At 68.0% G+C, this 226,888-nt stretch carries 220 protein-coding genes, 2 tRNA genes, 1 other RNA gene and 1 pseudogene (2 of these 224 cut by a window edge); 118 read left to right on the forward strand and 106 right to left on the reverse strand.

Features of this window, described 5'->3' with window-relative positions; genetic code table 11:
- Together F5X71_RS10025 and F5X71_RS10030 are read left to right on the forward strand one after the other, a co-directional pair.
- Nucleotides 1–1,010, forward strand: partial view of an excinuclease ABC subunit UvrA gene (locus tag F5X71_RS10025; protein ID WP_167461688.1) — the 3' end only. 1,447 nt of this gene lie to the left of the window's left edge; 1,010 of the gene's 2,457 nt are visible here — the last part of the coding sequence; its start codon lies beyond the left edge, outside the window; it ends in the stop codon at nt 1,008–1,010.
- Nucleotides 1,011–1,159: 149 nt separating this feature from the next.
- Entirely contained in the window at nt 1,160–2,137 is a 978-nt protein-coding gene (locus F5X71_RS10030) for an enoyl-CoA hydratase/isomerase family protein (protein WP_167461689.1), read from the forward strand.
- Here F5X71_RS10030 and F5X71_RS10035 read toward each other — a convergent pair.
- Complete coding sequence (locus F5X71_RS10035) at nt 2,103–3,317, reverse strand: MFS transporter (protein WP_238815818.1); 1,215 nt, start codon at nt 3,315–3,317, stop codon at nt 2,103–2,105. The genes F5X71_RS10030 and F5X71_RS10035 overlap by 35 nt on opposite strands.
- Before the next feature lie 77 nt (nt 3,318–3,394).
- On the opposite strand from F5X71_RS10035, the gene F5X71_RS10040 reads away from it, so the two are divergent.
- Nucleotides 3,395–4,126: an AraC family transcriptional regulator gene (locus F5X71_RS10040; RefSeq protein ID WP_174817033.1), complete on the forward strand. Its 732-nt coding sequence runs from the start codon at nt 3,395–3,397 to the stop codon at nt 4,124–4,126.
- Between the two features lie 6 nt (nt 4,127–4,132).
- On the opposite strand, the gene F5X71_RS10045 is transcribed toward F5X71_RS10040, so the two are convergent.
- Nucleotides 4,133–5,152, reverse strand: a complete 1,020-nt coding sequence (locus F5X71_RS10045; protein ID WP_167461690.1) for a crotonase/enoyl-CoA hydratase family protein — start codon at nt 5,150–5,152, stop codon at nt 4,133–4,135.
- Between the two features lie 124 nt (nt 5,153–5,276).
- Here F5X71_RS10045 and F5X71_RS10050 point away from each other — a divergent pair, with 124 nt between their 5' ends.
- Nucleotides 5,277–6,911, forward strand: a complete 1,635-nt coding sequence (locus F5X71_RS10050) for an acyl-CoA dehydrogenase family protein (protein WP_167461691.1) — start codon at nt 5,277–5,279, stop codon at nt 6,909–6,911.
- Nucleotides 6,912–6,926: 15 nt separating this feature from the next.
- Here F5X71_RS10050 and F5X71_RS10055 read toward each other — a convergent pair whose 3' ends face one another.
- From F5X71_RS10055 to F5X71_RS10065, 3 genes are all read right to left on the reverse strand, one after another.
- Entirely contained in the window at nt 6,927–7,652 is a 726-nt protein-coding gene (locus F5X71_RS10055; protein ID WP_167466353.1) for a PaaX family transcriptional regulator C-terminal domain-containing protein, read from the reverse strand.
- Nucleotides 7,653–7,807: 155 nt separating this feature from the next.
- Nucleotides 7,808–8,140: a histone-like nucleoid-structuring protein Lsr2 gene (locus tag F5X71_RS10060; RefSeq protein ID WP_167461692.1), complete on the reverse strand. Its 333-nt coding sequence runs from the start codon at nt 8,138–8,140 to the stop codon at nt 7,808–7,810.
- Between the two features lie 111 nt (nt 8,141–8,251).
- Entirely contained in the window at nt 8,252–9,136 is an 885-nt protein-coding gene (locus F5X71_RS10065) for a LysR family transcriptional regulator ArgP (RefSeq protein ID WP_167461693.1), read from the reverse strand.
- 72 nt (nt 9,137–9,208) lie between these two features.
- On the opposite strand from F5X71_RS10065, the gene F5X71_RS10070 reads away from it, so the two are divergent.
- Both F5X71_RS10070 and F5X71_RS10075 read left to right on the forward strand, forming a co-directional pair.
- Complete coding sequence (locus F5X71_RS10070; protein ID WP_428981460.1) at nt 9,209–9,832, forward strand: LysE/ArgO family amino acid transporter; 624 nt, start codon at nt 9,209–9,211, stop codon at nt 9,830–9,832.
- Nucleotides 9,833–9,946: 114 nt separating this feature from the next.
- Entirely contained in the window at nt 9,947–10,207 is a 261-nt protein-coding gene (locus F5X71_RS10075; RefSeq protein ID WP_167461694.1) for a microaggregate-binding protein 1, read from the forward strand.
- 48 nt (nt 10,208–10,255) lie between these two features.
- Here F5X71_RS10075 and F5X71_RS10080 read toward each other — a convergent pair whose 3' ends face one another.
- Nucleotides 10,256–11,284 carry an FAD-dependent oxidoreductase gene (locus tag F5X71_RS10080; protein ID WP_167461695.1) on the reverse strand — a complete coding sequence of 343 codons (1,029 nt, stop codon included), beginning with the start codon at nt 11,282–11,284 and terminating at the stop codon, nt 10,256–10,258.
- A gap of 58 nt (nt 11,285–11,342) precedes the next feature.
- On the reverse strand, nt 11,343–12,557 hold the full coding sequence (locus F5X71_RS10085; RefSeq protein WP_167461696.1) for a lipase family protein: 1,215 nt from the start codon (nt 12,555–12,557) through the stop codon (nt 11,343–11,345).
- A 221-nt stretch (nt 12,558–12,778) separates the two neighbouring features.
- Here F5X71_RS10085 and F5X71_RS10090 point away from each other — a divergent pair, with 221 nt between their 5' ends.
- Complete coding sequence (locus F5X71_RS10090) at nt 12,779–13,801, forward strand: YdcF family protein (RefSeq protein WP_167461697.1); 1,023 nt, start codon at nt 12,779–12,781, stop codon at nt 13,799–13,801.
- A gap of 1 nt (nt 13,802) precedes the next feature.
- On the opposite strand, the gene F5X71_RS10095 is transcribed toward F5X71_RS10090, so the two are convergent.
- On the reverse strand, nt 13,803–14,549 hold the full coding sequence (locus F5X71_RS10095; protein WP_167461698.1) for a glucose 1-dehydrogenase: 747 nt from the start codon (nt 14,547–14,549) through the stop codon (nt 13,803–13,805).
- A gap of 123 nt (nt 14,550–14,672) precedes the next feature.
- On the opposite strand from F5X71_RS10095, the gene F5X71_RS10100 reads away from it, so the two are divergent.
- Nucleotides 14,673–15,131, forward strand: coding sequence for a MaoC family dehydratase (locus tag F5X71_RS10100; RefSeq protein ID WP_167461699.1), 459 nt, complete (start codon nt 14,673–14,675; stop codon nt 15,129–15,131).
- Between the two features lie 79 nt (nt 15,132–15,210).
- Complete coding sequence (locus F5X71_RS10105) at nt 15,211–16,107, forward strand: alpha/beta fold hydrolase (RefSeq protein ID WP_167461700.1); 897 nt, start codon at nt 15,211–15,213, stop codon at nt 16,105–16,107.
- A gap of 49 nt (nt 16,108–16,156) precedes the next feature.
- On the opposite strand, the gene F5X71_RS10110 is transcribed toward F5X71_RS10105, so the two are convergent.
- The gene (locus F5X71_RS10110) at nt 16,157–17,548 is read right to left on the reverse strand and encodes a WS/DGAT/MGAT family O-acyltransferase (RefSeq protein ID WP_167461701.1); all 1,392 of its coding nucleotides are present in this window, start codon (nt 17,546–17,548) and stop codon (nt 16,157–16,159) included.
- A gap of 169 nt (nt 17,549–17,717) precedes the next feature.
- Between F5X71_RS10110 and F5X71_RS10115 the strand changes: the two genes are divergently transcribed.
- Genes F5X71_RS10115 through F5X71_RS10125 form a run of 3 tightly spaced genes read left to right on the forward strand, consistent with a single transcriptional unit; the run spans nt 17,718 to nt 21,549 of the window.
- Complete coding sequence (locus tag F5X71_RS10115) at nt 17,718–18,620, forward strand: metal-dependent hydrolase (RefSeq protein ID WP_167461702.1); 903 nt, start codon at nt 17,718–17,720, stop codon at nt 18,618–18,620.
- The gene (locus tag F5X71_RS10120) at nt 18,617–19,738 is read left to right on the forward strand and encodes a PDR/VanB family oxidoreductase (protein WP_167461703.1); all 1,122 of its coding nucleotides are present in this window, start codon (nt 18,617–18,619) and stop codon (nt 19,736–19,738) included. Before F5X71_RS10115 ends, F5X71_RS10120 begins: the two co-directional genes overlap by 4 nt.
- Before the next feature lie 32 nt (nt 19,739–19,770).
- Nucleotides 19,771–21,549, forward strand: coding sequence for an SDR family oxidoreductase (locus F5X71_RS10125; protein ID WP_167461704.1), 1,779 nt, complete (start codon nt 19,771–19,773; stop codon nt 21,547–21,549).
- A gap of 10 nt (nt 21,550–21,559) precedes the next feature.
- On the opposite strand, the gene F5X71_RS10130 is transcribed toward F5X71_RS10125, so the two are convergent.
- Entirely contained in the window at nt 21,560–22,069 is a 510-nt protein-coding gene (locus F5X71_RS10130) for a hypothetical protein (RefSeq protein ID WP_238815819.1), read from the reverse strand.
- A 552-nt stretch (nt 22,070–22,621) separates the two neighbouring features.
- Here F5X71_RS10130 and F5X71_RS10140 point away from each other — a divergent pair.
- Together F5X71_RS10140 and F5X71_RS10145 are read left to right on the forward strand one after the other, a co-directional pair.
- Complete coding sequence (locus F5X71_RS10140) at nt 22,622–23,629, forward strand: zinc-binding dehydrogenase (protein ID WP_167461705.1); 1,008 nt, start codon at nt 22,622–22,624, stop codon at nt 23,627–23,629.
- Between the two features lie 56 nt (nt 23,630–23,685).
- Nucleotides 23,686–23,883 carry a hypothetical protein gene (locus F5X71_RS10145; RefSeq protein ID WP_167461706.1) on the forward strand — a complete coding sequence of 66 codons (198 nt, stop codon included), beginning with the start codon at nt 23,686–23,688 and terminating at the stop codon, nt 23,881–23,883.
- A gap of 6 nt (nt 23,884–23,889) precedes the next feature.
- Here the strand turns inward: F5X71_RS10145 and F5X71_RS10150 are convergent, their stop codons facing one another.
- On the reverse strand, nt 23,890–24,321 hold the full coding sequence (locus F5X71_RS10150; RefSeq protein WP_167461707.1) for a nitroreductase family deazaflavin-dependent oxidoreductase: 432 nt from the start codon (nt 24,319–24,321) through the stop codon (nt 23,890–23,892).
- A gap of 142 nt (nt 24,322–24,463) precedes the next feature.
- Between F5X71_RS10150 and F5X71_RS10155 the strand changes: the two genes are divergently transcribed.
- Nucleotides 24,464–24,537 (forward strand) — tRNA-Ile (locus tag F5X71_RS10155).
- Nucleotides 24,538–24,755: 218 nt separating this feature from the next.
- Here F5X71_RS10155 and F5X71_RS10160 read toward each other — a convergent pair.
- The 3 genes from F5X71_RS10160 to F5X71_RS37720 form a co-directional block, all read right to left on the reverse strand.
- Nucleotides 24,756–25,034: a hypothetical protein gene (locus tag F5X71_RS10160; protein ID WP_167461708.1), complete on the reverse strand. Its 279-nt coding sequence runs from the start codon at nt 25,032–25,034 to the stop codon at nt 24,756–24,758.
- On the reverse strand, nt 25,031–26,155 hold the full coding sequence (locus F5X71_RS10165; RefSeq protein ID WP_167461709.1) for a hypothetical protein: 1,125 nt from the start codon (nt 26,153–26,155) through the stop codon (nt 25,031–25,033). The genes F5X71_RS10160 and F5X71_RS10165 overlap by 4 nt, the downstream gene beginning before the upstream one ends.
- Before the next feature lie 171 nt (nt 26,156–26,326).
- Nucleotides 26,327–26,587: an IS3 family transposase gene (locus F5X71_RS37720; protein WP_428981484.1), complete on the reverse strand. Its 261-nt coding sequence runs from the start codon at nt 26,585–26,587 to the stop codon at nt 26,327–26,329.
- A gap of 434 nt (nt 26,588–27,021) precedes the next feature.
- Here F5X71_RS37720 and F5X71_RS10175 point away from each other — a divergent pair, with 434 nt between their 5' ends.
- Nucleotides 27,022–27,732: an MBL fold metallo-hydrolase gene (locus F5X71_RS10175; protein WP_167461711.1), complete on the forward strand. Its 711-nt coding sequence runs from the start codon at nt 27,022–27,024 to the stop codon at nt 27,730–27,732.
- Here the strand turns inward: F5X71_RS10175 and F5X71_RS10180 are convergent.
- Both F5X71_RS10180 and F5X71_RS10185 read right to left on the reverse strand, forming a co-directional pair.
- Nucleotides 27,729–28,817 carry a DUF6670 family protein gene (locus F5X71_RS10180; protein WP_167461712.1) on the reverse strand — a complete coding sequence of 363 codons (1,089 nt, stop codon included), beginning with the start codon at nt 28,815–28,817 and terminating at the stop codon, nt 27,729–27,731. The two genes, F5X71_RS10175 and F5X71_RS10180, sit on opposite strands and share 4 nt — an antisense overlap.
- Nucleotides 28,818–28,942: 125 nt before the next feature.
- Nucleotides 28,943–29,314 carry a winged helix-turn-helix transcriptional regulator gene (locus F5X71_RS10185; RefSeq protein WP_167461713.1) on the reverse strand — a complete coding sequence of 124 codons (372 nt, stop codon included), beginning with the start codon at nt 29,312–29,314 and terminating at the stop codon, nt 28,943–28,945.
- 300 nt (nt 29,315–29,614) lie between these two features.
- Between F5X71_RS10185 and F5X71_RS10190 the strand changes: the two genes are divergently transcribed.
- On the forward strand, nt 29,615–29,896 hold the full coding sequence (locus F5X71_RS10190) for a pyrimidine/purine nucleoside phosphorylase (RefSeq protein ID WP_167461714.1): 282 nt from the start codon (nt 29,615–29,617) through the stop codon (nt 29,894–29,896).
- 225 nt (nt 29,897–30,121) lie between these two features.
- On the opposite strand, the gene F5X71_RS10195 is transcribed toward F5X71_RS10190, so the two are convergent.
- Nucleotides 30,122–30,517 carry an NUDIX hydrolase gene (locus tag F5X71_RS10195; RefSeq protein ID WP_167461715.1) on the reverse strand — a complete coding sequence of 132 codons (396 nt, stop codon included), beginning with the start codon at nt 30,515–30,517 and terminating at the stop codon, nt 30,122–30,124.
- 535 nt (nt 30,518–31,052) lie between these two features.
- Here F5X71_RS10195 and F5X71_RS10200 point away from each other — a divergent pair.
- Both F5X71_RS10200 and F5X71_RS10205 read left to right on the forward strand, forming a co-directional pair.
- Entirely contained in the window at nt 31,053–31,892 is an 840-nt protein-coding gene (locus F5X71_RS10200) for an alpha/beta fold hydrolase (RefSeq protein WP_167461716.1), read from the forward strand.
- 187 nt (nt 31,893–32,079) lie between these two features.
- Complete coding sequence (locus F5X71_RS10205; RefSeq protein ID WP_167461717.1) at nt 32,080–33,303, forward strand: cytochrome P450 family protein; 1,224 nt, start codon at nt 32,080–32,082, stop codon at nt 33,301–33,303.
- Here the strand turns inward: F5X71_RS10205 and F5X71_RS10210 are convergent.
- Complete coding sequence (locus tag F5X71_RS10210; RefSeq protein WP_167461718.1) at nt 33,292–33,942, reverse strand: NAD(P)H-dependent oxidoreductase; 651 nt, start codon at nt 33,940–33,942, stop codon at nt 33,292–33,294. The two genes, F5X71_RS10205 and F5X71_RS10210, sit on opposite strands and share 12 nt — an antisense overlap.
- Nucleotides 33,943–33,992: 50 nt before the next feature.
- Here F5X71_RS10210 and F5X71_RS10215 point away from each other — a divergent pair, with 50 nt between their 5' ends.
- Nucleotides 33,993–34,355 (forward strand): MerR family transcriptional regulator, encoded by a 363-nt coding sequence (locus F5X71_RS10215; RefSeq protein WP_167461719.1) that lies wholly within the window; start codon nt 33,993–33,995, stop codon nt 34,353–34,355.
- Between the two features lie 23 nt (nt 34,356–34,378).
- Nucleotides 34,379–34,720, forward strand: coding sequence for a hypothetical protein (locus F5X71_RS10220; protein ID WP_238815820.1), 342 nt, complete (start codon nt 34,379–34,381; stop codon nt 34,718–34,720).
- An 87-nt stretch (nt 34,721–34,807) separates the two neighbouring features.
- Here F5X71_RS10220 and F5X71_RS10225 read toward each other — a convergent pair whose 3' ends face one another.
- The 3 genes from F5X71_RS10225 to F5X71_RS10235 form a co-directional block, all read right to left on the reverse strand.
- Entirely contained in the window at nt 34,808–36,364 is a 1,557-nt protein-coding gene (locus F5X71_RS10225; RefSeq protein ID WP_167461720.1) for a M1 family metallopeptidase, read from the reverse strand.
- Between the two features lie 46 nt (nt 36,365–36,410).
- Complete coding sequence (locus F5X71_RS10230) at nt 36,411–37,082, reverse strand: hypothetical protein (RefSeq protein WP_167461721.1); 672 nt, start codon at nt 37,080–37,082, stop codon at nt 36,411–36,413.
- A 309-nt stretch (nt 37,083–37,391) separates the two neighbouring features.
- Nucleotides 37,392–38,246: a ParB/RepB/Spo0J family partition protein gene (locus F5X71_RS10235; RefSeq protein WP_203218278.1), complete on the reverse strand. Its 855-nt coding sequence runs from the start codon at nt 38,244–38,246 to the stop codon at nt 37,392–37,394.
- A gap of 904 nt (nt 38,247–39,150) precedes the next feature.
- Here F5X71_RS10235 and F5X71_RS10240 point away from each other — a divergent pair.
- On the forward strand, nt 39,151–41,202 hold the full coding sequence (locus F5X71_RS10240) for a phosphocholine-specific phospholipase C (protein ID WP_167461722.1): 2,052 nt from the start codon (nt 39,151–39,153) through the stop codon (nt 41,200–41,202).
- A 234-nt stretch (nt 41,203–41,436) separates the two neighbouring features.
- Entirely contained in the window at nt 41,437–41,943 is a 507-nt protein-coding gene (locus F5X71_RS10245) for a flavin reductase family protein (protein ID WP_167461723.1), read from the forward strand.
- Between the two features lie 5 nt (nt 41,944–41,948).
- On the opposite strand, the gene F5X71_RS10250 is transcribed toward F5X71_RS10245, so the two are convergent.
- The 5 genes from F5X71_RS10250 to F5X71_RS10270 all read right to left on the reverse strand — a co-directional run bounded on the left by F5X71_RS10250 (nt 41,949) and on the right by F5X71_RS10270 (nt 46,046).
- A complete protein-coding gene (locus F5X71_RS10250) occupies nt 41,949–42,788 on the reverse strand; it encodes an RNA polymerase sigma factor SigF (protein WP_167461724.1) in 840 nt (279 codons plus the stop codon).
- Entirely contained in the window at nt 42,778–43,224 is a 447-nt protein-coding gene (locus F5X71_RS10255; RefSeq protein WP_167461725.1) for an anti-sigma factor, read from the reverse strand. Before F5X71_RS10255 ends, F5X71_RS10250 begins: the two co-directional genes overlap by 11 nt.
- Nucleotides 43,225–43,297: 73 nt before the next feature.
- Entirely contained in the window at nt 43,298–44,182 is an 885-nt protein-coding gene (locus tag F5X71_RS10260) for an STAS domain-containing protein (protein WP_238815985.1), read from the reverse strand.
- 229 nt (nt 44,183–44,411) lie between these two features.
- Entirely contained in the window at nt 44,412–45,152 is a 741-nt protein-coding gene (locus tag F5X71_RS10265; protein ID WP_167461727.1) for a phosphoribosyltransferase, read from the reverse strand.
- A gap of 162 nt (nt 45,153–45,314) precedes the next feature.
- Nucleotides 45,315–46,046, reverse strand: coding sequence for an ANTAR domain-containing protein (locus F5X71_RS10270; protein ID WP_167461728.1), 732 nt, complete (start codon nt 46,044–46,046; stop codon nt 45,315–45,317).
- 382 nt (nt 46,047–46,428) lie between these two features.
- On the opposite strand from F5X71_RS10270, the gene F5X71_RS10275 reads away from it, so the two are divergent.
- Entirely contained in the window at nt 46,429–46,602 is a 174-nt protein-coding gene (locus F5X71_RS10275) for a CsbD family protein (RefSeq protein WP_167461729.1), read from the forward strand.
- 136 nt (nt 46,603–46,738) lie between these two features.
- Here the strand turns inward: F5X71_RS10275 and F5X71_RS10280 are convergent, their stop codons facing one another.
- Complete coding sequence (locus F5X71_RS10280; RefSeq protein ID WP_167461730.1) at nt 46,739–47,158, reverse strand: MarR family winged helix-turn-helix transcriptional regulator; 420 nt, start codon at nt 47,156–47,158, stop codon at nt 46,739–46,741.
- Complete coding sequence (locus F5X71_RS10285; protein ID WP_167461731.1) at nt 47,148–48,524, reverse strand: MFS transporter; 1,377 nt, start codon at nt 48,522–48,524, stop codon at nt 47,148–47,150. The genes F5X71_RS10280 and F5X71_RS10285 overlap by 11 nt, the downstream gene beginning before the upstream one ends.
- Before the next feature lie 96 nt (nt 48,525–48,620).
- Here F5X71_RS10285 and F5X71_RS10290 point away from each other — a divergent pair, with 96 nt between their 5' ends.
- Both F5X71_RS10290 and F5X71_RS10295 read left to right on the forward strand, forming a co-directional pair.
- A complete protein-coding gene (locus F5X71_RS10290; protein WP_238815821.1) occupies nt 48,621–49,163 on the forward strand; it encodes an ATPase in 543 nt (180 codons plus the stop codon).
- Nucleotides 49,164–49,220: 57 nt separating this feature from the next.
- The gene (locus F5X71_RS10295; RefSeq protein ID WP_167461732.1) at nt 49,221–50,465 is read left to right on the forward strand and encodes a vWA domain-containing protein; all 1,245 of its coding nucleotides are present in this window, start codon (nt 49,221–49,223) and stop codon (nt 50,463–50,465) included.
- A gap of 99 nt (nt 50,466–50,564) precedes the next feature.
- On the opposite strand, the gene F5X71_RS10300 is transcribed toward F5X71_RS10295, so the two are convergent.
- Nucleotides 50,565–51,086, reverse strand: a complete 522-nt coding sequence (locus F5X71_RS10300) for a PadR family transcriptional regulator (protein ID WP_167461733.1) — start codon at nt 51,084–51,086, stop codon at nt 50,565–50,567.
- 115 nt (nt 51,087–51,201) lie between these two features.
- Here F5X71_RS10300 and F5X71_RS10305 point away from each other — a divergent pair, with 115 nt between their 5' ends.
- Nucleotides 51,202–52,506 carry a carotenoid oxygenase family protein gene (locus F5X71_RS10305; RefSeq protein WP_167461734.1) on the forward strand — a complete coding sequence of 435 codons (1,305 nt, stop codon included), beginning with the start codon at nt 51,202–51,204 and terminating at the stop codon, nt 52,504–52,506.
- A gap of 32 nt (nt 52,507–52,538) precedes the next feature.
- Here the strand turns inward: F5X71_RS10305 and F5X71_RS10310 are convergent, their stop codons facing one another.
- Entirely contained in the window at nt 52,539–52,817 is a 279-nt protein-coding gene (locus F5X71_RS10310) for a hypothetical protein (RefSeq protein WP_174817034.1), read from the reverse strand.
- A 424-nt stretch (nt 52,818–53,241) separates the two neighbouring features.
- Here F5X71_RS10310 and F5X71_RS10315 point away from each other — a divergent pair, with 424 nt between their 5' ends.
- The 4 genes from F5X71_RS10315 to F5X71_RS10330 all read left to right on the forward strand — a co-directional run bounded on the left by F5X71_RS10315 (nt 53,242) and on the right by F5X71_RS10330 (nt 57,455).
- Nucleotides 53,242–53,538 carry a hypothetical protein gene (locus F5X71_RS10315; protein WP_428981461.1) on the forward strand — a complete coding sequence of 99 codons (297 nt, stop codon included), beginning with the start codon at nt 53,242–53,244 and terminating at the stop codon, nt 53,536–53,538.
- Nucleotides 53,539–53,743: 205 nt separating this feature from the next.
- On the forward strand, nt 53,744–55,147 hold the full coding sequence (locus tag F5X71_RS10320) for a DUF1254 domain-containing protein (protein WP_167461736.1): 1,404 nt from the start codon (nt 53,744–53,746) through the stop codon (nt 55,145–55,147).
- Nucleotides 55,148–55,451: 304 nt separating this feature from the next.
- Nucleotides 55,452–56,681, forward strand: coding sequence for a cytochrome P450 (locus F5X71_RS10325; protein WP_167466361.1), 1,230 nt, complete (start codon nt 55,452–55,454; stop codon nt 56,679–56,681).
- A 54-nt stretch (nt 56,682–56,735) separates the two neighbouring features.
- Nucleotides 56,736–57,455: a TetR/AcrR family transcriptional regulator gene (locus F5X71_RS10330; RefSeq protein WP_167461737.1), complete on the forward strand. Its 720-nt coding sequence runs from the start codon at nt 56,736–56,738 to the stop codon at nt 57,453–57,455.
- Nucleotides 57,456–57,487: 32 nt separating this feature from the next.
- On the opposite strand, the gene F5X71_RS10335 is transcribed toward F5X71_RS10330, so the two are convergent.
- Nucleotides 57,488–59,326, reverse strand: a complete 1,839-nt coding sequence (locus F5X71_RS10335; protein WP_167461738.1) for a TerD family protein — start codon at nt 59,324–59,326, stop codon at nt 57,488–57,490.
- Between the two features lie 110 nt (nt 59,327–59,436).
- Nucleotides 59,437–61,671, reverse strand: a complete 2,235-nt coding sequence (gene pabB, locus F5X71_RS10340; RefSeq protein WP_167461739.1) for an aminodeoxychorismate synthase component I — start codon at nt 61,669–61,671, stop codon at nt 59,437–59,439.
- Between the two features lie 89 nt (nt 61,672–61,760).
- On the opposite strand from pabB, the gene F5X71_RS10345 reads away from it, so the two are divergent.
- The 3 genes from F5X71_RS10345 (at nt 61,761) to F5X71_RS10355 (ending at nt 64,682) form a co-directional block, all read left to right on the forward strand.
- Entirely contained in the window at nt 61,761–62,816 is a 1,056-nt protein-coding gene (locus F5X71_RS10345) for a phosphotransferase family protein (protein ID WP_428981462.1), read from the forward strand.
- A gap of 71 nt (nt 62,817–62,887) precedes the next feature.
- On the forward strand, nt 62,888–63,418 hold the full coding sequence (locus F5X71_RS10350) for a DinB family protein (RefSeq protein ID WP_167461741.1): 531 nt from the start codon (nt 62,888–62,890) through the stop codon (nt 63,416–63,418).
- Nucleotides 63,419–63,551: 133 nt separating this feature from the next.
- The gene (locus F5X71_RS10355; protein ID WP_167461742.1) at nt 63,552–64,682 is read left to right on the forward strand and encodes an NDMA-dependent alcohol dehydrogenase; all 1,131 of its coding nucleotides are present in this window, start codon (nt 63,552–63,554) and stop codon (nt 64,680–64,682) included.
- A 10-nt stretch (nt 64,683–64,692) separates the two neighbouring features.
- Here F5X71_RS10355 and F5X71_RS10360 read toward each other — a convergent pair whose 3' ends face one another.
- The 3 genes from F5X71_RS10360 to F5X71_RS10370 all read right to left on the reverse strand — a co-directional run bounded on the left by F5X71_RS10360 (nt 64,693) and on the right by F5X71_RS10370 (nt 66,827).
- The gene (locus F5X71_RS10360; protein ID WP_167461743.1) at nt 64,693–65,040 is read right to left on the reverse strand and encodes an iron chaperone; all 348 of its coding nucleotides are present in this window, start codon (nt 65,038–65,040) and stop codon (nt 64,693–64,695) included.
- Nucleotides 65,041–65,098: 58 nt separating this feature from the next.
- Nucleotides 65,099–65,428 (reverse strand): GNAT family N-acetyltransferase, encoded by a 330-nt coding sequence (locus tag F5X71_RS36600; RefSeq protein ID WP_203218279.1) that lies wholly within the window; start codon nt 65,426–65,428, stop codon nt 65,099–65,101.
- A 205-nt stretch (nt 65,429–65,633) separates the two neighbouring features.
- Nucleotides 65,634–66,827 carry a serine hydrolase domain-containing protein gene (locus F5X71_RS10370; RefSeq protein ID WP_167461744.1) on the reverse strand — a complete coding sequence of 398 codons (1,194 nt, stop codon included), beginning with the start codon at nt 66,825–66,827 and terminating at the stop codon, nt 65,634–65,636.
- 42 nt (nt 66,828–66,869) lie between these two features.
- Here F5X71_RS10370 and F5X71_RS10375 point away from each other — a divergent pair, with 42 nt between their 5' ends.
- From F5X71_RS10375 to F5X71_RS10390, 4 genes are all read left to right on the forward strand, one after another.
- A complete protein-coding gene (locus F5X71_RS10375; protein WP_167461745.1) occupies nt 66,870–67,694 on the forward strand; it encodes a serine hydrolase domain-containing protein in 825 nt (274 codons plus the stop codon).
- 100 nt (nt 67,695–67,794) lie between these two features.
- Nucleotides 67,795–68,328, forward strand: coding sequence for a DUF3145 domain-containing protein (locus F5X71_RS10380; RefSeq protein ID WP_167461746.1), 534 nt, complete (start codon nt 67,795–67,797; stop codon nt 68,326–68,328).
- Between the two features lie 227 nt (nt 68,329–68,555).
- Complete coding sequence (locus F5X71_RS10385; protein ID WP_238815822.1) at nt 68,556–69,194, forward strand: P-loop NTPase fold protein; 639 nt, start codon at nt 68,556–68,558, stop codon at nt 69,192–69,194.
- 159 nt (nt 69,195–69,353) lie between these two features.
- Nucleotides 69,354–69,725: a nitroreductase/quinone reductase family protein gene (locus F5X71_RS10390; RefSeq protein ID WP_203218326.1), complete on the forward strand. Its 372-nt coding sequence runs from the start codon at nt 69,354–69,356 to the stop codon at nt 69,723–69,725.
- On the opposite strand, the gene F5X71_RS10395 is transcribed toward F5X71_RS10390, so the two are convergent.
- The 4 genes from F5X71_RS10395 to F5X71_RS10410 form a co-directional block, all read right to left on the reverse strand.
- Entirely contained in the window at nt 69,722–70,498 is a 777-nt protein-coding gene (locus tag F5X71_RS10395) for a fumarylacetoacetate hydrolase family protein (RefSeq protein ID WP_167461749.1), read from the reverse strand. The two genes, F5X71_RS10390 and F5X71_RS10395, sit on opposite strands and share 4 nt — an antisense overlap.
- Nucleotides 70,499–70,506: 8 nt before the next feature.
- Nucleotides 70,507–73,446, reverse strand: a complete 2,940-nt coding sequence (locus tag F5X71_RS10400; protein WP_167461750.1) for an FAD-binding and (Fe-S)-binding domain-containing protein — start codon at nt 73,444–73,446, stop codon at nt 70,507–70,509.
- A 71-nt stretch (nt 73,447–73,517) separates the two neighbouring features.
- Nucleotides 73,518–74,879, reverse strand: a complete 1,362-nt coding sequence (locus F5X71_RS10405) for an MFS transporter (RefSeq protein WP_167461751.1) — start codon at nt 74,877–74,879, stop codon at nt 73,518–73,520.
- A 184-nt stretch (nt 74,880–75,063) separates the two neighbouring features.
- Nucleotides 75,064–76,230 (reverse strand): pyridoxal-phosphate-dependent aminotransferase family protein, encoded by a 1,167-nt coding sequence (locus F5X71_RS10410; protein ID WP_167461752.1) that lies wholly within the window; start codon nt 76,228–76,230, stop codon nt 75,064–75,066.
- Nucleotides 76,231–76,322: 92 nt separating this feature from the next.
- Here F5X71_RS10410 and F5X71_RS10415 point away from each other — a divergent pair, with 92 nt between their 5' ends.
- On the forward strand, nt 76,323–77,063 hold the full coding sequence (locus F5X71_RS10415) for an IclR family transcriptional regulator (RefSeq protein ID WP_167461753.1): 741 nt from the start codon (nt 76,323–76,325) through the stop codon (nt 77,061–77,063).
- Between the two features lie 70 nt (nt 77,064–77,133).
- On the opposite strand, the gene F5X71_RS10420 is transcribed toward F5X71_RS10415, so the two are convergent.
- From F5X71_RS10420 to F5X71_RS10435, 4 genes are read right to left on the reverse strand one after another with little or no spacing between them, the layout of a single operon-like run.
- Nucleotides 77,134–78,255, reverse strand: coding sequence for a glycerate kinase (locus F5X71_RS10420; RefSeq protein WP_167461754.1), 1,122 nt, complete (start codon nt 78,253–78,255; stop codon nt 77,134–77,136).
- 7 nt (nt 78,256–78,262) lie between these two features.
- Nucleotides 78,263–80,038 (reverse strand): glyoxylate carboligase, encoded by a 1,776-nt coding sequence (gene gcl / locus F5X71_RS10425; RefSeq protein ID WP_167461755.1) that lies wholly within the window; start codon nt 80,036–80,038, stop codon nt 78,263–78,265.
- Nucleotide 80,039: 1 nt separating this feature from the next.
- Nucleotides 80,040–80,930, reverse strand: coding sequence for a 2-hydroxy-3-oxopropionate reductase (locus tag F5X71_RS10430; protein WP_167461756.1), 891 nt, complete (start codon nt 80,928–80,930; stop codon nt 80,040–80,042).
- 32 nt (nt 80,931–80,962) lie between these two features.
- Nucleotides 80,963–81,787, reverse strand: coding sequence for a hydroxypyruvate isomerase family protein (locus F5X71_RS10435; protein ID WP_167461757.1), 825 nt, complete (start codon nt 81,785–81,787; stop codon nt 80,963–80,965).
- A gap of 168 nt (nt 81,788–81,955) precedes the next feature.
- Here F5X71_RS10435 and F5X71_RS10440 point away from each other — a divergent pair, with 168 nt between their 5' ends.
- Both F5X71_RS10440 and ileS read left to right on the forward strand, forming a co-directional pair.
- Nucleotides 81,956–82,720: an IclR family transcriptional regulator gene (locus F5X71_RS10440; protein WP_203218280.1), complete on the forward strand. Its 765-nt coding sequence runs from the start codon at nt 81,956–81,958 to the stop codon at nt 82,718–82,720.
- 84 nt (nt 82,721–82,804) lie between these two features.
- Nucleotides 82,805–85,954 carry an isoleucine--tRNA ligase gene (gene ileS / locus F5X71_RS10445; RefSeq protein ID WP_167461758.1) on the forward strand — a complete coding sequence of 1,050 codons (3,150 nt, stop codon included), beginning with the start codon at nt 82,805–82,807 and terminating at the stop codon, nt 85,952–85,954.
- Here ileS and F5X71_RS10450 read toward each other — a convergent pair.
- Nucleotides 85,873–86,784, reverse strand: a complete 912-nt coding sequence (locus tag F5X71_RS10450; protein WP_167461759.1) for a hypothetical protein — start codon at nt 86,782–86,784, stop codon at nt 85,873–85,875. The genes ileS and F5X71_RS10450 overlap by 82 nt on opposite strands.
- Nucleotides 86,785–86,982: 198 nt before the next feature.
- Nucleotides 86,983–87,675 carry a response regulator gene (locus F5X71_RS10455; protein ID WP_238815824.1) on the reverse strand — a complete coding sequence of 231 codons (693 nt, stop codon included), beginning with the start codon at nt 87,673–87,675 and terminating at the stop codon, nt 86,983–86,985.
- A 28-nt stretch (nt 87,676–87,703) separates the two neighbouring features.
- On the opposite strand from F5X71_RS10455, the gene F5X71_RS10460 reads away from it, so the two are divergent.
- A complete protein-coding gene (locus F5X71_RS10460; protein WP_167461760.1) occupies nt 87,704–87,967 on the forward strand; it encodes a LuxR C-terminal-related transcriptional regulator in 264 nt (87 codons plus the stop codon).
- 89 nt (nt 87,968–88,056) lie between these two features.
- Here F5X71_RS10460 and F5X71_RS10465 read toward each other — a convergent pair whose 3' ends face one another.
- Nucleotides 88,057–88,782 carry a Fic family protein gene (locus tag F5X71_RS10465; RefSeq protein WP_238815825.1) on the reverse strand — a complete coding sequence of 242 codons (726 nt, stop codon included), beginning with the start codon at nt 88,780–88,782 and terminating at the stop codon, nt 88,057–88,059.
- A 104-nt stretch (nt 88,783–88,886) separates the two neighbouring features.
- On the opposite strand from F5X71_RS10465, the gene F5X71_RS10470 reads away from it, so the two are divergent.
- Both F5X71_RS10470 and F5X71_RS10475 read left to right on the forward strand, forming a co-directional pair.
- On the forward strand, nt 88,887–89,231 hold the full coding sequence (locus tag F5X71_RS10470) for a hypothetical protein (RefSeq protein WP_167461762.1): 345 nt from the start codon (nt 88,887–88,889) through the stop codon (nt 89,229–89,231).
- Nucleotides 89,219–89,524 carry a transcriptional regulator gene (locus F5X71_RS10475; protein WP_167461763.1) on the forward strand — a complete coding sequence of 102 codons (306 nt, stop codon included), beginning with the start codon at nt 89,219–89,221 and terminating at the stop codon, nt 89,522–89,524. The genes F5X71_RS10470 and F5X71_RS10475 overlap by 13 nt, the downstream gene beginning before the upstream one ends.
- Nucleotides 89,525–89,648: 124 nt before the next feature.
- Here the strand turns inward: F5X71_RS10475 and F5X71_RS10480 are convergent, their stop codons facing one another.
- The 3 genes from F5X71_RS10480 to F5X71_RS10485 are packed head-to-tail and all read right to left on the reverse strand — an operon-like array spanning nt 89,649 to nt 92,441.
- Complete coding sequence (locus F5X71_RS10480; RefSeq protein ID WP_275106799.1) at nt 89,649–90,569, reverse strand: amidohydrolase family protein; 921 nt, start codon at nt 90,567–90,569, stop codon at nt 89,649–89,651.
- Nucleotides 90,508–90,711, reverse strand: coding sequence for a hypothetical protein (locus F5X71_RS36895; protein WP_238815827.1), 204 nt, complete (start codon nt 90,709–90,711; stop codon nt 90,508–90,510). The genes F5X71_RS10480 and F5X71_RS36895 overlap by 62 nt, the downstream gene beginning before the upstream one ends.
- Before the next feature lie 47 nt (nt 90,712–90,758).
- A complete protein-coding gene (locus tag F5X71_RS10485; RefSeq protein WP_167461765.1) occupies nt 90,759–92,441 on the reverse strand; it encodes an ABC-F family ATP-binding cassette domain-containing protein in 1,683 nt (560 codons plus the stop codon).
- Nucleotides 92,442–92,528: 87 nt separating this feature from the next.
- On the opposite strand from F5X71_RS10485, the gene F5X71_RS10490 reads away from it, so the two are divergent.
- The 7 genes from F5X71_RS10490 (at nt 92,529) to F5X71_RS10520 (ending at nt 101,047) form a co-directional block, all read left to right on the forward strand.
- Nucleotides 92,529–93,914, forward strand: coding sequence for an extracellular solute-binding protein (locus F5X71_RS10490; RefSeq protein ID WP_238815828.1), 1,386 nt, complete (start codon nt 92,529–92,531; stop codon nt 93,912–93,914).
- Nucleotides 93,907–94,800 carry a carbohydrate ABC transporter permease gene (locus tag F5X71_RS10495; protein WP_167461766.1) on the forward strand — a complete coding sequence of 298 codons (894 nt, stop codon included), beginning with the start codon at nt 93,907–93,909 and terminating at the stop codon, nt 94,798–94,800. Before F5X71_RS10490 ends, F5X71_RS10495 begins: the two co-directional genes overlap by 8 nt.
- Nucleotides 94,797–95,621, forward strand: coding sequence for a carbohydrate ABC transporter permease (locus F5X71_RS10500; RefSeq protein WP_167461767.1), 825 nt, complete (start codon nt 94,797–94,799; stop codon nt 95,619–95,621). The genes F5X71_RS10495 and F5X71_RS10500 overlap by 4 nt, the downstream gene beginning before the upstream one ends.
- Entirely contained in the window at nt 95,622–96,632 is a 1,011-nt protein-coding gene (locus F5X71_RS10505) for an ABC transporter ATP-binding protein (RefSeq protein WP_167461768.1), read from the forward strand.
- 52 nt (nt 96,633–96,684) lie between these two features.
- Nucleotides 96,685–98,307 (forward strand): hypothetical protein, encoded by a 1,623-nt coding sequence (locus F5X71_RS10510; RefSeq protein ID WP_167461769.1) that lies wholly within the window; start codon nt 96,685–96,687, stop codon nt 98,305–98,307.
- Between the two features lie 162 nt (nt 98,308–98,469).
- On the forward strand, nt 98,470–99,252 hold the full coding sequence (locus F5X71_RS10515) for a type 1 glutamine amidotransferase domain-containing protein (protein ID WP_203218281.1): 783 nt from the start codon (nt 98,470–98,472) through the stop codon (nt 99,250–99,252).
- 358 nt (nt 99,253–99,610) lie between these two features.
- A complete protein-coding gene (locus F5X71_RS10520) occupies nt 99,611–101,047 on the forward strand; it encodes an MFS transporter (protein WP_167461771.1) in 1,437 nt (478 codons plus the stop codon).
- A gap of 59 nt (nt 101,048–101,106) precedes the next feature.
- Here F5X71_RS10520 and F5X71_RS10525 read toward each other — a convergent pair whose 3' ends face one another.
- Nucleotides 101,107–101,964, reverse strand: a complete 858-nt coding sequence (locus F5X71_RS10525; RefSeq protein WP_203218282.1) for a helix-turn-helix transcriptional regulator — start codon at nt 101,962–101,964, stop codon at nt 101,107–101,109.
- A gap of 134 nt (nt 101,965–102,098) precedes the next feature.
- On the opposite strand from F5X71_RS10525, the gene F5X71_RS10530 reads away from it, so the two are divergent.
- From F5X71_RS10530 to F5X71_RS10580, 11 genes and pseudogenes are all read left to right on the forward strand, one after another.
- Complete coding sequence (locus F5X71_RS10530) at nt 102,099–102,527, forward strand: acyl-CoA thioesterase (protein WP_238815829.1); 429 nt, start codon at nt 102,099–102,101, stop codon at nt 102,525–102,527.
- Complete coding sequence (locus tag F5X71_RS10535; RefSeq protein ID WP_167461774.1) at nt 102,524–103,768, forward strand: phthiocerol/phthiodiolone dimycocerosyl transferase family protein; 1,245 nt, start codon at nt 102,524–102,526, stop codon at nt 103,766–103,768. Before F5X71_RS10530 ends, F5X71_RS10535 begins: the two co-directional genes overlap by 4 nt.
- Before the next feature lie 159 nt (nt 103,769–103,927).
- Nucleotides 103,928–104,713 carry an alpha/beta fold hydrolase gene (locus F5X71_RS10540; protein WP_167461775.1) on the forward strand — a complete coding sequence of 262 codons (786 nt, stop codon included), beginning with the start codon at nt 103,928–103,930 and terminating at the stop codon, nt 104,711–104,713.
- 65 nt (nt 104,714–104,778) lie between these two features.
- On the forward strand, nt 104,779–105,351 hold the full coding sequence (locus tag F5X71_RS10545) for an NADPH-dependent FMN reductase (protein ID WP_167461776.1): 573 nt from the start codon (nt 104,779–104,781) through the stop codon (nt 105,349–105,351).
- A 26-nt stretch (nt 105,352–105,377) separates the two neighbouring features.
- Entirely contained in the window at nt 105,378–106,079 is a 702-nt protein-coding gene (locus F5X71_RS10550; protein WP_238815830.1) for a TetR/AcrR family transcriptional regulator, read from the forward strand.
- A 138-nt stretch (nt 106,080–106,217) separates the two neighbouring features.
- Complete coding sequence (locus F5X71_RS10555; RefSeq protein ID WP_167466365.1) at nt 106,218–106,640, forward strand: Hsp20/alpha crystallin family protein; 423 nt, start codon at nt 106,218–106,220, stop codon at nt 106,638–106,640.
- Between the two features lie 38 nt (nt 106,641–106,678).
- On the forward strand, nt 106,679–106,930 hold the full coding sequence (locus F5X71_RS10560; protein ID WP_167461778.1) for a hypothetical protein: 252 nt from the start codon (nt 106,679–106,681) through the stop codon (nt 106,928–106,930).
- 156 nt (nt 106,931–107,086) lie between these two features.
- Nucleotides 107,087–107,302 carry a hypothetical protein gene (locus F5X71_RS10565; protein WP_167461779.1) on the forward strand — a complete coding sequence of 72 codons (216 nt, stop codon included), beginning with the start codon at nt 107,087–107,089 and terminating at the stop codon, nt 107,300–107,302.
- Between the two features lie 22 nt (nt 107,303–107,324).
- Nucleotides 107,325–107,522, forward strand: a pseudogene (locus F5X71_RS36900) (cold-shock protein); the annotation flags it as partial.
- A gap of 284 nt (nt 107,523–107,806) precedes the next feature.
- Nucleotides 107,807–108,370, forward strand: coding sequence for a G/U mismatch-specific DNA glycosylase (gene mug, locus F5X71_RS10575; RefSeq protein WP_167461781.1), 564 nt, complete (start codon nt 107,807–107,809; stop codon nt 108,368–108,370).
- 203 nt (nt 108,371–108,573) lie between these two features.
- Entirely contained in the window at nt 108,574–109,806 is a 1,233-nt protein-coding gene (locus F5X71_RS10580) for an IS256 family transposase (RefSeq protein ID WP_167461782.1), read from the forward strand.
- A gap of 617 nt (nt 109,807–110,423) precedes the next feature.
- Here F5X71_RS10580 and F5X71_RS10585 read toward each other — a convergent pair.
- A complete protein-coding gene (locus F5X71_RS10585) occupies nt 110,424–111,173 on the reverse strand; it encodes a hypothetical protein (protein ID WP_167461783.1) in 750 nt (249 codons plus the stop codon).
- 516 nt (nt 111,174–111,689) lie between these two features.
- On the opposite strand from F5X71_RS10585, the gene F5X71_RS10590 reads away from it, so the two are divergent.
- Nucleotides 111,690–112,190 carry a hypothetical protein gene (locus F5X71_RS10590; protein WP_167461784.1) on the forward strand — a complete coding sequence of 167 codons (501 nt, stop codon included), beginning with the start codon at nt 111,690–111,692 and terminating at the stop codon, nt 112,188–112,190.
- Here F5X71_RS10590 and F5X71_RS10595 read toward each other — a convergent pair.
- Both F5X71_RS10595 and F5X71_RS36605 read right to left on the reverse strand, forming a co-directional pair.
- Nucleotides 112,171–113,055, reverse strand: a complete 885-nt coding sequence (locus tag F5X71_RS10595) for an IS3 family transposase (protein ID WP_203218192.1) — start codon at nt 113,053–113,055, stop codon at nt 112,171–112,173. The two genes, F5X71_RS10590 and F5X71_RS10595, sit on opposite strands and share 20 nt — an antisense overlap.
- Complete coding sequence (locus F5X71_RS36605; protein ID WP_203218191.1) at nt 113,052–113,348, reverse strand: transposase; 297 nt, start codon at nt 113,346–113,348, stop codon at nt 113,052–113,054. Before F5X71_RS36605 ends, F5X71_RS10595 begins: the two co-directional genes overlap by 4 nt.
- A gap of 71 nt (nt 113,349–113,419) precedes the next feature.
- On the opposite strand from F5X71_RS36605, the gene F5X71_RS10600 reads away from it, so the two are divergent.
- Nucleotides 113,420–114,088: a hypothetical protein gene (locus F5X71_RS10600; RefSeq protein WP_167461785.1), complete on the forward strand. Its 669-nt coding sequence runs from the start codon at nt 113,420–113,422 to the stop codon at nt 114,086–114,088.
- Between the two features lie 397 nt (nt 114,089–114,485).
- Nucleotides 114,486–115,256 carry a hypothetical protein gene (locus F5X71_RS10605; protein WP_167461786.1) on the forward strand — a complete coding sequence of 257 codons (771 nt, stop codon included), beginning with the start codon at nt 114,486–114,488 and terminating at the stop codon, nt 115,254–115,256.
- A gap of 83 nt (nt 115,257–115,339) precedes the next feature.
- Here the strand turns inward: F5X71_RS10605 and F5X71_RS10610 are convergent, their stop codons facing one another.
- The 6 genes from F5X71_RS10610 to F5X71_RS10635 form a co-directional block, all read right to left on the reverse strand.
- Nucleotides 115,340–115,735 carry a hypothetical protein gene (locus F5X71_RS10610; protein WP_167461787.1) on the reverse strand — a complete coding sequence of 132 codons (396 nt, stop codon included), beginning with the start codon at nt 115,733–115,735 and terminating at the stop codon, nt 115,340–115,342.
- Nucleotides 115,732–115,959, reverse strand: a complete 228-nt coding sequence (locus F5X71_RS10615) for a hypothetical protein (RefSeq protein WP_167461788.1) — start codon at nt 115,957–115,959, stop codon at nt 115,732–115,734. Before F5X71_RS10615 ends, F5X71_RS10610 begins: the two co-directional genes overlap by 4 nt.
- 178 nt (nt 115,960–116,137) lie before the next feature.
- Nucleotides 116,138–116,209 (reverse strand) — tRNA-Val (locus F5X71_RS10620).
- An 18-nt stretch (nt 116,210–116,227) separates the two neighbouring features.
- Entirely contained in the window at nt 116,228–116,692 is a 465-nt protein-coding gene (locus tag F5X71_RS10625; protein WP_167461789.1) for a peroxiredoxin, read from the reverse strand.
- Nucleotides 116,693–116,767: 75 nt separating this feature from the next.
- Complete coding sequence (locus F5X71_RS10630; RefSeq protein ID WP_014982991.1) at nt 116,768–117,190, reverse strand: DUF3052 domain-containing protein; 423 nt, start codon at nt 117,188–117,190, stop codon at nt 116,768–116,770.
- A gap of 115 nt (nt 117,191–117,305) precedes the next feature.
- Nucleotides 117,306–117,863: a hypothetical protein gene (locus F5X71_RS10635; protein ID WP_167461790.1), complete on the reverse strand. Its 558-nt coding sequence runs from the start codon at nt 117,861–117,863 to the stop codon at nt 117,306–117,308.
- Between the two features lie 381 nt (nt 117,864–118,244).
- Between F5X71_RS10635 and aceE the strand changes: the two genes are divergently transcribed.
- From aceE to F5X71_RS10670, 7 genes are all read left to right on the forward strand, one after another.
- Nucleotides 118,245–121,154: a pyruvate dehydrogenase (acetyl-transferring), homodimeric type gene (gene aceE / locus F5X71_RS10640; RefSeq protein WP_428981463.1), complete on the forward strand. Its 2,910-nt coding sequence runs from the start codon at nt 118,245–118,247 to the stop codon at nt 121,152–121,154.
- A gap of 11 nt (nt 121,155–121,165) precedes the next feature.
- Nucleotides 121,166–122,500 carry a PucR family transcriptional regulator gene (locus F5X71_RS10645; RefSeq protein WP_174817035.1) on the forward strand — a complete coding sequence of 445 codons (1,335 nt, stop codon included), beginning with the start codon at nt 121,166–121,168 and terminating at the stop codon, nt 122,498–122,500.
- Nucleotides 122,501–122,627: 127 nt separating this feature from the next.
- The gene (locus F5X71_RS10650; protein WP_167461791.1) at nt 122,628–123,542 is read left to right on the forward strand and encodes an ACP S-malonyltransferase; all 915 of its coding nucleotides are present in this window, start codon (nt 122,628–122,630) and stop codon (nt 123,540–123,542) included.
- Nucleotides 123,543–123,661: 119 nt separating this feature from the next.
- Nucleotides 123,662–123,961: a meromycolate extension acyl carrier protein AcpM gene (gene acpM, locus F5X71_RS10655; RefSeq protein WP_014982996.1), complete on the forward strand. Its 300-nt coding sequence runs from the start codon at nt 123,662–123,664 to the stop codon at nt 123,959–123,961.
- Nucleotides 123,962–123,971: 10 nt separating this feature from the next.
- Nucleotides 123,972–125,222, forward strand: a complete 1,251-nt coding sequence (locus F5X71_RS10660; RefSeq protein WP_167461792.1) for a KasA/KasB family beta-ketoacyl-ACP synthase — start codon at nt 123,972–123,974, stop codon at nt 125,220–125,222.
- A 122-nt stretch (nt 125,223–125,344) separates the two neighbouring features.
- Nucleotides 125,345–126,778 carry an acyl-CoA carboxylase subunit beta gene (locus F5X71_RS10665; protein ID WP_167461793.1) on the forward strand — a complete coding sequence of 478 codons (1,434 nt, stop codon included), beginning with the start codon at nt 125,345–125,347 and terminating at the stop codon, nt 126,776–126,778.
- Nucleotides 126,779–126,888: 110 nt separating this feature from the next.
- Nucleotides 126,889–127,380 carry a winged helix-turn-helix transcriptional regulator gene (locus F5X71_RS10670; RefSeq protein WP_167461794.1) on the forward strand — a complete coding sequence of 164 codons (492 nt, stop codon included), beginning with the start codon at nt 126,889–126,891 and terminating at the stop codon, nt 127,378–127,380.
- On the opposite strand, the gene F5X71_RS10675 is transcribed toward F5X71_RS10670, so the two are convergent.
- Nucleotides 127,353–128,048, reverse strand: a complete 696-nt coding sequence (locus tag F5X71_RS10675; RefSeq protein ID WP_167461795.1) for a nitroreductase — start codon at nt 128,046–128,048, stop codon at nt 127,353–127,355. The genes F5X71_RS10670 and F5X71_RS10675 overlap by 28 nt on opposite strands.
- A 152-nt stretch (nt 128,049–128,200) precedes the next feature.
- Between F5X71_RS10675 and F5X71_RS10680 the strand changes: the two genes are divergently transcribed.
- Nucleotides 128,201–129,988: an Eco57I restriction-modification methylase domain-containing protein gene (locus tag F5X71_RS10680; RefSeq protein ID WP_167461796.1), complete on the forward strand. Its 1,788-nt coding sequence runs from the start codon at nt 128,201–128,203 to the stop codon at nt 129,986–129,988.
- A gap of 7 nt (nt 129,989–129,995) precedes the next feature.
- On the opposite strand, the gene F5X71_RS10685 is transcribed toward F5X71_RS10680, so the two are convergent.
- A complete protein-coding gene (locus tag F5X71_RS10685) occupies nt 129,996–130,619 on the reverse strand; it encodes a TetR/AcrR family transcriptional regulator (protein ID WP_167461797.1) in 624 nt (207 codons plus the stop codon).
- Nucleotides 130,620–130,835: 216 nt separating this feature from the next.
- On the opposite strand from F5X71_RS10685, the gene F5X71_RS10690 reads away from it, so the two are divergent.
- Both F5X71_RS10690 and F5X71_RS10695 read left to right on the forward strand, forming a co-directional pair.
- Nucleotides 130,836–131,648, forward strand: coding sequence for an SDR family NAD(P)-dependent oxidoreductase (locus F5X71_RS10690; protein ID WP_167461798.1), 813 nt, complete (start codon nt 130,836–130,838; stop codon nt 131,646–131,648).
- 102 nt (nt 131,649–131,750) lie between these two features.
- Nucleotides 131,751–132,746 carry a GAF domain-containing protein gene (locus F5X71_RS10695; protein WP_167461799.1) on the forward strand — a complete coding sequence of 332 codons (996 nt, stop codon included), beginning with the start codon at nt 131,751–131,753 and terminating at the stop codon, nt 132,744–132,746.
- Nucleotides 132,747–133,132: 386 nt separating this feature from the next.
- Here F5X71_RS10695 and F5X71_RS10700 read toward each other — a convergent pair whose 3' ends face one another.
- Nucleotides 133,133–133,648, reverse strand: a complete 516-nt coding sequence (locus tag F5X71_RS10700) for a gamma carbonic anhydrase family protein (protein WP_167461800.1) — start codon at nt 133,646–133,648, stop codon at nt 133,133–133,135.
- A 102-nt stretch (nt 133,649–133,750) separates the two neighbouring features.
- Nucleotides 133,751–134,701 carry a GlxA family transcriptional regulator gene (locus F5X71_RS10705; RefSeq protein WP_167461801.1) on the reverse strand — a complete coding sequence of 317 codons (951 nt, stop codon included), beginning with the start codon at nt 134,699–134,701 and terminating at the stop codon, nt 133,751–133,753.
- 71 nt (nt 134,702–134,772) lie between these two features.
- Between F5X71_RS10705 and F5X71_RS10710 the strand changes: the two genes are divergently transcribed.
- On the forward strand, nt 134,773–135,546 hold the full coding sequence (locus tag F5X71_RS10710) for an MBL fold metallo-hydrolase (RefSeq protein ID WP_167461802.1): 774 nt from the start codon (nt 134,773–134,775) through the stop codon (nt 135,544–135,546).
- Between the two features lie 128 nt (nt 135,547–135,674).
- Nucleotides 135,675–136,790 carry an alanine dehydrogenase gene (gene ald / locus F5X71_RS10715; RefSeq protein WP_167461803.1) on the forward strand — a complete coding sequence of 372 codons (1,116 nt, stop codon included), beginning with the start codon at nt 135,675–135,677 and terminating at the stop codon, nt 136,788–136,790.
- A gap of 254 nt (nt 136,791–137,044) precedes the next feature.
- Here the strand turns inward: ald and sigJ are convergent, their stop codons facing one another.
- Nucleotides 137,045–138,007 (reverse strand): RNA polymerase sigma factor SigJ, encoded by a 963-nt coding sequence (sigJ, locus tag F5X71_RS10720; RefSeq protein ID WP_167461804.1) that lies wholly within the window; start codon nt 138,005–138,007, stop codon nt 137,045–137,047.
- 265 nt (nt 138,008–138,272) lie between these two features.
- On the opposite strand from sigJ, the gene F5X71_RS10725 reads away from it, so the two are divergent.
- On the forward strand, nt 138,273–139,190 hold the full coding sequence (locus F5X71_RS10725; protein ID WP_167461805.1) for a cobalamin biosynthesis protein: 918 nt from the start codon (nt 138,273–138,275) through the stop codon (nt 139,188–139,190).
- A 97-nt stretch (nt 139,191–139,287) separates the two neighbouring features.
- Here F5X71_RS10725 and F5X71_RS10730 read toward each other — a convergent pair whose 3' ends face one another.
- Together F5X71_RS10730 and F5X71_RS10735 are read right to left on the reverse strand one after the other, a co-directional pair.
- Nucleotides 139,288–140,163 (reverse strand): SURF1 family cytochrome oxidase biogenesis protein, encoded by an 876-nt coding sequence (locus tag F5X71_RS10730; RefSeq protein WP_167466368.1) that lies wholly within the window; start codon nt 140,161–140,163, stop codon nt 139,288–139,290.
- On the reverse strand, nt 140,163–140,681 hold the full coding sequence (locus F5X71_RS10735; protein WP_167461806.1) for a low molecular weight protein-tyrosine-phosphatase: 519 nt from the start codon (nt 140,679–140,681) through the stop codon (nt 140,163–140,165). The genes F5X71_RS10730 and F5X71_RS10735 overlap by 1 nt, the downstream gene beginning before the upstream one ends.
- 145 nt (nt 140,682–140,826) lie before the next feature.
- On the opposite strand from F5X71_RS10735, the gene cobC reads away from it, so the two are divergent.
- From cobC to F5X71_RS10765, 6 genes are all read left to right on the forward strand, one after another.
- Nucleotides 140,827–141,867 carry an Rv2231c family pyridoxal phosphate-dependent protein CobC gene (cobC, locus tag F5X71_RS10740; protein ID WP_167461807.1) on the forward strand — a complete coding sequence of 347 codons (1,041 nt, stop codon included), beginning with the start codon at nt 140,827–140,829 and terminating at the stop codon, nt 141,865–141,867.
- 144 nt (nt 141,868–142,011) lie between these two features.
- A complete protein-coding gene (locus F5X71_RS10745) occupies nt 142,012–143,133 on the forward strand; it encodes a Nif3-like dinuclear metal center hexameric protein (RefSeq protein WP_167461808.1) in 1,122 nt (373 codons plus the stop codon).
- 468 nt (nt 143,134–143,601) lie between these two features.
- Nucleotides 143,602–144,243: a hypothetical protein gene (locus F5X71_RS10750; RefSeq protein WP_167461809.1), complete on the forward strand. Its 642-nt coding sequence runs from the start codon at nt 143,602–143,604 to the stop codon at nt 144,241–144,243.
- 85 nt (nt 144,244–144,328) lie between these two features.
- Nucleotides 144,329–145,066: a zinc ribbon domain-containing protein gene (locus tag F5X71_RS10755; protein WP_167461810.1), complete on the forward strand. Its 738-nt coding sequence runs from the start codon at nt 144,329–144,331 to the stop codon at nt 145,064–145,066.
- Between the two features lie 31 nt (nt 145,067–145,097).
- The gene (locus F5X71_RS10760; protein ID WP_167461811.1) at nt 145,098–146,231 is read left to right on the forward strand and encodes a bifunctional RNase H/acid phosphatase; all 1,134 of its coding nucleotides are present in this window, start codon (nt 145,098–145,100) and stop codon (nt 146,229–146,231) included.
- A 473-nt stretch (nt 146,232–146,704) separates the two neighbouring features.
- Complete coding sequence (locus tag F5X71_RS10765; RefSeq protein ID WP_167461812.1) at nt 146,705–147,409, forward strand: S1 family peptidase; 705 nt, start codon at nt 146,705–146,707, stop codon at nt 147,407–147,409.
- 11 nt (nt 147,410–147,420) lie between these two features.
- Here F5X71_RS10765 and F5X71_RS10770 read toward each other — a convergent pair whose 3' ends face one another.
- Nucleotides 147,421–148,251, reverse strand: a complete 831-nt coding sequence (locus tag F5X71_RS10770; protein ID WP_167466369.1) for a helix-turn-helix domain-containing protein — start codon at nt 148,249–148,251, stop codon at nt 147,421–147,423.
- Nucleotides 148,252–148,387: 136 nt separating this feature from the next.
- On the opposite strand from F5X71_RS10770, the gene F5X71_RS10775 reads away from it, so the two are divergent.
- The 4 genes from F5X71_RS10775 to F5X71_RS10790 are packed head-to-tail and all read left to right on the forward strand — an operon-like array spanning nt 148,388 to nt 151,367.
- A complete protein-coding gene (locus F5X71_RS10775; protein WP_167461813.1) occupies nt 148,388–148,795 on the forward strand; it encodes a hypothetical protein in 408 nt (135 codons plus the stop codon).
- A 48-nt stretch (nt 148,796–148,843) separates the two neighbouring features.
- On the forward strand, nt 148,844–149,332 hold the full coding sequence (locus F5X71_RS10780) for a GNAT family N-acetyltransferase (protein WP_167461814.1): 489 nt from the start codon (nt 148,844–148,846) through the stop codon (nt 149,330–149,332).
- A 59-nt stretch (nt 149,333–149,391) separates the two neighbouring features.
- Complete coding sequence (locus tag F5X71_RS10785) at nt 149,392–150,432, forward strand: YihY/virulence factor BrkB family protein (protein WP_167461815.1); 1,041 nt, start codon at nt 149,392–149,394, stop codon at nt 150,430–150,432.
- A complete protein-coding gene (locus F5X71_RS10790) occupies nt 150,432–151,367 on the forward strand; it encodes a hypothetical protein (RefSeq protein WP_167461816.1) in 936 nt (311 codons plus the stop codon). The genes F5X71_RS10785 and F5X71_RS10790 overlap by 1 nt, the downstream gene beginning before the upstream one ends.
- 64 nt (nt 151,368–151,431) lie before the next feature.
- On the opposite strand, the gene F5X71_RS10795 is transcribed toward F5X71_RS10790, so the two are convergent.
- The 3 genes from F5X71_RS10795 to F5X71_RS10805 form a co-directional block, all read right to left on the reverse strand.
- Entirely contained in the window at nt 151,432–151,752 is a 321-nt protein-coding gene (locus tag F5X71_RS10795; RefSeq protein WP_167461817.1) for a hypothetical protein, read from the reverse strand.
- 60 nt (nt 151,753–151,812) lie between these two features.
- A complete protein-coding gene (locus F5X71_RS10800) occupies nt 151,813–152,331 on the reverse strand; it encodes an RNA methyltransferase (protein ID WP_167461818.1) in 519 nt (172 codons plus the stop codon).
- Nucleotides 152,332–152,484: 153 nt separating this feature from the next.
- Nucleotides 152,485–153,372 carry an alpha/beta hydrolase gene (locus F5X71_RS10805; protein WP_167461819.1) on the reverse strand — a complete coding sequence of 296 codons (888 nt, stop codon included), beginning with the start codon at nt 153,370–153,372 and terminating at the stop codon, nt 152,485–152,487.
- A 76-nt stretch (nt 153,373–153,448) separates the two neighbouring features.
- Between F5X71_RS10805 and rnpB the strand changes: the two genes are divergently transcribed.
- Both rnpB and F5X71_RS10815 read left to right on the forward strand, forming a co-directional pair.
- An RNA gene (gene rnpB / locus F5X71_RS10810) (RNase P RNA component class A) lies at nt 153,449–153,864 on the forward strand.
- Nucleotides 153,865–154,017: 153 nt separating this feature from the next.
- Entirely contained in the window at nt 154,018–154,899 is an 882-nt protein-coding gene (locus F5X71_RS10815; protein WP_167461820.1) for a slipin family protein, read from the forward strand.
- A 194-nt stretch (nt 154,900–155,093) separates the two neighbouring features.
- Here F5X71_RS10815 and F5X71_RS10820 read toward each other — a convergent pair whose 3' ends face one another.
- Complete coding sequence (locus tag F5X71_RS10820) at nt 155,094–155,468, reverse strand: hypothetical protein (protein ID WP_167461821.1); 375 nt, start codon at nt 155,466–155,468, stop codon at nt 155,094–155,096.
- A gap of 431 nt (nt 155,469–155,899) precedes the next feature.
- Here F5X71_RS10820 and F5X71_RS10825 point away from each other — a divergent pair, with 431 nt between their 5' ends.
- Both F5X71_RS10825 and F5X71_RS10830 read left to right on the forward strand, forming a co-directional pair.
- A complete protein-coding gene (locus F5X71_RS10825; RefSeq protein ID WP_167461822.1) occupies nt 155,900–156,232 on the forward strand; it encodes a hypothetical protein in 333 nt (110 codons plus the stop codon).
- 19 nt (nt 156,233–156,251) lie between these two features.
- Nucleotides 156,252–157,685, forward strand: a complete 1,434-nt coding sequence (locus F5X71_RS10830) for an RNB domain-containing ribonuclease (protein ID WP_167461823.1) — start codon at nt 156,252–156,254, stop codon at nt 157,683–157,685.
- 67 nt (nt 157,686–157,752) lie between these two features.
- On the opposite strand, the gene F5X71_RS10835 is transcribed toward F5X71_RS10830, so the two are convergent.
- The 5 genes from F5X71_RS10835 to panB form a co-directional block, all read right to left on the reverse strand.
- A complete protein-coding gene (locus F5X71_RS10835; protein WP_167461824.1) occupies nt 157,753–158,640 on the reverse strand; it encodes a CHAD domain-containing protein in 888 nt (295 codons plus the stop codon).
- Between the two features lie 4 nt (nt 158,641–158,644).
- Nucleotides 158,645–159,622 carry a prolyl aminopeptidase gene (gene pip, locus F5X71_RS10840; RefSeq protein WP_174817037.1) on the reverse strand — a complete coding sequence of 326 codons (978 nt, stop codon included), beginning with the start codon at nt 159,620–159,622 and terminating at the stop codon, nt 158,645–158,647.
- Nucleotides 159,622–160,068 carry a hypothetical protein gene (locus tag F5X71_RS10845; RefSeq protein WP_167461825.1) on the reverse strand — a complete coding sequence of 149 codons (447 nt, stop codon included), beginning with the start codon at nt 160,066–160,068 and terminating at the stop codon, nt 159,622–159,624. Before F5X71_RS10845 ends, pip begins: the two co-directional genes overlap by 1 nt.
- 76 nt (nt 160,069–160,144) lie before the next feature.
- Nucleotides 160,145–160,993, reverse strand: a complete 849-nt coding sequence (locus F5X71_RS10850; protein ID WP_167461826.1) for a hypothetical protein — start codon at nt 160,991–160,993, stop codon at nt 160,145–160,147.
- A 28-nt stretch (nt 160,994–161,021) separates the two neighbouring features.
- A complete protein-coding gene (gene panB, locus F5X71_RS10855) occupies nt 161,022–161,879 on the reverse strand; it encodes a 3-methyl-2-oxobutanoate hydroxymethyltransferase (RefSeq protein ID WP_174817038.1) in 858 nt (285 codons plus the stop codon).
- A gap of 205 nt (nt 161,880–162,084) precedes the next feature.
- Here panB and F5X71_RS10860 point away from each other — a divergent pair, with 205 nt between their 5' ends.
- The 5 genes from F5X71_RS10860 (at nt 162,085) to F5X71_RS10880 (ending at nt 171,209) form a co-directional block, all read left to right on the forward strand.
- Complete coding sequence (locus tag F5X71_RS10860; RefSeq protein WP_167461827.1) at nt 162,085–163,617, forward strand: alpha/beta hydrolase; 1,533 nt, start codon at nt 162,085–162,087, stop codon at nt 163,615–163,617.
- Between the two features lie 98 nt (nt 163,618–163,715).
- Nucleotides 163,716–165,056, forward strand: a complete 1,341-nt coding sequence (locus F5X71_RS10865; RefSeq protein ID WP_167461828.1) for a glutamine synthetase family protein — start codon at nt 163,716–163,718, stop codon at nt 165,054–165,056.
- An 87-nt stretch (nt 165,057–165,143) separates the two neighbouring features.
- Nucleotides 165,144–168,155 (forward strand): bifunctional [glutamine synthetase] adenylyltransferase/[glutamine synthetase]-adenylyl-L-tyrosine phosphorylase, encoded by a 3,012-nt coding sequence (locus F5X71_RS10870; RefSeq protein ID WP_167461829.1) that lies wholly within the window; start codon nt 165,144–165,146, stop codon nt 168,153–168,155.
- 185 nt (nt 168,156–168,340) lie between these two features.
- Entirely contained in the window at nt 168,341–169,285 is a 945-nt protein-coding gene (locus F5X71_RS10875) for an endonuclease/exonuclease/phosphatase family protein (RefSeq protein ID WP_167461830.1), read from the forward strand.
- Between the two features lie 493 nt (nt 169,286–169,778).
- Nucleotides 169,779–171,209, forward strand: coding sequence for a metallopeptidase (locus F5X71_RS10880; protein ID WP_167461831.1), 1,431 nt, complete (start codon nt 169,779–169,781; stop codon nt 171,207–171,209).
- A gap of 14 nt (nt 171,210–171,223) precedes the next feature.
- On the opposite strand, the gene F5X71_RS10885 is transcribed toward F5X71_RS10880, so the two are convergent.
- The 4 genes from F5X71_RS10885 to F5X71_RS10900 are packed head-to-tail and all read right to left on the reverse strand — an operon-like array spanning nt 171,224 to nt 175,627.
- Nucleotides 171,224–171,676, reverse strand: a complete 453-nt coding sequence (locus F5X71_RS10885; RefSeq protein WP_167461832.1) for a 6,7-dimethyl-8-ribityllumazine synthase — start codon at nt 171,674–171,676, stop codon at nt 171,224–171,226.
- A gap of 9 nt (nt 171,677–171,685) precedes the next feature.
- The gene (locus F5X71_RS10890; RefSeq protein WP_167461833.1) at nt 171,686–172,549 is read right to left on the reverse strand and encodes an alpha/beta hydrolase; all 864 of its coding nucleotides are present in this window, start codon (nt 172,547–172,549) and stop codon (nt 171,686–171,688) included.
- Nucleotides 172,550–172,592: 43 nt separating this feature from the next.
- Entirely contained in the window at nt 172,593–173,963 is a 1,371-nt protein-coding gene (locus F5X71_RS10895) for a M20/M25/M40 family metallo-hydrolase (RefSeq protein WP_167461834.1), read from the reverse strand.
- Nucleotides 173,960–175,627 carry a CocE/NonD family hydrolase gene (locus F5X71_RS10900; protein ID WP_167461835.1) on the reverse strand — a complete coding sequence of 556 codons (1,668 nt, stop codon included), beginning with the start codon at nt 175,625–175,627 and terminating at the stop codon, nt 173,960–173,962. The genes F5X71_RS10895 and F5X71_RS10900 overlap by 4 nt, the downstream gene beginning before the upstream one ends.
- A 146-nt stretch (nt 175,628–175,773) precedes the next feature.
- Here F5X71_RS10900 and F5X71_RS10905 point away from each other — a divergent pair, with 146 nt between their 5' ends.
- On the forward strand, nt 175,774–176,712 hold the full coding sequence (locus F5X71_RS10905; protein WP_167461836.1) for a DMT family transporter: 939 nt from the start codon (nt 175,774–175,776) through the stop codon (nt 176,710–176,712).
- Between the two features lie 293 nt (nt 176,713–177,005).
- On the opposite strand, the gene F5X71_RS10910 is transcribed toward F5X71_RS10905, so the two are convergent.
- On the reverse strand, nt 177,006–178,106 hold the full coding sequence (locus tag F5X71_RS10910; protein WP_167461837.1) for a glycosyltransferase: 1,101 nt from the start codon (nt 178,104–178,106) through the stop codon (nt 177,006–177,008).
- Nucleotides 178,106–178,828, reverse strand: a complete 723-nt coding sequence (locus F5X71_RS10915; RefSeq protein WP_238815833.1) for a DUF2334 domain-containing protein — start codon at nt 178,826–178,828, stop codon at nt 178,106–178,108. Before F5X71_RS10915 ends, F5X71_RS10910 begins: the two co-directional genes overlap by 1 nt.
- 166 nt (nt 178,829–178,994) lie before the next feature.
- Between F5X71_RS10915 and F5X71_RS10920 the strand changes: the two genes are divergently transcribed.
- The 3 genes from F5X71_RS10920 (at nt 178,995) to F5X71_RS10930 (ending at nt 180,985) form a co-directional block, all read left to right on the forward strand.
- Nucleotides 178,995–179,561 (forward strand): dihydrofolate reductase family protein, encoded by a 567-nt coding sequence (locus F5X71_RS10920; RefSeq protein ID WP_167461839.1) that lies wholly within the window; start codon nt 178,995–178,997, stop codon nt 179,559–179,561.
- A 151-nt stretch (nt 179,562–179,712) separates the two neighbouring features.
- Nucleotides 179,713–180,162: a TY-Chap domain-containing protein gene (locus tag F5X71_RS10925; RefSeq protein WP_167461840.1), complete on the forward strand. Its 450-nt coding sequence runs from the start codon at nt 179,713–179,715 to the stop codon at nt 180,160–180,162.
- Nucleotides 180,163–180,250: 88 nt separating this feature from the next.
- The gene (locus tag F5X71_RS10930) at nt 180,251–180,985 is read left to right on the forward strand and encodes a DUF4191 domain-containing protein (RefSeq protein WP_167461841.1); all 735 of its coding nucleotides are present in this window, start codon (nt 180,251–180,253) and stop codon (nt 180,983–180,985) included.
- Nucleotides 180,986–181,103: 118 nt separating this feature from the next.
- Here the strand turns inward: F5X71_RS10930 and F5X71_RS10935 are convergent, their stop codons facing one another.
- Nucleotides 181,104–181,559 carry an RDD family protein gene (locus tag F5X71_RS10935; protein ID WP_167461842.1) on the reverse strand — a complete coding sequence of 152 codons (456 nt, stop codon included), beginning with the start codon at nt 181,557–181,559 and terminating at the stop codon, nt 181,104–181,106.
- Between the two features lie 252 nt (nt 181,560–181,811).
- Here F5X71_RS10935 and glnA point away from each other — a divergent pair, with 252 nt between their 5' ends.
- Nucleotides 181,812–183,248 carry a type I glutamate--ammonia ligase gene (glnA, locus tag F5X71_RS10940; RefSeq protein ID WP_167461843.1) on the forward strand — a complete coding sequence of 479 codons (1,437 nt, stop codon included), beginning with the start codon at nt 181,812–181,814 and terminating at the stop codon, nt 183,246–183,248.
- A gap of 73 nt (nt 183,249–183,321) precedes the next feature.
- Here glnA and guaD read toward each other — a convergent pair whose 3' ends face one another.
- Nucleotides 183,322–184,659, reverse strand: a complete 1,338-nt coding sequence (guaD, locus tag F5X71_RS10945; RefSeq protein ID WP_167461844.1) for a guanine deaminase — start codon at nt 184,657–184,659, stop codon at nt 183,322–183,324.
- A 289-nt stretch (nt 184,660–184,948) separates the two neighbouring features.
- Here guaD and F5X71_RS10950 point away from each other — a divergent pair, with 289 nt between their 5' ends.
- Nucleotides 184,949–185,854 carry a tyrosine-protein phosphatase gene (locus F5X71_RS10950; RefSeq protein WP_238815834.1) on the forward strand — a complete coding sequence of 302 codons (906 nt, stop codon included), beginning with the start codon at nt 184,949–184,951 and terminating at the stop codon, nt 185,852–185,854.
- Nucleotides 185,855–185,912: 58 nt separating this feature from the next.
- Here F5X71_RS10950 and F5X71_RS10955 read toward each other — a convergent pair whose 3' ends face one another.
- Entirely contained in the window at nt 185,913–188,120 is a 2,208-nt protein-coding gene (locus tag F5X71_RS10955) for an elongation factor G-like protein EF-G2 (protein WP_167461845.1), read from the reverse strand.
- A 284-nt stretch (nt 188,121–188,404) separates the two neighbouring features.
- Between F5X71_RS10955 and F5X71_RS10960 the strand changes: the two genes are divergently transcribed.
- Entirely contained in the window at nt 188,405–189,754 is a 1,350-nt protein-coding gene (locus tag F5X71_RS10960; protein ID WP_167461846.1) for an MFS transporter, read from the forward strand.
- A gap of 40 nt (nt 189,755–189,794) precedes the next feature.
- On the opposite strand, the gene F5X71_RS10965 is transcribed toward F5X71_RS10960, so the two are convergent.
- Together F5X71_RS10965 and F5X71_RS10970 are read right to left on the reverse strand one after the other, a co-directional pair.
- Nucleotides 189,795–190,496: a cation transporter gene (locus F5X71_RS10965; RefSeq protein ID WP_167461847.1), complete on the reverse strand. Its 702-nt coding sequence runs from the start codon at nt 190,494–190,496 to the stop codon at nt 189,795–189,797.
- Entirely contained in the window at nt 190,496–190,822 is a 327-nt protein-coding gene (locus F5X71_RS10970; protein ID WP_167461848.1) for an ArsR/SmtB family transcription factor, read from the reverse strand. Before F5X71_RS10970 ends, F5X71_RS10965 begins: the two co-directional genes overlap by 1 nt.
- Nucleotides 190,823–192,202: 1,380 nt before the next feature.
- Between F5X71_RS10970 and F5X71_RS10975 the strand changes: the two genes are divergently transcribed.
- Together F5X71_RS10975 and F5X71_RS10980 are read left to right on the forward strand one after the other, a co-directional pair.
- Nucleotides 192,203–192,574, forward strand: a complete 372-nt coding sequence (locus tag F5X71_RS10975) for an Rv3235 family protein (protein ID WP_275106779.1) — start codon at nt 192,203–192,205, stop codon at nt 192,572–192,574.
- A gap of 480 nt (nt 192,575–193,054) precedes the next feature.
- The gene (locus F5X71_RS10980) at nt 193,055–193,366 is read left to right on the forward strand and encodes a pyridoxamine 5'-phosphate oxidase family protein (protein WP_167461850.1); all 312 of its coding nucleotides are present in this window, start codon (nt 193,055–193,057) and stop codon (nt 193,364–193,366) included.
- On the opposite strand, the gene F5X71_RS10985 is transcribed toward F5X71_RS10980, so the two are convergent.
- Nucleotides 193,335–194,500 (reverse strand): IS3 family transposase gene (locus tag F5X71_RS10985; protein WP_238815430.1). Its coding sequence is split into 2 segments (ribosomal slippage): nt 193,335–194,213 and nt 194,216–194,500, totalling 1,164 coding nucleotides; the frame shifts between segments, so codons are not numbered across the junction. The genes F5X71_RS10980 and F5X71_RS10985 overlap by 32 nt on opposite strands.
- Before the next feature lie 102 nt (nt 194,501–194,602).
- On the opposite strand from F5X71_RS10985, the gene F5X71_RS10990 reads away from it, so the two are divergent.
- From F5X71_RS10990 to F5X71_RS11000, 3 genes are all read left to right on the forward strand, one after another.
- Complete coding sequence (locus F5X71_RS10990; protein ID WP_167461851.1) at nt 194,603–194,752, forward strand: hypothetical protein; 150 nt, start codon at nt 194,603–194,605, stop codon at nt 194,750–194,752.
- A gap of 489 nt (nt 194,753–195,241) precedes the next feature.
- Nucleotides 195,242–195,745, forward strand: a complete 504-nt coding sequence (locus F5X71_RS10995) for an Ltp family lipoprotein (RefSeq protein WP_167461852.1) — start codon at nt 195,242–195,244, stop codon at nt 195,743–195,745.
- 170 nt (nt 195,746–195,915) lie between these two features.
- Nucleotides 195,916–196,353, forward strand: coding sequence for a hypothetical protein (locus tag F5X71_RS11000; protein WP_238815835.1), 438 nt, complete (start codon nt 195,916–195,918; stop codon nt 196,351–196,353).
- A gap of 504 nt (nt 196,354–196,857) precedes the next feature.
- Here the strand turns inward: F5X71_RS11000 and lipA are convergent.
- The 5 genes from lipA to sucB all read right to left on the reverse strand — a co-directional run bounded on the left by lipA (nt 196,858) and on the right by sucB (nt 201,989).
- On the reverse strand, nt 196,858–197,874 hold the full coding sequence (gene lipA, locus F5X71_RS11005; protein ID WP_167461853.1) for a lipoyl synthase: 1,017 nt from the start codon (nt 197,872–197,874) through the stop codon (nt 196,858–196,860).
- Between the two features lie 74 nt (nt 197,875–197,948).
- Entirely contained in the window at nt 197,949–198,647 is a 699-nt protein-coding gene (gene lipB, locus F5X71_RS11010) for a lipoyl(octanoyl) transferase LipB (protein WP_167461854.1), read from the reverse strand.
- Nucleotides 198,648–198,746: 99 nt separating this feature from the next.
- Nucleotides 198,747–199,283, reverse strand: a complete 537-nt coding sequence (locus F5X71_RS11015; RefSeq protein ID WP_167461855.1) for a GNAT family N-acetyltransferase — start codon at nt 199,281–199,283, stop codon at nt 198,747–198,749.
- Nucleotides 199,280–200,188: a TIGR01777 family oxidoreductase gene (locus F5X71_RS11020; RefSeq protein ID WP_167461856.1), complete on the reverse strand. Its 909-nt coding sequence runs from the start codon at nt 200,186–200,188 to the stop codon at nt 199,280–199,282. The genes F5X71_RS11015 and F5X71_RS11020 overlap by 4 nt, the downstream gene beginning before the upstream one ends.
- A 25-nt stretch (nt 200,189–200,213) precedes the next feature.
- Complete coding sequence (gene sucB, locus F5X71_RS11025) at nt 200,214–201,989, reverse strand: 2-oxoglutarate dehydrogenase, E2 component, dihydrolipoamide succinyltransferase (protein ID WP_167461857.1); 1,776 nt, start codon at nt 201,987–201,989, stop codon at nt 200,214–200,216.
- 260 nt (nt 201,990–202,249) lie between these two features.
- Between sucB and F5X71_RS11030 the strand changes: the two genes are divergently transcribed.
- Nucleotides 202,250–202,612 (forward strand): oxidoreductase, encoded by a 363-nt coding sequence (locus F5X71_RS11030; protein WP_167461858.1) that lies wholly within the window; start codon nt 202,250–202,252, stop codon nt 202,610–202,612.
- A gap of 589 nt (nt 202,613–203,201) precedes the next feature.
- Here F5X71_RS11030 and F5X71_RS11035 read toward each other — a convergent pair.
- Nucleotides 203,202–204,713 (reverse strand): leucyl aminopeptidase, encoded by a 1,512-nt coding sequence (locus F5X71_RS11035; protein WP_167461859.1) that lies wholly within the window; start codon nt 204,711–204,713, stop codon nt 203,202–203,204.
- Nucleotides 204,710–205,507 (reverse strand): TetR/AcrR family transcriptional regulator, encoded by a 798-nt coding sequence (locus F5X71_RS11040; protein WP_167461860.1) that lies wholly within the window; start codon nt 205,505–205,507, stop codon nt 204,710–204,712. The genes F5X71_RS11035 and F5X71_RS11040 overlap by 4 nt, the downstream gene beginning before the upstream one ends.
- 112 nt (nt 205,508–205,619) lie before the next feature.
- Here F5X71_RS11040 and F5X71_RS11045 point away from each other — a divergent pair, with 112 nt between their 5' ends.
- The 3 genes from F5X71_RS11045 (at nt 205,620) to F5X71_RS11055 (ending at nt 209,350) form a co-directional block, all read left to right on the forward strand.
- Complete coding sequence (locus F5X71_RS11045; RefSeq protein ID WP_167461861.1) at nt 205,620–206,225, forward strand: GNAT family N-acetyltransferase; 606 nt, start codon at nt 205,620–205,622, stop codon at nt 206,223–206,225.
- 330 nt (nt 206,226–206,555) lie between these two features.
- Nucleotides 206,556–207,656: a glycine cleavage system aminomethyltransferase GcvT gene (gcvT, locus tag F5X71_RS11050; protein WP_167461862.1), complete on the forward strand. Its 1,101-nt coding sequence runs from the start codon at nt 206,556–206,558 to the stop codon at nt 207,654–207,656.
- Between the two features lie 596 nt (nt 207,657–208,252).
- Nucleotides 208,253–209,350 carry a branched-chain amino acid aminotransferase gene (locus F5X71_RS11055; protein WP_167461863.1) on the forward strand — a complete coding sequence of 366 codons (1,098 nt, stop codon included), beginning with the start codon at nt 208,253–208,255 and terminating at the stop codon, nt 209,348–209,350.
- A 261-nt stretch (nt 209,351–209,611) separates the two neighbouring features.
- On the opposite strand, the gene F5X71_RS11060 is transcribed toward F5X71_RS11055, so the two are convergent.
- The 5 genes from F5X71_RS11060 to F5X71_RS11080 form a co-directional block, all read right to left on the reverse strand.
- Nucleotides 209,612–210,325 carry an MBL fold metallo-hydrolase gene (locus F5X71_RS11060; RefSeq protein ID WP_167461864.1) on the reverse strand — a complete coding sequence of 238 codons (714 nt, stop codon included), beginning with the start codon at nt 210,323–210,325 and terminating at the stop codon, nt 209,612–209,614.
- 173 nt (nt 210,326–210,498) lie between these two features.
- Entirely contained in the window at nt 210,499–211,248 is a 750-nt protein-coding gene (locus tag F5X71_RS11065; RefSeq protein ID WP_167461865.1) for an adenosylcobinamide-GDP ribazoletransferase, read from the reverse strand.
- 298 nt (nt 211,249–211,546) lie between these two features.
- Nucleotides 211,547–212,650: a nicotinate-nucleotide--dimethylbenzimidazole phosphoribosyltransferase gene (cobT, locus tag F5X71_RS11070; RefSeq protein WP_167461866.1), complete on the reverse strand. Its 1,104-nt coding sequence runs from the start codon at nt 212,648–212,650 to the stop codon at nt 211,547–211,549.
- A 207-nt stretch (nt 212,651–212,857) separates the two neighbouring features.
- Complete coding sequence (gene cobU / locus F5X71_RS11075; protein ID WP_167461867.1) at nt 212,858–213,412, reverse strand: bifunctional adenosylcobinamide kinase/adenosylcobinamide-phosphate guanylyltransferase; 555 nt, start codon at nt 213,410–213,412, stop codon at nt 212,858–212,860.
- A gap of 526 nt (nt 213,413–213,938) precedes the next feature.
- The gene (locus F5X71_RS11080; RefSeq protein ID WP_167461868.1) at nt 213,939–214,916 is read right to left on the reverse strand and encodes a helix-turn-helix domain-containing protein; all 978 of its coding nucleotides are present in this window, start codon (nt 214,914–214,916) and stop codon (nt 213,939–213,941) included.
- A gap of 85 nt (nt 214,917–215,001) precedes the next feature.
- Here F5X71_RS11080 and F5X71_RS11085 point away from each other — a divergent pair, with 85 nt between their 5' ends.
- Nucleotides 215,002–215,160, forward strand: a complete 159-nt coding sequence (locus F5X71_RS11085; protein ID WP_167461869.1) for a hypothetical protein — start codon at nt 215,002–215,004, stop codon at nt 215,158–215,160.
- An 81-nt stretch (nt 215,161–215,241) separates the two neighbouring features.
- On the opposite strand, the gene F5X71_RS11090 is transcribed toward F5X71_RS11085, so the two are convergent.
- The gene (locus tag F5X71_RS11090; protein WP_167461870.1) at nt 215,242–215,913 is read right to left on the reverse strand and encodes a DUF3043 domain-containing protein; all 672 of its coding nucleotides are present in this window, start codon (nt 215,911–215,913) and stop codon (nt 215,242–215,244) included.
- A gap of 195 nt (nt 215,914–216,108) precedes the next feature.
- Here F5X71_RS11090 and F5X71_RS11095 point away from each other — a divergent pair, with 195 nt between their 5' ends.
- Together F5X71_RS11095 and F5X71_RS11100 are read left to right on the forward strand one after the other, a co-directional pair.
- Entirely contained in the window at nt 216,109–216,465 is a 357-nt protein-coding gene (locus F5X71_RS11095) for a HesB/IscA family protein (protein ID WP_167461871.1), read from the forward strand.
- Between the two features lie 387 nt (nt 216,466–216,852).
- Nucleotides 216,853–217,821 (forward strand): carbohydrate kinase family protein, encoded by a 969-nt coding sequence (locus tag F5X71_RS11100; RefSeq protein WP_167461872.1) that lies wholly within the window; start codon nt 216,853–216,855, stop codon nt 217,819–217,821.
- A 118-nt stretch (nt 217,822–217,939) separates the two neighbouring features.
- Here the strand turns inward: F5X71_RS11100 and asnB are convergent, their stop codons facing one another.
- Nucleotides 217,940–219,883, reverse strand: coding sequence for an asparagine synthase (glutamine-hydrolyzing) (gene asnB, locus F5X71_RS11105; RefSeq protein WP_167461873.1), 1,944 nt, complete (start codon nt 219,881–219,883; stop codon nt 217,940–217,942).
- A gap of 471 nt (nt 219,884–220,354) precedes the next feature.
- Between asnB and ctaC the strand changes: the two genes are divergently transcribed.
- Together ctaC and F5X71_RS11115 are read left to right on the forward strand one after the other, a co-directional pair.
- The gene (gene ctaC / locus F5X71_RS11110; RefSeq protein WP_167461874.1) at nt 220,355–221,431 is read left to right on the forward strand and encodes an aa3-type cytochrome oxidase subunit II; all 1,077 of its coding nucleotides are present in this window, start codon (nt 220,355–220,357) and stop codon (nt 221,429–221,431) included.
- Between the two features lie 14 nt (nt 221,432–221,445).
- Nucleotides 221,446–221,862, forward strand: a complete 417-nt coding sequence (locus F5X71_RS11115; protein WP_167461875.1) for a cytochrome c oxidase subunit 4 — start codon at nt 221,446–221,448, stop codon at nt 221,860–221,862.
- A 210-nt stretch (nt 221,863–222,072) separates the two neighbouring features.
- On the opposite strand, the gene F5X71_RS11120 is transcribed toward F5X71_RS11115, so the two are convergent.
- The 4 genes from F5X71_RS11120 to F5X71_RS11135 form a co-directional block, all read right to left on the reverse strand.
- Complete coding sequence (locus tag F5X71_RS11120; protein ID WP_167461876.1) at nt 222,073–222,858, reverse strand: SDR family NAD(P)-dependent oxidoreductase; 786 nt, start codon at nt 222,856–222,858, stop codon at nt 222,073–222,075.
- 437 nt (nt 222,859–223,295) lie between these two features.
- Nucleotides 223,296–224,573: an FAD-binding oxidoreductase gene (locus F5X71_RS11125; protein WP_167461877.1), complete on the reverse strand. Its 1,278-nt coding sequence runs from the start codon at nt 224,571–224,573 to the stop codon at nt 223,296–223,298.
- Nucleotides 224,574–224,624: 51 nt separating this feature from the next.
- Nucleotides 224,625–226,190: an alkaline phosphatase D family protein gene (locus tag F5X71_RS11130; protein WP_167461878.1), complete on the reverse strand. Its 1,566-nt coding sequence runs from the start codon at nt 226,188–226,190 to the stop codon at nt 224,625–224,627.
- A 280-nt stretch (nt 226,191–226,470) separates the two neighbouring features.
- A protein-coding gene (locus tag F5X71_RS11135; protein WP_167461879.1) for a lysophospholipid acyltransferase family protein crosses the window boundary here: on the reverse strand, nt 226,471–226,888 show its 3' portion. It continues 308 nt past the right edge of the window; 418 of the gene's 726 nt are visible here — the last part of the coding sequence; the start codon falls outside the window, past its right edge — the gene reads right to left on this strand; the stop codon is at nt 226,471–226,473.

Raw genomic sequence — 226,888 nt, forward strand, 5'->3', positions numbered from 1 at the left:
CCGGCAGTGCCGGAACACGATTCCGCGACCCGCGCCCGGTCACCGCTGCCGCCTTGGCGATCACCGTCGACGAGCTGTACACCCTCCGCGATGTCGAGGCGCGAATCCCGCTGCACTGCTTGACCGTGGTGACCGGCGTTTCGGGATCGGGCAAGACGGCGCTGGTGCTGGACAGTCTCGTCCCCGCGCTCACCGCGGCATCACCGCCCGCGCATGTGCGCGGGCTCGAGCGCGCGGGCATCCGCACCGTGGTCGAGGTGGACGCGACGCCGATCGGCAACAACTCCCGATCGACCCCGGTCACCTACAGTGGTGCGCTCGACGCGATCCGGCGCTGGTTCGCCGCGGAATCCGGGCTCAGCGCGGCGCATTTCTCGTACAACACGGCGGCGGGTCAGTGCGCGACCTGCCTGGGGCTCGGTGAGTTGGATCTCGACATCCAGTACCTGCCCGACCTCACCGTCAGCTGCCCCGACTGTCACGGGGCTCGGTACAATCCGGAGGTCCGCGCGGTCACCGTCGACGGACTGACCATCGCCGACGTGCTCTCGCTGACAGTGGCAGAGGCCGTCGAACGGTTTGCCGCACAGCCGAAAATCGTTGCGCCGCTTCGCTCGGTCCGTGATGTCGGCCTCGGCTACCTGTGCCTCGGTGAGCCGACGCCGAGCCTGTCCGGCGGTGAGGCGCAACGGCTGCGTCTGGCTACCGCCTTGCGCGCCGAGCAGACCGACACTTTGTACATCTTCGACGAACCCTCGATCGGGTTGCACCCCAACGACGTTCGCACCCTGCTGGCGGTACTGGATCGGCTGATCGACGCGGGCGCAACGGTTCTGCTCATCGATCACGATCTGGATGTGATCGCCAACGCCGACCACATCATCGATCTCGGCCCCGGTGGTGGTCCGGACGGCGGCCGCATCGTCGCGACGGGCACCCCGGCCGAGGTAGCCGCGGTGGCCGCCAGCCGGACCGGCTACTGGCTCGGACGGCATCTCGCGGGGCAATGATCTCGGCGCTGTGCGCGCGATCGAGTTGCGATCCGCCCGGTGGTGCATGTGGACAGTATTCATCCGGAACTCACCACCTCGCACCGGTCGCTTCCTACTCTGGTGTCGCTCGGCTCGATCGCTAGAAGTCCATCGGCAGAAGAGGAATCATGAGCCTGATCCGTACCGCCCGAGACGGCGCCGTTCTCACCGTGTGGCTGGACAACCCGCCTTACAACTTCTTGACCGGCGAAATCATGGCCGAGCTCGCGGCGCTGCTCACCGAGCTCGACAGCGACGCCGAGATTCGTGCCGTGGTGCTGACCAGTGCGGTCGAGGGCGTGTTCGTCAGCCATTACGACGTGGCCGAGATCCTGGCGGGCGCCGAGGCCGCGCCGGTCACACTCACGCAACGCACGGCCTCGGCAGCACTGCACGCGAGTCGTGCCGCCGATCGGATCCCGGGCGGGCAGGCGGTGTTGGCGCGAGCGGGTGCGGGCGGTGTCGCCGACCTGCGGCAGTACCACGAGGTCTGTCGTCGGATGCGCGACTCGGACAAGGTATTCCTCGCCGCGCTCAACGGACGCACCCTCGGTGGCGGCTGTGAGCTGGCTTTGTCCTGTGATCTACGGCTGATGGCCGACGGCCCGTTCGAGATCGGCCAGCCGGAGATCCTGGTCGGCATCATCCCCGGCGGTGGCGGCACCCAAATGCTGACCAGGGTGCTCGGTGCGGGCCGGGCGATGGAACTGTGCCTGGAGGGCGCGCCCATCACTCCGGCCCGCGCGCTCGAGATCGGCCTGGTACACCGGCTGGTCGAGCCGTCCGGCCTGCTGGCCGAAGCGCAGGCGAGCGCCGCCCGGCTCGCTCGTCGCGCGCCGGTGGCGGTCGGTGCGCTGAAACGCGCCATCTACGAGGGTGGTTCGCAGCCGCTGGAAAAGGGGCTGCACTGTGAGCGCGCCGGTTTTCTCGAGGCGAGTTCGACCCCGGCGGCTAAACACGCGATGCAGGTCTACCTCGACGAGATCCGCGAGGTGACGGCGGGCGGCCGGGATCTGGCGAGTTTCGTGGCCGAGCGGCTGCCGCGCTGGATCGAGGGCAGCGTGGTCGACTTCACGAATTCGGTGGTGAAGCAACAGGATCGATAGCTGTACCGCCAGCCCGTACCGGTGGGAGCAATAGGCTCAGCCCGACCGCGGCGAGTGGCACGAAGCATAGGGTGGTCAGGACCGCCTGCGGCCCTTGCTGGTCCGCGAGTAGACCGAGCAGCGGCACGAACAGCCCGCCGACGCTCACCGCGAGCCCGAGGGTGACTCCCGCCGCGGTGCCCGGTCGGCTGGGCAGGTAGTCCTGGCCCAGCTTCACCAGCACCGCGAACGGGATGTTCACGATGACCCCGGTGAGGGCGGCCACGGCAAGCGCCACTTCGGGGTTCGGCACCAGGCGTAGTGCGGCGATCGCGGGAATCGCCGCGACGCTGCCGATCTGGAGCGTCCGCGTCATACCGATGCGGTCCGCGATGCGCCCACCGAGCAGCGTGCCCGCGACGCCGCCGATCATGAAGGCGGCCAAGGCGATACCGCCGAGCGTCGGCGAGCTGCCTAGCGCGTTGATCCAATACAGCGCGAGGAAGGTGTTCAGGCCGAAGGCGGTGACCGAGCGCACCACGGCGACGGCGGTGAGCACGAAGAACGGCCGCCACCGGTCCTGTCCGGATGCGGTGACCGAGCCGCGCGCACCAGACGAGCGCCGTAATTGGTAGCGCCACAGCAGGAATCCCGTCAGCACCGCGGGCGGGATGAACAGCGCCGTCGCGCCGACTCCGCAGGCCACCAACGCCGGCGTCGCCAGCGCGGGCGCGAGAAAGAACCCGACACTGCCCCCTGCCGCGAACAAGCTCATCGCCGAGGCACTGTCGCCCGCGTCGCGGCGGGCGTCCCGACCCGCCGCGGGATGGAACGCGGCGATGCCGATGCCGGACACCAGCAGCAGCGTCCACACCATCCAGTACGCCGGCGCCAACCCGGCGAATCCGGCCCCGATACCGGCCAGGGCCAGCCCCGCCGGGGCCAACCACAGCAGCCGCCATCGGTCGGCCAGTATCCCGAGGATCGGCTGCGGCAGCGAGCTGCCCAACGTCGCGGCGAGCGCGAGACCCGATGCGGCCACATAGCTGTAGTGCCGTTCCAGCACGAAGAACGGGATGCTGGCGGGCACGAGGCCCTGGTAGAAGTCGTCGACCGCATGCGCGACCATCCAGTACCGCATCCGTTTCCACGGCGACAGCCGCTCGGTCACCTCGGTCTGTTCGAGCTCGGCGCTCACCATCGAAGTCCTCCTCATCCGTACCGAACAGCAGCCTATGGACGGAACGGGGTTGCCGACTTCCGATAAAATGCCCAGCTGTGTCGATATTCAGCCAGGATTCGACGGTGGCGAAGACGCTGAGCGGCGGCGCCCGAATCGAGCGGCATCGGCATGACGATCACCAGGTGGTGTATCCGAGTTCGGGGGTGGCCGAGGTCCGTACCGAGGCGGGGAGCTGGATCGCTCCGGCGGACCGGGCGATCTGGATTCCGGCCGGGTGCGCGCACGAGCATCATTTCTACGGGCCGACGCGATTCCACACTGTCGGCTTTCCGTTCGATCTGGCGCCCGACTGGACGACGCCGTCGGTGCTCGCGGCGGTGCCGCTGGTGCGTGAACTCATCATCACGTGTTCAACCTCGACCGACCTGCCCGACGCCGAACTCGTTCCGCTGCGCCGAGTACTGCTCGATCAGTTGCGCCGCAGCCCGGAACAGTCGTTGCGGCTACCCGCCGCCCGTGACGGGCGACTCCGAAAGGCTTGCGCGCTGGTCGAATCCGATCTGACCGAGGTGTGGACGCTGGCCGAACTCGGTCGCCGGGTCGGTGCCGCCGAACGCACCTTGACCCGGCTGTTCCGCACCGAACTCGCGATGACCTACCCGCAGTGGCGCACACAGTTACGGCTGCATCACGCGGTGCAGCTGCTGGCCGAGCGGGTTCCGGTGACCGTCGTCGCGCATCGCTGCGGTTGGTCGTCGGCGAGCGCGTTCATCGAGGTGTATCGGCGTTCGCTCGGCCACACGCCGGGCGCGTACCGCTCGGATTGAGCGCGTCTACTTCTCGAACTGCGTCCGCTTCCAATCGCCGTACGGTTCGTCGCGCTCGCGGACTGCTTCGCGGAAACCCGCTGTGGCCGACCGTAATTGGAAGGCATAGCCCTCGCGGGTGTGCCGGGAGATGCCGTCGAAGACCGTGCTGATCATGCCGGAGTTGGCCACGCCCTGGGCCAGCAGCGCGCTGTTGAGTGCCAGCTTCGCCATGACCAGCTGGTTGATCGGCATCCGCGCGATCCGCTCGAGCAGCGCCTCGGTGCGCGCGTCGAGTTCGTCGGCCGGCGGCGCCTCGACCGCGAGACCCCACTCCTCGGCCTGCTTGCCGGACAGGCAGTCGCCGGTGAACAACAGCCGCTTCGCGCGCTGGTCGCCGAGGCGGTGGGCCCACATGCCCGCGGCCGGGATGCCCCAGACCCGGGTGGGTGGGTAGCCGATCTTGGTGTCATCGGCACAGATGATCTGGTCGGCATAGAGCGCGATGTCGGTGCCGCCCGCGACCGCGAAGCCGTGCAGCTTCGCGACGGTCGGCTTGTTGGCGTACAGCAGGCTGGCGAAGCCGCGGTTGAACCGGCTCATCATCGCGTAGTCGACCATGGGATCCCATGTGCCCCAAGGGTTATGGTTTCTGGCCTGCACCACGGGATCGAGCACGGTGCCGGTCGGCGAGTCCGCCGCCTCGGCCGGGCCGAAGGAGTTCTCGGCGAAGATCGACAGGTCGTACCCGCCGCAGAACCCTTTGCCGCGTCCGGACACCACCATCACGTGCACCCGGGGATCGAGGTCGGCGCGTTCGACCGCGTGCGCCAGCTCGACGGGGGTGTCGGAGGTGATCGCGTTGCCGTGTTCGGGGCGGTTGAACGTGATCCGGGCGATCCGGCCGGTGACCTCGTAGGTCAGCGTGCGGTAGGTGGCCTCGGTGGGCGGGAGCGCACGGTCCGACCAGGGGGAGTCGGGAGCCTCGGTCAGGCCCTCGTACCAGGCGGCCGGGCGGGTACCGGAGTGATCGTCGAAGTCGGGCAACGGATTTCCTGACTGTTTCGGGGTAGATGGCGCGAGCGTACCGCTCACTCATGTTACATAGTTGTCTCAACTGGCGATAGACTGTAATACTGACGAGTATTCGGAGCCTGCGAAAGGACCTCCCATGCCAACCCACCTGGTGACCAACCAAGTACCCCCACTCGTCGATTACGACGCCGCCGAACAGCCGGTGCTGCTCGAGGCGCTGCGCCGGGCCGGAGCCGACCACGCGCTGGACGAACTGCACGTGATCGGACGGCTCGCGGGCAGCGCCGAGGCCATCGAACTCGGCGACCTCGCCGAAGCGCACCCGCCCACGTTGCGGACCCACGACCGCTACGGCAATCGCGTAGACGAGGTCGTCTACGACCCGAGCTACCACAGGCTGATGGCCCATGCGATCGAATTCGGCCTGCACGGTGCGGTATGGGCCGACTCGCGGCCGCATCCGCATCTGACCCGCGCGGCGAAGTTGAGCGTGTGGGGGCCGGTCGATGCCGGGCACGGCTGCCCCATCTCGATGACCTACGCGGTGGTGCCCGCGCTGCGAGCGGCTCCCGATCTCGCCGCACAGTACGAACCACTGCTGTGCGCAAAGGAATACGACCCCGGTCTGCGTGCCCCGCTGACCAAACGCGGCCTGATCGCGGGCATGTCGATGACCGAGAAGCAGGGCGGTTCCGATGTGCGGGCCAACACGAGCGCCGCCACCCCGATGCCCGACGGCACCTACCGGATCACCGGACACAAGTGGTTCACCTCCGCACCGATGTCGGATGTGTTCCTCGTCCTCGCCCAGGCGCCGGCCGGTCTCTCCTGTTTCCTGGTGCCAAGGGTGCTGCCCGACGGCACCCGCAATCCCTTTGCGCTGCAACGCCTCAAGGACAAACTGGGCAACCGCTCGAACGCGAGCAGCGAGGTCGAATACGACGACACGGTCGGCTGGCTGGTCGGCGACGAGGGACGCGGCGTGCGCACGATCATCGAGATGGTCAATCTGACCCGGCTCGACTGCACCCTGGGCACCGCGACCATGATGCGTAGCGGCGTCGCCGCCGCGGCGCATCACGCGGCCTACCGCAGCGCGTTCGGCGCGACATTGGCCGATCAGCCGTTGATGCGCAACGTGCTCGCCGATCTCGCGATCGAGGCGGAGGCGGCGACCACGGTCGCGCTGTGGCTCGCCGAGCTCACCGACCAGGCGACGGCCGGGGTGGACGGCGCCGACGTGCTGCGCCGCATCTCGCTCGCGGTGAGCAAGTACTACGTGTGCAAGCGCGGCCCGATCCACGCCGCCGAGGCGCTGGAATGCCTGGGCGGCAACGGGTATGTCGAGGAATCGCGGATGCCGCGGCTCTACCGGGAGGCGCCGCTGCTGTCGATCTGGGAGGGATCGGGCAATGTCGCGGCGCTCGACACGTTGCGTGCCATGGCGAAACAACCGGAAACGCTCGGCGCATTCTTCGCCGAAGTCGAACGTGCCGCGGGCGCGGATCGCCACCTCGATGCGGCGATCGCCCGGCTGAAAACACAATTCGCGGACTTCGACACGATTCAGCACCGGGCCCGCCGGATCGTCGGTGAGATGGCGCAGGTTCTGCAGGCATCGCTACTGGTCCGCTACGGCCATCCCGCGGTCGCGGACGCTTTCACGGTCAGCAGGCTCGGCGGCGAACACGGCGATGTGTTCGGCACACTACCGACCGGTATCGATAGCGCCGCGATCATTCAGCGCGTCACCCCGAAGGCGGCGCACTGACGCGGCGGATCGGACTCACGCATCGGACGGGACGAGCAGCTGTTCGGCGAATGTCATGAATTCCGTACGGAACGCGGCATATTCGGCGCGCAGCTGCGTACCCGGCCAGTCGGCGGGCAGCAGCGGTTCCGGCAGCAAAGGATCGTCGAGAATATGCCGCACCGCCGCCGCGGCCACCTCGAACCGCTCCCGCAGCGACGTCGAATCCGCGAACGCGCGCAGCAGCCGCCGCGCGTCGCGCGCCCAGAGCTGTGGTGCGAAAAGCGTTTCCGCGAGCTCTATCGGTGCATCGTCCGGCGCCGCGGTGAACACGCGAACACGCCTGCTCGCGTCCGGCCCGAGCGCGATCTCGAGATTCGCGGGCCGTGTCCAGACGCCTTCACGCAATTCGGCGAGTTTGCGCGCGCGCATCGTGTCGCGGAACGCGGTGCGGGCCGACGCGTCGTCGCCGACGGCGGTCACCACGGCCAAATACCATTCCCCGTCCCAGTCTTTCAGTATCGGACTCACCGCGGCGTCCTGCCTGCGCTGGCGTTCGATCAGCCGGTCGGAGAGCCGGTAGACACCCTGGGCGCGTTCCAGGTCGCCCATGGCGACCATCCTGGTCAGCGCGACGCGCACGGCCGACTGTTGCAGCCCGAGCTCCTCGGCGACCGAAACGATCCAACTGACCGGCGCCTGCGCCGGATGGGTGCCGAGCAACGCGCTCAGAATCGCCGACCGCGCGGTCAGCTTCCGCATGCGCATCGCCACACCCCATCCCACCGAGTTACCGTCGGCCGATTCGGCCATCCGAAACCGGAATACTACCGACGAGTCCGTCGCGTCCAGCATGCGACAGCACCCGCGCGGAGTCCATGCGGCGCGGTCGCGACGCAGGTCGAGCGGATGGGACGCTAGTTCGCGTTGTTATATGCCGCGACAATGTCGGCGGGGATCCGGCCACGGGTGGATACGTTGTGGCCGTTCTTCCTGGCCCATTCCCGGATCGCGGCGGTTTGCTCACGATCGGTCGCGGAAGTGGTTTTCCCGGCACCTTTGCGCTTGGTCCGGCCGATCTTACGCGCCTTTTCCGCCCAGGGCTCCAGGGTCACCCGCAGCTTACCCGCGTTCTTGGTCGACAGATCGATCTCGTAGGCCACCCCATCTATCGAAAACTGAACTGTTTCATTCGCTTTCGACTTGCCGTCGTAGTCGTCGACGAGGGTGACGGTGACTTTCTTGGCCATCGGGTGCGTCCTTTGCGTAGTCGCGGGTATCGCTACGAAATACTAATACCGTATCGCATGGAACTCGTTATGAGAAATAGTGCTGCATTCAGCGGGTATCGAGCACGGCATTCAGCGCAGTGAATCGGCCGCTGCCGCCGCAATCGCCGCGGCTACCGCACTCAATGCCGGCGAGTCCAGCCGCCATTGCTGCCAGTACAGCGGCACATCGATGAATGACTCGCCGTCGATCGGAACGAGTTCGGAACGCCCGAAATTCCGGGATTGCAGATCGGGCAACATGCCCCAGCCCAGTCCCAGTCGGACGGCTTCGGCGAAACCGGAGGAGGACGGGACGTAATGGCGCGGCGGGTCGAGCGGCCTGCGCGCGCGCCTGCGCAACTGCCGGTCTTGCAGATCGTCTTTGCGGTCGAACAGCACCACCGGCGCCGCCGCATAGGCTTTCGCGGTGGCGCCGTCGGGAAACCACGTGCGGGCGAAGCGGGGTTGCGCCATCGGCCGGTAACGCATCGCGCCGAGCCGCTCCACCCGGCAGCCCTGCACCGGCGTTGCCGTGGAGGTGATGGCGGCCATGACGGTGCCGTCGCGCAACAGCCTGGTCGTGTGTTCCTCGTCCTCCCGATGGATTTCGAAGCAGACGCCAGGCGGCGCGGCGGTCAGCGCGGGCAGCACCCAGGTCTCGAGCGAGTCCGCGTTGACCGCGATCGGCAGCCGCAGCGGCCGATCGGTGCGCTGGTGTGCGTCACCGAGTTCGCGCGCGGTGTCGCGGGCCAGCAGCTCGATCTGGCGGGCCAGTCGCAGCACAGCGATCCCGGATTCGGTGGGGCGCACCGGTTTTGTGCGTTGCAGCAGGACTCGGCCCGCGGCGTCCTCCAGCGCTTTGATGCGTTGGCTGATCGCCGACGGGGTGATCCGCAGGCTTTTCGCGGCGGCGTCGAAGGTGCCCTCGGTGACCGCCGCGTGCAACGCGCGGAGCTGATCGAGCTGCAGGTCCATATTAAGGAATCGTAATGGTAGTGCAGAAACTTTAGTTTGCCAGCGGATAATGTCGTGCTTAGCGTCGTTGGCGTGACAATTTCCTCGGCGGCGCTCGCGGCCCTTTCCGGTCTCGGTTTCGGACTTTCGTTGATCGTGGCGATCGGTGCGCAGAACGCGTTCGTCCTGCGCCAGGGCGTGCGTGGGCAGCACACCTTCGCGGTGGTCGCGGTGTGCGCGCTGTCGGACATCGTATTGATCGCCGCCGGCATCGGTGGTTTCGGTGTGGCGGTCGAATCGGCGCCCGCCGTGGTCACCGTGGTGCGGTACGCGGGCGCGGCCTTTCTGCTCGGTTACGCCTTCCTCGCGGCCCGCCGGGCCTTCGCTTCGGCGGCGCTGACACCCGACACCGCGGGCGCGACCGTGGCGCTCGGCGCCACCATCCTCACCTGCCTGGCGCTGACCTGGCTCAACCCGCATGTGTATCTCGACACCGTGGTGTTGCTCGGTTCGTTCGCCAATACCTATGCCACGCCGGATCGTTGGTTCCTGGGTGCGGGCGCGATGCTCGGCAGCGTGGTCTGGTTCGTCGCGCTCGGCTATGGCGCGCGCCTGCTCGGGCCGCTCTTCGCGCGGCCGCTCGCCTGGCGGGTTCTCGACTCCGGTATCGCGGTGATGATGACCCTGCTCGCCGTTGGACTGGTGTTCTCCGGGTAAGGGGACGACGCGGGGTGACGGGAGACACAGCCGTCGAGCCGTACCGTGCCGATTGGGCCCCGAAGTGCCGGGTATGCGGCGAATGACAGCCCATACCTACCTGGAGGAGTTGCCATGACCAAGCACGACAGTGGACCGCGCGAAGCCGTCGAGGGCCTCGTCGAGGACGTCAAGGGCAAGGCCAAGGAAGCCGCGGGCATCGTCACCGGAGACGAAAGCCTGAAGAGCGAGGGCCGCGCTCAGCAGGACAAGGCCGAATCGGAGCGCGAAGCCGCGAAGAAGGAAGCCGAAGCCGAAAAGGCCCGAGCCGAGGCGACACTCGACGAGGCTCGCCAGAGCGCGTACCAGAGTGGTAAGGAAGCCGAGGACTCCTGATCGCGTAGTCGTGGCGGCGCGGGGACGAGTTCTGTTCCCGCGCCGCCGCTACGTTGCGGTGCGCGATATCTGGGCGACGCGCTCGCGTTCACCGAGAATCCGGCGCCGCCGTTCGGTCATCGCCGCGGCCGGTGTGCCGTCGGAAACGATCGCGGCGTACAGCGCGGCCGCGTCCTCGATGGCATCGCGAGCGCCGACGCCCGCGGCCGGGGTGATGGCGTGATCGGCGTCGCCGCAGAGGATCACCGGGTCTCGTGGGGCACGCGCACCGGCGAGTGGCACCGTGCGCGCGTTCGAGACATGCACGGAATCGGTGTTCGCGAGCAATGGTTCGATGGTGTCGCGCACTGCGGGTGAGCCCGCCAGTACGGCCTCGGTCCACTGGCCCATCGGCTGAGCACCCTTGTGCTGCCGGTCCAATGGCGGCCGGGTCAACCGGGTGAACCATACCGCGACCGTGTCGTTCCACAGGTGCCCGAAGGTGCTCACCGCCCTGCCATCGGCACCGAGGGTGCGGTCGAAGTGCAGTACCGACGGGTCGGTGCCGGGCCGGGTGGGCTGCCGGGTGATGCCGTAAACGACGATCTGCCCGGCATATTCGGCCGCCCGCCCCGGTTCCATCGCCCGGCGCGCGACCGAGTCGATGCCGTCCGCGGCGATGATCAGGTCGTCGGCAGGCACCGGGCGCGCGCCGCTGACGAGTGTTCCGGCGGCGCAGTCGACTTCGGTGATGGGGGTGCCGAACCGCATGTCCGCGGGACTGTCCGTGGCGAATTCGGTGAGCACCCGCATCAGTTCGGCGCGCAGGTACAGCCGCCGTTCCGGGGCCGGGTTGCCGCGGGCCGGCCCCGGAACCCCGTCCGCGCGTAGCGCTTCCACCGGGTGTGACGCCTCGTGCAACCGGTCTGCCGAGACACCGAGGCGCACCAGGGCCTCGTGCGCCCTTCGGTCGAGCACCAGGAACGCACCGGCGCCACCGGTGGGCTGACTCTCGTACACCGTGACGGGTCGTCGCGCACGGCCGAGCGCCCCGGCGAGCACCGCTCCGGCTATGCCACCACCGATGATCGTGACCATGAATCCACCCTACGGGCCGCCGATTCCACCGCGACGGGAATTCGGCGGCGGCGCTGGGTCAGCAGTTGCGTGGTGCGGTTTCGCCGCGGAAGCGGGCGTCGATCCAGCCCATCGCCTCCGGCGCGCCGAGCACTGCGGTGCTGAGGTGATCGGGGCTCGGGAACAGCCTCGATTGAACGCGCACCCCCGCCGCGCAGTAGCGCCGCATCGTATTGTCGATCGCGGCAACGGGTATCAGCGCGTCATCGTGGGAACGCCACTGGTAGATAGGCATTTTCGGCACGCCTTCGAAGAGCTCGAGGCTGTTTTCCTCCAGGACGCCACGCGCGGTGGGGTCCTCGGCCAGCGCGGTGGAGGAGGCGACGTCCAGGACGCTGTGCCCCGCTCCGGCGGCCAGGATCTCGTTGGTGCAGCCGTTGGCCATCCGGTCGCGGATGGCCAGACCGGTCGCGTTCAGGCTGTCGCTGATCGGCAGCCGGGTGGGGTATTCGCGTTCGAGACCGATGGCCGCCGCCATGGCCAAGCCGAATGCAGGATGCCGGTTGTAGCCCAGGCCCTCGGTCATCTTGACCAGATTCATCGGAACCCCGCCCTCGGCCGCGCCCACGATGTCGAGTTCCGGCGCGTAGGTCGAGGCCAGCGCGGCCGCCCAGCCGGTCGCCATGCCGCCGCCGGAGTATCCGAACATCGCGACCGGGCTCGTGCCCAATCCCAGCCGGGCGACCTTGCGGGCCGCCCTGATCCCGTCCAGGGTGATCATGCCGCCGAGCTTGGCCGCCCCGTAGGCGCTGGTCGGGCCGAGATGGTCGGGCAGTGCCACCGACCACCCCCGGATCAGCACCGCGTTGAGCGCGGGCGCCTCGCGCACCGCCAGATTCGGGTCACCGGTGTAGAGCACGCGGGAGACGGCGCACTTGGTGCCGAGTCCGTTGATGATGTGCTGATAGGACAGCAGCGGGCCGCCTGGCACGTGATTGGCCGGGGTCAGCACGGTGGTCGTCGCCGCGATCGGTGCGCCCGCCGAATTGGTGGAGCGGAACTTGATCATCGTCACCTTCGTGCCGGGGAAGGCGAGCAATCCGGGCATCGTGCGGGTGTCGAGCACGTCGCCCGGCTCGGTCCGATCCAGGTCCGCGGGCGCCGCGTAGAACGGGTCGGGGTCCGGGATGGGGTAGAGCGGTTGTGCCGCAGCGGTTCCCGGTGTCGCGGCCAGTTGGGTGGCCACGATCAGCAGGGCGACCGCGGTGAGCGCGGTATTGATTCGGCAGAACATGGCGAAGATCGGCTCCCATTCATCACGACATCGTCAGGGACGTTGGGCACGCTGAAAGTCGAATATTCCGAAACTGACCGGCACAAGTGGTTGGTTAATATTCCGACTTACGCAAGATTAGGGGAGAAACGGAAAAGCCCGAAGGTGCCGCGCCGAGCGAGGGCGCCGATCGGTTGCCGGGGCGCCGCCCGCGGCGCCCGCGGGCCCGTTACGGTGGGCGGATGATCATGCTCGTGATCGGCCTCGTCCTGCTCGCGGTCTTTCTTGTGCGTTTCCGGCAGGACCGGCGACGGCTCGGCAACGGGGTGTTTCTGCTGCTAGGACTGATTTTCGTCGGCGTATGGACGCTCGGGTCCGGCGTCGAGGGCGACCTGCCGATGATCTTGGCGGGCCTGCTCGTGCTGCTGTCGCCGCTGCTGATTCTGGTGCTCGCCGCGCTGCTGATCGTCAACGGCAGGCAGGTGGTCCGCCGCGAGGGACTGCGTATGGCGAACCTGCTGCCGCTCGGACTCGGCCTGGGATTGCTCGTCCCGTATGTGTTGCTGGCGCTGGCCGTATTCACCGGTGATATCTGGATCGTGGTGATTTTGGCGTCGTTGACCATGGCGGTGAGCTACATCGGATTTCTGTTCGCCAGTTTCCTGCTTTATTCGCTGTTGTACGGGGCATTGCCGTATCGGCCCGCGATGGACGCGATCGTCGTGCACGGCGCCGGGCTGAAAGGGGACCGGGTACCGCCGCTGCTCGCGGGCAGGCTGGACCGGGCGATCGAGATCTACCGCGCGGAGCGCGCGGCAGGGCGCGCTCCGTTGCTGATCGCCAGTGGCGGCAAAGGGTCCGACGAGCTGCGCTCGGAGGCCGATGCCATGGCCGACTATCTCGTCGAGCGGGATGTCCCCGCCGAAAGCGTGCTGCGGGAGGACCGTTCGGCGACCACGTGGGAGAACCTGCTGTTCACCAAGCGATTACTGGGCGAGCGGGGCGAATCGACCCGAATGGTCTTGGTGACGAGCGATTTCCACACCCTGCGCACCGCGATGCTGGCCCGGCGCCTCGGCCTGGATGCCGAGGTCACCGGGGCGCGCACCGCGTTCTACTACCTGCCGGCGGCGACCTTGCGCGAGTTCGCCGCGGTCGTGGTGGCCTACAAGTGGATCAACCTGATCGCCTGTGTCGCCCTGGTTTCGCTGCCGATACTGGCGTTGCTGCTCACCCGCGACATGCCCCACCACTACGGGAACTGACTCAGCTGTCGAACGTCTTGTGCGGGACGCCGACGGTGAGCCCGCCGTCGATGACGAACTCCGCACCGGTCGAGTACGAGGACTCGTCACTGGCCAAGAAGGTGATCAAGGCGGCGACCTCGCTCGCCTCGGCGGCCCGGCCCAGCGGGATCTGCAGGAACTCGGCCGGAATGCCCTCGGTCATCGGCGTGGTGATGAGCCCGGGGTGCACCGAGTTGACCCGAATCTTGTACTGCGCCAGCTCGAGTGCGGTCGATTTGGTCAGGCCGCGCACCGCGAACTTGGATGCCACGTAGCCGTGCAGCCCCGGGCTGCCGCGCATGCCTTCCACCGACGAGATGTTGATGATCGAGCCACCACCCGCCTCGATCATGGCGGGGGTGGCGGCACGCATGCCGAGGAAGGTGCCGGTGAGGTTGATGTCGATGATTCGCTGCCATTCCGCGAGATCGAAGTCGACCAGGAGGTTCCCGTTGGCGATACCGGCGTTGTTCACCAGCACGTTCAGCGCGCCGTAGCGCTGCACCGCCTCGGCGACCGCGCTCTGCCACTCGTCCGGTTCGCGCACGTCGAGGTGCACGTAGGTCGCGGCGTCGCCGAGCTCCTTGGCGACCGCGGTGCCTTCCTCGTCGAGCACGTCGCCGAGTACAACGCGCGCGTCCTCGGCCACCAGCGCCCTGGCGTGCGCGGCACCCATCCCGCGGGCACCGCCGCTGATCAATGCCACCTTGCCGCTCAACCGCCCCATCGCGGCACCTCCGTTTTCGATCGCGTGAGCTTACCTGGAACACGTTACAGAATCACGCGCTTCCGGTGGGGCGGTCGCAAGCGAGTTCCGCGGGGGATGGCCGACCGCTCTAGGGTTCGTCGCATGAGTGAACCAACCACCTTCACGATGGCGACATTGCGGGATGCCGCAGGAACCGAACTCGGTGTGAGCGACTGGATTGTCGTCGACCAGGACCGGATCACCGCCTTCGCCGAGGCCACCGAGGATCGGCAGTGGATCCACGTCGACCGGGCTCGGGCGGCGAAGGGGCCGTTCGGCGCCACCATCGCGCACGGTTTCCTGACGCTGTCGTTGCTGCCGTGGATCAACGGGCAGCTCTTCCGGCTCGACGGCGCTCGGATGCGTATCAACTACGGCCTCAACAAGGTTCGGTTCCCGGCTCCGGTGCCCGCCGGCTCGCGCGTGCGCGGCCGGACTCGCATCGTCGGAGTCGATGCGGTGCCGGGCGGCCTGCAGGTGGTGCTCGCGACGACGGTCGAGTGTGAGGGTGTCGACAAGCCGGTCTGTGTCGCCGAATCCATCCTCCGCGCGCTGGAATGACCTGCCCTGGCTGAACAGCGGTGTGGCATGATCTAGTGGAACTCGTTCTAGTTATTGCCGCCGGCGCGGGAGGCTCACGATGACGAACCCACGGTCGGCCGCGGTGCTGCGACGGTTCGCCAGGCGGGTACCGGACATCGCCGAGGTGCCGGGCGGACGGCTGCAAGAGCTGCCAGGACGGGGCCGGACCTACGTGGTCGACATCGCCGGACCGGCGGGCGCTCCCACGCTGGTGCTGTTGCACGGCACGGCCTGCACCGCCTATCTCGGCTGGTTCCCGTCGCTGGCCGCGCTCTCGGCGCACTACCGGGTGATCCTGTTCGACCAGCGCTGGCATGGTCGCGGGATTCGCTCGGAGCACTTCGCGGTGGACGACTGTGCCGACGACGTGATCGCGGTGCTCGACGCGCTCGGCGTGGCGGGCGCGGTGTGCGTGGGATTCTCGTTGGGTGGAGTGGTGAGTCTCGCGGCCGCGCACCGGCATCCGGAGCGGGTGCGCGGGCTGGTGTTGTGCGCGACGCCGTATCGGTTCCAGGAAAAGTGGCGCGAGCGGGCCTTTCATCGTGGCTTCGGCGCGTTCGCCGCTGCCGTGCGGCCGTTCGCGTCCCGGCGGGTCGAGGAGTTCGCGGGCAAGCTGCCCGAGCTTCCGGAAATCGCCTGGGCGGCAGGAGGAATGGAGCGCTGGGCGTTCGGTGAATTCCGCAGCACCAGTGCGTGGGCGGTGGCTCAGGTGGTCGCGGAGGTGGCCCGGTTCGATGCGAGCGCCTGGCTGCCGGAGCTGACCATGCCGACCGCGGTCGTCATCACGACCCAGGATCGGGCCATTCCGGTCTATCGGCAGTTGGAGCTGGCGACCATGATTCCGCGGGCGAGCGTTCACCTGGTGAAAGCCGGGCATGCGGCCTGCGTGCTGCATGCGGATCGGTTCGTTCCGGTGCTGCTCGACGCTTGCGCGGCGGTCGCCGCGAGAATGTAGGCGGGGCTACCCTGTTCGGCGTCGATGGCGAACAGGTGCTATTCGGGAATCAGCCCAGTGCCCGTGCCGCGGTGAGCAATTCGTCGACGACCTCGGGCACCGCGTCGGCGAGCTCGGCGACATCGGGTACCAGTTCCTTGCAGGCGATGAAGCCGAAGTCCAGGTCATCGTTGTTCGACAGGACGGTCACTGTCAGTCCGGCGCCGTGAAAGACCGGCCCGAACGGGTACATACCGTGCACGCGCACACCGAGGAAGTACAGCGGCATCGGCGGGCCCGGCACATTCGACACCACCAGGTTGTGCACCACCGGGTGCCGCTCGGCCAGCTTCAGCGACGAGTACACCCGAGCCGCGAGCTGAAAGGTGTTCGGCGGCGCGTACTTCGACCAGTCCTGCAGGAAGTCGGCGCCGATGAGATCGTGCTCTGCCTTGGCGCCGCGGTTCTCCTCGGCGACCTGCAGCAGGCGTTGCACCGGGTCCGCGATATCGGTGCCCAGCCGCGCGAACAGTGTTGACACCTTGTTGATTCCCGCGGTGTGGCGCGAGGATTCGTGCACCGAGACCGGTACCGAGGCGACCAGCGAGCGGTCCGGTAGTTCGTCGTGCTTGTCCAGGTACGTGCGCAACACGCCCGCGACGATCGTCAGCACCACATCGTTGATCTTCACGCCGAACGCGGACTTGATCTCTTTGACCGCGCCGAGTTCGGCCTCGGTGAACGCGACCGCGCGGTGCGGGGTGATGGCGAGGTTGAACGGCGTGCGCGGCGCCGAGAACGGTAAGGCCATGCCCGCCTTGTCATTTCGTCGTCGCTGCGCGAAACCGGCCACCATGCCGACGGTTTTCGGCACCATGCCGACGATGCCCGCCTTGGTCGGGAACTTGACCACCGCCTTGGCCAGCAGTTGCCAGTCGCTGGGGCTCGGCTCCGGCTGCCACGGTTCGGCGGGCGGCGTCTTGGCCGCGTTCGGCTCCAGATCGCACAGGTGCATCATCATGTTGGTACCGGTGATGCCGTCCACGGCGGCGTGGTGGTATTTGCAGATCACCGCGACCTTGCCGTCGTCGAGGCCCTCGACCACCGACATCTCCCACAGCGGCCGGTCTCGATCCATCGGGCGGCTGGCGATGTCGCCGATCAGTTCGGCCAATTCGCGGCGACCCGCCGGCGCGGCGATGCCGATGCGCCGGATGTGGTAGTCCAGATCGAAGTTCTGATCCTCGACCCACACCGGATGGTCCAGGTTGAACGGCACCTCGTACACGCGTCGGCGCATCTGCGGGATCAGTGGTAGTCGCCTGCCGAGTTCGGCCTTGAATCTGTCGAAGGAATAGTCCCCTGACGTGGGGTCGAGGAGGATCAGCGCACAGACGTGCAGGTGCTGCGTCCCGGTTTCCAAATAGAGAAAACTGGCATCCAATCCGGTGAGTCGTTCCATAGCCGAAGCCTACTAGAACGCGTTCTAATATTGCCTCGTACGAAAGAGTGCTTCTATATGTAACCCGAAGTTCTACTTATGTGTATGATGATTGCTACGGCCATGCAGGAAGGTGTGCGGCGAAGCGGCCGGGCCTCGCCGCTGGAAGCGTGAGTGACGAGGAGTATCGATGAAGCTACTTCGCAGGGGAGAGCGGCGCCCGGACATCGATCCGGGTGAGGTCGCGCTCCAGGCGCGCAATGTGCAATTCGACTGGGCTGACACCCCACTGCACTGGATGCCTGGCGAGCCGATCGCCTCGCACCTGATCAACTCGCTGAACCTGCTCCTGCCCGAGGGGGAGCGCATGTTCTGCGCCGCCTACGGCGAGGCGCTGCCGTTCGTGAAGGACGAGAAGCTGCGCGAGGCCATGCTCGGCTTCATCGGCCAGGAATCCATGCACGCCGAAACGCACGACAAGGTGCTGCACGAGGTGCTCACCGCGCACGGCGTCGATCCGCAGCCCTATGTGCGGCAAGCCGAATACCTCTTCCGTAAGACGTTGGGGCCCAGGGGCAACGAGGGAATCGCGGCCCGTCAGACGCTGGTCGAGCGGCTCACGGTGATCGCCTGCCTCGAGCACTTCTTCGCCTACCTCGGCGACTGGGTGCTCAATGCCGATCTGGAGAAGTTCGACGCCGAGCCGCGCATCGCGGACCTGTTCCGCTGGCACGGGGCCGAGGAAGTCGAACACCGGCACGTCGCCCACGATGTCGCCGTCTACTTCGGCGCGGGCTATCTGCGGCGCGCGGCGATCATGATGTTCATCTTCCCCACCTTCATCGCCCTGGTGGCGCGCGGTACGAAATACATGGTGCATCAGGATCCGGCGCTGCCCGACCTCGGCTACCCGCGGTTGCTCAAACGAGTGCTCGGCGCGATGTGGCGCGGCGCGCTGCCCGGGGTGCCCTCACTGCTGTGGAGCGCGGTGACCACCTTCAAGCCGGGTTATAACCCTGGCTCGGTCGGGTCTACCGCGCAGGCTGTCGCCTACCTGGCGAAATCGCCAGCCGCGCAAGCGATCGCGTCATGACGGGTGCGGTGGTGAGCCATCGGCCCATCCCCGGGCAGTTGCCCGCCGATCTGTTCGGCAAGCCCGTTCAGGATCGTGCGGTGCGGGTGCTCGACGCGGTCGCCTCGGCGCGACTGCGCTGGACCACGCTGATCAACCGGCGCGATCTCACGCCCCGGGTGGATGATCGGCGCATGTCGCTGGTGGTCACCGAACGCCGGATCGAGGCGCACGACCAGGATGTGGTGAGCCTGCGCCTGGCGGCGCCGGATCAGCGTGAGCTGCCGCCGTGGCGGCCGGGCGCGCATCTGGATCTCGAGCTGCCCTCCGGCCGGCTGCGCCAGTATTCGCTGTGCGGCGATCCGGCCGACACCCGCGCGTATCGCGTTGCGGTGCGGCGGATTCCGGACGGTCTCGGCGGCTCGATGGAGGTGCACGACGCGCTGCCGGTCGGCGCGCGGATCACCGTGCGTGGCCCGCGCAATGCCTTTCCGTTCGCCGTGCCCGGCTACGGATCGCCCGCCGGGCGTTTGCATTTCGTCGCGGGCGGCATCGGCATCACGCCGATCCTGCCGATGGCGCGGCTGGCGCATCGGCTCGGTATCGACTGGTCGATGGTGTACACCGGCCGCAGCCGCGACACCATTCCGTTCCTCGACGAGATCGCCGGATTCGGTGACCGTGTCACCGTGCGCACCGACGACGAGCACGGCCTGCCCGACGCGGCCGCGCTGCTGCCCGGCGTCGGCCCGGAGACCGCGGTCTACTGCTGCGGTCCCGTTCCGATGACCACCGCGGTGGCCGCCGCGGCGCGCGAAATGCCCGGCGTGGAACTGCATTCCGAACGCTTCTCGCCGCCGCCGATCATCGACGGCGTGCCCTTCGAGATCGAGCTCGCCTCGACCGGCGAGGTGGTCGAGGTGGCCGCGGATCGCTCGGCCCTGGACACCATCCTGGCAGCCAGGCCGGACCGGCCGTATTCGTGTCGCCAGGGCTTCTGCCGCACCTGCAAGGTGCGGGTACTCGCAGGCACACCGGAGCATCGCGAAACCGTCCTCACCGCGGCCGAACACGAGGCGGGCGAGATGCTCGTCTGTGTATCCCGTTCCGCCGGTGGGCGACTGGTGCTCGATCTGTAACCACGACCTCTGGTCACCAAGGAGAAACCCCGATGACGACCATCGATCAGCCGGAGCTGGTAGCCGCCGAGCGCACCGTGCGCAGCGGTGAATTCGAGCTCGCTGTCTACGAATACGGCGACCCGGCCGCCGACACCGTGCTCCTCGTACACGGTTGGCCCGACACCAATCACCTGTGGGACGCGGTGGTGCCGCTGCTCGCGCGTCGCTTCCACGTCGTCACCTACGACACCAGGGGCCACGGCCGCTCCACCCGCACCAGGCGCACCCAGGACTTCCGGCTCGACCACCTCGCCGCCGACTTCTACGCGGTCGCCGACGCGGTCAGCCCGGACCGGCCGGTGCATGTGCTCGCCCACGACTGGGGTTCGGTGCAGGTGTGGGAGGCGGTGTGCGAACCGCAGGCCAGCGTGCGCGTGGCCTCGTTCACCTCGGTGTCGGGGCCGAATCTCGACCATATCGGGCACTGGATGCGCGACCGGCTGTCCAAGCCGACACCGCGCAACATCTGGCAGCCGTTCACCCAGCTGCTGTCCTCGGCCTACACCTTCTTCTTTATGACGCCGGGCCTGCCGCGGGCGGTGTTCGGTCTGCTCGGCACCGAACAGCGCTGGCAGCGGGTGGTCGCGATCATGAACGAGACCGCGCCGTCGAAGGTGAAGCTGGGGCCGACGTTCCGGCAGGACTCCGTCGACGGCCTGCTGATCTACCGCGCGAACATCGTGCAGCGCATGCTTTCTCCCCGCGAGCGGCGCACCGAGGTGCCGGTGCAGCTGATCGTCGCGGGTCGCGACGTGGCGGTCCGGCCCGCGGGCTTCGACGACGAGAACAAGTGGGTGCGCAAGCTGTGGCGGCGTGACGTGCCCGCCGGGCACTGGATGCCGTTCTCACACCCGGAATTGCTGGCCACCGCGGCGACCGAGCTGATCGACACGGTCAACGGCGCCACTGCGCCGCGCGGGCTCCGGCGGGCCGAAGTCGGCCGCAGCGCAATGCCGTTCGAGGATCAACTGGTGGTCATCACCGGCGGCGGCAGCGGCATCGGACGCGAGACCGCGCTCGCGCTCGCCCGGCGTGGTGCCGAGATCGTGCTTTCGGACATCAATCTCGTCGCCGCCAAGGAGACCGCGGCGCTGATCGCCGCGGAAAACGGTGTGGCGCATGCCTATCAGCTCGACGTCTCCGATCAGGACGCCGTGCAGGAGCACGCCACGGCCGTGCTGGAAACCCATGGCGTGCCGGACATCCTGATCAACAATGCCGGAGTCGGCCAGGCGGGCGGGTTCTTCGACACCTCGGCGGCGGAGTTCGATCGCGTCATGCGGATCAACCTCGGCGGTGTGGTGAACGGGTGCCGCGCCTTCGGTTCCGCGATGGCCGAACGCGGTCTCGGCGGGCACATCGTCAACCTGTCCAGCATGGCGGCCTACAGCCCGCAGCAGAACTTCAGTGCCTACTCCACCAGCAAGTCGGCCGTCTTCATGTTCTCCGACTGCCTGCGTGCGGAGCTGGCCGGCCGCGGCATCTCCGTGCACACCATCTGCCCGGGCATCGTGCACACCAATATCGTTGCCAACACCAGGTTTTCGGGTCTCAGTGTGGAAGAGGAGCGGCGCAAGCAGGAGAAGTACGACAACCTCTACCGCAGGCGCAGTTACGGACCGGAGAAGGTGGCCGAGCAGATCGTGCGCGCCGTCGAGAAGGACCGCAGCATCGTCCCGGTCACGCCGGAGGCGCGGTTGCAGTACCACTTCAGCAGGCTCGCGCCCGCTGTCGGCCGGTTCGTCGCGGCGCGGGTGAAGCTCACCTGACCCGCCGCACTCAGGGCAGGGTGCGCAGCTGCGCCTCGATGGCCGCGACGCGCTCGGCGTCGACACCCCACGGGTGCTCGACGCCGACCCTGCGGTCCAGGTCCCACAGCACGCACTCCTCGCCGGGCGCGGCCACCAGTGCCCAGGCCACCACGGTGCGGCCGAGCTGCTGACCCATCGTGCCGTGTGCGGGGTTCGGCGGCCCGGCGCCCTCCGGGAAATGGTGCAGGAAACGGCCGTAGGCGGCCGCGCAGAACGCGGCATAGCGTTCGGTGCAGAGAATGAGTCCGTGCCACGCCTCGTCCACCGCGTGTGAGGACATACCGATCACCTGTCCGTCCCGCATCGCCGCTCCACAGCAGCGCAGCCACTGCCGCAATCCGGTCGCCACCAATTCGCGTGGCTGCCACGGACAGGTCTTGAAAACGGCATCGGGCAATTCCAGCGCGGCGACCGCGGCATCGACCTCGGTCAGGTCGACTTTTCGCGGTCGCGCTCCGCGCAAACCGAAAGACAGCACAGTTCACTGTACGCAGCAGGCCGGGAACGCTACCGTTCATGAATGAGTGTGCTTGTCGGCCTGATTCTCCTCATGGCGATCCTCATGCTGGTGGCGATCATTGTGGTGCCGCTGGTCATCCTCGGCGTGGTTCGCAATTCGACGCGCAATGCGCGCATTCCGCCGTTCGGGGTGCAGCCAGGTGGCCATCCCCGTAGGCACAGCGGGGGATACGAGAATTCGGATCCGTACTGGGCCGCCGGCGCTGCCGGATTCGGCAGCGATTCCGGCCCGGACAGCAGTTGCGCCGGCGGGTGGGATTCCGGGCCCGGCGGCCATCATCACGGCGGGCATCACGACAGCGGCAACGGGGGCAGTGGCAGTAGCTGCGGTGGTGGCAGTAGCTGTGGCGGGGGCAGTGGTAGTAGCTGTGGCGGGGGCAGTAGTTGTGGTGGGGGTAGCTCCTGACGGTTACGCGCTGAGCGGAATCGCGACCGACGGCTTGACCTCAACAAAACTAGAGGTTCCATGCTGGCTTTGTCGAAGCTCGGCAGATCAGCGATGGAGGATGTCATGCGGGCCGTACACGCAGTGGAATTCGGTGGGCCGGAAGTACTCACGGTGCGTGAGGTGCCCGAGCCTGTCGCCGGGCCGGGACAGGTGGTCGTCACGGTGGCTGCCGCCGATGTGATGTTCCTCGACACCAGGCTGCGCGGCGGCTGGGGTGGCGACTTCTTCCGGCTGGAGCCGCCGTATGTGCCGGGTGGCGCGGTGTCGGGTGTCGTCACCGAGGTCGGCGCCGACGTCGACTCGTCGTGGCTCGGGCGGCGGGTCGCCACCTCGACCGCGGCCAGCCGGGTCGGCGGCGGCCGGCCGATCGGTGGGTATGCCGAGAAGGCGCTGGCCGGCGTCGAGACGCTCACCGCGGTACCCGAGGGGCTCAGTGCCGCCCAAGCCGTCGCGCTCGTCCATGACGGCACCACCGCGCTCGCGGTATTCGACCGCGCCGCCATCCGCCCCGGCGAATGGGTGTTGATCACCGCGGCCGGTGGCGGACTCGGCACCTTGCTGATCCAGCTGGCGCGGGCCGCGGGCGCGCACGTGATCGCCGCCGCGCGCGGCGGCGCCAAACTCGAACTGGCCCAACGACTCGGTGCCGAGATTGTGCTCGACTACACCGAATCCGGCTGGGCGGCCACGGCGCGCGCGGCCACCGGTGGCGGCGGCGTGCAGGTTGTTCTGGACGGTGCCGGTGGTGCGCTGGGCGAGGCGGCTCTCGACGCCGTCGCGGACCACGGCCGGTTCCTCGGATACGGCGTTTCGGCAGGCGAATTCGCCGAGCCCGACGCCGATGTTGTGGCGGCGCACGACATCACCGTCTACGGCTTGTTCGATCTCACGAACGGCGACACCGACTGGCAGGGGCTAGCCCAGCGTTCGCTCGCCGAGGCAGCCGCCGGACGTCTGGAAGTCGTGGTAGGACAGACGTTTTCGCTTGAGGAGGCCGCGCACGCACACGCTGCCATCGAATCGCGGACCGCGCTCGGACGCACCTTGCTGACCGTCGAATCCGCTGTCTGAGACCGATCGGTTCGACGGTCTGGCGGGCACCCTGGCTCGGCGCTAGGGTGCCCTGCGTGGAGACTCTGATCGTTGTGGGTGTAGTCGTTCTTGTGCTCGTTGTCGTCGTCGCTGTCGTGCAAATCGCCAGCAGACCCCCGTCCGACGGGAACCGTTGGGAGCGGGAGGATCCCGACGACTACGACGAAGAATGGGACGACCGGCGCGACGGCTACGGCGAGGACGACGACTACGACGAATACCGCCGCGACTGAGCTTGCTCAGCCGACCGGCGTCAGCACCACCACAGCAATGGGCCGCTTCGTCTGCTTCTGGTATTCCGTGTAGCGACCCTGGTTCACCTTGTCGACCAAGGCGAACCGGCGGGCATACTCCGAATCCTCGGGATACGTGGCCCGCGCGGTCACCCGCGTCGTGCGTCGCCCCACCTGGATCTCGCACTCCGGACGCGCCTTCAGATTCGCCAGCCACCCCGGCGGGCGCGGCGAACCGCCGTTGGACGCCGTGACCAGATAGTCCGCCCCATCGCGCGCATAGGTCAGCGCCGACGTCCGCGCCTGCCCCGTCTTGCGCCCCACCGTCCGCAGCAGCAACGTCGGATTCCCGAACAGGATTCGATGGCCGACCAGCCCGCCACTGTTCTCGTACACCCACTGATGCACCTTCAGCACATTCGCGAACACACTGGCCATGGTCCAAACCCTCCATACGGTTGCGGGACACCTCACCCTAACCGCCACCCCCAGCACCTCCACCCGCCCCGCGGGTCCAAGTGGTGTCCGCCCCACCCGAGCCGGTACCATCCCCGAAGCTGCGGAACCTCCCCGCAGCCCCGGGGCGGTAGCTCAGTCGGTTAGAGCCGTGGACTCATAATCCATTGGTCGTGGGTTCGAGCCCCACCCGCCCCACAAACCCCCTCTGAACTCCTGGAGTACGGGTCACTCGCCACCCAGGCCTGCGAGAGCACCCCACGCGGTCATGGTTTCGGCTCGTTCTGGTCGCGTATCTGGAAACCGCCCGGGCCAGGGGTGCTGAGGAGGAATCGGGTGCGCATACGGTCGAAGAGTTCGGGGTAATCCGGTCCGAATGTGAATGCGGCACAGCGCTCGGCTTCGTAGGCTTCGGGCTACTCGTTGGTTCTTTCGGCGGTCGAGTCCGTGCCGGTCGTGGCAGGACCGAGATCTGTGGGAGGGCCGTTGTGCGAACTGCCCTTGCGGGAGTCGTCGATGAAGTCGTGCCAGGTCGACGGTGTGCCGTCCTCGATGACGGGTTCCTCGGTCGGTGGTTGCTGGTCGGGTGTGCTGGGGGTCTGGTCTGGGGGTTTGGACCCGGCGCTGGATTGCGCGAGAACACCGGCTCCGATAGCCGCCAGCACGATGCCGAGCAAAACGGGCTTGCGTTTCATGATTCCCGCTGGACATCGTCCGGACCGAAGTTGCTTAGGAATTCGGTTCGGATGCGGTCGAAGAGTTGCCGATAGTCGGGTCCGTAGGTTTCGGCAGTAAACCGGACGGCGTCGAAGGCGGCTTTGACGGGGTCGGGTTGATCAACGGCGACGATGTAGGAGCCGGTCGCGGTGTGCTGGGGGATTCTTTCGCTGTTGCCGGCGAAGCCTGGCACGACGGTCAGGGTGATGGCGGGGTCGGTGTCGATGCGGTGGCGCAGTAATGAGGCGTTGGCGAAGTCCGGTGGCGGAGTGATGTCGTGGTCCATTGCGTCGAGGGCAGCCCGGAAGTCGGCGTGGGCGGTGAGTCCGGCGCGTTCGAACGCGCGGTGTGCACACCAGCGGGCCAGGTCGTGCTGGCGGCGCGGGGGGATCGCGTCGATGTCGTCGACGAGGTCGCGGTCCCAGTCGGCAACCACCGACGCTGAGTAGTAGCGGATGTGGTCGGCGGTCACGTCCGGGCTGGGTGGACGTCCGCTCCAGGTACCCCGTTGGGCATAGACGGCGTGGGCCTGGGGACTGTCGTGGTGGACCTTGACTTGCTGGTTGTCGGGGCCGGTGATGTAGACGTGGTCGTAGTCGAGCACGGGAATGGTTTTGGCCGGTGGCCTGCCGGGGCCGCTGGCGGTGTGCAGGCTGGTGATCACGCCCATCCCGCCGTCATCGCGGGCAGGTATGAGCTGAATCTGGATCAGGTAGGTCTCGCTGGGTTCGGTGACGTCGATGTCGTAGTTGAGGTCGCGTCCGCGGGCATGCACGCGGACTCGGTAGCGTCCGGGCGGGACGGGGGCGAATTGTTCGGCGACGTGTCCATCGAGGCTGATCACCAGCAGTTCCTCGGCGGACTCGATCACTGTTTCCTCGACGATGTCCCAGTCGGTGAGCTCGACGCCGCTTTCGGCGGTGGTGTCGAGGGTGAGAGTGACTGGGCCGTAGGCGATCCCGGCCTGGACGGCGACGAATCCGGGGCCGGTCCAGATCAGGTCGGATTCGGCGGTGATATCGGTGGGGTCGGTCGCGGCGGCGGTGAGCAGGAACTGGTGGTGATCGACACTCACCGCACCGGTTGGGGCCATGGTCAACGGAACCTCTTTCTGGCTGGTGTGGTCAGGAGTCCGTGGCGTAGAAACGGTCGCCGTCGAGGACCCGGTTCTTGGCGTAGAACCAGGCTAGATCCCGCCACCCCGCCTGTTATCGTTACTGGACATCAAACACATACTGATTGAGGTTCCCCCGCTGATCCGGAGAGCGGATTAGCTGGTTCCGGCCAGAACTCGTTGATGGTAGCTGGCTTCGTGCTCGTCGGGTGATCGCCAATCCAGCTTCTTCTGGATGCGTTGGGTGTTGTACCAGCCGTAATAGGAGAACAAGGCGTTCTCTGCGTCTTGCCTTGTGCGCCAAGAGTTCCGGTAGACCAGCTCGGTCTTCAGTGTGGAGAAGAAGTTCTCCATGAGCGCATTGTCGTAGCTGTCCCCGACCGAACCCATCGACTGAGCGATCCTGTTGTCGGACAACCTGTTCGCGAACCGAATCGCCGTGTAGGTCGAGCCGGCGGGCGGCCGTGGCGCACCTGATGCGCGTGCTCGAAGTGAGCGAGTGGTTCGCCTGCCGGGTGACCGGGCAACACCGAAGTCGGTACGGAAAGCCGTGCCGACTGCCGGCCACCGATGCCACCGGCCCTGGGCCGCATCGCCGATCAGACCGCGAACGTGCAGATCAATGAGAAAACCGTCGCGCGCACGAGCGCCGGTACCGTGCGATACTCGGTGCTCGAAGCGATCGCGCACGGGCCTCGAGGACGAGTCCCGGCGTGCTGATCGCGACCGGGTACTTCCCGGTGGCAGTGGCATGGAATTGGCACAGTGGCTGCAACCGGGCGACCGGCTGCGCCTGGAGATCGATGAGGTCGGCATGAGCGAACATCACATCGGAGAGGCGAACCACTGACATGCGCATCACCCAGGTAGCCGACTCCGTGTATGTCGTGGCGGGCACGAACGTCAATTGGTCGCTGGTCACCGACGGGTCCGGTGTCACCCTGGTCGACGCCGGTTATCCGAGGGACACCGAGGCGGTGCTCGATTCCATCCGGCAGATCGGCCACGAACTCGATGATCTGGCAGCGGTATTGGTGACGCACGCGCACCTCGACCACATCGGCGCCATCCCAACCCTGGTGCGCCGCACCGGAGTTCCGGTTTATACCGGTGCCGAAGAGGCGGCGCACGCTCGTCGCGAATATCTGCAGCAGGTCACTCCGGTCGAGATGGTCGGGTTGTTGCGCACGCCGGGCGGGCCGCGCTGGGTCGCCCAGACGGTGCGTGCGGTGGTGGGACACATCAAGATGAAAGTGCCCAGCGCTACCACCTACGACGATGACGCCCTTCGCGCGTTGCCGGGCGGGTTCACCGCGATACCGGCGCCGGGGCACACCTCGGGGCACACCGCCTACTTTCTGCCGGATCAGCAGATCCTGTTCAGCGGCGACGCGCTCGTCACCGGTCATCCGCTGCTGGCCACCTGCGGCCCGCAGCTGCTGCCGACGGTGTTCAATCACGACGAAGACCTCACCCGCCGCACCGCGGACGCCCTGCTCGGTTCCGCGCCACGCTTGATCGTCCCGGGGCATGGGGAGCCCGAGAAGCCAAGCGCCGCTTAGGTAATCGCGGAAGACCGCGTGCGGTCGACGGCTGCGGCGTCGACGTATTCCAGGTAGCCGCGCGAGGTGAAGCCGCGGCCTTGGAAGGTGCCGTGGCAGTGGTAGCCGATGATGTAGCCGCGTCCGACGCCGAAGCGCGGTGGTGAGTCGACGACGCCGTGCAGGATCAGGTCGGTGCCTGCCGTCCAGGTGAAACGGACGGGGAGGCGCATCGGTTTGCCGTAAGGGTCCACGGTGTCCTCCGCGGCGTACTCGGTGACCTCGAACCGGACCCGGTCGTGCGTGACCCAGGTGGGACCGCCCACCGAGCGGTGATAGGCCAGTGTCGCCAGCGGTTCACCCATGGCGTGGACATCGCACAGCAGTAGCTGCGTGCGGGCGTCGATGCCGACGACGTGGTAGGTGAAGAAATCGACCGGAACCTTTGCGGCCGGGCCGAACCGGCGGTCGAGCAGTCCGTGCGGGCCCAGGCACGCGGCGTATTCGAAGGTGCCGACGCCCGACACCGCGGTGGTGTCGCCCGCGGCGGTGATCTGGCCGTCGTATTCGACGAGCAGACTCACGTGGTCATAGAGCGGGGTGCGGGCGAACCACGCGACCTGCCCGGTCGCGCGTAGTCGCAGTTCCGCGGTGAGGTGCTCGGTGCGGACCGAAACCCGGAAGTCCGGGTAGGCGCCGCTGATGCTGAGTTCGGTACCGAAATCCAAGCGGGACCCATCGGGCTCGAGCCGGCACTGCTCGGTCATCGAATAGGCGCGATAGAACGCGGCATCGGGCGCCGCGGTCGAAGTCGATACTGTCACGGTGTCGCGCGGGGTGGTCGTGACGGACTCGTCGTTGTCGAACGCGGTCGCGCCGAGCAGTCCCGCGAGCACCATCGTGCTGAAGTAGCGGTGCGGTTCGGGCAGGTCGGGGAGCATCACGCCGTAGTGCGTCCATCCGTAGCGGTGCCCGCCGACGTGCGGTCGCAGCATCTCCGGCCGGGTGAACGGCCGGCCGGTGGCGCGAATCGCCGACTTCGACAGGTACGGCATCGCGTGGAAGATCGCCGGTTTCACCGTCCGCCAGAAAAGGTTCGGTCGCATGGGTCGAACCCTACCCAGTCGACGGGGCGTTGCCTAGCGAAAATCGGTTCGAATTTCGAACCGCTTGGTAGGGGTGGCCGACCTCCGCTGTGCGGTATTGGTTCAACGGGTGACGGAGTTCGGTGCTACGAGGACTGCTTGTCGGGGATGGCTTGCCGCGTCTCGAGGTGGTTCGCCCAACTGGCGGACCAGAGCTTCAACGGTGCAAGTGCCAGTAGCAGGTCCGCGCCGAGCGGCGTGAGTGTGTATCGCCCGTCTTCGTCGGTCGCCGCCACGTCTACCTCGACGAACTCGCGCAATCGCGTGCTGAGCACGCTCGTGGAGATTCCCTCCAGTGCCCGGCGGAGATCGCGAAACCCGATCGCGTCACCGCGCAGTTCCCACAGAACTCGGATCGCCCACCGCCGCCCCAGTAGATCGAACGCCGCCATCAACGGTTGCCCCGTGGTCGACCCACGGACCGCCGCGCCCGGCCTGGGAACTCGCGCCTCACCCATCCGCCCAGCCTACTGGCTCCATAGTGGTTCGGTTTTCAAACCGATGAGCCGATACTCAGCACTGCGGCGGGGGTGGGGCCGACCCTTCGGCGAGCTGGCGATGACGGCGGCCGCCGGGGACCGTGCGAGGTGCACGATCTATGACGAGCGGGTCTCTTATGCGCAGGCGCACGCGAAGTTTTAGGTCGCGCTGCAGGGCGTCGGACACCGTTGATCCCTGAACCGGGCTGGCGGGATGCGTTTGTGCTGGTGAGGGTGGTGGGCGGTAGTCTGGCCGTTCATCGGAGCAGAGGAGCGTGGGTGTTCAAGGTCAACGAGTACTTCGACGGGACGGTCAAGTCGCTGGCGTTCGAGACGGCGGACGGACCGGCGACCGTCGGGGTGATGGCGCCGGGGACGTACCAGTTCGGGACCTCGCAGCTGGAGATCATGCAGGTGGTTTCGGGCGCGCTGACCGTCAAACTGCCCGGCTCCGACGAGTTCGTGACCTACTCGGCCGGCGAGAAGTTCGAGGTGCCCGCGGACAGCAAGTTCGACGTCGAGGTGGCCGTCGCCACGGCGTACCTGTGCGAGTACCGCTGAGGTAGTTGTTCGATCAGGTCAGTGGGGACGCCGGTTGCCTTGCGGTGCAGGGGAGTCGGGTCGATTGATGTCGCTGACCTGAATCGGATCCGGGGCGTCCTGGTTGAACTGGTGTGTCGTGCGCCCGTTGTGTTTACGCCCCGTGTACTACGGTGACCCATTCGAGGGGATGGATCTCGCCGGGAGGTTCAGCGGTGCGTTGGGCAGATGCGGTGCCGACGTTGCCTATTCGTCCAGGAGCCCCTGTTCGCGAAGGTGGCTGAAAATCAATCGATCAACGGGCGACACGTGTTCGCGGTCGGAATCGACCGACCACACGACCTCGGCAATCTCACTTGCGGCTTGGATATCTCCGGTGAACTCCGCTGTGTAGCAAGTCATTCGAACGGTAACGCCTTCGGGATGGCCATGGGCTCGAGCTTCGAATGTGCCGACGTGGCGCGCGGTTGCGGGATCGATGCGAACGGTCAACTCCTCCCGCACCTCGCGTGCCAGCGTTTCGGTGTCGGATTCGCCGGGCTCCCGCTTCCCACCGGGCAGGTAGTAGACATCTTTGCCGTGGGATCGGGTGCTCAGCACTTTGCCGTTGACCAGATGTATCCAGGCCACCTTGTCGATCATGTCGCTGTTCCTCCTGGAGGGTGCGGTGCTGTCGGCAACGCTACTGCCGATTGCTGTCGACAATTGAGCGAGGCGACCAGATTCGTGGCTCCGTGACGAACATTGTCGTGGGTGCGTTTCTCGGTGTCACCGAAGTCGGCCGGCGGCAGCGGCTGAGTGCGGGCTAAGCCTCGAGCGGCGTGAGTGCCTGGCTCGGACCATGCGCCAGCATGTCGCACACGCGCTGCACCCACCGCGCCGTGGGCTGCCGCGCGCGTTCCGATCACTGTTGGCCGCGTTCCCGTTCACCCGTCGGTCGCGCTTTTCTCTCTGGCGAGCCCGGGGCAATCATCCCCTGACCAGCCCGTTCAGGAACCGTTCAGCGGCTGGTGAGCCCGCTCGCACATCATCGTTCGTGGGTGCCGGAAGCCCTGCGTCACAAACGCGTAAGGGGTCGTCGTGCCGAAACCCGCACTGGCCGCGACGGAGTCGCAGGCCCTGATGCCTCGACCCCGGCGCCCACTCATCGGATTCACCAGAAAGGCCCTGCTCGACCATGAATACCTCCCGCAAGCGGCTCGGTTTCGGACGCACCGTGCTGATCACCTCGACAGTCGTGTTGGGGCTGGCGGCTACGGCATGCTCGGCCAATGCCGACGACAAGACCCCGGTGGCGGCACCGGCGGTCAAGCCTGCGGTGCTGCTCGTGCACGGCGCGTTCGCCGATGCCTCGAGTTGGAGCAAGGTGGCTGATCGGCTGCAGCGTGACGGCTATCTGGTGCGTTCGGCCGCGGTTCCGTTGCGCGGACTCACCTACGACGCGGCTTATGTCCGCGGCATTTTGGATGGGATGCCCGATAAGACCCTCGTGGTCGGGCACTCCTACGGCGGTGCCGTGATCACCAATGCCGCAACGGGTTCGCCGAAGGCGGCCGGTCTGGTCTACATCGCCGCGTTCGCCCCGGACCAGGGCGAGAGTCTCGGTGAACTCGACGGCCGGTTCGGCGGGCCCGCCACCAAAATCACTGTGCCGCACGAGTACCCGCTGACGGACGGGCAGGGCAGCGCGCCCGAGCTGAGCATCGCCGCGGACAAGTTCGGCGAGTTCTTCGCGCAGGATCTGCCCGCGGGGGAGTCGGCGGTGCTTGCCGCCGGGCAGCGCCCGATCGCGGTCGCGTCGTTCACCGACAAGACCGCTGAGCCCGCCTGGAAATCGCTGCCGAGCTGGACCCTGGTCGCCGCGGACGATCGGATGATTCCACCCGCGGGACAGCGTGAGATGGCGGCCAGGATCAAGGCGACCGTCGTCGAAAGCCCCGGCAGCCACGCGATCGCGTTGTCCCAGCCGCAGGCCGTCGTCGACCTCATCGAAACCGCCGCCGCAGCGGTCGGCTGAGCTCAGCCGGTGACCGTGCCGCGCGCCGGACCAGCGGCGGGCGGCACGGCGCGACGTGCGCAATCGGCTGACGGACAAGGCAATTGACCCCTCCGCTGGTCCGGTCGACGGTTCGGTACGGTGGTTGTGATGGGGCAGCCGGGCGCCTCATGGCTCGACCGGGCGGTTCGCGGAGTGGGGAGACAGCATGGCCGATATCGAGGCGCAGGATCGGATCGAGGACATCGGCGCGGACTTCTACACCGATCCGCACACTTACTACCGGCGCTGGCGGGAGCACGGCCCGGTGGTCAGGGTGCGCTTCCCGACCGGAATGCCGGTGTGGTTGATCGTCAGGTATGCCGAGGCGCGGGCCGCGCTGGCCGACGCGCGGTTGCACAAGAGCCTGGCGGGAGTCGTGGAGGTGCAACGCCGCAAGACACCCGACCTGACGCTGAACGGCGATCTGCTGATGCTGGCTTCGCACATGCTGAACTCCGATCCGCCCGACCACACGCGGCTGCGCAAGATGGTGAACAAGACCTTCACCACGCGCCGGGTGGCGGCGATGCGGCCCCGGCTCGAGCAGATCACCGCCGCGCTGCTGGACGACATGGCGGGCCACGACGAGGTCGACCTGCTGGAGGTGTTCGCGACGCCGCTGCCGGTCACGGTGATCTGCGAGCTGCTCGGCGTGCCGTTCGCGGACCGCGACACCTTCCAATACTGGACGAAAGTGCTGGTCGGGGCGGTTGGCGGGGTGGAGGAACGGCGTCGTTGCGGTGCCGAGATCGCGCCGTACCTGCGTGCGCTGGCGCAGGCCAAGCGGGTCGAACCGGGCGAGGACCTGCTCTCCGGTCTGGTGCAGACCAGGGCCGATGGCGACCAGCTGTCCGACGAGGAGGTGGTCTCCATGGTCTTCCTGCTGCTGATCGCAGGCCATGAGACCACCGTCAACCTCATCAGCAATGGCACCTATTCGTTGCTGCGCAACGAATCCCAGTTCCAAGCCCTGCGCACGGACCCGGCGGCGATCCCGGCGGCGATCGAGGAGTTCCTGCGTTTCGAGGGCCCGGTCGATTGGGCGACCGTGCGCTACACCGCCGAGCCGATGGTGGTCGGCGAAACCGAGATCCCCGCAGGCGAATTCGTGTATGTCTCGCTCAATGCCGCGAACCGGGATCCGGCCAGGTGGGCCGATCCCGAAAAGGTCGACGTGACCGGCGAGACGGCCGGGCACCTGGCGTTCGGTCACGGCATCCACTTCTGCGTCGGCGCGCCGCTGGCCCGGCTCGAAGCCGAGATCGCGTTCACCGCTCTGCTGCAACGATTCCCGGACATGCGACTGGCCGTCGACGAGTCCGAGCTGCGCTGGCAGCCGAGCTTGCTCATTCGCGGCCTCGAAGCCCTCCCGGTCCGACTACATGGCTAGTGCCCTGAGCTTCCGGTCGGCCGCGCGCTGCGCGCGGTGGGCGAGGTCGGCCCCCCGTTCGAAGCCCTGCGCGGCGAGTTCCTGATGGGTCTGCGGGTCGTCGGTTTCACTGCCGTAGAGGAATCGCAGTGTGGACGTGGCGATCTGCGAGTATCCCGCGATGCCGTGGCGCAGTTGCAGCTCCATCGCCTCCCGGTAGCCACGGCGCTCATAGGTGCCCTCGCCGACGCCGGCGATCGCGATGAAGTGCAATTCGTCGACGGCACTGCCGCTTTCGGTCGCGGGATTCTCATAAGCCCAGCGGCGGCTGAACACCCGATCGATCCAGCCCTTCGCGAGGGCGGGCACGGACCACCAATACACCGGGAACAGCAGCGCGACGACGTCGGCGGATTCGATCAGCTCCTGTTCGCGGCGCACGTCGTCCGGGACCTCGCCGCGGAGCCGGTGCACCGCGAGGTCGGCCGCCGTGAAGACCGGGTCGAAGCCGGTCGCGGTCAAGTCATGCGTGCGAGCGTCGGTGGTGCCGCTCGACTGGATACCCTGCTCGACCGCGCGGGTGATGGTCCAGGTGGCCGAATCGTGGTCGGGGTGCGCGACCACGAGCAGGACGTTCGGTCGGCTCGATTCGTTCGTCATACGGCGAAGGTAAAGTATGACATCAACGTCAATGTCAAGGAGCGAGTCGGGTGCGGATCAGTGATCTGGCCGAAGCCACCGGTGCGAGTCCGCGCATGTTGCGGCACTACGAGAACGCGGGCGTGCTGACGCCCGAGCGCGATCCGAACGGCTATCGGCACTATCGGCCCGAGGACATCAAGACGGTGCACGATATCCGCTGTCTACTCGGCTCGGGGTTGTCGTTGGCCGAGGCCGCCGAGCTGATCCACATCGCCTGCACCGCGCCGCAGACCGCGACCGACGCCGATCGTGCGGCGGTGCTGGCCCAGCTCGACGAACGCCGCAAGCAGCTGGACATGGGCATCGAGCGGCTCCTCGTCGAACGCGCCAGCCTCGGCCAGCTCCGTGCGGATATCGCGGCCGGCCGGTAACCCACACGCCCTACACTGACGGCGTGTCTGTACGACAGCTGATCGCTGTGTCAATGTTCGCTCTGCTCGCTCCGTTCGGCGCGACCGGCTGCACCGCGGAGGGCCAGGGCGCCAAGACCGAATGCAACTTCGGCGGCTGCACCGTGACCTTCGCGCGCGGCGTGGACGCCAAGGCCAGCATCCTCGGTGTCGACGCGGAACTGGTTGCCGTCAACGGGAATACGGTCAGCCTGCGGGTCGCGGGTCAGGAGGTGAGCGTGCCGCTCGGTGAGACCCAGCCCGCCGACGGCGTCAACGCCACGGTGCAGGAGGTCACCAATGACAAAGTCGTGGTGAAGTTCTCGACCGGGATCACCACGGGCTGACGAGCACAGTGGGCAGGCCAGAGCGGGAAACTCCCACTCTGGCCTGCCTTTTCGGGGTTGGCGTGACCGCCGGCGGTTAGGGCGGTGTCACCTCCGGTCCCCGAGTCCGAAGGGCCAATCCCCGGCAGGATCGGGCACTTCGGGGCTCTGTTGCAGACCTTGGCTGCCGAGGCTGCCCGGGTAGAGATACTTGGAGGCGGGCCGCCGCCTACCGTTCAGCCAGGCGTCGAAGAACCCGGTCAGGTCCTCCTTGGTCCGGGACTGGACGAACTGGCGCAACTCCGGGATCGAGGCGTTGCCGTGCCGATGGCTCTGCGCGAAATCGCGGACGGCGGTGAAGAAGACGTCATCACCGATGGCGCGGCGCAGCGCGTGCAGGAACAGCGGACCGCGGGAGTACACGGTGGTGAACTCCCTGCCCTTGCCCGGGTCGTACAGCGGTGTCGCCCAAACATTTTGCTGGTCGGCGCGGGCAAGGGCGCTGCGATAGATCTGGTCTGCGTTGCGGTGGTCGATCCGTTCCGGCCACAGGATGTCGGCGGTGTAGCTGGCGAAGCACTCGTTGAGGCAGACGTCGCGCCAATCCTTGATCGACACCGAGTCACCCCACCACTGATGGGCGTTCTCGTGGATGACCGTGTTCAGGTCGGTCCACGGCGCGTAGATCGGCCGGGTCTGGGTCTCCAGCGAGAACTGCAGGTTGGTGTCCACGTAGATGCCGCCGCCGGATTCGAACGGGTACGGCCCGTAGAGCTGTTCGGCGAGGCCTAGCACGGCGGGCAGCTTCTTCTCCAGCTCCTGCTTGTTCCTCGCCGACGGCGCGAAGAAGCTCTCCAAAGGCGTTTTGCCCGAGAGGTTCTGGTTGAGGCGGGTGAATTTGTCGATGGCGACCGTGGTCAGGTAGCCGACGATCGGGTCCTTCGCCTGCCAGGTGACGGTGTGCTTGCCCGAACCCGCGGGCGTGTCGGAGGTGCGCACTCCGTTCGACGCGACGTCCCAGCCGGTCGGCACGGTGGCGCGCACGGTTATGGTGGACTTGTCCAGCGGTGTGTCGTTCAGCGGGAACCACGTGGTGGCCGAATGCGGTTCGCCCGCGGCGAAGGCGCCGCCGCTCGGCGAGTAGGTCCAGCCGTTGCCCTTGGTGTCCGGTGCGGTGCCCGCGTAGTCGACGACGACCTTGAACGGCTGCCCGGTCGGCAGCGCGGCACTCGGGGTCACCACCAGTTCGTGCTCGCCTTCGCGGGTGAAGCGGGCGGTTTGACCGTTGACGGTGACGGAGCCGACCGCGGGACCGGCGAAATCGAGATTGAACCTGGAAAGGTCCTGTGTCGCTTTCGCGGTGATCGTGGTCTTGCCCGTCAACCGGTGGCTCGACGGGTTGTAGTCGATGGCGACGTCGTAGTCGAGCGCGTCGTACCCGCCGTTGCCGTCCTTCGGGTAGTACGGATCACCCAGGCCGTCGGATCCCGGAGTTCCTGCGGCGGAGACCGATTCGCCGGGCGCCCGCGGCGCGGGGTCGGCCAGTACCGGCGCGCCCGTCGCCACGAGGGTGGCCGCGACGGCCGCAACGGAGATGACCGCGGGTCGGGACCGCAGTAACGCGGGGATCGGCAGGTACCTGCCCGATGGTTTTCTGATTCGCATGGGACACAACCATTTCGGTAGAGGGCGTAGTGCTGGACGCGACGGTTCAGCGGTGGTCGAGGTGCTTGGTCTCGTTCCAGCTGTCGAGCACCCGGTCGGTGTCGCCCGCGTCGACGAATACCGACCACAGCTCGGGCTGCCTGCCGTGCCCGTCGCCGGTCACCTCGACCAGGTAGGCGGGAACGGCCACGCTCTGCGCATCGTCACGGGCGGCCAGCTTCGGGTCGTACCAGACGGGAAGCGCGGTGGCGGCGTGGAATTCGTCGATCGGCGCGTGCGTGCGGCTCGCCATCGCCCGGCGTGCCGTGATCGCTGCCGCGGGTGGTGCGGCGGTGCCGGGCGCGAACGCGCCGCGCGAGTGCTGCGCCAATGCGCCGGTGACCGAGAGCAGCGCACCGGCGGGATCGAGCGCCGCGGCGACCGACGCGCCGTAGACCCGAATCGAGTCGATCTCCTGCCGCATTCGGACCGTGGCGCCCTCGCCGATCGCGAACACCGCGTCGACCACGAGTGCCCCTACCGACCCGGCACCGAAGAGCTGCCGGATGCCCTCCGCCCACGCGGCCGCGACGGCGGTGGCTTCAGCGGGTACCCCGGAGGGCGGCGGAACCGGGGTATCCGGCACCACCTGCGTGACGATGCCCTGGTGGTCGGTCAGCACCGTCATGGGCACGGTGGTGAGCTCGCCGCCTTCGGGATGCCGGGAATTCATACTCAAGTAGAACCACATTCGAGGTGGTCATTCGAGTGGGGAAGGACTGGGGAAGCCATTCGACAAATCGCTCGGCCGAGAATTCCGGGAATTGTGAAAAGAAATGGTGGCGCAGGAGTACGCCGGCTGGTTGCGGTGCGCCGGACTCCGGTGCCGCAATCCCATCTGCCGAAGCGTGTGGCATTCGCTTGCGCGACAACGCCACTCGCCTCGGCAACGACGAGATCACGGTACCGAAGCGCCGACACCGCGAGACCGCGGGATGCAAGGTTCGATTCGCATGTCCCACCCGGGATTACGTGATCGAGTCGCGCTTCACTTGCACTGCAACCGATCGTTGATCCGGGTCGCGAAATCCTGCCAATTCGCGGCATTCTGCCTGGCCATGTCGTGGATGAGATTCAGGCAGTGCTCCGGGATCCGGTCGGCCAGATCGACGGACTGGGTCGGCGTGCGCGGGCTGGCGTCGAGCCAGCGCAGCAGGGTTCGCCCGGTCTCGGTGAGCCGCAACGACGGGTCGCGGCGCAAGCTCTGCAACACCGAGGCGGGGCACACCCGCGGCGCGGCGGCCGGCTCGGCGGGCCGGTGCGTCCCGGCGGGGCTGTCACAGGGTTCGGTGCGGCGCTGGCGATTTCCGTCGGCTCGGCGCACCCGGCGCATCCGGCCGTCGCGGCCTAGTCGCTGGCCGGTCTGGGGAACATCCCCAGATGATTGTCTGCGCACCGCGCCGACCGTCTTGTGGTCGAGGCCGGCCACCTCGGCGACTTTGCGATCCGACCACAGCGGATACATCCGCATGATCCGCAGCGAGGCGGCTTTGCGGTCGATCACCGACAGCGGCAGGCCGTGCGCGATGTTGGCCTGCACCGCGAGCACGAAGGCCTCCTCCTCCGTGCCGTCGAAGAAGCGCACCCGGATGACCCTGGCCCCCTTCAGTTTTGCCGCCTGCAGACGATGTGCGCCGTCGATGAGCCGCATCGTGCCGCGATGCACCAGAATCGGCGGCAGCTCGGTCTCCGTTGCCGCGAGCACCTGCGTATGCGCGGAGTCTTCGGCACGTACCCGGAGCGCGCCGCCGATGTCTATGGACTCGATGGGGATCTCGACGACTACGTCGGTGACCCCCACTCTCGTATCGTCGTTGTCCACGTTCAACCTGTGTTCACTCACGGCGGTACTCCTGCGTCGAAGCCGAGATCACATTCCGTAGCAATTCCGCACCGCCACTGTCGATCCGAAGCGCTGATGGCGGGACGAATCGGTGCAGGAGCCACGGCGCGGTGCCGGGGCAGACGGTGACTTTGTAGCGCGGACAGCAATATTTCACATTCGCAGCAAGACGGCAACGATACGGTGTCCAAACGTTCATACAATCGCGATGTTCGGGCGCGTCACGGAATGGCGCACTTGCGCTATTCAGTGAATGGTGTTCATCCGGCCGACAAGGGCCCTGATCGCCGGAAACCGCCAGTTCCGACCGTCCGTCCCCGCTGGGCGGACACGCCGCCGGACCATAGGTCCATCTATCGAAAGTGTCATGTCCGGGCGATTCCGATGTGCTTGTCTGCCAGTTGATCTGCGGTGGCGCGGCAGATCGCCTATCATCGGATGACCTACTCATCCGTGTGACGGACGGAGGGCTCTTTGGCCGCATTTTCCGACGATTGCCCTCATCAGCAACGATTTCCGTGAGGCGGCTCGTTGCGGTGTCCCCGTATAAGCGGTAGCGCGGCAAACCTCCAGCGCTACAACCACACTACTGCTCGACCGTCGGCCAAAGCTTCGCATGTCCTCCGGCGCGAATCAACCGCGCGGAATCGTGGCCCACGGTAAAATGTGCGGTGCGTCGGGTCCGCGTGGTCGGATCGGATTCCGTCACTCGGACAATTCTTCCACAATATGTCGGCAACCAACTCGGGTGTCGGCGACTACATTCTTTCCTCCGCTCATTCGCTGCGTGTAACGGTGCGTTCACGAGCCATTCTTTCGTGGCTGACACCGTTCCGATCGGCTCAACAGCAGGCGAACTTCCTTTGTCTGTGCACCGGTCCCGCGTTTGATCGAGAGGAATGTTGTGTCACAGTCGGATTCAGGTTTTGCCAGACGCCGTTTCCTCGGCGCGACGCTGGGTGCCGCCGCGTTGGCCGGCGGTTTGCAGGCATTTCCGCCCGACATGATGGAAGCGCTCGCCGCGCCCAATCGGAAGGGCACGATCGGTGACGTCGAGCACGTCGTGATCCTGATGCAGGAGAACCGCTCCTTCGATCATTATTTCGGCACGATGCGCGGGGTGCGCGGACTCGGTGACGCCTCGGTGGTGGCGAGACCGGACGGTCGCGACGTCTATCACCAGCCCGCCGACGGGCGCGCCGACGGGGGCTATCTGCTGCCGTTCCATGTGGACACCAAGGTGGTCGACGGCCAAGATCTCGGCGATCTGCCGCACGGCTGGGACGATCAGCATCGCGCGGTCCACGGTGGCTGGAGCGACGGCTGGACCGCGGCGAAGGGGGAGATGGCGATGGGCTACTTCACCGCCGCGGACATCCCGTTCCACCGCGCGCTCGCCGACGCGTACACGGTCTGCGACCACTACCACTGCTCGGTGCTCGGGCCTACCACACCCAACCGGCTCTATCACTGGACCGGAACCATCGATCCGGACGGGCAGCACGGCGGGCCCGCGATCAGCAATCCGTCCGACTACCGGCCCGTCTATCGGTGGACAACCTATCCGGAACGGCTGCTGGACAAGGGGATCAGCTGGAAGGTCTACGCCAACGACGAGGTGGGCGACGATTCCGGGCACCCGTTCGTCGGCGACTACGGGGACAACCCGCTGTGGCTCTTCGACGCCTACCATGACTCGAACAACTCCGAACTCGCCGCGCGGGCAAAGGTATTCGGCGCGCACAACTGGAAGCCGGACTCCGGGCGCGGCAAGGATGTCGAGCACGTGCTCGCCGAGTTCCTCGGCGACTGTAAGGCGAACAGGCTTCCGCAGGTGTCCTGGATCGTCGCGCCCTACGGCTATTCCGAGCATCCCGCGGCGCGTCCGGTCGACGGCGCGGCCTACACCTCCGCGGTGTTGAAAGCCCTGTGGGCCAACCAGAATCTGTGGAACTCGACCGCCGTGCTGATCAACTTCGATGAGAACGACGGCTTTTTCGACCATGTGCCGCCGCCGATGGCGCCGCCCGGCACCCCGGGCGAGTACGTCGACGGCAGGCCCATCGGCCTCGGCCCCCGGGTGCCGATGCTGGTCATCTCGCCGTGGAGCCGCGGCGGCTGGGTGAATTCGCAGGTGTACGACCACACTTCGGTGATTCGCTTCCTGGAGAAATGGACGGGGGTTAACGAGCCGAACATCTCCGCGTGGCGGCGCTCGATCTGCGGCGACCTCACCGGCTGCTTCGATTTCGGCAAGACCGACACGACCGTTCCAATGCTGCCCGACGCCAACGCGCTGCGGGCACAGGCCGACGCCACCCAGCGCACGTTGCCCGCACCCGCACCGCCGCCTACCGGTGCGCAACGCCCGCCGGTGCAGGAATCCGGCACCCGCCCGGCCCGCCCGCTGCCTTACGCGCCGGCGGTCAACGCGACCTTGACCCCGGAGGGCTTGCTCGTCACCGCGTTCCGCAACACCGGTACCGCCGATCTGCAACTGGCCGCCTACCGGGCCGACGGACATACCGACGGGCCATGGCACTACGATGTGATAGCGGGGACGACGGTCACCGACACCTGGAATATCCCGACCTACCCCGGCAAGAAGTACGGCATCGCGGTGCACGGCCCCAACCGGTTCCTCTGGCGGCTGGCAGGCACCTCGACGGGTCCGCTCGAGGTCACCGCCGCCTACACCCCCGACTACAAGCTGCAGCTGTCGATGACGAACAAGGGCTCCACCGAAGCGACCGTCACCGTCAAAGCGAACAGCTACCGCACCGACGGCCCGTGGACCTACCGCCTCGCGCCCGGAAAGACCACGGTCGACACCTGGAACGCCCTGAGCCACGGCAAGGGCTGGTACGACCTGTCCCTAACCGTCGACATCGACCCGACCTACGAACGCCACTTCCGTGGCCACATCGAGAACGGTCAGCCAAGCGTGACCGGCTGACCGGGCCCGGACACCTCGTAGCGCGCCCCGCTCACCGTCGTTCGGGCCGCGCCGGTTATGGCTTGTCCAGGTCGGGGATGTCCGCTGGTCGGGTGGCTGGACTGGTCGGGGAGGTGAGTGGGCTGACCTGGGGGCGGGGGTCTCGTAGGGTGGGTCTTGGATTGCCCACTTGCCGTGGTTCGGGCTGTGCTGGTTGTGGCATGGTTCGGGGCGGCCGATGCGAGCGTGAGGACCATGTCGGAGAACGCCAGTGCTGATCGGAGCGCTTTCGATGCGGTGATCGCGGCCGCGGACTACCCGGTGTTCGTCGTGACCACGCATGCGGGCGGGCGTAATGCCGGGTGTCTGGTCGGGTTCACCTCGCAGGTGAGCATCGATCCGCGGCGGTTTCTGGTCGGGATCTCCAAGACGAACTTCACCTACGGGGTCGCGATGGCGGCCGAGCGCCTCGCCGTGCATCTGCTGAGCCGTGAACAGTCTTCGCTGGCCGCGCTTTTCGGGGCGGAGACCGGCGACGACATCAACAAGTTCGGACACTGCAAGTGGCATCCCGGCCCGGGCGATGTGCCGATCCTGGATGCTGCCGCGGGGTGGTTCACCGGCCGCATCCTGGCCCGCCACGACCTGGGCGATCATGTCGGCCTGGTGGTCGAGCCGACTTCGGCCGCCGGGCCGCCGACCGGGCAGGAAGCGTTACGCTACCGCGCCGTCGCCGACCTGAAACCCGGCCACGTCGCCTGAGCGAGTCAGGCCACCGCCATCGCCTGTTCCGGCTCCAGCGCCTGTTCACGCAGGGTATCCAGGGTTTTGGCGAGGATGCGGGACACCTGCATCTGCGAGACGCCGAGCCGTTCGGCGATCTGAGCCTGAGTCATCGACTCGAAGAAGCGCATGATCAGCACCCGGCGTTCCCGCTCGGGCAGCGCGGCGATCAGCGGCCGTACCGTCATAGATTCCTCCAGCAGCCGGTAGCACGGTTCGTCCGCGCCGAGCCCGGCGGCGACGGGCAGCGGTGTGTTCTCGCTGTCCTCGCGCATGACGGTGTCCAGGGACCTGGTCTGATAGCCGTTGCTCGCGATCAACGCCTGCGTCACCGTGCCGACGTCGACCGACAGTTCGGCGGCGAGCTCGTGTGCGGTCGGCACCCGCCCGAGCCGGTTCGACAGCAGCTCGGTCGCCGGGCCGATCAGCTGCTGAATCTCCTTGAGCCGCCGAGGTACTCGCACCGCCCAGGTGTTGTCCCGGAAGTGCCTGCGCACCTCGCCCATGATCGTCGGGACGGCGAAGGACAGGAACGAACTGCCGCGCGCGACATCGAACCGGTCCACCGAGAGCACCAGCCCGACCCGGGCGATCTGGTGCAGATCATCGAATGTCTCACCGCGCCCGGCGAATCGGCGCGCGATGTGTTCGGCCAGCGGCAGGCAGCGCCGCATGATCTCTTCGCGCAGTTCGCCGCGGTGCGGGTCGTCGGCCTCTAGCGCGGTCATCTTCTCGAACCAGGGCTCGATGTTGTCGTAGCTGTCGCCGCGGGAGTGCGTGCGTGCCGCGGCGTCGGCGTCGTCCTTCGTGAACTTACGTTCCATCGGATGTTCCTCGCTCCCAACTGAATTCGATGACGGTCGGATACCCACCGGCGACCGGATCAAAAGGGCCACGGCTGGATTCGGCCGAATCGGTGAGCAACTGGACCAACTGCCAGCTCAAGGGATCTCGCCGATCCTCGGCGTCACGCGTCGCCGTCGCGGCGATCCGCGCGGTGAATCTACGTCTGGTGTAATCGAACTCACAGCGCAGTGTGGTGCCGGGAACCGCATCCAGCATCATCGCGGTCGCCGCCTCGCTGACGACCAAGCGGATGTCGGGAATGGCATCGAGGGTGATGTCGGCCATCATGCACACCGTGTCGGTGAGCGCACGCAACATCCCCAATTCGTGCAGATCAGCAGCCAATTCGAGCGACACCCGGTGCGTGAGCACCGCGGTGTGCCATGGTGTCGCCTGCTCGGAAGCCACCTTCATCTGTTCACCGCCTCCCATCGCGTCACTGATGGCCATACCCGCGCCACAGCAACCCAATCGACGAGATCGGTGCTCAGGACTCCGGACGTCTACCGGTGTCGCCGGTGCGGCTGACCTCGTAGCCGAGCAGCCGCTCGGCCTCCTCGATCCCACCCTGGAGGTCGCCGACCGCGTTCATCTTCGACAGGTCCAAACCGATTGTCACCAGCGTCAACGCGATCTCCGAGGACAGACCGGTGATGATCACGTTGGCGCCCATGAGGCCCGAGGCGTCGACGGTTTGCACCAGGTGGTTGGCCACGGTGGAGTCGATCTGCGGCACACCGGTGATGTCGATCACGACGACCTTGGCGCGGTTGGAGCGAATCGCGCGCAGCAACTGTTCGGTGAGCTGGCGGGCGCGCTGGCTGTCGAGCACGCCGATGATCGGCAGGATGAGTAGTTGTTCGCGGACCTGCAGCACCGGGGTGGACAGCTCGCGGATGGCTTCCTGCTGCTGGCGGATGATGCGTTCGCGCTCTTCGACGAAGGAGACGCCGACCGTGTTGGCGATGCGGTTGGCGGCGGGCTCGTAGGCGTCGAGGACGGCGTTGAGCAGCTGGAAGTCAGTCTGGTACTTCTCGAACAGCGAGCGTGCGAGCACGTCGCGCAGCAGCAGCACGATGCCGAGCACCTCGTCGGTTTCGACGCCTCTCGGAATGATGCGCTCGGACAGGTCACGGGCATAGTCCTGCAGGGCCTCGACCGAGCCGGTTTCGAGGACGGCGACGTAGTTGTCGTAGACGGAGGTCGCCTCGGAGAACATCTCGTCGGGCGTCATCGCGGTGAGCAGTTGTGCGTCGGTGATGCGGCGCGCCCATTCCTCGCGCAGCACGGTGCGGTTCTGGCGCAGGTGTTCGACCAGCTCGGAGAGTAGGCCCTCGCTCACTCCGTTGGAATTGCTGTCCGCCGCCAACATGCCGATCGACACTTCGGACACTGCCGCCTCCGGTCCGTCCCCACGCGAGTCGACTCACGTGCTCTGAGAAGCGGTGGCCAGCACGTACGTTGGACTGTTCCACCGACCGCAGAATCGTATACCCATCGGGGGTCTCGGCCAGGAACTTCGGCACGTTTCCGGGCTGCCGCCGTGGACGTGACATTCGCGCCGTGGAGCGGCCGAAATACAGCTAATCGACAGCGTGTCGTTATGTCGTGGTGCCGCGTCCGGCCTCGTGGTTTCGTGGACCCATCCGGGGCGAGGCGGTGTCGCCGCGGAGCAGACCGTCCACCTCGGTATCGGTGAGCGTGTCGAAACGCTGGTAGGCCTGCCCGATCGTGCGAATCTGCGCTGGCGTTTCCAGGCACACCACCTTGTCGGCGTAGTAGGACAGGGTGCGCGCGATGCGGTGCGGCGCGACCGGGACGGCGAGCACGACGCGGACCGCGCCGCGCCGATACGCCGCCTGACAGGCGGTGCGCGCGGTAATGCCGGTGCGCACGCCGTCGTCGATCACCAGCGCGGTGCGGCCGTGCAGCTCCGCCCGCCTGCCGTGCGGGTGGAACCGCTGGCACCGTCGGCGTAGTCGGTCGCTACCGTGCCGTTCGGCGGCGGTGATCTCCGCGGCCGTCAACATGGCGCCGCGCACGACCACCTCATCGATCAGCTTGGTGTCGTGCTCGGCGACCGCGCCGAAGGTGAGATCGGGCCGGTAGGGGACGCGCAGTTTGTTCACCACGACCGTGTCGAGCGGAACGCGCAGCGCCGCCGCTACCTCGTACGCCACCGCCAAGCCGCCGCGCGGGACGCCGAGCGTGACTACATCGGGGCCACGGAACGCTTGCAATTGGTAGGCGAGTCGACGGCCCGCGTCACGCCGATCGAGAAACAGCGAACGTTGATGTGTGCGGCGACCGCTGTGGTCCCCGGATCGTGCTGTGCGGTCCATCCTTCCCCCGTGCGTCGAGTGGCTGATCCGGAGCCGCGCTTCAGGACTCGGGTGGGCGGTCCAATTATACTCGGCGGTAGTGCTTCAGGCGATGGATCGACGCATGCGCTCAGCGACGAAATATGTTGGGACAGTGACGCAATCGGCGACAGTAGGCTGCTGCTACAGCTGCGGTTCGGCGAAGTGCACCGGCCCTGGCGCGCTGCCGCTTACCGCTTCGATGATGTCGGCGGCCAGCTCCGCGATGCGGATGTTGTGCCGCTGGGACCGGTCGCGCAACGCCGCGAACGCCGAGTCACGGGTGCAGCGTCGTTCGGCCATGACGATGCCGAGCGCTTGGTCGATGGTGGAGCGTGACGCGAGTGCCGCGCGCAGCTGTTCGGTCAGCGCGGTCTGCCGGGCGGAATCGATGTCCACAGCGAGCAATACGCCGATGTGCTCGGCGATCAACGCGGCGTCCTGGCACAGCTGCGTGGTGAACGTGTGCGCCTGATTCGAATACAGGGACAGGGCCCCGAGTGCCGCGCCGGCCGCCGAAACAGGCTGGATATGTACCGATTTCACGCCGCGGGCCAGCATGCGGCGTTGGTAGGCGCCCCAGCGGTGCTCCTGTGCCACGTCCGGTATCGAAACCTCTTGCGCCGTAGTCATTGCCTGCGTGGCCGGGTCGTGGCCGTCGCTGAGCCGCGACTCTTCGAGCACCATCGGATGCGCCTCGGCCGAGCCGCCGACGACGCTTCCTTGCACCTGCGTGAGCGTGACACCGACCAGTAGGGAGCCGGGCAACATTCGGGCGACGATATCCGCGACGGCACAGGGTGATTCGGCGACATCGCCGCGGGACAGCAGCAGTGTGGTCAATTCCGACAGGCCGATCGCGAGCGGGTCAGCCATGCCGGCCCCCGGCGTCCGGTCTGACCGATACTCGTCCGGTCGAGGTGGTCGTGTGGTCCGCGGGTGTCCGCTCTGTCTGATGCGCCCGCCGCACCCGGGCGGATTCGCGAGAGGTCGTCGAATGAGACCGCACGGGACCAGCCTACGTGGCTGCGTCGATCGTGGCGTCAATGGTGGCTGACATGCCCGGTGATGGACCCCGGCCGTGCTGAGCCGACGTCGCGGGCGGGTTCGGCGAGCGCAGCCCCGCTCATCGCGGTGAACCTCGGGCGTGCGGCAGATCACTGCCAAGAGTGGTGTTTGTGTCGGCGCGCAACGGTTATCCGCCAACCGTCCGGCCGAAAACAGCGGGCCGGTCGAACCCGACGAAAGGGGTTAGACAGTGAGTGCAGCTGACAAGGCCAAGAACAAGGCTGAGGATCTCGCCGGTCAGGCGAAGGAGAAGTTCGGTCAGGCCACCGATGACCGCGACCTGGAGAACGAGGGCAAGGGCGATCAGATCAAGTCCAACCTCAAGGACGCGGGCGAGAAGGTCAAGGACGCCTTCCGCAACTAACCGTGCATCGCGTCGAGCGGGCGTGCGCCGTACCGGGCGCCGCCCGTTCGACGTGTTCCTGTGCGCGAACCGATCTCGGCCGCTCTCGTCATCGACGACCGAGAATGGTGGTGCGCCTAGGGCTTCCCCGCGCGGGTCAGTGCTCGATCTTGCGCAGGATCTCGTGCAGGGTGCGCAGGTCGTCCTCGTCCAGCGCGGCGACCGCGCTCGGCGCGGGGTCGGGGGTGGCGAGTGCCTCGGCCAGGATCGCGCGCCCTGCCGCGGTGAGCGAGACCAGTTTCCGGCGCCGATGGGTGGGGTCCACCTCGCGGACCACGAGGCCCCGCTCTTCGAGGTCGTTGACCGCCACCGTGGCGGCGGGGGCGTCGATCGCCGCGGCGTGCGCCAGCTCCTTCACCGTCAGCGGCGCCGCCTGTAGTCGGCGCAGGACCCGGATTCGACTGAACGGCAAGCCGGTTCGCGCGACGGCCGCGCGCCGCCACGGGTCGCGGCCGTAGAGCACGAGCCGGGTGAGTTGGGCCCACACCTGGTCGGCGGTGGGGTTGTCATCCGACATGTGCGGGCACTTTCTGCTCGAGCAACGGGGCGACGCGATCGCTGGACCGCTTGGCCCACGGCGTATTCGCGACCACGCCGAGTATGGCGACCGCGGCGGTCAGCACCGCGATCACCCACCACAGACCCGCTCCCGTCAGCGCACCGCAGAGGGCGACGCCGATGCTCACGCCCACTTGGCGGCTCGTCGATGCCACCGAGGCCGCGGCACCGGCCCGGTCCAGCGGCATCCCGCTGACCGCGGTGTTCGTGATCGGCGCGTTCACCATGCCGAACCCGACACCGAAGATCGCGAACATCCCCACGAGCGCCCAGACCGGAGTGTCCGGGGTGAGCGTGCTGAGCAGGACGGCGGCGGCGGTCATCATCACTCCGGCCACGAGCAGAGAGGGCCGGGTGCCGTGCTTGCCGACCAGCCGGCCCGACAGCGGCGAGAAGATCACCATCGCGATCGCCATGGCCAGGTACAGCAGCCCGGTGTCCACGGCCGAATAGTGCCGGACCGTCTGCAGATACAGCGAACAGGTGAACAGGAACGCGCCGAGGGTGGCGAAGCTGCAGATGGCGATGATCGTCGCCGCCGAGAACGGCACGCTGCGGAAGAAGCGCAGGTCGATGAACGGGTCGGCGCGCCGCGACTCGTAATAGACAAACGCCGCCAGCGCACCGACCGCGATCACGAAGATCCACGGCTGCCGTTCGATCAGGCCGAACACCGTGGCGAAGAGGAATACGACGGCGAGCAGCTGGCCGATCGGGTCGATCCCGCGCACCGTCGCCGACTTGGACTCCGGCACGAACACAGTGGTGAGCACAAGGGCGAGCGCGCAAACCGGCAGGTTGATCCAGAACACCGACTGCCAGCCGAGGGAATCGATCAGCACGCCACCGACGGTGGGCCCCAACGCCATCGAGATGCCGACGACCGCGCCCCACACGCCGATCGCCCGCGCCCGTTCCACCCGCCCGGTGAACACCGTGGTGATGATCGACATCGCCACCGGGTTGAGCATCGAACCGCCGAGCGCTTGCAGGAAGCGCGCCCCGATCAACACCTCGATGGTCGGCGCGAGGCTGCACAGCAGCGAGCCGAGGGCGAAGGTGGTCAGGCCGATGCGGAACACCCTGCGGCGGCCGAACCGGTCGGCCGCGGCGCCCGCGAGCATCAGGAAGCTGGCGAGGGTGAGGGTGTAGGCGTCGACGATCCATTGCAGCCGCGACAGCGGCGCGTGCAGATCGACCTGGATGGTCGGGATCGCGACGTTCACGATGGTCGCGTCCATCGACACGATGAGCAGGCTCAGGCAGCAGGTCGCCAGCACGATTGCTTTGCGGCGGGCGGAGAGCCTCTCGACAGTTGTAGGCACACAATTATTGTGTTCTTACAACTATTCCATTTGCAAGAGCTGTGATCCGGGTCGCACCGGGTCGGTCTGTCGCCGCCGGGTTGGCATCCTGTATGGGTGATCGACCAATCGGAAGCGCTGTTCCTCGGCGGCCGCTCAGGCGTCGGTAAGAGCCGGGTCGGGCTCGCGGTGCACGCGGCGCTGGCCGCGGCGCAGGTGCGGCACGCGCTGATCGAAGGGGACACCCTCGATCTGGCATATCCACCCACCTGGGAGCACGGCCTCGCCGAGCAGAACCTGGCGGCGATGTGGGGCAACTACCGCGCCCTCGGCTACCGGCGGTTGATCTACACCAACACCGCGAGCGTGTTTCCCGAGGTCATCGCGGAGCTCACCGCGGCGATGGGGGATACGCCGACGGTCACGGCGGTGCTGCTGACCTGTGACGACCAGACCGCCTCGGCGCGGCTCGCGTTGCGCGAGAACGGTATCGGTCTGCGACGACATATCGAGCGCAGCATCGCGACCGCGCGGGAACTGGACGACGCGGTGCCGAGTTGGGTGCGGGTGGTCGACACCACCGACCGCGGCCCGGAGGCGATCGCCGCGGAGGTGCTCGCGCTCACCGGCTGGCAGACCGATCCCTCCGTACTCGCCTGAGCGGCCCGCGGCGCTGTCATACTCGGGCGACGATTCGGTTCGTGGTAAGGAGTCTCGGTGGGTGTTGCACTTGTCAAGGGGCAGAACGGAGTACTGACCGAGCCTCGGGTGGTGTTGTCGGTGCGTACCGAGGCGGACATCGATGTGTCGGCCTTGCTGGTGACCGAGGCCGGTGTCGTGCGCTCCGACGCCGATTTCGTCTTCTTCAACCAGCCGAGCGGTCCCGGTGTGCGGCTGCGCACCGAAGCCGGTGCCGAGCTGGAGATTTCGCCCGCCGCGGTGCCCGCCGAGATCGCGCAGGTGCGCGCGGTCCTGACCCTCGCGGACCCGGCCACGACGTTCGGGCAGTTCGCCGCGCCGGTGGCGACGCTGGCCGACGGTGCGGGAAACCCGTTGTACGAGTATCGGATCGAGGGTTTGGCGAGCGAATCGGTGGTGATCGCGCTGGAGCTGTACCGGCGCGCGTCGGCGTGGAAGGTACGGGCCGTTGGCCAGGGGTACGCGGGCGGCTTCGCGGCGCTGGTCACCGATCACGGTGTGCGCGTGGACGATGCGCCTGCCCCGCCGCCGCAACAGGTGCGCACGGTGCCCGGCGAGGCGGCGCTGTCGTTCGAGAAGCGCGAGAAGCTCGATCTGCGCAAGCGCGCCGTCGCGAAGGTGCTGATCGACAAGGACGCCTTCGGGATTCGCGCCCGGGTGGTGCTGGTGCTCGACAAGACCGGCAGCATGGTCGCGCAATACCGCGAACACGTGGTGCATCGAGTCGTGCAGCGCATGGTGCCGATCGCGACCCAGCTCGACGACAACGGCAGACTGGAGGCCTATCTGTACGCGCGCTCGTTCGCCAAGCTGCCCGACATCACCGTCGAGCACAGCGACGAATGGGCGCAGACCTACCTGCACCTGCGCGGAAACCACGGCGACATCGATTACGACCGGATCGGCGGGCGCAACGACGAACTTCCGATCATGCGCGACATCCTGTCCTCGGTGCGTCCCGGCGACGGGCCCACCCTGGTTCTGTTCTTCACCGATGGCGGCTTCGCGAACAAGCGTGAGATCAGCGCGCTCATGCGCGAAGCGGCACGGCTGCCCGTGTTCTGGCAGTTCATCGGATTGGGCATGGCGAACTACGGACTGCTCCGCACGCTCGACGAGCTGACCGGCCGATTGGTCGACAACGCGGGCTTTTTCGCCCTCGACGACATCGATCGCGTCGACGACGGTGAGCTGTACACCCGCCTGCTCGGCGAATTCCCGGACTGGCTACGCGCCGCCCGCGCCGTCGGCGTGCTGCCCTGAGACTTGCGCAGCGCCCGATCGTGCTCGGGCGCCGGGGACTCGCCCCGGCGCCCGACCATTATCAGCGCCTAGGGGACTCGGCCGGCGCCCGAAATCTGCTCAGTGCCTGGGGATCTGCGCATCGGCCCAGCGAGCCCACTCCTCGTTCATCGCATGGAACCGCTTACCCCATTCCAAAGCGATCCGGCCGTAGCGGACGAATTCGTCATCGTCGGCCCAGTTGATCGCTTCCTCCAACGCGCGCAGCGCCGCGTGCGATTCGGCGGCTCGCGTGGCGATGTCGCTCAGATAGGCGGCGGCCTGGGCCGGTTCGAGCACGCCGAGGAAGAACACGCGCAACGTTGTCTCGTTGCGCGCCAGCTGTTTCGGCTTCGTCTCGGTGAGCCAGTGCCGTAGCTCGGTGAGGCCGGGTTCGGTGATCGTGTATTCCTTGCGGCCGCGCGGGCCCTCGTCCGAGACCGAGATCAGTCCGGCGTCGGCGAGCGTGGCGAGCTCGGTGTAGATCTGGCTCTGGGTTGCCGTCCAGACATTGGCCAGCGACGCCTTGAAGCGCTGGATCAGGTCGTATCCGCTGGCTGGGCGGTCGGCGAGCAGCCCGAGCACGGCGAAGCGGAGGCTCATGCGGCTCACTCTACTTCCACTCTTGACAGGTCGATTTCTCAAACTCTAGTTTCGACATGTCTAAATAGGAATATCGTGGTGACGTCCTGTCCTTCGCTCAGATCGGTTGTTCCGCATGACTACTCCCGCTCCGCATCTCGTCGGCAACTACGCCCCGGTCACCGAGGAGTTGACCGCTCATGACCTTCCGGTGACCGGGCAGATTCCGCCCGAACTCACCGGCTGGTACCTGCGCAACGGTCCCAATCCGCACGCCGCCGCCTCCCGGCACTGGTTCGTCGGCGACGGCATGGTGCACGGCATCCGCATCGAAGGCGGACGTGCCGTCTCGTACCGCAATCGCTGGGTGCGCACCAAGACGTTCACCGACGGCGCCCGGGTGTTCGACGACGCGGGCAACCGGGATCTGGCCGCGGGTGTGGCCAATACCCACGTCATCAGGCACGCGGGCCGCACGTTGGCGTTGGTCGAATCGTCCTATCCGTACGAGTTGACCTGCGAGCTGGATACGGTCGGCCCCTATGATTTCGACGGCGCGCTGCGCACGCCGATGACCGCGCACCCCAAGACCTGCCCCGTCACCGGTGAGCTGCACTTTTTCGGATACGAACTGCTCGACGAGCCCTATCTCACCTACCACCGCGCCGATGCCGGCGGCACGCTGCTGCTCAGCAGGCCCATCGAGGTGCCGGCCCCGACCATGCAGCACGACTTCAACCTCACCGCCCAGCATGTCGTATTCATGGATCTACCTGTGGTTTTCGACCTGCCCACCGCGCTGGCCGGCGAGGGGATGCCGTTCCGCTGGAGCGACAGCTATGCGGCTCGTCTCGGCGTGCTGCGCCGCGACGATCCGCACGGCGCGGTGCGCTGGTTCGCCATCGACCCGTGCTATGTGTTCCACACGCTCAACGCGCACGACGAGCCGGGGCGGATCGTGCTGTACGTGATGCGCTATCCGCAGCTGTGGCAGCGCGACTCGCACGGCTTCGACAAGTCCACCCTGTGGCGCTGGACCATTGATCTGGTCGCGGGCACCGTGGCCGAAGAACAGCTCGACGATCGCAGCGCGGAATTCCCGCGGCTCGACGATCGGCAGCTCGGCCTGGACGCGCGCTTCGGGCACGTGGCGGCCGCCGGTAACGCGGGTGCGCTGATCCGCTACGACCTGCGCACCGGCAACCAGGCCGCGCACGAGTTCGGGCCGGGTCGGATACCGGCGGAAGCGGTTTTCGCGCCCGCCGACGAACGCCCCGGCGGCGCCGGTTATCTCATGTCTTTTGTCTATAACGCCACGTCGGATCGCAGCGACCTGGTCATTCTCGATGCCGACGACCTCGCTGCGGCCCCGGTGGCCACTGTGCACCTGCCGCAACGTGTTCCGTTCGGTTTCCACGGCAGCTGGCTTCCGGACGCGTAACGGCGCGACGGACCAGGACTCAGGAGCGGCGATCAGCCGATGACGGCGTTCATGATGGTGCCCGCGCTGGTCGCGACGACACCGCCGATCATGGCGCCCGCCACCATCTTCGGCGATTCCAGGCCGCCGCCGGTCCATTTCTCCCAGGCGAACCGGCCGCCCGCGTAGATGATGGCCACGATGCCGGCCAGTAGCACGAACCAGGTGAAGTAGCGAACCAGTTGGAGGATCTTGTCGGAGACCGGCGGAGCTTCGGGGCTGGGATTGCCGATCTGCGCGAGCAGGGTGTCGTAAGCGGCGGCCAGGATCATCGTCGTCAGCTCATTCTGGGTTCGGGACAGGGCAGGAAAGTCGCTGCCTGTGATGGTATCGGTTTGTTCGCTGCGATGCGGCTTTCCGTTCGTGCCGATGCGAGTCGGCGCCGCAAGGAAGTTCGGTGTCCTGCGCACCTTGCCGGGGTTGCCGATGGCCGGGATGATGGAGGGGCGCGGTGACCGGGTAGCCCGATGACCGCGCGCCGCCGGCGCCGCCGACGGGTTGCTACTACCGCTTGGGGGAGACTGCGCGGAACACGGCGTGCGACTCGGCGCGAGGCGTGTGCACTGTTGCCTACCGGGTACCCACGGGAGTGTCGATGAGCCCGTATCCTCGTCTGAGATCGAATTCATCGGCGGTTTAACAGCTTTCGTGTGGCGGTTCGGCGGCGACACGGTTGTAGTGGAGCGTAGGGAGTAGATGGTGAGCATCATTCTGGCGTCGGTCGGCGATACCCTCACGACACTGGCGCAGGTCGGAAACCCCACGCCGGAGGCGCCGCCGCTGTCGGACAAGATCCTGCAGATGGTTCGTTACCTGACCTGGTTCGCGCTGCTGTCGGGCATCCTCGCGATCGTCTTCGCGGGCGGCAAGTTCGCGTGGGAGAAGTGGCAGGGCGGCGCGTTGCAGTCGCCGAAGATGATCGCGGGCGCCATGGTCGGCGGTGTCGTGGCGACAAGCGCGGGCACCATCATGAACGCGGTGCTCGGCACCTGAGCCGTCTCGGCGATCGGTGGGCAACCGCGCGGATCGCCGTGTCGGCGCGTGTGGTCCGCGATGTGCTCGTCAGATGCGGTTCGATCGCTGTGTCGGCTGACTCCGGCCCCGGTATCTCCGCTGGTCGGGAGCATGGGCTAACGCTTGGCTATACTTCGTGGCGCGTGTGTGGCCATGTCCGATCGGATCGGAAGCGGGAGCACCCATGGAGGAACCGGTCGGCGGCCTGTCCCGCCGGAGCATGTTCGGCGTAGCGGCGACCCTGGCCGCGGCGGCGGTCGCAGTGCCTGCCTGTGGCGAGTCCGAGATCGAACAGCCCGCGGCGCCGACCATGCGACGGCTCAGCAATACCGCGGCGATCGCCAAAGACGCCTACATCTTCGGCTTCCCGCTCGTGCTCATGGACGTCACTCGAGTCGCGGCGGGCGCGAGCACGCCGGCCAACCGATTCCGGCACGCCAGGGCGTTGCCGACGCCCGCGCGGCGGGATGTGGTGCGCCTCAATCAGGACACGCTGTACTCGGCCGCGTGGCTGGATCTCCGGGACGGGCCGATCCTGCTGCGGGTGCCCGCCATCGAGGACGACCGGTACTGGTTGATGCAACTGCTCGACGCGTGGACGAACACCGTGCACAGCCCGAGCAGCGTTCGGCCGCAGACGAACTCCGCCGCGCCGTACACCTATGCGGTGGTCGGCCCCGGATGGTCGGGCACATTGCCTGACGACGTCATGCCGCTGCCGATGCCGACATCGACCGTATGGCTGCTCGGCCGGATCCAGGTGAACGGCGCGGCGGATCTGCCCGCCGTGCACGCGATTCAGCAGGAGCTGACCTTGACGCCGCTCGGCGGCGACCCGGTGCCGGACGCGGCCGACCCTGCGCCGCAGGCGGATTCGACCCCACCCGCGAAACAGGTCGCCGCCATGGACGCGGGCACCTTCTTCGCTCGTTTGTGTGCGGTCATGGCGACCACGCCGCCCGCTGCGGCCGACGAACCCGCGATGAAACGTTTTGCCACGCTGGGGATCACGCCCGGCGGCAAGGTGACCGGCATCTCCGACGCCGAACTCGCCGCTGCGGTCACCACCGCGCGGCAGCAGATTCCGGTCTATCTCGATCCGCAAGCCGTGCACGAGAACGGCTGGACCTTCGACCCGGCCATCGGTACCTACGGCACCAATTACCTGCAGCGGGCGGCGATCGCGTGGAAGGGGCTCGGTGCGAACCTGGCCCAGGACGCGATCTATCCGACCATGTTCGCCACCGCGGGGGCGGGCGGCAGCCGCTTCCGGCTGCACTTCCCGCCCGGTCAGACCCCGCCGGTCTCGGCCTTCTGGTCCTTGACCGCCTACGACGCGGACAGCTACCTGCTCGACAACCCCGCCGGGATCTACGCGGTCGGCCACCAGCTCCCGGTGGTCCCCAATCCGGACGGGTCGGTGGATCTCGCGCTCCAGCACGATGATCCGGGTCCGGATGTCCCGCAGGGCAATTGGCTGCCCATCCCGGAATCGGGACAGTTCTCCCTGACCCTGCGGCTCTACGCGCCCAAAGACGAAGCCATCCACGGCGGTTGGCAGCCGCCACCGTTGACGCCGGTGTCCTGACCGGCGTGCGCGTCCGCGCGCACGATGGCACCGTGCGGCGCCGCGCCGAGTGCGATCACCGCATCGTGCACTGCATCGAACTCGGCCGTGGCGGGCACTTCCTGGCGACCGATGAGCCGCGGGCGGTGGCCGACGATCTGCGCGCTTTCCGGCAAGCCGACGCGATCGGGACGGAAAGTAAAAGTAAACGGGTTTTACTAAACGCTGTTCACAAACCCCTGTCCTGTGCTTCTATCGATGGCGAACGTGTTCCGCACAGTGTCGTGAGGTCTGCAGCCCAGACCGGTAGGAGTTAGCAGTGACCGTGACCACGCCCTCGATTCCCGCAGGATTCGATTTCACCGATCCGGACGTGCTCGCCGCCCGGCTGCCGGTTCAGGAGTTCGCCGAACTGCGTCGCACCGCCCCGGTCTGGTGGTGCGCGCAGTCGGGCCGGGCGAGCGGCTTCGACGACGGCGGCTACTGGGTGGTCTCCAAGCTCGACCACATCAAGGAGATCTCGAAGCATCCGGAACTGTTCTCCTCGCACCAGAACGGCTCGATCATCCGGTTCAACGAGGACGTCACCGCCGAGCAGATCGACATGCTCAGCGACATGCTGCTGATCAACCTGGACCCGCCCAAGCACACCAAGGTGCGCCGCATCATCTCCAAGGGCTTCACCCCGCGCGCGATCGAGAGCCTGCGCGCCGCGCTCACCGAGCGGGCGGCCCGGATCGTGCACGAGGCCAAGAAGAACGGCAGCGGTGACTTCGTCGAGCAGGTCGCCTGTGAGCTGCCGTTGCAGGCCATCGCGGAGCTGATCGGCATTCCGCAGGAGGACCGCAAGAAGATCTTCGACTGGTCCAATCAGATGATCTCCTACGACGATCCGGAGTTCGAGGGCGATCACCAGGTCGCCACCGCCGAGGTCATGGGCTACGCGTGGAACATGGCCGAGGACCGCCGCAAGTGTCCCGCCGACGACATCGTGACCCAACTGGTCAACGCCGACATCGACGGGGAGGGCCTGGCCTCCGACGAGTTCGCCTTCTTCGTCATCCTGCTCTCGGTCGCGGGCAACGAGACCACCCGCAACTCGATCACGCACGGCATGAAGGCGTTCGTGGACAACCCGGAGCAGTGGGAGCTCTACAAAGAGCAGCGCCCGCGCACCGCGCCCGACGAGATCGTCCGCTGGGCCACCCCGGTGAACGCCTTCCAGCGCACCGCGACCCAGGACCTCGAGCTCGGCGGGCAGCAGATCAAGCAGGGGCAACGGGTCGGATTGTTCTACGGCTCGGCCAATTTCGACGAGGAGGCGTTCCGGGATCCGTTCCGCTTCGACGTACTGCGCAACCCGAACCCGCACGTCGGCTTCGGCGGTACCGGCACGCACTACTGCGTCGGCGCGAACCTGGCCCGGCTGCAGATCGATCTGATGTTCAACGCGATCGCCGACGCGATGCCGAACCTGCGCCAGGTGTCCGAGCCGGTGCGGCTGCGTTCGGGCTGGCTGAACGGCATCAAGCGGTGGGATGTCGAATACGCGTGAGCCATACCGCGGGCGCGACCACGCGGGGCTTCGATGACGCCTAATCTACACAGCATGAGTAACCCCAGACCCCGGGGCCGCTCACCGCTCGTGACCGATGCCGAGATCCGGCGGGTGGCCAGGACGCTGTTGGTCGAGCAAGGGCCCGACGCGGTGAGTTTGCGTGCGATCGCGCGCACCCTCGGTATCACCGCGCCCGCGCTGTATCGGTACCACCGCTCGCTCGACGAGCTGATGGAACGGCTGCGCCTGGAGTTCTGCGCCGATCTCGCCGCCGAACTGTCGGCCGAGATCGCCACCCTGCCCGACGACGGGGTGGTGCAGTTCTTCGCCATCTGCAAGGGGTTTCGGCGCTGGGCGCTGGCGCACACCAGGGAGTTCACCCTGGTGTTCGCCTCGCCCGGCGGCGATGAGACCAGGGCGCTGCGTCGCTTCGACGAGCCGTTCGGCCGGATCTTCCTCGCCGCGGCGGGCAGGCTGCTGGCCAACTACGACATCGTCACCCCGCCGACCGACGTGATCCCGCCGGAGTTGCACGAGGACCTGGTGCACTTCCAGACCGAGTTGCTCGCCGCGCTCTCGGAGTCCGGTCAGAAGTTCCCGGCCGAGAAGCTCGACCTGGGCGTGATGTATCTGATGATCCAGATCTGGGCACGGCTCTACGGGCACGTCACGCTGGAGGTGTTCGGCAACTACCCGATTCCGCTGTCGAATCCCGAGGTGCTCTTCGACGCGATGCTCGCCGATCTGGGGCGCACGGCGGGCCTGACCTAGGCAACGGCAGTCGGCGGAGCAGCTACGACGGCTCAGATGCGGGCTCCCTTGGCGCGGTTGCAGGCGCGGCACAGGATCTGCAGATTGGCCGCGCTGGTGGCGCCGCCGCGGCTGAGCGGGATGATGTGGTCGAACTCGAGGTAGTGGCTGTCACCGCACTCGACGCACTTGCCGCCGTCGCGTTGCCATACTTCGGCTTTCACCTCCTGCGGGATGCTGCGGGTGTCGCGCTGTCCCGGCGTGAGGATGAGGCGCTTGGCCACCCGCAGCGCGCCCTCCAGCGCGGCGGCGACGTGGTCGGGGTCGTTCACCGTGAAGCTGGCGCCGCCGCGCGCCGAGGTCGCCGCGAGCACCACCGTGTTCTGCTCGGTGTGCACCGAAACCACACGCGACCACGGCAATTCGACGCCGGTGCCGTCGCCGACGAAACGCAGCTTCTTGTTGCTGACGATCAGTCTGCCCTCGGTCAGCCGTGGCCCGCGGGCCAGCTGACGCACGTGGATCGCGGGCAGGTCGAGATGTACCTTCTCCTCCGGGTCCAGGTGCAGGCGCGGCGTGCGCACCACCGGCAGCTCGCCGGCGCGCAGCCGGGACAGGCTGCGGCCCCGGTGCATTCGCCTGCGCAGGTCCTCGATCAGCGGGCCGGACAGCAGCAACTCCTCGACGGCGTGCTCGAAGGCGGCCAGCTCGCCCTGTTCGACCTCGCCGTCGGCGAAGGTGAAGGCGACCAGTCGTTCGACATAGCCGAGTGCCGCGTCGTGCAACGCCGCGCGGCCGGCGTTCTCGTCGATGCGCTGATACCGCAGTGACGCCCACAGCGCCGCCCATTCCGGCCCGCGCGGTCCGTGCGTGGTGAGTACCCGCCACGCCTGACTGTGCCAGTGCAGGAGGAACTCCTCGATCTCGGCCGCGCACCGCTCACACGGCGCCGGGCCGCGGAACAGCCTGCGCCGCCGGGGGTTTGCGCAGCGCGCGCAATGCCGTTCGTCGGGCGGGCGGCGCGGGTGCGTGGCCGAGGTCCACTCGGCGCCGTCCCACCAGCGCAGTCGCGCGGAGTTCTCCGGGTCCGGATGCCATTCGGCCCGTTCGGGATTCGGTGGTGGGGCAGGCGGGGCGGTCTCGACCGGGCGACGGGCGAGATCGACCGGCCGACCGTTACGCGCGCGGACGGCGCTGTCCGGCACGGAAGGAAGGGACTCGGTGGTCTCGCGGCCGGCCTGCTCGGGTGCGTCGAGCAGACCGGCGCGCGCCGGGTCGCGGTCGGTTCGCGCCGAGTCGCGGGGAAGCTGTTCCGGCGCCGGGAAAACGGCGGGTTCGCGCGGCGGGCGACGGCCCGCGGCGGACCCCGTCCCGCGCGATCCGTCGGCCGGTTCGTCGACGGCGACGCCGAATTCGGTGACCAGGCCGGACAATCCGGTGGACCAGCCTTGCGCGATGGCACGGAAGCGCCACTGCTCGTCCCTGCGGTAGAACTCGCCGAACATCAGCGCGGTGACCGGATCGGCGTCCTCGATGGCGAATTCGGTCATCGGACCGCTCGCGTCGTGAATGGTCAGCCGCAGCCCGGTGAGGTCGGCGAAAGTGCCCTCGTCGACCGAGCCGCCGATCACGATCCGCTGCACCGCCGCCTCGGTGCGCGGCAGCGAGACACTCAGCCGTGCCGTGCCCGGCGCGGGCTCCTGATCGATGGTCACGGCCTGCGAGATGTGCCGCGGCGCGTTGTAGAAGACCAGATCCCGGTCGCTGCGCACCGTCCCCGTCGCGTCGAGCAACAGGGCATGCCCGTCCACGGCGTGTGCCGACTGCCACGAAACAACCACGGCAAGAAGGGATGTCGGTACCGGTGCGTTGGCGCCTTTGCTGAGTTTCATCGTCCCCGAACTATGCCACGACCCTCCGACACGCCGAGCTCGCCGGTGGTCCGGTTCGGCGGGGCGGGGCCGCGTACGACGCGTTTTTCCAGGCCGCGACGGTAGTCGGTTCAGTGCACGGCGCGGTCGGCGGCGGCCCGCAGCGTGGCGGCGGCCTTCAAGGTCATCTCGTGGTACTCGTCCTCGGCGGTGGAATCGAGCACGATGGCGCCGCCCGCGCCGATTCGCCAGCGGCCGTCGTAGCGGACGGCGGTGCGGATGACGATATTGAGGTCGGCGGTGCCGCCGAGTCCGAGGAAGCCGATGGTGCCCGAATAGACGCCGCGTGCTTCGGTTTCCAGCTCGTCGATGATCTCCATGGTGCGCAGCTTCGGCGCGCCGGTCATCGAGCCGCCGGGGAAACACGCGCGCAGGCAGTCGATCACATCGACATCCGGCCGCAGCGTGCCGCGCACGGTGGAAACCAGTTGATGCATGGTCATGTACGACTCGATGGCCATCAACTTCGGCACGTGCACGCTGCCGATCTCGCAGACCCGGCCCAGATCGTTGCGCAGCAGGTCGACGATCATCAGGTTCTCGGCCCTGGTCTTCGGGCTGTCGGCCAGTTCCCTGGCCAGCCGCGCGTCCTCGGCGGGGGTCGCGCCGCGCGGCGCGGTGCCCTTGATCGGCTTGCTCTCCACCGTGCGGCTGCGGTCGATCTTCAGGAAGCGTTCCGGTGAGGAGCAGGCGATCTCGAGATCGTCGAAGCGCAGGTAGGCCGCGTAGGGCGCCGGATTGCAGCGCCGCAGTGTGCGATAGAAGTCGAGGCCGTCGTCGTCGGCCGCGGGAATCGCCACGCCGTCGGTGAGGCAGATCTCGTAGGACTCACCCGCCAGCAGTCGCTCCTGGCAGACCTCGATGTCGGCGAGGTAGCGCGCGCGGCCGCGGATCAGCAGCGGTTCGACGGCGTCGCCGTCGGAGGGGATCTCGAGCGTGGGCGGATTCGCCCACGTGGGCAAGGCCGCCAGGGCCTCGGCGGTATCGCGCAGCCAGTCGGCGCCCGCCCGCAGCGTCTCCGGCGTCGAATCCGTCAGCGACAGCAGGTGGGTGCGCCCGCCGACGTGATCCACGACCACGATACGATCGGCGAACAGCCACTGCGCGTCCGGGGTCGGTGCCCGGTGCGCTGCCGCGCCGCCGCAGTCGGCCTTCACCTCATAGCCGAGGTAGCCGACGTACCCGCCGACGAAATCGAAAGGCAGCGTGGGTAGTTCGAGTCGGCGCCGCCGCAGTTCGGCGGCGAGATAGTCGAGCACGCCACCGGCCAGCACCCGGCGATTCCCGTCGGCGGACTCCACGGTCACCTCGCCGCTGCCGACCCGGTACCGCACCACCTCGGCCAGCGGTCCGCTCGCGTCACACAGGAACGAGAAGCGGTCGAGTCCCGGCTCGACGTGCTCGCTGTCCAGCCAGACGGCGGTGGGGGAGTTGCCGTACAGCCGGACGAACGCGCTCTCGGTGTCGATGGCCCGATCGATCACGGTGTGCTGTAACTGCCACTGCCGTGGCGGTTCGCCGAAGCGATCCGGCGGGGTAGGTCTGTCGTCCACGGGTGGCGAACCGTCGCCGACCCCGAATTGCTCGGCGCCGGCGGGGAATTGCTCCGGGGCGAGCGCTGCGACGGCCGAGGGCGGCTCGGGCGGTGGCGCACTCGGCGTGACCGGCCGCAGCCGCATCGTCACCGGATCGACGCGGCGCTCGCGGTCGCGACCGGAGGCGCTCGGCTTGCGATGCGCCGCAGTCAATTCCGCGAAATTGCGCAGCAGGGTGGCGCCGAACTCGCCCGCGATCGACTCGGGGTGGAACTGCACGCCCCACTGCGGCCGGTCGCGGTGCCGCACGCCCATGATCACGCCGTCGGCGGACAGTGCGGTGATCTCCAGGGTGTCCGGCAGCGGCCGCTGCGCGCACAGCGAGTGGTAGCGGACCGCGGTGAAGCCCTGCGGTATCCCCGTGAACAGGTCGCGGTCGTCGTGTTCGATCCGGTCCAGATAGCCGTGCCTGGCCGCGGGGGCCGGGGCGACGATGCCGCCCGCCGCGACCACGATGCCCTGATGTCCCAGGCATACGCCGAGCAACGGCAACTCGGCCTCGCGGATCACCGCGGCCGAGATGCCGACGTCGCGGGGCACGTCCGGGCGGCCAGGTCCGGGGGAGATCACGATGTTGTCGAACCTGCTCAGTTCGAGCTCGCCGGCCTCGTCATTGCGCACGACAGTCGGCTCGAGGCCGTTCACCTCGCTGATCAGCTGATACAGGTTGTAGGTGAACGAGTCGTAATTGTCGATGAGCAACGTGCGCATGGTGCTCGAAACCCTACGCCGCGCAGATGACGGCTAACTGTTGTCATGTGCCTTCAGTTTGCCGGGCCGGGTGGTGCACAATGTGGGGCATGGCTGATGCGCAACCGAGCGGCGTGGATCGCGATCTCGTCGACTTCGCCCTCGTCGGCAAGTGGATGGATGAGCAGGGTTTGCCCACAGGCGAATTCGAGGAGGTGACCGCGCTCGGCGGCGGCACGCAGAACGTCATGCTGCGGTTCGCGCGCGGCGGCCACGCCTACGTGCTGCGGCGTGGCCCGAAACACCTGCGGGCCAAGAGCAACGAGGTGATCCGCCGCGAGGCACGGCTGCTCGGCGCGTTGAACGACACCGAGGTGCGCGCGCCGCAGGTCATCGCGGCCTGTCCGGACGAGTCGATGATCGGGGCGGTGTTCTACCTGATGGAGCCGATCGACGGCTTCAATCCCGCCAACGAGCTGCCCGAGCTGCACGCGGGCGATCCGGCGATCCGCAAGGCGATGGGCCTGTCCGCGGTGGAGGCCATCGCCCGGCTCGGCGCGCTCGACTATCAGGCGCTCGGTCTGTCCGACTACGGCAAGCCCGACGGATTCCTGGAACGTCAGGTGCCGCGCTGGCTCGGTGAACTGGAGTCCTACGCGGCCAACGAGGGGTATCCCGGTCCGCGGATTCCCGGCGTGGAGCGGACCGGCGAATGGCTGGAACGGCACCGGCCCGCGGACTGGACCCCGGGCATCCTGCACGGCGACTGTCACCTGGCGAACATGATGTTCGCCTACGACGGCCCGCAGGTGGCGGCGATGGTCGACTGGGAGATGTCCACCATCGGCGATCCGCTGCTCGATCTCGGCTGGCAGATCGCGACCCGTCCGGTGCCCGGCACCACGGGCGCGGCGCTGGTCGGCAAGCTCGGCGCGGCGGGCGGGCTGCCGACGCCGGAGGAGATGGTCGCGCACTACGGGCGGTTCTCCGATCGCGACCTCAGCGCGGTCAACTGGTACACCGTGCTCGCCTGCTTCAAGCTCGGCATCGTGCTGGAGGGCACGCATGCGCGCGCGTTCGCGGGTAAGGCGCCCAAGCAGGTCGGCGACTTCCTGCACGCGATCACGCTGGAACTGTTCGAGCGCGCGCAGAGCTTGATGGAGTAGTTGTCGGGATGTTGCCGAGGGTTGGCGGAATATCTATCGAAGTTGATATTCCGCCAGGTTAGGTTGGGCGCATGCCGATCGTTCCCGATGTGAAGAATTGGACCTGGGTCGTCGAACGGGCTTGTGCCGATTGCGGTTTCGACCCGAACGGTACCGCGTTCGAGGCCGTGCCCGCACTGACCCGCGATACCGCTGTCCGGTTCGCCGAAGTGCTGAAGCGGCCGGACGCACGCGTGCGTCCGGACGACGCCACGTGGTCGGCGCTCGAGTACGGCGCGCACGTGCGCGACGTGTGCCGGCTGTTCGATTCCCGGCTGGCCCTGATGCTGGCCGGTGCGCCGGATGGTTCGGTGCCGCGCTTCGCGAACTGGGATCAGGACGAGACCGCGATCGCGGATCGCTACGACCAGCAGGACCCGGCGCGGGTGTCGGTGGAACTCGCGGACGCCGCGGAGCGGGTGGCCCGCGCCTTCGAATCCGTCCCGGTCGCGCAGCGGCGCCTGCGCGGTGAGCGCAGTGACGGGTCGGCCTTCACGGTGGACTCGTTCGCCCGGTACTTCATTCACGATCTCGTGCATCACGTGCATGACGTGCGGGGCTGATACTAGAACGTGTTCGTGTAGCACGATCGCCTGTGCCGCTGAATTTTCGAAGCAGTACTAGAACGCGTTCCACTTTTCTCGTAGTGTGGGTGCAGTCACATATAAGCACGTGCATGCGAGAGGGTCGACAGGAATGAAGACGAAGGGCGCGATCCTGTGGGGGATCGACCAACCGTGGTCGGTAGAAGAGATCGAGGTCGGCGATCCGGTCTCCGGTGAGGTGCAGATCCGGCTGGAGACCGCGGGCATGTGCCATTCCGACCATCACATCGTGACCGGCGCGACGCCGATGCCCGCCTTCCCGGTGATGGGCGGCCACGAGGGCGCGGGCGTGATCACCAAGCTCGGGCCGAACTGCCCGGCCGACCTCGCCGTCGGCGATCACGTGATCCTGTCCTTCATTCCCGCCTGCGGCCGCTGTCCGGCGTGCGTGAGCGGCCACATGGCGCTGTGCGATCTGGGCGCGGGCCTGCTGATGGGTCAGGCGATCAGCGACGGCACCTACCGGATCCAGGCGCGCGGCGAGAACGTCATCCCGATGTGCCTGCTCGGCACCTTCTCGCCCTACATGACGGTGCACCACACTTCAGTGGTGAAGATCGATCCGAGCATTCCGTTCGAGGTGGCCTGCCTGGTCGGTTGTGGGGTGCCCACCGGATTCGGATCGTCCACCCACGTGGCCAAGGTCGAGCCCGGCGAGACCGTGGTGATCGCGGGCGTCGGCGGTGTCGGCATGAGCGCGTTGCAGGGCGCGGTGCTCTCCGGCGCGTCGAAAGTCGTGGCGATCGACCCGAATCCGTGGAAGCGGGAGCAGGCGCAGAAGTTCGGCGCCACGCACACCTACGAGAGCATGGCCGCCGCGATCATGCCGCTGATGGACGCCACCGAGGGGCGGATGGCCGAGAAGGTCATCCTCACCATGGGTGAGATGCACGGCGACTACATCGAGGAGGGCCTGATCCTCACCGCGAAGGCGGGCACCCTGGTCGTCACCTCGATGGGCCGGATGGACGCCGGCGAGGTGAAGATGAACAGCTTCCTGCTCTCGATGTTGCAGAAGACGGTGAAGGGCTGCATCTTCGGCGGCGGCAACGCCAGACAGGACGCCCCGAACCTGCTGCGCCTCTACAAGGCGGGCCAGCTCAACCTCGACGACATGGTCACCCGCAGCTACTCCCTCGAGGAGATCAACCAGGGCTACCAGGACATGCTCGACGGCAAGAATATCCGCGGCATCATCAAGTACACCGAGGCCGACTGGTAGTCCCCGGCGGTCAGCGGCGGGCGGCCAGCTTGGCCGCGATATCGGCGATCAGGTCGTAGGGGATCGGCTTGGTGAGCGGGAACTTCAGGGTTCCCCGACCGGCCCGATACGGCTCGACGGCCCGCTCGAAGGCTTTGTCGCCCGCCGGGATCGGATAGACGCTGACATGGTTCTTCCAGCCGGCGAAGTGGACGACGCTGTGTCCGTCCACCTTGAAGGTCGGGATGTCATAACTGATCGCCTCGGTCGCTTCGGGCAGCACGCGTTTGATGCGGTCCCGGATCTCCTCGAGGATGCTGCGCACGTCTTCGGGGAACGACGCGATATAGGTGTCGACGGTTGCGGTCTGCTTTGCCACGAGTTCCCTCGATTCCCTGAGCGGCTATCGATTGCGTCGTTGCGAGGGTGGAACACCGTCAGTCTAAGCAGACTTCGCTAGAGCTTCTTGCGATACCAGCACTGCGCGTACTTCTCCTCGTTGTGCGGCGCCGACTCCTGGTAGCCGACTCCTGGTAGCCGAGTCGCGCGTGGAGCGCCCGCGCCTCCACCAGATCCAGTCGGGTGTCCAGCACGATCTCCTCGGCGCCCAGCCCGCGCGCCGCCTGCTCGGCCGTCGTGACGAGCAGCGCGGCACCGCCACGGCCGCGCGCCCGCGGGTGGACGAAGACGCGATTCAGTTCCGCGGTCGACGAGTCGAGCAGCTGCACGCCCGCGGTACCGACCGCCTCGCCGTCGAGCCGCGCCACCAGTACCACGGGGCGGCGCGAATTCGGCCCCGCTGCGCGCCGCGATCTCGCGCTCCAGTTCCACCGGATCGGTCGTGCGCCCCTCGTGCAGCCGATACCACCGGTCGCTGACCTCGGTGTAGTACGCGCGCCACAGCCGCGCCGCCGCGGGGGAGTCGAACGGTTCCGCCGCGACGGACCAGGTGTTCGTCCGCACCGAAATGCCTCAGCGCGTGCAGCGCAGCAAAGCCCGGCGTAGATTGCGGCTGCGCACGTCGTCGAGGACGGCGAGGCCGAGCCGGTTCATCGTGTATCCGAAGCCCAGACCCGTTGTGGGGTCGGCGAATCCGAAGGAGCCGCCGAGGCCGGTGGTGCCGTAGGCGCGCTTGTCCGAACCGAACCGGAACTCGCAGGCGGACTTGCGGAAGCCGAGGTGGTAGCGGGTTTTGAGGTGCAACACCAGATCACCGGGCGGCACGTCCTCGGCGGTGTCCGGGGCCGCCAATCTGTCGAGCAGCGCGTCCTCGATGGGCAGCGCGCCGGTGCGGCCGGCCGCGGCGCCGTAGATCTTGGCCAGCGCCCTGGCATTGCCGACACCGTTGGAGCCCGGCATCTCCACCTCGAGGAATTCGCGGCGCGTCGCACGCGCCGGAGCGCCGACACGGGGGTTGCTGAGCGCCGAGTAGGCGAGTCCGCGTTTGGCGGCCAGTTGCGCCCCGATCCGCAGCGGGATGTCGCGTTCGTAGCGCAGCGCGTCCAGTCCGCGGGTCGCGGCCATGGTGGCGACGCGCTCGAGCCCGTGCTCGGCGGGCAGGCCGATGAAGAAGTCCAGGCCGAGCGGCTTCGCGAGGTCCTCGGCGAAGATCTGCCCGAGGGTGCGCCCGCGCGGGTCGACCCGGCGCAGCAACTCGCCCTGATACAACCCGAGCGTGATCGCGTGGTAGCCGTGCCTGGTACCCGGCCGCCACGCCGGCTTCTGCGCGGCCAGGATCGTGGCGAGCCTGTCGAGATCCGCGAGCTGCGGCAGCCGCACGATCGGATCCAGTCCGGACAGCCCGGCCTGATGATCGATCAGCTGACGGACTGTCACCGCCGCCTTGCCGTGTGCCGCGAACTCGGGCCAGTACGTCGCCACCGGCTCTTCGTAGTCGAGCAGTCCTTTCGAGACCGCGGTCGCGACCGTGAACGCGGCCAGGCCCTTGGTCGAGGAAAACACCGGGACGATCGTGTCGCGCTCCCACGGCAGTGTTCGACAGCGGTCTCGGTGGCCCGCCCACAGGTCGACCACGGGACGATCGCCCGCGTATACCGCGACCGCCGCTCCGATCTCACCGTGCTGGGCGAAGTTGCGGCGGAATGCGTCGGCGACGGGTCCGAAGCCGGACGCCACCTCGCCGTGGATCGTGGGCGTTTCACTCATAGTCGTTCGATGGTATCGGCGGTCGTCTCGTAGGCTCGCGGGGTGCGTGCACTCGAGCAGATCAGGGATTGGCCGGTCCGGCATGCGGCGGCCGCGGTCGTCGGCGCGGACGGCGCATCGGCGAGCGAGGGCGAGGTCGATCGGGTGTTCCCGCTCGCCTCGGTGACCAAGCCGCTGGTCGCCTACGCGGTGCTGGTCGCGGTGGAAGAGGGCGCGATCGAGTTGGATCAGCCCGCGGGCCCGGCGGGGTCGACGGTGCGGCACCTGCTTGCGCACACCTCCGGCCTCGCCTTCGACACCGATGACATCCAGGCCGCGCCCGGTACCCGCCGGATCTACTCCAGCGCAGGCTTCGAGGTGCTGGCCCGTTTCGTCGCAGAGCAGACCGGCATCGCCTTCGCGGAGTACCTGCGCGACGCGGTCTTCGCGCCCTTACAGATGAGCGCCTCGGTGCTGACCGGCTCGGCCGGGCACGCGGCGCGCTCGACTGTCGCCGATCTCACGCGTTTCGCGGCGGAATTGCTGAATCCACAGTTGATCTCCGCGGCTACTCATGCCGAAGCGACATCAGTCCAATTCCCCGGCCTGAATGGCGTGCTGCCCGGTTATGGTTCGCAGCGTCCGAATGATTGGGGACTCGGCTTCGAGATCCGCGACGGTAAGTCGCCGCACTGGACCGGAAGCTCGAATTCCTCGGCGACGTTCGGCCATTTCGGGCAGTCCGGCACATTTCTCTGGGTGGACCCCGCGTCGCGGTTGGCGTGTCTGGCATTGGCCGACCAGAATTTCGGCGACTGGGCCAGGGCGGCCTGGCCGCCACTCAGCGATGCGGTCATTGCCGAAGCCACACACGCAACACGGGGCTGAAGTAACACATGTAACATCGGGCACTCCAGTACACTCAGGCAACACCAGCAGGACGGGTCGTTGGGGAAGACGTCCCCCGTCGACGCTGGAGGTGTTAGTGGTGCGCGCATCGAGTCAGTTCGCGGACGTGACGGCGGGTGTGGTGTACATCCACTCGTCGCCCGCCGCGCTGTGCCCGCACGTCGAGTGGGCACTCACCTCGGCCTTGAGTTCGCCCGCGAAATTGCGCTGGACCGCGCAACCGGCGGACGGCCAATTGCGCGCGACCAGTGAATGGCTCGGACCCGTCGGCACCGCGTCCCGTATCGCGCAATCGCTGCGCTCCTGGCCGGTGCTCCGATTCGAAGTGACCGAAGACCCCAGCGAAGGCGTCGATGGTGAACGCTATTGTTTTGTGCCCGGATTAGGACTCTGGCACGGATCGACCAGTGCCAACGGCGACGTGACCCTCGGTGAGATGCGCTTGCGCGCCATGCTGCAAGCCGCGGGCGAACTCGGCAAATACAACAGCTATGACCTGGCCGCCGAAATCGACCGCGCACTCGGCACCCCGTGGGACGAGGACCTGGAGGTATACCGCTACGGCACCGAATCCGGCGCGGAGGTCACCTGGTTGCGGCGCGACGTGGGGTAGGCGCTGAACGCCCGCGTCGCCGAGGTCGGTTGCACTACACTGCATTTCGACTTGGCGGCGCAGGGTGGGGGATGGATGCCCGGCGAATTCTGCGCGGATACCGATCTCGGTTGGGTCGACGGTGTCCGATATTCGGTGGTGCGCACCAGTGTGCCGTGGGAACTGGCTATCGACACCATTGTCGTCTCGCTCGGCAGCAGCCTGGGCACCCTGGGGCGGTCGAAGGGGTGGCCAAAGCATGGAACGGCAGCGTGGATCGGGTTCTCGACCATGTGGTCGTCCTCTGCCGAAAAGTGGCACATGAGATAGTCATCCGTCGCGAGCTCCAGTGGTGTATGGAAACGACCGGAATAACCCTGTCCGGCGGTATGGCCAGCGATCTCGTCGACCCGAATGACGGACTTCCGCTGCCGAGTGACCAACTGGGCTTCGCGCCCTATGTCAGCATGCTCGCCACGGTTATCGCGGATCGGACCACGTCGTTGCCGCTCTCGATCGGGGTGTTCGGGGAATGGGGTTCGGGCAAAAGCACATTCATGGCGATGCCGCATGAGCGAATTCGCCTGCTCGCCGGTTCCGACGCGACGTACTGTGCACACATTGCACAAATCGGGTTCAACTCCTGGCATTACGCGGACACCAATCTATGGGCGAGCTTCGGCGACGAGATCTTCCGCCGGCTCGCGGGCCCGGACATCGACCCGAAGGAGCAGGCGAAGCAAATTCGCCGGGAAATCGCCGCGCATCTCGGTCAACGAGACCAACTGACCCTCGCCACACAGCAGGCAACGGCGACCCGACTACGCGCCGCAGTGGACCGCGCCACCGCCAACCGAGAAACCACCTCCAGCTGTATCAGGGGCTGATCGGGCTCTCCGCGAATATGGAGTTCACCGATCCGGCGGTGCTGCGAACGTGGCTGCCGCGGGTTCGGCGGTTCTCCTACACCCTGGCGGCGGGGGAGTGGGCCGCGGCGGCGGTGCTACCCTCCGTGAGTGTCGAACGCGGTTGATCGAAAACAGAGAATAGTCAATGCCATTCAGCGGCGGATCGCCAATCCGATCAGAACTCGGATGCCCAATCAGGAACTGCTGGAGACCATCGGCCGGGTGAGCGGCGAGCCGCGGCTCACGCCCATCGGCGGACGGTTGATCGACGGCTCCTTCTGGCTCGTCTCCGAGTTCGGCGACCGGTCGCAGTACGTCCGCAACATCATGGCGAACCCCCAGGTCCGCGTGCGCCTGCGGGGCGAGTGGCATGCGGGCACGGCCCACCTGCTCCCCGACCACGACCCGATCGCCCTGCTCGAGAAGCTGCCGAAGGGCAACAGTGCGGGCGTGCGGCTGCTCGGCAACAACCTGCTGAGCATTCGCATCGATCTCACCCCGACGAGCTAGGGCATCTGCCTTCCGCTCTCGTGCTCCCGGCGGTCCACCACGGTGTTGCGGAGGGTGCCGACGGTGGCGATGTCGACCTCCACGACATCGCCGGGCTCCATCGGGCCGACGCCTGCGGGGCTGCCGGTGAGCAGAATGTCGCCGGGGCTCAGGGTGATCCAGCGGGTGGCGAAGGCCAGTAGCGCGCCGACGCCGAAGACCATGTCGGCGACCGCGGCCTGCTGGACCACCCGGCCGTTGCGGCGGGTGGTGAGGTGCAGGGCCGAGGGATCGGGGATATCGGTCTCGATCCACGGCCCCAACGGGCAGAAGGTGTCCGCGCTTTTGGCGCGTGCCCATTGGCCGTCGGAGCGCCAGTCGTCGGCGGTGACATCGTTGGCACAGGTGTAGCCGAGGATGTAGTCCGCGGCCCGATCCGCAGGCACATCGCGTGCCGTGCGTCCGATGACGACGGCGAGTTCGCCTTCGTACTCCAGCCGCCGCACCTCGGCGGGCCGCAGGATCGCCGCGTCCGGATCGGCAATCGCGTTGGGGGCCTTGAGAAACAGCGACGGACGCTGCGGCCGGGGCCGCCCCTTCTCGATGATCTGGCCCGGGTAGTTGCTTCCGGCGCAGACGATCGTGCGCGGTTCGCAGGGCGCCAACAGGGTCAGCTCGGCCAGGTCGCCTGCCTTCGTGCCGGGTTCGTTCTCGGGTGAAAGACTGTGCACCACATCGTCTATGACGACGCCGCGCGCCACCTGACCATCGCGGGCAAAGCGGACGATACGCATGCTGTCTCCTAGTTCGGTCCGGCCAGTGCCGCGCGCACCAATTCGACCGGATGCCACGCTGTGCGGCCCGCACCGTGAAAGATCTGCTGCCTACAGGAAACCCCGGTTGCCGCCACGATCGTGTCCGCCGGTTCCGCGGCCAGCGCGGGGAAGAGTCGATCGCCGCCGACCGTCATCGAAGTCTCGTAGTGCTCGGACTCGAAGCCGAACGAGCCCGCCATGCCGCAGCATCCGGAGTTGATCTCCTCGACCCGCACACCCGGAATGCGGCGCAGTAGCGCCATGGTCGCGGCGGTGCCGACCTCGGCTTTCTGATGGCAATGCCCGTGGAAGACGATCCGGCGTCCGGCGAAGCCGGTATCCAGGGTCAGCCTGCCCGCGTCGATCGCCTCGACCAGCAGCTCCTCCACTTGTTTGACCCGGGCCGCGACCGCGCGCACCGCGTCCACGTCGGGCACCAGCGCCGCGTGCTCGTCGCGCAGCATGAACAGGCACGACGGCTCGCACCCGACGATCGGGGGTCCCGGCTCGGTACGCGAGGTGAGCGAATCAATCAGTCCCATAGCCTTTTTCCGTGCGTCGTCCAGCAACCCCTTCGACATGCTGGAACGGCCGCAGCAGCCGCCGCTCGCGAGTTCGACCCGCCACCCCGCCAGCTCCAGCAGTTCGATGGCGGCCATGCCGATGTGTGGTTCGGTGTAGGTGGTGAACGAGTCGGCGAGCCAGTTGACGGTGCCGAGCGCCGCGGGCGCCGCGGGTGTGCTCCGCCGATACTTGCGGAAGCAGCGAATCAGGTTGGCCCGCTGGAAGGTCGGTAGTGGCCGCGCGACGGTGATGCCGAGCGCGCGGTCCAGCAGCAGCCGCGCGAAGCCGCTCCGTCCCGGCAGATTCGACAGCGGCGCGGTCGCCGAGCCGATTCGGTTGAGTGTGCGGATCGAGCCGAAAATCCGGGAGCGCAACGGAGTTCCGTGGATATCGTGATGGTGTGCCAGGGACTCGGCCTTGAGTGAGGCCATGTCCACGCTCATCGGGCACTCGTTCTTGCACGCTTTGCACATCAGGCACAGGTCGAGGATCTCGTGCAGCCGTTCGTCGCCGAGCGCGGCATGTGGGTCCGGCTCCGAGAGCGCCTTCACCAGTGCGTTGGCCCGGCCGCGGGTGGCGTGCTCCTCGTTCTTGGTCGCGATGTAGGACGGGCACATCACGCCGGTGGTCGCTTTGCGGCACAGGCCGATGTTCATGCAGCGATCCGCCGCGCCGCGCATGCCGCCGACGACCTCGAACTTCAGGGCGGTGGTCAGCGGCGGCGCGGGCGGCAGCGCGTCCCGGTCGCGCAGATTGTCGGTCATCGATGGCGCGTCGACGATCTTGCCGGGATTCATGATGTTGCCGGGATCGAAGAGCCGCTTGACCTTTCGCATCGCCTCGTACAGTTCGTCGCCGAAGATCTCCCGATTGAACTCGCTGCGGGCCAGCCCGTCGCCGTGTTCGCTGGAGTTCACCCCGCCGTATTCGGCGACGAGGTCCTTGACCGCCTCGGCGACGGCGCGCATCTTGGCCACCTCATCGGGCTCGGTGAGATCGACGAACGGCCGGATGTGCAGACAGCCGACCGAGCAGTGCCCGTAGAACCCCGCCTCCATGTGGTGCTCGTCGAGAATCGCCTTGAACCGCCTGGTGTATTCGGCCAGGTGCACCGGATCCACGGCGGTGTCCTCGACGAAGGCGAGCGGGCGGCGGGTGCCCTCGCCCGCGGCCATCAGCAGGCCGAGGCTGGACTTGCGGACCTTCAGCAGGGCCGTCTGGTCGGCGGGGGTGACCGCACGCAGCGTGTGATAGCCGTGGCCGTTGCGCCGCCAGAGTGCTTCCAGCCGGTCCAGATCGGCGATCAAGCGCGCCTCGTCGTCACCGCTGAACGAGACGAACAACAGCGCACCGGGATCGCCGACCAGGATGGTGCCGAGGTCGGCGTATTCGAGTTTCTGCCTGGACAATTCGAGAATGGTGCGGTCCATCAGCTCTACCTGGGCGGGGTCGCAGCCGAGCGCGTCGGTGGTGGCCGCGATGGCGCGCGCGGTATCGGTGAAGTGCCCGACGGCATATACCGTGCGCGCCGGCTTGGGCACCAGGTCCACCAGGGCGTGGGTGACGATCACCAGGGTGCCTTCGGCGCCGACCACGAACTTGGCCAGATCGAACGGCCGATCGGCGCCGAAGCCGACCAACCGGTCGAGCCGATACCCGCCCGCCCGGCGCCAGAAGGTGGGCATCCCGGCCTTGATGGCGTCCTCCTCGGCCACGACGAGGTCCGAAAGTTCCTGGTATATCCGTCCTTCGAGGGTCCGCGCGGCGGCGCGGCGCTCGCGCTCCGGCTCGTCGACCGGTTCCAGTCGGGCGCGCGAGCCATCGGCGAGTATCACGTCGAGCGCCCGCACGTGATCGATCGTCATGCCGTAGTTCAGCGAACCGCTGCCCGCGGAGTTGTTACCGATCATGCCGCCGATGGTGGCGCGGTTGCTGGTCGAGGTGTCGGGTCCGAACATCAACCCGTGGGCGGCGGCGGCCTGGTTGAGCTGGTCCTGCACCACGCCGACCTCGACCAGCGCGGTGCGGGCCACCGGGTCCAGCCGCACGATTCGATTCATGTGCCTGGACAGGTCGAGCACCAGGCCGGGGCCGATGGTCTGCCCGGCCAGGCTGGTACCCGCGCCACGCGCCACGATCGGCACCCCGAGTGCGCCGGCCGCCCGCACCGCCGCGGCGACGTCGTCGGCGTCGCGGGGAAAGGCAACGCCCACAGGCGCTATCGAGTACATGCTGGCATCGCGGGCGAAGATGTGGCGGGTGTAATCGTCGAAAGCCACCTCGCCGGACATGGTTTCGCGCAGGCTGCGCTCCAGCCGGGTCGATAGATCGGCGGTGATGTCGCCGATAGTGGAGGGATTCATCGAGATTCCTTCTGATCTGTGGAGGTTCGCCGGAGGGCGGCCGACCCGGTCTCGGGCCGGCCGCCGCGAGCTCAGCCCAGCGACGCTCGATCCGGCGCCGGTTGCTGGGCGGGTTCGATCCGGGCCGTCGGTATCGGGTCCGGTTCGATCGGCGCCGATCGCGTTGCCGCACGCAACTTCTTGCGCAAGGTCAGCACAAGCAGTGCGGCCGTGCCGAATACCCCGCCGAAGAAGGCCTGGGTGAGCGCGTATCCGCCGCCGCTGAGATCGCTGAGCCAGCCGCCGATATAGGGCCCGAAGAAGCTGCCGAGATTGCCGACGCCGTTGATCAGACCCAGGCCCGCGCCCGCCGCCGCGACCGGAACCAGCTTGGTGACCGTCGCCCAGAACGGCCCGTACCAGGCGATCGATGCGGCGGTGCCGAGGATCATGGCCCCGAGCACCAACCACTTCTGTTGCGGGGAAATCAAACTCGCGCCACCGAGAATGATCGCCGCCGAACCGAGTACCAGCGACATGTGCGCGATGTGCCCACCGCGCTTGTCCGCGGACCGGCCGATGAGAATGATGGCGAGGCCCGCCGCGAGCTGCGGCAGTATCGCGACCAGGCCCACCTTCATGTCGGTGTGGAACGCCTTCTTCAGCACGCTCGGCAGCCACAGCGTGAGCCCGAGCAAGCCCATCTGCGTGAGCGTGTAGATCAGCGCGAAGTGCCAGACGATCCGGCTCGTGAACGCGGCCTTGAAGGTGCCGCGGTGTTGCAGCGGTTCGCCTTCCTCGAGCCGGGATCGCTCGATGTGGTCGCGTTCGGCGCTCGACAACCAGCCCGCTTTGGCTGGCGTATCACGGATCACCGCGAGCCACGCGATGAGCCCCACGACCAGCGGCGCGCCGCCCTGGATGAGGAACATCCAGCGCCAGTCGGTGTAGGTCAGCAGGATGCCGGAGAACGGCGCGGCGACGATCGCCGCGATTGGTGTGTACAGCTTGAAAATCGCGTAGGCCCTACCGCGCTCGGCGAACGGGAACCACGACCGGATGGTGGCCATCAGCGCGGGCTGCACGCCGCCTTCGGCCACCCCGAGCAGGAATCGGGCCAGCAGCAGCTGGCCGACGGAGTTGGTGAAGCCCTGCGCCATCGCCGCGACGCTCCACAGCACCATCAGGATCGCGATCCACTTTCTGGCACTCCACCTTTCGGCCATGTACCCGCCGGGGATCTGCAACAGCAGATAACCCCAGAAGAAGATGCCGCTGGCGAGGCCCTGTTGTGCCTTGGTGAGTCCCATATCGGTTTCGAGATGGGGGAGCGCGAAGCTGATGTTGGTCCGGTCGATGTAGCAGATGACGTAGATGAAGACGACGACCGGCAAAATATAGGTCCAGCGCTTCATTTCGGAGAGACGCCGGATGGGAGAGGTCCGCTCGGACAACGACCTACCTCCTCGTAGGTGACCGGCGCGATCGGCGCCGGTGGAATTCGGATCCCGGATCGCGCAGGAGCCGGGCGGAGTCGCTCGTGGCGGAGCATCGAGAGTCGAGCAGGAGGCTGTCGAAGCGGGGGGCCCAGCTGGGAGCGAAAAAGAGGTGACGAGAACGGTTTCGGTGCAGGCCGCGCTATGCGGCGCGGAGCACCGCTAGCGCGTCGGAGAGTCCGGCGGGGTCGACGGCGACGCCCGCCAGTTCCAGACCCATCTGCACGCCGCACAGTGTGCCCGCGAGCATCAGATCGTTGAAGTGGCCGAGGTGGCCGATCCGGAAGACCCGGCCCGAGAGCTTGCCGAGCCCCGTGCCGAGCGACATGTCGAAGCGCTCCAGGATGATTCGGCGCACCTTGTCCGCGTCGTGCTCGGCGCCGAGCAGCACGGCGGTCAACGCGCCGGAGTGCTCCCGCTCGTCGGCGCACAGCACCTCCAACCCCCAGCCGCGCACGGCGGCTCTGGTGGCCGCGGCGTGCCGGTGGTGCCGCGCGAAGACGTTCGGCAGGCCTTCCTCCTCGAGCATGGTCAGGGCTTCGCGCAAGCCGTAGAGCAGGTTGGTCGCGGGGGTGTAGGGATAGAAGCCGCGCTCGTTGTTGTCGAGGATCGGCGTCCAGTCCCAGAACGATTTCGGCAGGCGCGCTTTCGTCGCCGCCGCGAGTGCCTTGTCGCTGATCGCGTTGAAGCTCAGTCCGGGCGGCAGCATCAGTCCCTTCTGTGAGCAGGCGACCGTCACGTCGACGCCCCAGTCGTCATGCCGGTAGTCGATGGAACCCAGCGACGAGATGGTGTCGACCAGCAGCAGCGCCGGATGGTCGGCCTCGTCGATGGCTGCGCGGATCTGCGGTATCCGGCTGGTGACGCCGGTCGAGGTCTCGTTGTGCACGACCATCACCGCGGCGATCTCGTGCCCGGTGTCGGCGGCGAGCCGTTCGGCCAGGGCCGCCGGGTCGGCGCCGCGGCGCCAGTCGCCCGGCACGAAATCGACGATCAGGCCGAGGCGTTCGGCCATGTCCCGCCACAGGGTCGCGAAATGGCCGGTCTCGAAGGCGATTACGCGATCGCCCGGCGAGAGGGTGTTGACCAGCGCCGCCTCCCATGCGCCGGTGCCGGAGGCGGGATAGACGACGACCGGATTGCCGGTACCGAAGACCGGTTTCAGCCGGTGCAGCAGGTCGAGGGCGAGTTCGGCGAAGTCGGGCCCGCGATGGTCGATGGTCGGTTGCGCGATGGCGTGCAGTACCCGATCGGGGACGTTGGTAGGTCCGGGGATCTGCAGGAAATGCCGTCCGCTGTGCACGGTCATCACATCTATTTCCAATCTGTGCCGTGATATGGCACACTGTGCCGTGAGAAGGTTCAGCAAGGGTAGGGATGTGAGATAGGGGAGTCAAGGCTTTGCGCAATGTCCTCAACACGCTGCGGGTATTGGAGGAGGTCGCGGCTCGGCAGCCGATCGGCGTCGGCGAACTGTCGAGGGTGCTGCAGATGCCCAAGAGTTCGGTGCAGCGGGTGCTGGTCACTCTGGATGCCGCCGGATGGATTCGGCCCGCGTCGGGGGAGATCACCCGCTGGGTGCTGACCACGAAGGCGCTGGCGGTGGGCAGCCGCGCCGGCGGCGATCTCGGGCTGCGCGGTGTGGCGCTGCCGATCATGGAGGACCTGCGCAGGCATACCGAGGAGACGATCCACCTGACCATCCCCGAAGACGGCAAGATGGTCCTGATCGAGCGGCTCGAGACCGACAAACCGGTGCGCACCAATATGGCGCTGGGACACTCGTTGCCGCTGCACGCCTCCGCGAACGGCAAGGCTCTACTCGCGCACAGTGATCCCGACGTCGTGCGCAAGCTGGTGACCGGCGAGCTGCCGAGCTACACCGCCACCACGATCACCGACCCTGACGCGCTGCACACCGAATTGGCCGAGATCAGGACGCGTGGATTCGCGGTGAACCGCGGCGAATGGCGCTCCGATGTGGGCGCGGTGGCCGCAGTGGTGCTGGACGGGGCCGGTCGGCCGGTCGCTAGCTTGAGCGTCAACGTGCCGATCAGCAGACTGACGGCCGAGTCCGAGCCCGAGTGGGGCGCGGCGGTGCGCGCGGCGGCGAATACGATCGGTGCGCGCCTGAGCAAGTGAACCGTGCTGTGCCCCTGCGGATCTGCCCAACTCACTCCGGCGGGGTCGAGAGAGTTGGGCAGATCCGCGCCTAGATCAGGTGCTCGGTGGCGATCCGCGCGCCGAGCTGCCGCAGCAGGACCTCGCCCTCGGTGAGGCAGCGCCGCACGTCGGGTTCGATTGACAGCAGTGAGTAGGCGGCGGCGAACCCGGACTCGTGTAACCGCCACTGCGGCAGCGTGTTCCGCCCGCACACCGCGACCACCGGCACCCCGGCGGCAACGGCGGCGGCCGCGACCCCCGCGGGCGCCTTGCCGTGCAGGGTTTGCTCGTCGAGGGTGCCCTCGCCCGTCACGACCAGGTCCGCCACGGCCAACTCGCTGTCGAAATCGACCAGGTCCATGACCAATTCGATGCCGGGTGCCAGGCGGGCGTCGAGCACCGCGATGGCCGCGAAACCGACGCCCCCGGCCGCGCCCGCACCGGGGGCGCCGCGTAGGTCGTGGCCGGTCGTCGCCGCGACTACGTCGGCCCAATGGTCCAGCGCCGCATCGAGGGTGGCCACCTGCGTCTCGTCGGTGCCCTTCTGCGGACCGTAAACCGCTGCCGCGCCGCGCGGTCCGGTCAGCGGGTTGTCCACGTCGCAGGCGACGGTGAACGCGACCGCGGCCGTTCGTTCCCGCAACCCGGCGAGATCCAGGGTGTGTATCTGTGCGAGAGCCGCACCGCCGTCACCGATTTCGGCGCCGGTCGCATCGAGCAGGCGGGCGCCGAGGGCACGCAGCAGTCCCGCGCCGCCGTCGGTGCCCGCACTGCCGCCTATGCCGAGTACGACGTGCCGGCAGCCCGCCGCGATCGCCGCGGCGATCACCTCGCCCGCGCCGCGGCTGGTCGCGGTCATCGGCGCGAAAGCGCCGCTGGGCAGCCGGACCAGCCCGGACACGTCGGCCAGCTCCACCACGGCCAGGTCACCGCGGCGGGCGTAGGCGGTGTCGACCGGTGTTCCGGTCGGCCCGGTCGCGGTCACCGGCACTGCGGTGAACCCCGCGGCCAGCGCGGCGGCGACGGTCCCGTCGCCGCCGTCGGCGACCGGGACGATCGATATCGCCGCGTCCGGCAACACCTCTCGGATACCGGCCGCCGTGGCCTGTCCGACCGCCGCGGCGGTCAACGAGCCCTTGAACTTGTCGGAGGCGATCAGCACGCGTGGCATCGGGGCGTCAGTACAGCAATGCCGTGGCGGTGGGTGCGTCGGCGGTGGTGACGGCGAGTTCTTCGTATTCGACGATGTTGTCGATCTCCAACCCCATCGACACATTCGTGACGCGTTCGAGGATGACCTCGACCACCACCGGCACCCGATGCTCGGCCATCAACTTCTTCGCCTCTTCCAACGCGGGACCGATGTTGTCGGGCTCGAAGACACGGATCGCCTTGCAACCGAGCCCTTCGGCGACCTTCACATGATCGACACCATAGCCACCGACCTCGGGACTGTTGATGTTGTCGAAATCGAGCCGCACATAATAGTCCATATCGAACTGGCGTTGCGCTTGGCGGATCAACCCCAGATACGAATTGTTCACCACCACATGGATATACGGGATATTGAACTGCGCACCCACGGCCAACTCCTCGATCAGGAACTGGAAATCGTAGTCCCCGGACAAAGCGACCACCATCGCGTCCGGCACCGCGGTCGCCACCCCCAGCGCCGCGGGCAACGTCCACCCCAACGGACCCGCCTGACCCGCATTGATCCAATGCCGCGGCCGATACACATGCAACAACTGCGCGGCCTGGATCTGGGACAACCCGATCGTGCTCACATACCGCGTCTGCGGCCCGAACGCCCGATTCATCTCCTCATACACCCGCTGCGGTTTGATCGGCACCGCATCGAAATGCGTCTTGCGCAACCCCCGCCGCTTCCGCGCCCGGACCTGCTCAGCCCACTCCCGACGATCCGGCAACTCCCCCGCCGCCTGCAACTCCCGCGCCACCTCCACGAACACCGCCAACGCCGCCCCCGCATCCGAGGTGATCCCCAAATCCGGAGCGAACACCCGCCCGATCTGCGTCGGCTCGATATCGACATGCACAAACCGCCGACCCCGCGTATAGGTCTCCACCCCACCGGTATGCCTGTTCGCCCACCGATTCCCGATCCCCAACACGAAATCCGACGCCAGCAACGTCTCGTTCCCATACCGATGCGACGTCTGCAACCCCACCATCCCCGCATGCAACCGATGATCATCACCGATCACACCCCACCCCATCAACGTCGGCACCACCGGAACACCGGTCAACTCCGCGAACTCCACCAACAACCCCGCCGCGTCCGCGTTCACCACCCCACCACCAGCCACGATCACCGGCCGCTGCGCCGACCCCAACATCGACAACACCTTCACCGCCTGCGCCCGCGACGCCGCAGGCCGCGACACCACCAACGGCTCATACGCCTCGATATCGAACTCGATCTCAGCCAACTGCACATCAATCGGCAAATCAATCAACACCGGACCCGGACGACCCTCCCGCATCACCCGAAACGCCTTCTGAAACGTCCCCGGCACCTGCGCCGGCTCCAACACCGTCACCGCCCACTTCGCCACCGGCCCCGCCACCGCCGCGATATCAACCGCCTGAAAATCCTCCTTATGCAACCTCGACACCGGCGCCTGACCCGTAATACACAACATCGGCACCGAATCCGCACTCGCCGAATACAACCCCGTAATCATGTCCGTCCCCGCCGGACCCGACGTCCCCACACACACCCCGATATTCCCCACCCCAGCCCGCGAGAACCCCTCCGCCATATGCGACGCCGCCTCCACATGCCGCGCCAACACATGCCGCACCCCACCATGAGCCCGCAACGCCGAATAAAACGGATTAATCGCCGCCCCAGGCAAACCAAACGCCTGCACCGCCCCCTCCCGCGCCAAAATCAACACCGCGGCATCAACCGCACGCATCCGAGCCATTTCAGTTCTCCTTGTCCGCGCGGCCGCTGAGGCGTTCCACCCCGCGCAGCAGGGCGCTGTGATCGAGTCCGCCGTCGCCGTTCGCCTTGGCGGCGGCCACCAGTTGAGCGACCAAGGCGCCCAACGGAACAACGACGCCTGCTTCGCGGGCCGCGGCCGTGACGATGCCCATGTCCTTGTGGTGCAGGTCGATTCGGAACCCGGGCTGGAAGGTGCGCGAGAGCATGTTGTCCTTCTTCTGCTCGAGCACCTTCGACCCGGCCAGGCCGCCGCCGAGCACACGCAGCGCCGCCTCGGTGTCCACGCCGTACGCCTCCAGGAAGAGGACGGCCTCGGCGAGAGCCTGGATATTCGCGGCGACGATCAGCTGATTGGCCGCCTTGACGGTCTGGCCGGAGCCACTGGGGCCCACGTGCACGACGGTCTTGCCGACCACGTCGAAGATCGGTTGGGCCGCCGCGAAATCCGCCGCGTCGCCGCCGACCATGATGGACAGCGTGGCGCCGATCGCGCCCGCCTCACCGCCGGAGACCGGCGCGTCCAGCAGCCGGAAGCCGCGCTCCGCGGCCTGTTTCGCGAGTTCGACGGTGACATCGGGCCGGATGCTGGAGAAGTCGATGATCAGCGCGCCGGCCTTGGCGCTGTCGAAAACGCCCTTCTCCCCGGCGAGTACGTCTTGTACGTCGGGGGAGTCGGGCACCATCACGCAGATCACCTCGGCGCCGTCCACCGCGTCGGTGATCGAGGTGGTGGCGCGCCCGCCCGCCGCGACGAGCGGAGCGGCCTTGTTGGTGCTGTGGTCGTAGCCGGTCACCGAGTGCCCGGCCTTCGCGAGGTGGATGGCCATCGGGCTGCCCATGATGCCGAGTCCGATGAAAGCTATTGCGGTCATGCGATATCCCTGAAGTTGTTGCGTACGAATGGTTATGCGGTGGCACCGCGACGTTCGCGGGGCAGCCGGCCGAAGCTGTCGGCGGACGCGCCCGATGGCTTGTACTCGAGGCCGACCCAGCCGCGGTAGCCGCCCGCTTCCAGCGCGGCGAGTTGCTCGGCGAGCGGCAGGTCCCCGGTGCCGGGCTCGTGCCTGCCGTTGTTGTCCGCGATCTGCACGTGCGCGATGCGGGCGGTGTGCGCGGCGATCACCTTGTCCACGTCGTCGCCGTTGACGGCCAGGTGGTAGAGGTCCGCGAGCAGCGCGATATTCGGTGCGCCGGTGGCGGTTTGCACACGATCGAGCACCGCGAGCGCGTCGGCGGCTGTGCGCAGCGGGTAGCGGGTCGCACCGCTGACCGGCTCGATCAGCACGGTGCCGCCGATCCGGGCGGCCGCCGCGGCGGCCAGCGCGAGGTTCTCGGTCGCCACCGCGTCCTGCTCCTCGTCGGTGGCCTCGTCGACGCGATTTCCATAGAGCGCGTTGAACATCCGGCAGCCGAGTCGCTCGCCGATCGCGAGGGTGGCGTCGATGTTGTCGCGGAACTCCGCGGCTCTGGCCGGCCAGGACACCAGGCCGCGATCGCCGAGCGGCATGTTGCCCGCCGCGAAGTTCAAGCCGACGAGCGCCACGCCTGCGTCGGTGATCGCTCCGACGAACGCGTCGACTTCCCGGTCTGCCGGTACTGGGCTGGTGAACGGCCACCAGAACTCGACCGCGTCGAACCCGGCCGCGCGGACTGCCGCGGGCCGTTCGAGCAGGGGCAGTTCGGTGAACAGGAGTGAGCAGTTGACGGCGTAGCGCAGTGAATGACCCACGAATGCCTCCAGGTAAATTCCACTATGCGGAAAAGAACTTCTGTTATGTGGAATATGCTAGAAGTCGCGTTCCGGCCTCGTCAAGGGAAACGGGCTGCATTCGGCGGTTCTCGAGCGACTGTTCGGCATCGGTAGACTTCCGCCATACGGAAACATGGAGGTGGCCTGGTGGTGGCAACGAGCGAAGCCAAGGGACGCGGCGGCAGCGTTCAATCGATCGAGCGTGCGTTCGGCCTGCTCGAGACCATGGCCGACGAGGGCGGGATGATGGGTCTGTCCCAACTGGCGACGGCGTCGGGTCTGCCGCTGCCCACCATTCATCGGCTGGTCCGCACGCTCGTCGACCTGGGGTACCTGCGGCAGGAACCGTCTCGGCAATACGTCCTGGGCCCGAAGCTGATCAAGCTCGGCGAGAGCTCGGCGCACATGCTGAGCGTGCGGGCCCGCCCGCAGTTGGCCCGGCTCGTGGACGAACTCGGCGAATCCGCCAATATGGCGATGCTCGACGGTGATCAGATCGTGTACGTCGCGCAGGTGCCCTCGCGGCATTCGATGCGCATGTTCACCGAGGTGGGACGCCGGGTGCTGCCGCACTGCACTGCGGTCGGCAAGGCGCTGCTGGCGGGTATGGCGCCGGAGCAGACGCGAAATCTCTTGCAGCGCACCGGTATGCCGCGCTACACCGAGCACACCGTCACCGATCCGGACGAGTTCACCGCACAGCTGGCGACCGCCGCGGCGCAGGGTTACGCCATGGACGAAGGTGAACAGGAACTCGGTGTGCGCTGTGTCGCCGTCGCGGTCCCCGACGCGCCCGCACCGCTGGCCATCTCCATTTCCGGTCCGGTGGGCCGGATGTCGGAGGAACTGGTCGAGCGGGCGGTGCCGTTGCTCACCGAGGTCGGCCGGGCGCTCTCGGCCGACCTGAGCTGAATATCGGATGCCGTCCGGCGACGGTGGTTGTTAGCCTGCTTGCTTCATCTTTGCCTGTCCGCGTACGGAAACTAGGAGCCCCCGGTGGCCAACGACGATCGGCCCGCGACACCGTTCAGCGTCTTGCCGACGCGCATCGACCTGCCCGAGTCGGAGGCGGCGATCATCGAATGGTGGCGAGCCGAGGGTATTTTCGCGCGCAGTCTGGCCCGCACGGCGGACGGGCCGCGGTGGGGGTTCTATGAGGGACCGCCGACGGCCAACGGGTCGCCGGGCGTGCACCACGTCGAGGCGCGGGTGTTCAAGGATGTCTTCCCGCGGTTCAAGACCATGAAGGGCTATTCGGTGCCGCGGCAGGCGGGCTGGGATTGCCATGGGCTGCCGGTCGAGCTCGCGGTGGAGAAGGAACTGGGCCTCAACGGCAAACCGGAGATCGAGAAGTTCGGTGTCGCCGAATTCAACGCACGCTGCCGCGAGTCGGTGATGCGCCACGTCGGTGAGTTCGAGCAGTTGACCGAGCGCATGGGCTATTGGATCGATCTCGCGCATCCGTACACCACCATGTCGCCGGAGTACATCGACAGCGTGTGGTGGTCGTTGCGGCGGATCTTCGACAGCGGCCTGCTCACCGAGGACTTCCGGGTGGCGCCGTACTGCCCCCGCTGCGGTACCACCCTCTCGGATCACGAACTGGCGCAAGGCTATGAGACCGTCACCGATCCATCGGTCTATGTGCGCCTGCCACTGCTGGACCAGGTGGCAGGCGTCGACGATGTCGATCTGCTGATCTGGACAACGACGCCGTGGACGCTGCCTGCCAACACCGCGGTCGCGGTGCATCCATCGGTGACCTACCTGGTCGTGCGCACCGACGCCGGGACCTTCGTTGTCGCCGAGGCACTTTCGGAGGCGGTGCTCGGTGCCGGTGCGCAGCGGCTCGCCGAGTTGTCCGGCGCGGAGCTGGCGGGTCTGCGCTACCGGCCCGCGTTCGATCTGGTGGATATCCCGAACGCGCACCGGATCGTGCAGGCCGAGTACGTGACGACCGCGGACGGCACCGGCCTGGTCCATCAGGCCCCGGCCTTCGGCGCCGACGACCTCGTCGTCTGTCAGGCCAACGGGCTGCCGCTGGTCAATCCGATCGAATCCGACGGCCGGTTCGCCGGAGAGCTGCAGTTGATCGGCGGGATGTTCTTCAAAGATGCCGACGCGGTGTTGATCGGTGAACTGGAGCGACGGGGATTGCTGCTGCGCCGAACGGATTTCGAGCACAGCTACCCGCACTGCTGGCGCTGCCACACCCGGCTGATGTACTACGCGCAGCCGTCCTGGTACATCCGTACCACCGTGGTCCGCGAGCAGCTGCGGCGCGAGAACGAGCGGACCAACTGGTTCCCCGAGACCGTCAAGCACGGGCGCTTCGGCAACTGGCTCGACAACAACATCGACTGGGCACTCTCACGCAGTCGCTACTGGGGGACGCCACTTCCGTTGTGGCGCTGCGGCAACGGGCACGTGAGCGCCGTCGGGTCGCGTGCCGAACTCGCCGAACTGGCCGGCGCCGACGTCGCGGGCATCGATCCGCATCGCCCCTATATCGATGCGGTGACCTTCGACTGCCCGCAGTGCGCGAGCACCGCGACGCGGGTGCCGGAGGTGATCGACGCGTGGTACGACTCGGGCTCGATGCCATTCGCCGCCTTGGGATATCCGCATCTCGATGGCAGCGTCGCCGCCTTCGAACGCAACTATCCGGCCCAGTACATCTGCGAGGCCATCGATCAGACCCGCGGCTGGTTCTACACCATGATGGCGGTGGGCACGGTGGTGTTCGATCGGTCCGCCTACGAGAACGTGGTGTGCCTCGGGCACATCCTGGCCGAAGACGGCCGCAAGATGAGCAAGCATCTCGGCAACGTGCTCGCGCCGATCCCGTTGATGGACGCGCACGGCGCCGACGCACTGCGCTGGTTCATGGCGTGTTCGGGCTCGCCGTGGGCGGCGCGCCGGGTCGGCCCCGGCCCGCTCGACGAGATCACGCGGCGCCTGCTGATGACCTACTGGAGTACCGCGTCGTTCTTCGCCCTGTACGCGAGCAATGCGGCCTGGCAACCGGATTCGGCACGTCCGGTCACCGAACGGCACGTGCTGGACCGGTGGATCCTCGGTGAGCTGCATGCGCTCACGGCCGCGGTCGATGCCCGCCTCGATGCATACGACACCGCCGGCGCCGGTCGACTGCTCGCGGAATTCATCGACGCACTGTCGAATTGGTACGTGCGCCGCTCGCGGCAGCGATTCTGGGACGGTGAGCAGGACGCGCTGGCCACCCTGTTCGAATGCCTCGAGGTCGGCACCCGACTGCTGGCTCCCTTCATCCCGTTCCTCACCGAGCGGGTGTGGCAGGACGTGGTGCGGCCCGGTCTGCCGTCCGCGCCGGATTCAGTGCACCTCGCCGAATGGCCCGGTGCCGACCAGACTCTGATCGATCCGGCGCTGGCCGAGCAGGTGCGCACCGCACAGGCACTGACGGAGGCGGGCCGGGCCGCGCGGAAGGCGAGCAAAGTGCGGGTGCGCCAGCCGCTGGCGCGAGCGTTCGTCGGATTGCCGCCGGGCACCGAGCTGCCGCCCGAGTTGCTCGACGACGTGGCCGACGAACTCAACGTCAAGAGTCTCGAGCCCCTGCGGTCCGCGGCGGCGGTGCTCGACATCGCGGTGAAGGCGAACTTCCGGGCGCTGGGCAAGCGTTTCGGCAAGCAGACCCAGGCGGTCGCCGACGTGATCCACCGCGCCGACCCCGCCGAACTGGTCGCGCGGCTGCGTGACGAGGGCACCGTGGCAGTGGATTTCGACGGCACACCGATCACCTTGACGGCCGAGGATGTGCTGGTCTCCGAATTGCCGCGCAGCGGTTGGGTGGTCGAGGCCCAGCGTGGTGTCACCATCGCGCTGGACACCGCCATCACGCCGGAACTCGCGGCGGAGGGGTGTGCCCGGGACGTGCTGCGTGCCGTCCAGAATGCCCGCCGCGCGGCGGGATTGGCGGTGTCGGACCGCATCGTGCTCACCGTCGCGGCGAACGCCGACGTAGTGGACGTGGTGCGGCGCCACGAAGGCTTCATCGCGGGGGAGGCGCTCGCTACCAGCGTGGTCTACGCGGATTCGGTCGAGGACGGTTTCGCCGCAACGGTGGGCGATGCCGTCGAGCTCGTGGTGCGAGTCGTGCGAGCCTGAGGCGGTGCCGCGGTGGGCCACGAAACCCGCGCGGCCCCAGCAGCATTCCCCTCGATCGCTGCTGGGGCCCGCGCGAACTCCCGTTCGGCGTCGGCGGTCTCACCCAACTCCAGGCACGCCAACCCGATGATGTAGGAGCACGCGTCGGCGCGTGTCCGCTCGCCCGTGCGCTCATAAAGCTCTCGGGCACAGCGGTATTCGTCGCGGGCCAGGCGGGCCGCACCGATCGCCAGCGCCGCCGCACCGCAGGATTCGCGGCACTCGGCGGCCTCGGCTACCCGGTCGACGGCGAGGTAACGTCGCGCCGCGCGCCGCAGCACGATCATCGCCTCTGGGTGCTGCGCGGTGGCCGCGAGCGCGCCGCCGAGGATGGCGTCACATTCGGCCTGTTGCACACGTCCGCCGAAGCGTTCGAGTCCGACGGCGGCGCGCCGCAGGTAGGGGAGTACGCGCTCGGGCTGTTCGAGCAGAGCGAACCCGCGGCCCGCCATTTCGGCGCATTCGACGGAGAATTCGGTGTGCGGCCCGTCGGCGAGCAGGTCCGCGGCCTGTGCGTAGGCCGCCGTCGCCTGCTCGATTTGTTCGGATTCCGCGTGTGCGGCGCCGATACCGTAGTGGCACTCGGCGATTCGCTCGCGGTGGTCGGTGTTATCGAGGCGCCCGGCGCCGTCGGCCCGTGCAGTGTCGTCGGCCTGCGCGGTGCCCTCGCATTCGGCCAGTGCGGCGGTGAACGCGTCGATCGCGGCGGCGGCGTTTCCGTTCTCCAGGAGTGTCAGGCCGTCCAGGAAAAGGCGGCTCGGCCAAGGCGATTCGGGCGGTGGCGGCGTCATAGCTGCTCGGTGGCGCCGGGGAGCGCGCAGGCTGTCCAGCAATCAGGTGCCGGGCTGTTCTCGCGCTGCATGGCGGTGTCTTTCTCGTCGCTTCGACCGAGTTCGGCCGCTAGCGGGAACGATACGGAGCCGCGGTGGCGGGCACTATCGGCCGAACAGATGAATCCGCCCGTGCCGCCGACAGATCCGGTGCTCGAGCTATCCGTAGGGGCGCACCACATCGGCGTTGCCGTGCCGACGGCACCAGCTGACGATGTATCGCATGTGCAGCCCGCACCAGCGGGCGACCGCGGGCAGTGTCATCGCCACGAGCGGATCGTGTTCGGCTCGTTCCCGAATGATCGGTCCCAGATAGTGATTGGTGACCTTGTTGGCGGTGTTGAGGCCGACCCCGGCGGCGTCGGCGAGCGAGGTGAGGTCGACCGCGCCGCCCGCGGCGATCGCGCCCGCGAGGCGGGCCGCGGTGTTGCCGCGCTTGCCCTCGAACAGTTCGCACAGCGGGCGCGGGAGGCTCGTCGGGCCCGGCGGTGGCGGGCGGCGACCGAGCGCGGCCGTGCGGATCGCGGCGAGCAGCGGCTCGACCCCGGCCGACTTCTGGCACACCGCAGCCACTTCCGGGCGCCTGCGCGCCTCTTCGAGGTGCTCGCGCTCCATGCTGTGCCCTTGGGCGGCCAGGATCACCGGCGCGACCCGGTCGGCCGTGTGCATCATGCTGAGCACGTCGAGACCGTCGAAAGAGAGTTCGTCGGCCAGGTCGGGGCGGTTCCACACCAGGTCGGTGAGCACCACATCGAAGCGGACGTTGTCCATGATGTGGCGCCGGACATCGTCCTTGTCGACCGCGACCGCGACGGTCGCGCGGGGGAACACCGACGCGAAAGCCGATGCCACCACCCGCCCCAACGGCGAGGCCACCAGGATGCGGTTGTCCGAACCGCTCGGCGACCCGCCCCGCGTACGCCCGGCCCTGAGCCCGCGCGAAACCCAGGTGCTGCTGGTCTGGTTGCACCGCGACTCCAAAGCCGCCACCGCCCGCACCCTCTCCCTCTCGGTAGCCACGGTCACCACCCACCTCGCCCGCATCCGAGCCAAATACGCCGCCGCCGCCCGCCCCGCCCCCACCAAAGCCGCCCTCTTCGCCCGCGCCATCCAAGACAACCTCGTCACCCTCGACGATTGGTGACCCCCAGCCGAATCGGCTTCGCTCAGTCGCGGTAGGGCTCGCGGAGCGTGGTGGGTGTCGCGGCGACCTCGAGCACGTTTGTCGGAAAGTCAGGCATGTAACGCGCTGACGGTCCTCTCGTCCAATCGGAGCCCGGCGACGTAATCGTCGAGCATCGCCCATACGTTCCCGGAACGAATCCAGCGAGCGTGCACGGTCTGAGCCTGTTGGTGATAGGCAGTCAAGTTGAACCGAATCCATTCGGAGACATCCTGGTTCGGTCGATAGGCACCGCCTCGGCGGCCGAGCGCCTGGTGGTACTCCCAGGTGTTTCCAGGTCGGCCCAGCCACGCCTCGATGGACGAAAACTCCGGTGCGAGAACACCTTCCCTGGCGATCATCAGTGTTTGCAGGGATCTGGACATACGTCCGTTGCCGTCGGCCCATGGGTGGACGGACGCTAGTTGCAGGTGCGCCATCGCCGCACGCACCAATGGATGTGAGCCGTCGTCGGCGTTGAGCCAATCGACGAGTTCTGTCATCAAGGCCGGAACAGTGTCGACATCAGGTCCGGTGTAGGCGGCGATGCTCGGGTCGCGGGCATCTGTCACGTATACGGGGCCGTGCCGCCATCGGCCTGCCGGGCGTCGGTCACTGTGCCGGTGTCCCTGCAACATCCAATGCAGCGCATTGAGAAACCCCTTGCTGTAAGCAAAGTCGTCCGCCGAGTGCAGTGACTGTATGTAGGTCATCATCTGCTGTTTCAAATAGAAACCAGTTTCCAGATGGAAACCTGTGCAGGTATGGTTGATCGATGCAAGACGCTCAGACCCCACAACAGGCATTAGATATCGCGGCCGCCGCGACCAGGCACGCCCATGCGGCTGCCGCGGTGCCCAGGTGGGGACCTGTTACGGCTGGTGTACTCACGGCGCTGACCATGCTGCTGATCGAGACGGTGATCGAGGACAATCTGTCACTGGTGGTCAGAGCGACACTGGTGGTCGCCGGAATCGCCGTCATCGGTGCGGATTTCAAAGTTCTGTGGTGGATGCGGGATCTTCGGCGTGCACGCGGGGTCATTCCGCGTGAGCCATCGCCGTGGAAGGACGAGGCTGTCTGGTGGCTGGCGCTCGTCATCGTGCCTTGCCTGGTCTGGGTGAACTCCGAGTATCGATTGTGGCCGCGGCTGCTGACCAGTCTGATTCTGGGCGGATGGATTTGGTATGTGGCGGCACGCCCGTCGTGGAAGTCTCGATTGCGGTCCGCGCCATGGAAGAACTGAATGAGCTGTTCGCGTCTGTGCCACGCCTCAAGCTCGTGGCATTCCTCGACGGTTGCGCCGAGGCCGAATTCCTCGTCATCGCCGAGATGTGCGATCTCAACAAATCCACCCTGTCCAAAGCGATGACCACACTCGAGGGCGCCGGCTACCTCGACGTCACCAAGGGCTACGTCGGCCGCAAACCCAGAACCTGGCTGGCCCTGAACCCCAAGGGCCGCACCGCCTACCACGCTCATCTGGCCGCCCTGGCCGCCCTCACCCGCAAAGCTGGACAGACTGCGTCTGAACCATGATGCTCATGCCGTTGGGCGCCCGGCCGGCAGGCTCGGACCTGCGCGGCGGCGCATGCATGCTCGTGGCGATTCGAGTGTATTCGGCTGTGCTGTCGCTGATTCCGATCGGCGGCGCGGTTGGTGTTCAGGTGGGGTTGTTCGTTTGGTTCGGGGTGATGCCGAGGAGTTGGCGAGCGTTGCGGGTGGTGAGTTGGCGCCAGGCAGGATCGGTTTCGGTCCAGCTGGTGTCGAGTGTGGTGAGGGCGTGCAGGACTTGAGGGTGGCGGGTCCAGACGTAGTCGCTGCCGTAGAGCAGGTGTGTGGGTGTGCTGATGGAGGACAGGGCGGTGATCTGGGGTGCGGTGGGGGTGCCTGCCAAGTCGTAGTAGAAGCGGTGCAGCTGTTCGGAAACCGAAGGGCCGTGGGTGTCCTCGGCCAGGGCGCGGAACAGTTCCAGCCGGTCGGTCAAGAGTGGCAGCACGCCCCCGGCGTGGGGGACGATCAGACGTAGCTGGGGGTAGCGGTGCGCGGCTCCACTGAGGATGAAGTCGATGACGGTGCGGGCCGTGTCGAACAGGAACTCGACCATGGGCCGGGGGCGGCCGAGCGCGAGTGCTTCGTGCCCCGCGCAGCTGGTGGGATGCAGAAACACGACGGCGGCGCGGCGCTCTAGTTCGGCGAGGACCGGGGCCACCTTCGGGTCGCCGAGGTAGTGCCCGGCGGCGTTGGTCATCCAGATCACTCCGTCGGCGCCGTCGGCGAAGGAGTGGTCGATCTCGTCGAGTGCGCCGTCGACATCGGGTAGTGGCAGCGAGGCGAAGTAGCCGAATCGGTCCGGGTGTGCTCGTTTGATCTGGGCGGCGGCCTGGTTCACCTGGCGTGCCAGTTGCCGGGCGGCGGCAGCATCGCCGAAGTACACCCCGGGTGAGGAGATCGACAGGAGTGCGCGGTCGATTCCGGCGTCGGTCATCAAAGCGAGGTGATCCTCGACGGTCCAGTGCGGACTACTCGAACGCCACAACGGCCGCGGCAAATCGATCCTGCACCGGGCCACCGTCACCGGCACCGCGCTGCTCGCCGATTGCGATCGGGCGATCGCACGGACCATGCGCGCCAGTCTGTCCGGCCTCGACGACGACGAGATCCACACCCTGCGTGACCTTCTCGGCCGCTTCGCCTGAACGCCGGCTATGCACGCCGAAGTGCACCGACCGGCTCGCTCTAACGCACTCTCATGCCGCCACCGGTCGCGTGTTCAGCGGGTGGGTTGGGGTTGGGGATCGGTCCAGATGGGGGTGCGGGACTCGTGGACGGTGCCGTCGGAGCGGAAGAGGAGGAAGCGGTCGAATCCGCGGGCGAACCAGCGGTCGTGGGTGACCGTGATGACGGTGCCGGAGAAGTCGGCGATGCCTTGCTCCAGGGCTTCGGCGGAGTGCAGGTCGAGGTTGTCGGTGGGTTCGTCGAGCAGCAGCATGGTGGCGCCGGACAGTTCGAGCAGCAGGATCTGCAGCCGCGCCTGCTGGCCACCGGACAGGTCGTCGAAGCGTTGCTCGGCGGCCCGGACCAGACCGTAGCGGTCGAGCACCCGGCCGGCGGCCTCGCGGCCCATCCCGTCGCGCTGGGCATCGCCGGTGTGCAGGATGTCGAGCAGGGTGCGCCCGGCCAGGTCCGGCCGGGCGTGGGTCTGCGCGAAATAGCCGGGCCGGACCCTGGCGCCGAGCGCTGCGACCCCGGTGTGCGCGACCGGCGCGAGGTCGAGCTCGCTGATCGGACGATGCTCCAGATCGGGATCGGTCCCGCCGGTCGCGAGCAGCCGCAGGAAGTGTGATTTGCCGGAGCCGTTGGCGCCGAGCACCGCGACGCGGTCGCCGTACCAGATCTCGGCGTCGAACGGCCGCATCAATCCGGTGAGTTCCAGCCCCGCGCACACCAGGGCGCGCTTGCCCGTCCGACCGCCGCGTAGACGCACGGATACGTTCTGCCGCAACGGAATAGCTTCCGGCGGCCCGGCCGCCTCGAACTTCGCCAACCGAGTCTGCGCCGCGTGGTAGCGGGCCGCGACACCGTCGTTGTATTTCGCCTTCTCCCACAACCGCAGCACCAGCGCGCGCAACTTCGCGTGGTCTTCGTCCCAGCGCCTGCGTAGTTCCGCCAGCCGCGCCGTACGGTCCTCGCGCGCTTGGTCATAGCTGGCGAAGCCGCCGCCGTGTATCCACGCGCTCGCCCCGTTGACCCCGGGTTCGAGGGTGACGATGCGGGTGGCCGCGTTCGCGATGAGCTCGCGGTCGTGGCTGATGAACAGCACGGATTTCGCCGAGGCGGCGATCGTGCGTTCCAACCACTGCTTGCCGGGCACGTCGAGATAGTTGTCCGGCTCGTCGAGCAGCAGGACCTCGTCCGGACCCGCGAACAACGCTTCCAGCACAAGGCGCTTCTGCTGGCCGCCGCTCAGCGTGCGCACCGCCCGCCACTTGGCGCGGTCGAAACCGATGCCGAGCGCGGTCATGGTCACGTTGTCCCAGAACGCCTCGATCTCGTAGCCGCCGACGTCGCCCCACCCGGTCAACGCGTGCGCGTACGCCAATTGCGTTGCCTCGTTGTCGGTTTCGATCAACGTGTCCTCGGCGGTGTCCAGCGCCCGCGCGGCGTCGCGCACCGCGGGGGCGGCGACCGAGAGGAGCAGGTCGCGTACCGTTGATTCGTCCTCGATCTGCCCGATGAACTGTCGCATGACGCCGAGCGATCCCGACCGCGTCACCGCGCCTTCGTCGGCCACGAGATCGCCGGCGATGATCCGCACCAGTGTCGTCTTGCCGGTGCCGTTCGGCCCGATCAGCGCGGCCTTCGCGCCCGCACCGATGCGAAAGTTCACCCCGTCCAGCAGCTGTCGTCCGTCCGGGAGGAAATAGTCGACATCGGATACGTCTACGTGGCCCACGGGTCCAGGCAACCCGTTGCGCCGCTTCGTCGCAATGGAATTTCCCAATGCGCGCCGGTGCCGGGCGTCTTGTGACACCGTCTGAAGATGGGATCGAAAATGCGGGTGCTCGCGGTGGCGGTGAGCGTCGGTTTGTCCTTCACGGGGGTGACGGCCTGCGGGTCCGATGGCGGTGGCGAGTCGCTGACGATCACCGCGAACGCGATCAATTCGGCGGGCGGGAAGAACGCGGCCGAGGCCGAGTGGATCGAAGACTGGGGCATCCCGAAATTCGTGGCCCAGCAGCAGGCAAAGGGCGTCACCGTGCGGGTGCGGTTCCAGGCCACGGGTGTGCCGGACGAGGACTACAAGAGCCGGATCGCCAAGGATCTGAAGACCGGCACCGGCGCGGATGTCGTTTCGCTGGACGGAATCTGGGTCGGTGAGTTCGCCGAGGGCAAGCAGATCGCGCCGCTGGACGAGCTGGTCGGGGCGGAGCAGGTCCAGGCGTGGGACGGCTGGCGGCAGATGCCGGAGTCGGTGCAGCGGTTGCTGTCCTACAACGGTACGCGCTACGGCATCCCGCAGGAGACCGACGGGCGGGTGCTGTTCTTCAACCGAAAGCTGTTCGAGCAGGCCGGTTTGCCGGCGGACTGGCAGCCGGTCAGCTGGGCGGACGTGCTCGCCGCGGCGCGCAAGCTCGAAGCGGTGCCCGGTGTGATACCGGTGCAGCTCAACGCGGGCACCAGTTTCGGCGAGGCGACGACGACCCAGGGCGTGCTGCCGCTGCTGGCCGGTGCGGGCAGTCTGCTCTACGAAGACGGCAAGTGGGTGGGCGACACCGCGAAATTCCGTCAGGTGCTGGAGTTCTATCGCACGCTGTACGGCGAGCAACTGGGTGACGCGCAGCTACAACAGGATGCGAAGGGACGCGAGAAGAGTTTCGAGAAATTCTCGGCGGGCCAGGTCGGCATCCTGTTGGAGAGCGACTATTTCTGGCGCGGTGTGCTGAACCCTTCCGGTGGCAGCGTGCCCATGGCGGACCGGGACGCCACGGTCGGGTGGGCGCGAATTCCGGCGATCACGCCCGGCGCCGGGGTGCACGGACAGGACTTCGTGAGCATGTCCGGTGGCGGCGGGCGGGTGATCAATCCGAAGAGCAAGAATGTCGAGCTCGCTTGGGAACTCCTGCAATTCATGAACTCACCGGAGGCGCTCACGCAACTGCTCACCGCGGGCGGCCCACGGATCACCGCGCGCCAGGACGTGAATGCCGAAGCGTTGCGCGCGGATCCGCTGCTGAGCTTCGTGGCCCAGCAGATCCTGCCGACCACATCGCTGCGCCCCGCCCTGCCGGAATACAACCGGGTGTCCAAGGCGATGCAGCAGGCGGCGTTGGATGTGGTCACCGGAACGAGTCCCGCCGACGCCGCCGCCGAGTACGGCGCCGCGGTAGCCGAGGCGGTGGGCGAGGACAAGGTGGCCGGTGGCTGACACCGCCGCAACCGATTCCGACGTCGCGGGACTGGGCCGGTGGAAGGCCAGCGCGTTCGTCACTCCGGCGCTGCTGCTGATCGCGACGTTCCTGGTGTTCCCGGCGCTGTGGCTGCTGTGGATCGGGCTCACCGATCTCACCGTGTCCGGGCGGACCTCGGTGCACGTGTCGGTGGTCGGCCTGGACAACTACGGCAAGGCGCTGCGCGACCCGCTGTTCGGCAACAGCGTATGGATCACAATGCTTTTCGTGTTCGGCTCGGCGATCATCGGGCAGAACTTCCTCGGTTTCACCCTGGCCTGGTCGATGCGGGATGCGGCCCGCTGGCTGCGTGCCGTGGTGGAAAGCCTTGTGCTGCTGGCCTGGATCCTGCCCGCGAGTGTGGTCGCGGTGCTGTGGATCGCGATGCTGGACCGCGACGCGGGCACCGTCAACCGGCTGCTGGATACTCCCGGGTACGCCTGGATGATCCAGCATCCGCTGGCCGTGCTCATCGTGTTCAACATCTGGCGTGGCACGGCGTTTTCCATGCTGCTGTACTCGGCCGCGCTGTCGACGGTGCCGCCGTCGCAGCTGGAGACCGCACGCCTGGCCGGCGCCTCTGGTCCACAACTGTTGCGGGACGCGGTGTTTCCGCACGTGCGCGGGCACGTCCTGACCAACACGCTGCTGATCAGCCTGTGGACGTTCAACGACTTCACGCCATACCTGCTGACCCGCGGCGAACCGAACCACCGCAGCGAGACCTTGCCGATCTTCCTGTACCGGCAGGGAATCGACGACGGCGCACTGGGCTACGGCGCGGCCGCGTCGGTGCTGATGCTGCTGATCAACCTGGTACTCGCGCTGTTCTACCTGCGACTGCTGCGGCGGAGGCCGGCATGAGTCCGCGGCAGGTCTTTGCCCGGATCGGGTTCTATACCTTCGTCGCGGTGGTCACCGGGTTCTTCGCGGTGCCGATGCTGTGGCTGGCGTCGGCGCCGTTCGACAGCAACCCCGGCTACGCACCTCGAATCCCGGAAAAGCCTACGCTGAGGCACTTTTCGGCATTGCTCGAGAACGATCTGACCATCGGTTCGCTGTGGAATTCGGCACTGCTTTCCGGTGCCTGCATGGTGTTGGTCGGGTCCAGCGCGGCACTGGCGGCCTACGCGCTCTCGCGCGTCCGGATTCCGGGGCGCGACGCGCTGCTGTATCTGCTGCTACTGCTGTCGAGCGTGGTGACCGGCACCGCCGCGATGGTGCCGATCTTCCTGATGATCTGGAAACTGGGGCTGCTGGACCGCCAGTTCGGCGTGGTGCTGGTGTTGTCCGGTGGTCTGCTGCCCGCGGCGATCTTCATCCTGAAGGACTTCATGGATTCGGTACCCCGGTCCTACGAGGAGTCGGCGCGGGTGTACGGGGCGGGTCCGCTGCGGATACTGCGCGACATCGTGGTGCCGCTGGCCCGGCCCGGTCTGGCCACGATCGCGGTGTGGACCGTGGTGAACGTGTGGGGGAGCTACCTGGTGCCGTTCCTGCTGCTTCGTGATCAGGACAAGCAACCCGCCGCCGTGGTGGTGCGCACCTTCTACGACGAGGGCGGTGCGGCACAGCTCGGGCCGATATCGGCCTTTTCGCTGCTGTATTCGATTCCGGTTGTGCTGATGTATCTGTTCGTCAACCGGCGCTACGGCTTTCGGCTGCACGGAGGGATCAAGGCTTAGATGGCGCGGATCGAACTGGTAGAGCTGACCAAGGAATTCCCCGGCGGCGTGCGGGCGCTCGACGGACTGTCCTGCACGATCCACGACGGTGAATTCTTCGCGCTGCTCGGCCCTTCCGGATGTGGCAAGACCACCTTGCTGCGCACGATCGCCGGACTGGAAACCCCGACCAGTGGCCGAATTCGGATCGGCGAGCGCGATGTCACCCGGCTCGCGCCCGGCCGTCGCGACGTCGCGATGGTGTTCCAGGATTACGCGCTGTTCCCGCATATGTCGGTGGCGGACAACATCGCCTACCCGTTGAAGGTACGCGGCACCGATCGACGCACGCGGGCCGGGAAGGCCTCCGAGACCGCGGATCAGCTGTCGCTGCAAGGCTTGCTGGCGCGGCGGCCCGCCGAACTGTCCGGCGGCCAGCAGCAAAGGGTCGCACTGGCCCGCGCGATGGCCTGTCACCCGCAGGTGTTCCTGTTCGACGAACCGCTGTCCAACCTGGATGCTCGGCTGCGGCTGGAGGCGCGCACCTTCCTCAAGAAGCTGCAACTCGAGCTCGGGGTGACCACGGTGTTCGTCACCCACGACCAGGCCGAGGCGCTCGCGCTGGCCGATCGGATCGCGGTGCTCTCTGCGGGCCGGATTCGGCAGCTCGGCACGGCTCGTGAGGTATTCCGCAGGCCCGCGGACACTTTCGTGGCCAACTTCATCGGGTCGACGCCGATGAACCTGATCCCGGGCGAGCTGGTCGGCCTGTCCCCGGCGGTCATCTGGGGCGCGCGACCCGAGTATCTCGGCTTCTCCGATACCGCGGTGCCGGGCGCACTGCCCGGGGAGGTGTCGACGGTGCAGCATCTCGGCGCGACCTCGCTGGTCACCCTGGCCGCGGATGGTTACACCGTTGGCGTGACGGTGCCGGAGGCGCAGGAGCCGGAACTGGGCAGCGCAGGCTGGGTGGTTCCCCAGGCCGATCGAGTTCTGCTCTACGACGCGGAATCGGGTCGACTGCTTTCCTGACGCGGAAATTCCTTGGGGTGAACGGTGATCGGGCCGTTAGTCTCGGGCCATTATGACAACGCAAGCCCCGATCGGCGCCGGGCCGCCGATCGACGACCGGTACGACGAATTCCTCGACGGAGTGCGGCGCACATTCGACGCGCGCACCGTCGAAAGTCCTACGCTGTTCACTGTCGACACCGGGGGTCTGTTCGACGAATTCCTCGGCGCGCTCACACCGGAACTCGCCGCGGCGAACGACTGCGGCACCTGCCGGACGTTCATGCGCCGCTACGGCGGGCTGGTGCTGGTCGGCGCCGACGGAACCACGAAATCCGCGCTGTGGTCGGCGCCCGGCATACCGCCGAGCTACGCGCACGCGGTGGCCGTGCTCGCCGACGCGGTCGAAAGCAGGCCTATCGCTTCGGTGTTCCGGTCCAGCGCGACGAAATGGGGCTGGGCCCAGTGGGGTCCGTGGCCGCACCTGGCCCTCGATCCCGCCGCGCACCTGGTGCATCAGCCCACCGCACTCGCCTCGACCTCGCAGTACGTCGCGACGAAGAACGCCGACCGGGAAACCCTCGAGCGCGCCATCGCCGAATTCCCCGCTGCGATCGCGCAGCGCGCGGTGGCGCTGCTGCGCACCGAGACGCTGTACCGCTCGGACGCGATACTCGGTGCCGGGCAATGGTTCTTGGCACTGCATCAGCAACTGGCCGGCATGCGCGGGCGTGGTGCGGCCGCGCAGCGGCGCCGGGACAACCTCGTCTGGCTGGCCGCCGCGACCGCACCGGCCGGGTTCTGTCACGTCAAGAGCGGCATGATCGGCACGTTGCTCAGCGACCTCGCGGACGAATTGCCCTACGACAGCGTCAAGCGGCGCTTCGCGGAAAAGATGAACCCGCTGCAGTACCGCAGGCCCACCGCCGCGCCGACCGCGACGATGATCGCGCGCGCCGAACAGGTCATCGCCGAACTACAGGCCGCGGGATCGCTGGCGCGGCGCTTCGCGACACTCGCCGATGTGCGGCCGATGTGGGCGCGCAAGGTCGAGTCCCGCAGCGTCGGTGGAGTTTTCGGGCACCTCGTACCGGCCGAAAAGCACCGGGGTGGTGGCGATCTCGATATCGGCCCGGTGACGATCACCTGGACGAAGTTCGCGCGCACCGTGCTACCGGAGGTGGATCGGATCGAACACGCGGTACCCACCGCGGCGACCAGCTACGGCGCGATGGTGACCGCGGCGGATCCCACGGCACCGCCGATCGTGCAATGGGATTCGCCGACGCGCCGTAACCCGGTGACCTGGTACGTGTACGTCGACGGTTCCCCGCCGACGCAGTGGGGGCTGCGTCCCGGCGAGCACCGCGACGTGACCGCGGTGGTCCCGCACCCAGCCACCTGGTATGTCGCGGACGACCGCACCGCCCGCGAACAGTCGGTGCTGTTCGCGCTCGCCGGTTCGACCGACACGACCTACACCAAGGGCGGGGGCTTCTTCCCCGAGTTCCTCGCGAGTGAACTGCACGAGATCCGCAAAACCCTGGAGGGATACGCCGGCGAGGCCGTTATCGCGGGCAAGCACGAAGCCGAGGTCTGCGGCCTGCTGATGTCGAAGAGCCGTAGCATCGGCCACACCTTCCGTGTCACCAGCGCCGGAATCCGCACCCGCTACACGATCGATCGGTGGGACTGAGCCGCGGCGAGACCCGACCCATATCCGCCTGTCCAACAAACAGTGGGCGTGGCCTGCGCCTGACCTCTGTGAGCCTGCTGAGCAGGATCGATGGCTGGGGCCTGGTCTGGCTGGACAGAATTGGCTACTGTTCAGTAACCATCTGGACCGGCGAGCGGCGAGGTGTCTGTGATCCTGTTTCTGCTACCAGAGCGCGACTACGACCCGACCGAGGCGGCGGTGCCGTGGGCGGCGCTGCACGATGCGGGGATCCCGGTGCGCTTCGCGACACCGCTCGGGGCGCCCGCCGCGGCGGATGACCGTTTGGTCGAGCGCGGGTTCTCGGCGTTGTCTCCGGTTCTGATGACCCGCGCCGATGGGTTGGCCGCGTACGCGCGGCTACGCGAGGATCCGCATTTTCAGGCTCCGCTCGCGTACGCGGAGGTGGACGACAGCGCGGTTACGGGTGTCTTCGTTCCCGGCGGTCACGCGCCGGGGATGAAATCGATGATCGAATCCCCGTTGGCGCAGCGCATTTTCGGCCGGGCGATGATTTCGGGCCTGCCGGTCGGAGCGGTCTGCCACGGCGTTCTGCTCGCGGCACGGTCCATCGATCCGGAGACCGGCCGATCGGTGCTTTACGACCGGCAGACCACCGCGGTCACCGCCCTGCTCGAACTGTCCGCGTGGAACCTGACCCGCTGGTGGCTCGGCTCCTACTACCGGACCTACCCGCAGACGGTGCAGCAGGAGGTAACCGCCGCGCTCGCCCATCCGGGCCAATTCCGGCGCGGACCGCTGCTGCCGCTGCGTGATTCGGCGAAACACCCGAAGCGCGGCTTCACGGTCCGCGACCGCAATTACGTTTCGGCCCGTTGGCCCGGCGACTGCCATCGCCTCGCCGTCGAGTTCCGCGACCTGGTCCTGGAATATCGCACGGCGAACGGAGAAGTTCGGCCCGAGTGAAGCTAGTCGGCCGACGCAAAGCTCGACCGCTGCCAGCACAACATCACTGTCGTCGCACGGCGCCAGTCATCACGGTGCGCACTCGGCACGGGACAGCTTGGCGCTACGGCAGAGCGCGATACGGCTCGCCGAGGACGAGATAGCCGAATTCGCGCAACGCCTCGGACCTGGGCGGATTGATGTTCGCACAACTTATCTTTTCAATCTTGCGAGGGTATTTCGGGCACGTTCGCCGCCAATACGGTGTGCCGCAGGGATATTGTTGCGGGAGTTCACCTTCGGGCACGCCTGCCGGTTGGGATCAGTACTGGGGGCACCTGATTCGAAATACGCGGACCTCAGAAGGGGAAACCTTGTCATGACTCGCGCGGTGGAAAGTACCTCTGTCCTCTCGACCAGGCGCGGCAAGCTGGTACTCGCGCTGCTCTGCTCGATCGGCTTCCTGGACTTCATGGACGCCGTGATCGTCAATGTGGCGCTGCCCTCGATGCAGCATCAGCTCGGGTTCTCCGAGCAGGGCCTGCAGTGGGTGGCCACCGGCTACCTGTTGACCTACGGCGGTTTCATGCTGCTCGGCGGGCGCGCGGCGGACCTGATCGGGCGCAGGCGAGTGCTCGTCGTCGGCGTGGTCGTGTTCGCGCTGGCCTCCTTGGTCGGCGGGGTCGCCAACTCCGCGGGCCTGCTCGTCGGCGCGCGCATCGTCCAGGGCGCCGGTGCGGCGCTGATGATGCCCGCGGCGCTGTCGTTGGTGACGACATCCTTCAAGGAGGGCACGGATCGCCATCGCGCACTGGGGGTTTGGGGTGGCATGATCGGCGCGGCCTCGGCGGCCGGTGTGCTGCTCGGTGGCGTGCTGACCGAGTCGTTCGGCTGGCGTTCGGTGCTGCTGATCAACCCGATCGTCTGTGTGTTACTGCTCGCCGCGATCTACCGCCTGCTGCCCGACGACCGTCGCCGCGCGCCGTTGGCCAGCTTCGACATGCTCGGCGCCACGCTCGGCACCGGAGGCATGCTGCTGCTGGTCTACGCCGTGGTCGAGGCGCCGGACGCGGGCTGGGATGCGCTGGGCACGATCGCGCGCTTCGTGGGCGCGGCGGTGCTGCTGGTCGCGTTCCTGGTGAACGAACATCGCCGCCCGAATCCGTTGATGCCGTTGTCCATCTTCCGGATCCGCGGTCTCGCCGCCGCCGACGCGACCCAGTTGATCGCGCTCGCCGGATTCATGTCGATGTTCTTCTTCCTCTCCCTGTACATGCAGAACGTGCTCGAATACTCTGCGCTGAAGACCGGCCTGGTCTATCTGCCCGTCACTTTCGGCATCGGGATCGGTGCGGGCCTGTCGACGAAACTCATTCCGCTGGTGGGCACCCGGCCCCTGATCGTGGGCGGCTCGGTGGTCGCGGCCATCGGGGTCTTCCTGCTGTCCGGGCTGCCGGTCGACGGCGACTACGTGCGCGACCTGCTGCCCGGCATGATGGTGATGTCGATCGGCCTCGGCTTCGTCATGGTCTCGGTCACCAACGCGGCCAACGCGGGTGTGCCCGCCGACAAGGCGGGTCTGGCGGCCTCGTTGTTGAACAGCTCGCAGCAACTCGGCGGCGCGCTCGGCCTCGCGGTGCTGACCACCGTCGCGACCTCGCACACCGCCGACCTGATGTCGGCCGGTTCGGCGCCGCCGGACGCGATGGCGTCCGGGTTCAGCCGCGCGCTCTTGGCCAGTAGCATCGCCATCCTTGTCGCGGCGGTGATCGGCCTGCGGACGTACAACACCCGCAGCAACGACGCACCCATGTGATCGTGCGGCGGCGGGTTCGGCCGCACCCCGGCAAGCGCCCCCTTGGAGTATGTGATTGCTCAGTGGGCGTGGTCGAATGCGGGCGCGTCGGCGTGGTCGAGCAGCCAGTCGAGGCGGCGGCGGTTCTCGTCGTCGACCGGGGTCCACACGGTGATGAAGGTTTCCGGGACGGCGGGCAGGTCCAATCTCGTCAGCGACAACGACAGGCGTCCGGCCGAGGCATGCTGATAGGTCATGGTCTGGCTCGGCGGTGCGGCGACATCGTGTGCCGCCCACAGGCGGGCGAATTCTTCACTGGCGGTGGAGAGTTCACGGATCATCCGGATCCACTCCGGGGCGTCGAGATGCTGTCCGAACGCCGCGCGGAACGAGGCCACCATGTGCGGCAGGCCCGCGTCGCGGTTGACGAAGCAGCGGCAGCACTCCGGGGTCGTGAACAGTTCCCACAACACGTTGCGTGAGCCGCCGGGCGCGACCAGCCGCGGCCACACCGCGGCGGCCGGCGCATTCCAGCCGAGCAGGTCCCACCGGCTGTTTAGCGCGGCGGCCGGTACTGCGGTCATGGCGTCGAGTACAGCCTGCACGGCCGGGGTGATCTGCTCGGCGCCGGTGCTCACCTCCGGAATCGGCACGTCCGCAAGCCGATACAGATGATCCCGCTCGGCGTCGTCGAGCCGCAGCGTGCGCGCGATGGCGTCGAGCACCTGCCCACTGACGTTGATCGGACGCCCCTGCTCGAGCCAGGTATACCAAGTGATGCTCACCCCCGCCAGCTGCGCGACCTCCTCCCGCCGCAACCCCGGTGTCCGGCGGCGCAACCCAGGCGCCATCCCGACCTCAGCCGGGGAAATGCGATCCCGGCGGCTGCGCAGAAAGGAGGCGAGTTCGGTTCGCCGGCTCGAGAGGGTGGCTGTCACGCCGTCCATGATCGAGCATCCCGGCTTCCGGTGCCAGGTGGTGTCGGCACCAGTGTCATCAGTGTCTAGGTATCGGGGTTGGGGTGGCGGCACGCTGGCGGTTCGATGTCGATCCTCGAATGTCAGGAGCTTTGTTGAGTGCCACGCCGTTCACTATCCGATTCACCGTGCGCAGTTACGAACTGGATACCAATCACCATCTCGCGAGCACGGTGTATCTGCAGTACGCCGAGCATTCCCGGTTCGCCTGCGGGCAGGCGGCGGGACTGTCGCCGCAGCGGTTGCTCGCCGACGGATTCGGGCCGGTCAACCTGGAAACCACGCTGCGTCACCATGCGGAGCTGCGCGCCGACGACGCGGTCGATGTGTCGTGTGCGTTCGTCTGGGGGCCGGGGAAGACGCACCGCGTCGAGCATGTGTTGCGTAAGCCCGACGGTACGTTGGTTGCCGAGGTGAGCAGCGTCAGCGGGTTGTTGGACCTGCGGACCCGGCGGTTGGTCGCGGATCCGGGGGAGGAGCTGCGGGTGCGCGCCGCCGATCCGGCGTTGCTGGGTCTCGCGTGATCAGCGCACCCGTGCGGGTGGCCGGTGGCGTGGAAATCCGGCTGGGGCGAATCGATCACGGCTTTGTGCCGCGCAAGCTGACGGTGAGCTATGTGACGGTCTGCGTGGGTGCGGTCGATATCGCCTTGCTGCGCAGGGCGTTCGGCTTGCTGTGCCGGAAGTATCCGATGCTTTGCGGGACAATCGAAGTCGCCGGAGATGTCTGTTCACTGCGAGTGCCGGAGGATGGTTGCGCGGCGACGGCCTTCGTCGAAGGCGGTGTCGGCGACTGGCTAGCGCCCCTGGACCCTGCGTGCGGCCTCGCCGAATTGACGATCGTGCGACGAGGCGTGAGAACCGAGGTGGTCCTGCGGGTCAGCCATGCCATCAACGACGCGACGATGGGTTTCGCACTGCTCGAACACTTTTGGCGCACCGTCACCGCGCTGAGCACCGGGGGACCGCATCCCGACCCGACCGTGATCCACCCGCACAGCCTCGAAGCCGCCTTTCGCGCGCGAAGCATGCGCCTGCCGGAACTCGCCATGGCCGCAATGGGTCCGGCGCACAGCGTCGCGGCGAGCGATACCGGAGTCGACGCGGTTTTCGCGCCGCGGCCGGAGCAGCGGATCACTCTGTCGCAGGGGGACACCGGCGCGCTGCTCGCGCGGGCGCGTGCGTCCGGGACGACCTTGCACGCGCTGCTCAGCGCCGCGATCGTCGGTGCCGAGCGGGCGATGAGTGCCGAAACTGTCGGCGGCACAGCAGCACTGCCGATGATCATGTTCCATCTCGCGGACCTGCGGGCACAACTGCGCCCGCCTGCCTCGCCGGACGAGATCACCAACGCCCTTGGCTTCGCGCCGACCGTCACCGCCTGCGAGCGCACCTGCGACCTGTCGGTGCTCGCGAAGCAGGTGAAGGCTCAGATCGTGGCAGGTGTCGCCGACGGGACCGCGCTCGCGGTCATGCTCGCCGCGGCCACCGCCGCTGCGCAGGGGCGTCCGCGCACGGGTGCGGGGAACTTCATCACGAACTGGGGCGTGGTACCCGAACTGCCCGTGCCGCCGGGGATCGAGGTCGTCGACTTCCGTGGCTTCGCCACCTCGGAATCGGTCGGCTGGATCGGCTATTTCGTCTCGACCTTCGCCGGGCGGCTGAGTATCGAGCTGGCGTTCTCGGCGCGTTTCCACCGTCTCGCGCAGATCGTCGAGCTCCGCGAGAACGTCGTCGCCAATCTCGCGCGACTGGCCCATCGCTGACCCTTAAGTCCCTGCTGAACAGGTGGTTTCGGGCACTTTCGCAGTGCTGTGATCGCCTCGATGTCGGTAGCGGTTGGCAGAATCTACTAGTTACGTTACAGTCACTTGCTGTAACGAAACATCGAAGAGCGGGATACTCCCGTCAGAAGGAGAAGCATCATGAACAAGCACAGCGTCACCTCGGCACTGGCCGCTCTGGTGTCGGGCGCGCACGAGCGGGACGGCGGGGAGCCGAAACCGACCGTCGTGCTGGTCCACGGCGCGTTCGCCGACGCCTCGGGCTGGTCGGCGGTCGCGGCGCGGCTGCATCGGCGGGGCTTCCCGGTCGTCGCGGTGCCCAATCCGTTGCGGGGTCTGGCCTACGACAGCGCCTACCTGCAGGGCCTGCTCGCCGGCGTCGCAGGGCCGAAGATTCTGGTCGGCCACTCTTATGCGGGCGCGGTCATCACGAATGCTGCCCCGGCCATCGCCGACGTGAAAGCCCTTGTGTACGTAGCGGCTTTCGTTCCCGACGCGGGGGAGACGCTGGGTGGTCTGCTCGAGGCGCACGTCGACGCTTCGGTGCCGCCGCTGCCGCAACGGGTCTTCCAATACGCCCGCCCCGACGGGTCGACCGGCACCGAGGTGTGGTTGGACCACGCGCAGTTCGCGGCCGCGTTCGCCGCCGACGTCGACGCCGCCACCGCCGCGTTCATGGCGATCGCGCAGCGGCCCGTCGCCGCCGAGGCGTTCGGCGAACCGGCGACCGCGGCCGGATGGAAGTCCATCCCCTCGTGGGCGTTGATCGCGACCAAAGATCACGCGATCGCGCCGAGCCTCGAACGGTTCATGGCAGAACGGGCAGGTGCTCGAATCAGCGAGGTCGATGCGGCGCACGCGGTGATGGTCAGCCACCCCGACGCGGTCGTCGACGTGATCGAGCAGGCCGATCAGGGCACTCGCTGACGGGCGGTCGCCGTCTTCGACCGGTCCCGCTCGGCACATCCCTTCGCACAGTCAGGAGCATCCCCATGTCCGATCTGCGGTTCCTCGCGCTGTCCGGCAGTCTGCGCCGCGACTCCCACAACACCGGCCTACTGCGTACCCTCCCCGCGCTGGCGCCCGCTGGTGTTGTCCTCGACCTGTACGAAAGTCTCGGTGCTCTACCGTATTTCGATCAGGACCTGGAAGCGGACCCGCCCGCGGTGGTCGACGAACTACGCCGGCGCGTGACCGAGGCGGACGGCGTCGTCATCGCGACTCCCGAATACAACTCGGCGATTCCCGGTGTGCTGATGAACGCGCTGGACTGGCTGTCCCGCCCGGTCGCCGCATCGAGTCTGCGGGGCAAGCCGGTGGCCATTCTCGGTGCCTCGCCGTCTCAATTCGGCACCGCCCGTGCGCAATTGGTGCTGCGTCAGATCCTGCACCGGATCGGCGCGCCGGTGGTCGCCGACCCGGAGGTGACGGTCTTCCAATCGCATCTGCGGGTCGATGCCGGGGGTGCCTTCGTCCCGGACGAGTTCACGCAGTCGTTGTTGCGCAGGCTCTTGACAGGCTTGGTTGATCTGGCCGATCGGTCCGTGCCCGCGCACAGTGCCTAAGCCGGTCCGCCGGCAGGGTTACAGTCTTGCTGTGTAACGCAACCGCGAACGGGGAGGTCATGACGCCGCAGCGCACAGAATCCACCGAACACCCGCAGCCGCCCAAGTCCGGGCCTCGGGGTGGTCGTCCCCGTGACCCCGCCGTGGATGAGGCGATCATCCTCGCCACCCGTCGTCGGCTGGTCACCAGCGGATATTCCCAGATGGCGCTCGGCGATATCGCCGCCGACGCCGGGGTCACCCGCCCAACCCTCTACCGGCGGTGGCCCGGCAAGCTCGAGCTCGTCATCGACGCGCTCGACTACGGTTTTCGCGTCCAATCCGCCGCCACGCCACCGTTTCCGCTCGACGAGATGACGCCCCGCGAGGCATTCACCGAGGCAATTCGCCGCGTCGATCCCTGCTACTACAACCCCGACGCCATCATCCTGCAGGGTGGGTTCATCAGCGAAGCCGAGCGCGTGCCCGAATTGCTCGCCCACGTCGTCGAACGTGCCGTCGAGCCTCGGGTTTCGCAGGTCGAACACGTCCTGCGGCAGCTCATCGAGCGCGGGGCGGTGCGTCCCGGGGTGGACACCCGCACCATCGCCACCATGGTTTTCGGCGCGTACTTCGGCGCGTTTCTGCGGGGCGACGACGCCGACACCCGCGGCGGCCTCGCCGAACAGCTCACCGCCACGCTTTGGCCCGCGCTCAGCACCGAGACCGATCCGGTCGCGGACCGCTGAGCAGCGGCGGCGGTCACCAGATTCTCGAGTCCAGATCCCTTGCACTCTCCTGTCGAGAGTGCTAAAACAAATCTATGCCACATGGCATAGGTTATCTGGTCTGATAAAAGAAGAACGGAGTGTTTGGAGGTGGCGACCATGCTGATGCGTACCGATCCATTCCTTGATCTGGACCGTCTTGCGCAGCAGGTGTTCGGCACAGTGGCGCGGCCCGCGACCATGCCGATCGATGCCTGGCGTGAGGGTGAGCACTTTCTGGCGGAGTTGGACCTGCCCGGGGTCGATCCGGATTCGCTGGATCTCGACATCGAACGCAACGTATTGACCGTGAAAGCGGAACGGCCGGAACTGGATTCGGATAAGTCCATGATCGCCGCGGAACGTCCGCGCGGGACGTTCAGGCGTCAGCTGTTCCTCGGTGAGGGGCTGGACGCCGAGCGCATTCGCGCCGACTACGCCAATGGTGTACTCCGGCTGGTGATTCCGCTGCGGGAGTCCGCCAAGCCGCGCAAGATCGAAATCGAACACCGCAACGGTGAGCGCCAGGCCATCAGCGCCTGACCGCACTCGGCTCGGCGCTTCTTCCGGGAGGTGGCGTCATGTTCCGAAATCGTACCGGCGCAGCGTTATTCGACACGGTGGAGGCGCCACCGCTGGTGCTCGATCCCGACGTGGAGCTGCTGTTCGCCGAACTCGAGCAGCTGCTCCGCGATGTCGGTACCCTGCGGCTCGCCTCGGCGTGCGCGCCGACACCGGGCGGAGCGCGTGCCGAGCCGGATCGTCGACGGTGGTCGGGGCGGCGTCCGCCGGCCGCTCGCCCCACCCAGCGCAGCCCTCCGCCGCTGCGATGACCCGAATAGTGTTGCAGTTCAATCGAAGTGAGGTGATGCCCCGATCAGAGACGACTCGAATGTCACATCACTCTTCCAAGGCCGCGGGGTGAGCCGTCGGGCTCACCCCGCCCGACCCGCCGGTCCGCCGGACCGCGAAATGTCTGGAGGCTGATCATGACTGTGATTCCCACCCACGACGACGCCGACCACGCCGAACAACTCGTCTCCGCCTACCCGGACCCGGCGGAGGAACTCGACCTGGACGCCGCGGCGCTCGCCCCACTCGCCGAATCCGCCCGCGCCGCGCTCGACAGCGCCGACATCGCCGACCGATACGAACAATCCGTGCTCACCCCGATACCCGATGACGACTACCCCCTCGCCTACTGACACCCCGGCCGCCGAGCATCCAGTGTGGCGCCACGGCGTGGTGGTCTGGTTCAACGCCGAGAAAGGGTTCGGCTTCATCCAACCCGACGACCACAGCGCCCCCGTCTTCACCGAGTACTCCAGCATCGACGTCACCGGCTACAAAACCCTGGCACCCGACCAACCTGTCGTATTCACCACCCAAGACGGTCCACGCGGACCCGAAGCCACCCGCGTGCGCCCCTACCTGCGCGCCACCACCCGCCGGCCCCCAACCGACCCCGAGGAATCCGATGGCGCTACACCACGCACACCACTACGTACTGGCCCTACTCGCGTGCCTGGTCCTGCTCGCCTACCTGGGCACCCCACCCGTCTTCCTCCTCGTGCTGCCGATCCTCACCGCCGGCGCGATCCTGAGCGCGCTCCTGCGTCCGCCTCCCCATAGGCCGTGTTGAGCGGAGTGAGACCTGCGGTCACGTCGCGCATTTCGCACGGCCGGTCGGCACCCGGCAGACTGAGGGAATGGGTTCTGGTTCGTCGACACGGCCGTCACCCGCGGATCTGGCCGCGGCGCAGGACAGGACGATTCCCGATCTGATCGGGCCCGACTTGCGTGTGCTGTTCTGCGGGATCAATCCGGGCCTGTGGTCCGGGGCCACCGGCCATCACTTCGCTCGTCCGGGAAATCGGTTCTGGCCCGCCCTGCACCGGTCCGGGTTCACCCCGCGTCTGATGCAGCCCGGCGAACAGCGCGAACTGCTCGACTTGGGCTTGGGCATCACCAACGTGGCCGCACGCACCACCGCCAAGGCCGACCACCTGACCGCCGACGAACTGCGCGCCGGGGGACAGGCTCTGGTCGGCAGGGTCGAGCAGTATCAACCCCGAATCCTGGCGATACTCGGCATCGGCGCCTACCGCACCGCATTCGGCCGCCCGCGCACCGCAATCGGCCCCCAACCCGAGCGCATCGCTGACACCGCCATCTGGGTCCTGCCCAACCCCAGCGGACTCAACGCCCACTACACCCTCGACGCCCTCGCCGCAGAATTCCGTGCGCTGCGCGAGGTGGTCGAAAACGTTTAGCAGGGATGGACTGGCGGCTGATCATCGCTATAGTCTGCGTGTCTGCGAGACCGACGCGGCCACATGGAACTGGGTTGCGTCCATCAGGATGGTGTAGCAGCTCGCTGATCGCAGCGGCCGGTTCCGAATCCCGGACATGAGGGTGGTCATCGCGTGATCCTTCAAGAGACCGACCAAAGTCACTGAAGGAAGAGAACCACGCGATGACCAGTGTTCAGCCTATCGACCCGAGAAAACCCTTCGCCGAACAATTCGCCACCACCAGTCCGGATCTGCTGCGGGAGATGGTCTCGGCGTTCGTACAGACCTTGATGAGCGCCGAGGCCGACGCCGCCTGTGGCGCCGGCTACGGCGAACGCAGCGACGAGCGAGTCAACCACCCCAACGGCTACTGCCACCGCGACTTCGACACCCGTGTCGGCACGATCGATGTCGCGATCCCGAAACTGCGGTCGGGCAGCTATTTCCCGGACTGGCTGCTCGAACGCCGCAAACGCGCCGAACGGGCGCTGACCAGCGTGGTCGCGACCTGCTACCTACTCGGTGTCTCGACGCGGCGAATGGAGAAACTCGTCGAATCCCTCGGTGTGACAAAGCTTTCCAAGTCGCAGGTATCGATGATGGCCCGCGACCTCGACGCCCAGGTGGAAGCGTTCCGCACCCGGCTCTTGGATCAGGGCCCCTATACGTTCGTCGCCGCGGACGCGCTCGTGCTGAAGGTCCGCGAGAACGGTCGCGTGGTCAATGTCCACGCCCTGATCGCCACCGGCGTCAACGCCGATGGCTACCGGGAAATCCTTGGGCTGCAAGTGACTTCGGCCGAGGACGGCGCAGGCTGTCTGGCGTTCTTCCGAGACCTGGTCGCCCGCGGCCTGGCCGGGGTGAAGTTGGTGACCTCCGACGCCCACGCCGGTCTGGTCGCCGCGATCGGCGCGACCCTGCCCGGCGCGGCCTGGCAACGCTGCCGCACCCACTACACAGTCAACCTGATGAGCGTCTGCCCGAAATCGTCCTGGCCGTGGGTCCGCACCCTGTTGCATTCGGTGTTCGATCAAGCAGACCCGGAATCTGTTGCCGCTCAATATGATCGGATGCTCGACGCGCTGGCCGAGAAACTGCCCAAGGTCGCCGACCACCTCGACGCCGCTCGCGCGGACCTACTGGCGTTCACCGCGTTCCCGAAACAGATCTGGCGTCAGATCTGGTCGAACAACCCGCAGGAACGGCTCAACAAGGAGATCCGCCGCCGCACCGACGTCGTCGGGATCTTCCCCGACCGCGGCTCGATCATCCGCCTCGTCGGCGCGGTCCTGGCCGAACAACACGACGAGTGGATCGAGGGCCGCCGCTACCTCGGCCTCGACGTCCTGGCCCGCTCCCGCGGGCTCACCACCGACGAACAGGAGGACACCACCCCGGCAGAACTCACCGCCTGACCGACAATTCGGATCATGCGGTGACCACCCGAGTTACACCACGCCCCGGGACTTGACCGACTGGACAGCTGCGGTGACAGTGCTGTGTGCGGTCCTGGGCTTGTTCGCTGCCCAGCACCGCGGCGGCTCGGCAAGCTGATCCCGCTGAGAAGGCCAGGCCGGGCACCACGACCCGGCCGGCCACACAGGCGGCGTGTACAACAGTCGGTAGTCGGTCAGCGAGAGATCCCGCGGTCACGTCCTCGATGCGGGAGCCTCCAGTTGGGCTCGGCGCCGGACTCAAGTGCTGGTACCGGGGCCGAACCGGCGCCACCAATTCGCGACAAAAACCCCGTCACTCCAAACGTCTAAACATGCTGGTAACCGTGCAGATCGAGCCGTGTGAACCCAGCTGTGGACGTTGCGTCTGGAGTTGCTGCACCCACGGTGGCGTGTTTACGCGTCAGGACGCGCTCTGGGCGGTGCTGAAGTTGGATGCGGGTCCTGTCAAGAGCGCCTTGTCCCGACCTGAACCATGCCCGTGAGGCAATCTCGCCAGTCTGGCCGGTACGCGACGTGATCGAATATGTGTCGCAGACGACGAGATCCGCGCCGCACGACGACGGAGAGGGAGTCGTTCAGCAGGTCCGCGGCTTCAGCAGCCGCCGCCAGCGGGAAACCGGCTGGGCCGCAGTCGCGACCGAGTCGCTGACTTCGTCTGTGTGGTGTTCGGCGGCCGGCCGTTCGGCCCAGGACCCGGTCCTGGTGGCACGGGCGGATCCTTCGCCCAGTACGCGGGTCGCGATCGCCCAAACCGCCGGCAAATCTTCCAGTGCGGTCTCGTCGACCTCGCCGCAGGCCTGCGCGGCGGTGTCGATGTCGGTGTGGAGCGACAGGTGCAGCACGGCGCCGGTCGCGGAGGTGATGGCCAGGACGCCGACCGCGGTGTTGGCCTTATCGCGCCCCAGCCGGGCTTGGTATGCCAGATCACCACCGAGTTCGGCGCCGAGGTGATCGACGACCTCAACCCGTGTCTGCGCCAGTTCGAGCGCGATGCAGCGCCGCGCGATGTCCTGCTCGCCCACGCCGAACTCCTCGACCAGGGCGGCCATGGTCGGCGCCGGATTCCGCGCCCACGCGAGGATCAGCCGCTCGTCGGTGCTCGCATCCCAATACGGTTTGTACGCGAAGGCGTGCGCCTCGCGGGCGAGGGTCTCCCAGTCGAACTCCGGCGCCGAGGCCATCTGCCGCAGCTTGCGCAGCGCCACCGCAGACGAATAGCTGTCCTGAAGCAGGAACTTCGCCCTGCCGCGCAGACCATCAAGCGATCGGCCAAGCTGTGCCGCGATCTCGCTATCGGGAGCGGATGTCGTCAACGCGGCGAACAAATCCCGGTAGTCGTCTCCGGTCCACAAACTGCCGCGCCGATCCTGTGCCCCCGTCGTCATGCTTCGAATATGCCAGATACGACTGGCACCAACAGGTTTCGTTCATTGCGCTCACGACCGCAACGCAACGACCCGGTGCTCGGGGCGGTGCTGGCGCGCCTGTCCAACGTACACGGTCAGGCTGACCATGGGTGCCGGCCGCGACCATCGACCCACACGCTTGATCTGCGCACTCACGGCGCGCACTCGCCTGGACATGCCCAAATTCTGCGCGAGATGACCACTCGGGGCGACCCGAATCCACAACGGAGAGTCTCGTTTCACGACACGTCATTCGAGACTTGGTTCAGCAACTGCTGATCTCAGGTCCCTACCCCCAGCCGGTCGTCCGTCTTCACATCTTGGTAACGAGTCGCGCTCTACAGCGAAGTACCCCCATGAAAGGCCGTGCGGCCATGGCTCGAAAGTGGCAGCTTGTAAGCGCCTTTGCCGTGCGTGCGATCGGAGGGATGGTTCATGGGTAAGAGGGGCGACAAGAAGCGCGCCAAGCAACGAGCCAAGCAGCTCGCGCAGTCGCAGCGTGATCATGCTGGTGATCCCGCGCCTAAGCGGAGTCCGAAGTCAGCCCCGAGCGCCGATCGCCGTGTGCGCGGCGAGGACATCAAGCGCAGGTCCAAGCAGATGACCCTGGTTGACCCGGAGAGCCCTGAGGGGCCTTTGACGCCGCAGAAGGTGTCCGAATCCAAATATATGTCGGTTGAGTGGCCACCAGCGGATGACGCACCCGAGAACGCCCCATCGATCCAGTTCTTGCTGACGATCACCGAACGGACCGTGAACCTCAGCCGCAATACGGTCGAGGTGAACGCGACGCCTGTCGAGGACACGATTCATCCGCGGCCGTTGGGGTTCGATCCGCCGTTGCAGCAGTACGGCAAGGGTGATGCCAAGGGGTTTCGCCATTACTTGGAGTGTTCCCGGTTTTGTGGACTCGGGATCAAGCCGCGATCTGACTGATTTCTCTGTACCCTAACTCGTATTGCCGTGGTGTCAAATAGCCGAGCGCCGAATGCGGACGAACGGTGTTGTAGTAGAACTCAATCCAGTCGAACGTCTCCTTCTGCAGCGACTTCACCGTCGGCCACGGACGAGCGTGTACCAGCTCCTTTTTGTAGGTCGCGAAGAACGATTCCGCGACCGCGTTGTCGAAGCACGATCCCGTCCGGCCGAGGGACCGTAGGACACCATTCTTTGCACAATATTTCGCGAATTCCTTCGAGGTGTACTGGGTTCCGCGATCGCTATGGAAAACAACACCTTTCGCCGGGCGTCGGCGCGCGATGGCCATATCGAGGGCGTCGGTGACCAGCGACGTGCGCATGTGATCAGCGATCGCCCAGCCGACCACGGCCCGATCGTGCAGATCGATCACGGTGGCCAGATACGCCCACCCGGTCCAGGTCTTGACGTAGGTGATGTCACCGCACCAGCGTTGGTTCGGCTGCGCGGCAGTGAAATCACGCCCGATCCGATCCGCGGCGTCCACCGGCTTGGATCCCCGGATCGTGGTGCGCCGGAACGGTTTCGGAAACCGGCCTTGCAGACCGGCCGCCCGCATCAACCGCCACACCCGCTTACGCGAGACCCGCCGCCCGGCCGCCGCCAGCGCCGCGTGCACACGCCGAACACCCGGATTGCCACGCAGTTTCGCGTGGATCGCCTCGATCAGCAGCGTCAGCATGCGATCGTCGCGCTCCCGGTCGCTGCGACCGCGGCCTTTCCACTTGTAGTAGCCCGACCGAGACACGTCCAGTTCCCGGCACATGAACTCGATGTCGAATTCCCCCGACGCAGCCCAGTCCGCGATCGCGGCGAATTTCACCGCTGGTCTTTCGCGAACCAGGTCGCAACTTTTTTTGCGAACGCGACCTGCATCTTCAACTCCGCGTTCTCCGCACGCAACCGTTCCAACTCGGCCTGTTCCGAGTCGGTCAGTCCCTTCTCCCGGTCACCGGAAACCCCGGATTCCTTCGCCCTCTTCACCCATTTCCTCAACGTCATCTCGTGCACGCCGATATTGCGCGCCACCTCGGCCACCGGCCGACCCTGATCCAGGACGAAACCTACCGCCTGGGCCTTGTACTCCTCGGTGAAACTACGCCGCGTCGAACCCAACACCAAACTCCCGTGCTACCAGGCGGCTATCTCCTCCGTGTCCACCGAACCGGGAACGCTCCAACTGGGAGATGCTGGACTACGTGTTCGGTCTGCCCGACCCCTACGTATTCCCACAGATACCGCTGCAAGGTGACGACCGGGCGCTCATCCAGCGGTACATCACGATGAGCCGCCGATTGGCGGGGTTCAGCCTCATCAACGACGACACCACGCTGTCAGTAGGTCGGTATCCGGGTGGGGATGAATGGTACGTCCGGGTGCTAGGTTTCCCGGCCGACGAGAGCTTCCTGGGTGCGTCCGCTGCGTTCAGGCAGCTGCACAACGACGGCGAGCCAGCCTCTTTCTCCAACGCTCACAACGCACTGTTCAAGGTGATGAAGAGCCTGCCCGAGGAGCAGCAGGTGACCATCCGGGAGACAGTGCCGCTGTGGCGTTCGGCGCGGGGCAAGTTGATGAACCACACTATCCAGACGCTCACCGCGCTCAAGGCCAGCAATGCCACGCTCGATAACCCGGTGAGCTTTGGAAATATCAACCCCGACGAGCTGATCCGGACCTTCAACTACGGCGACTCTTTGCACTTCGGGGATGGAAGAGGTCAGCTGGACAACCTACTGGCAGATCCCTTCCATGAGGCGTACTACAAGTACAGCGCTCTGATCTCGATCGTGGGGCTGAGCCACTTCTACTTTGGTTTCGCCGTTCTGCTCGACAGTGCTCTTAGCGGCGTGTCATGAGGCTGAGGCCGCCCAGAGGGGCATGGATGGACACGCGGAAGTCGGTTGGTCTACCGCAGCTTTGAACGCAGGCGGACCAGTGCGAGCCACTGAGTCGGGCAGCCCAGCAGCAACTTTGCAGCATAGGAGATAGCTATCTGGCGGCAACGATAGCGGTGGTCCGTGAGGGCTGGTCGCGGAGCCCGATTCGACACCAGGCGCGAGTGTTGGTACCTCGGACCGAGCGGGCGACTAATTCGCGACCAAAACTCCGTCACTCGCGATGCCCAAACATGCTGGTAGGTATGCAGATCGAACCGTACCGGCCGCCGCGGTGTGCTATGCGATCGGGGCTGCCTCGGAAATCCAAGGCCGGATTATCGGTTTGCGTCAGGGGGCGCTGCCTATTGTGTGCGCCGTGGAGAACGAAACGCACGCAGAGCGGATGAAGCGCATCCGCCGAGAAATCGAGGATCGGGAGAAGAAGGAGGAAGCCGCGTGGCATCCCGCCAAGAGCCTCGAGCGAACCGCATGGAACGTGCTCGGTTGCTGGCAGATGCTGGTGTCTCAGGTGAACTTCACCTACTTCCATTCTGCAGGGCCCGGGGCGCCGCCACTGGACAAGGAGACTTTGCCTGTCAAGATCCGGAAGGCTGCGGAAAACTTCGGCGTTCGCTGGCCGCATGAGGACTGGTCGACTGCCGCCGATCGACCCAAGAAGGTGCGACACAAGCTCGCCCATCTGCTCTACATCGACTCGGTTACCGGCACCGCGCCGCACCGCACCATGAACATCGTGCGCATGGGCGAGCCAGGGGAGCCGAGGACCACGGCGGACGGGCACCCACGCGGACTCAGCTGGCGCTATGTGCCGGACCCCGCCACGGATCCCGATGGCGCGCCGTGGTCGCAGATGACGATGCACCTCGACACGATCACTGAAGATGAACTGTCCCACGCGCTTGAGGCGATGAGATGGATGAGGGACTGCTGTTTCATCCTGGAGCGCCTCGGCTCAATCGCCGCCGAGATTAAGCCAAGGCGATCGCTGATTCTTCCCCAACATGAGCAAGACCTGCTGGAGTGGTGGTTCCCAGACTGGGGCGAGCGTGCCACAACCACACTCAAGTGGGGCGACATTCTACTTCCCGAGACCACCACCCCGTCGGCCCGAAATGACGGCTCCTGATCGCCGGTAACGATCGGTTCTCTGCCGGGCTGCATTGAGGCGGCCCGCCGCATTGGTCGACCGACTGTCGCACAACTTTCGCGTCAAGGCATTGCGTCGACCCGGACATCGGGCGACAGCGCTGTGAGCAATCCGCCCCGGTTGGTCGTCACCGGCCAGTCGCGCCGGACAGCCTCGGAGACCGCGTGTGCCGCGGCAATCTGACTGAGGTGATCGGGAGCCGCCGCCAGCAGGCGGGCGAAACGTCGTGCGGCTGGCTGGTCGAGGACTGGTACCACCGTGTTGGGCAGGCCGAGCAGCACGTCGAGGATGTCCAGACCGTTCGGCGGGATGTGGGCTTCGGCTTCGGTGAGGATGGCGGCCGGTATCGCGATCACGTTGCCAAGGTCGATGCCCGACCACACCACAGCTTCCGGGTATGGATCACGCAGGCAGGCACCTACGACCGCGGCTACATCGAGTACCACGCCGCCGATCACGCGGCGGAATCATCGATACGCGGCGGAAGACCGTGCGAGGCGCGGACGCGGTCGATCAGCTCAGCTGACGGCCGCCCGCCGATGGCCTTCTCCCATCGGGTCAGCGACTCTGTGCGGCTGGCTCGACGGGTCACCGTGTCCGCGACGAACTGCGACACCGACTCGATCACACCGGTTTGCACCCACTGGTCGAGTGTCGCTGCGACATCCTCTGGAACGGTCACAGTGACCGTCCGTGTCTTCTTTGCCACACGGAAAGGGTAGCGCGCGGTCGCTGGCAGCGGAGGTGGAGAGCCGTGGCCAAGAATGTGGGGACGGACCGCCTGCCCCACGTTTGCCCTACGAAATCGGTGTGGGGCAAGAGAGAGTACTCATCAACAGCTCTCTAGCTGGACTAACTTGTGGGCGCAGAGGGGATCGAACCCCCGACCGCTGGTGTGTAAAACCAGAGCTCTACCGCTGAGCTATACGCCCTCGACCTTGTCGGCCGGGTTATGAATCTAGCGCGGCGAGCGCTTTCTCCCAAGCCGCCTGGTCACGGGGCTCGCCGGGGGCGTTCATCTCGGCGAAGCGGATGTGTCCTTCGCGGTCTACGACGAAGGTGCCGCGGTTGGGGTAGCCGGATTTCTGGTTGAAGACGTCGTAGGCCTGGGCTACGGCGCCGTGCGGCCAGAAGTCGGACAGCAGGGGGAAGGTGTAGCCCTGCTCGGCGGCCCAGATCTTGTGGGTGGGCGGGGGGCCGACGGAGATCGCGAGGATCTCCGCGTTGTCATTCTGGAACTTCGGCAGTTCGTCACGCACCTTGCACAGTTCACCTTGGCAGATGCCGGTGAAGGCGAGCGGGTAGAAGACGATGAGCACGTTCTTCTTGCCGCGGTAGTCGGACAGGCTGACGTCCTGGTTGTTCTGGTCTTTCAGCGTGAAATCCGGCGCGACAGTGCCAACTTCGAGCGGCATCGCAAATCCTCCATCGTGTCGGTTTTCCGCCGGGCGGCGCGTTCACCGCCCGGCGACACCATAGCGAAAGGTGGGTCAGCGCTGCTTCGAGGGCGCCTTCGGTTGCACCAGGCGGCTACCCGCCCAGGTTCCCAAGCTGATCGCCGAAGTCTGAGTCAGACCGGCGGTCGGTGCGGATTCAGCGATTTCGCTCGGTTCCACATGGCCCGGATGTCCGGTCTTGGGCGTGAGTACCCAGACGAAGCCTTCGTCGGCGAGTGGTCCAATCGCATCCATCAGGGCGTCGACCAGGTCACCGTCGCCATCGCGCCACCACAGCAGCACGACGTCGATTACTTCGTCGGAATCCTCATCGACGAGCTCGCTGCCGATCGATTCCTCGACGTCGGCCCGCAGGTCGTCGTCGACGTCATCGTCCCAGCCCAATTCCTGGACAACCATGCCGTGTGTAATGCCAAGCTTCTGAGCGTAGTTCTGCGCGTCCGCCGCGGCGACCACGGTGGTGTCCTCCTCAACTCCCGACAATAGGTAGTTGCAAGCGAACATGGTTATGGCTCTCAGCGCAAGCCGATCGACAGAAATAGGCCCGGAATGTCGCGAGAAGATGCGGGCTTCAGCGTTTCGGGCAGGCGTCGCGTACGGCGTTTCGCGCGTCGTTGACCCGCCTGCTTGCGTCGTTGAGCGGGCCGACCGGCGCGGTGTAGGTCATCTTGCGGGTCTCGGCGGACAACGCGCGCGCCGCTGTGACGTAGTCGGTGAATTTCGCGGCCAGATCCTCGGGCATGGCGTCCTTGGCGGTGCTGATTCCGGTCTCCACCTTGTTCGCGGCGTCATCCAGGGTTGACGCGGCGAGTTCGCGTTTGGCGGCGTAGTCCGGGGCGTTGGCGTCGTGCGCGTCGATGAACTCGTTGTATTTGGACACGCCGACGCCGGTGGTGGTGGGGAACTGGGTGCAGTTGTCGTTGATCGCCTTGGACTGCGCGGCAGCCCGTTTGGATGAGGTCGCGGCGGCCGAGGAGGCGGCCGCCTCGGTCTTGTAGGCCGCTAGATCGGCGGTGTTTGGACCGGCCGTGCCCTGGACCCGGTTGCCGCAGCCCGCGATGACCAGCCCGACCGCGAGTGCTCCGGCGGCGCAGATCAATCCGAATCGGCGTGGGTCCAGCGTTCTCACTCGTCCTCCCGGTCAGGTCTGATCAGGTCGAAAACTTCGGCGGCCTCGGCTCATCGGTGAGCGCAGCGAGCGAATCCAAGACGCGGCGCCCACGGCATATGACGGAGCCGAGCGGCAGCGCGGCGCAGTCGTGAGTGAGCGTAGCGAGTGAATCGAGGACGCAGCGCCCCTGGGCGGCATGGAGCCGAGCGTCAGCGAGGCGCAATGTTGCCCAGCGCACGGTACTGGAGTTCCTGCTGACATGATGACCTGGGGCACACCATCGGCAAGGATGGAGGGTGCGCCCGAACCTTTCGTAGATCGAGTGGTACGCAGACCCACGCGACGCCACTCAGGGATACCGACGCCATCCGCATGTCCACCCCTGTACGAGGAGCAGATTTGACCGACCTGATCCACTCTTCCGCTCCAGCGCAATCCGCTGGATCCGATACTGCCCCCGCTCCCGCCGCAGGCCGCGATCCGAACGGATCGTCAGCTCCGGCTGGACGGGTGCGGGTAATCCGCGAAGGGGTGGCGTCCTACCTACCGGACATCGACCCGGAGGAAACCAGCGAATGGCTCGAGTCGTTCGATGAGATGCTCGACCGGGAGGGCCCGGGCCGAGCGCGTTACCTCATGCTCCGCCTGTTGGAGCGGGCCGGTGAACGGCGAGTCGCCATCCCCGCCTTGACTTCCACCGACTACGTCAACACCATCCCGACCGAGAACGAGCCGTGGTTCCCCGGCGACGAAGAGGTGGAGCGGCGCTTCCGCGCCTGGATCCGCTGGAACGCCGCGATCATGGTGCATCGCGCGCAGCGGCCCGGAATCGGTGTCGGCGGCCATATTTCGACCTACGCGTCCTCGGCGGCGCTCTACGAGGTGGGCTTCAACCACTTCTTCCGCGGCAAGGATCACCCGGGCGGCGGCGACTCGATCTTCATCCAGGGCCACGCCTCGCCTGGCATCTACGCGCGCGCGTTTCTCGAGGGCCGGCTTGGCACCGATCGGCTCGACGGCTTCCGGCAGGAGTACAGCCACGGCGGCCCCGGCCACGGGCTGCCCTCGTACCCGCATCCGCGACTGATGTCGGACTTCTGGGAGTTCCCGACCGTGTCGATGGGCCTGGGCCCGATGAACGCCATCTACCAGGCCCGGTTCAACCACTACCTGCACGACCGCGGCATCAAGGACACCTCCGATCAGCACGTGTGGGCGTTCCTCGGCGACGGCGAGATGGACGAGCCGGAGTCGCGCGGTCTCGCGCACGTCGCGGCGCTGGAGGGCCTGGACAACCTGACCTTCGTGGTCAACTGCAACCTGCAGCGGCTCGACGGCCCGGTGCGCGGCAACGGCAAGATCATCCAGGAGCTGGAGTCGTTCTTCCGCGGCGCGGGCTGGAACGTCATCAAGGTGATCTGGGGCCGGGAGTGGGACGCGCTGCTCGGCGCGGATCGCGATGGCGCACTGGTGAATCTGATGAACACGACCGCCGACGGCGACTACCAGACCTACAAGGCCAACGACGGCGCCTACGTGCGCGATCACTTCTTCGGCCGGGATCCGCGGACCAAGGCGCTGGTGCAGGATCTGTCCGATCAGGACATCTGGAATCTCAAGCGCGGCGGCCACGACTACCGCAAGGTGTATGCCGCCTACGCGGCCGCGATGGCGCACAAGGGTCAGCCGACGGTGATCCTGGCCAAGACCATCAAGGGCTACACCCTCGGCAAGCACTTCGAGGGCCGCAACGCCACGCACCAGATGAAGAAGCTGACGCTGCAGGACCTCAAGGACTTCCGCGATCTGCAGCGGATTCCGATCAGTGACGCGGAATTGGAGAAGGATCCGTACCTGCCCCCGTACTATCACCCGGGCATGGAAGCGCGCGAGATCCAGTACATGCTGGATCGCCGCAAGGCACTCGGCGGCTTCCTGCCCGAGCGCCGCACCACAGCAAAGCCGCTGCAACTTCCGGGCGACGAGGCGTACAAGTCTGTGCGCAAGGGCTCGGGCAAGCAGAACGTGGCGACCACGATGGCGCTCGTGCGGCTGATGAAGGAGCTGCTGCGGGACAAGGAGATCGGCAAGCGGATCGTGCCGATCATCCCCGACGAGGCTCGTACCTTCGGTATGGACTCGTGGTTCCCTTCGTTGAAGATCTACAACCGCAACGGGCAGTTGTACACGTCGGTCGACGCGGAATTGATGCTTGCCTACAAAGAGAGCTCGGTCGGGCAGATCCTGCACGAGGGCATCAACGAGGCCGGATCGACCGCGTCGTTCACCGCCGCGGGCACCGCGTACGCGACGCACGGCGAGCCGATGATCCCGCTCTACATCTTCTACTCGATGTTCGGTTTCCAGCGCACCGGCGACGGACTGTGGGCCGCGGCCGATCAGCTCGCGCGCGGATTCGTGCTCGGGGCAACCGCCGGGCGAACCACACTGACCGGTGAGGGCCTGCAGCACAACGACGGCCACTCGCTGCTGCTCGCCTCCACCAATCCCGCTGTGGTGACCTACGATCCGGCGTTCGCGTACGAGATCGCGCACATCGTGCGCGACGGCCTGCGCCGGATGTACGGCGGCGGCGCACCGGAAGCGCTCCCGTACGCGGTGCCCGGCACCGATGCCCGCAAGGCCGACGGCGGCTTCGGCGGCGAGGACGTCTTCTACTACATCACCCTCTACAACGAGCCGTACCAGCAGCCGGCCGAGCCGGCCGAGCTCGACGTCGAGGGTCTGCTCAAGGGCCTCTACCTGTACCAGCGCGGGGGAGCGGGCGACGTGCGCGCCCAGATCCTGGTTTCGGGCGTGACGGTCCCGGACGGCCTGCGGGCGCAGGCGCTGCTCGCCGAGGACTGGGGTGTGCAGGCCGACGTCTGGTCCGCCACCTCGTGGGGCGAGCTGCGCAAGGAGGCGTTGCAGAAGGAGATCGCCGCGCTGCGCTTCCCGGACGAAGATCACGGTGTGCCATATATCACCGAGGCGCTCTCGCGGGCCGAGGGTCCGTACGTGGCCGCGACCGACTGGATGCGTGCGGTGCCTGATCAGGTCCGCAAGTGGGTGCCGGGCGAATTCGTCACCCTGGGCACCGACGGCTTCGGGTTCTCCGACACCAGGGCCGCGGCGCGCCGGGTGTTCAACGTCGACGCGCAGTCGATCGTGGTGGCCGCGCTGTCCGGGCTGGCCAAGGCCGGAAAGATCGACCAGGCCAAGGTGATCGAGGCGGCGGCAAAATACCGCATCGATGACGTCGACGCCGCGCCGAAGAACGCGTCGAGTTCCGACGGGGACGGCGAGTAGCGGACGATTGAATGGTGGACCGTAAACCGCCGCGGCCGCGCCGGATCTCCGAGGGCTCGTCCGAGCACGAGGTGTATCTGCCGACGGGCGCACTCTCCCCGAACCGGCAAACCCGCGACCCGCTGCCGGACACGCTGCTCAAACGCGTGAAGCAGTTCTCGGGCCGCCTCTCCACCGAGGCGGTCGGGTCGATGCAGGATCGGTTGCCGTTCTTCGCCGATCTGGACGCCGCGCAGCGCGCGGGCGTCCAGATGCTGGTGCAGACCGCGGTGGTGAACTTCCTGGAATGGCTGCAGGATCCGGACAGCGATATCCGGTTCAGCCTCGACGCGTTCCAGGTGATCCCGCAGGATCTGGCGCGGCGGCTCACGCTGCGCCAGACCGTGGACATGGTCCGGGTGGCCATGGAGTTCTTCGAACAGTGGCTGCCCGCGCTCGCGCGCAACGACCGGCAGCTGGTCGCGTTGACCGAGGCGGTGCTGCGATACGGGCGTGAGCTCGGCTTCGCGGCCGCCTCGGTGTACGCCAGTGCCGCCGAGTCCCGGGGCGCGTGGGACACCAGGCTGGAGGCGCTGGTGGTCGACGCGGTGGTCCGCGGCGACACCGGCCCGGACATGCTGTCGCGGGCGGCCACGCTGAACTGGGACGCGACCGCGCCCGCGACGGTGCTGGTCGGCACGCCACCACCGGAGCACGGCATGTCGTCGGTGGGCTCGGTGCACGCGATCGCGGCCAGGCACGGGCGCGCGGCGCTGGCCGTGGTGCAGGGCACCCGCCTGGTGATGGTGGTGAGCGGGCACCTGGGCGAGTCCTCCTATATCTCCCCGTTCCTCGCGGATCTGCTCGCCGAGGTCTTCTCCGACGGTCCCGTGGTGATCGGCCCGACCACCCGCACGCTGGGCGCCGCCCACGCGAGCGCGGTCGAGGCGCTGGCCGGAATGGAGGCCGTGGTGGGCTGGCGCGGGGCGCCACGCCCGGTGCATGCGACCGAATTGCTGCCCGAACGCGCCCTGCTCGGCGATCGAGCTGCGGTCGACGCGTTGAACGAGTATCTTGTCCTTCCGTTGGCCGCGGCGGGATCGGCGCTGGCGGACACCCTCGAGGCCTATCTGGATTGCGGTGGCGCTGTCGAGACTTGTGCCCGTCAGTTGTACGTCCATCCAAATACCGTTCGCTATCGCCTCAAACGGATTGCCGAAATCACGGGTCGTGACCCGATGAATCCGCGCGACGCGTACGTGCTCAGAATCGCCGCCACAGTGGGTCGTTTGACACGAACCCGTAACGAATCGTCAACACCTACCCCAGAGGCCACTCATCTCGCCCTGGGCAACGAGGGCCTGTAACGGAAATCGTGGGTTGTTCGATCCGAACAGCCCACATGCCGTTTTGTGGGAGTTCCACAAAACCCGGCGGCAAGCTTCATTCGCGTCGACATCTCCCACGGGGCGTCTCACAGTGTTCTCTTAGGGAGTGATCGCGTTGTTCGCCCCTGGACAGGGGTCCCAGACTCCCGGCATGCTCGCGCCTTGGCTCGACCTCCCTGGCGCGCATGACCGGCTCACTCTCTGGTCCATGGCCGCAGGCCTGGACCTGGTCCGCCTCGGCACCACGGCGACGGCCGAGGAAATTACGGATACCGCCGTGACACAGCCGTTGGTCGTGGCTGCCGCGTTGCTCGCGTACACGCAAATCCCCACGGATTCACTTCCTGCCGCTACGATCGTCGCCGGACACTCGGTCGGCGAACTCGCCGCCGCCGCGGTCGCCGGGGTCATCTCGCCCGACGACGCGGTGAAGTTGGCCGCCATCCGCGGTGCGGAGATGGCCAAGGCGTGCGCGTTGGAGCCGACCGGCATGTCCGCGGTGCTCGGTGGCGATGAGGCCACCGTGCTCGCACGACTCGCCGAACTCGATCTGATTCCGGCCAACCGCAATGCGGCCGGGCAGATCGTCGCCGCGGGTCGGCTGGACGCGCTGGCGGAACTGGCCGCGAACCCGCCGGAGAAGGCAAGGGTGCGCGCGCTGCCCGTCGCGGGCGCGTTCCACACCGAGTTCATGGCTTCGGCGCAGGACGCTGTGACCGATGCCATATCGCAGATCGTGCCGAACGAGCCGACGCGGCTGCTGCTGTCGAACTTCGACGGTCAGCCGGTCAGTTCGGGACGCGATGCGATCAACAAGCTCGCGGCCCAGGTCACCAGGCCCGTCCGTTGGGATCTGTGCACCGAAACCGTAAGGCAGGCAGAGGTTTCCATGGTGGCGGAGTTGCCACCGGCGGGCACCCTTGTCGGTATCGCGAAGCGGGAGCTGAAGGGCACCCGCGCACTGCCCCTGAAGACCCCCGAAGACCTCCCCGCGTTGGCCGGGGTGAGCATCTCCGGCTAGCTTTCTCCGGCAGCCATGCATCGGTATGCACGGCTGTGACCGAGCGGACGTAACCTTCGCCCGCCTCGGTCCGAAAAAACAGGTACGAGCCCTACAAAGAACAAGAAGGGAGCCACGAAGTGGCCGCTCTGACCCAGGAACAAATCGTCGAGGAACTCGGCAAGATCATCGAAGAGGTGACGGGTATCGAACCCTCCGAGGTGACGATCGAGAAGTCCTTCGTCGATGACCTGGACATCGACTCGCTGTCCATGGTCGAGATTGCGGTGCAGACCGAGGACAAGTACGGCGTGAAGATCCCGGACGAGGATCTGGCCAGCCTGAAGACGGTCGGCGACGCGGTCGCCTACATCCAGAAGCTCGAGGCCGAGAACGCTGACGCGGCCGCGGAGCTCAAGGCCAAGTTCGACGCCGAGTAGGGCCGACACTGTGACCACTCCTTCCACCTTGAACGGGAATTTCCCCAACGTCGTCGTCACTAGCCTGGCGGCGACCACGTCGATCGCGGGTGACGTCGATGCGACGTGGAAGGGACTCCTCAACGGCGAGAGCGGTATCGACGTTCTCGAGGATTCCTTCGTCGAGGAATACGACCTTCCGGTCCGCATCGGCGGTCACCTGAAGGTCCGGCCCGAGACCCTGCTCACCCGAGTCGAGTGCCGGCGCATGGCCTACGTCGAGCAGCTCGCGACCGTGCTCGGTCGCGAAGTCTGGCGCAACGCGGGCAGCCCGGAGGTCGACCCGGAGCGGCTGGGTGTGGCTATCGGAACCGGGTTGGGTGGCGGCGACGCCCTCATCGACTCGGTGGACAAGCTGAAGAACGGTGGCTATCGCAAGATTTCGCCGTTGGCTGTGCAGATGGTCATGCCGAACGGTCCTTCGGCCGTTGTCGGCCTCGAATTGAAGGCCAGGGCAGGAGTGGTCACTCCGGTCTCGGCATGCTCGTCTGGCTCCGAGGCCATCGCCAACGCATGGCGGATGATCGTCATGGGCGATGCGGACATGGTCGTCACCGGTGGCGTCGAGGGTTACATCGACTCGGTGCCGATCGCGGCGTTCAGCATGATGCGCGCCATGAGCACCCGCAACGACGACCCGAAGGGTGCCTCGCGTCCGTTCGACAAGGACCGCGACGGTTTCGTCTTCGGTGAGGCGGGCGCCCTGATGGTCATCGAGACCGAAGAGCACGCCAAGGCGCGTGGGGCCACCATCCACGCTCGCCTGCTCGGTGCCGGTATCACCTCGGACGGCTTCCACCTGGTTGCCCCCGCCCCGGACGGCGTCGGCGCCGCACGGGCCATGAAGCGGGCGATGCAGACCGCGGGTCTGTCCGCCAAGGACATCACCCACGTCAACGCGCACGCCACCGCGACACCGATCGGCGACACCGCCGAGGCCAATGCGATCACCCTGGCCGTCGGCAAGCACGCTTCGGTATACGCCCCGAAGTCCGCACTGGGCCACTCGATCGGCGCCGTCGGCGCACTCGAGTCCGTGCTGACCGTGCTCAGCATCCGGGACGGCATCGTCCCGCCGACGCTGAACCTGGAGAACCAGGATCCGGCCATCGATCTGGACGTGGTGCACGGCGAGGCGCGCCGCCAGGAGATCGAGTACGCGATCAACAACTCCTTCGGTTTCGGTGGGCACAATGTCGCGCTCGCCTTCGGTCGGGCATAGCCGCTTCGACTGAGACTGCTCGAACGATCCCGGCGGGATCTGCCGCTTCGACGGCCAGATCCCGCCGGGATCGCCATTTTGCAGCCGCTTCAGCGGCCTTCCTGAAGGTTGAGGGAAACGCGATGACATCCATGGCTTCCGCGTTGCACCAGCAGACATCGACCGACCCGCGTGATCCGCTGGGTCGCCTGCAGCGCTTCTTCGATCCCGGCACGCTGCTTCCGCTGCATCCGCGCGACAAATCCGGTGTGCTCGCCGCGATCGGTGAGGTCGACGGTGTGCGCACCGTGGCCTACTGCTCCGACGCCACCGTGATGGGCGGCGCGATGGGTGTGGACGGCTGCAAGCACATCGTCGACGCGATCGACACCGCCATCGACTCCGACGTTCCCGTCGTCGGCATCTGGCATTCCGGCGGCGCCCGGCTGGCCGAGGGCGTCGAGGCCCTGCACGCGGTCGGTCTGGTCTTCGAGGCCATGGTGCGCGCCTCCGGCCTGGTGCCGCAGATTTCGGTGGTGGTCGGTTTCGCCGCGGGCGGTGCCGCCTACGGCCCCGCGCTCACCGACGTCGTGATCATGGCGCCCGAGGGCCGGATCTTCGTGACCGGTCCCGACGTGGTGCGCAGTGTCACCGGTGAACAGGTGGACATGGCCACCCTCGGCGGCCCGCAGACGCACGGCAAGAAGTCCGGCGTCACCCATATCGTCGCCGACGACGAGGCCGACGCGTTGCATCGCGCGCGGCGACTGGTATCGATGTTCGCCGAGCAGGGCGAGTTCGATCTGGTGGCGGCCGCGCACGGCGACGTCGACCTCAAAGCGATGCTGCCGGAGTCGGCCAAGCGCGCCTACGACGTGAAGCCGATCATTCACGAACTGCTCGACAACGTCGACGGTGAGAGCTCGTTCGAGGAGCTGCAGGCCGGTTACGCGCGCAGCATCGTCACCGGGCTCGGCCGATTGAGTGGGCGCACCGTCGGCGTGCTCGCCAACAATCCGATCCGCCTCGGTGGCTGCCTCAACTCCGAAAGTGCCGAGAAGGCAGCGCGTTTCGTGCGGCTGTGCAACTCGTTCGGTATTCCGCTCATCGTGGTGACCGATGTGCCCGGCTACCTGCCCGGTGTCGGTCAGGAGTGGGAAGGCGTGGTGCGCCGCGGCGCCAAGCTGCTGCACGCGTTCGCCGAGGCGCGGGTGCCGCGCGTCACGCTGGTGACCCGCAAGATCTACGGCGGCGCCTACATCGCGATGAACGCCCGCGCGCTCGGCGCGACCGCCGTGTACGCCTGGCCCGGTTCCGAGGTCGCGGTGATGGGCGCCAAGGCCGCGGTCGGCATCCTGCACAAGAAGGCGCTGGCCGCCGCTCCCGACGACGAGCGAGAAGCGTTGCACGAGCGGCTCACCGCCGAACACGAGCGCATCGCGGGCGGCGTCGAGCGCGCCCTCGCGATCGGTGTGGTGGACGAGGTGATCGATCCGGCGAAGACGCGCAGCACCCTCGCCGCCGCACTCGCCGCCGCTCCGTCTCGACCGAGCAGGTTGAAGAACATCCCGCTGTGAACGCGACTGGGCCCCGGTTCATCCGGGGCTCGGTTTCGTTGTGCGGTCTCGGCGAGTAGCGCTCGCCGCGGTTCGGGTAGGCGTGGCGGGTCGCTCGGTAGCATCGAAAGGTGCGCTACGAAGAGCTTGCCGACGTGCCGTGCTCGATCACGCGTCCGCTCGTGATCTTCGGTGACCGCTGGACCCTGTTGATCCTGAAGTTCGCCTTCTCAGGGGTGCGGCGGTTCAACGCGTTCCAGAGCGCGCTCGGCATTTCCCGCAGCCGGCTACAGGATCGGCTCGATCGGCTGATCGAGCACGAGATCCTGGAGAAGCGCAAGGCCGCGGTCGGTGCGCACGAGGAGTATCGGCTCACCCGGAAGGGCCACGACATCTACCCGATCCTGATGGCCATCCGGGACTGGGGCGACACCTACATGGCGCCGGATGGCCCACCGGTGCGATACGCGCACCGCGACTGCACCGGTGAGGTGCACGCGCGACTCGACTGCGACGGGTGCGGCGGCGCGATGACCGCGCGCGACGTGATCCCCGAACCCGGGCCCGGACTGCTCGGGCACGAGGCGGGCACGGATCAGTCGGTGAACCAGGTCGCCACCTGATCGATGTCCGCGCGTGCGGTGCGAAATCCGTTGACCGGGTGCGCGTTGTCGGCGAAACCGAAGGAGATCCCGGCGACGACCCGGCGATGGTCCGGGATGCCGAAGTAGTCCCGGATGAACGGCGCGTACGAAGCCAGCGCGGCCTGCGGTGCCGCGCCGAGCCCGAGGCTCTGCGCGCCGAGCAGGAAGTTGCCGAGGTAGAGCCCGCAGTCGACGGCGCCGTAGACGCCGAGGTCCGCCTCGGTCGTCACGATCGCGACGTGCGGGGCGTCGAACAGTTCGAAGTTGCGCAGCGTCTGCCGCAGCGTCTTCTCGTGCTCGCCTTTTCGGATCCCGACGCTGTCGTAGAGCTGTAAGCCGCACGCGCGCCGGCGATCCCGGTACTCCCCGGTGTACTGCGCGGGAAACTCGAAATCCGGTGCGGGGGTGGCGGTTCGGACATGCTCGAGCAGCGCGGTACGGAAACGGTCGGTGCCGGCACCCTCGGTCACCACGACCTGCCACGGCTGGGTGTTGCACCAGGACGCGCTCCGCTGGGACAGGCGCAGGAGTTGTTCGATGACGGGGCGCGGCACCGGATCGGCCAGGAACTGCCTGCAGGTCCAGCGCTGGTCGAGCAGGCGCGTCAGCGTGGCGAATTCCTGCGTGTCGACCTCGGCTGCGGTCATGCCATCTCCTCGTTCGGTCCCATTATGAGACCAGACGCTAGCATCGCGGGGACGAACACGGAATGGCTTCGCTGCCGTGTGCCATCTCATCGCGACCGGTCAGGTGCTCGGATTACGGCGAATGAAGCGCGCGGAAAGGGCAGAATCCACGCATGGCGTCCGAGGCCCGCGCCGCGCGGGATCGCAAACGGCACGGCAGGCACTACACGCCGCCTGTGCTGGCGCGTTTCCTGGCCTCGCGGCTGCTCGCGCACGTCACGGCGCCGCGCTCCGGTGTGCTGCGGGTGCTCGACCCGGCCTGCGGGGACGGGGAACTGCTGTTCGCGCTATGGGCCGAGGCCACAGAGCGACTACCGGGCACCCGGATCGAGCTGATGGGCTATGACCTCGACCCGGTGGCGTTGCGGGTGGCCGGGGAGCGGGCCGCCGCCGCGGGGATCGCCGTCGACTGGCAGGTGGGCGACTTCTTGACGGTAGCGGCCGAGCTGGCGGCGGGGTCGTTCGACGCGGTGATCACGAATCCGCCGTATGTGCGCACCCAGCAGCTCGGTGGTGCGACCGCCCAGCTGCTGAGCAAGCAGTTCGGGCTGCGCGGGCGCATCGATCTGACGCATCCGTTCGTCGCGACGCTACCCAGGTTGCTGCGCCCCGGCGGTGTGCTCGGGTTGCTGAGTGCCAACCGGTTTTTGACGACCAAGGCCGGCGCGAACATCCGGCGGCTGCTGCTCGCCGAGCTGGCCCCGGTCGAGCTCTACGACCTGGGCGATACCAAACTGTTCGAGGCGGCGGTGCTGCCCGCGATCACCATCGCGACGCGCGGCGGGGACGCCGGAGCGTGCCGCTATGTGTCGGCATACGAGGTGGACGACGGTGCTATCGCCACGGAGACAGGGCTTTTCGAGGCGCTGGTCGCCGCGACCGGATCGCTGGTCGCCCACGACGGGCGGCGATTCGCGGTCGAGGTCGGCACCTTGGTCGCCGGTGCCTCCGCCCTGGATATCGGCTCGAAGATGAACCGCGACAGGGCGATTCGTCCGCAAGCGCTCGACAGTGGACCACCCGCCGAGACCGAATCCGCGGCCCGACATCGCGCGCCGCCGCACAGCGCGGCATCGGATGCCGTGTGGCGCATGTCGAACGCGCGGGTGGACGCCTGGCTCGCCGCCATCGGCGCCGCGACCTGGAAGACCTTCGGCGAGGTCGCGCGAATCCGGGTGGGTATCAAGACAACCGCGGATCGGGTCTTCATCTCGGACCGCTGGGCCGAGGCCGAGCCGGTCCCGGAAACCGAACTGCTGCTGGATCTGATCACGCACCACGATCTCGCGCCCTGGCGGATCACCCGCGCCAACGACACCCGCGTGCTCTACCCCTACGACCTGACGCGGCCGCGCCGCACCCCGATAGATCTCGACGAATATCCCCGCGCCGCCGAGTATCTGCGCAATCACAAGGAAACGCTCACGGCCCGGCGCTACGTCGGCGCGAACGGCCGGGAGTGGTTCGAGATCTGGGTGCCGCAGCGCCCGCGGCTGTGGCGGCAACCGAAGGTGGTGTTCCCGGATATCAGCGACCGCCCCCGCTTCGCGATCGATCGTTCCGGTGCGGTGGTCAACGGCGACTGCTATTGGTTGTCCCTCCCGGACCTGGCCGCCGCACCCGACGAGGCCGAGCAACTCGCGTATCTCCTGATGGGCGTGGCGAATTCCGCTCTCGGGCTGCGCTTCTACGACACCGTCTGCGGCAACCGCCTCTATTCAGGCCGGCGCCGGTGGATCACCCAGTACGTCTCGCGCCTGCCACTCCCGGACCCGGGTTCCCCGCACGCGGCCGCCATCATCGACCTCGCCCGCGACCTGGCCGAAGGCCGTCCCTCGGACCCGTCGACCCTGGCCACCCTGAACGATCGAGTGACCACCGCATTCCGCTGCCGTGGATAGCGGCCGCTCAGTCGGGGCGGTGGACGCCGACCATGGGGAGCAGGGTGCGCCGGGCGAACTGGCGGGCCGCGTCGCGGTCGGCGACCGGGATGAGGCCGTCTGGGGTGAGGGCGAGGGAGAGGGCGAGCCGCGCCATGATCTCGGCGACGAGGTCGGCGTCGAAGTCGTGGGTGCCCTCGGTGTCGCGCAGTTCGCGCAGCTTCTCGGCCAGGTAGCCGCGACCGACCGCGAGGATCGGGCCGGCCTCGGTGGTGAGGCGGGGCAGGATCAGGTCGGGTTCGGTGCGCAGCAGGCGGCGCAGCAGTTCGTTGTTCGCGATCGCGGTGATGAACGCGACGAAGATCTCCACCAGTTGGTCCTCGGTGCCCGATACGGCCCGTACCTGCCTGTCGATCATCTCGACGAAGTGCTGGGCTTCGCGCACGCTCACGGCCTCGACCAGGTCGTTCTTCGATTCGAAGCGGCGGTACAGGGTGGCCGGGCTGATGCCGGCGCGGCGGGCGATCTCGCCCATGCTGGTGCGCTTGATGCCGAAGTCCAGGAAGGCCGAGAGCGCGCTTTCCAGGAGCTTTTCGCCGTCTGAGACGGGCTTCTCCAGGATGCGCTGCAGCATGGGCGGGACAGTGGGCATCTGGTCTCCAGTCGATTCGCGCGGACGCCGGGGCGAGCGGTACGGCATCGCGACGGTGCGGGTGCGGACCATTCATTATTTCATCGGCCGGTCGCGGCGTGGTCTGGGATGGTCGAACCGGCCGGAAAGCTGTCTAGTCGGTCGCATGTCCACCTTCGACTGATTACCCTGTGGGTATCCATCTTGGATGTCGTTGGGCTCGGAAGAGGTTGCGCCGTGGCATATTTCGCGAACCGCGTGGTGGCGATCACCGGGGCGGGCGCGGGCATCGGCCGCGCCTTGGCGCTGGCGCTGGCCGGGGACGGCGCGTTGCTCGCACTGTCGGACCGGTCGGGGGAGGCGGTCGCCGAGACCGGAAAGCTGTGCGCCGCGCTGGGTTCCGAGCCGCTGGTGACCACGCTCGATGTCACCGACCGGCCCGCGGTGCTCGCGCACGCGGCGGCGACGGTCGCGCACTTCGGCCGGGTCGAGGCGCTGTTCAACAATGCCGGGATTCTGCACGTCGGCGGCGTCGCGGACTCGCCGTTCGCTGACTTCGAGCACGTGATGGATGTGGACTTCTGGGGAGTCGTCAACGGCACCAAGGCGTTCCTGCCGTATCTACAGGCCGTGCGGCGCGCGCACGTGGTGAACGTGTCCTCGGCGTTCGGGCTGGTCGGGGTGGCCGGGCATGGGCCGTACAACGCGGCGAAGTTCGCCGTGCGCGGGTTCACCGATTCGCTGCGGCAGGACATGCGGGCGGCGGGGGATGTGGTCCGGGTCACGGGCGTTTATCCCGGCGGGGTGCTGACCTCGATCGCCCGATCCGCGCGCGTCGCGCCGGGCATCGACGCGGCCGCGGTCGCCCGGCGCTTCGAGGAGCGGGTCGCGCGGACCGGTCCGGCGGCGGCCGCCCGGGAGATTCTGCGCGGAGCGGCGCGCGGACGGGCGAAGGTGCTCGTCGGACTGGACGCCCTTCTTGTGGATCTGGTCACACGGGCCACCGGCTCGTATCACGAACGGGTGTTGGACGTGGTATTTCGTTCCTGACCGCGCGCCCAGGCGTGGGCAGGAATGGATAGTTGAAATGCTAACTGGTCGAACAGATCTCGTGACGGAGAACGATCGGACGCGATTGATCGGACACGATTGATGGCGAAATGGCTTCTGGTCGAATGCTTCTCCGGTGTACCGGGCGCGGTGATCGCGCTCGGGGCGACGCCGAAGTCCTTCGTGCCGGTACGCAACATCTTGCGCAACCCGCTGTCGCTGGCCGACGCGCAGGACGCGCTCGCGCAGGCGGTGGCGACCTGTGCCGTGGTCGAGCGGGTCTCGGCGGATCGGCGGCGCCGGGTGCGCGCCGAACCGCTGCTCATCGCGCCGGACCGGGCGCATGCGGTGCGGCTGTGGGTCGGGCCGGTGCACGAACCGTTACCGGAGCGAGAACCGGTGGGCGCGTGGTATTTCAACCTGACCACCAATCGGTCGGTGCGCAGCATCGATCTGCTCGATCTCTACGGTGTCGCGCCCGAGGACCGCGCGGCGGAGCTGGCGATCGCGGGCGCTTTCGCGCGGCTGGTCACCAATCGGGACGAGCGCGAGGCGCTGGCGAAGCTGGTGAACTCGGCGCCGGACACCGAGCATCAGGCCGTGTGGACCATCCGGCGCGACGACAATGCCTTGCGGGCGGGGCATTTCGCGTGCCGAATCAATATCGAGACCGATGCCGACGGGCAGCGCTCTGTCCTGTTCCGCGGCGTGACCCAGGACATCGGCGCCGCGACCGCGGTGCCGTCCGCGCCGCCGCCGATGATTCTGGAATATCAACTGCTGGAGGCGGCCACGGCGCCGGGGGAGTATCGCGCGATCGTGAATCTGCGCTCGCTGCACCTGATTCGCTGGATCGGGCCGCCGATGCCGGGAATTGCCTGGGCCGACCTACCCGGTGAGCCTGCGCCCCAGATCCATCCGGAGGATCTTGCTGCGGCACAGGAGATGTCGCGCGAACTGGCACGGCATCGCACGGAGGGCGTGCTGCGCTTGCGACGGGTGGACGGTGGGTGGCAGGCGGTGTGGGTGCGGGGCGCGCTGATGGTGCTCGATCAGCACACCACGGCCGGACTTGCCACGGTCACCGCGGTGTCCTGAATTTCGCGGTGACCGTGGGCCGAGCTCATCGGCGGGGTAGGTCCAGTGCCGCCATTTCCTGTTCGATCGCGTTCGCGGCGAAATCGACTCCGCGAGAACGTAATTCGTGAACACGCTGGTGTAATGCCTCGACGCCACCCGGCTGGGCGGCGATGTCGGCCACACTGATCCGCCCCATCGGCCGGTGCATACTCGCCTGCATGTACGCAACCACCGTGATACCTCCTGCCTGCACGCTAGCTCACGTTCCCACCGACCCAGGGTGGGTTCACCACTGCGCTACAAGCCGCACGACAACCGTGTCGGCAGGAGACCCCGGGTCACCGGGCACGCTGGCAGAATGCTATCAGCGAATTCTACTGGACACTTGATCAGTGTGTGCTGTCTCACACCTCTTTCGCGGTGCGGTGATTGGCCGTGTTGTGTAGGTACACAGCCCCATTCAGACGAATGCCGTCCTGCTCGGCCGAGCTGAGCTCCCGGCGAACCTTGCCCGGCACGCCCGCGACGAGCGACCCCGGCGGGATCTGCGCGCCCTCCGGGATCAGCGCGTTGGCGGCGATCAGGCTACCCGCGCCGATCACCGCGCCGTTGAGCACGGTGGCGCCCATTCCGACCAGCACATCGTCGCCGATCGTGCAGCCGTGCAGAATCGCGTTGTGTCCCACCGAAACCCCGCTGCCGACGGTGAGCGGGAAGCCCGGATCGGCGTGCAGCACACAGCCGTCCTGAATATTGGTGCGTGCGCCGATGGTGATCTGCTCCAGGTCGGCGCGGATCACCGCGCCGTACCAGACGCTCACCTCGGCCGCGAGCCGCGCCTGCCCGATCACCGTCGCCGTCGGCGCGATCCAGGCGTCCTCGTCGATATCCGGAACGAACTCACCGATCTGAATCCTCATGTGCTGAACCTAGCGTCTCGTCTCGAGTAGTCAGGCCGTGGCGCACATGTCCCCTCCGTCGCCGACTCGCGGAGGCGCCTGACCGGGCTGATGAGGCGGGGTCTAGTGCGTCGGGGTCGCGAACAGCGCGCGGTGCGCCGCGGGGCTGGTGCCGAGGATGCGATGGAAGTGGTGCCGCAGGCTGACCGCGGTGCCGAAACCCGTCTCGGCGGCGATCCGGTCCATGGTGTCGTCGGTGGTCTCCAGCAGTAGGCGGGCGCGGTCGGCGCGCTGGTGCAGCAGCCATTGCTGCGGGCTGCTGCCGGTGCGGTCGCGGAAGCGGCGGGTGAAGGTGCGTCGCGACATCAGGGCCACCCGTGCCCAACCGTCCAGATCGATCGGATCGCCGAGATGTGTTCGGGCCCAGACCATCGCGCGTTCGATCGGGTCGTCGTCGGTTGCGTCGGGCACGGCGACCGGGATGTACTGCGCCTGCGAGCCGCTGCGGTGTGGCGCCGTCACGAGCTCTCTGGCCAGTTCGGTGGCCGCGCGGCTGCCCAGATCGTTGCGCACCAGGTGCAGGCAGCAGTCGAGGGCGGCGGCGACGCCCGCGGAGGTGACCACGTCGCCGAGATCGGACCACAGGGTGTCGGCCCGGACCCGGACCGCGGGGAAGGCGGCGGCCAATTCGGCGGCACCGGCCCAGTGGGTGGTGATCTCGCGGCCGTCGGCCAGTCCGCTGGCCGCCACCGCCCAGGAGCCGAGGCACAACCCGACGATCCTGGCCTGCGCGCCGTGCGCCTGCCACAGGGCCGCGCGCAACTGCGGCGACAGCGGCAGGTGTCGCTCCCAACTGGGAATCACCACGGTGTCCGCGCGGACCAGGGTGTCCAGGCCGTTGCGCACATCGATGTCGAAACCCGCTGGGGTGGGCAGGGTTCCGGGGCGCTCCGCGCACACGTCCACCCGGTACGGCGACTTGCCGCCGATGCCGACGCGGCCGAAGACCAGGCTGGCCACCGACAGGTGGAACGGGCTGATGTTGTCGTAGGCGAGCACGGCCACGGTATGCATGGCCCGATTTTAGCGGTAGGCGGCTCGCGGGCCACTGTCGGACGGTTTCGCAGCAGGACAGGATCATTGGCATGAGCGAAACGATCGAACAGACCACCCAGCTGGAAGTGCTGCACGTCGGCGGCCCCACCCTGCGCTTCCGTTACGCGGGCCGCACGTTCCTGACCGACCCCACCTTCGACGAGCCGGGCGAGTACGCGGGGCGGGTCACGCTGTACAAGCTCACCGGTCCCGCGGTGTCCGCGGCCGAGGTCGGGCCGGTGGACATCGTGCTGCTCTCCCACGACGAGCACGCCGACAACCTGGACAACTCGGGCCGGGAGTTCCTGCGGACGGTGCCGACCGTGCTGTCCACCCCCGGCGCCGGTGAGCGCATCAACGGTGTTCGGGGACTGGCGAACTGGGAGACCGTCACCATCGACGGCATCGAGGTGACCGCGGTGCCCGCCCTGCACGGGCCGGAGGGATGCGAATCGGTCACCGGCGTGGTCACCGGATTCGTACTGCGCGCCCCCGGCGAGCCGACCGTGTACGTCTCCGGCGACAACGCCTCGGTCGATCGGGTCCGCCAGATCGTCGAGCGGTTCGGCCGCATCGACATCGCCATCCTGTTCGTCGGCGCGGCGAATGTCGGGGCCTTCGGCGACGTCGATGTCACCCTGAACGCGCGCACCGCGGTGGAGGCGGCGCAGGTGCTCGGCGACGACACGGCGATCGTGCCGGTGCACGGGGACGGGTGGCTGCACTTCAGCGAGACGCTCGATCGGCTGGCCAAGGTTTTCGAGAACGCGGGCCGCGCCGGGCAACTGCGCACTCCGCCGCTCGGCAAAGCGGTCACTGTCTGAGGCTCACACACCGAGCCTGCTGCTCAACCTGCGCAGAAACGCGCCGTGGCCGGGCAGCCTCGTGATCATCGTGTGACGCCCGCGCGTCGTTCGTGGCGGGACCGGGGTGCGGGGTCCACGATGACCGTATGAGGATCGGAGTTCCACGGGAGGTCAAGGAGCAGGAGTTCCGGGTGGCGCTGACGCCGGCGGGTGCCGGGGAGCTGACCACGCAGGGGCACGAGGTGCTGATCCAAACCGGGGCGGGTGTCGGGTCGGGGTTCGCCGACGCCGACTACACCGCCGTCGGTGCGAGGTTGGTGCCGGAGGCAGATCAGGTGTGGTGGGAGGCCGACCTGGTCTTGAAGGTGAAAGAGCCGATCGCGCAAGAATATCCACGGCTACGGGCCGGGCAGGTGCTGTTCACCTACCTGCATCTGGCCGCGTCCCGGGAATGCACGGACGCGATTCTGCGCTCGGGAATCACCGCGATCGCCTACGAAACGGTGCGATCGACGGACGGGTCGCTGCCCTTGCTCGCGCCGATGAGCGAGGTCGCGGGCAAACTCGGCGGACAGGTGGGCGCCTATCACCTGATGGCGCCGCTGGGCGGTGCGGGCATGCTGCTCGGCGGCGTGCCCGGGGTCCCTCCTGCGGACGTGGTGGTGCTCGGCGGCGGCGTCGCGGGGACCAACGCGGCGTCGGTCGCCGCGGGCATGGGCGCGCGAGTCACCGTGCTGGATACCAACTTGCACCGACTGCGTGAGCTCGACGCGCGGTTCGACGGCCGGGTGGTGACCGTCGCGTCCAACGCGGCCGAGATCGAACGGGCCGTGCTCGCCGCCGATCTCGTCATCGGCTCGGTGCTGGTGCCGGGCGCGCGTGCGCCGAAACTCGTCACCGACGAGTTGGTCGCCGGGATGCGGCCGGGCTCGGTGCTCGTCGACATCGCCATCGACCAGGGTGGGTGCTTCGCGGGTTCACGGCCGACCACGCACGCGAATCCGACGTTCCGCGTCCATGATTCGTTGTTCTACTGTGTCGCGAACATGCCCGGTGCCGTGCCGCACACGGCCACCCTGGCCCTCACCAACGCCACCCTGCCCTACGTCCGCGCCATCGCGGGCCTCGGCTGGCAGCAGGCCTGCGCGAATTATCCCGAGCTCGCACAGGGCCTCACCGCCGACAGCGGCCGCCTGGTCTCGGTGGAAGTCGCCGCGGCACACGGGTATGCGGCACGCCAGCCGATGGGGTTGGTTGGTTGAGGTTGGCGGGCGGCTGATCGGCCGACGTGCGGGCTGCCCGAGGGCCGACTGAAGGGCCGGGCGGCTGAGGCGTGGGTGCCCGGTGGCAGTTGACGGGCCCTGGTCGGTTGCGGTGCTGGTGGTCCGAGCGCTCGGCTGAGCTCGGACCGTCGTGCGAGTGGCCGGGGTTCGCTCGGTGCTCGCGGGCGGTGGGGCGGGGTCGCGCAGCGCACCAGCCGGGGGTTGGTGCGCTGCGGGACAACGGATTCGGCGGGTTACTCGTCCGCGGACGAGGTCATGTTGAGGTACCAGTCCGGCTCGCCGGAGGTGGGCAGGTTGTGCAACTTGTCGGGGTTGCGCACGACATTGATGGCGACGATGCGGCCGTCGTCGATGGTGAAGGCGAACACGCCGATGTGGTTGCCGTCGAAGACCACCAGGCCCGGCGCGCCGTTCACCAGCACCGCGCGGCCCCAGCCACCCGCCGCGGATGGCGCGTGGTACCAGCCGAGCAGCATCTTCGCGATGAGTTCGGCGCCGCGCACCGCCTGCCGGATGGCGGGCACCTTGCCGCCGCCGTCGGCGATGAGGCTCACGTTGGCGTCGAGCACGCCGAGCAGCGCGCTGAGATCGCCGGAGCGCCACGCGACCGCGAACGCGGAAACCACCTTCTCCTGTTCGTCGGGTGAGGCGGGGAAGCGGGGCGTGCCGTCCTCGACGCGCTTGCGGGCACGGGAGGCGAGCTGGCGCACCGCCGCGGGCGTGCGGCCGACCACCTCGGCGACCTCCGGCCCGCTCATGCCGAACACGTCCTGCAGCACGAACGCGGTGCGCTCGGCGGGCGAGAGGGATTCGAGCACGACCAGTAGCGCGGTGGTGACCCGCTCGTCCTGGGTGACCCGGTCGGCCGGGTCGTCCCAGCTGGTGACCTCGGGCTCGGGCAGCCATTCGCCGACATACTGCTCGCGCCGGGCCCGCGCCGAACCGAGCTGGTCCAGCGCGAGCCTGCCGACCACGGTGCTCAACCAGGCCCGCAGGTTCTCGATCTGGCCCGCGGTGCCCGCCTCGAACTGGCGCTGCAACCGCAGCCACGCCTCCTGCACGACATCATCGGCGTCGGTGAGGGCGCCCAGCGTGCTGTAGGCGAGCCGGCGCAGGTAAGGCCGGTGCTCCTCGAACCGCCGGGCCAGCTCGGCCTGGTCGAGAGGTTCGGAAGGAGAAGACTGTTCGGAAGTCACTGCGGTTCGCCGTTCGATCGTCAAGCCCGGTGGGGCGGGTCCAAGGATGCGTCACCGGGTCGACGACGCAGGACCTCAGAGTGTGACATGCCAGAAAACCCCAGCTCACCCACCCGCTTTCCGGCGAGTCCCGCATCACTACGCGGCTCGCGTCGCATGAATGCCGTGCCGCGTGGAGTGATCGCGGGGTGATATGGGTGGCGGACGTGTGGCCCGGGTTGCGTGCGGCGTGGCTGTGGTGTGGCGGGGGCGTTAGTCTCGGCGGGTGCGTAAGGGGACCTCGGTGGCGTTGGGGCTGGTGCTCGGATTTGCGGTGGATCGGGTGGTGGGGGATCCGCGGCGGTGGCATCCGGTGGCCGGGTTCGGCACTGCGGCCGGTGCGCTCGAGTCGGTGACGTATGGCGATCGGCGTAGTGCCGGAGTGGTGCACGAGGCGGCGTTGGTCGGGGCAGCGGTCGGTCTGGGCTATGGCGTGCGCAGGGGCGGTGTGCCCGTGCTCGCGCTGGCGACGTGGACCGTGCTCGGTGGTCGCAGCCTGGCGCGCACCGGTGGCGAGATGGCCGACCGGCTCGAAGCGGGCGATCTGGCCGCGGCCCGCGCACTGCTGCCCGCGCTGTGCGGACGCGACCCCGAGGTGCTCGACGCCGACGGATTGGCCCGTGCCGCACTGGAATCCATCGCGGAGAACACCTCGGACGCGGCCGTCGCGCCGCTGGTGTGGGGCGCGCTGGCCGGGGTACCGGGTCTGCTCGGGTATCGCGCGATCAACACCCTCGATGCCATGATCGGCTACCGCAACGACCGCTACCGGAACTTCGGCTGGGCCGCCGCGCGCACCGACGACCTCGCCAATCTCCTGCCCGCCCGCGTCACCGGCGTGCTCGCCGCCGCCCTCGCCCCGCTGGTCGGTGGCCGCCCCGCCGCCGCGCTGCGTGCCTGGCGCCGCGACGCCGCCCAGCATCCAAGCCCGAACGCCGGAGTAGTGGAGGCATCGATGGCGGGCGCACTCGGCATCCGGCTCGGCGGCCGCACCGAGTACGCGCACGGTGTCGAACAGCGCCCCACCCTCGGCGACGGACCGCCGCCCACCGTCGCGGATCTACATCGCGCAGTACGCCTTTCGGAAGCAGTCCAGGCGGCGGCGTTGGTGCTGGCCGCGTGCACGGCCCTGGCTCGACGCTGACCCAACCCATTCCGCACTGTTCGTCGCGCTGTATTCGCTGTGCCGCAACCGATATCGCGCCGCGCGCGGGTCAGGCGGAATCGGCAGCGGCGCGGGATCAGTCGCGGCCGCGACCGTAACGATCGGCCAGGCGTGCTTCGGTGGTGACGGGTGGCGGTGCGGCAGGGGCGGATTCGGCCTCGGATGCGGGCTGGCTTGGGGCGCCGCCCTTTTCCTTGCGGCGCTCGCGGAGTTCGGCGTAGACGAAATAGCCGAGGCCGAGCGGGGCCATGATGCCGAAGGCCAGCCACTGCAGGCCGTAGGAGAGGTAGGGGCCTGCGTCGAGTTGGGGTAGCGGCGTGGGAGTGAAAGCGCCGGGCTGGTTTTCGTCGAGTTGCAGGTAGCCGCCGCGGTCGCCGCCGGTGGGGATGGCGGTCAGCGGCTGTTGCAGGACGGTGGTTTCCTGCGCGAGGTCGATCGAGTACACCTGACGGAAGCCGTCCTGCAACGACGGATCTTTACCCGGCGTGACGCCCTCGGACATCCGGATCCTGGCCTCTAGCCGCTGCGGGCCCGGCGGCGGGTCGGGGATCGGTGGCGGGCGCACCCCGTCCACCGCGGCGACCAGTCCTCGGTCGATCAGCAGCAGCCTGCCGTCGTCGAGCCGGAACGTGCCGAGCACCGCGTAACCGGGCGCGCCGTCGAGGTGACGCAGCCGGACCAGCACCGTGGAGTCTGGCAGATAGCTGCCCGACGCGGTGACTTTGCGCCATTCGCTGTGGGTTTCGTCGGTGGCCGGGGTGGCGAGGACGGTGGTGATGTCCACCGGGTCGGCGCGCACCGAGTCGGCGATCAGCTGGTTGCGGAGCGAGGTGGTGGTGTTTTTGCCGAGCTGCCACGGTGCGAGCACGGTGAAGCAGAGGTAGGCGAACGCGACGACGAGCACCGCGAGGATCACCCAGCTCGGGCGCAGCAGGAAGGTCAGCCGGCGGATCATGCGTGCCCGTCCAGTACCGGGTCGGGCGGGCCCGGCTCGACGCCGAGTGCGGTGCGCACCCAGTCGAGCAGGCCCGGCATCGCCGCCTCGATCTGATCGCGGACCAGTTCGAAATCCGCGGTGTCGCCGTAGTACGGGTCGGGCACGTCGGGACCGTCGGCGTCCGGGTCGAAACCGCGCAGCAGCCTGCGCCGGTCCGAGGGCACCCCGCGTCGCGCCAGTTCGCGCTCGTGCGAGGTGTCCAGCGCGATCAGCAGGTCCGCGTCGTAGTGATCGGCGCCGAGGGTGGCCGCCGCGTGCCCGGTGGCATAGCCGTATTTGCGCAGGGTGGCGTTGGTGCGGTGGTCGGCGTCGTCGCCGACGTGCCAGGAACCGGTGCCCGCGCTGCTGACCCGGACCCGGTCGGCGAGGCCCGCGCGGGACAGATGCGCCGCGAAGATCTTCTCCGCCATCGGAGAACGGCAGATATTGCCGGTACAGACGAACGACACGTGCAGCTCACCCACGACAGCCATTCTGGCCGGTCGCTCGCCGGTGCCGCCACGGAGGGTGCGCGGAGGGGCCGAAGGTGGTGCCGGTCACCCTGTCGGCGGGCGCGGTGACAGCGTGTCCGCGTCGCCGTCGAGCGGGGCCGCCGACGCCCCCACGTAGGGTGCTCTCGTGCCAGAGGACAGCGTCGACCATGCGAGCCTGCGCCACCACGGCGACGTGGACGCGCGGCCCGGCATGCTCGATTTCGCGGTGAACGTGCAGGGCAGCGCGCCGCCGGAGTGGTTGCGCGAGCGGTTGGCGGCGCGGCTCGGCGAACTCGGCCGATATCCGAGCGCCGAGTCGGAGCTGGCGGCCCGGCGCGCGGTCGCGCGGCGGCACGGACGTGACCCGGAGGAGGTGCTGCTGCTGGCTGGAGCCGCGGAGGGCTTCGCGATGCTGCCCCGGCTGGAGTCGCGGCTGGCCGCGGTGCTGCATCCGTCGTTCACCGAGCCCGAGCTCGCCCTGCGGGAGGCGGGCGTCCCCGTGACCCGGGTGCTGCTCGAACCGCCCTACACCCTCGACCCGGCCGCGGTGCCCGCCGCGGCCGACCTGGTGGTGCTGGGCAATCCGACCAACCCGACCTCCGTGCTGCACCCCGCCGAGGCCGTCGACGCACTGCGCAGGCCGGGCCGGATCGTCGTGGTGGACGAGGCGTTCGCCGACGCCGTCCCCGGCGAGCCGGAGTCACTGGCGGGGCTCGCCGCGCCCGATGTCCTGATCCTGCGCAGTCTCACCAAAACGTGGGCGCTCGCGGGACTTCGCTGCGGGTACCTCCTCGGCGCGCCGTCGCTGCTGGCCCGGCTGAACCACGGTCGCGCGCATTGGCCTTTGGGCACACTGCAATTGGAGGCGATCACCGCCACCGCCGCGCCTGACGCGGTCGCCCAGGAGCAGCGGCAAGCGGCGCGGATCGCCGCCGACCGCGCCTCGATGATCACCGAGCTGACCGAGCTCGGCGTGCATGTGCACACCCCGGCTGCCGCCCCGTTCCTGCTGATCCAGGTGCCGGACGGCGAGCTGCTCCGAAAGTATCTGTCGGACAAGGGTATCGCCGTGCGCCGGGCGGACACCTTTCCCGGCCTCGGGCCGAACCAGCTGCGCGTCGCCGTGCGGGACGCGGCCGCGGTGGATCAGCTGATCGACGCGATAAGGACGGCAAACCTGTGGTGAGCAACGGGTTTCGCGCATGCTGGGCGATCCGGGCGGCTGGATCTGGAGCCGGGCGGCCGGGCCGTTGCTGTGCTCGCCCGGAGGCAGGGCCGGTATGCCGGATTGGTTTGTGACAGTGCAGTATTCGATCGAGAAAGGTAGATGATGACCACGCTCGCGGATCTCATCGCAGTGCTCGACGCCGCGTACCCGCCGCGGCTCGCCGAATCGTGGGATTCGGTCGGGTTGGTCGCCGGTGATCCGGACGAGGAGGTCACCCGCGTGCTCTTCGCGGTCGACGCGACCGCCGCGGTCGTGGACGAGGCGATCGATTGGCGGGCACAGGCTTTGGTGGTGCATCATCCGCTGCTGCTGCGCGGGGTCGACACTGTCGCCGCGAACACGCCGAAAGGCGCACTGCTGCACCGGCTCATCCGCTCCGGCTGCGCACTGTTCACCGCGCACACCAACGCCGATTCCGCCGACCCCGGCGTCTCGGACGCGCTGGCCGCCGCGCTCGGGCTCACAGTGACCGGCCCACTGGACGCTAAACCCGAGGCCCCGGTGGATAACTGGGTGGTGCAGGTGCCCCGGCCGCACAGCGACGCGGTGCTGGCCGCGTTGTTCGCGGCGGGCGCGGGCGGTAGCGGTGATTACCGCGACTGTGCGCTGCGGGTGCCCGCGATCGGGCAGTTCCGGCCGATGTCGCAGGCGAATCCGGCCGTCGGAGCGCTCGGTGAACTTCAGCACGTCGAAGAGGAACGGTTGGAGGTGGTCGCGCCCCCGACTGCGCGCGCGGCGCTGCTGGCCGCGCTGCGCGCCGCGCATCCCTACGAGGACCCGGCCTATCACATCACCGAGCGCGCGTTGCTGCCCTCGACGCTCGGTATCGGCCGCGTCGGCACACTCGCGGCCCCGGAGACATTGCGCGCCTTCACCGATCGGGTGGCGGCCGCACTGCCGCCGACCGCGTGGGGCGTGCGAGCGGCCGGTGACCCGGACCGCAGCGTGTACACGGTCGCGGTGTGCGGCGGCGCGGGTGATTCCTACCTCGACGTCGTCGCCCGGTTGGGTGTCGACGCCTACGTCACCGCCGATCTGCGGCACCACCCGGTCGACGAGCAGCTGCGCCGCGGCGGTCCCGCGCTCGTCGACGCCGCGCACTGGGCCACCGAATTCCCATGGTGCGCCCAAGCGCAACGCATCGTCCTGGCCGAGCTGCCCGACCTGGAAACGCGCGTCTCCACGCTGCGCACCGACCCGTGGACGGTCAGCGCACCCAGCTGAACGCACCCGCCGACCTACCCGACTCGGGGCCGCGGGTCCACGCTGCGTATGGACCCGCGGACGGTCGGAGTGCTCGGCGCTCGCTGACTTGCCGCGCTCGACGGACGCGTGGGTCCACGCAACGCGCGGACCCATGGACGGTCGGCGTGCTCAGCTGAGCCGATATTCGCCGACCTGCGCGACTCGGGAGACGCGCGTGTGCGTCACGCGCATGGACCCGTGGGCGGTCGGCGTGCCCCGATCGAGTGTGGTGTTCGCTGAGCTGCCCGACGTGGCGGCGTGGGTGTCCAGGCTCGTGGATGGTCAGCAGGCCCGGCTGAGCGTGGTGCTTGCCGAACTGCCTGGGGAGGCGTGCTCGGTTGTGTGCGATCAGCATCACTTCGGCGTGTCGGGGCGTGTCCGGCGGATCGGCGTGTGCCGGAGGCGAATTGCACGGGTCGAGCGGTCGTTGAGGGGTACAACTACCGCATGAATTTCCCGGTGGACTTCGGCTTCATACAGGTCGGATTGATCTTGATCATCCTGATCGGGATCGCGCTGCTCATCTCCGGGCTCGTGCTGGTGCGCCGAGTCGGCCTGCGCGCGCTGATCACGCGCGGTGGCAGCGGGGTGGTGGTGCTGCTCGGCGCGGTGGTGCTGCTGTGGGTGTCGACCCTGATGCAGACCTACCTCGGGTTGACCGGGGAGATCAAGGCGGCACACGTGGTGGCCAAGCCGGTGGCCGGGCAGGAACACCGCCTCGACGTGGAGCTGACGCTGTTCGGCGACGACGACCACGAAGACCAGCACCTGCGCTATCAGATCGAGGGCGACATGTGGGTGCTGCAGGCGGGCATCGTCGAATTGGAGCCCTGGGTGAACGCCATGGGTTTCCACTCCGGATACAAGATCAGCAGGCTGTACGGCCAGCGGCTCGACGGCGTGGCCACCACGCAGAACCACATCTTCCTCAACGACGGCGACGCGGACTTCTTCAACGACATGACGAAGGGACGCTGGTGGACCGAGCCGTTCATCCGCTCCGCGTACGGCAACGCCGTGATCGCGGTGCCCGGTGAATACGACGTCTTCATCTCCCGCGACGCGATAAAAACCCGCGCCCCGGCCTAATGGTGCGCCGTCGGTCAAGCGGGCGGCCCCGGCGGGGTACGGTTGAGGGCCGACCCCGTCCATAGCGTTCAGGAGTTTGTCCGCGTTGAATGTCGAACCACCGATCCAGGCCAAGCTGCTACAGCTCGCCGCTGTCGACACCGAGCTGACGCGGATCGCGCATCGCCGCACCGTGCTGCCCGAACAGCAGGAGGTGGCCCGGCTGGAGGCCGAGCGAAACACGCACAAGGATGCCGCCGTCGCCGTGCAGATCATGCTCGACGACCTCGATCGCGACATCCGCAAGCTCGAGGGCGAGGTCGACGCGGTTCGCAAGCGCGAAGAGCGCGACAAGGGCATGCTCACCGCCGGAACGGTGAACGCCAAACAGCTTTCGGAGATCCAGCACGAATTGGGCAGCCTGGAGCGGCGCCGCTCGGTGCTCGAGGACGAGCTGCTCGAGGTGATGGAGAAGCGCGAGGCCTCCGCCGACGACTACCAGCACGCGGGCGCCCGGCTGGACAAGACCGAGCAGGAACTCGCGGACGCGCAGCGTCAGCGCGACGAGGCCCTCGCGGATCTCGAAGTGGCGCAGGGCCGTTGCGACGCCGACCGGGCGAACCTGGTCGCGCTGTTCCCGGCCGACCTGCTCGCGGTCTACGACCGCCAGCGCGCCCAGCACGGCGTCGGCGCCGCGCTGTTGCAGGCCCGTCGCTGCGGCGCCTGCCGGATCGAGCTGGACCGCGGTGAGATCGCCAGGATCGCCAAGACCGCGCCCGACGTGGTGGTGCGGTGCCCGGAGTGCGGTGCGATCCTGGTGCGCACCAAGGAATCGGGACTGTGACGGCGGTGGACCGCGCGAAGCGAGCGGCGCGGTGACCGAACGCGAGGTGATCGTCGAGGCCGACGGCGGTTCCCGGGGTAATCCGGGTCCGGCCGGCTACGGTGCCGTCGTCTACGCCGCCGATCATGTGCGGGTGCTGGCCGAGCGGCGCGAGTTCATCGGCGTCGCCACCAACAATGTCGCCGAATACCGCGGCCTGATCGCCGGTTTGGAGGCCGCGGTCGAGCTCGGCGCGCAGGTCGTTGCGGTCCGGATGGATTCCAAGCTGGTCGTCGAACAGATGTCGGGCCGCTGGAAGGTCAAGCACGCGGCGATGATTCCGCTCGCGGACCGGGCGCGCAGGCTGGTCGCGGATTTCGAGCGGGTGAGCTTCACCTGGATTCCGCGCAACGAGAACTCGCACGCCGACCGCTTGGCGAACGAGGCGATGGACGACGGCACGCTGGTCGACGAGGTGCGCGGCGCCCGTGCGGCCGAGCGGCCCACGGCGCCAACGTTTCCGGAGAGCACAGCGGTCGCCGCGCAACCCGCGCCGGGGTGGACCGGCGCCGTCGGGCGTCCCACCCGGCTGTTGCTGCTGCGGCACGGGCAGACCGAACTGTCGGTGCAGCGGCGCTATTCGGGCCGGGGCAATCCGCCGCTCACCGAGCTGGGCCGCGAGCAGGCCGCGCGCGCCGCGAAAATGCTTGCCGCCAAAGGCGATATCACCGCGGTGCTGAGCTCCCCGCTGAGCCGCGCCCGCGACACCGCACAGGCTGCGGCCGACGCGCTCGACGCGCCGCTGACCGTCCTCGACGGCCTCATCGAAACCGACTTCGGCGACTGGGAGGGCCTGACCTTCGTCGAGGCGGCCGAGCGCGACCCCGAACTGCATGCCCGCTGGCTCGGCGACCCTTCGGTGCCCGCACCCGGCGGCGAGAGCTTCGACCAGGTGCGTGCACGCGTCGACGGGGTGCGCCGCGACCTGGTCACCCAGTATCCGGGCGCGAACCTGGTGGTGGTCAGTCACGTGACCCCGATCAAGACGCTGCTGCAACTGGCGCTGGCCGCCGGACCGTCGCTGCTGTACCGGCTGCATCTGGATCTGGCTTCGCTGTCGATCGCGGAGTTCTATCCCGACGGCGGTTCGTCAGTACGGCTGTTCAACGACACCTCGTACCTCTGAGCCGAGCCCGGCCCCGCGTGATCGGCATCGACCGATGCCGGGCGCGTGGCGGCCGGGTCGGCGAGCGTTCGCAGGTCTGGCGGGGCACCCTGGGGATTTCCGCGCGGATTCGCGATGCGGTGGCGGGCGGCGTATAACCGTTGAATATCGTCGACCGCGGAGTTCGGCCGTACTCGGGGTGGGTGAAGGTGAAAGTCGGTTCGGGTAAGCACTTTTCGTGGTCGACGCGTGGCGATGTGGCGCGCACCGCACATCTCGGTGGACTGTGTCGCGGTACACACAGGTGTTGTGCGCCGCGCCGCTCCCCGGCCATGCTGAATTCGCCGACAAGTAGCCGATAGCGCTCGAGTTCCGCCGCGTCGGCCACTGCGCTGTCGACGGTGGCCGCAGCTGCCATCGGGGGTGGTTCGCTCCCCGATCCAGGTGTGCGCGGGTGGTTATGCCCGTTGTCCACCTTGTCTATTAGGAGAGAAGTGGCAAAGAAACTCAGATCCCTCGCGATCGCCGCGGCCGCCGTGGCGACCGCGGTGGCCGGCGGCGCGGGCAATGCCGCGGCCGCGCCGAATGCGGTGCTCGGCGGCGGCTCCGGGCTCATCTTCGAGAACAACGCGGCCTGCTCGCTGACCACGATCGGGCACGACAGCGCGGGCAGGCTCATCGGCCTCACCGCCGGTCATTGCGCGCCCACCGGTGCGCGGCTGATCTCCGAAGACACGCCGACCGCGGGCGTGATCGGCACGGTCGCGTTCTCCGACAACGGCGAGGGTCTGGATTACGCGGTGCTGCAACTCGATCCGGAGCGGGTCAGCCCCGTGCGCAGCGTCGGCGCGACCACCATAGCCGGCCTCGGTGCGCCGCCGGGGCCCGGCGGCACCGTGTGCGCGAGCGGGCGCAGCAGCGGCACCGACTGCGGCGTGGTGTGGGGCTGGCTGGACGGCACCAGCATCAACCAATACTGCTCTAAGCCAGGCGATTCCGGTGGGCCGGTGTTCGTCGGCGATCGACTGGTCGGGATGAACCAGGGGCGGCTGACCGGGATCGGCCCGATCGGTTTCGACGTGCCGTGCACCACGGCGGCCAACCCGCTGCACTCGCCCGCGTTCTTCCAGCCGATCGCGGTGATCCTCGCCGCCGTCGACGCGCAGAACGGCGTCGGCGCGGGCTTCCGGCCGCTCTGAGGTCGACCGATTCAGTGCGGTGCCGAGCTCGCCGCGGCCGCCAGCGCACGCAGCGCGGCCGCGGTGGGTTCGTCCAATGGGTAGAACAATTCGATGGCCAGCTCGGACAGCGTCACATCCGCGGGCGCGCCGAACGTGGCCATCGTGCTGAACATCGAGAGCTCGCCGAGCGGCGTGCGGATCCGGATCGGCACCTCGAACGGGCTGGGTTCGCCCGCACCGACTTTCGGTTCATCCGGCTCCGGTGGGGGCACGGGATAGCGACGTACTTCGTCGTGTAGCGCCGCCAACCGCGGATCACCGCTCGCACTCACCTGACGGGCGAGCCGCTCCAGGAACAACTCTCGGACCTGGCCCAGATTGGCCAGCCGCGCCGCCAGCCCCTCCGGATGCAGCACCAGGCGATACACATTCGGCTGCGGTAGCAGCAGATGATCCGGAATGCCTTGCAGCAGTACGCCCATCGCCGCGTTGCCGGTGACCACGTTCCACAACCGATCGACGACCACCGCCGGGTACGGCTCGTGCGCGGTCAGCATCGTCGTCAGCGCGGCACGGACCGAGGCCAGATTGGTGTCGTCCAGGCTGCTTTCCCGGTACGCGGGCGCGTAGTCGGCCGCCAGCAGCAGCGTATTGCGTTCGCGCAGTGGCACGTCCAGCGTCTCGGCGAGCCGCAGCACCATCGCTCGGCTCGGCTTGGCCCGGCCGTTCTCGACATAGGAGATGTGCCGGGCCGAGGTGTCCGCGGCCAGAGCGAGGTCCAACTGGCTCAGCCTGCGGCGCAGGCGCCACTCGCGGAGCAGCCCGCCTACTCGCGATCGGGTTTCCTGCTGCGTCGACACCACGCCAGCAGAGTAGCCAGCGCGCCCGCGGCGAGGCCATGACCTCGGAGGTTATTGAGACGCTCACCTCAGGTCGGCAAGGTGGGGGTGCCGGAGCCGCACGGCCCCGAATGGACCCGATCGAGGAGCACAAAAGATGAGCACGGTTCTCTCCCCCGACCAGACGAGCACCGGGTTGCTGCGCACCGCGTTGCGCGTGGACGGATGGGGGACCGGCATATTCGGCGTGGTCATGCTGGCAGGCGCGGCGGCTCTGCGCGGCCCGCTCGGCCTGCCTACCGCCTGGTCCGTGCCGTTCGGCGTCGCCATGCTAGGCGGTGCGCTGGCGCTGCTGCTGATCGCGGGCTATCCGGAGATCCCGTTCGGGCACGCGAGCGCGGTGGTTGTCGTCAACGCACTGTCGGCGGCGGGCATGGTGGCGGTCGCGCTCTCGGGCTTGATCGGCCTGACCGGGCTCGGGGTCGCGTTCCTGCTCGTCGGCGCGGCCGTGGTCGCGGGGTTCGCCGTTCTCGAATACACCGGTGTCCGCCGGGCCGGTTACTGATCGCGGATGGGTTTGCGTCGTCGCGTGCGGGACAGGTAGACAACGGGGATGGGGACATCGACGACCGGTATCCGGCTGCTCGCCGCTGATGAATGGCAGACGTTCCGGCGGCTCCGGCTGCGCTCGCTGGCCGACGCGCCCGAGTGCTTCGGGGCGACGCTCGCCGAGGCGCGAGCACGCCCCGAACAAGTGTGGCGCGAGATCCTGTCCAAGCGGGTGCAGTACGTGGCCGAGGCCGACGGCGTCGAGCTGGGCACAGTCGGCGCCATGCGCGACGTGGAACGCACTGGCGTGCACCTGATTTCGATGTGGGTGGCACCCGAGGCGCGTGGCACCGGCGTAGCGGATCTGCTGGTGGAAACGGTGCTCGACTGGGCCGACACCGCGGGCAGCCCTGCGGTGTGGCTCGCGGTCGCCGACGGGAACACCGCCGCCGAACGACTGTATCTGCGGCACGGATTCGTGCGAACGGGCGTGACAGGTCCGGTGGGACCGGATGATCCGCGCATCGAGCACGAGTGGGTGCGCCGGCGCTGACGTTCGCGTTTGCCCGGCCGGTCGCGGGGTATCCGCCCCTCGATCGGGAGGTGACGGACATGGCGAAGCGGCACGGACACCGGGTGGTGGACTGGTCGATGGGCCCGTCGGTGCTGCGTTGGCGTTCCTGGTGGGGCGTGCTCCGCCGCACCGTCACCGAATTCTTGGATGACAACCTCTCGGATTGGGCTGCGGCGCTTACCTATTACAGCGTGCTGTCGATCTTCCCCGGCTTGGTCGTGCTCACCGCGATCCTCGGCGCGCTCGGGCCGTCGGCGACCGAGTCGCTGATAGACACCATCCAGCAGATGGGGCCGAGCAGCGGCACCGCGTTGCTCGTCGACGCTCTGCATCAATTGCAAGGCGCCAGTCAGTTGTCCGGACCGCTGGCCGTCGTCGGCTTGGCGACGGCGCTGTGGACGGCCTCCGGATACATCGGCGCGTTCATGCGCGCGGCCAACGCCATCTACGACACCGAAGAAGGCCGCCCGATCTGGAAAACCGTTCCGGTGCAACTCGGTTTGACCGCCCTCATGGTGGTGCTGCTCGCGTGCTGTGCGCTCGGCGTCGTCCTGACCGGCCGGGTCGCCGAGCGGGTCGGGCAGTGGCTCGGGATCGGTTCGGCCGCGGTACTGGTGTGGGACATCGCGAAATGGCCGGTGCTGGCCGTGCTGGTGAGCGTGGCCTTCGCGCTGCTGTACTGGGCCGCGCCGAACGCGCGGCAGCCGGGGTTTCGTTGGCTGAGCCCCGGCGGGGTGCTCGCCGTGCTGCTCTGGATCGCGGCGTCTGCCGGGTTCGCGGTGTACGTCGCGAATTTCGGCTCCTACAACAAGGTTTACGGTTCACTCGGCGGCGTCGCGGTCTTTCTGATCTGGTTGTGGCTGTCCAATATCGCGGTGCTGCTCGGCGCGGAATTCGACGCCGAACTCGCGCGCGGGCGGCGCATCGAACAGGGGCTGTCGCCGGAGGAAGAACCGTTCCTGCCCCCGCGAGACACCCGAGCCATGTCCGACGACGCCGAGTCCGAGGAATGCGAAAGGCAGTCCGCCGACTCCACCATGACCTCAGCCGACCATCCCGCAGCAGAGAGGAGCCGATGATGGGCGAACCCAACCCCGCCGAGGCCGGGGCCGACAAGTTCCAGGAGAAGGCCGACGCGGTCCGCGAAAAGGCCGCGGTGGCAGCGCAACTCGCGGCCGAGCAGTCCGCGCAGGTGCGCGAGACGGCCGAGCGCAAGGCCGCCGAGGTGACCCGCGAGGCCGAAGCCGAGGCCGCCGAAGCCGCGCGCGCCGCCGCGGCCGCCGAAGCCGCGCGCGCCGCCGCGGCCGCCGCCGCAGCCAGGCAGCAGGAAGTCGAGCAGGACACCGCCGAAGCCCAACGCAAAGCCGCGGCGGCGATTCGTGGTGCGCAGGAACAGGCGAAGCAGAATGCGGCGCAAGCGATCGCCGACGGAAAGACCGCGGCGGCGCAGGTGTGCGAGGGTGCGGGCACAGCGGAGCCGGACATCGCCGCTGCTTCCGACGCCGATGGGCGCGCCAAAGCAGGCGATGCCGACCAGAGTGCCGCCGAGGCGGCCGGTGCGGTACAGGCCGGCCGCGTAGACCCCGCTGCGGCACCGGCCGAGGGGCTCGAAAAGATTGCGGCCGAGGGGAAGCAGGCCGCCGCCGATGCCATCGGCAAGCTCGAGGAGAAGGTCGGGGTCGAAAACCCGAACGCCGCCGCGGTGCTCGGCGCGGCGCACGCGAAGGCCGACGACGCGAAAGCGGCCGCGGCCGCCGCACTCGACTCGGCGGGTGAAAAGACCGAGGCGGCAAAGGACCAGGCCGCCGAGGCGATCCGAGCCGCCGGCGAGCGCACCGAGCAGGCGGCCGAGCGCGCCAAGGACGCCGCAGCACAGGTCACGGACGCGGTCCCGGAACCCGTTGTGGAACAGGGGCGTTCATTCACCGAGGCAATACGCAAGCAACCCGCGATCGCAGGCGCGTTCGTTGCCGGATTCGCCGTAGTGCTCTGGCGAGCTTTGCGCCGCCGCTGAACCAGCAGGGGTCGGGCGCACTCTGTGTTTGTTCAGCCAGCTGGGCGAGGTTGCGGCAGGCTGTCTACGTCGCCGACTGTTCTGCGTGCGGGTCGCTGCGCTCAGGTGTTGCCGCGCCTCGTTTTTGCATTGGGGTACCCGTTCCGTGTGCCGCAGGGACCGAGACTCCGGAAGGTACGGGGGTGGTACGGCGCGCGTCGGGGTCGACCAGCACGACGTAACTGACCAGGTGCCGCGGCGGGGTGTCCGGCTTCACCCGGCGGAGCACATCGTCGGTGGACGCCGGCCAGCTCAGCGTCTGGTCGATGTGTTCGCGCTCCGTCTCGTCGAAAGGCACGATCCCGCCCACGATCTCGATGATGACGGCGGCCGTCGCAGCGTTCATGGGCGGCGACTGTAGCGGCCGGGGACCGACAGCGCTGCAGGCCGAGCGACCCGAGCGGGCTCAACACAGGCCGGCGAGCTTGTAGAGGACGAGGGAGCCTGCCACAGCGACGTTGAGGCTGTGGCCGGTGCCGACCATCGGGATCTCGACGGCCACGTCGAGCAGTTCCAGGCCTTCCGGTGGGATGCCGGTGGATTCGTGGCCGAGCACGATGACGGTGCGTCGCCGGGCGGTGGGCAGGTCGGCGAGGCGGATCGATTCGTCGGTGAGTTCGACGCCGACGATGGCCGAGCCGCCGGCGCGCTGGCGCGCCAGCCAGCGATCGACCCGGCCGTCGATCCAGTGCACGCACTGATGTTTTCGCAGCGTGTTGCCGTGGGCGAGGGCGTCGGGCACCCAGGGCTTGCGCGGCACGGCGAGACAGGCGCCGACCGCGTCGCAGGTGCGCAGCAGGGTGCCGAGGTTGACGCCGTGCTTGGGCCACAGCGGCGCGATGATCAGGTGATTCCAGCAGCCATGGGCGCGCGGCCTGCGTTGCCTGCGCAGGTCGGGACGCGACTTCAGTCGCGCCGTCGTCATCGGTGAGTGGGAACAGCCTTCCCCCGGCAGAGCACAGAATTCATGGGAGTGGATGCTTCGCGGCGCATCGGGCCATCGTCGACAACAGGACGCAGCATCGAGCTGCGCCCTCCACGATACGGCACGACGGTGACCGTGCTGTCGCGCTGTCCGCTATGGGCGCAGCACCGACACCAGGAACTCGGTCTGGTCGTATACCGCCTTCTCGAAGGTGTCGTCGAAGTAGATGTCGAAGTGCCCCACCGGGTATCGCTTCACCACCGCGTGCTTGGTGCGCTCCGCCGCGCGCAGCGCGGGCTTGATCGGGGTGATCGAATCGTTGTCGGCGAGTGCGTACAGCACCGGCATCTTCAACGCCTTCGCGCGGCGGCCCGGCCTGTCGAACATGGCCGAAAAGGCGACGCGGGCAGCCACTTTCGGCTTGTAGCGCTCGCTCTCCTCGGCCAGCCTGCCGTTGCCCTCCGGGACGTCGGTCGCGCTCATCAACGCGGCGGAACGCTTGCGGCCCGCTAGTCGGATGCCGACGGGCTTGCGTCGTAACGGGCCGATCAACAGGTCGGTGGCGGCGATCGCGCTCACCTTGGTGAGGCTGATCGGACCTTTCGCCAGTGCGCTGGACCAGCCGCTGGTGAACGGGACCTGTGCCACGACCGCGGCCAGGTAGTCGTCCTCCGGTGCCACCGCGAGGACGTGCCCGGCGCCGAAGGAGGTGCCCCACAACGCGATCCGGGTCGCGTCGATGCCGCGGATGGTGCGCGCGAACGCGATGGCGGCGCGCCAGTCGTCGCGCTGCTTGCCGATCTTGATGAGCTGGCGTGGCTCACCCTGGCTCGCCCCGAAATTGCGGTAGTCGAACACCAGCACCGCCATGCCGGCTGCGGCGAAGCGCCGCGCGTACCGGTCGAGCCCCATCTCACGGTTCGCCCCCAGGCCGTGTCCCATGACAACGAGCGGGCGGGGCTTGGGCGCGCCGTCCGGGCGATAGAGCCAGGCGGCACACTGCTCGCTTCCGGAGGGGAAGCCGACCTCGACACGTTCCATGGCACACCACCGTACTGCGTCCGCGGCCCCCGCACCCTGGCGGAGTCTGCCATGCCGAGTACGCTGTCAGCGCGGACGAGTTGGCCGGGCGGCCGCGGCATCGGGAACGGGCACAGCTGTGTCGCCGCCCGAGGCCGAGGAAAGTCCGGACTCCACAGAGCAGGGCGGTTGCTAACGGCAACCCGGGGTGACCCGCGGGACAGTGCCACAGAGAACAGACCGCCCACGGCCTTTCGGGGTCGTGTGGTGAGGGTGAAACGGTGCGGTAAGAGCGCACCAGCGCCCCGGGTGACCGGGGCGGCTAGGTAAACCCCGCCCGGAGCAAGGTCGAAGGTCGCATCGCCCGCGGTGCGGCTGCGCAGGTGTTCGAGGGCTGCTCGCCCGAGCCTGCGGGTGGACCGCTCGAGGCACCCGGCAACGGTGTGTCCAGATGGATGGTCGCCCCCCGGTGCGAACCGGGGACAGGATCCGGCTTACAGGCCAACTCGCCCGCCCGTTCCGGCTCGGTGCCCACGAGGGCGCAGCCGCTCTCGGAACAGTCTGCCCTGCAACGGCTCCGACGGTGCGATGATGGAGGCAGCCGCGGGGCCGCAGCGTCCAGGCGCCCGCCTCTGCTGTACGCGGACGCGAGTCGGGTGGCGGGGCATGGACATTCTGGCGATCGTCGGCAGCATCTTCGGCGTGGGCGCGACGGCGGGCGCGATTGCCACGGCCATGAGCGCCAGGGTGGTCGCACAGTACGAGAAGGGGCTGATCTTCCGGTTCGGCCGGGTGATCGCGACGCGAGACCCCGGGCTGCGCCTGCTGATTCCGTTCGTCGACCGGATGCGGAAGGTGTCGACGCAGATCGTCACCATGCCGATTCCCGCGCAGGACGGCATCACCCGCGACAACGTCACGGTGCGGGTGGACGCGGTGGTGTACTTCCGGGTGTTCGATCCGGTGCTGGCGGTGGTGGAGGTGCAGAACTACCTGTTCGCCGTCGGTCAGGTGGCACAGACCTCGCTGCGGTCGATCATCGGCAAGAGCGACCTGGACAGCCTGCTGTCCAACCGCGAAGAGTTGAACAAGGGCCTGGAGATCATGATCGACAGCCCGGCGCTGGGCTGGGGCGTGCACATCGACCGAGTGGAGATCAAGGATGTGGCACTGCCCGACGCGTTGAAGCGGTCGATGTCGCGGCAGGCCGAGGCCGAACGCGAACGCCGGGCCCGCGTCATCTCCGCGCAGGGCGAGCTGCAGGCCGCACAGATGCTGGCGCAGGCGGGCGCACAGATGTCGGAGTCGCCCGCCTCGCTGCAGCTGCGCCTGCTCGAAACCGTGGTTCAGGTTGCGGCGGAAAAGAATTCGACCCTGGTCCTGCCGTTCCCGGTGGAACTGCTTCGTTTCTTGGAACGCACCACTCCACCCGCCGCGAACCAGGCACCCCCGTCCGAACCGGAGAAACTCCCCGCCACCCCGCGGCACAGCGAACTGGACCAGCCCGACGATCCGCCATCCGCGCAGCAAATCGACACCCAGGCGTGACGGTGGAGGCGTATACCGATACGGGTACGGTCGACGCCTTTCGGCACCGCCGTACGACCCGCATCGGTAGTACAACGTAAGGATCGGACCGATGTCCGTGCTCATTCCCGTCATCGCCATCGTCTGCATGATCGCGATCGGCTACGCGCTGAAATATCTGCCCGATCACCTGCCGTGGCTGAAATAGCCGCGGCTCAGCACATCATTTTGGCCATCTGGTAGATGGCCTTCGATTCCTCGGGCGTCGCCTCGGTGCTGCCGGAGGCGCGCTTGATGATGCTCTGGATTACCTCGTCCTCGGGTTTGCCCGCCTTGATGTCTTTGCAGCTGTCGCTGAGCACGGCGGAGAGCTTCGCGTCGTCCTTGCCTTCGGCGAGTTTCGGAAACGCGCCGCGGAAGCTGACGACGAACGCGCCGGCCTTGACGCTGTCGACGACCTGGGTGTCGCCGCTCGACTGCGCGGTGGTGGCGGAGGCGGCATCGGTGGTGGCCTTGTCGTTCCCGCAGCCGGTGAGCAGCAGGGCAAAGACGGTCGCGCTGGCCGCGAGAGCGGCGGTAGTTCTGATCACGGAGCGCGATGCTAGCGGTCCCGAACAAAAGCCGCCTCCCGTCCGGTGAACGGGAGGCGACAGGTTGCGTCAGTGGATTTGTCGGTCAGACCGGGGAGATGACGAAGACCTGGGCCCAATAGGCTGCCTGGTCCGCGCCGATCAGCGGGGCCAGGTAGTCGAACAAGATCGATGACATAGCTACGAAACTCCCAATTGTCGACGTACAGGACATTTCAGAATGTGCGGGCCGAATGTGAGCCACGCTACGGCGGCCACGTTAGCAGCCACGTCGACGGGCTGCTCGGCGTAGTGGAGCCGCCATGCCGATGCGCGAGTAACTAGCCGGACCGTGATCGACGTCATAAAGTAGGGACCGTTGGTTCGGCCCGTAGTCGGGGCCGCAACGTTCTCTTCACACTTCGAATGCGGGAAAGCAGGTCTCAACTCATATGCGGATTGTTCGCTCACTGGTCGCCGGCGCGTTGATCGCCGGTGCTGCTTCGGTTTTCGCCATGCTGGGGGCCGGTTCCGCCGGTGCCGTAGCGGTGACGCCGCTGCCGGGCGGGGTGCAGGTCGACCTCAGCCCTGCCGACACGGTCTGGGTCGCCCAGAACCGTTTCGGGCGGACCCTCGCGGGTCTGCCACATCCTTCGGCGCCTTCCTTCGGTGAGGCGCTGGACGCGGCCGCCGCGGTGTCGGCGGCGGTCCCGGGCGGACATGTCACCTTCACCGTGTACGGGCCGCTCGATTCGTTGAACGGCACCATGCTGGCGCTGCAGTAGTAGGTCGGGCACACCCAGCGTGGAATTACATCAGCGGATCGTCTCGGCGCCGGTCGATTTCGGCGCCATTCGTTCCGAATTCGGTTTGGCCTCGGCGTACCCGGCCGAGGCGACCGCGGAAGCCCGCGACGCGTCCGACGCGTTCGCGGGCGACCGGAACGATCGCACCGACATCGCGTTCGTGACGATCGACCCGCCGGGGGCCATGGATCTGGACCAGGCCCTGCACCTCGAGCGCACCAGCACCGGCTTCCTGCTGCACTACGCCATCGCCGATGTCGGCGCCGTGATCGAGCCCGACGGAGCACTCGCCAAGGAGTCGGGACTCAGGGGGCAGACCTTCTATCTTCCGGACGGCACGGTGCCGCTGCATCCGCCGGTGCTGTCCGAGGGCACCGCGAGCCTGCTGCCGCAGCAGCGGCGCCCGGCCGCGCTGTGGACCATCGAACTCGATGAAAACGCAGAGCCGCAACGTTTTTCGGTGGAGCGCGCGCTAGTGCGCTCGCATGCCCGGCTCGACTACGCCGGTGTGCAGGCCGACGCCGACGCGGGCCGACCGCACCCCTCGATCGCGGCCCTGCCGGAATTCGGCAAGCGGCGCATCGAGGCGGGACTGGCCCGCGGCGCGATCGGACTGCGACTGCCCGCGCAGAGCATCGTCCGCGACGATCGATCGCTGCGGCATTGGCGGCTGATCGTCGAGCCGCGCACCGCCGCCGACGACTGGAACGAGCAGGTCTCGCTGCTGACCGGGATGTGCGCGGCGCGCATCATGCTCGACGCGGGCGCGCCCGCGCTGCTGCGCACCATGCCACCGCCCGCCGATTCGGCGATCGCGTCCATGCGCCGCACCGCCGCCGCGCTGGGCGTCGCATGGCCGCAGGAGCAGCCGGTCGGGCAGATGCTCGCCGCGCTGGACCCGAACACCCCCGCCGCGCTGGTGCTGATGTCGGAGGCGACCAGCCTGCTGCGTGGCGCGTCCTACACCGTGCTGAACGGCGACCCGGCCCCGGCGGCCCCGGAAGCGTTGCAGCACAGCGCGATGCACGCGCCGTACGCGCACGTCACCGCGCCGCTGCGCAGGCTGGTCGACCGCTACGCCACCGAGATCTGTCTGGCCCGGTGCGCGGGAACCGCAGTGCCGCAGTGGGTTACCGACGGTCTCGCCGAAGCCGCCGACACCATGCGCCGCAGCGACGGGATCGCGAACAAGGTCGAACGCGCCTGCGTCGACCTGACCGAGGCGACGTTGCTCGCCGAGCGCGCGGGCGCCGAGTTCGACGCGGTCGTGGTGCGCGAGGCCAACGGCAACCGCGCCGCCGAGGTCTTCATCGCCGACCCGCCGGTACTCGGCCCCTGCACCGGCGAACCCCCGGAGGGCGAGCGGGTCCGCGTCCGGCTGACCGCCGCCGACCCGGCCACCCGCAAGATCGCCTTCGACTACACGCCCTGACTCTCGGATGCTGTTCCGCACCCGGGCTGCGGTAAACGGTTGCGCGGAATCGGTTCTCGGAGCGGAACTATTCGCCGTCGGCGCGCAACGCCGTGGCGGCTTCGGGGTAGCGGCTCAGTGCCCGGTGCGCCGCGACCTCTTCGGCGCCCGCGAGGGCGCGGTAGCGGGCCGGGTCTTCGCCTGCCGCACCGGCGTCGGCGGCGATGCCGTAGAGCGCGTGCTGGGATTCGACGGCGTCGCGGTGATCGCCGAGGACGGTCTGCAGCCGTTTGGCGCGGGCGCCGAGGCCGGTCGCCGCGGCGGCGAGCACCTGCTCGGCCGCCTCGCATGAGTAGCGTAATCGCTTGGCGCTCTTGCGGATATCGTGCAGCAGCTCGACCCGCTCGTCCGCCGTCACGGTGGGTTCGAGCCGGATCAGCCGCTCGACCCGCTCCCGATCACGTTGCAGCACGACGCCGAAGAACTCGGTGGCCGCCACGCCGGCGCGCGCAGTCCGCAGCGGCGGATCGGTGCGCCAGCGCGCGAGCTCGGCGCGCAGGTCGTGGTAGCGCGTGCTGTCCAGGGCGAGCAGGACCTCAGCGTGCGCGTCGGTGTAGCGCTGCTGCTGCGCGGTGACCAGCCTGGCGGTCATCGGCGCCAGTGCGGCCGCCGAATGTTCTTCCGGCCGAGCGTGTTCGGTCAACAGGTCGGCGAAACGTGCGGCGCGCACCTCGGCGTCGCGGGCCACGCCGAGCACCCCGGCCAGCCATTTGAGCTCGGCGCCAAGCGCGGCCGCCGGGGTGCGCTCGAAAAGGCCGCGGTAGGACCGCAATACGCTGCGCAGTCGGCGGGTCGCCACCCGCATCTGGTGCACCGAATCGGGCGCGTCGTCGCGGACTTCGGGCTCGGCGGCGAACAGCCGGTCGATATCGTCGCGGAGTGCCGCGATGATCGCGTTACCGGCTGTGGCCGTCATGGGGTTACCCCGCTTTCGCGAATCGGTCGGTGGCTTCGACCAGGTGGTGCGTGATGCCGGGCTCGTTCGCGGTATGGCCCGCGTCGTGCACGATGTGCAGCTCGGAACTCGGCAGTGCCTTGTGCAGGTCCCACGCGCTCACCGCGGGGCAGACGATGTCGTGGCGCCCCTGCACGATGACCGTCGGGATATGAGAAATGGTACCGGCGTCACGCAGTAACTGGCCGTCTTCGAGGAAGCCGTGGTTGCGGAAGTAGTGGTTCTCGATCCGCGCGAACGCCAGCGCGAAGCGCGGCTCCGCGGTCTCGGCGACCCGATCGGGTTGCGGCAGTAGCGCACTCGTCGCGCCCTCCCAGGTCGACCAGGCGATCGCCGCGTCGAGCGCGACCTGTTCGTCGGGGGAGTGCAGCAGCCGGTGGTAGACCTCGACGAGGTCCTGGCCGCGCTCGGCCGCGGGCACCGGCGCGAGGAACTTCTCCCACTCGTCGGGGTAGACGTAGCCGGCTGCGCCGTTGTAGTACCAGTCGATTTCCTTGCGGCGCAACAGGAATATGCCGCGCAGCACCAGCTCGGTGACCCGCTCGGGGTAGGTCTGGGCGTAGGCGAGCGCGAGCGTCGAACCCCACGAGCCGCCGAACACCTGCCAGCGCTCGATGCCGAGATGCGTACGCAGCGCCTCCAGGTCGGCGATCAGATGCTGAGTGGTGTTGGTGGTCAGGTCCGCGTTGTCGGCCAGGTGCGGGGTGGACCGTCCACAGCCGCGCTGATCGAGCAGCACGATCCGATAGGCCGCCGGGTCGAAGAACTGGCGCTGGTAGGGCGAGGTGCCACCGCCGGGCCCGCCGTGCAGGAACACCACCGGCTTGCCGTCGGGGTTGCCGCTGACCTCCCAGTAGATCGCCTGGCCGTCGCCGACATCGAGCAGTCCGGTGTCGTACGGCTCGATCTCGGGGTACAGCGTGCGCAACGTGGTGCCCGCCATCAGGGCACCAGACCCGAGGCCAGGTCGGGCAGTTGCAGTGCCTCGATCGCCTGCTTCTGCACGTCCGGGCAGCTCTTGATGGTGATCCGGTCGATGACCGGCTTGTCCGCCAGCACCGCGACGTTGATACCGCCGTTGCGCAGCGCCCACTCGTGCACCATCGCGTTGAGCCCGATCCGGCCCAGGGTCGGACCCTGCACCCGCCAGTTCGACAGTTCCGGGCGGATCATGTCGCACAGCTGGACCGCCGCGGCGTCGGAGATCTCCGGGGTGCCCGGCTTCGGGGCGGAGTTGCTCGGCGTGCTCGTCGCCGTCGCGGACGCCGTCGTCGAGCCGGAACTCCCGGTAGGGGCCGGGTTCGACTCGGTTCCGCAGGCGGTCAGTGCTGCGGCGGCGAAAACGCCTGCCAGCAGCAGCGTGCTGCGTGAGATCCAACGGCTGCGCATCAAATACCTCTGCTGTTGTCGACAATGTCCGCATCGAGTCTGCCATTGATTCGCCGGCAGGGCCCGGACCGCCGTTCTACCGGAAGCTGGTGCGCAGCTCGTCCAGCAGTGCCTCGACCGTACGGGCGAACGGTGGCGCGGAGACGTCGATGGTGCGCCAGGGATGCAGCGCGATCAACGGCGCCAGCCGCTCGGCGAGGGCGATCTCGGTGCGCGAGATCGGCCCGTCGCGCCGCCAGTGCGCGAGGTATTCGTCCCGATGCGGGGTGCGCAGGATCTTGTGCGACAGCAACGGGTGGGTGATCACCGCGTCAGCCCAGTCGAAGAGCAGGCCGGTGCCCGCGAACGCGTTGCCGGGGTGCACGTCGTTGTGTTCGATGCTGAGCCTGCGGTAGTCGCCCAGCTCCGCGGCGGCCTCCGCGATCCGGTCGCCGAGGCCGGGGATGCGCGGCTCGTAGTGCTGGTAGACGGTGACGAGCCGGGCGGGCGGCAGGTACGGCGTTCCGGTGCCGCGCAGCTCATCGATGTGCGCGGTGAGCGACTGCTGCAACCCGGCGTAGGCGCGGACCAGGCCAGTCCATTCGGCGGCGGTGTCCGGTGCGACGTCGCCGCCGTGCCTGCTGAGCAACCAGCCGCGATCCGGTTGCACCGCAACGGGTTCCAGCGCACTACCGGGATACAATCGGGCGAGCAGCGCCAGCAGGTGGCCCTCGTGCGCGAAGGCGCGGGCGTTGGCCTTCGCCCACATCGGGCCCGCGGTCGTGGGAATGCGCACCACCAGCGACCAGGCGCGCCGCCGGGTGCGCACCGGCTCGCCGGTGACGGCGTGCCCGTGCTCGGCGATGACCTCGAACGCCCAGTCGGTCAGCGGCTCGATCGACTGTCCGAGCAGTGCGGCGGGCGCCTGCACCACTCGGTCGGTCATCAACACTGTGCTGTTCGTTTCGAGCGAGCTAGAAGCTGTGCTCCGGGCCGGGGAAGCTGCCCCGGCGCACCTCGTCGGCGTAAGCCGCTGCGGCGGTACGCAATTCGTCACCGACATTGCCGAAGCGCTTGACGAACTTCGCGGTCTTGCCGCTGGTGTAGCCCGCCATGTCCTGCCAGACCAGCACCTGTGCGTCGGTGTCCGCGCCGGCGCCGATGCCGACAGTCGGGATGGTCAGCTTGCCGGTGACCTGCGCGGCCAGCTCGGCGGGCACCATCTCCATGACGACCGCGAACGCGCCCGCCTCCTGCACCGCGATGGCGTCAGCGATCAGCTGTTCGGCGCCGTCGCCGCGACCCTGCACCCGGAAGCCGCCGAGGGTGTTGACGCTCTGCGGGGTGAACCCGATGTGCGCCATGACGGGGATGCCCGCCGAGGTGATCAGCGCGATCTGCTCGGCGACGCGCTCACCGCCCTCGAACTTCACCGCGTGCGCCTGGCCCTCCTTCATGAACCGGGTCGCGGTGGCCAGGGCCTGCTGGGGCGAGGACTCGTAGGTGCCGAACGGCAGATCGGCCACCACCAGCGCGTGCGGCGCGCCCCGCACCACGCCGCGGACCAGCGGAAGGAGTTCTTCCACGGTGATCGGCACCGTGGTGTCGTAGCCGTAGACGACGTTGGCCGCGGAGTCGCCGACGAGCAGCACGGGAATGCCGGCTTCCTCGAACAGTCGCGCCGAGGAGTAGTCGTAGGCGGTGAGCATGGACCAGCGCTCGCCGTCTGCCTTCATCTGCTGCAGATGATGCACCCGGGTCTTACGCACGGCTTTCTTCGGCTGGCTGGGAGCCGCACCGTAGGCAGGGGTTTCCGAATCGGATACGGACATCATCGTCCCTTTCGTCGCTGTCTCCTCGGGGCCCGTCCGGGTCCCCGGGTTCGTCTGACAGCTTCAGTGTGCCAGCTGTGACCGGCCCCGATTAAGGCTTCGGGCCGATGCAATTGGTCACATCACACGAGGTTGCCGGGCGCGTCGCGGTCCGGCACGGGCGGGCTGTTCGCTGCCATGAGCCCGGTACTGCCACTATCAGTGCATGGCTTTGGTTCGGAGTGGGCGCGGTGCGCTGATCGTGGCGGTGCTGGGGTTGGTGGCGGCGGGGTGTACGACCGCGGGGCATCCGACGGGTCCGATGCCCGACGTGCCCGCCGAGCTGGGCAAGTTCTATACCCAGACCGTCGCGTGGGGCAGTTGCGAGGGATTCGGTTCGCCGGAGGACCGATTCGCGCCGAGCGCGGAGTGCGCGAAGGTCACCGTGCCGATCGACTACGCCGCCCCGGACGGGCCGACCGCGCAGATCGCGGTGTCGCGGATCAAGGCGTCCGGCAGGAAGATCGGTTCGCTGCTGATGAACCCGGGCGGTCCGGGGGAGTCGGGCTTGACCCTGTCGGTGCTCGGCAACAAGACGCCGCTGGCGCAGCGGTTCGACCGGGTCGGGTTCGATCCGCGCGGGGTGGGGTCCTCGACGCCGGCCATCGTCTGTGAGACCGCGCAGGAGCAGGACGCGGAGCGGGCCGAGCCGCAAAAGGACAACACGCCGGAAGGGATCGCCGCCGCCGAGGACGAGAACCGGCAGTACGCGGAGCGCTGCACGACCAGGACCGGCAAGGAGTTCCTGGCCCACGTCGGCACCCGCGAGGTGGTGCAGGACCTCGACGTGCTGCGCGCAGCGCTCGGCGACCCGAAGCTCAGCTACCTGGGCTACTCGTACGGCACCAAGATCGGTTCGGCCTACGCGGAGAAGTTCCCGGACCGGGTGCGCGCGCTCGTGCTCGACGGTGCGATCGACTCCTCACAGGACCCGGTGCAGGAATCCCTGCGTCAGGCGGCCGGATTCCAGAAGGTGTTCGACGCCTACGCCGCGGACTGCGTGACCAAGGCGGACTGTCCCCTCGGCACCGATCAGGCTCAGGCCGTTTCGCGCTTCCGCGCACTGGTCGACCCGCTGTGGGACAGGTCGGCGCCGACCACCGATCCGCGCGGCCTCAGCTACGGCGACGCGCTCACCGGGGTGCGGCAAGCGCTCTATACGACCGATCTGTGGTCGGTGTTGACGCTCGGGTTGTCCGAGCTGCGCGACGGGCGCGGCGACACCCTGCTGCAACTGGCCGACCTGTACGACGGCCGCCGCGAGGACGGCACGTACAGCAACACCACCGACGCGTTCAACGCCATTCGTTGCGTGGACGATCCGCGCATCACCGACCGCGAGGTCACCGGCAGGCAGGACATCGAATACCGCAAGGCCGCGCCGTTCCTCGACGACGGCCGCGGTACCGGCGCGGCGCCGCTGGACCAGTGCACGGTGTGGCCGGTGCCGAACACCAGTGAGCCGCATCGGATCACGGTGACCGGGCTGCCGAAGACCGTGGTCGTGTCGACCACAGAGGATCCGGCGACGCCGTATCAGGCCGGTGTCGACCTCGCCGCGCAGCTGGGCGCCTCGCTGCTGACCTATCAGGGCAGCAGGCACACGATCGCGCTGTCGGGTGGTTCGTCGTGCGTGGACCAGGCGGTGATCGACTATCTCGTCGACCTGAAGGACCCGGCGCCCGGCCTCACCTGCTGAGCCTGGTGCGCGCCCGGGAAGTCTATTTCCGGCAACAAGGACAGACACTCAGCGTGTATGTAACACGGATTTAACGCCGGGTGCTTACGCTCGCGGACATGGATCGCCAGAAGGAATTCGTGCTGCGGACGCTCGAAGAGCGGGATATCCGCTTCGTACGTCTCTGGTTCACCGACGTCTTGGGTTACCTGAAGTCCGTCGCCATCGCGCCCGCCGAGCTGGAGGGCGCGTTCGAGGAGGGGATCGGCTTCGACGGTTCCGCCGTCGAGGGTTTCGCCAGGGTGTCGGAGGCCGACATGGTCGCGCGGCCCGATCCGTCCACGTTCCAGGTGCTGCCCTGGTCGACGAGCAAGGGTCATCAGCACTCGGCCCGCATGTTCTGTGACATCACGATGCCCGACGGTTCGCCGTCCTGGGCCGACCCGCGCCACGTGCTGCGCCGCCAGCTGAACAAGGCGGGCGACGTCGGGTTCAGCTGCTACGTGCACCCGGAGATCGAGTTCTTCCTGCTGGAGAACGGCCCGCAGGACGGCTCGCAGCCGACCCCGGCCGATTCCGGCGGCTTCTTCGACCAGGCCGTGCACGATTCGGCGCCGAACTTCCGCCGCCACGCCATCGACGCGCTCGAGTCGATGGGCATCTCGGTGGAGTTCAGTCACCACGAGGGCGCGCCCGGTCAGCAGGAGATCGACCTGCGTTACGCCGACGCGCTGTCCATGGCCGACAACGTGATGACCTTCCGCTACCTGATCAAGGAGGTGGCGATCGACGAGGGCGTGCGCGCGACGTTCATGCCCAAGCCGTTCGCCCAGTACCCGGGTTCGGCGATGCACACGCACATGAGCCTGTTCGAGGGCGAGGCCAACGCCTTCCACGACCCCGACGATCCGATCAACCTCTCCAGCACCGCACGGGCGTTCATCGCGGGCATCCTCGAGCACGCGCCGGAGATCAGCGCGATCAGCAACCAGTGGGTCAACTCCTACAAGCGGCTCATCCACGGCGGTGAAGCGCCGACCGCCGCGTCCTGGGGCCGGTCGAACCGCTCCGCGCTGGTCCGGGTGCCGATGTACACGCCGAACAAGTCCTCCTCGCGACGCATCGAGATCCGCAGCCCCGATTCGGCCTGCAACCCCTACCTGACCTTCGCCGTGCTGCTCGCGGCCGGTCTGCGGGGCATCGAGAAGGGCTACACACTGCCGCCGGAGGCCGAGGACGACGTGTGGTCGCTGACCGCCGCCGAGCGGCGCGCGATGGGCTTCCGCGAGTTGCCCGGCACGCTGGACGAGGCGCTGCAGGCGATGGAGCGCTCGGAGCTGGTCGCCGAGACGCTCGGCGAGCACGTGTTCGACTTCTTCCTGCGCAACAAGCGCCGGGAGTGGGCCGACTACCGCAGCCAGGTGACGCCGTTCGAGCTGAAGGAATACCTCGGACTGTGAACCAGGGCGCGCACCCGCGCCGTTCTGGTACCGAAGATAGGTTCCGCGGTGGCCTGCCGTTAGCTTCGAGCCTGTAATTTGAGTGCTATGGTCCGGCCACCGTCTGCCCGCTCCGCTGTCCCCGGTGTCGGTCGGCTCGGATTGCTCGAGCCGTCCGCCGCTGCCACGTTGCGCGAATTGGGCTGGGACAACGTCGAAAGTATTCCCGTGCTGTGGGCGCTCTCGCGCGCGCCCGACGCCGACCTGGCGCTGAACACCCTGCTGAAGCTGTACGAGCAGCTCGGAACGGACTGGGCGGCACTGGATTCGGCGATCCGCTCGGAAACCGCGCTGCGCGGCAGGCTGTTCGCGCTGATCGGCGCGTCCAGCGCGTTCGCCGATCATCTCGTCGCCGATCCCGCGGCATGGGAGCTGCTGCGGCGCAAAGCGTTGCCCTCGCCCGAGGAAGTGCTCGCCGAGCTGCTCGACGTGGTGGACGCGGTGCCGGAGGAGGGCGAGAACGCCGGACCCATGCTGTTCCGGGCCGGGGAGCACGGTCCCGAAGTGGTGGCCCTGCTGCGCAAACGATATCGCGACCAGCTCATGCTGCTCGCCGCGCTCGACCTGGCCGCCACCGTGGAGAACGAACCGGTGCTGCCGTACCAGGTGGTCGGCAGGCACCTCACGGATCTGGCCGATGCCGCGCTGACCGCCGCGCTGTCGGTCGCGGTCGCCCGGGTCTGCAAGGACGGACCGGTGCCGGTGCGGCTCGCGGTGATCGCGATGGGCAAGAGCGGCGCCCGCGAGTTGAACTACGTCAGCGATGTCGACGTGGTCTTCGTCGCCGAGCCCGCCGACGCCACCGCCACCCGGCTGGCCGCCGAGATGATGAGCGTCGCGAGCGCGGCCTACTTCGAGGTCGACGCCGCGCTGCGGCCGGAGGGCAAGGCGGGCGCGCTGGTGCGCACGCTGGACTCCCACCTCGCCTACTACAAGCGCTGGGCCCGCACCTGGGAGTTCCAGGCATTGCTCAAGGCCCGGCCGGTGACCGGCGACCTCGAACTCGGTGAGCAGTACCGGGCGGCGCTGATGCCGATGGTGTGGAACGCCTCCGAGCGTCCCGACTTCGTGGCCGACGTGCAGGCGATGCGGCGCCGGGTGGAGGATCTGGTGCCCGCCGATCTGCGCGAGCGCGAACTGAAGCTCGGGCACGGCAGCCTGCGCGACGTCGAATTCGCGGTCCAGCTCTTGCAATTGGTGCACGGACGGGTCGACGAGTCGCTGCACGTCCAGGGGACCGTGGAGGCGCTGACCGCACTGGCCGCGGGCGGCTACGTCGGGCGCGACGACGCGGCCAATCTCACCGCGTCCTACGAATTCCTGCGGTTGCTCGAACATCGCCTGCAGTTGCAGCGGTTGCGGCGCACGCACACGCTGCCCGCCGCCGACGACGAGGAAGGCATGCGCTGGCTGGCGCGTGCCGCGCACATCCGGCCCGACGGCAGGCAGGACGCGGTCGGCGTGCTCGGTACCGAGATTCGGCGAAACGCGGTGCGGGTGAGGCGGTTACACGCCAAACTGTTCTATCGCCCGCTGCTCGAATCGGTGGTCAAGATGGACCCGGACGCGTTGCGCCTCAGCCCCGATGCCGCTATCCGGCAGTTGGCCGCGCTGGGCTACCAGGCGCCCGAACACGCCCTTGGACATCTGAAAGCACTCACCGGCGGCGTTTCCCGCAAGGGCCGGATCCAGGCGTTGCTGCTGCCGACCCTGCTCGAATGGCTCGGCGAGACACCGAATCCCGATGCGGGCCTGCTGGCCTACCGGCGGGTGTCGGAGGGCCTCGACGACCAGATCTGGTTCCTGCGCGAGCTGCGCGACGAGGGCGCGATCGCGCAGCGGTTGATGATCGTGCTCGGCTCCTCGGAGTACCTGCCGGACCTGCTGATCAACGCGCCCGACACGATCCGCATGTACGCCGACGGACCGGGCGGGCCACTGCTGCTCAGCCCGCAGCCCGAAGACGTCGCGCGCGGCATCATGACCGCCGCCTCGCGCTACGAGGACCCGAAACGCGCTGTCGCGGCCGCACGTTCGCTGCGCAGGCACGAACTCGCGCGGGTCGCCTCGGCCGACCTGCTCGGCATGCTCGACGTGCAACACGTGTGCCGGGCGCTGTCCTCGGTGTGGGTCGCGGTGCTCGAAGCCGCACTGGCGGCGGTGATCCGGGCCAGCGAGGCCGAACTGGGCACGCCCGCGCCCGCCGACTTCGCGGTGATCGGCATGGGCAGGCTCGGTGGCATGGAGCTCGGGTACGGGTCCGACGCCGACGTGCTGTTCGTCTGCGACCCCCGCCCCGGCGAAGACGAGACCAAGGCCGTGAAGTGGGCGATCGGCGTCGCCGACAAGGTGCAGCGCCTGCTCGGCGCGCCGAGCACCGACCCGCCGCTGCACGTTGATGCGGGCCTGCGCCCCGAAGGCCGCAACGGCGCACTGGTGCGTACCCTGGCCGCCTACGCCGCCTACTACCAGCAGTGGGCCCAGCCGTGGGAGGTACAGGCCCTGCTGCGGGCCCACCAGGTCGCCGGTGATCAGCAACTCGGACTGCGCTTCCTGCACATCATCGACAAGGTGCGCTACCCGGAGGGCGGTGTCTCGGCCGAGGCGGTGCGCGAGATCCGGCGGATCAAGGCCCGGGTCGACGCCGAACGGCTACCGCGCGGCGCGAACCCGGCCACCCACACCAAGCTCGGCCGCGGCGGTCTCGCGGACATCGAGTGGACCGTGCAGCTGATGCAGCTGCGCCACGCGCACGAGGTGCTCGGCCTGCACAACACCTCCACCCTGGAATCGCTCGACGTCATCGAGCAGACCAAGCTGCTCGACACCGCCGACGTCGAACTGCTCCGCGACGCCTGGCTCACCGCGACCAAGGCCCGCAACGCCCTGGTCCTGGTCCGCGGCAAACCCACCGACCAACTCCCCGGCCCCGGCAGGCTCCTCTCCGCCGTCGCCCGGGTTGCGGGCTGGCCCAACGACGACGGCAGCGAGTTCCTCGACCACTACATGCGGATAACCCGGCGCGCGAAAGCGGTAGTGGAGCGGGTCTTCGGGCAGTAGCGCGGGCCGGTCGGCCTACGGGCGCGAGCAGGCCCTCGGCCGCACCGGCCGCTCGCTCGCGTCGCGCAGGCGAGTCGGCCACGGCCGGCGGGGATCGCTGTCGTGGGTTCGTGGCAGCGGGGTGCACACGAAACCTGCACAGGCGGGCCACGGTTTGCTCCCTATCGGACGCTTAGGGTCGGGGTATGCGTGGATGGGTGGAGCGAGCACTGCTCGGCGTGGGGTGGTGCGCGGCGGCGGCCGGGCTCACCGGGCTGATGTTGCACTTCGTCGCCTGGCGGCAGCGGTGGTTGGTGCTGGCGGCGTCGGGTGCGTCGTATCTGATGGTCGGGGCGGTGATCGGGTTGGTGTGCTTCCTGATCGCCCGCGGCTGGCGTAGCGCGGGGGTGGCCGCGGTGCTGGTCGGCGTGGTGTTGTGGACGGCGGTGCCGGTGTTCGTCCCGGCAGGGCGCGCCGCGGGCGGGCCCGAAGTCAGTGTGATGCAGTCGAACCTGCTCTTCGGCGGCGCCGACCCGGACGCGGTGGTGCGGGCCGTGCGGGACGAGCGCATCGACGTGCTCACCGTGAACGAGCTGACGAACGCGGCGGTCGACCGGCTCGCCGCGGCGGGGCTCGACGCCGTGCTGCCGCACCGCTACGTCGAACCGACGGCCGACGGTGGCGGCGGCACCGGGATCTACAGTCGATATCCGTTGCGCGACACCAAGAAATACGCGGGCTTCATCCTCAACCAGGTCTCCGCGACAATGGTGCATCCGGATCGTGGCCCCGTCACGATCTTCGCCTTCCACCCGATTCCGCCGCCGATGAACTTCGCCGACTGGCTGACGGAGATGCGCCGCATCCGCGAAATCCTCGACGCTCACCAGGGCCCGGCGATCGTCGGCGCGGACTTCAACGCCACCCGCGACCACGCCGCCTACCGCGAATTGCTGCACGGCCGTTTCGAATCCGCCGCCGAGCAGACCGGCGCGGGCCTGCTGCTCACCTTCCCCGACGACAAGAGGTGGGGCCCGATCATCGGCATCGACCACGTGCTGCTCGCCGACGCCCGAGCCGAGGAGATCCGCACCGTCCGTGTCCCGAGATCAGACCACCGCGCCCTGGTAGCCCGAGTCCGCCTGACCTGATCGCAGTTTCGGTCCGGTGCTGAACAGCTGCCCTGGTCAAGTCGTAGAGCTACGTAGGCGTTCCTGCCGGGCGACGATCGGATCATCGGCACCGGATCGCGCGCGAGGAACCAGGGCCTTGCCCGCGGCCTCGGCCGCTTCCGGCCCAGCGCCGCGCATCGGCGTTGGGGCGGACCGGCGTCGCCCAGCCCGCTCGAGCGGATCGGCCCGCAGAATGCCGACCCGGCAACGGTTTTCGGTAGGGTCACCAGTCGGCTGCGCCCGTTGTCGTGCGCGGCGAACGCTGCGGACGGGCTCGTACAGGGTGCGTGCCTGTTCGGAGGTCGGTCGTGTTTGCGCGAGCTGGGTGTGTCACGGGTACGCGCCGAACTCCCGTCGGATCGGGAAGCGGTGGGGGCGTCCCTCGTGCGGCGGTGCTGGTCGGGGGTATGTCCGGCCGATTACCATCGATGGACCGGTGGGTGAGCGGGCGCGGTGGTCGGGAGGCGCGGCTATGGGTAGACGGTGGTGGGGGATCGGGGCGGTGGTGCTGGCGCTGCTCGGGGGATGCGGTGTGGCCGTGGAGAATCCGGTGGGACCGCAGGCGCCGGCCAGTACCGCGCCTTGGGAGATCGAAGGTTCGATGACCGCCACGGGGCCGAGCGGCCCGCGTCCTGGCGTGCCGGACGCGCCGCTGACGGCGCGCAACGGCGATGGTGGCAGGTTCGACCGGCTCGCCCTGAACTCGCTCGCCGACCTGCAGGAATTCTGGACGGCGGAGTACCACAGGGACTTTCCGGGGCCGTTCACCCCGGTGCAGGAGTTTTCCTCGTGGTCGGCGCAGGCGCCACGGGAGCAGGCGATCCGATTCTGCGACGAATCCACCTATCGCGTGGTGAATGCCGCGTACTGCGGCCTCGACCACACCATCGGCTGGGATCGCGGTGTCCTGCTGCCCCAGGTCGTCGCGAAGTTCGGTGAACTGGCGGTGGTGATGGTGCTCGCGCACGAATACGGGCACGCGATCCAGGGCCAGGCCAGATTGGCGGGGCTGCGCACCCCGACGCTGGTGCTCGAACAGCAGGCCGACTGTTTGGCCGGGGTATTCTTACGCCATGTGGCCGAAGGGAAGTCGGCGCACTTCACGGTCAACACCACTGACGGACTCAACGCCGTGCTCGGTGCGACGGTGGCGTTCCGTGATCAGGGTTTCGGCGATCCGGGTAACGCGCACGGGTCGGCGTTCGAGCGGGTCACCGCGGTGCAGATCGGCTATTCCGACGGCGCGAAGAGCTGTAAGTCGTTGACGCCGAAGGAGATCGCCCAGCGACGTGGTCAGCTGCCGGTGTCGTTCGGCTGGGCCGACGCGCTGCTGCAGCTTCCGGTGAACCGGCAGTCGTTGCAGCGGTTGAGTCAAACCCTGCTTGCCCGCTACCCGGCGGCCGATCCGCCGCGATTCGACTATTCAGGTGTGGGCGGCGACTGCGCGGACGTCGCTGTGACGATGCCGGTTTCGTACTGTCCGTCGGCGAACCGGATCGGCGTCGATGTGCCCGCCCTCATCGAAATGAGCGCTCCCGCACCGGGACAGGACGACCGGCTGTCGGCCATCGTGAACGGCGACTACTCCGCCTTCGTCCTGTTCGTCTCCCGCTACACCCTCGCCGTGCAACACGCGCGCGGGCTCCCGCTCACCGGCGCGGCATCGGCGGGACTGCGCACCGCGTGCCTGTCCGGGGTGGTGTCGACGCGATTGAGCGAACCCGGCGGGGACCTGCGTCTCTCGGCAGACGACCTGGACGAGGCCGTGTCCGCGTTGCTCACCAATGGATTGGCGGCGAGCGACGTGCACGGCGCGGTGGTACCGAGCGGCTATCAGCGGGTCGAGGCATTCCGCACGGGTGTGCTCGACGGCGAGGCGGCGTGCCTGTCGCGCTACCCCTGACGGGCGCGGTATCGCTAAACCGGCAGCGACTGTAGCGAAGTCAGCGTGGTCGCCAGCGCGCGAGCGGCCTCGGCGCCCTTGGTCACGAAATGCTCGGTGAAGTAGGTGACGTGCTCGCTGTGCTCGTGGAAGTGGTGCGGGGTGAGCACCACGGAGAACACCGGTACGTCGGTGTCGAGCTGCACCCGCATCAGACCGTCGATCACCGCGGACGCGACAAAATCGTGCCGATAGATGCCGCCGTCCACGACCAGCGCGGCGGCGACGACCGCCGCGTACTTGCCGGAGCGGGCGAGGCGCTGGGCGTGCAGCGGGATCTCGAACGCGCCCGGCACCTCGAACACCTCGATGGTGGCCGGGTCGTAGCCGAGCTCGGCGTATTCGGCCGCGAAGCCCTCGTAGGCCTTGCCGACGATCGAGCTGTGCCAGGCGGCGCGGACGAAGGCGATGGCTCCGGTAGTTCCCATGGCCGGAGCCTACTCGTCGGTAACGTGCGCCTCCAGCCAGTCCACCACGTTGCCGAGCACCTCGTCCTGCTCGGGTTCGTTGAAGATCTCGTGGTAGAGGCCCTCGTAGCGGATCGCGGTGAGGTCTTTCGAGCCCGCGTTCCGCTCGATCAGGTCGGTGCTGGACGGCGCGGCGATGGCATCGCCGGTGCCGTGCAGCACGAGCAGGGGCACGGTGAGCCGATCGAGGCGCTGCTTCACCAGCGCCGTGGTGTCCAGGATCTCGACCGCGGTGCGGGCGGGCAGGCTGCCGCGATAGACCAGCGGGTCGTTGTCGTAGGCGCGCACCACCTCGGGGTCGCGGCTGATCTGCGACGAATCCAGTTTCAGCACACCGAGATTCGGGGTGATCCTGGTTAGCAGCGGCGCGAGCAGGCGCTGCACCGGGTTGCCGAGCGGAATGTCGAGCGGCGGCGCGGAGAGCACGATGCCCGCGACGTCTACGGGGGCGCGGGTGGCCAGGTGCAACACGATGAGGCTGCCCATCGAGTGGCCGATCAGGAAGCGTGGTACCTGCGGGTGTTCCCGGCTCGCGATGTTCAGCATCGCGGCCACATTGTCGGCGGCACCGTCCATCGAGCCGATGTTGGCCTTGCCGCCCGCGGACTTGCCGTGGCCGATGTGGTCGAGCGCGTAGACGGCGAAACCCGCGCCGGCCAGGCGCTTGCCGACATGGGCGTAGCGGCCGGAATGCTCGGCGACGCCGTGCACCAGGACGATCACGCCGCGCGCCCGCACCTCGGGCAGCCAGGCGCGCCAGGCGATCTCGCTGCCGGTGCCGTCGAATCGGCCGGACTCGGTGCGGCTGCCCGCGCCGGTCGGCTCCGCGGTCACGACCGCGCCTCGCCGGTGCTCGGCTCGATCCCGCTGCGCTCAGTCATGCGTCGGCTCCTTGGGGCTCGCTGCTCGTCGAGTAGGCCAGCTCGATGAACAGCCGTCGGTTGAACTCGATGAGACGAGCGTAGTTCACCCGGGAAAGCCGCTCGTCGGTTCCGTGGATCGAGGCCAGATCGCGTTCGCCGAGCACGATCGGGGCGAAGTTGCAGCGCGTCTCGGCCAGGTCGTGATAGTGCCTGGAGTCGGTGGCGCCGGGCACGATGCCGGTGGTGATCACCGCGTCCGCGACGATGGCCCTGGTGATCGCCGCGATCATGTCGAACGCGGCGCCCGGGGTGGCGTTGACCGTCGGCTCCGAGCAGACCCCGGCCGGTTCGATCCGGACGCCGTTGTCGCGCACCACCTTCCGGCAGTGCGCGAGCACCGAGTCGACCGAGTCGCCGGGCAGGATGCGGAAATTGACGAACGCCTCGGCGTGCTGGGGCAGCACGTTGGACTTCACGCCGCCCCGGATCACGGTGGGGGCGGTGGTGGTGCGCACCAGTGCCTCGGTCTGCGGCCGCGCCGCCATCACCCGGGTGACCAGCGGGGCGACCAGGTCGGCGAGGCGCAGCAGCTGCCGCCGCGGCGTCGGCAGCACCGTGCGCAGCCGGGCGAGCATGTCGGCGGTCACCGGCGTCATGCGCAGCGGCATCGGATGATCCTGGATGCGGGCGACCGCGCGGGCGATCCGGCCCACCGCGGTCTGCCTGCCTGGCATGGACGAGTGCCCGCCCACCTCGGTGACCGAAAGCCGAACTGTCGCATACCCCTTCTCGCCGAGCATGATCGTGGCGACCGGCGGTTCGATGCGGTCGGCGACGCCGGTGGTGACCATGCCGCCCTCGTCGAGCAGCAGGTCGGCGAACACGCCCTGGTCGCGCAGGCGCTGTGCCATGTGCATCGCCCCGGTGTCGCCGAAGACCTCCTCGTCGTGGCCGAAGGCCAGAAAGATGGTGTGGCGCGGCCGGATTCCGGCGGCGAGGGCGGCCTCGACCGCCTCCAGGATCGCCAGTAGCCTGCTCTTGTCGTCGATCGCGCCACGGCCCCAGACGAATTCGTCGTCGACCACACCGGCGAAGGGCGGGTGCGTCCAGCGCTGCGGATCGTCGACCGGCACCACATCCTGGTGGGCGAGCAGGATCGCCGCGACGCGATCCTGCTCCACTCCCGGCCAGCGGTAGAGCCTGCTGTGCCCGAACCGCTCGCAGTCGAGCTCGGCGTGCACCCGGGGGAACGACTGCTCGAGGTGCGCGCCGAGTCGTTCGAAGGCGGCGTCGTCGATGTCGGCCGGGTCGTCGGTGGACACGGTGACACAGCGCAACGCGGCCGCGAGGCGCTCGGCGGTGCGATCGTCGACCGGTTCGGTCATCGTCGACCGCGGTCGGGCACATTCATGGACACCGTTGCATTGTTCAGCACGCCGGGCCCCAGTGCGACGGTCTTCTCGTTTCGCCACTTCACGATGCCCTCGGTGAGCCCGCCCGGCAGGTCTGCCGTGCGTGGGCCGGTGAGCAGCGGCAACTCGACCTGGGCCGCGGTCACGGTGACCGAGGCGAACGCCGGCGTGTGCGACCACACGTCGTCGACGACGTCGGTGACCCGCACGCCGATGCGATGACCGGCCGCGATCGGCCAATCCTGGCCGAGCAGACGGACTTCGACGGCGCCGTCGCCGACCGGCGCGATGCCCCGGGTGATCACGGTGGCCAGGTTGTCCGGCGCGATGTCGTACAGCTCGACGGTGACCGTGGCGGCGGCGGGGCCGTCGAGTCGCAGCGTCGCGGTCGCAATGCCGGAGAGGTGCTGGGTCTGCGTCAAAGGCTGTGAGACAGACCAGAGTTCACGGTCCGGTCCGGGAACGAGGCCGCGGTCGGTGTAACTGCCCGCACGCAGCTGCACCGGCACCCGGGCGGCATCGGCCGGGGGCCACGACGTTTCGCCGCGCCAGCCGCCGTCGAACTGACCAACGGTGATCCGCGGCCCGGGGATCTCGATATCGCGCTCTGCCACATGCTTGTCGAAGAAGGCGAGCAGTTCGGTGTCGAAATGCGGTGTGCCGCATTTCTCGTGGCAGGTGCGGTGACCCCATTGGCCGAACCAGGCGCGGTGCGCGCCGGGGCCGAGACCGTTCCACAGGTCGAAAACGCGATAGGCGCGGGTGTTGTAGTCGACGAAACCCTGGCCGAGGAACAACGGAATGGTGTTGCCGCGCAAGCGCCCGACCAGATCACGGTCACGCCAGAAGGCGGAATCGCCGTCGTGGTCGCTGGTTTCGGCGAGGTAATGCTGATAGCACTGCATCGGCAATTGCGCGGCCGCGGCCTGATATTCCGGAGAATCCGTCGGATGGGCGGGGGTGGAGGCGATCAGCAGATGCTCCAGGCCCGCGAGATCGGCTGGGCGGACGCCGTTCTCGGTGACCGGCTTACCGGAGAACTTCCACGACACGCCCTGCATGTACAGGTACGAGTACGGGTCGACCACCGGCTCGAACGAGGCGACCGCGGCGAGGCCCTTCGGTTTCGTCGCCAGACCCATCAAACCGGTCCAGCCCTCATACGAGGTGCCGAACATGCCGACCTTGCCGGTGGACCACGGCTGGCTCGCCGACCACTCCACCGCGGCCGCCACATCCGAGCGTTCGCCGGGGCCACCGAAATCGGGGCACCCCGAGGAGCCGCCGAAACCGCGCAGGTCGACGATGACGTAGGTGTAGCCGGCCCGCAGGAACATCTCCGCCTGCAGGTTCTCGACCGACGGTCCGCCGGCCGGCCGCGGTTCGCTCAGATAGGCCAGGTGCGCGCGATACGGGCTCACGGTGAGGACGACCGGGGTGCGGACATCGTCGGCGAGGCCGTCCGGCCGCAGGATGTCGGCGTGCAGGCGTGTGCCGTCGGGCGCATCGATGAACGCTTGCTTCCACTGGAACGGCACCCCGAGCGGTTTCGCCGCCGCGGTCGCCGGCGTCGCCGCGGCCAGCACCAGCAGCAGCCCGCACAGGGCGCGTAGCAGGACACTTCGTTCGGTCACCATAGGACTATCGAGTGTGCCCGGACAACCGTCCAGCCCCCGGAACCGGGGTGGCGGATCAGCGAATTGCCGAGCGAATGCCGCAGCTGTCGCCGACTCGCCGGGCGAATGCCACCCGATGTTCACCGCGACCCGCGAGCATGGGCGCCATGGCGGATGGCGTCGCGGCGTTGGGTGGGATGCCGATCGACGCGGCCGCGGTGGGGACGATCACCCTCGCGCTGGTGGCCGCGTTGTTGTTCGCGGTGTCGGCGGCGCTGCAGCAAGGCGCGGCGCGCGCGGCGGCGACCGAGGACGAACGTGGTCGGTTCCTGGTGATCGTCGGCATCGCCCGGCGGTTGCTCATCGATCGGCGCTGGCTGGCCGGACAGGGCGCGAACGTGGCGGGGTTCGCGGTGCACGCGGTGGCGTTGCGGCTGGGGGCGATCGCGGTGGTGCAGTCCCTGCTGGTGGTCCAACTGCTGTTCGCGTTGCCGTTCGCGGCGGCGCGGCGCGGGCGGGCGCTGCTGCGGCGGGACTGGGCGGGCACGGTTCTCGTGTGCGGTGGGTTGATCCTGCTGGTGGGGCAGAGCGCGTCGACCCACACCGAGTTGCGGCCCGGGTCGGTGCCGGTGGCCGGTGCCGGGGTGCTGCTGGTGATCGTCACGCTGACCGCGCTTTCCCGGCTGACCCGCGCCACCCAGGTGCGTTCGGCGCTGGTCGCGGTCGCGGCGGGCTGCTGCTTCGCCACCACGGCCGTGCTGGTCGTCATCGCCACCACCGCGTTGCCCGGCCTCAGTTGGGCCTTGCTCGGTATCCCGCTCTCCACCGGCCTCGGCGGACTGCTCACCCAAGAGGCGTACGCCCGCGGCTCGCTGCCCACCGCGCTCACCGCGATGACCATCACCGACCCCGTCCTCAGCTACGCAGCGGGCGTCACCCTCTTCGCCGCCGCCCACCCTCGACCCGCCCCCTTGCTCCTCGCTGCCACCCTCGTCCTCACCGGCATCACCCTGCTCGCCAATTCGCCCACCCTGCACGACGAACGAGATATCGCCGCCGCGACACCACCGAAACAGGCAGTGCCAGCCTCGATTCCGCTGCCCTGACCGTTCACCCCTGCACGCTGATCGCCCGCGAGGGTGCGGTAACGGTGGTCGGGGGCAGCGGCTGATGTGGCGGCACGGGGGTTTGTGAGCCGACGAGTCGCCGCTGGAGGGTCGGTGCGAAACATCGCTGACGCCAGCTACATACGGCGACACAGCGGTGTTGGCGGCACGTCGTCTGCTCGGCGCTTGGTGTTCATTCCTGCTCGCTGATCGCCGGCGCAGGCGTCGTGTCGGTGAAGTAGGTGGTGTCGGTGGCGGGTCGATTGCTCGTCGGCGATTGCTCGAGCGGAGGGTTAGGCGGGGGCGTAGTCGGTGTAGAGGGCGAGCATGGCTGTGACGGTGGCGGACCAGGGGTAGCGTTCGGCGGCGTTGCGGGCGGCGTGGCGGCGCTGGGAGGCGGGGATGGCCAGCAGGGTGCGGACTCCGTCGGCCAGGCCGTGCGGGGTGCCGTCGGAGACGATGCCGGAGCCGATGGCGCCGACGAGTTCGCGCGCGGCGCCTTCGTCGGGGACCACGACCGGGGTGCCGCAGGCCAGGGCTTCCAGCACCGCGAGGCCGAAAGTTTCGGCGGGGGAGGGGAATATGGCGATATCGGCCGCGGCGACCTGGCGGGCCATGGCGACGCGGTCGGTGAGGTGGCCGTGGAAGACCACCGGCAGTCCGGCCGCCGCACGTGCCAGGCGTTGGCGCAGCGGGCCGTCGCCGAGCACGGCCAGCTCGCACCGCACACCGGCGTGGACCAGCACGCGCACCGCTTCGATCGCGAGTTCGGCCCGCTTCTCCTTGGACAGCCTGCTCACCAGCACCAGACGCACCGGTTCGGCGCTCGTGCCGGAGGTTTCGGCCGCGGGACGAAAGGTGCTCAGGTCCACCCCGAGCGGTACCCGCCGCACGTTGGTCGCGCCGATCCTGGTGAACTCCGCCGTCGCGAAGCTAGAAGTGACAACGACCTTTTCGGCGCGGACGCAGAGGCGGCGGTTGGCCAGGTCGGCGGCCGTGGTCAACGGGAAGCCGGGTGGCACGCGGGTGCGCAGGATGGCGTCGATGCGTTCATGCGAGAACAGCACCAGCGGCACCCCGACGCCGCGCGCCCACGGCGCCAGCCACCGCACGCTCAGCTTGTCGCTGCATTCGAGCACGTCGGGACGTAGCAGATCGAGGATGGGCCGGGTCCGCCGGGCGGTCAGCACGTGGTACCCGCCCGCCCCGAACTTGGGGCTGCGCACCGTGATTCGCCGCCCCGAGGCGGTCTGCTCGTCTCCGTCGGCAGGTCCCGGCACCACGAGCACCCGTTCGTGCCCGCCCGCCAGGTATCCGCGCCCGATCTCGTCGAGGCACGTTCGGATCCCGCCGGAGGCCGGGGTGTAGAAGTTCGCGATCTGCACAATCCGCATCAGGGGCCTGCAGCTTCGATCAGATCGGCATAGGTGGTGGCGCGGGCGCCCGCGGTGAGGGCGGCCTCGATGGCGCGCAGGGTGGCCTCGCGCAAGCCCGGCTGGTGCAGGTCGTCGGGGTGCAGGGCGAGCCGGACGAGACCGCCGTTGCGGGCGTTGCGCGCGGCGAAGGTTTGCAGCATCGCGGTGCCGAAGCGTTCGGGCCAGCCGCCGCCGGGCCGATGCGAGAGGGCGAAGCCGCGCCTGCGGTGACCGGTGCGCAGATCACGCACGCCGAAGTGGTCGGTGGTGTGGGTGAAGCCCGCCGCGCGCAGCGCCCGTTCGGCGGCGGGCGAGGCCAGCCAGCCGGGCGGTGTGAACCCCGTTGTGGACAGCCCGGATTCGGCCATCACCGCGGTGGCGTCGCGCAGCTTGGCCGCCGCCTGCGCCTGGTCCAGCGCGGCGAACTCGGCGGCGCCGCGGGCCACCGCCCGCCCGAGCGTCCGCCGCGGCCACCCACCCTCGGGGCCCGCGCGATGCGACCACCCGTGCACCATGATCTCGTTCCCCCGCAACCGGCGTTCCCGCAGGAAACCCGCGTACTCCGGCTGCCGCGCCAGCGACGCGCCCCGCCAGGGGCCCGGTATCACCAGCAGCGACACCGGAATCCCGAACCCGTCGGCGTCCGCGCACCAGCGCGCCGTCTCCGCCGCACTCGCGGGCGCGACGTCATGGACGCTCACCACCAACCGCGCACACACGCAGCGCAAGCTAACACCGCGCGGTTGCCATCAGCTGAACAGCAGCGTGCCGCAGCCTGACGGATCGACACCACCGCTGTCGACAGGAATTCGGTACCTCTCGCGTGGCATCGCGATGAGTTCCACCCTCGGGCGCAGTCTGATATCCATGGGCACACTCATCTATGGCTTCAATGTCTCGGTCGACGGCTATATTGCCGACGCGCAGGGCAGCATCGACTGGTCCGATCCGAGCGACGAACTGCTCCAATATTGGAACGACGTCGAGCGGGAGACCGCCCTGTCGTTCTACGGGCGGCGGCTCTACGAACTGATGTCCGCGTTCTGGCCGACCGCCGATCAGGCCCCGGACGCCTCGCCCCGGACCGTCGACTTCGCGCGCATCTGGTGCGCCATGCCCAAGGTCGTGTTCTCCCACACGCTGGAGTCGGTCGACTGGAACTCCCGCCTGGAACGCGGCGACCCGGTCGAGGTCGTGCGGAAACTGAAAGCCGAAACCGACGGCAGGCTGGAAGTGGCCGGAGCGACGCTGGCCGCGTCGATCGTGCGGGCCGGATTGGTGGACGAGTACCGGATCGTGGTCACGCCCACCGCGGTGGGCGGCGGCACGCCGTTTTTCCCGACGCTGCCGTCCTGGATCTCGCTGCGACTGCTGAAGAACCGCACTTTTCCATGCGGCGCGGTCCTGCTGAGCTACGCGGCGAAACGCGACTGATCGTCAGCCATGACCGGGCACTTCGCGTGCGCATGCAAGGTCATTTGATTTTGCTATGGGTGGTCGAAGTATTCGGGCTCGCAAGACAATTCGCCTGGTGTCTCAGCCAGGTCGGCGTATGATCGGGCCAGTGTGAGCGCCCGGGGGAAGAATGAACGAGCCGGTGACCGCGGACTGGGAACAGTTCGTTCAAGCGCTGGCGCGATGTCTGTCCGAACTTCCTTCACGGGCGACATTGATCATCGCCGCACCGGGAAATCGGTACGTCCAGTTCATGCAATACGACATCAAATTGTCGGCGGAGCTGGCGGGTAACCACTATCTGACGCAACCCATTCCGGATGCCGCGGCCGCGGAATTGCGCGAACTCGGCTGGAACGAGCCGATCCTGCGGCGCGAGGTCGACAATTGGACCAAGACCATGTTCTGGCCCATATCGCCGGGCAGCCTGATCGAGTTCGCGCGCTCGGTCGCCATCGGATTCCGGGACGCGCTCGGCGTGGCGACGCCGGTGGAATTACGCGCCATGGGCTGGACCGAGGCCTCCGGTGATCTGGATCTCACGGTGCTCGGCTCGATGGCTCGCCGCGGCTGGAATTGAGTCGGTCCGCACCCGCGCCGCGACCGGAAACGGCGGCCGCGACCATGCGTGGCGAAACCGCCGCGACGTGGGCACTATCCTGAGTGACATGGCAGCAGGTAAGCCCACCAAAGAAGCGAAGGCCGCGGCGAAAGCGGCCCGCAAGCAGCAGTCGAAAGAGCGCAGGCAGCAGCTCTGGCAGGCGTTCCAGATGCAGCGCAAGGAAGACAAGCTGCTGCTGCCGTTGATGATCGGCGCGCTGGTCGGCAGCATCGTGGTCTTCCTGGTGATCGGTCTGATCTTCGGGCTGACCTGGCTGCTCGTCCCGTTCGGCGTGGTGCTGGGCGCGCTGGCCGCGTTCATCATCTTCGGCCGCCGGGTGCAGAAGAGCGTGTACGGCAAGGCGGAGGGCCAGGCGGGCGCCGCGGCCTGGGTGCTGGACAACCTGCAGGGCAAGTGGCGGGTGACCAACGGCATCGCCGCGACCACCCAGCTCGACGCGGTGCACCGGGTGATCGGCCTGCCCGGCGTGGTGCTGGTCGCCGAGGGCGCTCCGCAGCGGGTGAAATCGCTGTTGGCGCAGGAGAAGAAGCGCACCGCCCGGCTGATCGGCGACACCCCGATCTACGACGTCGTGATCGGCAACGACGAGGGCCAGGTGCCGCTCAAGGAGCTGCAGCGCTACCTGACCAAGCTGCCCCGCAACATCGACACCAAGCGAATGGACCTGATCGAGGGCAGGCTCTCGGCCCTCAGCTCGCGCACCGGCCCCGCCATGCCGAAGGGCCCGATGCCCGCAGGCGCCAAGATGCGCGGCGTACAGCGCACCATCCGCAGGCGCTGAACGCGAACACCGCGGGCCCGCACCTACCGCGAGGTGCGGGCCCGCGGTGTTTCAAGATCAAGGGGAACTGGTGGCGGCGGGCTCTCGGCCGATGCCGCCACCAGTTCCTCCTCGAAGTTCAGCGCGAGTGGACGAGCGCGGTCCCGGTCGCGCGATCGTGCATGCCGCGCCCGTCCGCGTCGGTGAAGAGGGCGGGGACGACGAAGACCAGGAGTGCCTGGCGGGCCAGGGCGCGCACGATGCCGACGGGGACGGGTGCGTCGATGCGGACGGTGCGCAGGCGCAGGAAGTACTGCCCGGGGGTGAATCCGAACAAGGTCACCGCCCCCACCCCGATCACGAACCAGACCAGCAGTGTGAGGCTCGACGCCGATCCGCCGCGCATGATGATCGCGGCGATGCCGAGGGCGATGAGCCAGTCGACGAACAGCGCGGCGATCCGGCGGGCCATGCCGGACAACGATCCGGCGCCGGACTGCGGCAGGCCCAATTCTTTGCCGGGGAACTCGGGGTTTGCCTGGTCGCCGGAACCCTCCGAGGGGCCGGAGAGCCACGATCCCGTGATGCGTGCCATGGCCCCCACAATATGCGCGGCCGGTCAGCCGGACGTCATCGCATAAGGGGAGTTCACGTCGTCGCGGCCCTGGTCGGGTGGCAGGATTACGATGCTGGTGGCGCCCGGGTGGGCCGGGTCACCGGGCCAGCGGCACGTGTAACACTGGCGAAACACAGCCTTGACTGCGGGGAAACACCGCGTCCATACCGTCTGGACGCGACGAACCCATGCAATCGACACTGGCTGGGAACCGATCCGTAAGGAGAACAAGTGACGTTCAGCACGGCCGACGAGGTCATCAAATTCCTTGCTGATGAAGAAGTCGAATACGTCGACATCCGATTCAGTGATCTGCCCGGTGTGCAGCAGCACTTCTCGATCCCGGCGAAGGCGTTCACGACCGACCTCGCAGAGGAAGGGCTGGCCTTCGACGGCTCGTCCGTCCGCGGTTTCCAGTCGATCGACGAGTCGGACATGCTGCTGCTGCCCGACTTCAGCACCGCGCGCCTCGACCCGTTCCGGGCGGCCAAGACGCTGAACCTCAACTTCTTCGTGCACGACCCGTTCACCCGCGAGGCCTACAGCCGCGACCCGCGCAACATCGCGCGCAAGGCCGAGGAGTACCTGCGCTCCACCGGTATCGCCGACACCGCGTACTTCGGTGCCGAGGCGGAGTTCTACATCTTCGACTCGATCCGGTACGACTCGGCGATGAACGGCGCGTTCTACGAGATCGAGTCGGTCTCGGGTTCCTGGAACACCGGCGCCGAGTTCAACCCGGACGGCACCCTGAACCGTGGTTACAAGGTGCGCAACAAGGGCGGTTACTTCCCCGTCGCGCCGTACGACCACTACGTCGACCTGCGCGACAAGATCTCGACCAACCTGCAGAACGCGGGCTTCGAGCTCGAGCGCGGCCACCACGAGGTCGGCACCGCCGGCCAGGCCGAGATCAACTACAAGTTCAACACCCTGCTCGGCGCGGCCGACGACCTGCAGCTGTTCAAGTACATCGTGAAGAACACCGCGTGGGCCGAGGGCAAGACCGTTACCTTCATGCCGAAGCCGCTCTTCGGTGACAACGGCTCGGGCATGCACGTGCACCAGTCGCTGTGGAAGGACGGCAAGCCGCTGTTCCACGACGAGGCCGGCTACGGCGGTCTGTCGGATCTGGCGCGCCACTACATCGGCGGCATCCTGCACCACGCGCCGTCGCTGCTGGCGTTCACCAACCCGACCGTGAACTCTTACCACCGCCTGGTGCCGGGCTACGAGGCCCCGATCAACCTGGTGTACTCGCAGCGCAACCGCTCCGCGGCCGTGCGTATCCCGGTGACCGGCAACAACCCGAAGGCCAAGCGCATCGAGTTCCGCGCGCCCGACTCCTCGGGTAACCCGTACCTGGCCTTCGCCGCCATGATGATGGCGGGCCTGGACGGCATCAAGAACAAGATCGAGCCGCTGGCCCCGGTCGACAAGGACCTCTACGAGCTCCCGCCGGAGGAGGCCAAGAACATCCCGCAGGCCCCCACCAGCCTCGCCACGGTCATCGACCGCCTCGAGCAGGATCACGACTACCTGACCGAAGGCAACGTCTTCACCGACGACCTGATCGAGACCTGGATCAACATCAAGCGCGAGCAGGAGATCGCCCCGGTGAACCTGCGCCCGCACCCCTACGAGTTCGAGCTCTACTTCGACGTGTAAGTCGTAGGACCCCAACTGGTTTCGAGCCCTCCCGCAACGGCGCGGGAGGGCTCGACTCGTTTGCGAGCCGGTGCTACCGCCGGGTGTAGGCGGGTCGGCCCATGAGGTAGGTGGCGAGGACCGAGCGTTCGTCGCCGAGGATCATCTGGGCGAACAGCCGCTCGTGGAAGTCACGGGCGCGATCGACGCGGCGGGCCAGGACCGGGGTGGCCGCCCAGTCCAGCACGACGAAATCGGCGTCCTTTCCGGTGCGGAAGTTGCCGATGCGGTCGTCGCAGTACATCGCCTCGGCGCCGCCGAGGGTGGCGAGGTAGAAGCCACGCAGCGCGTCCAGTGCGGTGCGCCGCGCCTCGGGTTTCGCCGATTCGCCGAGCATGACCACCTTGTAGGCCTCGTTGAGGGTGCGCAGCATCGAATAGCTGGTGCCCGCACCGCAATCGGTGCCGAGACCGACCCGGATGCCCGCCTGCCAGGCGGCGGGCAGGTCGAACAGCCCGCTGCCGAGGAACAGGTTCGAGGTGGGGCAGAAGGCGATCGCGGCACCGGCCTCGGCCATCCTGGACCGGTCCTGCGCGTCGATGTGCACACAGTGCGCGAAAAGCGCTCGGGGGCCGAGCATGCCGACGCGGTCGTAGACGTCGAGATAGGACCGCGCGTCGGCGAAGCGGGCGAGGACCTGTTCGGTTTCCTGGCGGCTCTCGGCCGCGTGCGTCTGCAGCGCGACCCCGGCAAGCTCCTGGAACAGTCGTCCCGCCATGGCCAGTTGCTCGTCGGTAGACGACGGCGCGAAGCGCGGGGTGATCGCGTAGGTCAGGCGACCGTTGCCGTGCCAGCGTGCGATGAGATCGCGCGTCTGCTCTTCGGCTTCGGACCGGCTCCGGTCGCGAAGGAACTCCGGCTCCCGGTCCATCAGCACCTTGCCGCACGTCATCCGCATACCGCGCGCCAGTGCCGCAGCGCAGAACGCGTCCACCGAGGCGGGATGCACCGTCGGGTGCACGCTCGCGGTGGTGGTGCCGCAGGCGAGCAGCGTGTCGAGGAAGAGCCCGGCGATCCGGCTCGCATGCTCGAGGTCCTCGAATTCGCGCTCGGTCGGGAAGACGTATTCCTGTAGCCAATCGGTCAGTCGCGCACCATAACTGGCGATCATGTCGTATTGGCTGTAGTGGAGGTGGGTGTCCACGAAGCCGGGCACGATCAATCGGCCCCGGTGGTCGACGACTCTGCCGCGGTGCCGCTGCGGCAATGCCGACCACGCGCCCGCCCAGGCGACGGTGCCGTCGGCCGCGACCGCGAGCGCGCCGTCCTCGAACATCTCCCAGGCGTCCGGCGCGCTGTCCGGGCCCGGATCGCGCAGGAAGTGCAGCAGGGTGCCGCGGAAGACGGCGGGCAGGTGCTCGCGTTCGGCCATGCCATCGACGCTAGCCCTCGGCTCTCGAGCGAGCCGGGAGCCGCGTGCGTTTGCGCGAGTGGCTCGCGGGCGGGATGATCGCGGGAGTGGGTGGGGCGCGGGGAATTCTGCACGGCGCGGCGACGAGTTCGGCTCGGGTGCGGTGGCCGGAGGGTTGTCCAGGCTGAATCCCGGTGTCCGGCGCGGTGATCCCGCTGGTCGGCGGGTGATTCCGGTGAGCGGGGCAACTGCGGCGGGATCGGGGGGAAACCCGGCAGCGGCCGCGTCCCGCGCCCTACTGTCCCGCGCCATGAAGTACTCAATTGTTTCGCTTTTCGCCGCGGTGCTGGCGAGTTTCGCGCTGACGGCGACCACCGCATCGCCGTTCGCGGCCGCGCAACCGGACGCGCAGGCGCAGTCCGCGTTCGGGTCGGGCGGCAAGATCGATCTGCAAGGCGCGGTCAATGTCCGTGATCTCGGCGGATATCGCACATACGACGGCGCGAAGGTGAAGTCGGGCAAGGCGGTTCGCGCCGACTCGCTGGAAAAGCTCACCGCCGCCGATATCCAGAAGCTCTCGGGTCTGAAGGTGCGGCAGGTGATCGACTTCCGCACCCCGGCCGAGGTGCAGTTCGCCGGCGCGGACAAGCCGATTCCGGGAGCGCAGGCGGTGGCCAGGCCGATCGATGACACCGGGCTGTTCCAGAAGCTGCTCTCGGTGATCCAGCTGCGTGATCCGGTGAAGCAGGAGGAGATGCTCGGCAACGGCAAGGCCGAGGAGATCATGAAGGGCGTCTACGCGAGCTTCTTCACTCAGCAGTCGCGGGCCGCGTTCGGGCAGACCATCAAGGACCTCGCCAACACCGACAAGATCACGCTGTACCACTGCACGGCGGGCAAGGACCGCACGGGTTGGCTGACCTATGTGACGTTGCGCGCGGTAGGCGTGCCGGAACAAACCGCGCGGCAAGACTATCTGCTGTCCAATCAGTACCGCGCCGCGGCGGACGCCGCCCTGCGGCAGCAGGTGAAGCAGGCCGGGCTGATGGAGAATCCGGATCTGCTGATCCCGCTGCAAGAGGTGCGCGCCGCCTACCTCGACGTCGCGGTGGCCAAGGCCGAGCACGACTACGGCGATTTCGGCAAGTTCCTCACCCAGGGACTCGGGCTGGACATCGGCACCATGCTGAAACTGCGCAAGAACCTTGTCAGCTGACCCCTCGAAAGCTGTTCGGGCCCATGCACTCGGCGGTGGATGGGCCCGAATTCCGTGCTCAGGACTTCTTTTTGCCCTGATCGCGCACGCTCGCGGCGAGCTGGTTCGGCATCGTCTCGTGCCGGGTATAGCCGCGGGTGAAATCGCCGGTGCCGTGCGAGAGGGAACGCAGGTCGATGGCGTAACGGCTGAGTTCGAGTTCGGGGACCTCGGCGTGAATCCTGGTGCGGCCGAGGCCATGCGGTTCGGTGCCGAGGACGCGGCCGCGGCGGCCGGACAGATCGCTCAACACCGGCCCCACGTAGTCGTCGGCGACCAGGACCCAGACGTCGGCGATCGGCTCCAACAGGGCGATACCCGCCGCGGTGGCGGCCTCGCGCAGCGCGAGCGCACCCGCGGTCTGGAAGGCGGCGTCGGAGGAGTCGACCGAGTGTGCCTTGCCGTCGAACAGCGTGACCCGCACGTCGACCAGTGGGTATCCGGTGGCGACACCGCGGGCGGCCTGGGCGCGCACACCCTTCTCGACCGACGGAATGAATTGGCGCGGAACGACTCCGCCGACCACCAGGTCCACGAACTCGATGCCGGACCCGCCGGGCAGCGGCTCGACCTCGATCTCGCACACCGCGTACTGCCCGTGCCCGCCGGACTGCTTCACGTGCCTGCCGCGCCCGGAAGCCTTGCCCGCGAACGTTTCGCGCAGCGCCACCTGGTACTCGACGATGTCGACCTGCACGCCGAACCTGGTGCGTAAGCGTTCCAGCGCGACATCGCGATGCGCCTCGCCGAGACACCACAGCACCAGCTGATGGGTTTGCACATTGTGCTCGAGTCGCATCGCGGGATCCTCGGCCGCCAGCCGGGCCAGGCTCTGCGAGAGCTTGTCCTCGTCGGCCTTGCTGTGGGCGGTGATGGCGATGGGCAGCAACGGATCCGGCATCTGCCACGGCTCGATGAGCAGGGGCTTGTCCACGCCGGAAAGGGTGTCGCCGGTCTCGGCGTGGCCGAGTTTGGTCACGTAGGCGATGTCGCCCGCGATGACCTGCCCGAGCGGGCGCTGCCCCTTGCCGAACGGCGCGGACACCGCGCCGACCCGCTCGTCGACGTCGTGGCTCTCGTGCCCGCGTTCCTCCAGCCCGTGCCCGCAGACGTGCACGGTGTCGTCTGCGCGCAGGGTGCCGGAGAAGACCCGCACCAGCGACACCCGGCCGACATACGGGTCGGAGGCGGTGCGGATCACCTCGGCCGCGAGCACGCCGTCGGGGTCGCAGTCGAGCCTGCGGCGGGTGTTGCTGCCGCCCGCGGCGGTGACCGCGGAAACGACGTGTTCGGCCGGGGTCGGGAAGCCGCCGGTGATCAGATCCAACAGCTCGACGGTGCCCAACCCCTGTTTGGCCCCCTCCGGGGCGGGCGCGCCGAACAGCACGGGATGAAAACTGCCACGGGCCACCGCGCGCTCCAGGTCGGCGACCAGGGTGTCGTGCTCGATGGGGGCACCGTCGAGGTAGCGCTCCATCAGCGACTCGTCTTCGCTCTCGGCGATGATGCCCTCGATGAGCCGGTTGCGGGCCTGCTCGAGCAGCGGTCGTTGCTCGGGTGTCGGTGTGGCCTGGACGCACTCGCCGGAGGAGTAGTCGACCGCGCAGTCGGGGAGCAGTTCGATGAGCCCGGTGACCGGGCGGTGACCGTCCGCGCTCTTCGGTCCGTATACCGGAAGATGCAGCGGCAGAATGTTTTCCGTCGCACCGCCGCCGAGCACCGTGCGACAGGTCTCGGTCATTTCCTCGTAGTCGGCGCGTGCGGTGTCCAGATGGGTGATCACGATCGCGCGCGGCATACCGACCGCCGCGCATTCCTCCCATAGCGCGCGTGTCGCGCCGCTGACGCCCTCCGCACCCTCGGCCGCCGAGATCACGAACAGCGCGGCGTCGGCGGCGCGCAGGCCGGCCCGTAGTTCGCCGACGAAATCCGCGTAACCGGGCGTGTCTATCAGGTTGATCTTCATGCCCGACCAGGCCAGCGGTACCACGGACAACTGCACCGACCGGTGCTGTCGATGCTCGATCTCGTCGTAGTCCGACAGCGAGGTTCCGTCCTCGACCCGGCCCGCTCGGTTCACCGTCCCTGTGGTCAGCGCCAACGCCTCGACCAGCGTGGTTTTGCCCGATCCACTATGTCCGACCAGGACCACATTGCGTATCTGTTCCGGCCGATCGGCCGAAAGTACTCTGCCGTTGCCTCCAGCGGCTCCGCTCGTCTTGTCCACTGTGCGTCTCGCTTCCCTCGCGCGCCCGACACCTGCGGTACTTCGAGCTTCCCACCGGCGGTCCCACTCCGTGCCGGGATCGCCATATCCGATCTCGCCGAGCACGAGGGGGAAAGCCCGCGGGACTATCGGCTGGTCGCGTGGAGCGTCTGCGCCTGCGTCGGGTATCGCGGTGAATCCTGTGTTCCCGCTGTCGCTTACCGCTCGGCGGACCAATTCGGCCGGATAGCGCACGGGCGCTCGTATCGGCTGAAACCTGGTGCCCGATATGGGACAGTGCGCGGATGGATGTCTCACCTGACGTTTCCCGTGCGACACTGCGCAAGGTCGTAATCCGGCTGGTGCCGTTCCTCGGGCTGCTCTACTTCGTCAATTATTTGGATCGGGTCAATATCGGCTTCGCCGGGCCCAGTGGTATGAAAGCCGACCTCGGGCTCACCGAGACGGCGTTCGGTCTCGCCTCCGGGATCTTCTTCATCGGCTACCTGCTGCTCGAGGTCCCGAGCAATGTCGCGCTGCACCGCTTCGGCGCGCGCCGCTGGATCGCCAGGATCCTGGCCAGCTGGGGGCTGATCGCGACCGCGATGGCGTTCGTGCCGAACGAAACCGTGCTCTACATCCTGCGTTTCGTGCTCGGCATCGCCGAGGCAGGCTTCTTTCCCGGCATCCTGCTCTACCTCACCTTCTGGTTCCCGCAGAACCAGCGGGCGAAGATCGTCGCGCTGTTCATGGTGGCGGTGCCCGTGTCCACCGCGCTCGGTTCCACGCTGTCCAGCCTGATCATCCAGTACGGGCACGGCGTGCTCGGGCTCAGCGGCTGGCGTTTCATGTTCCTCGTCGAGGGGCTGCCCGCCATCCTGCTCGCGGTGGTGACCTGGTTCTACCTCACCGACAGTCCCGCGCAGGCCCGGTGGTTGAGTCGCGAGGAACGGCAGTGGCTCAGCGGTGAACTCGCCGCGGAACAGGCCGCGGTGGAGCAGGCCGAACAGTGGACCTTGCGCAAGGCGCTCACCGATTCCCGCGTGCTCGGGCTGGCACTCGTCTACGGCGGCATCGTCTACGGTCTCTATGCGCTCGGGTTCTTCCTGCCGACCATCATCAACGGCTTCCAGGAGCAATACGGCACGCACTACTCGGTGGTGCAGCGCGGACTGATCAACGCGGTGCCCTACGTCATCGGCGCGGTCGTGATGGTGCTGTGGAGCAGGCACGGCGACCGGACGGGCGAGCGCGCCTGGCATGTCGCGCTGCCCGCGCTGCTCGGCGGGCTCGCGATTCCGATCGCGCTGTATCTCGGTAATCCGTTCGCCGCCATGGCCGCGGTGACCGTCTGCGCGGTCGGCGTGCTCGCCGCCCTGCCCACCTTCTGGGCGTTGCCGAGCACCTTCCTCTCCGGCGCGGCCGCGGCGGCGGGCATCGCGCTGATCAACTCCATCGGCAATATCAGCGGTTTCGCCGCGCCCTACATCACCGGTTGGTTGAAGGACTGGACCGGCACGGCGCGGGCGGGACTCTGGGTCGTCGGCGCCTGCATGATCGCCTCCGCCGTCGGCGTGCTGTACCTGTGGAAGCGGATTCTCGCGCGCACCCGCCCGCAGTCGGTCGCCGTGCCGAAACAGGCGTTGCCCGACTGAGTTCCGCTGGATTGCCCGCTTTCGACGTGCCCGGGGTTCCTCAGTGGTCGGAGCAGCAGGAGGTTTCGGGTTTCTCGGCGCTGCACGCGGTCGAAGTGGGTGTGGGGCAGCAGGTTTCGCCGTGCCAGGCGTTGCGGCCTTCGCGGACGGCAATGGCGGCGATGACGAGCGCGGCGATCGGGTCGGCCCAGGACCAGCCGAACAGTGCGTTGAGCACGAGACCGACGAGCAGCACCGCCGACAGGTAAGTGCACAGCAGTGTTTGCTTGGAATCGGCTACGGCGGAAGCGGATCCGAGTTCGCGACCGGCTCGGCGCTGTTGCCAGGAGAGCACCGGCATCACGAGCAGGCTTGCCGCGGCCAAACCGATGCCGAGCGCGGAATGACTGGCCGCATCGGCGCCGAGCAGCGCGCGCACGGCGTCGACGGTGACGTAGGCGGCGAGTGCGAAGAAGGAGAACGCGATGACGCGCAACGCCACCTTCTCCCGCGCTTGCGGATTCGGTCCGGCGAACTGCCAAGCGACCGCCGCCGCCGACGACACCTCGATCACCGAATCCAACCCGAACCCGATCAGCGCCGTCGAGGACACCCGAGCCCCCTCGCGCAACGCCACGACCGCCTCGATCACGTTGTAACTGATGGTCGCCGCGACGAACCATCGAATCCGCCGCGACAAGACGGCCCGCCTGGTGGGGGACAGCGCTGGTCGGGACAGGGGCATACCCAGTGGCGCGGACATCAGCAGCACCCTTCGTCCGCGGTGGGGCAGCAGGCGGGATCGACGGCCAGTACCAGTCCGAGCAGGTCGCCGAGGGCGTGGCCGATGCGTGCGTCGGCGAGTTCGTAGCGGCTGCGCCGACCCTCCGGAACGGCGACGACAAGTCCGCAACCCCGAAGGCAGGCAAGGTGATTGGACAGTATCTGCCGGGACACGCCGATTTGCTCCGCCAACTCGGACGGGTAGCTCGCGCCGGTGCGCAAACTCAACAGGATCCGAGTCCGCGTCGGATCGGATAGCGCGTGCCCGAATCGAGCGAGAGCGTCGCTGTGCCGCAAGGTCTCCACTCGGAGAATAGTACAGATTTATATGTATTCATAAAACTCTGAACTGTTTTGGCGTGCTGCCGGTGTGTGTCAGTGCAGGCAGATGGCCTGTGCGTCGGCTCGCCGGGCTGACTTCTCGGCTACGGGGGAACCTGGATTCACCGTTCAACGGCACCGTGAGTTAGCTGGTCGCGTGCGCGTGCGGTGATGGAGCCGCAGACGTCGCCGGGGCGCGGTCGGCAGCAAACGGCCGGAGCGTGCTGTAGCGCCACCTCCGTGCCCCGCGACCGGTTTGCCGCATTCACTGTCCCGCCCGAGTCGTGAACTGGCCGAGCTTCGGCACCAGATCGATACCCTGTGCGCCGCGCGAACCCACTGCGGGCGGCAGGTCGGGTAGTGGAGTACTCGTGCGATCCGATGGACGCCCAGCAGAATCGTGGCTCCGAAGAGAGGGAGACCATCGAGGGGGTAGGGGTGACCAGATCGGACCAGGCGTCGCCTGCGACAGCGAAGTCGCAGAGCCACCGATTGGAAGCGGATGTCGAGGGGCGTCCGATGGCGGGTCCGCGGGAGTGCGGATCGGGTGGGGAGCAGGAGTGTTGTCCGGACGGGGTTGCGGAGGAGCGTCCTTCACCCGGGTGTGTTGAGGAGGTGCGGTCGAGTGAGGGGGCGGGGGAGCGACCAGACGAGTCCGCACGAGAATGCCGTTCGGGTGGTGCGGAGTGCCGGGCCCGCGGGTGTGTGCAACAGTGCCGGTCGGGAGATGGGGCGGCGGGGCTCCGATCCCAGGCTGCACTGGGCCGTGAGGCGGGTGGGTGCCTGCTTGATGGCGCGCCGCGGGAGGGCTGTCGATCGGGAGGATGTGCGCAGGATTGTCGACCGGCTGGGGTTGCCGAGGGGTGCCGGTCGGACAGGAGTGTGCAGGAGCGTCGGCCGGATGAGACGGAGGGGTTCGAGTCGGGCGAGTGCGTAGAGGAAGCTCGCCCGTGTGCCCGTGACGACAAGCGACCGTTTGATCGGGTTGTGGCGGGTCGACCGGATGCGAGTGCGTCGGATTGTCCGTCGGGCGGCACCCGACAGCCTCAGCCGGAAGGAGGTACGGAGAAGGATCGGCCGGGCGACGGTGCGCAAGGGCAAGCGACGGAGGAGGGGCGTCGGCCGGGTGAGGTGGCGAAGGGCGATCGGTCGGGCGAGGGTGTGCGGAGGCGATGGTCGGATGGCGTCGTCGAGGCGGGGCACCCAGACGGGAGTGTGCCGGAGGGGCGGTCGGGTGGGGTGGAGCGTCCGCGGAGTCCGGTTGCGGCGAAGTGTCGTTCGGGCGGGTGTGTACAGGGGTGCAGATCGGGGAAGTGTGCGCCCGGGTGTCGGACGGAGGGGCGGGTAGCGGGTGGTTCGGGGGCGATGCGGTCTGCCGCGCGGCTGCGTTGTACGGCGGAGCCGGATCTGGAAGCGGTGTTGTCCGCCAAGGAATTTGCACAGTGGGTGGTTCGATTGGTCCTGGAGGTGCTGGATCACCGCAGGTTGGTCACCCACATGACCTCGGTCGCCGACGCCCGCATCGTCGCCGCGCTGCGCACGATGGTGAACGCCGATGTGGTGCCGGGCCGCGGTCTGGGCGTCGCAGTACCCCAACGGGTAACTATCCGCATGGTCGACGCACGCACCGCCGAGATCTGCGCCGGATACGACCGAGGCGCAAGACATTTCGCCTTGGCCGCCCGCATAACCCGCATCCGGGGCCAATGGCGACTGTCCGCACTGCGCCTACGCTGACCACCGAGCTCGAGGCCTAGCGAGGACTGGGTTCGCACCACCCGGTCCCACGCGTCGAGCCCGCGCCCCTCCTGTGTTCTCGCATCGCCTACGGAGTAGCGGGCCGGACAACGAGAGGTTGCCACAAGGGCGGGCTCGGCTCGGGCCACTCAGGTGTGTAGCGCACGGAACCTGCACCTGAAAGGGCTTGCGGGGAAACAGATACGAGTTCGATGAGCACCCTGCGATGAGTCGCTCCGCCGAAAGCAGTACGAGCCGGTGCAGCTGTCGCCGCAACCAGATGCCGCCGGTTCAGGCGTCATAGTGATGGGTCGTCGGGGGCGTTCTCGCTGCGGCGGTCCGTCCCGCTCACAGCAACCCGCGCCGAGCGCAGATACCGTGCCGTACGGTGGTTCGTGCTGTGACAGCGATGAATCCACGCTCGGTGCTGGAGCGGCTGGTTCGAGATTCTTGTCGGTCCGTCTCGCTAAAGTGTCGTCCGTGAAGCTAACCGAGCATCTGGCATCGCCCGACCGAGAGATGGTCGAGGCAAGGCTTCGATCGAACCTCATGGCTTGGCTGACAACCGTCGACCCTCGAGGCCGGCCGTCCAGTGTGCCGGTCTGGTTCCTGCTGCAGGAGGACGAGACCGTGCTCGTCTACAGTCGGGACGGCAAGAAGAAGCTGCGCAACCTGGCGGCGAATCCGCACGTCGCCTTCGGCCTGGACGTGACCGACATCGGTCGCAGCAAGGGGCTGCTGCAGGATTGGGTGACAGTGGTTAGGCAGCCTGTCGGGCTGCTGGGGACATGATGGTTTCGAATTCGATCGGGGTCAACCGGCCGAGCCGGGCCTGTCGGCGCCGACGGTGGTAGGTGCGCTCGATCCAGGTGACGATCGCAATCCGTAATTGTTCGCGAGTTTCCCAGCGCTGACGGTCCAGGACGTTGCGTTGCAGCAGGCTGAAGAAGCTTTCCATGGCGGCGTTGTCACCGGCCGCGCCGACTCTGCCCATGGATCCGACCATGCGGTGACGGTTGAGTGCGTGGACGAATCTCCTCGAGCGAAACTGACTTCCGCGGTCGCTGTGCAGGATGCAACCGGCCACATCGCCGCGCCGGGCGACAGCGTTGTTCACCGCGGTCACCGCCAGCCGTGACTTCATCCGCGAATCGATCGAGTAACCGATGATCCGGTTGGAGAACACGTCCTTGACCGCACACAAATACAGCTTGCCTTCAGTGGTGCAATGTTCGGTAATGTCGCTGAGCCACAAACGATTCGGAGCATCGGCAACGAAGTTTCGCTGCACCAGATCGTCGTGGACGGGCGGACCGGGTCTGCCGTTCTTACCGCGCCGCCGTTTGCCGAAGGCGCTCCACCACCGGTTGGTCGAGCAGATCCGCCACGCGGTCCGATCGGCCATCGATTCACCGGCCTCGCGGGCCTCATCGGCCAGAAACCGGTAGCCGAATTCAGGGTCGTCGCGGTGGGCATCGAACAAGGCGTCGGCCCGATACGCCTCGGCGAGTTCGCCGGCGGTCACCGGTTCGGCCAGCCACCGATAGTAGGGCTGGCGGGCGAGCTGCAGCACCCGGCACGTCACCGCCACAGGAATCCCTTCGGCGGCAAGCTCTTTCACGAGCGGGTAGAGCCTTTTCCCGGGATCTGCGCCTGCGACAGATACGCCGCGGCGCGGCGCAGGACCTCGTTCTCCTGCTCCAACAACCGGATCCGGCGACGGGCATCACGCAACTCGGCAGACTCGCTGCGCGTGGTCCCCGGTTTGTTTCCGTCGTCGATGTCGGATTGGCGCATCCACTTCGACAGCGTCATAGGGTGCACGCCGAAATCGGCCGCGACCTGCTCCAGGGTCACCCCGTCTTCGCGGTTTCGGGCGACTCGCACGACATCGTCGCGGAACTCTTTCGGATACGGCTTGGGCACTGCGACATCCTCTCAGGCCAGCCTCCCGGCAAGCCATCTTGGTTGTCACCCACCCCTGCAGCAGCCCCCAACGTCCGGATCGCGGGCGAAGCTCACGTCGGCGTGGACATACCGCCCGCCGACCAGAATCCCGCCTACATCGCGAAGTATCTCGAGCGCATCGGTGCATTGTTCGGTACCCCGCGTGCCTTCGCCGAGTTGTTCACGGTCCCGCTGGTGATCACGCCGAATCGACTCATGACGGGCCCGTGATCCTCGTACGGCCGACGAGACATCAACTGCGCCAACAGCTGTCCTGTGCGCAGCACGAGCGGTCGACGCGAGGAGGAATATAGGGACCGTGCGGCCGATTGTGCGCTCGGATGTCGACGGGCCGCCGGATCTGTTTCGGCTACCGCCAGCGCGAGTTCAATCTCGACTGGCTTGACGTCCGCATTGTCCGCGACGGGTCTCGGCCGTGGCTACGCCAGCCCGTCTTGAATCCAGCCTCGAGTAGCTGCGTTCGAGTGTGTTCGGCCGGCTTGCCCCATCGGGCTGATCTCCGGGGTTTGCCGATCCTCGTGCGGTGGTGGATTCGGTGTCACTGCTGGTTGGGGTTATGCCGAAGTCGGTCGTTCGAACGACTGTGGCGGGGCAGCGTCGTTCATAGGCTTGCTGTTGTCGCCTCGCGTTGGTCCCCAGCCCGTTCCGGTGGGTCATTTGTGGCGATACCGGCGTAGTAAGCAGTGCAGGAGTACCGAGATGACCGAGCCGTTCCCCGCCCTACAACCCAGCTATTTGTCGGCCGCGGCGGCGCCGAAGAAACAGAAGAAGTGGGTGTGGCTGGTCGGCGCGCCGGTAATGGCGCTCGCCCTGGCCGTACCCGCATGGAACAGTGCTCCGGCGGCGGCCGACATAGTTCAGCCTGCGATCGCGGCGCCCGTACTCACGGTCGAATTCTCCCTGGCCAAGCAGGACATCACCGCCAGCCAGCGCAACGCCATCCGGTCGGCCCGGCAGTATCTCAACGTGTCCGCCTTCTCCCGCAGCGGACTCATCCACCAGCTCGAGTACGAAGGCTTCGCCCCAGCAGACGCTACATTCGCGGTGGACAGCTTGAATGTGGACTGGAACGAGCAGGCGGCGAAGAGCGCCAAGCAGTACCTCGAGCTCACCTCGTTCTCTCGGTCCGGACTGATCGATCAGCTGATGTACGAAGGCTTCACGCGCGCCCAGGCCGAGCACGGCGTCAATGTCGCCTACTGACAACCTCTTTCGGCGGTAGGCGCCGAACCCTACCGCGGGATGTCCGCGATTGCCGAAGTCGCGCGGATGATCGTCCCGGGGACACCGGGGTGCGGCATCGAGTGTGGATATGCCGCATGGCTATCCGGCGGATAGGCTCGACGGTGTTCGCTTCTAGAGGAGGATCCCGCGTGACCGATGTGATGCCGCTGAATCCGGTGGAACAGCACGAGCGGCTGTCGGAGATCACCGCGCGAATTGTCGAGACGATGCCGGCGGGGTGGACGCGGGCCGTCATTCGTGGGTTGGTGGTCGGCGGGCATACGGAGTCTCGTTCCGGGGTCAAGATGCCCGACGGCTCGGTACAGGGCTGGTCGTTCCGCCCTGAGATCTGGCGTATGTTCATGGATTTGCGTGCCGGCATGTACGTCCCCGGCACCGGGACATGGGTTGGCTTCGAGTACGTCCTCGATCCCCCAGGGCGCTTCAAAATCCAGTTCACCCGCGACGAGGACCCAAAGTTCGAGACTGCGCCCTCCAGTGCGGATTTCGCGCTCGAGAACCGGCGCTACCCCCGGTCGGCGGACACCATGTCGGACTGGTTTCGCGCGGGGCTCGGAGCCGACTGACAGGACATCGGCTGCCCATCTACCCGGCGCCCGCTGATGCCGTGGCGCGTCGATCGTCGGCCCAGATCGGTTGCCCGCCCCAGCTTTTCAACGCGTGCTCATGCTGCTCAGCGGAGATCGCAAGAATGAGCGCGGGCTCGAGCCGAGGCGGCGTCGAGAATGCTCATGATCGTCGATCCTTCCGGGGATGTGCGGACCGGCAGTTGAACAGCGTCCACGCTAGTGGACTGGCTAACTGCTGGTGATCGTCTAGGTGAACCCACCGTAAGAATCAGCTATGGCACCTCTGGTCCTAGGGTTCCGGCGATCCGATATGGCGCTCGCTACAGAGCAACGCCCGCCACGCCGCATATCGCACCGACCGTATCGGCCGCAGCCTGATGCCGAGTTGAGCCGTGACCGTCGGATACCAGCGCGTTCAGGGTTTATCGATCAACCGCTGAGCGTCCACACATAGCGAAGGCCCGCACCCGGTTGTGCGGGTGCGGGCCTGGAGCTACGTGGTCAGCTGCCGAAGCGCGCCAGGACCGACGACGCTTCTTGCGACGCGGAGCCTTCCTGGGCGAGATGCGCCATGGCCGGGGCGATTTCGCGGCCATGGTGGGCCATCGCTTGGGCGTAGAGGCGGCCTGCGCGGTAGGAGGAGCGGACCAGGGGGCCCGCCATCACGCCGGCGAAGCCGATCTCTTCGGCCATCTTGGAATGGTCGACGAACTCCTGCGGCTTGACCCAGCGGTCGACCGGGTGGTGCCGGGGGGATGGGCGCAGGTACTGGGTGATGGTGAGGATGTCGCAGCCTGCCTCGTGCAGGTCGCGCATCGCCTGGGTGACCTCTTCCGGGGTCTCGCCCATGCCGAGGATCAGGTTGGACTTGGTGACGAGCCCGGCTTCGCGTGCGGCGGTGAGCACCGACAGGGACCGCTCGTAGCGGAACGCGGGACGGATGCGCTTGAAGATGCGCGGCACCGTCTCCAGGTTGTGCGCGAGCACCTCGGGACGCGAGGCGAACACCTCGTCGAGCTGCTCGGGCACGGCATTGAAGTCCGGGATGAGCAGTTCGACACCGGTGTTGGGGTTCAGCGCCTTGATGGCCCGCACGGTTTCGGCGTAGAGCCAGGCGCCGCCGTCGGCGAGGTCGTCGCGCGCGACACCGGTGATGGTCGAGTAGCGCAGGCCCATCGCCTGCACGCTCTCGGCGACCCGGCGCGGCTCGTCCCGATCGAGCGCGGCGGGTTTGCCGGTGTCGATCTGGCAGAAGTCGCAGCGACGGGTGCATTGCTCGCCGCCGATCAGGAAGGTGGCCTCGCGGTCTTCCCAGCATTCGAAGATGTTGGGACAGCCCGCCTCTTCGCACACCGTGTGCAGGCCTTCGCGTTTGACCAGGCCTTTGAGCTCGGAATACTCCGGGCCCATTTTCGCCTTGGTCCGAATCCACTGAGGCTTGCGCTCGATCGGGGTCTCCGCGTTGCGCGCCTCGATGCGTAGCAGTTTGCGTCCTGCCGGTGCTGAAGCTGAGGTCACGTGATCGACACTACGCCTACCGGATCGACCGCTCGCGACCCCTCCGGTGGGTGTGACGCGCGCGATAACCGCGGTCAGCGGATGTCGTGCGCGGTAACCGGAAGATCGCCGTTCAACGCCCGGGTGATGGCGTCGGCGACGAGCGGTTTGACCTCGGCGACGGTGACCTCCCTGGCGAGTTCGCGGCTCAGCGTGGTGACGCCGGCGTCGCGGATGCCGCAGGGGACGATCGCCTGGAATCCGTCCATGGCGGAGTTGCAGTTGAGTGAGATGCCGTGCAGTGCGACGCCGCGCTGCACGCGCACGCCGATCGCGGCGATCTTGCGTTCGGCGAAGACGTCGGTCGCGGGCAGCCACACCCCGGAGCGTCCCTCGACGCGGCCGCAGACCAGGCCCATGCCGGTGCAGACGGTGATGAGCGCCTCCTCGAGGCGGCGCACGTACTGCACGACATCGACCGGCTCGGCGAGCCGCACGATCGGGTAGCCGACCAACTGGCCAGGACCGTGCCAGGTGATCTTGCCGCCGCGGTCCACCTCGACCACCGGGCTGCCGTCGATCGGCAGATCCTCGGCCTCGGTCCGGCGGCCCGCGGTGTAGACGGAGGGGTGCTCGAGCAGCAGTAGGCGATCGGATCCGATGCCGTCGGCCCGCTCTGCCGCGATCTTGCGTTGCAGGTCCCAGGCGTCGAGGTAGTCGATGAGTCCGAGATCCTCGACCACGATCGGGGTCGTATCGAATCGGGCGGACCAGGTGGTGCGCGTGTCGTTCACAACCCAGACGGTACGCCTCCAGTGGGACGTGCTAGCCGAGGGGGAACTGGTGGCGGCATCGGCCGAGTGGGCGACGCCGCCAGTTCCTCCTGATCTTGATCAGCGCGCGTGCACGGGCAGCGTCAGCTGCATGAGGGTGAGGTCCATCCAGCGGCCGAACTTGTGGCCTACCTCGGGGAATTCGCCGACGGTGCGGAACCCGAAGCGCTCGTGCAGCTGGATGGAGCCGGTGTTGCTGGATTCGATGCCCGCGATGATGGCGTGCACCGCGCCGGTGCGGCGGGCGCGCTCGATCAACTCGGTGAGCAGCGCGGTGGCGATGCCGCGGCGCTGGAACCGGTCGTCGACGTAGACCGAATTCTCCACGGTGAAGCGGTAACCCGCCTTGGGCCGCCACGGACCGTAGCTCGCGTAACCGGCGACCTCGCCGTCGATCTCGGCGACCAGCACCGGCAGACCCGCGGTGGTGCGATCGGCGAACCAGGCCTCGCGCTCCTCGATGCCGACCTGCTCCAGATCCCAGATCGCCGTGGAGGTGGCGATATTCGCGTTGTGGATCGTCAGGATCGCGGGCAGGTCCGCGGGCCGCGCGTCCCGGATGAGGGCGGCGGGGCGGGTGTCGAGTTGGTCGGTCATCGATCGTCTCCGGGTCGACCCACCATGGCCGCGAGCGCGGCGCCGATGGTGGGGTGCTGGAACTCGTAGCCCGCCTCCTCGAGGGCCGTGGGAATCGCTCTGGGGCCGTGCAGGATCGCCTCCTGCGCGAACTCGCCGACCAGTGCGCGCACCGCGAACGCGGGCACCACCAGTGGCGTCGGCCGGTGCAGCGAACGGCCGAGCGCGCGGCTGAATTCGGCGTTGGTCACCGGCGCCGGACCGACCACGTTGACCGGCCCGCGCACCGTGTCGGTGCCGAGCGCGAACAGGATCGCGCCGATTTCGTCGGCCATCGAGATCCACGGCGTGTACTGGCGGCCGCTGCCGAGTCGTCCGCCGAGACCGAGCGAATACAGCGGCTGCAGCATGCCAAGCATGCCGCCGTGCCGGGACAGCACGACGGCGCTGCGCAGCAGCACCGTGCGCACCCCGGCGTCGGCGGCGGGCGCGGTGGCGGCCTCCCAGTCGCGGCACAGCGTGGCCAGGAAACCCGAACCGGCGCAAGAGGTCTCGTCGACCACCCGGTCACCGGTCGCGCCACCGTAGTAGTGCACGCCGCTGGCGTTGAGCAGGGTCGGCACGCCCGCGGCGACCACCGCGGCGGTGAGCACATCGGTCGGGGTGATCCGGCTGTCGCGCAGCTCCTGTTTGAAGCTGCCGTTCCAGCGGCGCCTGCCGAGGCTCGCTCCGCACAGGTTCACCACCGCGTCCGCGCCGCGCAGCGCGCGCTCGTCCACATCGGCGCGGATCGGATCCCAGGTGAACTCGTCCGGCCCCGCCGCCCGCCTGCGTACCAGGCGGGCGACGTCGTGCCCGTCGCGGCGCAGGGCCGCGACGAGCGCTGTCCCGATCAGCCCGGACGAGCCGGCGATCACGACCTTCATGCGTGCCTTCCCGTGGCGGTCGGCCTTACAGGCCGAGGTCCGCCTCGAACGCCGCCTCCTCGAGCCGGTGCCGGATCGTGGTCAGGAAGCGACCGGCGTCGGCACCGTCGATCAGGCGGTGGTCGTAGGTGAGCGGCAGGTAGCACATCGAACGCACGCCGATGGACTCGCTGCCCGTCTCGTCCTTCACCACGACCGGGCGCTTGACGATCGCGCCGGTGCCGAGCATGCCCGCCTGCGGCGGGAGCAGGATCGGGGTGTCGAACAGCGCGCCCTGGCTGCCGATGTTGGTGATGGTGAACGTGCCGCCGGAGAGCTCGTCCGGCTTCAGGCCGCCGTTGCGGGCGCGGTTGGCGATATCGGCGATGGCACGGGCCAGGCCGGCCAGCGACAGGTCGCTCGCGTTGTGGATCACCGGGGAGAGCAGGCCCTGCTCGGTGTCCACGGCGATGCCGAGGTGCACGGCCGCGTGGTAGGTGAGCTCCTTGGTGTCCTCGTTGTAGCTGGCGTTGACGTTCGGGTGCACGCCGAGCGCCTCGACGACCGCCTTGGCGAAGAACGGCAGGAACGTCAGGTTGACGCCCTCGCGCTCCTTGAACGCCGCCTTGGCCTGCGCCCGCAGCTGCGCGATCTTGGTGACGTCGGCCTCGTGCACCTGGGTGAGCTGGGCGGTGGTGCGCAGCGACTCCAGGGTCTTGGTCGCGGTGATCTGCCGGATGCGGCTGGCCTTCTGCACGGTGCCGCGCAGGTGTGCCAGCTGCGCGCTCGGCGCGGGCGCGGCCTTGGCGGCCGGGGCCTTCGCGGCGGGTGCGGCCCCGGCGGGGGCGGGCGCGGCGGGGGCGGGCGCCTTCTTGGCTTCCGCGGCTGCGAGCACGTCCTGCTTGCGGATGCGGCCGCCGACACCGGAACCGGTGAGCGCGGACAGGTCGACGCCGTTCTCGTCGGCCAGCTTGCGCACCAGCGGGGTGACGTACGGGGTGGCGCCGTTGCCGGAGGAGTCCGACGCGGTGGCGGTGGCGGCCGGTGCCTTGGCCGGCGCGGGCGCCGGTGCCGGTGCCGGTGCCGGGGCCGGGGCGGGCGCGGGTGCCGGGGCGGCGGCCGCTGGCTTGGGTTCCGGCTTCGGCTCGGGCTTGGGTTCCGGCTTCGGCGCGGGCGCGGGAGCCTTGGGCGCGGCGGCCGCGGGGGCACCGCTGCCGATCACGCCGAGCTGTCCACCCACAGCGACGACATCGTCTTCCTGCGCGGTGATCTCGAGCAGCGTGCCCGCGACCGGCGACGGGATCTCGGTGTCGACCTTGTCGGTGGAGACCTCGAGCAGCGGCTCGTCCACGGCGACCTCGTCACCGACGGCCTTCAGCCAGCGGGTGACGGTGCCTTCGGTGACCGACTCGCCCAGCTCGGGCATGTTGACCGGGGTGCCGTCACCGGCGGGCGCACTCGCGGCGGGCGCGGCCTGCTGCGCCGGCTCGGGCTCCGCGGCGGGGGCTTCCTCGGCGGGCGCTTCCTGCGCGGGCGCGGCAGCCGCTTCGGGTTCGGGTGCCGAGCTCGGTGCGGGCGCTTCACCGGCTTCGCTGATCACGCCGAGCTCACCGCCGACCTCGACCACATCATCTTCTTGGGCGACGATCTTCGACAGCACGCCCGCCGTGGGGGACGGGATTTCGGTGTCGACCTTGTCGGTGGAGACCTCGAGCAGCGGCTCGTCGACCTCGACCGTGTCTCCTTCCTGCTTCAGCCACCGGGTGACCGTTCCCTCGGTGACGCTCTCACCAAGAGCTGGCATCTGGACGGAGAAGGCCATGTCCTCTGACTCCTCTGACTGCTCGACGGGTTTCTACAACAGTTGATCTCGCTGCGGACCCCCGACGCGGGTTGCGGCGCGAGTCCGAACGCCACTGAACATTGTGCGTGGCACCGGAGATCCTTGTGGTTCTTGTACCGCGAACCATCCTTGCACTTGGCGGTGCGGCGTGTAGCACAGGGCAGCGAACTCGCTCGAGCTGGCAAGATGGAAACACCGGTGGGCAAGATGCTCCGGTGTGCGAAAGGAGGTGCGCGTCGTTGGGTTTGCTGGATCGTTTCCGAGGCGGCGCGACCAGGGGTGGTGGCGCGATACGTGGGGGTTCGGGGGGTACGTCCGACGCCCGCTATCTGTCCGACTGGGTGCGTACCCACGTCGGCGTCGAGGGCTACATAGAACCGAAAACGACCGTGACGGATGTCACTGTCGTGCTGGTCGCCGCCGATGGTGAATGGACCCGCCGGATCGTCGGCGAGCGCGGCGCGCAGCGGCTTGCCAAGGATTTGCGGATCCCCGTCTACGACGTCGGTAAGACCGGATATCCACAACGGATGCGCGACTATGACGCGCGCAAACGGATCGAGCGCCAGCGCGCGTTCGAGGCCGATCTCCGCGACCTATAGCCGTCCGCTACGGGCGGTCATAGCCGCTGGCTACCATCTGGCGACTGTCGATGTTCGCGGGGTCGGCGGCGGTGCCGCGCGGGCCGAACGATGCTGGCGCGCGGGTGTCCACGGCTCGGCACGGGCTGCGTGGACGTCGTCTGCTGGCGAACGGACTGGCGCATGGGTAGACCTGCCCGGGGCGCCCCGGATGCAGACGGAGCTTTCGCAGGTCTGGCAAGGCTGGCCGGGGTCGACAGCTGTCGCATGGTCTGGCAGGGCTGGTGTGGGAAGTCGCCTCGGTTGCTCGGCGGTTTCGATCAGTACGTGCTCGGGCCGGGCACCGGTGACACCGGGCAGAGCTGTCGCATGGTCTGGCAGGGCGGCTCACGTATGCCGTTCGCGGGGGAGTCCCGCAGGGCTTCCCGGTCGTTGACAGACCCCTCGCGTGGTCTGGCGTGCGGGCGGAGGGCCGGCGCAGGAGTTTGCTCGCGCGCACGTATTCGGTGACGAAGACGTGCGCGCGAGCGTGATCCGTGTGCGCCGTCGTGGGTAGGCGCGCGGGCGGCTAGCGCGGGTGCGCCGTCCGGGGCGGACGGCGCGGGCGCGTCTATTCGGCGCCGATTTCCTCGAGCACGGTGATGAGGGTGCGGACGGGGACACCGGTGCCGCCCTTGCCGATGTAGCCGAACGGCCCGCCGGTGTTGTAGGCCGGGCCCGCGACGTCGAGGTGGGCCCACTGCACGCCCTCCGGGACGAACTCCTTCAGGAACAGCCCGGCCGACAGCATGCCGCCCCAGCGGTGCGGTGCGACGTTGGCCAGGTCGGCGATCTTGGAGTTGATGTCGGCGCGCAACTCGGCGGGCAGCGGCATTGCCCAGCCGTTCTCGCCGACGGCGCGCGAGATGGCCGCGACGCGGTCACGGAACTCGTCGGTGCCCATCACGCCGGGGGTGCGGGTGCCGAGGGCGACCATCTGGGCGCCGGTCAGCGTGGCGACGTCGATGAGGTAGTCCGGGTCGTCCTCGCCGGCGCGCACGATGGCGTCGGCGAGGATCAGCCTGCCTTCGGCGTCGGTGTTGAGCACCTCGACGGTGGTGCCGCCGTACTGGGTGAGCACGTCGCCGGGCCGCTGTGCGGTCGCCGAGGGCATGTTCTCGGCCATCGGCACCGTCGCGGTGACGGTGACCGGCAGGCTCAGCCGCGCGGCGAGCAGCGTGGTGGCGATGACCGCGGCGGCGCCCGCCATGTCCGAGGTCATGTTGTCCATGTTCTGCGCGGGCTTGATGGAGATGCCGCCGGTGTCGAACGTGATGCCCTTACCGACCAGCGCGACCTTCTTCGGCCCGCCCGCGTAGGTGATGCGGATCAGCCGCGGCGGCCGCGACGAGCCCTTGCCGACGCCGAGCACGCCGCCGTAACCGGCTTCCTCCAGGGCCTTTTCGTCGAGCACCTCGACATCGAGCCCGGCGGCCTCGGCCAATTCCTGGGCGCGCGAGGCGAATTCGGCCGGGTAGAGGTGGCTCGGCGGGGTGTTCACGAAATCCCGTGCGGTGGCGACCGCTTCGGCGATCAGCTGGGCGCGCAACAGTTCCTGCTCGCCGAATTCCGGCGTGGGCACCAGCAATTCGATCCTCGCCACCGGGCGCTCGTCCGGCTTGGGCGCGGACTTGCCCGACTTGTACGGCGTGAAGGTGTAGGCGCCCAGGTAGAAGCCCTCGGCGGCGGCGCCGATGTCCAGGCCGGACAGGGTGCTCACCACGAGCTCGGTGCCCGACAGCGCGCGGGCGGCGGCTCCGGCCGACCGGCGGATCTGCTCGGCGTCGATCTTCTCCGCGGGCCCGAGGCCCACCGCGAGCACGCTGGTCACGCCGTCGAGCCCGGCCGGTGCGGGCACCCTGGTGAGTTCTTCGGCCTTGCCCTTGGCCCCGACCGCGCCGAGCTGGTCGAGCAGTTCGGCCCGGACCTGCGCGGTGAGCACGTCGCCGAACAGGTCCTCGGGCACGATGGCGGGCCCGTTCTCCGACGACGTCAAGCCCAGCACGAGCACGTCGGTGTCCGTGCCGATGGTCTGCGTGCGGGCGAGGTCCGGTCCTAGTGAGCGATCTGCAACAGCGGTCATGGGCTCAGGCTACTGGGCAGTCTGATCGCGATCCCGTCGAGGAGCAGTGCGAGCCCGGCCTCCAGGACGTGGTCCAAGTCCAGGTCGGGGCCGGGCGGGCCGGTGGCGAACAGCCGGTGCAGGACGGGCCGGACCGCCGGGTCGAGCAATTCGACGAGCTCGGGCGGCGGCTCCAGCGCCCGGCCCCGCAACCGATCGGCACGCTCGGAATTGGTGAGCAGCGCGAGCCCCTGGACCAAGCCGGAGAACGACAGATAGATCGCCAGTATCGCGTCGCGGTCGAGGCCGCGGTGATCGAGCGCGGCGAAGGACCGCTCGAGGATGTCGGCGAGTGCGGGGCCGACCGGCGGACGGATGCGCGCCAGGATCGGCAGCATCCACGGGTGGCGTTGATACAGCTGCCATTCCGCCCGTGCTTCGTACCCGAGGCGGGCCCGCCAGTCGGTGAGTTCGGTTGCGGGCGGCTGGATTTCGGCGAGCACCAGCTCGGCCATGCCCGCCAGCAGCGCTTCTCGGTCCGAAAAGTGCCGGTACAGGCCCGCCGTCGCCGCGCCGAGCTCGCTGGCGATGCGGCGCATGGAGACTCCGTCGATGCCGTCGCGATCGGCCAGCTCCACGGCGGTGCGCAGGATGGCGATGCCGGTCAGTCTGACAGGCCGTGCGGTGCGTGGTGTGGCGGGCACCGCGTCGCGGCGGGCACGGTACGCGCGGGCCTGGCAGGCGCGCGAACAGTAGCGCCGTTTGCGTCCTCGGGTGGGCTGCGCCAACGTCGCGCCACAGCTTCCACACGCCATGGCCGCCTCCATTTCGACACACGAACAGTTGTGACGAAATTGTAGTCAGACCGCCTTGACCTGCATACCTTGGCGAGAGCACACAGCGTTCACCAACGAAAGGAATGCGGCGATGGACATCACGGTTCGACAGGCGGCCCGGCAGGATCGCGACGCGGTCATCGAGGCGTTCAGTCTCGCCAGCCCGGACGAGGAAGTGACCGCCTGGGTGCTGGAGGGGTATCCGTTCGAGCAGTTCGGTGGGCAGTACGTGCCGAATCTGATCGACCGCGCCCTCGACACCGACGAGATCTGGCTCGCTGGAAGCGGTTCGGAGATCTGGGCGGTCTCCATCTGGCAGCACGCCGCCTCGATGGACCGGTTCGAGCGCGAAGCGGCCGAGGCGCGGGAGTTGGCCGCGAGCGCACCGGACCTCCGTCCGCTGCAACGCATGTCGCACGTCCTCGACCTGCTGACCCGTACCCACCCCCGCGCATTCCCGCACCGATACCTGCAGGTGATCGTCACGGTGCCGGAGCATCGCGGCAAAGGCGCGGGCGGTGCGATCCTGGCATCCCAAACGAAAGTCGCGTCCGCGGCGGGGGTCCCCGCCTACCTCGAGGCGAGCACGGAACGGTCGGCACGGTTGTATGAGCGAAACGGGTTCGCCCGCACCGGCATCGACCACGACTTGCCGGACGGCGGACCGACGTTGCGGCCCATGTGGTTTCAGGGTTAGCGATGTCGTCCGGGTGGATGCGGATTCGCCCGCATCCACCCGGTACCTGCCTGTGTTGCGTCCGTAGGGTTTCGGTGAATTGAGGCTCGTGAGATCGTGCGGGTGAGAACGGCGCTCGTGGATTGGGCTCGGCTAGGAGCGAGTACCTGGGCGGTCGGTTGTAGTCGGGCGGGCGATGAGGCGTGGGCGGGCGCGGCACGGCGGGTGGCGGTTAGTGCGTGGGTGGTGCTCGACGCATCGGTGGCAGGGACGGGGCCGACGTCTGGGTGGTCAGACGGTGGGGGCGAGGGAGCGGGTTCGCGGCGGGGATATGGCGGATAAGCTCGCCGGGTGACCGACTCGAACCTGCTGCAAGGCCCTATCCATGACGTACACGTCGAACTCGGTGCGAGCTTCGCTCCGTTCGGCGGGTGGGAAATGCCCGTCTCCTATGCGGGGACAGTGGCCGAACATCAGTCGGTCCGCACCACGGTCGGCCTGTTCGATGTGAGCCATCTCGGCAAGGCGACGGTGCGCGGTGCGGGCGCGGCCGATTTCGTGAACTCGGCGCTCACCAACGACCTGGGCCGCATTCGGCCGGGCAAGGCGCAGTACACCCTGTGCTGCACGCCCGAAGGCGGCGTGATCGACGACCTGATCGCCTACTACGTCAGCGACGACGAGATCTTCCTCGTGCCCAACGCCGCGAACACCGCGGCGGTCGTCGCCGAACTGCAGAAGGTGGCGCCGGAGGGCATCACCGTGACCGACGAGCACCGCGAATACGGCGTGTTCGCCGTCCAGGGCCCGCGCTCCGTCGAGGTGCTGACCGCGCTCGGCCTGCCCACCGACATGGAGTACATGGCCTACGCCGACGCGCAATGGGACGGCCGCCCGGTCCGCGTGTGCCGCACCGGGTACACCGGCGAGCACGGGTATGAGCTGCTGCCCCGTTGGGCCGACGCTGAGCCGCTGTTCCGCGCGCTCGTCGCACAGGTGCGCGCCGCCGGCGGTCAGGCCGCCGGCCTCGGCGCCCGCGACACCCTGCGCACCGAGATGGGTTACCCGCTGCACGGGCACGAACTGTCCCTGGAGATCTCGCCGGTGCAGGCCCGCACCGGCTGGGCCGTCGGCTGGAAGAAGCCGGAGTTCTGGGGCAAAGCCGCACTCGAGCAGGAGAAGTCGGCGGGCCCGCGCCGCACCCTGCTCGGGCTGAAGGCGCTCGACCGCGGCGTGCTGCGTCAGGGGCAGACGGTGCTGCGCGACGGTGCGCCGGTCGGCGAAACGACCTCGGGCACCTTCTCGCCGACCCTCAAGGTCGGCATCGCCCTCGCCCTCCTCGACACCGAAGCGGGCCTGGAGCCCGGCACCGAGGTCGAGGTCGACGTGCGTGGCCGCGCCCTGCGCTGCGAGGTCGTCCGGCCGCCGTTCGTGGAGACGAACACGAAGTAGGACGCTCACTGAAGGTGCGCCGCGGGGAGGCTCCCAGCGGCGCACCTTTTGCGTCGGCCCAGTGCGTCGTCGGGTGCGAGGTCGTCGTTGGGGTGAGGTAGCCGCTGGGTGTGCGGTCGCATGCGTCGCGGTTGCCGCGGTCTTGCGCGTAGCCGGGTGTCGCAGGCGGCTCGGCCCGCAGTGGCTTGGGCACCGTGTACCAGCGGTGGCAGCACGGCTGCTTCGATGCCCGGTGGCTCGCACCCGGACGCGAGGGGCGTCGCATGCGTCGCGGTCGGCGCGCGTAGCAGGTGCCGTATGTGGTTCGGCCCAAGCCCTCGGGCACCGTGTGCCATCGATAGCGCACAGCCGCGCGTTCCGGGGCGATGCCCGGATGGTTCGCAACCTGGGCGGAAGCAAACCTATCGGCGTGTCGCGCGGTATGGCGCGGCGGGGTCGGCGGTGCGCAGGATGCGAACTGACCGGTGTGGTTTCCTGGGGCGATTTGCGTCGCGGGGTGCAAAGTGGTGCGTGGGAGGTCTTGGTGGCGGGAACTTTTACGGTCGCAGGGGTGATCGGCCGCGAACCCGTGAACCGTCCCGGATAGGATCAGCGACATGACCGTTGCTGCACAGTTTGCCCGTGTTCCGCATCCCGCGCCCGCCCCGGCGCAGCGGCGACAAGAGGTACTGGCGGCGCCCGGGTTCGGGCGGTTCTTCACCGACCACATGGTCTCGATCGATTACACCGACGGCGAGTGGACCAATGCGCGCGTCGAGCCGTACGGTCCGCTCTCGCTCGATCCCGCCACGATGGTCTTCCACTACGGCCAGGCCATTTTCGAAGGGTTGAAGGCGTACCGGCAGAACGACGGCAGCGTCTCCTGCTTCCGCATCGACGCGAACGCCGCCCGGTTCCGCAGGTCCGCCCGCCGGATGGCGATGGCCGAGCTGCCCGAAGAACTGTTCATCGAATCCGTGCGTCAGCTGCTCGAAGTCGACCGCGACTGGGTGCCCGCCGCAGGCGGCGAAGATTCGCTGTACCTGCGCCCGTTCATGTTCTCCACCGAGGCAGGCCTCGGCGTGAAGCCGGCGTCCGGCTACAAGTACCTGCTGATGGCTTCCCCGGCGGGCGCCTACTTCCCGCGCGGCGTGAAGCCGGTGCGGGTGTGGCTGTCCACCGAGTACGTGCGTGCCGCGCCGGGCGGCACCGGTGAGGCGAAGGTCGCGGGCAATTACGCCGCGTCGCTGCTCGCCCAGGCCGAGGCGACGGAGAAGGGCTGCGATCAGGTCGTCTGGCTCGACGCCTGCGAGCGCCGCTACGTCGAGGAGATGGGCACCAACAACCTGTTCTTCGTCTTCGGCTCCGGTTCCGAGGCCCGCCTGGTCACCCCGGAACTGTCCGGTTCGCTGCTGCCCGGCATCACCCGTGACTCGCTGCTCACCCTGGCCGCCGACTCCGGTTTCCCGGTGGAGGAGCGCAAGGTTTCGGTCGAGGAGTGGCGTAAGGGCGCCGAATCCGGCGCCATCACCGAGACTTTCGCGTGCGGCACCGCGGCCGTGATCACCCCCGTCGGCTGGGTTCGTTCCGGCGACGGCGAATTCACCATCGGCGGCGGCGAGCCCGGCGAGGTCACCATGGCACTGCGCGACACCCTCACCGGAATCCAGCGCGGCACCTTCGCCGACATCCACGGGTGGATGCGCGGCATGTAGCGAGGATGGAGGCGTCCCGAGGGGGATGCCTCCACCACGGCGACCACACGCCGGTCGATCAGCCTGCCGTCGAGCCGGAAGGTGCCGAGCTCCGGTGTATTCGGGCGTGCTCTGGAGGACCGTGTATCCGGCTCGGTGTCGAGCACCGGTGTTCGGGCGTGTGCCGTCGAGCACCGGCTACTCGGGCGGTGTCGAGCACCGCGTATCCCGGTCTGCTGTGGAGCAGCGGATATCCCGGCGCGCCGTCGAGGTGCCCCCTCGTCAGCCCGGCATGAGCATGTGCCACTGCTCGAGGGTCTGCGGGCGCAGCACGTAGTTGTTGTCCCGGACAGTGGACAGCGGAGCGAACGGGTCCTGTGAATACCAGTGGCCCGGGTAGACCACCGGGTCACCGGATAAGCCGGCCAAATAGCGCAGGCTGCGGAACATTTCGTCGGAATCCCCGCCGGGGAAGTCGGTGCGGCCGCAACCGTCGACGAACAATGTGTCACCCGCGATGAGCCGACCGTCGAAAAGGAAGCATTGGCTGCCGGGCGTATGTCCCGGGGTGTGCAGCAGTTCGATGTCGAAAGCGCCGACGCTGACCTTGTCGCCGTGCTCGTGACCGGTGAGTTCGCTGGGCGCGATGCCGGTGACATTGGCCACCCAGGACAGCTCGTTCGCGTTGACATGCACTGGGACGCTTGTCTTTTCGAGCAGTTCCCGCACGCCGCGCAGGGTGAACCCGAGCATCGTGCCGCCCACGTGGTCCGGGTGATGGTGGGTGGCGAGCACCCCGGTCACGCGTAGCCCGTCACCTTCGGCGACATCGACCAGATCGGCCGCCGCGTACGCGGGATCGACGACCACCGCCTCCCCGCTCTCCCGATCGCCGATCAAATACGCGAAATTGCGCATCTGCGTCGCAATCGGATCGCCGACGGCGTAGTCCCTCCCCGACAACAGCTGGCGAAAATACAGGCGCTCAGAAGACATACAGCACACCTTATTGCCCGACCCAGACGCTTCGCGCGCCGCAACCGTAAATCCCCGGCGACCGCACCCCGTCACCTGGACATTCGCGTACCCAAGTCCTGAGCAAGATCAACAAGGTGGGGTGGCGGTGTCCTCTGGCGGACATCGAGAGGTCGATGGGGGCTGGTGCGGGGTCAGGGGTGGAGGGAGATGACGGCGGCGGTGAGGGCGACGGTGAGCTCGAGGGTGGCGCCCAGGGTGTCGCCGGAAAGGCCGGCGAAGCGGCGGACGGTGTGGCGAACGAGGACAGCCGCCGCGGCGAGGGCGAGCAGGACTGCGAGGGGGCCTTGCCAGCGGTGGTCCGGAGTGGCGAGCGTTGCCGCTGCCAACGTGGCGATCGCCCAGCCGATGGCGGTCAGCGGGGATTGGGTGCCTGCCACGAGCGCGCCGAAGTTGGTGTCCGGTGCGGCGTCGATTCCCTTGCGGCAGGCGAGAACCACGGCGACGCGGCCCGCCGCGACGGCGAGCGCCACCGCGAACCAGTGGCCGGCCTCGGCCAGCGCGGCGAATGAGAACGCCTGAACGCCAATCGAAAACACGATGGCCGCGACGCCGAACGGCCCGGCCCCACCGCTCTTCATGATCTGGCGTGCCCGCTCGGGGGTGCCGTAGCTGCCGAGGCCGTCCATGGTGTCGGCGAGCCCGTCCAGATGCATGCCGCGAGTGAGCAATGCCAGCGCCCCGATGACAGCCAGCCCCGCCAAAAGCGAACTCGCGCCCAGCCGATCCAGTGCCAACAACAGTCCCGCCGCTCCGGCTCCGAGCAGTGCACCGACCAACGGCGCCAATGCGATTGCCCGCCCCGCCACCACCCGATCCACCGTCTCCGGGCCGCGCACCGGCAACACCGTCAACCACGAAATCGCAAGCCGCACGGCGTTCACAGGCGCGGCTCCCGTCGAATGCGCTTCGCTGCCAGGGGGAGTCGCCGCGCGTCTGTGTCGCGACCGGAAGCGACCTGCCGTCGCTTCCATGACTGAAATGCCGTGGCGTTCAGCGAATTCCGACCCCGCTCGGTCGACGGGGGTTGCTCGATGGGCCGAAGCTGTTCGGTTGACGGGCGCTCCTCGATTGTCTGGGGCCGCTCAACTGATCGGCTCCACTCGATCGGCCGGCGCCGGCCTTTCCGCAGGCGATCGGAAGCGGCCCCAGGTGCGCGTTCCGATCGCTCCCCGTGACGGATCACTTGCGCAGGTTCGGCGGGTCAGCCGGCACGGAAAGCGCGGTGTTGTCGGCGGTTTCGGTGCCGGCGTTGCTGACGCCCGCCTCGGTGAACGTGGACATCTCCGCGAGCGTGGCGACGGCGGCGCGGAGCACCGGGAGTGCGGTGAGGGCGCCGGAACCCTCGCCGAGGCGCATGCCGAAGTCGAGCAGCGGCTCGAGGCGCAGACGTTGCAGGGCCAACTGGTGGGCCGGTTCGGTGGAACGGTGACTGGCCAGCCACCAGGCCGCGGAACCTGGCGCGAGATCTTCGGCGACCAACGCCGCGGCGGTGACGACCACGCCGTCGAGCAGCACCGGTGTCCGGCGCACGGCGGCCTGGGCCAGGAACGCGGCCATGGCGGCGAAGTCGGCGCCTGCGGCGACCCGGAGCAGTTCGACCGGGTCCTTCGCCACCGGACGAGCCCGGCGCATCGCGTCCCTGATCGCCGCGACCTTGCGCGACCAGCCCGCATCGTCGACACCGGTACCGCGCCCGACCGCGGCGACCGGTTCGGTGTCGGTACGGGTGGCGATGAGCACGGTGGCGGGGGTGGTGTTGCCGATACCCATATCGCCCGCGATGAGCAGGTCGGCGCCCGCGTCGATCTCCTCGTCGGCGATCGCTTTGCCCGCCGCGAGGGCGGCCCGCACCTCGTCCTCGGTGAGGGCGTCTTCGCGGTCGATCGCTCCGCTGGACCGGCGGACCTTGTGCGCGGCGACCGCCGGATCGGTCTCGGCGTCGACGGAGATGTCCGCGACCCGGACGGTGGCGTCGGCGACGGACGCGAGCGCGTTCACCGCTGCGCCCCCGGCAAGGAAATTCGCGACCATCTGCGCGGTGACTTCGCTCGGATACGCCGAGACCCCGTGCCGCGCCACACCGTGATCTCCGGCGAACACCACGACCCGCGCGCGCTCGAACTGTTTCGGCGGGCACCCGCCCTGGCAGGCCGCGACCCAGTTGCCCAGTTCCTCCAACCGGCCCAGCGCGCCACCGGGTTTGGTCAGTTGCGCCTGTCGCTGCTCGGCCGCCGCTCGAACCTGTGCGTCAGGCGGTGTCACCGGCCTGAATCCGTCTGTCACTATCCACCCTTCCGGTCGGAGCGGCCCAGACCACCGCACTCTTGCGCCCAATCTTGCCCGCCCGTCGATTCCCGCGCGCACCCCACCTCACCCACTTGGTCGGATGATCACGAGGAACTGGTGGCGGCATCGCGCGAGAGGCTCCCGCCACCATTTCCTCCTGATCGGTTGACCAGTGCGCGACCGGCCGCGCTCGGGGTCGAGCGGCTACTTGAGGCGGAGGGGGAGGCCTGCCACGACGAGGAAGGCCTCGTCGCAGGTGTGGGCCAGGCGCTGGTTGAGCGTGCCGATCTCGTCGCGGAACAGGCGGCCGGAGCGAGTGGCGGGTACGACGCCCATGCCGACCTCGGGGGAGACGATGATCAGGCGGTGCTGGTATGCGGCAACGGCGTCGATCAAGGCGTCGGCGTCGGGAGTGACGGTGCCGCGCGGGGCTTCCCAGGCGTCGCGGGCGTCGATGCGTGCGGTGAGCCAGGTGCCGATGTCGTCGACGAGGGTCGCGCCCTCCGGTGGGTGACCGCGGAGAACCGCTGCCGGATCGGCACTCTCGACCACCGACCAGTCGGCGGGCCGCCGGTCACGATGCTTGGCGATGCGCTCGGCGAAGTCGAGATCCGCCGGATCGGGCACCGAGGTCGCCAAATACCGCACCGCCCCACCCGCGGCCGCCGCCAGCCCCTCCGCAAAAGCCGACTTCCCCGACCGCGCCCCACCCAGAACAAGAGTCTTAAGCGGCTCCCCGGCCGAAACACTGTGCGACACGCCAGCACGCTACCAACCATCGACCCCGGCACCGCCGAGCCGCATCCTTGCCGTGCCTCGTGCCTCGTGCCTCGTGCCTCGTGCCTCGTGCCTCGTGCCTCGTGCCTCGTGCCTCGTGTCTTGTGTCTTGTGTCTTGTGTCTTGTGCTTCGTGCTTCGTGCTTCGTGCTTCGTGCCTCGCCGGGGTTCGTGCCTCGTGTGCCGTGCCTCGTGTGCCTCGCCGCGGTTCGTGCCCCGTGCCTCGCGCCTCGTGTCTTGTGGGTCGCGTTGTGTGCCTGTCCCGCGCCGTGCTTCGTGTCTCGTGCCTCGCGCCTCGTGTCTTGTGGGTCGCGTTGTGTGCCTGTCCCGCGCCGTGCTTCGTGTCTCGTGCGTCGCGCCGCGTGCCTACCCCCCGCGCCCCGCGCCGCGCTTCGTGTCTCGTGCCTCGCGGCTCGCTTCGTGCCTGCGTCTCGCGCCCGCGGTCATCGCACACGGCGGCCAGCGCTCTCACAGGTGGGACGTGGCGGGCGCGGGGTTTCCGGAGTTGGTTAGGCGGGGGATTCGATGGGGTCGGGGATGGCGCCGAAGCGGCGGCGGTATTCGGTGGGGGCGATGCCGACGAAGCGTTGGAAGTGGTGGCGGAGCAGGGCGCCGGAGCCGAAGCCGGCGCGGGCCGCGATCTGCTCGAGGCCGAGGTCGGTTTCCTCGAGGAGCTGCTTGGTGAGCAGGATGCGTTGGTTGGTGAGCCATTTCACCGGGGTGGTTCCGGTTTCGGCGGCGAAGCGGCGGGCGAAGGTGCGGGTGGACATGGTGGAGCGCGCGGCCAGGTCTTCGATGGTGTGCGCGAGGTCGAGGTTGGCGCTCATCCACTCCAGGGTCGGGATGAGGCTGTCGGAGGTGCAGGTGGCGACGGGACGTTCGATGAATTGACGTTGCCCCCCGTCGCGCTGTGGCGGCACGACCATGCGCCGGGCGATGGCGTTGGCGACGGCGCTGCCGAGTTCGCGGCGCACCAGATGCAGGCACGCGTCGATGCCCGCGGCGGTGCCCGCGCTGGTGATCAGGTTGCCTTCGTCGACGAAGAGCACGTCGGGGTCGACGGTCGCGTCCGGGTACATAGCGGCGAGTTCGTCGACGTACCCCCAGTGGGTGGTGCATTTTCGTCCGTCGAGCAGGCCTGCGGCGCCGGCCAGGAACGCGCCGGAGCACACGGTCAGGACGGTCGCGCCCGCGGCCGCCGCGTTGCGGACGGCGTCGACAACGCGCGGGTCGAAGTCCTTCTTCGAGGAGGCGGCCGGGATGGCGACGAGGTCGGCGTCCGCCAGTTCTTCCAGGCCGTACTCGGGAGTGAGGGTGATGCCGGGGGAGGTGGACTGCAGCGCTTGACCGGGCTCGGCACCACAGACCCGGAAGTCGAAGGAGGGCAACCCGTAGGAGCTGCGGTCGAGCCCGAAAACCTCGCAGAGGACGCCGAACTCGAACATGGCCATGCGATCGGACAGCACCACGGCGACCTTCGACAACATGGTGCAAGAATACTGGCTGAATCTTTGCGAAGTGTGTCAGTACCGCCACTTTCGGCGGTAACTAAACGGGCGCAAAATTACTGCCATGGTTACTTTCTTCCTCACCCTGGCAGTCATCGTCGCGTTCGCCGTTCTGGTCCGGACCTTCTCCGGCCCGGCAGGGTCGAGCGACGTCACCGATCGCGATGCCCAGCGCACGCACGCCGAACTGGCGGCGATGCTCGGCCGCACTGTCAACCACTGATCCCTATGTGTCCGCCGAAAGCGGCCCGGCTCGTATTCACGAGCCGGGCCGCTGTCATGTGCGGGTCGCGCCGTAAGCCCCCTATACGGCGGTGCCCGGGGTGACGCGCGGCTTCGGCGCGCGCATCTTGCGGATCTGGGACGCGCGCACGAAGGCGTACCAGCCGAGCTTGAAACCGGTGTCGGTGGTGTCGGGGAAGCGCTCCCTGACCCGGTTGTTGACGATGCGGCCGAGCACGAACCCTTCGGCGATCATGAAGAACATCATGACCAGCATCGCCAGCGTGACGATGGTCTGCAGCGTCGGCGCGACGAACATCGACAGGATCAGCACCAGCGCCATCGGCATGAACAGGCCGACCAGGTTGCGCCGGGCGTCGACGAGGTCGCGCACGAACCCGCGCACCGGTCCTTGGTCGCGCGGCAGCAGGTACTTGTCCTCGCCGGCGAGCATGCGGTTGCGCCGGTCGGCGACCGCGGCCTTGCGCTCGGCCGCGGCGGCCTTGCGCTCCTCCTTGGTGCCTCGGGTGGCCTTGCGCCGGGCGCGGGCCTCCTTCGCGGTCAGGGGTGCGGGAGCGACCGGACCGCGGCGCTTGCCTTGCGCGTCACGGCGTTTCGGAGTGGGACGGCCCTTGCCCGCAGTGGTGGTAACCGCTGTTCGGGTGGAGCCCGCGGTCGAGTTGCCGTCCGCGGTCGCCGTCTCATCGGCGGCCGCGTCGGTGCTGCTGGACTCGCCGCGACGGAACAATTTCACACCGACCAGGCTATTCGATGAGTTACGTCGCGGGAAATGCGGTCCGATTCGCGCAGGTGTGTGGGGTCACAGAGGTGACGTGTTCCTTCGCGCGCGGTGGTGGCAAGATGGGGAATAGCAGCCCGCCGAGTGGTGTTGACCGACACGACCCGTGCGCTGTTCACGGGTCGACGACAGGTTCCTCGAGGAGAGTTCATGACTGTGCAGAACGAGACCGCCACCGAAACCCACGGTGTGGTGCTGACCGATGCTGCCGCCAGCAAGGCGAAGGCACTGCTGGATCAGGAGGGTCGCGACGACCTGGCGCTGCGGATCGCGGTGCAGCCGGGTGGTTGCGCCGGCCTGCGATACCAGCTCTTCTTCGACGACCGTTCGCTCGACGGCGACCTGACCGTCGATTTCGGCGGCGTCAAGCTGGCTGTCGACCGGATGAGCGCGCCGTACGTGCAGGGTGCGTCCATCGACTTCGTCGACACCATCGAGAAGCAGGGCTTCACCATCGACAACCCGAACGCCACCGGCTCCTGCGCCTGCGGCGATTCTTTCAACTGAGAACACTCGTCGCCACCGCGTAATCAGCCCGCCCCACGTGAGAACCTCACGTGGGGTTGCGCGTTTCCTGGGTAAGCCCACTCCCCCCGACCGGGTGGTTTAGTCGCGCGGTGCCGGCACGGCGCGTGGCAGAACGCCGCGCCGCTCCTGGTGCGCCTATCGCGGCGGTCCCAGTGCGCTGGCCTGCGCAGGAGCGGCGAATTTCGTAAAGACGCGACGCGCCGCCGGGTGCGGGACGGACCCCAACTTCGGCTCCCTGCCGAGGATCTCGGGTCTGCGGGAGGCGCACTGAGGTCTCCGAGCCGGGCCCGAGGATTGGTACGGTGATGCCGGGATTGTTTTCCCGATCTTCACCGCCTGTCGCCTACCGTTGAAGGGCTCAGCCTCGTGTCCATCGCCGTTTCCGCGTCCATTGCCACCGACCACCTCATGCGTTTTCCCGGACGGTTCGCCGACGCACTGCTGGCCGATCAGCTCGACCACGTGTCGCTGAGCTTCCTCGTCGACGATCTGCAGATCCGCCGCGGCGGCGTCGCGGGCAACATCGCCTACGCGATGGGTCTGCTCAACCGCAAGCCGCTGCTCGTCGGTGCCGTGGGCGCCGACTTCGCCGAATACCGGCAGTGGCTCGAGTCGCACGGCGTCGACTGCTCCGGGGTGCTGATCTCCGAGAAATCGCACACCGCGCGCTTCGTCTGCACCACCGACGACGACATGGCGCAGATCGCGTCGTTCTACCCGGGCGCGATGAGCGAAGCCCGCGACATCGCCATCGGCGATCTCGCCGAGAAGCACGCCCTGGACCTGGTGCTGATCGGCGCCAACGACCCCGAGGCGATGCTGAAGCACACCGCCGAATGCCGCGCGCTCGGCATCCCGTTCGCCGCCGACCCGTCCCAGCAGCTGGCCCGTCTCGACGGCGACCAGGCCGTCCAGCTGATCGACGGCGCCGCATACCTTTTCACCAACAAGTACGAGTGGGCGCTGCTGCTGCAGAAGACCGGGCTCACCGAGGACGAGATCGCGCAGCGGGTCGGCATCCGGGTGACCACGCTCAGCGAGCACGGCGTGCAGATCGTGGACCAGGACGGCACCGAGCTCACCGTCGGCGTCGTCCCGGAAACCACCAAGGTCGAGCCGACCGGAGTCGGTGACGCGTTCCGCGCCGGATTCCTCACCGGCCACACCGCTGGCCTCAGCCTGGAGCGCTCCGCCCAGCTGGGTTCGCTGATCGCCGTGCTCGTCCTGGAAACCATGGGCACCCAGGAATGGAGCCTGAACCGGGAAGCTGCCCTGGACCGCCTCGCCGAGGCCTACGGCGCCGACGCCGCCGCGGAAATCAAGCCCCTCCTCTGAGCAACCCCCACCGCCCCAAGCCGTTGCGCCGCGCCCGATTTCGTCGACGAAGTAGTGCGCGGCGCACGTCATCGATGCACGTAGGGCCCCTCCATCGGAGGGGCCCTACGCGTTTTGGTTACAGGGAGACCGGGTAGGTCGGTTCTTGGATTTCGGGCTTGATGCGGTTCTCGACGAAGATGCCGTGCCAGACCATGAAGACGAGCAGGGTCCAGAGGCGGCGGCTGTGGTCGACGCCGCCCGCGCGGTGGGCGACGAGCATGTCGCTGATCGCGGCCTTGTTCAGCAGGTGGTCGGTTTGGGATTCGAGGATCTGCTGGTGGGCCCAGTCGTAGAGTTCGGTGCCGCGCAGCCAGTGGCGCAGCGGCACCGGGAAACCGAGCTTGGCGCGATGCAGCACGTGCGGCGGGACGATGCCCTCCAGTGCCTGGCGCAGCGCGTATTTCGTGGTTTCCTTGGTGATCTTCTGCTCGAACGGCAGCCCTTCAGCGACCCGCAGCACCTCCGCGTCCAGGAACGGCACCCGCAGTTCGAGCGAATTGGCCATCGTCATCTTGTCGGCCTTGACCAGGATGTCGCCGCGCAACCAGGTGAACAGGTCAAGATGCTGCATGCGCGCCACCGGATCCCAGCCGCGGGACTGCGCGTAGATCGGCGCGGTGACGTCCTGATGGGTCCATTCGGGCCGGAATTCACGCAGCACGGAACGCAATTGGGCGTCGTTGAAGCTGCGCGCGTTGCCGTAGTAGCGCTGTTCCAGGGTGAGCGACCCGCGGTGCAGCAGGCTCTTGCCCCTGGTGCCGTCCGGGATGCGATCGGACAGCTTGCCCGCCAACTTGCGCAGCGCGCCAGGCAGGTACTCGAAGGGCTTGAGCGACAACGGCTCCCGGTAGATCGTGTACCCGCCGAACAGCTCGTCGGCGCCCTCACCGGAGAGCACGACCTTGACGTGCTTGCGCGCTTCCTTCGCCACGAAGTACAGCGGCACCAGCGCCGGGTCGGCCACCGGATCGTCGAGGTACCAGACGATTTCGGGGATGGCGGCGGCGAACTCGGCGGGGGAGACCACCTTCACGATGTGCCGTGCGCCGATCGCCTCGGCGCTTTCGGCGGCGACGTCGACCTCGGAGTAGCCCTCGCGTTCGAATCCGGTGGTGAAGGTGATCAGCTTCGGGTTGTGCCGCATGGCCAGCGCCGCGACGGCGGTGGAGTCGATGCCGCCGGACAGGAACGACCCGACGGTGACGTCGGCGCGCATGTGCTTGGCGACCGAGTCCTCCAGGGCCGCGGCGATCTCGCGGTAGCGCGCCGCGGCCGCGCCCTCGGCGAAGGGCCGCACGGTGAACTGCGGGTGGAAGTACCGGGTGATCTCCGGCGCCGCGCCCGGCCGCACCGTCGCGTAGCTGCCGGATTCGAGCCTGCGGATGTCCTTGTGCAGGGTCTCGGCCTCCGGCACGTACTGCAGCACGGTGTAGTGCTCGAGCGCGCGCGGGTCGAGCGCGTCGGACAGGCGCAGCCGACCGAGCAGCTCGAGCAGGCTCTTCTTCTCGCTGCCGAACGCCGTGCCGCCCGGACCGGTGGCCAGGAACAGCGGCTTGATGCCGAACGGGTCGCGGGCCAGGAACAGCGTGTTGGTCTCGGTGTCCCAGATCGCGAACGCGAACATGCCGCGCAGCTTGCGCACCGCATCGGGGCCCCAGTAGTGGAACGCCGCGACGATGGCCTCACCGTCACCCTCGGTGCGGAAGATGGCGTCCTCGGTGTACTCCGCGCCGTGCGCCTCGGTCAGTTCCTTGCGCAGCTCGATGTAGTTGTAGATCTCACCGTTGAAGGTCAGCGCGTAGCGCTCCCGGTTCTCCGGCGGGCCCCAGCGCAGCGGCTGGTGCGAGTGCTCGATATCGATGATCGAGAGGCGGTTGAATCCGAAGATGAGGTGATCGTCGTGCCAGGTGCCGCGTTCGTCGGGGCCGCGGTGCCGCACGCAGTGCAGGGCGTCGTACACCTGCTCGACCACGCCAGGTGCTGCTTCGTCAGATGTCAGAAACCCGAGCAGTCCACACACGGCGTCGGCAACCTCGTTTCTCGTGCGGGGGCGCGGCCCGGACAGGGGCGCCCGAATGTCTTGCGGGGGCGGCGCGCGGTGTCTGCCGTGAGCGGGTCGTACCGGGATGTGCCGGAGTCTGCCCGCGCGATGAGCACAGCGGCCGAAATGTTGTGTCCGAGTATGCCGCACGGCGTCGCCGCGCGCGTCGTGCGCACCCTGTCCAGGGCTTTTGCCCACGCCCGCCGGAACGGACGCGCAGGTGACCGCGGCCGGTACGCCGGCCCGCGCGCGATCGGCGGAGTGTCGAATGCGACCCGACGACAAACGGGGCGCTCGTTTGGTCTACGCTGCGTAGTACTCAGGCCATTCTCAGGCGGCGCACGCGCTCGACCGGGGAAGGCCTGACATGTGCTTAGAACGTATCGCCGGGGCGGTCGCAGCCCCGGCGGTGCAAATGTCGGAATGTGTGGCGACCAGGAAGGCGTGAGCGTGGCGCACAAGGCGAGCGAAGAGATCGGGGCACGACCCTCCCGGGGCCGGATCCTTCGGCGGGCCGGGCTGGCGGTGTCCCTCGGGATCACCGCGCTGCTCGTCTCGGGCTGCTCGATCGACAATGTTTGGCTGCGGTTCGGCTGGCCCTCGGGTGTCACGCCGCAGGCCACCCGGATGCGGGAGCTGTGGACCTGGTCGATCCTCGCCGCCCTGGTGATGGGTGTGATCGTGTGGGGACTGACGTTCTGGACCGTCGTCTTCCACCGCAAGAAGCCCGACTCCCCGGAGTTCCCCCGGCAGACCGGTTACAACGTGCCGCTGGAGCTGACCTACACGGCCGTGCCGTTCGTCATCATCGCGGTGCTGTTCTACTTCACCGTGGTCGTGCAGAACTACGTGCACGAGAAGGTGGCCGACCCGGACGTCACCGTCGACGTGACCGCCTTCCAGTGGAACTGGAAGTTCGGCTACCGCGACGTGAACTTCAAGGACGGCTACCGGTTCGAGGGCATCGACACCACGCGTGAGGCCGCGAACCAGGAGCAGCTCGAGGAGTACAAGGAGCGGACCAAGGACGGTCACCCGCAGCCGGGCCCGGTGCACGGCAAGCCGGAGAACGACATCCTGTCCTACCTGCACTACGACAAGGTCGAGACCTACGGCTCCAGCTCCGAGGTCCCGGTGCTGGTGCTGCCGACCAACAAGATCATCGAGTTCCAGCTGGCCGCCGCCGACGTGGTGCACGCCTTCTGGGTGCCCGAGTTCCTGTTCAAGCGCGACGTGATGCCGAACCCGAAGGAAAACCACTCGGACAACGTCTTCCAGATCACCAAGATCGAGAAGGAAGGCGCGTTCGTCGGCCGCTGCGCCGAGATGTGCGGCACCTTCCACTCGATGATGAACTTCGAGGTCCGCGCGGTCTCGCCGGAGAAGTTCACCAAGTACCTGGATGCGCGCCGGGCGGGCAAGACCAACGCCGAGGCGTTGGAGTCCATCGGTGAATCGCCGGTCGCCACCTCGACCCGGCCGTTCAACACCGAGCGCACGACCAAGACCGCGGCCGAGGCAAAGTAAGGGACTGATCTGACATGAAGATCGAAGCGCGCATATTCGAGTTGCTGACGCTGTTCTTCGCGATCACCGCGGTGATCTACGGCTACTTCACCGGCCAGTCCCGTACCGGCGTGGAGTGGGCGGGTACCACCGCGATCGTGTTGACCGCGGGTCTTTCGCTGATCATCGGCACCTACTTCCGATTCGTCGCACGTCGCCTCGACCTGCGCCCGGAAGACTACGAGGATGCCGAGATCGTGGACGGCGCAGGCGATCTGGGCTTCTTCTCGCCCGGTAGCTTCTGGCCCATCCTGCTCGCCGCGGCCGGCTCCGTGACCGCGCTCGGCCTGGCCTTCTTCCAGTTCTGGTTGATCGGCCTCGGCGTGGTCTGCGTCCTCGCCGCCGCCGCGGGTCTGGTGTTCGAGTACTACCTGGGCCCCGAAAAGCACTGAGCCCGTTCGACGAAGGCCCCCTCGGTTCGCCCGAGGGGGCTTTCCTCGTTTTCCAGGCGACCGCTGCCACTGAATTCTGTTGGTCGGTTGATCACCAGGTAATGGTGGCGTTGGGCTCTCGGCCGATGCCGCCACCATTACCTGGTGATCAACCGACCAGGAGTGCGGGGGTCAGCTGGGGAGTTCGGGCCGTGGCGGCGGGCTGGTGGGTCAGATGCCGAAGGCGTGCATCAGGCGGGCGGTGGAGCGGGGGGCGACGCCGGCCAGGGCATAGAGGGTGCGGGTGAAGCGGGGTTCTGCTTGGGGGGCTCGGGTGTGGATGGCCGTGGCGATGCGGTGCGACGTGTGGTCCGGGTCGTCGACTCGGCCCGGGGTGTAGTGGACCGGGGTGACCTGGATGCCCTGCGGGGACAGTTCGGCGTCGGCGCAGTCGCCGAAGGTGGTCCAGGCGGCTTGGGCACTGGCATAGGACGCGAAATTCGGTGCGGCGCCGACCTGCGGGCTCCACGGGCCGACGTTGAGCACGTGCCCGGAGCCGGAGCGCAGCATGGCGGGTAGCAGGCCAAGAGTGAGCCGCAGCGGGCCGAAATAGTTCGCGGCCATCGTCTGTTGGTAGTCGCGAAAGCGGTGCAGCGACTGGACCACCGGGCGCCGCACCGGGCGGCCCGCGTTGTTGATCAGCACGTCGACCGTGCCGAACTCGCTGAGCACCCAGGTGACGAGCTGATCGACGTCGCCGAGCGCCGCGATATCGCAGCGGCACCAGTGCGCCTCCCCGCCGTCGGCGCGGATCTGCTCGCAGAGGGTAACCAGCTGGTCCCCGCGCTTGGCCACCAGAAGTAGTTGCGCGCCGCGAGCGGCCAGGAGCTGCGCGGTGGCGCGGCCGAGATCGGAGCACGCGTCGGTGATCAGAACGCGGCGTCCCGCAAGCGATTCCGGCGGATGAGCACGCTTGCGTTCGATGAAACGGACCGGGGCAGTACGGAATTCGGGCATCGGCACAGCAACCTTCACACGCGAACGGCTGAACACACGCACGGCACCCCGCCGACAGTGCCGAGTCGCACTCCCACCGCAAACTCCCGGCGACATGTGCGACCGGTCACAGTATAGGGTTGCCAGCCGTTTGATGGACCCGATCGCTAGATTGCCCGCCCACCCGGAGCCCGCCCCCGGACTCCCCCATACAGCAGCACGCAGGACCGCCGGGCCGGGCGATTCAGGACGGCTGGAGTGCGGGTGATTCGGGATGGCTGGGCCGTGTGTGATTCGGGATGGCTGGGCCGTGGGTGGTTCGGGATGGCTGGGGGCCTGGGTGATTGGGATGGCCGGGCCGCTCGGGAATGTCCCGCCTGGCTTGCGCCGGTGGGGCGCTGGGGTCTGGCTGACCTCGGTAGCGCCCCGGTCCGGCTGACTCCGGTTGTGTTCGGGCCCTACTCCGGGGATTCGTAGCGCAGCGCGTTTTCCGAGCGGCAGATCTCGTCTATGCCGGAGACGATGTCGCGGAGGAGTTCGGAGGGGAGGGCGGCGGGGCGTAGGCGGCTGGTGAAGGTGATGAGGCCGTGGTCTTCGGGGGACAGGCCGCGGGTGGCGGCTTCGGAACGCAGGTAGCGCGAGCGCACTCCGTAGGTCATCGCGGAGATGACGGTGAAGCAGCCGGTGCGTTCGCGGTGTCCGGCGAACAGATCGTGCAGGCGGTAGAACACCGACGTGTAGCTCGACAGCGGCGCGAAAACGCCCACCCGGTAGGCGGGTCCACGCTCGGACGAACTGAGCGCCGTATCGGCGAGATACTCGGCGTCGCGCAGGGTCTGCACCTTCGGTGCGAAGAGCACCGCGCCCGCGGCCGCGTTGCGCAGCGGCATGCCCGCGGGGCCGGTCGCGGCGGAGGCGATGACGCCCAACGACTTTCGTGCCCGCGAACCGACCTCGCGGCGGGCCCGCACGGACCGGGTCGGCGTGGTCGGATGCAGCGTGGACCACTGACCGAACCGCACCGTGCCCAGTTGCAGCTGGCCGACGCCGCCGGGCCTGGTCACCTTCAGCGGCGCGGTATCCACCCAGCGGCCCACCTGCAGTGCCGCGTTGCCGGGCCGGGTGATCTCGGCGTAGGCGTGCTCGACGAAGGAGTCGAAGTCGAGGAACCGGTCCGCGTTGGTGGTGAGCCAGGTGCGGTCCTTGTCGATGTCGATCACGTCGAGGGTGAGCGCGGTGATGATGCCAGCGCGCCCACCGGCACCGAGGATGCGGTGGAAGCGCTCGGTGTGATGGGTGCGCCCGCAGGTGCCGATCCGCCCGTCGTTGTCGACGTACTCCAGATCGACGACCTGGTCGATGAACATGCCGTACTTGTGCGAGGCCGCGCTGACGCCGCCGACCGAGGCGAAGCCGCCCGCGGTGATGTCGCGGTGGTCGCCGACGATCGGCAGGCCGAGCCCGTGCGCGCCGAGGCGCCGATCGATGTCGGACAGCTTGGCCCCGGCCTGCACGCGCACCGTCCGCCGTCCGAGGTTGATGTCGAGCACCTGGTTCATCCGGCGCAGCGACACCACCGTCGGCTGGGCGGGCAGCGCGATGCCGTCGTCGATCTGCTCGCCGCCGCGCACGGTCAGCCGCTCCGCGCGGCCGCGTGAATCCCGAACCGTGCGAACGACATCCGCGGTATCGCGGGGTAGATATTCCTCGGCGGAGACAAACTGCGGCGTGCTCATGGCACGAAAGCTACTACAGCGCGGCCGCGGCCGCTCGTCCGATCTCGGGTGCTACCGCGCGGTTGGTGTGAGTTGCTTGCTGAACAGTACCGATCCCGTCGCGTCGCACAAATCGACCGTCAGCTCCCTTGACCTGCCGTCGATGCGCACCTCGCCGAAATGCTGGTACTCGTCGAGCGGGGAACTGTTCTGCACCGGCGGCGCGTGCACGAAAACGGCCTCCGGCCCAAAGGTTCCGTCCAGTGTGTTCGGGCCGAACGCGCCCGCGTTGAGCGGTCCGGAGACGAACTCCCAGAACTCGTCGAAGTCGGTGAACGCCGCGCGCTCCGGGGCATAGTGGTGCGCCGCGGTGTAGTGCACGTCGGCGGTCAACCACACCACGTCGGTCACGTTGTTCGCCTTGATCGCCGAGAGCACCTGGGCGATCTCGGTTTCCCGGCCCGCGGGCGCGCCCGGATCGCCGTTGGCCGGACCCTCGTAGGCGGTGGTGTTCGGTTGTTCACCGTCCTTGACGACGAGGCCGAGCGGGAGATCGTTCGCGACGATCTTCCACACCGCCGTCGAGTCGCGCAGACCCTCGATCAACCACTTCGTCTGGGCCGCACCGAAGATGTGTCCCTCGGGGCCGTCGTTCGAGTCGTTGGCGTCCTTGTAGGTGCGCATGTCGAGCACGAACACGTCCAGCAGCGGCCCGTAGGAGATCTTGCGGTAGAGGCGGCCGTCCACCGCTTCCTTCGGCTCCACCGGCATCCATTCGTGGAACGCCTGCCAGGCGCGGGTGGCCAAGGTGTCCATGCTGCGTTCGTTGTAGCCCTTGGCAGCGGGGACGAGCCCGCCCGGGTACCAGTTGTTGACCGTCTCGTGGTCGTCCCACTGCACCACCTGCGCGACCGAGGCGTTGAAGCGTAGGTAGTTCTGGTCGGTCAGGTTGTAGGCGTAGTTGCCACGGAACTGCTGCAGGGTCTGGGCGGGCGCGCTCTTCGCCTCGGTCACCGTGTTGCGCCAGATTCGCCCGTCGGGCAGCGTGACGGACTCCTTGACCGGATTGTCGGCGTAGACGCAGTCGCCGGAGTGCAGGAACAGGTGCGGGTCGCGGGCGGCCATCGTGGCGAAGATCTTCATGCCGCCGAGCTCGGGGTTGATGCCGTAACCCTGGCCGACCACGTCGCCGGACCACTGCAACCTGATGTCGGATTCGCCGGTCGGCACGGTGCGGAACACGCCGGTGACGGGTTCGGAGACGGCGCCGCTCTCGTTCCGCAGCGTCACCCGGTAGTGCACCTGCTGACCGGCGGGCAGCCCGTTGACGCGCACCCGCCCGGTGCCGTCGCTGGCCGGGGTGAGCAGCGGGCCGGTGAACTTCTTTGCGTCGGTGAAGGATTCGGTGGCCGCGGTTTCCACGATCAGCTGCGCGGGCTGGTCGGATCTGGCCCAGATCAGTGCGCCGTCGGTGCGCGGGTCACCCACCGCCACCCCGTGGGTCAGCACCGGACGCTGCCGCACCAACGCGGGTCCGTCGTTGGCCGCGCACGCGGTCAGCGCGGGGGCGGCCACCAGGCCGAGGGCGGAGGTGCGCAACAGGGTGCGCCGGGAGAAACCGAAGGTCGAACCACTCATAGGAGCACCCTGACCCAGCTACCCCAACGCAATGTGAACTCCGGGGTAACGGGTTGGCGCGAGCAAACTGTCGGCGAGTGGCGCATCCGCCACAACCCTCTGGTGACCACCGTGCGCACAACCTCCCAGCCGAGCCGAACCCCGACTCTAAGCGAATCGACCCCGGCCGCACGCTCTTTCAGGCGCGGACCCGAAAACGAACGTCGCCGGCCGATATCGATCGGCCGGCGACGTCGAGGGTGCCGGGGGAGGAGGGCGGGAGTTCGCGCCCTCGCGTGGGTCAGCTGGCGGCGGTGTCCGGGATACGGGTGGTTTCCCGTGCGCTGCCGTTGGGGACGTTCTTCTTGAGGCTGGCCGCGTACACGTCGACGTACTCCTGGCCGCTGAGCCGCATGAGTTCGTACATGACCTCGTCGGTGACGGCGCGCTCGACGAAGCGGTTGCCGCCCATGCCTTCGTAGCGGGAGAAATCGATGGGGGCGCCGAACTTGACGGTCACCCTGCGGCGGCGCCAGCGGAACGGTCCGGGCGGGCTGACGTCGTCGGTGCCGATGACGGCGACCGGGATGACGGGGACGCCGGTCTCCAGCGCGAGGCGGGCCAGACCGGTCTTGCCCTTGTACAGGCGGCCGTCGGGGGAGCGGGTGCCCTCCGGGTACAGGCCGACCAACCGGCCCTGGTCGAGCAGGCGCCGGGCC

This window comes from Nocardia brasiliensis, from assembly GCF_011801125.1.
Taxonomy (GTDB): Bacteria; Actinomycetota; Actinomycetes; order Mycobacteriales; family Mycobacteriaceae; genus Nocardia; species Nocardia brasiliensis_C.

Excerpts from the sequence above, each read along its gene's own strand:
- F5X71_RS10030 (WP_167461689.1), top strand. The coding sequence starts at position 1,160 with ATGAGCCTGATCCGTACCGCCCGAGACGGCGCCGTTCTCACCGTGTGG.
- F5X71_RS10035 (WP_238815818.1), bottom strand. The coding sequence starts at position 3,317 with ATGGTGAGCGCCGAGCTCGAACAGACCGAGGTGACCGAGCGGCTGTCG.
- F5X71_RS10050 (WP_167461691.1), top strand. The coding sequence starts at position 5,277 with ATGCCAACCCACCTGGTGACCAACCAAGTACCCCCACTCGTCGATTAC.
- F5X71_RS10055 (WP_167466353.1), bottom strand. The coding sequence starts at position 7,652 with ATGCGGAAGCTGACCGCGCGGTCGGCGATTCTGAGCGCGTTGCTCGGC.
- F5X71_RS10060 (WP_167461692.1), bottom strand. The coding sequence starts at position 8,140 with ATGGCCAAGAAAGTCACCGTCACCCTCGTCGACGACTACGACGGCAAG.
- F5X71_RS10065 (WP_167461693.1), bottom strand. The coding sequence starts at position 9,136 with ATGGACCTGCAGCTCGATCAGCTCCGCGCGTTGCACGCGGCGGTCACC.
- F5X71_RS10075 (WP_167461694.1), top strand. The coding sequence starts at position 9,947 with ATGACCAAGCACGACAGTGGACCGCGCGAAGCCGTCGAGGGCCTCGTC.
- F5X71_RS10080 (WP_167461695.1), bottom strand. The coding sequence starts at position 11,284 with ATGGTCACGATCATCGGTGGTGGCATAGCCGGAGCGGTGCTCGCCGGG.
- F5X71_RS10085 (WP_167461696.1), bottom strand. The coding sequence starts at position 12,557 with ATGTTCTGCCGAATCAATACCGCGCTCACCGCGGTCGCCCTGCTGATC.
- F5X71_RS10090 (WP_167461697.1), top strand. The coding sequence starts at position 12,779 with ATGATCATGCTCGTGATCGGCCTCGTCCTGCTCGCGGTCTTTCTTGTG.
- F5X71_RS10095 (WP_167461698.1), bottom strand. The coding sequence starts at position 14,549 with ATGGGGCGGTTGAGCGGCAAGGTGGCATTGATCAGCGGCGGTGCCCGC.
- F5X71_RS10100 (WP_167461699.1), top strand. The coding sequence starts at position 14,673 with ATGAGTGAACCAACCACCTTCACGATGGCGACATTGCGGGATGCCGCA.
- F5X71_RS10105 (WP_167461700.1), top strand. The coding sequence starts at position 15,211 with ATGACGAACCCACGGTCGGCCGCGGTGCTGCGACGGTTCGCCAGGCGG.
- F5X71_RS10110 (WP_167461701.1), bottom strand. The coding sequence starts at position 17,548 with ATGGAACGACTCACCGGATTGGATGCCAGTTTTCTCTATTTGGAAACC.
- F5X71_RS10115 (WP_167461702.1), top strand. The coding sequence starts at position 17,718 with ATGAAGCTACTTCGCAGGGGAGAGCGGCGCCCGGACATCGATCCGGGT.
- F5X71_RS10120 (WP_167461703.1), top strand. The coding sequence starts at position 18,617 with ATGACGGGTGCGGTGGTGAGCCATCGGCCCATCCCCGGGCAGTTGCCC.
- F5X71_RS10125 (WP_167461704.1), top strand. The coding sequence starts at position 19,771 with ATGACGACCATCGATCAGCCGGAGCTGGTAGCCGCCGAGCGCACCGTG.
- F5X71_RS10140 (WP_167461705.1), top strand. The coding sequence starts at position 22,622 with ATGCGGGCCGTACACGCAGTGGAATTCGGTGGGCCGGAAGTACTCACG.
- F5X71_RS10150 (WP_167461707.1), bottom strand. The coding sequence starts at position 24,321 with ATGGCCAGTGTGTTCGCGAATGTGCTGAAGGTGCATCAGTGGGTGTAC.
- F5X71_RS10160 (WP_167461708.1), bottom strand. The coding sequence starts at position 25,034 with ATGAAACGCAAGCCCGTTTTGCTCGGCATCGTGCTGGCGGCTATCGGA.
- F5X71_RS10175 (WP_167461711.1), top strand. The coding sequence starts at position 27,022 with ATGCGCATCACCCAGGTAGCCGACTCCGTGTATGTCGTGGCGGGCACG.
- F5X71_RS10180 (WP_167461712.1), bottom strand. The coding sequence starts at position 28,817 with ATGCGACCGAACCTTTTCTGGCGGACGGTGAAACCGGCGATCTTCCAC.
- F5X71_RS10185 (WP_167461713.1), bottom strand. The coding sequence starts at position 29,314 with ATGGGTGAGGCGCGAGTTCCCAGGCCGGGCGCGGCGGTCCGTGGGTCG.
- F5X71_RS10195 (WP_167461715.1), bottom strand. The coding sequence starts at position 30,517 with ATGATCGACAAGGTGGCCTGGATACATCTGGTCAACGGCAAAGTGCTG.
- F5X71_RS10200 (WP_167461716.1), top strand. The coding sequence starts at position 31,053 with ATGAATACCTCCCGCAAGCGGCTCGGTTTCGGACGCACCGTGCTGATC.
- F5X71_RS10205 (WP_167461717.1), top strand. The coding sequence starts at position 32,080 with ATGGCCGATATCGAGGCGCAGGATCGGATCGAGGACATCGGCGCGGAC.
- F5X71_RS10210 (WP_167461718.1), bottom strand. The coding sequence starts at position 33,942 with ATGACGAACGAATCGAGCCGACCGAACGTCCTGCTCGTGGTCGCGCAC.
- F5X71_RS10225 (WP_167461720.1), bottom strand. The coding sequence starts at position 36,364 with ATGCGAATCAGAAAACCATCGGGCAGGTACCTGCCGATCCCCGCGTTA.
- F5X71_RS10245 (WP_167461723.1), top strand. The coding sequence starts at position 41,437 with ATGTCGGAGAACGCCAGTGCTGATCGGAGCGCTTTCGATGCGGTGATC.
- F5X71_RS10250 (WP_167461724.1), bottom strand. The coding sequence starts at position 42,788 with ATGGAACGTAAGTTCACGAAGGACGACGCCGACGCCGCGGCACGCACG.
- F5X71_RS10255 (WP_167461725.1), bottom strand. The coding sequence starts at position 43,224 with ATGAAGGTGGCTTCCGAGCAGGCGACACCATGGCACACCGCGGTGCTC.
- F5X71_RS10260 (WP_238815985.1), bottom strand. The coding sequence starts at position 44,182 with ATGTTGGCGGCGGACAGCAATTCCAACGGAGTGAGCGAGGGCCTACTC.
- F5X71_RS10265 (WP_167461727.1), bottom strand. The coding sequence starts at position 45,152 with ATGGACCGCACAGCACGATCCGGGGACCACAGCGGTCGCCGCACACAT.
- F5X71_RS10270 (WP_167461728.1), bottom strand. The coding sequence starts at position 46,046 with ATGGCTGACCCGCTCGCGATCGGCCTGTCGGAATTGACCACACTGCTG.
- F5X71_RS10280 (WP_167461730.1), bottom strand. The coding sequence starts at position 47,158 with ATGTCGGATGACAACCCCACCGCCGACCAGGTGTGGGCCCAACTCACC.
- F5X71_RS10300 (WP_167461733.1), bottom strand. The coding sequence starts at position 51,086 with ATGAGCCTCCGCTTCGCCGTGCTCGGGCTGCTCGCCGACCGCCCAGCC.
- F5X71_RS10305 (WP_167461734.1), top strand. The coding sequence starts at position 51,202 with ATGACTACTCCCGCTCCGCATCTCGTCGGCAACTACGCCCCGGTCACC.
- F5X71_RS10310 (WP_174817034.1), bottom strand. The coding sequence starts at position 52,817 with ATGATCCTGGCCGCCGCTTACGACACCCTGCTCGCGCAGATCGGCAAT.
- F5X71_RS10315 (WP_428981461.1), top strand. The coding sequence starts at position 53,242 with ATGGTGAGCATCATTCTGGCGTCGGTCGGCGATACCCTCACGACACTG.
- F5X71_RS10320 (WP_167461736.1), top strand. The coding sequence starts at position 53,744 with ATGGAGGAACCGGTCGGCGGCCTGTCCCGCCGGAGCATGTTCGGCGTA.
- F5X71_RS10330 (WP_167461737.1), top strand. The coding sequence starts at position 56,736 with ATGAGTAACCCCAGACCCCGGGGCCGCTCACCGCTCGTGACCGATGCC.
- F5X71_RS10335 (WP_167461738.1), bottom strand. The coding sequence starts at position 59,326 with ATGAAACTCAGCAAAGGCGCCAACGCACCGGTACCGACATCCCTTCTT.
- pabB (WP_167461739.1), bottom strand. The coding sequence starts at position 61,671 with ATGCGCACGTTGCTCATCGACAATTACGACTCGTTCACCTACAACCTG.
- F5X71_RS10345 (WP_428981462.1), top strand. The coding sequence starts at position 61,761 with ATGGCTGATGCGCAACCGAGCGGCGTGGATCGCGATCTCGTCGACTTC.
- F5X71_RS10350 (WP_167461741.1), top strand. The coding sequence starts at position 62,888 with ATGCCGATCGTTCCCGATGTGAAGAATTGGACCTGGGTCGTCGAACGG.
- F5X71_RS10355 (WP_167461742.1), top strand. The coding sequence starts at position 63,552 with ATGAAGACGAAGGGCGCGATCCTGTGGGGGATCGACCAACCGTGGTCG.
- F5X71_RS10370 (WP_167461744.1), bottom strand. The coding sequence starts at position 66,827 with ATGAGTGAAACGCCCACGATCCACGGCGAGGTGGCGTCCGGCTTCGGA.
- F5X71_RS10395 (WP_167461749.1), bottom strand. The coding sequence starts at position 70,498 with ATGCGTATCGTCCGCTTTGCCCGCGATGGTCAGGTGGCGCGCGGCGTC.
- F5X71_RS10400 (WP_167461750.1), bottom strand. The coding sequence starts at position 73,446 with ATGAATCCCTCCACTATCGGCGACATCACCGCCGATCTATCGACCCGG.
- F5X71_RS10410 (WP_167461752.1), bottom strand. The coding sequence starts at position 76,230 with ATGACCGTGCACAGCGGACGGCATTTCCTGCAGATCCCCGGACCTACC.
- F5X71_RS10420 (WP_167461754.1), bottom strand. The coding sequence starts at position 78,255 with ATGCCACGCGTGCTGATCGCCTCCGACAAGTTCAAGGGCTCGTTGACC.
- gcl (WP_167461755.1), bottom strand. The coding sequence starts at position 80,038 with ATGGCTCGGATGCGTGCGGTTGATGCCGCGGTGTTGATTTTGGCGCGG.
- F5X71_RS10430 (WP_167461756.1), bottom strand. The coding sequence starts at position 80,930 with ATGACCGCAATAGCTTTCATCGGACTCGGCATCATGGGCAGCCCGATG.
- F5X71_RS10450 (WP_167461759.1), bottom strand. The coding sequence starts at position 86,784 with ATGACGCCGCCACCGCCCGAATCGCCTTGGCCGAGCCGCCTTTTCCTG.
- F5X71_RS10460 (WP_167461760.1), top strand. The coding sequence starts at position 87,704 with ATGCGGTTGTCCGAACCGCTCGGCGACCCGCCCCGCGTACGCCCGGCC.
- F5X71_RS10470 (WP_167461762.1), top strand. The coding sequence starts at position 88,887 with ATGCTGCTGATCGAGACGGTGATCGAGGACAATCTGTCACTGGTGGTC.
- F5X71_RS10475 (WP_167461763.1), top strand. The coding sequence starts at position 89,219 with ATGGAAGAACTGAATGAGCTGTTCGCGTCTGTGCCACGCCTCAAGCTC.
- F5X71_RS10490 (WP_238815828.1), top strand. The coding sequence starts at position 92,529 with ATGGGATCGAAAATGCGGGTGCTCGCGGTGGCGGTGAGCGTCGGTTTG.
- F5X71_RS10500 (WP_167461767.1), top strand. The coding sequence starts at position 94,797 with ATGAGTCCGCGGCAGGTCTTTGCCCGGATCGGGTTCTATACCTTCGTC.
- F5X71_RS10505 (WP_167461768.1), top strand. The coding sequence starts at position 95,622 with ATGGCGCGGATCGAACTGGTAGAGCTGACCAAGGAATTCCCCGGCGGC.
- F5X71_RS10510 (WP_167461769.1), top strand. The coding sequence starts at position 96,685 with ATGACAACGCAAGCCCCGATCGGCGCCGGGCCGCCGATCGACGACCGG.
- F5X71_RS10520 (WP_167461771.1), top strand. The coding sequence starts at position 99,611 with ATGACTCGCGCGGTGGAAAGTACCTCTGTCCTCTCGACCAGGCGCGGC.
- F5X71_RS10540 (WP_167461775.1), top strand. The coding sequence starts at position 103,928 with ATGAACAAGCACAGCGTCACCTCGGCACTGGCCGCTCTGGTGTCGGGC.
- F5X71_RS10545 (WP_167461776.1), top strand. The coding sequence starts at position 104,779 with ATGTCCGATCTGCGGTTCCTCGCGCTGTCCGGCAGTCTGCGCCGCGAC.
- F5X71_RS10555 (WP_167466365.1), top strand. The coding sequence starts at position 106,218 with ATGCTGATGCGTACCGATCCATTCCTTGATCTGGACCGTCTTGCGCAG.
- F5X71_RS10560 (WP_167461778.1), top strand. The coding sequence starts at position 106,679 with ATGTTCCGAAATCGTACCGGCGCAGCGTTATTCGACACGGTGGAGGCG.
- F5X71_RS10565 (WP_167461779.1), top strand. The coding sequence starts at position 107,087 with ATGACTGTGATTCCCACCCACGACGACGCCGACCACGCCGAACAACTC.
- mug (WP_167461781.1), top strand. The coding sequence starts at position 107,807 with ATGGGTTCTGGTTCGTCGACACGGCCGTCACCCGCGGATCTGGCCGCG.
- F5X71_RS10580 (WP_167461782.1), top strand. The coding sequence starts at position 108,574 with ATGACCAGTGTTCAGCCTATCGACCCGAGAAAACCCTTCGCCGAACAA.
- F5X71_RS10590 (WP_167461784.1), top strand. The coding sequence starts at position 111,690 with ATGGGTAAGAGGGGCGACAAGAAGCGCGCCAAGCAACGAGCCAAGCAG.
- F5X71_RS10600 (WP_167461785.1), top strand. The coding sequence starts at position 113,420 with ATGCTGGACTACGTGTTCGGTCTGCCCGACCCCTACGTATTCCCACAG.
- F5X71_RS10625 (WP_167461789.1), bottom strand. The coding sequence starts at position 116,692 with ATGCCGCTCGAAGTTGGCACTGTCGCGCCGGATTTCACGCTGAAAGAC.
- F5X71_RS10645 (WP_174817035.1), top strand. The coding sequence starts at position 121,166 with ATGGTGGACCGTAAACCGCCGCGGCCGCGCCGGATCTCCGAGGGCTCG.
- F5X71_RS10665 (WP_167461793.1), top strand. The coding sequence starts at position 125,345 with ATGACATCCATGGCTTCCGCGTTGCACCAGCAGACATCGACCGACCCG.
- F5X71_RS10675 (WP_167461795.1), bottom strand. The coding sequence starts at position 128,048 with ATGACCGCAGCCGAGGTCGACACGCAGGAATTCGCCACGCTGACGCGC.
- F5X71_RS10680 (WP_167461796.1), top strand. The coding sequence starts at position 128,201 with ATGGCGTCCGAGGCCCGCGCCGCGCGGGATCGCAAACGGCACGGCAGG.
- F5X71_RS10685 (WP_167461797.1), bottom strand. The coding sequence starts at position 130,619 with ATGCCCACTGTCCCGCCCATGCTGCAGCGCATCCTGGAGAAGCCCGTC.
- F5X71_RS10695 (WP_167461799.1), top strand. The coding sequence starts at position 131,751 with ATGGCGAAATGGCTTCTGGTCGAATGCTTCTCCGGTGTACCGGGCGCG.
- F5X71_RS10700 (WP_167461800.1), bottom strand. The coding sequence starts at position 133,648 with ATGAGGATTCAGATCGGTGAGTTCGTTCCGGATATCGACGAGGACGCC.
- F5X71_RS10705 (WP_167461801.1), bottom strand. The coding sequence starts at position 134,701 with ATGCATACCGTGGCCGTGCTCGCCTACGACAACATCAGCCCGTTCCAC.
- F5X71_RS10710 (WP_167461802.1), top strand. The coding sequence starts at position 134,773 with ATGAGCGAAACGATCGAACAGACCACCCAGCTGGAAGTGCTGCACGTC.
- ald (WP_167461803.1), top strand. The coding sequence starts at position 135,675 with ATGAGGATCGGAGTTCCACGGGAGGTCAAGGAGCAGGAGTTCCGGGTG.
- F5X71_RS10735 (WP_167461806.1), bottom strand. The coding sequence starts at position 140,681 with ATGGCTGTCGTGGGTGAGCTGCACGTGTCGTTCGTCTGTACCGGCAAT.
- F5X71_RS10745 (WP_167461808.1), top strand. The coding sequence starts at position 142,012 with ATGACCACGCTCGCGGATCTCATCGCAGTGCTCGACGCCGCGTACCCG.
- F5X71_RS10750 (WP_167461809.1), top strand. The coding sequence starts at position 143,602 with ATGAATTTCCCGGTGGACTTCGGCTTCATACAGGTCGGATTGATCTTG.
- F5X71_RS10775 (WP_167461813.1), top strand. The coding sequence starts at position 148,388 with ATGAGCACGGTTCTCTCCCCCGACCAGACGAGCACCGGGTTGCTGCGC.
- F5X71_RS10780 (WP_167461814.1), top strand. The coding sequence starts at position 148,844 with ATGGGGACATCGACGACCGGTATCCGGCTGCTCGCCGCTGATGAATGG.
- F5X71_RS10785 (WP_167461815.1), top strand. The coding sequence starts at position 149,392 with ATGGCGAAGCGGCACGGACACCGGGTGGTGGACTGGTCGATGGGCCCG.
- F5X71_RS10790 (WP_167461816.1), top strand. The coding sequence starts at position 150,432 with ATGGGCGAACCCAACCCCGCCGAGGCCGGGGCCGACAAGTTCCAGGAG.
- F5X71_RS10795 (WP_167461817.1), bottom strand. The coding sequence starts at position 151,752 with ATGAACGCTGCGACGGCCGCCGTCATCATCGAGATCGTGGGCGGGATC.
- F5X71_RS10800 (WP_167461818.1), bottom strand. The coding sequence starts at position 152,331 with ATGACGACGGCGCGACTGAAGTCGCGTCCCGACCTGCGCAGGCAACGC.
- F5X71_RS10805 (WP_167461819.1), bottom strand. The coding sequence starts at position 153,372 with ATGGAACGTGTCGAGGTCGGCTTCCCCTCCGGAAGCGAGCAGTGTGCC.
- F5X71_RS10815 (WP_167461820.1), top strand. The coding sequence starts at position 154,018 with ATGGACATTCTGGCGATCGTCGGCAGCATCTTCGGCGTGGGCGCGACG.
- F5X71_RS10825 (WP_167461822.1), top strand. The coding sequence starts at position 155,900 with ATGCGGATTGTTCGCTCACTGGTCGCCGGCGCGTTGATCGCCGGTGCT.
- F5X71_RS10835 (WP_167461824.1), bottom strand. The coding sequence starts at position 158,640 with ATGACGGCCACAGCCGGTAACGCGATCATCGCGGCACTCCGCGACGAT.
- pip (WP_174817037.1), bottom strand. The coding sequence starts at position 159,622 with ATGGCGGGCACCACGTTGCGCACGCTGTACCCCGAGATCGAGCCGTAC.
- F5X71_RS10845 (WP_167461825.1), bottom strand. The coding sequence starts at position 160,068 with ATGCGCAGCCGTTGGATCTCACGCAGCACGCTGCTGCTGGCAGGCGTT.
- F5X71_RS10850 (WP_167461826.1), bottom strand. The coding sequence starts at position 160,993 with ATGACCGACCGAGTGGTGCAGGCGCCCGCCGCACTGCTCGGACAGTCG.
- panB (WP_174817038.1), bottom strand. The coding sequence starts at position 161,879 with ATGTCCGTATCCGATTCGGAAACCCCTGCCTACGGTGCGGCTCCCAGC.
- F5X71_RS10860 (WP_167461827.1), top strand. The coding sequence starts at position 162,085 with ATGGCTTTGGTTCGGAGTGGGCGCGGTGCGCTGATCGTGGCGGTGCTG.
- F5X71_RS10865 (WP_167461828.1), top strand. The coding sequence starts at position 163,716 with ATGGATCGCCAGAAGGAATTCGTGCTGCGGACGCTCGAAGAGCGGGAT.
- F5X71_RS10870 (WP_167461829.1), top strand. The coding sequence starts at position 165,144 with ATGGTCCGGCCACCGTCTGCCCGCTCCGCTGTCCCCGGTGTCGGTCGG.
- F5X71_RS10875 (WP_167461830.1), top strand. The coding sequence starts at position 168,341 with ATGCGTGGATGGGTGGAGCGAGCACTGCTCGGCGTGGGGTGGTGCGCG.
- F5X71_RS10880 (WP_167461831.1), top strand. The coding sequence starts at position 169,779 with ATGGGTAGACGGTGGTGGGGGATCGGGGCGGTGGTGCTGGCGCTGCTC.
- F5X71_RS10885 (WP_167461832.1), bottom strand. The coding sequence starts at position 171,676 with ATGGGAACTACCGGAGCCATCGCCTTCGTCCGCGCCGCCTGGCACAGC.
- F5X71_RS10895 (WP_167461834.1), bottom strand. The coding sequence starts at position 173,963 with ATGACCGAACCGGTCGACGATCGCACCGCCGAGCGCCTCGCGGCCGCG.
- F5X71_RS10900 (WP_167461835.1), bottom strand. The coding sequence starts at position 175,627 with ATGGTGACCGAACGAAGTGTCCTGCTACGCGCCCTGTGCGGGCTGCTG.
- F5X71_RS10905 (WP_167461836.1), top strand. The coding sequence starts at position 175,774 with ATGGCGGATGGCGTCGCGGCGTTGGGTGGGATGCCGATCGACGCGGCC.
- F5X71_RS10910 (WP_167461837.1), bottom strand. The coding sequence starts at position 178,106 with ATGCGGATTGTGCAGATCGCGAACTTCTACACCCCGGCCTCCGGCGGG.
- F5X71_RS10920 (WP_167461839.1), top strand. The coding sequence starts at position 178,995 with ATGGGCACACTCATCTATGGCTTCAATGTCTCGGTCGACGGCTATATT.
- F5X71_RS10925 (WP_167461840.1), top strand. The coding sequence starts at position 179,713 with ATGAACGAGCCGGTGACCGCGGACTGGGAACAGTTCGTTCAAGCGCTG.
- F5X71_RS10930 (WP_167461841.1), top strand. The coding sequence starts at position 180,251 with ATGGCAGCAGGTAAGCCCACCAAAGAAGCGAAGGCCGCGGCGAAAGCG.
- F5X71_RS10935 (WP_167461842.1), bottom strand. The coding sequence starts at position 181,559 with ATGGCACGCATCACGGGATCGTGGCTCTCCGGCCCCTCGGAGGGTTCC.
- guaD (WP_167461844.1), bottom strand. The coding sequence starts at position 184,659 with ATGGCCGAACGCGAGCACCTGCCCGCCGTCTTCCGCGGCACCCTGCTG.
- F5X71_RS10950 (WP_238815834.1), top strand. The coding sequence starts at position 184,949 with ATGAAGTACTCAATTGTTTCGCTTTTCGCCGCGGTGCTGGCGAGTTTC.
- F5X71_RS10960 (WP_167461846.1), top strand. The coding sequence starts at position 188,405 with ATGGATGTCTCACCTGACGTTTCCCGTGCGACACTGCGCAAGGTCGTA.
- F5X71_RS10965 (WP_167461847.1), bottom strand. The coding sequence starts at position 190,496 with ATGTCCGCGCCACTGGGTATGCCCCTGTCCCGACCAGCGCTGTCCCCC.
- F5X71_RS10975 (WP_275106779.1), top strand. The coding sequence starts at position 192,203 with ATGCGGTCTGCCGCGCGGCTGCGTTGTACGGCGGAGCCGGATCTGGAA.
- F5X71_RS10995 (WP_167461852.1), top strand. The coding sequence starts at position 195,242 with ATGACCGAGCCGTTCCCCGCCCTACAACCCAGCTATTTGTCGGCCGCG.
- F5X71_RS11015 (WP_167461855.1), bottom strand. The coding sequence starts at position 199,283 with ATGACCGACCAACTCGACACCCGCCCCGCCGCCCTCATCCGGGACGCG.
- F5X71_RS11020 (WP_167461856.1), bottom strand. The coding sequence starts at position 200,188 with ATGAAGGTCGTGATCGCCGGCTCGTCCGGGCTGATCGGGACAGCGCTC.
- sucB (WP_167461857.1), bottom strand. The coding sequence starts at position 201,989 with ATGGCCTTCTCCGTCCAGATGCCAGCTCTTGGTGAGAGCGTCACCGAG.
- F5X71_RS11035 (WP_167461859.1), bottom strand. The coding sequence starts at position 204,713 with ATGACCGCTGTTGCAGATCGCTCACTAGGACCGGACCTCGCCCGCACG.
- F5X71_RS11040 (WP_167461860.1), bottom strand. The coding sequence starts at position 205,507 with ATGGCGTGTGGAAGCTGTGGCGCGACGTTGGCGCAGCCCACCCGAGGA.
- F5X71_RS11045 (WP_167461861.1), top strand. The coding sequence starts at position 205,620 with ATGGACATCACGGTTCGACAGGCGGCCCGGCAGGATCGCGACGCGGTC.
- F5X71_RS11055 (WP_167461863.1), top strand. The coding sequence starts at position 208,253 with ATGACCGTTGCTGCACAGTTTGCCCGTGTTCCGCATCCCGCGCCCGCC.
- F5X71_RS11060 (WP_167461864.1), bottom strand. The coding sequence starts at position 210,325 with ATGTCTTCTGAGCGCCTGTATTTTCGCCAGCTGTTGTCGGGGAGGGAC.
- F5X71_RS11080 (WP_167461868.1), bottom strand. The coding sequence starts at position 214,916 with ATGTTGTCGAAGGTCGCCGTGGTGCTGTCCGATCGCATGGCCATGTTC.
- F5X71_RS11085 (WP_167461869.1), top strand. The coding sequence starts at position 215,002 with ATGGTTACTTTCTTCCTCACCCTGGCAGTCATCGTCGCGTTCGCCGTT.
- F5X71_RS11095 (WP_167461871.1), top strand. The coding sequence starts at position 216,109 with ATGACTGTGCAGAACGAGACCGCCACCGAAACCCACGGTGTGGTGCTG.
- F5X71_RS11115 (WP_167461875.1), top strand. The coding sequence starts at position 221,446 with ATGAAGATCGAAGCGCGCATATTCGAGTTGCTGACGCTGTTCTTCGCG.
- F5X71_RS11120 (WP_167461876.1), bottom strand. The coding sequence starts at position 222,858 with ATGCCCGAATTCCGTACTGCCCCGGTCCGTTTCATCGAACGCAAGCGT.
- F5X71_RS11125 (WP_167461877.1), bottom strand. The coding sequence starts at position 224,573 with ATGAGCACGCCGCAGTTTGTCTCCGCCGAGGAATATCTACCCCGCGAT.
- F5X71_RS11130 (WP_167461878.1), bottom strand. The coding sequence starts at position 226,190 with ATGAGTGGTTCGACCTTCGGTTTCTCCCGGCGCACCCTGTTGCGCACC.